Source organism: Sphingobacterium sp. UBA865 (assembly GCF_002295765.1).
GTDB lineage: Bacteria > Bacteroidota > Bacteroidia > Sphingobacteriales > Sphingobacteriaceae > Sphingobacterium > Sphingobacterium multivorum.
In genome coordinates this window covers 1-230,686 of sequence record NZ_DBGB01000010.1, presented here as the reverse complement: position 1 = coordinate 230,686, position 230,686 = coordinate 1, and the positions used below count along the sequence as shown (strand labels likewise).

The following is a 230,686-nucleotide window of genomic DNA, read 5'->3' as shown; positions in this document are numbered from 1 at the left end:
TACCCAGCATAGCTGAAGGAGAAATGATATTATCAATAACAATTAAGGCTTGGTTATTACCCGTTAAAGAGCGCATTCCCCGCAATACTACGCGGTAATTGGGATTTACACCACTACCAACTCCTTGTACTGTTAGACCCGCAACTTTTCCAGTAAGGCCGGTCACGATGTTTGTCGGTTTTGCCTTTTGTAGATCATCTGCTTTAATAGTTGTTTGGGTAACACCAATAGAACGACGACTGGCCTGAAGACCCGCACCAGTTACAACGACTTCATCAAGAACAGAAGCATTGTCATTCAGTTGTACGTTATATAAACTTGAACCTTGTGCAACGGTAATTGTTTTGTCTGAATAGCCTACAGAGCGAAAGACTAAAATTTTTCCAGTAGGAACATTAATAGAATAGTTACCGTTTGCGTCGGTTTGTGTGGCTTGGTTAGTGCCTTGAATAACAATAGTAACGCCTGGCAACCCCTCGCCATTTGTACCTGTCACTCTTCCACTAACCTTCTTTTCTTGGGCGAATGCTACCGAAGTTAGGATAGCACCACCCAATAAAAAACTGAGTAGTTTGTGTTTCATATGTTTATGTTTAATTAAGTATGTTTATTTAAATTCTTGGCAATAAAGCAGCTTGGCTAGCAATTTTTTTACTTCTCAATAATTATTATATGCTATGTTAGTTAGTCATACATCTATTAATTCAGCAATGTCAGCTGTTAAAAAATGTTAAATACAAATTTATAACTTTTTTTAACTTTTGCAATGCAAGCATAACTTTGTGATAACATTTATTTTATAATAAACTACAAGCAGCTGAAAAACAGTACATTATTTTCACCTTTAAACGTAACAAAAGTAATTTGGCTTGATTATTCGCTGTAAACTGTCCTAATAACCTAAAATAATCAGTCGACGATGGAAATCCTAAGTTTGCGTAAAATAGAGACAAACAAAGACGGTAACTTATCATAAAACCAAAATATTTACTTTAAGTAAATCTAATGCGTAATTAATTCGAAATTAAATCTCACAGGGACTGTAAAACGCACTCGCACTGGTATTCCTTTTAGGTAGGCAGGAGTCCATTTACTTAACCGTTGCATTGCCTCAATCATCATCCTTTTGACATTTAGATCATAATCTCCCTCAATTTCGTAATCTTCAGTAGCACCAGACTTATTAACGACGAAACTGACAAGTATCGTTTTCTTTTTATATTTCTCAAAAAATTCTGAGGGAAACTGAACTTTACGCATAACCAATCCAATGTCAGCCATTAGATCACCACGATATTTGGGTTCTTGCTTCATGGTCTTGGCAGTATATGTATTAATTTTTCCATCGGGCAAATAGCGCTTCCCATTTATTAATATATCTTCTTTATAAAATTCTTCATATTTTGAATGATCCCAACCAGTCCAAATCCCTTCTCGTTTATCATTAACTAATTCACCTTCGATATATTGACCATTTTTATAGTCAAATCTAAAAAAGCCATTTCCTTTCCGAAGTAGCATATTTCCTACCGAATCCAAATACAGCAAATAATGAGGGAAATTGGACTTAGCCTCTGTTTTATTGGGCTCATAATAAACCAAAGCTTTTAATTTTCCATTTGGGTGATAATAATATGCGGTATCAATCAAATAGGAAAGCTCATCATAAAGTTCCACAGATTCCACCTTTCCGGTAGGAAAATAAGACACTCTCTCGCCAAAGTACTTTAATGTTTTTCCATCATAATTTAAACTATGTCCATAAAACTTCGGAAGATTCGTATCGGTATAAAAGGCTTGTACACGATAGAGTCTTCTTGGCTCATTTTCAACAGGATAAATTTGTCTATAATAATAAGATTTGTCTTTTGTTGCCAAGAAATCACTTTCTGCATCAAAAAAACGAATAATTGTATCCTTAGAAGTGCCAATATGAATAATCTGACCTTCGGTTTTTATCTTTATATCTTGTGCAAAAACCCGGAAAGAACTCCATACTAACAGAAGAAAGATCAAATTTTTCATAAATTAAATTGGTTACTAAATGGTAGACGAATATACCATTAATATCCAACATTCCCATCCAATAAACCAACAAGGAAGCCAATTTTTCGACTTGCTTAAGCATCAATAACGTCCCCTATTCGGTATAGTATAATACTAAAATAATACTACATCAATAATTCCAATATAGTATAGCTATAGTGGCAGGCAGATCAAACTTGCTCTTAAAGCCCAACTGTGCTATCATAGAATTGGTACCTTTGTAATAACTACAATCTTAAAAAACTCATTTGAATATGCCCGTCTGAACTAAAAGTTAAGATAAACTCCCTTATTTCATCGCCGTACGACTTTCCTTATGATCTTCAGGGCAAAAACTTATCATCCCTTTTTTCTCGTACATTAACACCCCAGCGTCGCGTATCATAGCATAGACCTTTTCCCGATTGGTCCTGTAGCACACAGTCGTACTTATGAGCTTATTCGGTATGCAGTTCATATTTTTGACCGTAAATCCATGCCAGCGGCTCATCTGCCAGACAAACTCTGTCAGTGGGACATCTTTGTATTCACGTACAGCATTCGCCCATTGCGAAGCTTGTTCAAAATCCCCGTTCTTTAAATAAAATAGACTATCCCGTTGTACTTTTTCACCTTTAGGTAAATAGGATTTGATAACCACAGCTTCATCCAAACATTGAAGCTCCTTACTTTTGTATGATCTACGATCAGAGACAAGCACCTCTCCATGTGATACCGTTGCCCGCGTAAACTGGGCATAAGATGCTAATTCAAACCTTCCGTAATCACTCGAAATTTTTCCATTGCTAGTTTGTATTACCATCACCCCCCCAAACAGTTGGCTAGGTATGTCTATAAGCACCTCGCCCTCGATAAACAGATGTGTACTATCTCCTCCTTGCGTCAACGGATAACGAAGGGTTGATTGGGCATTTAGCCGGACCCGCATACCATAAGAGAATTCTATAACACATTGCTGACGAGCAGCTGTTCTGATCACGATAGCCGTATCTTTTGTATTTATTTCCCGCCCGCTGGATGATTTATCAAATTCCAATACCCCCTCGGCGGTCTTGGCGAGCGAAATACCGTTTAAATCAAGCAATACTCCGGTTGCATTCGTATCCAATCGAATGATAGATGAATCAGCAAGCATTATTGTACCTGCAGATTCAGACAACGGTATTTCCGTACCAGAGGACATACTAGCACATTCCAGACCGATTTCAGCCCTATAATTCCTGTGTTTTAACATGACAATTACAGCCGGTAGCAAAAGAAATAAAACTGCTGCTGCAGCACAACGCCACCATAATTGCCGTTTCTTTTTTTTAGCTAACTGATCTCCCGCAGCCTGGATCTGTTCAAAATCAGGCCGCCACTCGATGGATAATTCGTTTGACCGATTAGTAGACATTTCTTCGATCACCTCGGCAATCATTGCATCAAATTCCTCTTCACTAAAAATTTTCTCCGCTGCTTCTAATTGATCGGATTCTGTAAAACTGATACTCGCGTCCATACGCTTCCTAATCAGTTCCTTTACATATGTTCTGTTGTAAATCATTTCACCTTGTATTAAACAAATAAGCCCATAAGATCTTTCAACTTTTTTCGGATCACCTTCAGTGCCCTAGACAATTTATTTTTCACCGTCTGTTCTGCCATTCCATAGGTTGCCATTAATTCCTTGTTACTCCTACCCTCAAACTTCGATTTAATGACGAGCTCCCGATCCTGGGGAGGTAATTCCTCACAAGCCTCCAAGATCAGCATCTCAAGTTCGTTATAGGCAAATATATCGTCTGCGCATTGACCACTAGCCATGTCCAGGCCATTATCGAGAGAAATCTTATTATATTTTGCCTCATCTCTAATGTAATAAAGAGCTTTATTTTTCGCTACGCGCTGCATCCAATATACGGGTGCTTCTAGCTTCGCGACCAATTGCCTTTTTTCCCAGATTACGATTAATGTCTCATTTAATACATCTTTGACCAGATCGTCATTATCATAAATAAACCGACGGATATACTTTTCCAGACTCCCGCCATAATGCGCAAAAATCTGCTCAAGCGCTGCATTAGGCTGTGAGTCTAATAATTGAAAAAAGTAACGATCGTACGTATTTGTTTCTTTTGCCATTCGTCTACCCTCTCTAATATCATTTTGATAAAATTATAAACTTAAAAATCAGATACTTATAAAAATTACAGCGTATTAGCAGGTACGAACTAGCCTTTATTGCTAGTAGTATATAGAAGAATTAGAAGATTAGATTTTAAATCATTAATAAAACAAAGATAATAAAAGCCATATAACAAACCAAGAAAAATAATTTACAATATACTGATTTACAAATAGTTGAATTCAAAATTCAACCCGATACTCTTATGCTTCTTTTATAGATTAGAAAAGACAGTAACAACAAAAAAAATGAACGCAAGAACAGCACATATCGCAATGGAAAGTATCCGAATCGCATTTATGGTCTTTTGGATCTATGTAGCTATAGACAAGCTCATGGAACCCAGCGCATTCCAAGCTGCTCTTCTCCGGCAACCGTTACCAAGCAGCTGGGCAAAACCTCTTTCTTTGACACTTCCTGCTATTGAGCTCGCTACCGGAATCCTTTTAGCCGGTCGGTATAAAAAAATAGGATTACTGCTATCTATAGCTTTATTATCCTCTTTCAGTGTCTATATTGCATTGGGACTACTCAATCTATATCCGCAGAAACCGTGTGGCTGCGCATCCGTATTTGAAAGTTTGTCGTGGGAATGGCACTTGGTGGTAAATATGGTCCTTTTTACGTTATCCATATTGGGATGGTACTTGACTGGCCCAACCAGCCCCATGGAAAGGCACAAGAAAAGGAACCTATCAATTGGCTTTACCTTTATACCGCCCATTCATTTAGGTATTGTCACACTCTGTCTTTATCACACTTCTCAAATACGCTTTCCGCGAAAATTTGCACTATTCCCGGCTTGGCCGGTATAGAAATAAATTATGACACGTGATGGACAGCCCGTAAAAATCGATCCCGAGGTATAAAACAGACTGAAGCGCCTCGTTAAAGCAAAGATTCAGTCATTAATAAAAAAATTGAGTTTTTTGTGGAGGTAAACTTTTTTTGCTCTTATAAAAAAGGCCTCGGTATGAAAGCAATATCTTTCATCAAAAAGCATGCAACGGTGATGTTAGCCGGAGCTGCAATAATTGGATTCTCCAGCTTCAAGATTGCTGAGAACTATAATAAAGCTGGTTTAATGTGGTACCCTGTAGATTCGTCTGGAAATATCTCCAGTACGGGGAGTACTTCGCCCACGAGCGACTGTAGCGAGGAAGAACTTCCAATTGTCTGTGAAATACAATTGGAATCCAACTCAAATGGCACACCTCCAGCTACGCATATCAATGATACAGAACTGAAAGGAGGTTCTGTCCCATTTAATGATGCAAAATTCCGTAACGAAGATTAATCAATAACGGATAATCAGCTATCTCCCGCCTCGTAATATGTGGGAGATAGCTGATTAGAAATAATTAATTCTGTTCGTACTTACCCAGGTCAACTACAGCTTTTGGAATCGGCATTGCATATCGTTCACTATTCGGTTCCAAGATATAAGTACTGCCTTCAACACTCCTTGTAATTGTTCGCGCAGTTTCTTTATCCAAATTAAGCCGTTTCAGATCCGACCATGCAATACAGCGCAAAAGCAATTCCTTTCTTCTCTCCAAGAGTATCCGCTTCAATAGCTCGGCGTTTGGCAAATCCTTTATAGGTTGAAAGTCCGAGTAACGATTTATCAATAAATGATTGAGGTCCGCCAGACTCTTGTCTGCATCACCCGTTCGCAAATATGATTCGGACCGAATGAGATAAAGTTCATCTTTTGCAAGTCCTGCAAAGTAAACACCAGATCCTATATAAGAACCCTTAAAATTGTAAATACCGTTTTTCAGGTTAAAAAAACCTTTCTTGCGAAGGTCATTGTCTTCATAAGTTTTCAACAGTTCTGCGTTTACATCAATACGAGTATCCGAGATAATCTGCGCATAACTCATGGAAGCATAAAAAATCACTTCGGTATTATTTTCTTTAAATGGGTAGGCCAAGGAAAGATTCAATTTGTTGTAATCCAAAAGTGTTCCGTCAATCTTTATGGCCTCGTCACTATGAACTAAAGCTTCCTTATAGTCTTGCATAATTAGATTAACTCTTGCTAGCATCATAAGTGCCGACTTCTTATTGGGCTGATAAATGTTTTCAGAGTTTTTATCTAATAAGGATACCGCTTCTTCCAAATCCGTCTTAACCAGCATATAAGTTTGTTCTAGCGTTGAACGGTCTAATTTTACATCGAGATCAGTTCCCTCTCTCAATGGCAGACCCCGCTTACTTTTATTCTGTTCGCTGTAAGACATGCAATATACTTGTGCCAATTGAAAGTAAGCCCATGACCGGAAGAATAGTGCCCTGCCGCGAATATTATTAAATTTATTGGTATCGGTGGTTTTATCATTTTTTGACAGGATGTCCAGCGCCAAATTAGCGTAATAGATTTGCTGATAAAAGTTACCCCAGTTTTCCAGCCCAACGTTATCAATAAAAACTTCATCTCGCCAGAGGTAGGCGTTCGCCTGCCATGGAACCAGACTCGACCAATAACTAGGTGGAACCACAAAATCTCCTGCGGCAATATCGCCCAGCGGCGAGGCTCTGCTGGCATTCATGATAGACGTTCTATTAAGAATAGCTTCTGCATCTACAAGGGTGCTCGGTATGACCAATCCTTTGGATGACCGGATCTCCAGCCATTCTTTTTTACATCCCTGCATAAGGATGGAAAAGAAGACGAAGAGTAATGTTAGTGTATTTCTAGCTTTCATGATCTCTGTTCATTTAAGGTTAATAGCTCATTTTAATTCCAAGAGAAAAAATACGTGGTGAAAGGTAATAAGAGGCAGACGGATAATCGGGGTCCAAACCCAGCTTATTTTTGCGCCACAAGATTCCGACATTGTTTAAATACCCATAAATTGATAGATCCTTTATCTTGAAGCGATTATGTAGCAATTTAGACAGCGAATAATCTAGTCTGATATCGCGCAGGCGTATATGATCTCCTTTTTCTGCCAATATCTCAGACTGCGTATACACGATATCTCTGTTCGCAATATTTGCAAAAGGATTTGACGGTACATTTGTCACAGCTTCATCACCCGCTTGCTTCCAACGATTGAGATAATCTTCGTGCATGCCTTTGCCATTTGTCATCAGCAAGCTGTATTCCACTGAATTTCGTCTGAAATAGTATCCTAATTTAAAAGCGATATTGAAACTCAGGGTTAGGTCTTTCCATCTAAAATTATTTCTCCAAGCCCCAGTCCAGATGGGCACACTGCTGCCATGGTTAACAAGGTCATTCATTGATAAACTATTTATATATTTGGTATACTCGGTATTCCTTACGCCATCATTGATCACCAAGGGATTGCCGGTAGTATGATCAAGACCGAACCAAGGCAAGCTATACAGCGCATCCAGTGACTTATCTTTTATTGGACGCTTATCCATACCCGTTGTATAGCCCATTACAGTAATAGTGTTGTCACCATAATAATCGGTCACCCGGTTGCTAGTTTTCGATAACCAAAATTCATTGGACCATTTAATTCTGCTGCCTATTTCTCCATAGCCCAAAGTCAGATCCATTCCAGCAGTTTCCATTTTCGCATAATTACGTTTTAACTTAGCCTGAGAACCTCCATAATACACTGTGGGATCGATAAGATCAATACCGATAAGATCATCCGATTTCTTTCGATAGTAATCCACTGATCCTCTAAATTTTCCTTTGATCCTGAAATCCATTCCCACATTTAACGTCGCCACTTTTTCCCAGCGCAGATTTTGATTACCTGGCGATGTGACCAAGGCCTGCTGTAAATTGGTCGATGAGTTGACACTATATGACACTGTAGGATAGGCAGTCATACTTCGGTCAATATTACCGTTCTTGCCATAGGAAACACGCCATTTCAGTTGCTGAACAACATCGTTTTTAAAGAAATTTTCGTCGCCCATATTCCATGCTAAACCAACAGACCAGAGCGGAATACCCTTTTGGTTGGTATTGACGCCAAACAGATTGGAAGCATCCCAGCGCACACTCCCCGACAACAGGTATTTAGATTTCCAATCATAGCCCAAATTGGCATAATAAGACAGGTATCGATCAATATTTTCTTTAAGCGTACTCATCGGAAAAGGAATTCTTCCGGAAGACTGCGGGCGAAGTGGATAAACCTTAGTATAATCAAGTATCATCTGTGATGTTAACAATTCATCATTATAGCCATACAGTGTGTAATCATCCAGCTTAGTGACCACTTCACGCTGCTCCATGCCTGAAAGAAATACAACACGATGAGATCCAAACTGACGATCGACATCAAGCTGCAGTCTGCCAGACTTAGAGGTCAGTTGCTGCCGGCTCTGACTGAGTATATCTCCATAAGGAAACACCCGGCTCCCATCGGCCTGTGTATAGCGATTAACCAAATTCCGTACATAATAAGCATCCTTTTTCTCCAGATTGCGATAATTGGTCGATGCCATCAATGACTGCAGATTGAGAGACAAGCGTATTCCTTTGACAATTCCATAATTGATCGCTAAAGACCACCTATTCTCATTCATGCCGGAGCGCTTACTTTGAAGATTGAGCTCATCCAATGGTCTATAGTTCCAGTCTAGCAATCCTGAAGTTGGAGCTTCCGCTACATATTCTAAGTTATAATCCCTTAGAACAGGTGCATTTCCGTCCTCCTGCTTCAACGACATATAAGGATAGAGGTAATCAAAATTTCTAAAATCCACCGTGTTAGCCACATTGTTATTTGCAATAAAGCCGTATCCAAAATCAAACTTCAGCTGACTTATCGGATAATAACTGACTGAAGATGAAAAGGTGGTTCTTTTTTGACTATTGCCAATATCATGGAGACGCTGTCCATCCCATCCGCCAGAGAAAAAATAACTGAGATCCGAAGAACCGCCCCGCATATTTACATTGTATTGCTGCAAAAAGGAAGACCTATAAAGGTACCGCTTCGCCTCATCGCGCAGATCTATCTGTGCGGCACTACGTAATCGCTGGTCCAGATCGGTATCGCTAATCTTATTATTCCTATGCTGATATAGCCATGTAACCACCGGCGACAATGGAGATTTGCTCGCATCGCTATACCGTGCATCATATATTCCCTTTTCAAAAAAAACTTTCTCCAAATCAATATAGTCCTTGGCATTAATAAAATCCTTACCATACGTCAAATCCGGTCTAGGAGAAAAAGAATTAACTGCATTTAGGCTGACTGTCAATGGCTGATCTCTCTTTCCTTTTTTTGAAGTCAGCACAATAACACCATTTGAAGCCCTTGCACCCCATATAGACGTCGCAGCCGCATCTTTAAGCACCGTTATTGATTCAATATCGTTAGGGTTGAGCCCATTGATATCACCGTCATACGGAAAATTATCCAATATGATCAAAGGAGAACCATCGGCATAGATTGTATTGGTACCACGAAGGCGCATAGCAGTCCGGTTATTATCGCTGTTCATCTGACCTATTTTTCTTTTGTCGAACTGAAGTGAAGGAGCAATATCTTCCAATCGATCCAGTATCGCCGAAGAAGTATTCCGCTGCAATGTCTTTCTATCGATAAAATCAAAGCTACCTGTAGCACGCTCCTTTGGTAATGAATAATAACCGGTACTGATCTGCACCTCCTCTATCATTACCGATTCGGGCATCAGACTGACCAACACATTTTTCTGTTCACGCTTAATAGCAAGCTTTTTTGCTTTATACCCAACCGATGAAATCCAGACCGTATCGTATGTCTTTAAAGAAAAAACAAAAGCACCTTCGCTGTCCGTTTTTGCCAGTACCAACGAATGATCGGCCTTGATAGTGGCCCCTGCAATACCTTTCTGCGTCTTTTCGTCGACAACTCTCCCTTTAATAGATGATTGACCCTTGGCAGTAAAAAATGTAATTAGAACGAGGAAAGCAAGTATACAATAACGATTAATCATGATCGCCCCTCCTTTCTATCACCAGCATAGGCAAGGCTATTGTATCTCTCTTTATCCCCAGGCCGTAACGTTGCAAAGCAGCATCAACTGCGCAGAGGTTTTTTGTATCAGCGTAAAGATCCATGCTGACATTCCCCGCATAACCAGTAGCATCAGTAACAGGCAATTTATCTTTATAATTATTATCGGCTAGATAGGAAACCAAAGATTGCAGAGGTCTATTGACCAAACTAAAATAGCCCTTGTCAGCTTTTATTTTTCCTGTAGCACCACTCTTACTGTAGCATTTTTTGAAGACAGCTGCATCCCGAATATAGAGACACCAAGCTTCTACCCTGCTTGTCGCAACGTAGGATCGGGCATTAAATTTTAGTTCAAGCAATTTAGCTAGATCCAATTTTAATAGATCTGTCTTCTGTTGTTCGTCCAGCATCTCGTTACTTTTAAGATAATAGCAATATAAATTGGAACTTTTCCAAGCTCTTAATGCATTTTCCTTTTCATACTTCTTTGTATTGATAAGCTCTACCGGCAATTCCATCCAATACCGCGTTGAATCTGCTACGTTCCATATGACCCGATTACGCATCCCTACGAAAGGAATTTCTTTACGATTCGCATAAAGCAAAAGACCTAAAACAGAATGATTGTATAAAGTCAGCGAATATTTTGTATCGAATTTTGCAAAAACACTGTATGGCAAAGACTTAGCAAACACACTACTTAATATCACCTGTCCAATTCTATTTGAGTCTATATCCGGCTTAGATAGATTACGTAGTTCCTCGCGACTTATTTCCGCATTCTTTGGCAGCAATTGAACAGGTTTGTTGTGCACCAATTTATTTATATTGGCAACGGAAGTGAGGTTTCCATCTGTAATATAGGCTACCCGACCATCTTTGATCCAGATCTGATGAGGGACGCTTACATGGGGAAAATATTTTCTCAGGAGAGAATCTGCGTAGATGGAAGAAAAACCAATATTATTCTGTTGTAGTATCCGGCCTGCTGCATGTGCATCGTTTATGGTAACGGGTATGACTACCGCATTAGTATCTATCAGTGTTTGACTGGCCGATAACTCTTTCAGTTTACGAATGCATGGTGCACACCATACTGTCCAGAAATCCAGAATAAGAAGTTTCTTGCCGCGATACTTCTGCAATGTTATTGTTTTTTCAACTTTAGTGTGATCGATAGTCTTCAATGGCATATTCCATAATTGATTTTCAATAATGCTCCCTACTTCCAGCGATTTGATTGAAAGCCCATCGGCCCCGCTGTCCTTGCGGGGCGTCTGAGCTGATAAACTAAACATAGAAACAAAACATAAAAACATCCATGTTAAAACCATGCGATACGCACGCTTATAATATGCAACGAATAAAAAGCATTTTAAAGCCCGCTGAACAACTAAGCCTATTGATCCAAGCAAAGTATTGGCTCGAAACTCCAAAGCCTTACAGATCGACTTAAAGAACCTTAAAACAGATCGTTCAGATTCTACTCCATAAGTCAATCTAGACTCTCCCACCTGCTGAAAAGCTTGCTTTTGTTGGGTGGGACTTGTGCAATCGTTTAGTTGTCCTTGTGTATAACAAGGGCTTAGCAAGGGTGAACCTAGGGTCGCGCTATAGTCAAGCTTGTGTGTTTCTTGTGCGAACGTATAGTCAACCGTTAAATAACCAATAACTACCGAATTTCTACGTTTCATCGGATTTTCATCGGGTCGGCATCGGGTTTTGATCGGTGTGGCCCGATGAAATCCCGATGAAAACTCGATGCCAATAGCATGAAAGGCAGAAGCTGGGGCGAAGTTGGGCAGACAAAAGTCCGAAGAAGCCTCCATCTTTATTAGGTTTTGAAAGTCGCTCGTGTAGCGCTTTTTTAGCAGGATCGAAATACCTTTAAAGTACGTTTTTCCTTGTCTAATTTTCTTGCGCAACAGATGTGTAAATAGTACTATATCTGTGCTTAAGTACTGCTTGACAGGTACTTGAAAGATATAGGTTATATAGGCCTTTAAAAAGGTTATTAATTTTAGGGTATTCATCATTTTTTTGTTAGTGGTTACTTCGATAACCGACCGAAAAACTCAGCGACCTTTCTGCTCAACTCTAGCTCTTTTCCGATGCGCTCTTTTGCTTCTGCAGACAGCTGTACTGTACTCAGGTCTATATGGTGATGATTGGCGATACAATAAGCAATCAATACGCGATACAAGGCAGTTGCAAATTCTTGTATTTCCTCATCTTTCAGAAGCCTATTTTTCTTCACGTCACCATCAACATAAGCAATTAATAGTTCCGAAGTATTAGCAGATACAGTCTCCAGCGCATAGTGATTCCAGAATGTCTCAATCTCCTTTATAGGGTCATAATCGAGGCAATGGACATCATAAATCATACGATCAAAAGCAAATTGTAGCGCTAAAATCCTGTTCATTTTTCAGTAGATAAATCATAACCGAAAGTACATAGCATGCCCCTTCCGATCGAAATCAGCTTTTTATTGGGAGCCTGATGTTACTCAGTTCACATTAGTAATAATTAATTCATTCTGGGAGCCAGAGCGCGTTTGATTGAGGGATCACAAAGGTGTATAATATTGGCGTTACGCGTTCCATGGCGAGAGAAGCCAAATCTTATTTGGCCAAACCAGCCGAGCTACTCGGGGGCAGTGATGATGTTTTTTGATCTTTGTTTTTTGTTCATAACTCGTTTATTGGTAACGAGTCTTGTCGGTAGGTTTCCTAATGATAAATGTGGGGCTACAAACCGTACCTGAAATAAAGTTCTCACGCCTTACACAACACGGATTTACAGTAGCGCCCACATCTATCTTACATGCAAATATAGCATAAAAGTATAGACGTGGGTATTTAAACTACTGCCTTGCGTTGTGGCGTGAGAAATTACAGGCGCAAGACTCTTGATTTAAACACCTAAACTATAGATGACTGATCTAATATCTTTCTAAAACAAAGATAATAAAATAGAATTTAAAAATCAAATTATTTAAGACATAAAGCATAAGGATATCTTATTACTTCCTTTATTTATGGCTACAAATATTTGGTTTTTATTTCCTATAGAGCTTTATTTGATTATACAGGTAAGACGTATAAGATTAGATTTAAATATCGTTGCAGAAGAGCTTTCAAACTTTTTAAAGAAAGGAGAGAAATATATTGGACATATTGAAAGTCGTGCACATAACTCAAAATACAATGATGAGATTTTGAGTGAAATTGCTATATACTTTTCTCAAATTGCAAAAATGAGGCAACAAGAACTTAAGGATTCAGGAGATAGCTCTATCATCAAAACAGATTACAGGATATATGACTTCTATCCCGCAGAAATTTTATCTAATGATAAAGTTCTCAAAGAAGTTCCTCCTATCCCACCTGGTGCGGGTCCAGCGCCTACCCTAAATGCGTTAATGGAAGACCAAACTTTTTTCAGAAAAGCAAAGACCCTAAATGAAATTGTGATTAAAGCCAATGAAGTCCAAAATCAAAATTGGGAAGCAAAAGACTTTACCCGTCCATTAGAACGCGCTGTAAAGGGCAACGGTAAAAGACTCAAAATAGTGCTTAAAGGAGACCTTAATACATACATCCTTGTCAGTAAACACAAAAAGGATTAGTATCTTTGTGGTCAAAGAAATGGCCAATTTTATGCAAGTTGATCTTAGATTTGAAATAACTAACATTACTACAATGCCACGAATAGAGGTCGAAAAAATGCTCAATGTATTTCTTTTGAGGAAGAAAAGAGGTTATAGTCAATTCGAGCTATCTTTTCTCATGGGCCAACGCGACTTTTATGTTCGTGACGCTGAAGATCCCACCCATACTTTAATTTACTCCGTGCCATTTAATAATATATTCCGTGAGATTTTCGATTGTAGCATTGAGCAAATAGTTCCAGATATAACTCAAATAGATTATACAATTCAAATATCTGTAGCAAGGAATGAATCGGCTCCAGTTGTTTATAAAGCTGAAAAATTCTTCAAAGATGGTCGAACAGAACTTTTAGGCGACTTATCTGCTGAACGAAAAGATGTATTACTTCAATCCCCAAGTATAATATCGGAACAATCTGTTAAAGATTGGGTATTTCATCAAATTTCCACAGGATACTTTAACGAAAATAAAAATGCGCTACAAATTCTCAAAGACTATGAGAAGGAACTTGGTAGCACAATACGTCCATTGTTTCTTGCGAATGCATTAAAGGCATGCAAAGGTACAAAAGGAACACCTAAACTGACAAGTAAGAAAGATGAGAACGGGCGGTTTGTTTACCAGAAAAGTAGTTAATAAAAATATCTCCTCAAAATATCGAACATCTAAAGTTACCATAGAAAATAAATCCCTAAACCGAAGTTCTTTAGAAAACTAGGGTTTATTAAGATGCATTGCTCTTTATCATTTTCAAATTTAGCATACGAAAGAGATCTGATAGGTTTTAGGGAAAATACAAAAAAAACCTAGAGTCTTAGTCTAGGCTTTTATATTCTAGTTTTTAATAGGTCTTGCTGGTAATATTCTTAATATACGAGATTTTTCCATTACACCACACTCTCCATTCGATCTAATATAGATTTCGACATCGTCTCCTCTTCCTTTGTCCATCAAAGGATAATTTGTCGGAACTGAAATTTTAAAAGTATATTTATCTACCTGGGTGGTAATTAGATGAGGTGAATCTACCGACCAATTTACGTTTGTATAATCCATACCAGGTTCTGGTTTAAAATAGAAGTAATTATCATTCCATCCTTGCTTGATTCCAACTGGCCCATCTATTGTACCTTTCATTTCAGAACTTACTTCAATAGGATAATTGAATACTTTTCCCTCATAAGTTGATCTAAGGATGACCGTTCCTACAGCATTTCCAATCCTAATGACTTTCCACTGATTATTCCCTAATGATGTCAATGTAGCAATACCAGCTGCGTTTTCAAGAGTTACTTTATAAGGATTTGTAATTGTGTAAACACTTTCTCCACATGTGGAATTTGATCCGCTAAAACTGGAAGCAGGAATTTCATCTGGATTAAGAGCAAAAGGCCTTGTGCTAGCGTAATACCACTCGGTCCATCCATTTGTAGTCTCAGGGTCAGGATAGCCTTCTTTATAATATCTCCACCTAGCTTGCACATCCACAACTGGATTACTAACTGTCACAGTATTTGCTGGAACTGTAAAATCTTTCTGAATCATTTGTGAAAATGTTCCTCCAGACGGCCAATCAGCATTAGTGAAGGAGCCGTTACCAAAACAACCTCCTGATTATCTTTATAGTAGAATAACTTAGCTTCTCCTTTCACAGGTAAGCCAGACCAAGGGGCAATTGCTGGTTTGGACATCATGAAATAAAATCTCATAGCGGTAGGAGCATTATATTTTAAAAATATGACGTTTCCTTTAAAAGAAACGTTTGTAAGCCCAGCCGATTCTAACCTAATTCGTTGTCCAAATCCTAAATTACATAAGGAAATAAATAAAATTGCAATAAAAAATCTTCTTATTTCCATAATTTGCCAGCTTTAGCGGTTCTTAAATCAGTGGCAAACTTGTCCATATTCATGGAAAAATTGAGATAGTCTATGTTCAAGGTGTGAGTCTTTGAATTGTAGTGAATACTGTCTTTTGGTATATTCAGTATTTTCGAGGTAGTGGTGTAAACAAAGTCTTTTCCGAATTCTTCGCCATCAATTACAATAGTCTCTTCTTTAGGTTTTACGGCTTCTTCTTTCTTACACGCGCTAAAGCCTAGCCCTAGCAGTGCAATAAACATCAAATATCTTTTCATTTTTATATAAGTTTGCAAGCATACTAATTTTAAATACATTTTATATGCCTATTGGTTAATTCTACACAAAAGTGTGTACTGATAAACCGTACCGAATATTTTAATCGGAGCTTTTAGCTATTTAACTAGAATCATAAAAAATAAGAGCTACTTATTTTTTCAACCATTCGGTAGAGATGTTGTAATGTACATTATTTACTTTTTTTGGCCTTCCTAACAACAAAATGATAATTTTCAGAAAACTATCACTTTCGAGATCTATTATTCAAATATTCTCTTGAATAAAACAAACCTAGTCACCTTTATTAAACTAAACATGGATGAAACAGGATATTATAGAAAGCACAGTAAAATAATTGGGATTTCCTTGTGTTTTTTGATGAGCCAGAAAATATGTCGGGGCTCAACCCCAAATTTTTCCAATAAAATTAAGTATGGATATCCCTGCTATTTATAGCGAAAAAAAGCGGCAATTTCTTTCGAAATTGCCGCTCCCACAAGCATATAATCTAAGAGACTACTTAACGTCCCACCATACCGGTGTATAGATTACAACGTTACCTGGATAATTGCTATTTGTTGTTGCTTCACTAAGTGCGTAAGGCATGCGCAAAGGCATTCTGTCTTCACCTAAAGTTGAAGCTGCAGATTTAACAAAGAAGGTTGGATACCCCGTTCTTCGCCATTCAGTCCAAGCTTCGAAGCCTTGGAAACCACACATTGCATAATACTTTTGTGTGATAATAGCTTTTACTTTAGCCTCCACATCGCCAGTGAATTTAGCATCTGGCGCATCAGCAATATATTTGGCAGCATCTGCGGCGTTACCTGTTGCTTTAAAGCTCTCTGTAATACCAGCACTATATAAGCTCTGTGCATCTCCCGTTCCCCAACCTCTTACAACTGCCTCAGCCTGTAAGAACAAACTTTCGCTTGCAGAAAACAGTTTTACTGGTGCTACTGCAGATGTTTGACTCATGGCATTACCTCCAACCATTGGAGAAGGAGTAGATACTAATTTTTTTGAATTACTTGAATACGTCCCTTGAGCAATGTAAGCAATTGTATCCTGTATCTTTGGTTCGTTCGTTTCTGGATCTGTGTATTCAACTTTGTCATAGAAAGCAAATCTGCGAGGATCATTATTTTTGACAAAAGCTTGCACAACGGTTCCACTAGCTACAACATTTTGAGTTTTTCCTAAACCAACCATTTCATTGTAGAAAGGATTTTCATTACCCCCTGTTGTTGTATAAGTGATTGTCGCATCTTGATTCAAGAAAACAGCATTGCTCGCATAAAGTGCTTTAATACCTGCAGCAGCTTTGGTTGCGTTCACATTAGAAAGGCGTAAATAAGCTCTTAATTTTAAGGTATTAGCAAAAGCCTTCCATTTTTCAAGATCGCCATTGAAAATCATATCCTGACTTGCTACTGGAATGGCTTGTTTCACAGCTAGTAAAGATAGTCCTTTATCAATATAATTAAAAATTGAATCGTATACAACTTCCTGAGCTTCATATTTTGGACTCAAATTTCCATCAGCCTTTGATGCTTCAGAAAGCGGAATATCCCCGAAAGCATCGGTTGCAACCTGATATGCATAAGCTTTCAAAATGTGAGCGATACCTTTATAATTTTCGTTATCCGCCACTTTTGAATTGATAATCAATTCAGCGTTGTTTAAAGTTCCCCTGTAGATATTACCCCAAACTCTATCCATAGAAGTATTGGTGATTCTATACTGATCGATAACTCTATATTGAGAAGACGTTGGGTTTTGTGTCCAATACTGTCCCCAAATATTACCAAATACCTGAAAAGAATTTCCAACCACCTGACTGATTGAGGCTTCTACTGTCGGCAATAACAAACTAGGTGTTGCTGACTCCGGGTTATTTGGATTCTCATTGATATCCAAGAATTTATTACATCCAGTCAAGCCCATTGTCGCAACTAAAGCCACAACTAGGAATTTCTTGGTATTATTAAATTTTATAGTTTTCATACTTTATTCGCTTTTAAAATGAAACTTTAACATTAATGCCATAGTTACGCAGTGAAGGTTGTGCGGTAAAATCAAAACCTTGTGCATTACCAGCACCTGATGAATTCACCTCCGGATCAGCATATTTATTTTCGCTTGGCGTCCAGATAAACAGGTTATTTCCAAACAAACCAATAGAAGCAGCTCCAAAAGGCGTGTTTTTCAATTGATTTTTCGTGAATTTATAGCTCAGTGTCAAGTTACGAAGCTTGATGTAAGTTGCGTCCACTACATTCATTCCAGACTCCAGTGAACCATAGTAATTTTGCTTATCGTAGGTTACCGATGTATTTTCAATAGAGTTTCCGTTATCATCCAAGTAGACAGAATTTGGGAAAATCTGTGCAATTCGCTCACCACCGGTTTCAGCAGATGTTCCAACGAAAGCCATGATATCTTTTGTTCTTGAAAAGAATACACCGCCTTGTTTTGTATCAAATAAAGCACTCATTGACCAATTTTTGTAGGTCAGGTTAGTACCCAAGGATGCTTGGAAATCTGGATTATAGGTACCTAAATATTGTGGTTTTTCAGTAGCTAATGGCATACCGGATGCCTGATCTACAATCGTACGACCCTGAGCGTCCGTAGCATTTGTAACTCCATAAAACTCACCATATGGACGACCTACCGCTGCCACGATATTCATACCAGAGAAACCACCGACAGAAACCTGTTCTACACCGGGCATCAATTCGATAACTTTACTGTTATTTTTTGTGAATGTTCCAAACAATTCCCATGTCAAATTCTCTGTTTTCACCGGTGTTCCTCTCAATGTCAATTCAACACCATTATTTTGGACCTTACCAGCATTTACCAAGGCAAATCCGTAACCTGTTGAAACTGGAATTGGAATACTTAGGATTTGATTTTTCGAATTATTTTTGTAATAAGTGAAATCTGCGTAAAGACGATTATTTAAGAAACCTAATTCAGCACCTACTTCGAATGATGTTGTGATTTCAGGTTTCAAACCTGCATTTCCAATTGTATTACTTGACATCAACGCGGATACGTTTCCAAATGGAAAAGTTGTTGAACCAAAACCGCCAGCAATCGTACTTCTAGAGAACGTTGTAATTAATTGATATGGATCTGTATCTGAACCAACTTGCGCCCAGTTTGCACGTAATTTGGCATAATTGAACTTGCTCTTCAATTCAGGTTTAAACAATTCAGATAGAACAAATGATCCACTTACGCTTGGGTAAAAGAAAGAATTATTTTGTTTTGGCAAAGTGGATGACCAATCGTTACGTGCTGTAGCTTGTAAATAAGCTATATTTTTATACGAAACATTCAAATCTCCATAAACACCTACTAAACGACGATTGCTCCAAGTATCTTCGATTAGATCCAATGGACCATTCGAGTTAGCTAAATTATACCAACCTGGTACTACAAGTCCTCCACTTGAATTGGTAGCAGTGCTATTATTCGAAGTTTTGCGTTGACGAATATTATTACCAATCATAAATGATGCATCCCAGTCCTCATTAAATTTATGAGTAGCGGTTGCCATGAAATCATGTACAATTTCATTCACATTAAATTGATCGATTCTATAACTTCCTGGATCCGTTTGAACGTTTCCTTTCACATAATTACCTGTAGAGTTATCAGCAGGCAGGTAGCTATATTTTGGAGACTGCGCTCTTCTACGATCGGTATAATTGTCTAAACCTACACGTTCTTGAAATGTTAACCATTCGGTCGGCTTATAATTCACATTGAAGTTCCCCATAATGCGGTTCACATCATTGTAATTATTATAATTCGCTAATACCCAATAAGGGTTCATGGTATAAGCACCGTAATAACCGTATACATCATCATGCAAAACACCGTTTGCATCCGTATATCCATACGCATTATACGGATTTGAAAGATCTTTCAATCCTTTAACATCAATATCGCGCGGGGTCTGCAATAGGTTGTTATAAACAGAACCGCCACCTTGGCCACCACCGACATTGTTACTGTTAATACGGCTATAATTTACAGAAACACCGGCACTGAATTTATCAGAGAATTCCGTGGTTCCATTAAATCTGACACCATATTTATTGTAGTTATCTTTCTTCCCAGGATAAACACCATTTGAATTCAAGGCATTTAATCCCAGATAGAATGTAGACTTTTCTGAACCGCCTGAAAAACTAAGGTTATTGTCAGAAGCAATACCCAGATCAAAGAAATCGCGTACATTATCTTTTACTGCAGAATAAGCTTTCTTCTGGCGAACGCCATCTATCGCCTGTCCCCATTCTTGAACATTGCCTGTAAAAGGAGCTCCCCACGAACCATTTTCCCTCGGATCATTCACATAATCAATAAAAGCTCCTGTCTTTTCATCAAATGCAGCATAGCCTTGTCCGTATTCATTTTGAAATTCAGGTAACTTCAAAATAGAAGACAATGTATTGGTGGAGCTAAATGTAATGGCACTTTTCGCACCTTTTTTTCCACTTTTCGTTGTAATGATCAACGCACCATTCGAAGCTCTTGAACCATACAATGCCGCCGCCGCAGGGCCTTTTAATACGGTCACGGATTCGATATCATCCGGATTGATATCATTACCACGGTTACCAAAATCCACACTTGAAAGATCACTTGATCCACCAACTTTACTTGTATTATCAATCGGCGTACCATCAACAACAATCAGTGCTTGGTTATTTCCAGCAATAGAAGAACCACCACGTAATACAACACGAGATGAACTACCTGGAGAATTTGATGTAGAGGTAATGTTTACCCCTGCAACTTTACCAGCTAAAGAATTGATCGCACTCGAATTACGGCCTTCTGTCAATTCGTCGCTCTTAATTGTTGGCGCAGAATAACCTAACGAACGTTTCTCCCTCTTAATTGCATTTGCTGTAACAACAACTTCTTCCAAAGCATTGTCATGATTTACTAAAGAGACATTGAATACCGTACTGTTGTTATTAACAATAATAGTTTTATCATCAAAACCAACGGAACGGAATACGACAACCTTACCTGCCGGTACATTCAATGAATAATTACCATCAGTATCAGTCTGCGTTGCCTGATTAGTTCCTTGTACAACTACTGTCACCCCTGGTATTGCTTTACCGTCAGCAGATGTAACACGACCACTAATCTTCTTTTCTTGAGCGAATGCAACCGAAGTCAGAATCATACCGCCAACAAGAAAACTTAGTAATGTTTGTTTCATGTTTTAGTTAGTTAATTTTATTATTTTTTCTAATCCTATATATTGATATAAATTATATCCGTTATCATAACCGTCTAAACATAAATTGCCTAGACAATAAACAGCAAAAACATAACATGCTATTGCAGTTTATTCAGTAACAGTTGAAAATATTTTTGGAAAAGCGGGCCCCAGGTAGACGCAGGGTCAGTCCTTAGATAAATATCCAGCTGTAAAATTTGCTCTTTTCAGCATTTACAGTAAATAATAGTTAGTGCGATTTTTATTAGCGGTGTCAAATATAGAAAGCCAAAGTTGCTTTTACAAGTTTTTTAACATAATCTCCAGAAAACAGGAAATACCGCAATAATAAGTTCACAATTTTACAAATTGTTACAAAAGAATCATTTTAGAATAAAAATTCTTCAAACAATTTTCAAACAGAATTTTATACGGAATCAGCCATAATTAACAAAACATTAACAATGTTATAAGAAAACGTTAACATGTTATTCTATTATTTTTCTGTATTAAAACACAAGTAATTTATAATGATTCTAAACACTTTAAAATCGAATTATAACAAAAAAAAGACGCTCTACCTTCTCAGGCTGAGCGTCTTTCACTGTGATGTTAAATTAGTGCAAAAGCAACTTATTTATTGATATTTAATCGATATACTCAAATTTAGTGTACGGCACCAAAACTGCAGGAATCTTAATTCCTTTTTCCGTTTGATTATTCTCCAATAGCGCTGCGACAATACGTGGTAAAGCTAACGCCGAACCGTTCAAGGTATGTGCCAGCTGCATCTTGCCATCAGCATTTTTAAAACGGACTTTCAAACGATTCGCTTGATAAGTTTCAAAATTGGAAACGGAAGATACTTCTAACCAACGTTTCTGAGCAGAACTATACACTTCCATGTCATAGGTCAATGCAGAAGTAAAACTCATATCTCCACCGCAAAGGCGCAATACACGGTAAGGAAGCTCTAATTTCTGCAACAGACGCTGTACGTATAAACTCATTTCCTCGAGCACTTCATAAGACTTTTCAGGATGTACAAGCTGCACCGTCTCCACTTTGTCAAATTGGTGTAGTCGGTTCAATCCACGTACATGTGCCCCATATGAACCTGCTTCACGACGGAAACATGGTGTATAAGCACAATGTTTGATCGGAAACTGTCCTTCTTTCACAATCTCGTCTCTATAAATGTTGGTGACCGGAACTTCAGCTGTAGGGATCAAATACAGATTGTCGTTACCCACATAGTACATCTGTCCTTCTTTATCCGGTAATTGTCCCGTAGCAAATGCAGAATCTTCATTGACCAAAATGGGCACCTGTACTTCCTCATAACCTTCTTCTGCGGCCTGATCTAAAAAGAAATTGATCAATGCCCGTTGCAATTTAGCGCCTTTACCTTTATAGATAGGAAAACCTGCACCGGCAACTTTTACGCCAAGCTCTAAATCAACAATATCATATTTGTTCAACAATTCCCAATGCGGCAATGCATCCTCCGACAAAGCCGGGATTTCGCCATGGCTCAAAACAACTTCATTGTCCTCAGCACTTACACCTGTTGGAACGGATTGATGCGGTAAATTAGGTAATTGCACGATCTTCTCATTCAATGCTGCTTCAATTGTTCCCAATTGATCCAAAAGTTGCTTCACTTGCTCCTTATATCCCGAAGATTTGGATTTAACGGTTTCAGCTTCTTCTTTTTTACCTTGGCGCATCAGATCTCCAATCTGTTTTGCTGCCACATTAGCCTCTGCCGAAAGTGCGTCAGATTCCGATTGGATCTTACGACGCTCTTCATCTAAACTGATGATTTCGTCGACCAATCCAATTTCCTTGAAATGCTTGACAGCCAATCTTTCGATTACCGTATCCCTGTTCTCACGGATATAATTTAATTGCAACATAATATAAATGTGTTATTTAAAATAGTGAACAAACTTAGATAAATTTGCCTTTATTTACAAGCAATTTTATTCCTAAACCACCATCCAAAAGGCTTTTTGACTACTTTACGGCGCTCTATTTTCATTACACCGCATCGCCTAACATCCATCAGCCCATGGAAGACCAATCTTCCATGGAACCGATGTTTATAACCCATGATCCATAAAAAGAGCGTATCCATTAGACGCCTAATCGATACGCTCTATAATTCGATCTATATTCAAAGCCCTGTGCTGAGATTCAACCTGATGAACTCATGTGATGCGCATTTGCTAAGCAATGCTTACCTCATCGCATAAATAAACATCCTGAATGGCATGTAATAATGCGACACCTTCATTCATTGGCTTTTGGAAAGCCTTACGGCCAGATATCAACCCTGTGCCACCTGCACGCTTGTTGATAACCGCAGTTTTTACAGCTTCCTGGATATCATTCTGTCCCGAAGCTCCACCAGAATTGATCAAGCCAGCCCGACCGGCAAAGCAATTAAGCACCTGGTAGCGGCATAAATCAATAGGATGATCGGAAGAAAGCCGCGTATACATGCGTTCATCCAGCTTTCCATAACTACTTTTCCCCATATTTAATGCTTTAAAGCCTCCGTTTAATTCAGGTAGTTTTTGCTTAATAATATCCGCTTTGATCGTTACGCCCAAATGATTGGCCTGTCCGGTAAGATCCGCTGCTAAATGATAATCTTTATCACCTACTTTAAAGGCCGAGTTGCGCAGATAACACCATAATACCGTCGCCATCCCCAAAGAATGTGCTTCTTCAAATGCTTTTGCTACTTCGATAATCTGACGGTCTGATTCCTCAGATCCAAAATAGATGGTCGCCCCTACCGCAACTGCCCCCATATTCCAGGCTTCGCGAATTGTTCCGTACAAGATTTGGTCGGCTCGATTAGGATAGGTCAATAGTTCATTATGATTGATTTTAACCAGAAACGGAATCTTGTGTGCATACTTTCGGGCAACGGCTCCTAAAACACCAAAGGTAGATGCCACGGCATTGCAGTTTCCTTCCAAAGCTAGCTTGACAATATTTTCCGGATCAAAATACTGTGGATTTGGAGCAAAAGAAGCTCCTGCACTGTGTTCGATTCCCTGATCTACAGGCAATATCGAAAGATACCCGGTATTGGCTAACCGTCCCGTTCCAAAAAGTTGCCCCAAACTCCGCAAGACCTGTGGGCTACGGTCACTCGAACTATATACTTGGTCAATAAATGCTGCTTGTGGAAGATGAAGCATTGTTTTGGAAACTGCGGGTTGATCAAATTCTAATAAATAACTCGCTTCAGCACCCAGATGTGCCTGTATTTTTTCAATGTATTGCATAATTTATTTAAAATAAAGTGATGGAGTTTACCATTATCTTTAAAATAAAACTCCAAAAAGCACAGAATGTTTTAGCGCATATTATATAGTAAAAAAAACTTAACTTTGACCATGTTATATTTAGTTCCAACACCTATTGGCAATCTGGAGGACATGACGTTCCGTGCGATCAATGTCCTGAAAGAAGTGGACCTCATCTTAGCAGAGGATACAAGGACCAGCGCTCCCCTTTTGAAGCATTTTGGAATCGACAAAAAAGTATTTGCGCATCATCAGCACAATGAACATAAAGCGGTATCTGAAATCATTAAATTCTTGAAAGAAGGGCAAAACATTGCATTGATTTCAGACGCAGGGACGCCGGCGATCTCAGATCCGGGATTTTTGCTGGTGCGTGAAGCCATCAAAGAAGGGCTTGAAGTGCAGTGCTTACCAGGCGCAACAGCTTTCGTGCCAGCGCTTGTCAATTCGGGGCTTCCCAATGACCGTTTTTGCTTTGAAGGTTTTCTACCCGTAAAAAAAGGACGGCAAACACGCTTAAAAGCTTTGGCAGAAGAAAAAAGAACAATGATCTTCTACGAATCACCACATCGTATTCTCAAAACCATCGAAGAATTTATCACCGTTTTTGGGCCAGAAAGACAGGGGTCGATATCACGTGAGTTGAGCAAACTCTATGAAGAAAATGTTCGGGGAACATTAACTGATTTAAAATTACACTTTGAAAACAATCCGATTAAAGGAGAATTTGTATTTTGTGTAGCAGGATTGGAATAAATTTTGACAATCTTTAGGTATTAAAAAGTATTTGACATGAACATGGAACAATTTGCACAGGACGGGCAGGACATAAAAATCATTGAAAAATTGGTGACTAAAGTCCAAGATATGCTTACTCCAGGAGAAAAAATAGATTATATCGCAGTTCAAAAGAAACCTGCTGTAACCATTTTACCGGATAGTATCACGATTAGTAATAAACGCATTTTTATGTGCGAATTTACCAAACTGGGCTTGGCGACTGATTTTGAAATATTTGGTTGGCAAGACATCAAGGATATTGCTTTTAAGGAAGAAATATTTGGTTCAAAAGTGACTGTTATCCCTTTTACAGGAGAAAATCTGAGCATAGATTATATTCCAAAAGTTCAGGCGAGAAAGCTTTATCAATATATTAAAGCTGCACTTGAAAATTATAAAAAAGCCGAACTGGCCGCCGAAAAAGAAAAAATAGTCATTGCTCCAACAGTTGCAAAGGAAGTGATCATCGAGCGACAAGAAAGTAATGCAGCGGTTCAGCCAGCAGTTACAGCGCCTGCTCCAGCGGCGCCAATTCAGGCACAGCAACCGACCGGATCAACCCCTGCTGTTCCTCCGGTTTCGGCAGCCCCTATCGTCCCTCCCGCTCCCGCCAAAGAAGAGGAAGATGATGAAATTACCTTAAAGCTCAAAAAATTAAAAACACTCTTCGACAAACAATTGATTACCCAAGAGGAATACGAGAGTAAAAAGAGAGAAGTTTTATCCAGTTTATAATCATAAATGGGAGAAAATATATAGTGAAAAATAACTATCTACTGGCACTTTTAAGTGCCTTTTTATTGTGGTTGGGCTGGCCTCCAATCCCCTATTCCAGTCCATTGTTATTTATTGGGTTTGTGCCACTACTCATTGCAGTGGAAAATATTATCCGGAGTGAAACATTCAAAAAGAAAGGCCTCAACATATTTCTTACTGCAGGACTCACCGCAGTTATCTGGAATACGGCCTCTATTTATTGGGTATACAACTCCATTTCGGCAGTTATGCCGCCTTTTGCAGCTGTTATCATCAGTCTGATCCCTTTTTGCCTTGGCGCCGCTTTAATGGCGCTAGCTTTCAGGCTTTATGGGCAATTACGACGTAAAACGAACATTCTGTTATCCCTTTTCGGATTAATGGGATTCTGGATAAGCTATGAATTTCTACACGAATCCTGGGATTTAGCCTTCCCTTGGATGACTTTGGGCAACGGTTTCGCCAGTTTTCATCAATTGATCCAGTGGTACGACATTACAGGGGTTTATGGTGGAACAATATGGATCTGGTTAGTCAATATCTTAGTATTTACACTTTACCTCAATCGAAAAGGACTTTATCCGATCAAACGTAAGATTGTCCCGATAGCTTCTTTGGCTGCAGTATTGTTAGTTCCCAGCACCTACTCGCTGGTACGTTACTTCAACTACGAAGAACATCAGAATCCGGCACAGATTGTCGTTGTGCAGCCTAATATTGACCCTTATATTAAATTCAATTTAAGTCCTGAAGAACAATTAAACACCTTACTTTCCTTGTCGAGTTCGGTCGCCAAACCCAATACAGAGTTTTTTATCTGGCCTGAAACGGCACTTTCACAGAACGGCTATTTTGACGAGGAAAACTTTAGGGAAACGTATTCTTACCAGCGCATTTTAAAGTTTTTAGATCAATATAAAAATGGCAATGTACTTTCCGGTATTGAAAGTTATCAGCTGTACAACTATGCAAAAACACCTACTGCGCGTGAAATAGCTCCTAATGTATATCAAGATAATTTCAATGCCGCAACATTGATCGATTATTCCTCCAAACTTCAGTTTTACCATAAGTCCAAACTCGTTCCGGGCGTAGAGCAAATGCCTTTTGGGGCAGCGATGAACTTCCTGAAACCTTTATTTAAAGCATTCGGTGGTACGACGGGTGGCTACGGAAAACAGACTGAACCTTCCGTATTCTATGCCCAGAGCGGTATTGGTGCCGCACCCGTTATCTGTTATGAATCCATCTGGGGCAATTATGTTTCCAAATACGTCAAAAAAGGCGCTCAGTTTATTGCCATTATCACTAATGATGGCTGGTGGGGCAATACTTCGGGTAAAGACCAGCATTTACAGTATGCCAAACTGCGTGCGATTGAAAACAGGCGCTGGGTTGCCCGGTCGGCGAATACAGGGATTTCAGGCTTTATCAACCAACGTGGTGATATTGTACAGCAGACTAAATGGTGGCAGCCTGCGGCCCTAAATCAGGAAATCAATTTAAATGAAGAAATTACGTTCTACACGCAAGCAGGTGATATCGCTGCCTATTTGGGTTTGGTGCTCGCACTAGGAGGAATTGTGATACTCATCGTGGTCAGACCAAAAGAGAACTTGTCTAAATAGAAAAGTAGCGCCAAACTGAAGTAATAGATTGGCGCTATTTTTTTCATCAGAACGGAAAAATACTCATCTTATTCCTTTCCAGGCAAAAGAGCCTAATTCTGATGAGACCCGCTACGCCAGCACTGTCAGCTACAATTAGGAAAATAAAATGATAAAAATAAGTCATTTTATACCTCTAATTTACTTGAGAGATTTGTAATTTTGCAGCATGCAAGTATATTTTGATAATGCAGCGACTACAGCCTTAGATCCTGAAGTAATAAAAGTAATGGTCGATGTGATGAACAATAACTTTGGAAATCCATCTTCTATCCATAGTCACGGACGACAAGTAAAAACAATTGTAGAAAAAGCACGTAAAACGATCGCCAATCTACTTCATGTATCTCCAGCAGAGATCTTCTTCACATCGGGCGGAACCGAGGCGGACAATATGGCCATCGTTCGGTCAATCGCCGACTTTGGAATAACCCATGCCATCACCTCACCTATTGAGCACCATGCGGTATTGCATACGTTAGAGGAGTTGGAGAAAGCTGGTAAGGTACACCTTGATTTATTGGAAGTTGACCAGAAAGGTAATTTAAATCTCAACCAGCTGGAAGAACTTTTAACTACCAATCCGCGTACTTTTGTTTCCATTATGCATGCCAATAATGAGATCGGAAATCTCAACGATATTCAACGCATCGCCGAGTTATGCCAAAAGTATAATGCGATATTCCATTCGGATACTGTACAGACCATGGGTCATTACCCACATGATCTTGGCAGTCTGAAAATAGATTTTATAACCGGAGCTGCCCATAAATTCCATGGCCCGAAAGGAGTTGGTTTTCTTTATATTAATGCCAACAACAAAATTAAACCATTGATCTACGGTGGAGCACAAGAACGTAACATGCGTGGCGGAACAGAAAATGTCTATGGAATAGCGGGTCTTGCCAAAGCTTTGGAACTTGCCTATGAGCACATGGAAGAACACCGCGCTTATATTCAAGGACTCAAATCTTATATGATCGACGAGTTGCAAAAAGCAATCCCCGAAATTGATTTTAATGGTGTTATTGAACCAGAAAAATCACTGTATACCGTACTAAATGTTTCTTTCCCATGTAGTGACCTTGCTGACATGCTTTTATTCAACCTGGATATTGCAGGGATCTCTTGTTCTGGTGGCAGTGCCTGCAGCTCAGGAACAGACATCGGATCGCATGTATTGGGTGCAATCAAATCAAGCTCGGAGCGTCCTTCGGTTCGTTTTTCATTCTGCAAGCATAATACAAAGGAAGAAGTCGATTTTGTGGTAGCAACCTTGAAAGAACTTTGTACAAAGAACAAATAACATTTCCAGATATAGCTTCAAGGATGACCCGCAAGTGAAGAAAAAAATCTCAAGCTTGTAGCAATAAGAACTTATTCGATAGCCGAAAACAGCTATACATCCAAAAACATAAAAAAGCCGAAAGTATACTTTCGGCTTTTTTATGTGTTAATATAGCCCTTAGGCTATATATCAATTTTTTGTCAAGACATAATATTTGGAAATATCACCCGTAATATCATTTCCGGAAAGATCCAGCTGGCTGAGTATCCGATTTCCTAATTTGAACTTATAGTCGACGCCGTCCAATGTAATGATGTTGCCATCCAATTTCCATTTTCCTTCACGCATAAACACATCATCACTTTTATTAAGGTATTTAGATGAATATTGGTAGGTGTTGTCTGCATGCAATGAAATAAGCGTTTCTATACCATCACAATCCGCACAAGGCATGACACCTCTATATTCACCAGTCACTACTTCCGCCTTATCCCTACCTTTTAGGTCTTGTAAATTATCTTTATAGACCGCAACACTTTGTTTGGGATTATCACATCCCACCATTCCAATTGTCAATAACAAACCCACAATCCAAATATACCTTTTCATCTCATTCCAAATTCAAAAAAATCAGCATCTAACAGTTACACCAATAAATTCATAACAAATTAAATACCAAAAATTTAGAAAAGATTAAAAATCATCTTCATCATCGTCTGTCAAGAATGACAATGCACCTTGTAACTCGCCCAAAGCATGGAAATTACGCGTCTTGCGAGCGATCTCAATCCCGGATCTATAGGTATTAATCGCGTACTCCTGTCTATTCAATTTTTCGTACAATTTACCCAAATGATAATACGTTCCTATATAATCTGGATTCGTATGTACTAAATTCTCAAATCTTACCATGGCCTCTTGTTCATCTTCCTGCTTGAGATATTCAGCTGCAATCGCATATTTTAAAAATGGATCTTCAGGGCTCTCTTTCAAAAATTCATTCAGTTGATCCAATCGTGTCGACATATCTTTTTTATTTCAAACTTAGACAAATTGCATATTATATGCAATTTAATTGTATATCCACTAAAACAATTCCTTGTCTCTCCATATCACACGAAAGGTTTTTATAAACAGGGACCCCGAATGAGCTGCGATGTTATATAAAATTACTATGCTAGCATATAAAATGACAATTTACTGACGTAATAAATCTATTGTCAAGAACCGGCTATTTAAAATAAAAAATTACAAAAATGACAATAAAACACATCAATATTATATCACATCAAAAAAAATAAAAGAAAAAAACTAGTAAAATTACAAATTCATCAAAATCTCAAGACAACTTTTTAACAGCATTTAAAACGCCTTAGCACTTTTTAATTGAAAGAAAATATGGTAAGTTTGAGTAAAACCAATCGTATATGAAAATATTAGTTTGTATAAGTAATGTCCCTGACACTACATCCAAAATCACTTTTACAAATGACAACACTGCATTTAATACAGCTGGTGTACAATTCATTATAAACCCTTATGATGAAATTGCTTTATCCAAAGCAGTTGAGTTGGCCGAAGGTGGAAAAGGAACCGTAACTGTCATCAATGTGGGCGATGCATCTACTGATGCAACCATTCGAAAAGCATTGGCAATTGGTGCAGACAATGCTGTACGGATTAACGCCGTTCCGCGCGATGCTTGGTTTGTTGCGAATCAGATAGCACAATATGCCAAAGACAATGCATTTGATTTGATCTTAACCGGCCGCGAATCAATCGACTATAACGGTGCTCAAGTGGGAGCAATCGTAGGAGAACTGCTGCATATCCCTTCTGTTTCCATTGCCAAAAAAGTTGATATTGCGGGCGACGCAGTCACAGTTGAGCGCGAGATTGAAGGTGGAAAAGAAGTATTGACAGCAAAGCTGCCCATCGTCATTGGTACAGCAGAAGGTGTTGCCGAGCCAAAAATACCGAATATGCGTGGTATTATGAGTGCGCGGACCAAACCATTGGATGTGCTGGAACCTTCCACTATAGACGTTCTTGAACACATTGTCAGCTATGAGACACCTGCTCCGCGCGGTTCGGTCAAACTTGTTGACGCTGCCGAGGTAGAAAAATTAGTTTCTCTTCTTCACGACGAAGCTAAAGTTATTTAATCTTTAAACGCTAAAACACTATGTCTATACTCGTATATGTAGAAAATACCGATGGAAAATTCAAAAAATCAGCTTTTGAAGTTGTTTCTTATGCAAAATCCATCGCCGATAACATACAGACTGATCTTGTGGCTATTTCAATCGGAAATGTCGCTGAAGACGAACTTGCTGGTTTAGGCAAGTACGGTGCTTCCAAAGTATTAAATGTCAATAATGAACAACTTGCTTCTTTTGTAAACCAAGCGTATGCAAGCATCATTGCTGAAGCCGTAAAAAGTACCGGTTCAAAAATACTTGTGCTGTCCAACTCATTCTCAGGTAAGGGACTCGCTCCACGTATTGCAGCCAAATTGGAGGCTGGTCTGGCCGATGGCGCACTCGAATTGCCCACAATCAATGGCGACAAACTGACTGTCAAAAAAACAGCGTTCTCCAATAAAGCTTTCGCTACGCTCGAACTATCCTCGGATATAAAGGTCATCGCACTAAGCCCGAATGCATATGAAACAAAAGAGACCGGTGGTAGCGCAAATGTCGAAACTTTTGCTCCCAATATTGACCAAACAGATTTTACAACGATGGTCAAAGAGATTGTTCGAGCAACAGACAAAGTTTCCCTGCCCGAAGCTGAAATCGTCGTCTCCGCAGGCCGTGGTTTAAAAGGCCCCGAGAACTGGGGTATGGTGGAAGAACTTGCAGACGTCCTTGGTGCAGCTACAGCATGTTCAAAACCGGTATCTGATGCAGGCTGGCGCCCGCATTCGGAGCACGTAGGCCAAACAGGTATTGTTGTTAGCCCCAATCTCTACATTGCTATCGGTATCTCCGGAGCAATACAGCATTTGGCCGGAGTAAGCTCTTCTAAAACAATCGTTGTCATCAATAAAGATCCAGAAGCGCCCTTTTTCAAAGTGGCCGATTATGGAATTGTAGGCGATGCTTTCGACGTCGTTCCGAAATTAACGCAGGCATTGAAGGCTTACAAAGGTATTTAAAGCTTTCTTCCGATATATTCTCCCCATTTATCCAAAATGAATGGGGAGTTTTTATTTGTTATAATTGGATATAAAAGCAAATTTATCTAAGTTTGTAGACCGCTTTGGAATTAAAATGAAGAAAATCAGATTAGATATCGTTGGTTTATCCTATAGTCAAACGCAATCTGGGGCTTATGCTCTTGTATTGGGAGAAGTGGAGGGCAACAGAAGATTGCCCATCATTATCGGCAGCCATGAGGCTCAAGCTATTGCTATTCGGATAGAGAAAATGATTCCTAGTCGTCCGCTGACACACGACCTATTTCAATCTTTTGCAGATTCTTTTGGTATTAAACTCATTGAAGTACTGATCTATAATTTGATTGAAGGGATATTTTATGCTAAAATTATCTGTTCCGACGGCAACAAGATTGTCGAGATTGATGCCCGCACATCCGATGCCGTTGCACTGGCTGTACGGTTTGAAGCTCCGATCTATGCCTACGAATTTATTATGTCCTCTGCTGGAATTATCATTGAGGGACATGAGTTCGCATTTTTGGAAAACCTAGACAAGTCCAACAAAGTTCAGGATCCAAGTGTTGTTGAGATCGAAGAAAAAACACCTTCAAAATCCCCACAAAATCCTTTCTCCACGTTGACAGATGAGCAACTGGAGCAAGCACTTAATCAGGCATTGACCGAAGAAAACTACGAGCAGGCTGCCTTGATTAGGGATGAGATTTCCAAAAGAAAATAACCCCTTTCATTAAAGCGAAACAAAAATTTTAAATAACATCGATTTATGTCTATTAAATTAAGATTGACCATTATGAGCTTCTTTCAGTTCTTTGTCTGGGGAGCATGGTTGATTACAATAGCAAACTATTGGTTTGGCACAAAACAATGGGATGGTACACAATTTGGAGCTATTTTCGCAACCATGGGGATCGCTTCTTTATTTATGCCTACCCTGATGGGAATTATCGCCGATCGTTGGATAAATGCCGAAAGATTATATTTTATCCTTCACTTATGTTATGCGGGTGTTTTATTCTATTTACCGCAGGTAAATGATCCAAACACTTTTTTTTATGCAATGCTAGCGGCGATGTGTTTTTATATGCCCACTTTGGCCCTATCCAACTCCATTGCATATACGGCATTGAATGAAAATAACTACGATTTGGTCAAGGCATTCCCCCCTATCCGGGTATTCGGAACGATAGGCTTTATCGTCGCCATGTGGATCACCAATTTAACCGGCAACAAGGCTACAGCTTATCAATTTTATATCGCCGGAACCGCAGCGCTGGCTTTAAGTCTCTATGCTTTTACGCTACCTAAATGTCCACCAAAAAAGTTACAACAGGAAGATGCCTCCTGGACACAACTATTAGGCTTAGAGGCATTTAAACTTTTCGGAAATTATAAAATGGCTTTATTTTTTATTTTTTCCATGTTCTTGGGGGCCGCACTCCAACTGACCAATGCCTACGGTGATGTATTTTTGGATGAATTTAAATTCTATCCTAAATTTGCAGAATCTTTCGTTGTGAAATACTCGACCATCATTATGTCGATTTCCCAGATATCCGAGACACTATTTATTTTGGCTATTCCATTTTTTCTCAAAAGATTCGGTATAAAAAAGGTCATGCTGATTTCTATGTTAGCCTGGGTATTACGTTTTGGATTATTCTCCTTTGGTGACCCTGCAGGCGGACTTTGGATGATTGTATTATCCTGTATCGTCTATGGTATGGCATTTGACTTCTTTAATATCTCAGGTTCTTTATTTGTTGAAACCTCAACAACTTCGAGCATACGCAGCTCGGCACAAGGTTTGTTTATGATGATGACAAATGGTTTTGGTGCCGTTGTAGGCAGTTTTGCATCGGGTTGGATCATTGACCACTACTTTACCAAAAGTTTTCAAAACAGCAAAGATCTCGCACAATATTTAGATACAACAATCGACAACACCCATTTTCTACATTTTCTGCAGGAAAAGAGTATCTCAATCTTACCTGACGGCATGTTAAGTGGTAACCTCATGCTGAAAGACTGGCATGACATCTGGCTAGCTTTTGCCATCTACACCTTGATTATAGCAGTCCTTTTTGCGGTCTTCTTTAGACATAAACACGAGCGTGAACCGCTCAATTCAAAATAACAAAAAGCCGCTAATTGCGGCTTTTTGTATATTTGTAACATGCAAAGCACAGCAACGGAATTATTCAAAGATTCTCAATCCCACATCTATAATTGGACATTTCAATGGATTAAACAATTTGGTCTTGATAATCAGGGGAGTCATTTTGTTAACTCGATCCTTTTACTCTTACTGGTTGTCTTGTTTTTGATCATCATTGACTATTTCACCAAAAGAACATTACTCCTGTTAACAATCAAAGCCATCAGACGTAGTACAAACCGCTTTGATGATCTGTTGATCCGTAATAAAACACTGAAACTTGTTGCTCATTTTGTTCCGATATTAGTGGCACAATATATCATGCCCATTATCTTCATGGGTTTTCCAACCTGGAAAGAAAACAGCAATAAAATACTTGACATAGCGACGACTGTCGTCAGTTTATTGATTATTCATTCGCTCCTGAAAAGTTTGCGGGATATGCTGCGAATGAAGAAATCTTTTGCAGACAAACCTCTGGAGAGTTATTTACAGGTTTGTCAGATTATCTTATTGTTTATCGGCGGAACGATCTGCTTTTCAATATTGACAGGAAAATCTCCCTGGTCTTTCTTATTATCCTTGGGTGCCGCATCCGCAATTCTGATGTTGGTATTCAAAGACACTATACTAGGATTTGTTGCCAGTATACAAGTTTCGGCCAATGACTCCATCCGTGTCGGAGATTGGATAGAGATGCCCAAATATGGCGCCGATGGAACGGTCAAAGAGATTAACCTCAATAATGTAAAAGTACAGAACTTTGATAAGACCATTACGACGATACCGACACATACGCTATTGTCGGATTCGTTCAAAAATTACAGGGGCATGCAGCAGTCGGGCGGTAGGCGCTTAAAGCGGGCCATAAATATCAAAATTTCCACGATTCGATTTTTAGAAAATGAAGAAATTGAAAAACTCAAAAATATACAGATCCTGCGGCCGTATATCGAAGAGCGCGCCAGGACAATTGACCAATTCAACACCCAGCAGCAGATAGATCAGTCAAGCCCCATAAACGGTCGCAAAATGACCAATTTAGGGATGTTCAGAGCTTACACACTCACCTATTTACGTCAAAACCCCAATATCCACAAGACCATGCCCCTGATGGTGCGTCAGCTTGCTTCAACCGAACACGGTGTTCCAGTCGAACTTTATTTCTTTGTAAACGATATCCGCTGGGAATATTACGAAGGAATTGTTTCGGATGTATTCGACCACCTATTTGCCGCCACAAAATACTTCGACCTGGAGATCTTTGAAAATCCGGCATCGGATGATTTTCGGCGTGCTATCCGGCATAAAAGCCTTCATGACTTCGCAGACCAACAACAATAAAAGCGAACGGAATGTTCTTTCTGGCCAATAACATCAGACACTTTCAGAAGATATTATCGCTGTCGAACCAAGTGTTCAGCCGAACTATGTGTTCATATATTGCTAAGGTTCATATACCAAACGAATTACCAGGCAAAACCTTGTCTGCATAAATCAAATGAACTGTAAGAACAGGCCAGCCGAGAAGCAGTTAAATGCTGGTATCGTAAGATAGCCTAAAAGGTCTAAAACAGTGAAAGGTAATCTGGGGAGATTACCTTCACTTTAAAAACAAACTAAATTTTCAGACGTGTTTCACAACAGATCTACACATTAACCCTAACTCTTTATGAATCAAAAATTACTCTACACAAATATAGGATCGTTATGTTAAGTGCATCTTAAGCTATCTTTAAACTTAAAACAACTCTACAAATGCTTATTTATCTCACCTCAATAGTCTTTGTTGCCAGGTGTACTCTATTGAAAAGATCAACCGCCTGAACCTCAATCTGATATTTACCAGCTTTAAGTTTGGGCAAATTAGCTGTCCACAGATGACTGGATTTTTCGGGGTTCGAAGGTCTACGCGTATTCTTTAATTCGGTTGCTGTATCGTATTTAGCAAGAGAATTTAGGAATGCCGGATCGTTTTCATTGACAAAATCCATTTCCTTCCATTCGCCCTGATTGATTCTATACGTTACCTTGTCACCTTCCTTTCCAATGAAAAAATTAGCGTATATCGGGTATTTCTTTGTGTATTTTTCTGGAACGACTGATGCGCCATATAAATCAATCTGATACGTTGCCGGCTTACCGACAACCTTATAATCAAAACTGTACTGGTTGCCCTCGATTTTTAAGATGGCATACCCTTTTGGTGTACCGTCCCGCATTGTAGAAACAGGAATTCCCTTTTCATTCAACTCGCCCGAATACCAGTCGCCAGAGGTTGTACCCACATTATACTCGTGATGTGGCTTTTCTTGTTTCCATCCTTCGTTTTGTCCATAAAAATATTGCCGCTGAAAGTGTGTATGCGCGGATAAAGACAAGGTATGCTTAAATGGAGCCAAAATATCGAACAGACGTTGTCTATCTTCGTTACGAAAGACATCCGAGTTTTGATGGTATAAAGGAATATGAAATGCCAACACAATCAATTTATCTTTAGCAACGTTTTTTAAGTCATTTTCCACAAAATCAAGCTGATCTTTACGGAATCCGCCTAAATAACCTTTACCTGTCCGTGGATTCGGATAAATGATATTATCAAGAATGATAAAATGCGTATTTCCATAGTTGAACGCATAATTATTGGGGCCAAACGTCCGCTCGAACGATTCATCGGAGAGGCTATCCACTTTAGCATCATAGTTCATATCGTGGTTTCCCATGACATTATACCATGGCAAGCCCATCGTGGAAATCACCGATTTATATTTTGGCTGGAGTGAAAGATCGTCTCCCACCAAGTCGCCTAAGCTTATTCCGAATTTTGCAATTGTCTTATTGGAAATTTCATTGATCACACCATTTTTGAAATAGGCCAGTTCTTCCTCCGTGTAAGCCTGTGGATCACCAAAAACAAAAGCTGAAAAATTAGGATCCTCATCTTGTTGATACATTGCAAAATTTACAGCAGCAGGGATTTTTCCTGTAGCAGCAACAGCAGGGTATTTTGAAACTGGACTACCGTTTACTTTATGGATATAATAGAATTTTGGGTGGTTATTTTCATCCAAGGGCAAAGCATAGCCTGTTGGTTTAACCACAAAAATGATGTTGTCATTTCCAACGGGCAATTGGTAATTACCATCTTTATCAGTCGTTGTCACTTCACGCCCGTTACTAACAGAAACAGACGCAATGCCTTGTTCGTTTTTATCTAATTTTCCGTTCTTGTTTGCGTCCAGATAAACTTTTCCTTTTGCAAAATCTTGCGCCTGCACAGCGTTTACGCATGCCCAGGAAATTGCTAGTGCCAAAAATGCTTTCATATGAAATTTTGTTTTGGCGCTAAAGTATTCGATTCAGGTTAACGGAGTATAAAGAGAATATAAAGAATTTATCAAAAAAACAAAGGAAGCCATTTAACACTCTTGTATTAATTAATCCATATTTGGCAGTATCGTTATAGGGACTTTATCCGTGTTTTATACGTATTCATCCGAATGAGGTCCCTATCAGGTCCCTATTAAGTCCCTATAAAATCCCCATTAACATATATGTTGTTGGCCGGTTAAATCCTTCTTCCATCCTTTGTTTTCAGACGGATATTCGGCACAAAAAAAGAGAAACCAATGACTTGATTTCTCTCTTTACCCTTAGGGCCTATTTCTTAACTATCTGGCTTGCGCAGTTGCCAACATGCGGTTGACTTCATCGATCATTGATTTTGCTGCATCGTGCATCCGAGGGTTGCCTGCAAAATCTGCATCCAAAGTGATATGCTTGGACTTATCTTTATAGTTGAACTCTAAATAAAAACGTGGGACTTTAGAATTTGTTGAATCCTGCTGCCATTCAGGACCGGTCATATCAGTATCCAAGTTCCAAAAGCCGAGCTCCATTGCTTTGCGATGCAGGTATAATAAATCGTCTTTTGTAAATTTTACAGTATCGGTAATTAGAGAATCTTTTTTGTCTAAATATTTATAGATACGTGTTTTTGAATTGTATTCGTTGACCATGTGGTTCGGCTCGCCATATTTGAATTCAATGGATTCAAAATCGGCAAAACGAAAAGGGGCATTTTTGATCATATTACTGTAGTAATAAACACAATACATCAAAAACGGCACAATAATACAAAGGCCCAAAAAAATCTTCTTACTCTTGATTGTCATTTCTATAAAATTTTGACAAAAATAAGGATTTATACAGGGTATAAAAGTTTATATCAAGATATGACATAAAACCTACATGAAATTCACGCGTTTAGATATTGGGAGAGCCCGCGTCAACAAAGGTCTTCGCATACCAACTGTCGGAAAGATCAGAGATAATAACACCTTTCCGTGTCGAAACATGAACGAACTTATTATTATGCAGGTATACACCAACATGATCTATTCCATTTCGTCCGAAAGAAAAAAACACGAGATCTCCTTCTTCAAGTTTATCGACCTTTTTTCTCTTTACTATTCCTTCCATGTCACGCGAAGTCCGCGGCAAATTCCCTTTGTATACTTCAATATAGAGCAGATTAACAAATCCCGAGCAATCTACCCCCGATTTGGTCTGTCCACCCATACGATGCGGTATCCCCATCCAATCGTCAATAAAGGAATAAAGGTGCGGATTTAGTTTTTTGGTACTCACATTGAGCAAGTCTGCATAATTGTCAAGTTTGAATCCCGAAAAAGTTTTTCCACGCGCTGAGCTCGCATCTGTCAAAACCGAACCATTGGAAGAATGTGTTTTGGAGCTAAGTACCTTTTTCTTCGTTGAACAACTGCTCAAAAATAGAACTGCACCTAAAAAGAAGATAAAATAAGATCTGACACCCATGCTGTTCGATTTACGTTCTTGCTTAACAAACTTACTTGCATAACAAACTTAATTAAATTGCTGTTGATATCCAATAAATTTGCTTGCCCCCGGAGATTGCTTTTCTTGATAAGAACGTCAGATAAGAAAAAGAATTGTTCAGAAATCGTAACTTTGACGCCTAATTTATTTGAGAATGGAAAAATTAAAAGGTGCATTAGCTGTCTTTTTCGGTGCGAGTAGTTTTGGGATACTATCAACGTTTGTTAAAAAAGCCTATGGTAAAGGGTTGAATTTAGGAGAGGTAACGGGAATTCAGGTATTGTTTGGCATGCTTATCCTTTGGCTTATCTATATCATCATCAAACTCTTTTCGGCAAAGTCATTTCACTCTTCAAGCAAGAAATCTTCATGGATCAAGATATTAATCAGTGGTACTTCGACCGGTTTGGTGAGCATTCTCTATTACAAATGTGTACAGCTTGTTCCGGCTTCCTTGGCCATTGTACTGTTGATGCAGTATATTTGGATCGGTGTGCTGATTGAATTTATCTTTTTCAAGGCAAAACCTTCAAAAAACAACCTGATTGGCATCGGCATTGTACTCATTGCAACATTATTAGCGACTGGACTTCTTGAAAAAGGCTTACAACAGCTCAACTTAACAGGTGTCTTATTTGGTCTTTTAGCGGCGACCGCCTATTCGGTCTTCATGATCGTCAACGGTCGTGTCGGCAATGACTATCACCCCATTCAAAAAAGCGCTATTATGGTAACGGGGGCCTGTATCATGGTCTTTACCTTATTTCCACCTGCTTATTTATGGAATGGTCAATTTGATGGTAACTTCCTTTATTTCGGCTTGATCCTTTCTCTATTTGGCACAGTCATCCCGCCTTTATTGTTTGCCTACGGCTTACCTAAAACAGGCTTCTCCTTAGGCGGAATATTGAGTTCGGCGGAGCTACCTGTAGCCACCTGTATGTCATTTTTTATACTTCATGAAAGTGTATCCACGATACAATGGCTCGGGGTGCTTTTGATCTTGGGTACCGTCATCTGGTTGAACGCAGCAAAGAGCAGTACGCATTAGAGGTACCGATTTACTTCCGGTCAGATTTCAGCCGTCAATTTGATCAGAAATACAACAGCATACTGCAATCAATAGGGAAATTTTGGAATTCTCTTTAGCGAAAAAAGGCAATCTTATGCGGGAAGATTGCCTTTTTTATATGTTATAAATCTTAATATAGTATAACCCTTAAAAAGATTAATGTGTCAATGTCTCCGGAATTTCTTCTACTTCCACTTCACAGGAATCCGTTACTTCCATAAATTTAACCGGTACAACCTCATTCACCAATAATGGATCGTATAAGGTCCGTACTTTGACATAGTTTTTAGAAAAACCATGCATATAACCATCTTTTTCGTCTGCTTCAAACAAAACATCACCAGTCTCACCAAGCTGTGACTCATAAAACGCACGGCGCTTCTTCTCCGAAAGGATGTGCAACATTTTGCTACGGTCGCTGCGTTGAGCTCCCGGTACAGCACCGTCCATTTGAGCAGCAATCGTATTCTCCCTTTCTGAATAGGTAAAGACATGCAGGTAAGAAATATCCAAATCATTCAAGAAATTGTATGTATCGATAAAGTCTTCACGTGTTTCTCCCGGAAATCCGACAATAACGTCAACACCGATACAGCAATTAGGCATCAATGACTTGATAAATGCGACACGCTCTGTGTAAAGTTCTCTTTTGTACCTTCTGCGCATTAAACTCAGAATTTTATTGCTTCCAGACTGCAGTGGCATATGGAAATGTGGAACAAAACGTTTTGATTGCGCCACAAACTCAATAATATCATTGGAAAGAAGATTGGGTTCTATCGAGGAAATACGGATTCTATCAATCCCTTCGACTTCATCCAGTGCTTGTACCAAATCCAAGAACCGGTCTTCGCGCTTACCATCCCGAATACCAAAATCGCCAATGTTTACACCTGTTAAAACGATTTCTTTGACGCCTGAAGCTGCAATTTCTTCCGCTTGACGCACAATATCTTCGATCTTACCCGAGCGGCTTCCGCCACGTGCCAAAGGAATCGTACAAAATGTACATGAATAATCGCACCCGTCCTGTACTTTTAGGAAGGTACGCGTACGATCGCCAATCGAATAAGCCGAAACAAATTGATTGGTCTCATCGATTGGACCATTATAAACGATCGTTTTTTCCTGTTTCGTCAAATCATTGATATGCTCAATAATATTAAACTTTTCAGCTGCACCTAAGACCATATCCACTCCCGGAATCTCTGCAATCTCTTTTGGTTTTAGCTGCGCATAACAGCCAACAATCGTAATATAGGCGTTGGGAGAGTGCTTTAAAGCTTCCTTCACTACTTTTCTACACTTCTTGTCAGCATTATCCGTTACCGAACATGTATTGATTACATAAACGTCTGCACGGCTATTGAACGCTGTAGTATCATAGCCCGCATCTTTAAATAAACGACCAATGGATGATGTCTCTGAATAATTCAGTTTACATCCAAGTGTATAAAAAGCTACTTTTTTATTCTCCATAATATTTTGCAAAATTACATTTTTTTTCAGTAACCCCTCTTATCATTTTAAGTTTTGACTTTCTCGTTATAAGGATTTTCCTTAGTTTTGACTATCTTGAAAGGTTGAATGCACCGGCGGCTTATTACGGACAAACTAAATTAGAGCCGGACATGATGTATTCAAAAAATCCCCGATTGAGAATCAGACACATAAAATAGTGCTATTCGTTCTATCCAGTTCGATTATAGCATTGATATTTGGTATTTAATAATTACTTTTTACAGATGAAACAATATTTAGATTTACTCAGACATGTATATACGAATGGTGTTGTAAAGACAGATCGTACGGGCACAGGTACCAAAAGTGTCTTTGGATATCAGATGCGTTTCAACCTTCAGGAAGGTTTCCCTTTGGTAACGACGAAGAAATTACACCTGCGATCCATTATCCATGAATTGATCTGGTTTCTTAAAGGTGAAACCAATATTCAGTATCTCAAAGAAAATGGCGTAAGCATTTGGGACGAGTGGGCTGACGAACAAGGAAATTTGGGCCCTGTATACGGATCACAATGGCGCTCCTGGCCAACACCCGATGGCCGTCATATCGATCAGATCACACAGGTTATCAACCAGCTAAAAAATTCACCGGATTCACGCCGTATTATTGTATCGGCATGGAATGTTGCCGAAATAGAGCATATGGCATTACCTCCTTGTCATGCCTTTTTTCAGTTTTATGTCGCTCCGGCACAACCTGAAAAAGGTATCTTAAAGCCGCAATTGTCCTGTCAACTCTATCAACGTAGTGCCGATATATTCTTGGGCGTTCCTTTCAACATTGCCTCTTATGCTTTATTGACGATGATGGTCGCACAGGTTTGCGACATGGAAGCCGCAGAGTTTATCCACACCCTTGGCGATGCACATATCTACAGTAATCACTTCGAGCAAACGGAGCTCCAATTGAGCCGCGAGCCAAAAGCGCTACCCCAGATGAAAATAAACCCTGAAGTAAAAGATATCTTTGATTTTAAGTTTGAAGATTTTGAATTGTTAAACTACGAATCCCATCCACATATCAAAGCTCCGGTGGCCGTTTAACAAGAAAGGTACCTGATTTTGTAATATATTTTAGCGAACGAATAATCACCTTATATCAAAAATGAGCAACCCAACGATCACATTAATCGTAGCTGCGTCGGAAAACAATGCCATCGGAATCGACAATCAGATGCCTTGGCATTTACCCAACGACTTTAAATATTTTAAGAAAAATACCATTGCGCATTCTGTCCTAATGGGCAGAAAGACTTTTGAGGCCATAGGCAAAGCATTACCAGACAGAAGGAATATTGTCATTACACGTAACGCGAATTTCCAGGGAGAAGATATTGATGTTGCCAACAGCATCCAAGAGGCACTCTTGTATTGCCGGGATGAACGTGAGGTATTCATCATTGGTGGCGCAAACATTTATCAGCAAGTGCTACCCTTGGCAAATAAAGTGCTTCTGACGCGCGTACATACAACTATCAAAGGTGACGCTTTCTTTCCTGAATTACCGTCAGAAGAATGGGAATTAGTTGCCTCAGATTCGCATCAGGCCGATGACAAACATGCATTTGCTTATACCTTTGAAGTTTATACGCGAAAATAATTCCATGTTTACGAATAGCAAAACGCGATAGGATCATGGAGCTTTTTGCTTCATGATCCTATCACCATTAAAAGCTATAGAAGAGCTTACAGGCGCGACACTTTGATCTAAAGCACATGCAAAAATACCTCACCCTAATTTTTACTCTATTCATGTCAGATCTATACGCTCAGAAGATAGATACTGTTTACCTGGAAAAATTACTCCAAAGTCATCCCGATCTATTTCAAAACATATTAAGTCATCCGACGAAAAATGAAGTACAAATTCTGTATACACAGATTGATCGTGACAAATCCAATAAGCCACATTTCAGGTCCTATAGCTATCGACTGAATCCGAACTGGTATTTTTATCCCGCAAGTACAGTGAAGTTGCCGACAGCAATTCTGGCTTTGGAAAAAATCAATGACCTGCATATTGACGGTCTCAGCAAAGATACCCCACTACGCATCGATTCTGCTTTTGAAAAGCAGACTAAGGTTCTTGTGGATGAATCCGCCGCCAATGGCCTTCCATCTGTTGCTCAATATGTTAAAAAGATCTTATTAACCAGCGACAACGATGCCCAAAACAGGCTTTTCGAATTTATTGGCCGTGCAGAACTGAATGCGAAACTAAAAAAATACGGCACTAATTACAGCCGCATTGTCAACCGTCTTGCTATTGGCGACAAAGGCATATGGGCCAAACATACTAACCCCGTCACCTTTTATAAGGGGAAGCGTATTATTTATAAACAAGAAGCACAGTTCGATCCCAAGGATTATACCATCGAGCTGTCCAATACGCTTCAGGGGAAAGGTTACATGAACGATAAAGATGAACTTGTTCATGAACCCTGGAGTTTTGAAGGATTAAATGTATACGCTTTGCAAGATCAACAGCTGATATTGAAGAAGCTGTTATTTCCCGAAGCATTTCAGCCTCAAGAAAGATTCAATCTGAAAAAAGATGACTACGCGCTCCTCTATGATTATATGTCGCGCTATCCCTTTGAATCGGATTTTCCAAAATATGATCCAGCAGAATTCTGGCCAACGTATAGCAAGCTCCTTTTTTATGGCCGTGAAAAAAATGCGATCTTAAATCCCAACATCCGGATCTTCAACAAGTATGGAGATTCCTATGGCTATAATATTGATAATGCCTATGTCGTCGACTTTGAACATGGCGTGGAATTTATGCTCGCCGTTGTTGTACAGTCCAATGAAAATGGCATCTACAACGATGGACGCTATGAATATGAAACAGTAACCTATCCTTTTTTAAAAAATATCGGTCAGGTAATTTATCAGGAGGAGCTGAAAAGAGTTAAAAAGTTTAAACCTGATCTATCGAAATTTGATTTCAGAAAATAAAACACAAAAAAGGCTCTCAGAAAATTGAAAGCCTTTTTTGCGCATCGTCATCGTGGCGTATTTTTATCCTCCTTGGCTAGAAGGCTGCTTATGCGAATGATCAGCGGGCTGTGGCCGGGAAATGCAGTATGTCATCATCGGAATGTATGCTTATCCGCGCTCCAGCCATATAGTCCCTGCCTCAAGTCTTACTGAGATAGAACAAAACTATTTCGATTGTAGAGCCGTTTCGATCAACTCCCCGTAAAAATCCCCCTCCTTCATTCCAAAAGCCCGTACCTGCTGCGGAATAAAGCTTTGTGGAGTCTGCCCCGGAATGGTATTAATTTCGATAAAATAAAATTTATCGGTATCGTTTTCCAAAAAGAAGTCCACCCGAACCATACCCTTACAGTTCAATCTCACATAAATTTCCCTTAAAATACGTGCAGCGCGCTCCTGCTCTTCCCTAGTCAGATCTGCTGGTGTAATCTCTTCGGTCAATCCAGGTACATACTTGGCTTCATAATCAAAAAATTCACGTGTAGTACGAACTTCGGTAGCCGGCAAAACAACGAGTTCGCCTTTTGAATTCCTAAAAATTCCCTCGGAAAATTCGCGTCCAGTCACAAATTCTTCAACAATAACCTGTTTCCCGGTATTCTCTGCATCAAAAGCTTTATCAATCGCTTCCTGCAGTTGTGCCGATTCCTTTACTTTGGTCATTCCGATACTACTTCCACCGGCATTAGGTTTCACAAAATACGGCAGCGAAAGATTGCTTTCGACGATTTTGACCGCTTCCGGGCGTTGCGATTCAAACAATAAGACCGATTTTGCCAAATGCAACTCGGGAATATCCGATAAAATCGCTTTTGTATACCCTTTATTCATAGTCAATGCCGAAGTCAAGGCATCACATGAGGTATATGGAATATCTAATAAATCAAAATAGCTCTGAAGTCTTCCATCTTCTCCGGGCACACCATGCACCATAATAAATGCTAAGTCAAAGCTTAAGATATCTCCGTTCAATGGAAGTGTAAAATCTGCTTTTGAAATCGGATGCCGCTTACCGTCCAAATCTTCATAGTACCATGCTTCTTTGGTCACTGTAATCAAATATATATCGTATTTGTCGTGATCAAGTTGAGAATTGACAAAGGCAGAACTTTTAAAAGAAACTTCAGCTTCTCCTGTATAACCTCCAGTTATTAATGCTATTTTTGCTTTCATAAATTTTAGCGATTCGAATAGCAAATATAATTTGCTATACACGGAAAAACGAATAATTTTGTGAGGAATAATTTTATTTAATCATTCTGCAAACTTGGCTTTAATATTGCGGTTCTATGCAGAATTAATTTTTATCAAAACAGAGAAATGTCCAAAGTCGTACAATATCTTCAGACCCCCACTTTTAGGAAAAATCTTATTGCCGCTTTTATCGCGATAGTATGTCTATTCCTTTTCGTTTATGTTGGACTGAAAATATATACCAAACATGATGAATCTATAGCCGTTCCTAAAGTGAAAGGCCTTCATATCAGTGCTGCCATCCAGGCGCTGGAAGACGCGGGGCTGGAATATCAAATTGACTCCGTCTACCAGATGGACGCCAAACCAGGAATGGTCATCGAGCAGGATCCCGAACAAGGATTTCATGTAAAATCGGGGCGGACTATTTATTTGACCATTATCACACAAGTTGCACCTGAAGTTGCCTTTCCGAATATAAAGGATAAAACATTGATCGAAGCAACGGCTATTTTGAAAAACCATAACCTTAGAATCGGAGACACTTCTTATGTCGCCGATATCGCTAGGGACATCGTATTGGATGCTCAATTTGCTGGACAATCAATCCGTAACGGGCGCATGATTTCTAAGGGTTCACGTATAGATCTAGTTTTGGGAAATGGACTCGGTGCTAATGAAGTGGAAATACCCAACTTAATTGGTCTTCCATTAAACGAAGCGAAGTTTGCCCTATCTGGAGCTGGTCTAGGCCTAGGCACAGTGACTTATGATCCCAATGTAACGGATACAGCCACCGCAGTAATCAGTGTACAATCACCAGGAATAGAAAAAGGCTTAACCAGCTTAGGGGCTAAAATAGACATAACGCTCTCATTGACGGCACCAACAACAACTACAGGTGCTCCAGCTGGAGGTACGCCAACTCCTAAACCACAGGCAAACCAAACACAGGTTACTCCGCCAGCAGCAAAAGCTCCGGTTCAGTCTAAGCCCGTTGCTCCAGCGAAAAGTACCACAACAAATACGCCAGCAGCTAAATCGACAACAACAAATCCAACTGCAGGGCAGAAAAAAGAAAAAGAAAGTAAAGGGAATAGTCTTGGCTTTTAAGTGTATTGACTTAAAAATAAAGCTGCATGGCATAATCTCCATTATGATGGATTAGCGTTTGTTGCAGATTCAGGAATTGTATAAAATATAAAGATGAAACCGATCCATATCTGGGCGATTTCATCAACCATTGACCGCTAAAGGCTGTATGAATGCCCTTAATAGCGAACAACAAATGAATAAAAAATTTTAGCATGGAAAATAAAAAAGGAATACCAAGTTGGTTAAAAATCATTGCCCTGATCGTTATCGTTGTCGGAGGTTATTTTGCTTGGACATTTTATAAAGCATTTTATGCTTCCAATGTATCGGGAGAGAAAAAATACCTGTACATACACGAGGGCGAAAAATATGAAGATGTATTGAAATCAATCAAGGATTCAAATCTTGTGGATGACATCGCTTACTTTGAGCGTGCCGCACAATATAAAAAATATGAGCAAAGTGTAAAACCCGGACGTTATCTGTTAACCCCTGGTATGAACAATAGACGCTTAGTTGGCAATTTGATTGGTGGCTACCAAGAACCTGTAAAATTCAGATTTTCCAATGTGCGACTGAAAGAGAATATGGCCGCACTCCTTGGTAAAAGTTTTGAGGCAGATTCTGCAGAATTTATCGCGGTACTAAATGATGAGGCTACAGCACAGAAATATGGATTTACAAAAGAAAATCTGATTGCTATATTTATCCCCAATACCTACGAAATTTATTGGAACACCAATCCCGAAAAAGTAATTGCTCGTTTTGATGATGAATGGAAAAAGTTTTGGAATGCAGATCGCACGGCAAAAGCAAAAGCACTTAACCTGACACCGCAACAAGTCAGTACATTGGCTTCTATTGTCAAAGGTGAAGCCTTACACCAAGATGAAATGCCCATGATCGCCGGATTATATTTAAACCGCCTCAAAAAAGGCATGTTATTGCAAGCTGATCCTACCGTGATCTTTGCCAACAACGACTTTACCATTAGAAGGGTATTGAATAAGCACCTTAGAACAGACAATCCTTACAATACTTACATCTATAGGGGCTTGCCTCCAGGTCCTATTTCAATTCCAAGTATTGCTGCAATTGATGCGGTCTTAAACTTTAAGCAACATGATTATATTTACATGTGTGCTAAAGATGATTTTTCGGGCTATCATAATTTTGCAAAAACAGAGGCTGAGCATTTGATCAATGCACGTAAATTTCAACAGGCATTGGACGCCAGAAATATTAAAAAATAATGTTTGTATTTGACCATCAGATTCGTGTCCGCTATGCAGAAACAGACCAAATGGGTTATGTTTATTATGGAAATTATGCTGCATTTTACGAAATAGCGCGGACTGAAATGCTGCGGAGCACGGGGATATCGTATAAGGAGCTGGAAGAAATGGGGGTCATGCTCCCCGTTACGGAGATGAAAACAAAATACCTAAAACCGGGCAAATACGATGATTTGATCACGATACGGGTAACAATCCGCCAGAAACCTGCCGTCCGTATTATTTTTGAATATGAACTGTTCAATGAAAGCGGAGAACTACTCAACCAGGGCGAGACAACTTTGGTCTTTGTCAACATGGAAAAAAATAGACCTTGTATGCCGCCACAGGTTTTCTTGGATAAGATGAGTAACTATTTTAATTGATATGGGGAAAATCCACCAATGGCTATTAAATATTGAACCTTATTTTAGATTAATCGAATGGAGTAAACGTGTCGTACTACCTGGCTTTGGCTCGCTACCACTCTATACTGTGGCCGTATTTTTCTTTCAGGAGCTATCGAGAGATTCCATTGTCAGCAAGGCTTCTTCCCTTTCCTATAGCTTTTTATTGGCCATTTTTCCGGGTATCATTTTTTTATTTACATTGATCCCTTATATTCCGATCAATAATTTTCAGGAACAGTTGCTGGACTTTCTGGCCGTGGTTATTCCCAAAAATGCTTTTCTGGTTGTTGAAACGACTTTGGAGGATATTATTAAAAACCAAAATGGTGGATTACTTTCTTTCGGTTTTTTATTTGCGGCCTATTTTGCAACCAATGGTATGGCCTCTCTGATGAATGCCTTCAATAAGGCTTCCCTCATGACGGAAAGAAGGCCATGGGTCAGAAAACGTTTGCTTGCCTTAGCCTTGGCTTTCCTAATTATTTTTGCGTTAACAGTTGGGATGACAATATTTACCCTAGCTGGCATTACCATAGACTACCTCAAGGAAACAACAGGTATAAAGTCGAGCTTCTGGGCCATTCTACTTAAAGTAGCCCGATGGTTGATAATATTTGCTATTTACTTTTTCACGGTAAGCTGTATTTACAAATTTGGTCCTTCCAACTCCAATAAATGGAAACTCTTCAGTCCCGGAGCTTCTATGGCTACCATTTTAGCAATATTGACGTTTTCCATATTTACCTTTTATATCAATCATTTTGGTGCATATAACAAACTCTATGGATCCATTGGGACACTGATCGTCATTATGCTCTGGATTTACCTGAATACGCTTATTTTATTATTGGGCTATGAGCTTAATGCAGCAATAGCGCTGTCTAAACAAACCATTGTTATTGCCAAACCACGCATTTTCAACTCTTTTAAGAGAGACGAATAGGTGTATAAAATTATTTAAAGCTTCATTTACCCCGTCAGGTTGGCAACAAATGAACGGTAGAAGACGCTAAACGAGCGTTCGAACAGGCAGCTTTACACGTCTAAAGCAAAAGGCCTGTATAACTGAAAGTCTTTCAATAAAATAAGAAAAATAAAATTTTGCATTTAAAGTTTTTTTGTACCTTTGCAACTCCTACAAAGTAGGAAAAAGGAGAAAATTAATTAATGGCAAAAAAACAAGAAGCAGAAAAAGAATTAGCAGCGAAAAACGCAGAGCTACAAGGTGCTGACACTAAAGTAGTGAAAGACACTGAAAAAATTGAATCAGAAGCTGATTCAAACTTAATCGACGAAATCAAATCAAACACTTGGATCACACCAGAAGGTGAATTTGACTGGGATGCAAATGATAAAGGTTTCGGAAATTATAGCGAAGCTGAACGCGCTAAACTTGAAGCACAATACGCAGATACTTTCAACCAAGTTAACCAAGGTGAAATTATTGAAGGTACTGTAGTTTCTATCAACAACAAAGACGTAGTCTTAAATGTTGGTTTCAAATCTGACGGTTTAGTTTCTTTATCAGAATTCCGTGACTTACCAGAATTACAAGTTGGTGACAAAGTTGACGTATTCGTTGAATCTCAAGAAGATGCTAACGGTCAATTAGTACTTTCTCGCAAACGTGCTAAAACTCAAAAATCTTGGGAAGCTATCAATGAGGCATTGGAAAATGATGCAATCATTACTGGTTTCGTTAAGAGCCGTACTAAAGGTGGTCTTATCGTTGATATCAAAGGTGTTGAGGCATTCTTACCTGGATCTCAAATCGATATCAAACCTATCCGTGACTACGATGTATACGTAGGTAAAACAATGGAATTCAAAGTTGTGAAAATCAACCACGAATTCAAAAACGTTGTCGTATCACACAAAGTATTAATTGAAAACGATTTAGAAAACCAAAAATCTGAAATCGTTGCTAAATTAGAAAAAGGTCAAGTATTAGAAGGAACAGTTAAAAATATCACTGATTTCGGTGTGTTCATCGATTTAGGTGGTGTTGACGGTTTATTGCATATCACAGACATCTCTTGGGGTCGTATCGAGCATCCAAAAGAAGTTTTATCGTTAGATCAAACAATCAACGTTGTTGTATTAGACTTTGATGACGAGAAAAAACGTATCGCTTTAGGCTTGAAACAATTATCTGAGCATCCTTGGGAATCTTTAGATACTGCATTAGAAGTTGGTTCTAAAGTTAAAGGTAAAATCGTAACAGTTGCTGATTACGGTGCTTTCTTAGAAATCATCCCTGGTGTTGAAGGTTTGATCCACGTTTCTGAAATGTCTTGGTCACAAAACTTACGTTCTCCACAAGAGTTCTTGAAAGTTGGTGATGAGATCGAAGCGCAAATCTTAACGTTAGATCGCGATGAGCGTAAAATGAGCTTAGGTATCAAACAATTGACTCCAGATCCTTGGAAAAATATCACTGAGCGTTACCCTGTAGGTTCTAAACAAACAGCTGTTGTTAAAAACATGACTAACTTTGGTGTATTTGTTGAATTGGAAGAAGGTATCGATGGTTTGATCCACATCTCTGATTTATCTTGGTCTAAAAAAATCAACCACCCTAACGAATTCACTAAAGTTGGTGAAACATTAGACGTAGTTGTTTTAGAATTGGATGAAGAAAACCGTAAATTATCTTTAGGTCACAAACAATTGGAAGAAAACCCTTGGGATACTTTCGAAACGATCTTTACTGAAGGTTCTATCCACGAAGGTACTGTGATCAAAGTTGGTGACAAAGGTGATATCGTAGCTTTACAATATGGTGTTGAAGGTTTCTGTCCTTCTAAACACTCTGTTAAAGAAGACGGTTCTTCATTGAAAGTTGATGAAGTTACTTCATTCAAAATCATCGAGTTCAACAAAGAGAACAAACGTTTGGTAATTTCTCACTCTCGTATCTGGGAAGAAGAGAAAGAAGAAGCTCGCAAAGAAGAGTCTAACAGCCGTAAAAAAGACGCTAAAGCTGAGTCTTCAGCTGTGAAAAAAGTAAAAGATTCTGTTGAGAAATCTACTTTAGGCGACTTAGACGTATTAGCTCAATTGAAAGAGCAAATGGAAAATGATAAAAACGCTAAGTAATTAGCAATTTCAATCCATAAAAAGCGGCTGTTCCAAAAGAACAGCCGCTTTGCTTTTATAGGGATGCTTTTGTAATTTTGTAGCAATAAACTTTATTGTTATGTCATTCAAATCAGCCTTAATCAACCCCACCGAACTTCTGGAATCATTGGGACAGCATACAGACATTGTCCTCCTTGATTGCACCATCGACAAAGTTGGCCAATCCATCAAGGACGCCAAGTTCGAAGTACTACCGCATTCTCAATTTTTTGACATCGAAGGGAAACTTTCGGATTCTACTTCTAAATTACCACATACCCTTGTATCGGCAGAAGTATTCGAACGGGAAATGCAACGCCTAGGAATCAATCAGGATAGTACCGTCGTGTTATATGACAGATGGGGTGTTTATTCAAGCCCAAGGGCATGGTGGATGTTTAAGGTTATGGGTTTTGAGCAGGTATTTATTTTAAATGGTGGCGTCCCCGCTTGGAAAAAAAGTAAATTACCGTTCGTAGACCAGTATGCAGCTGCTGTAAAGCCTGGAAACTTTAAAGCCCAATTTCAAGCAAACCATTATGCTGACAAAGAATATATCTTAACACATTATCGGGATCCTCAAGTGAATATTTTTGACGCCAGAAGTAAAGGTCGATTTAGTAGTTTTGTTGCTGAACCTCGAAAAGGCCTTCATGGTGGGCATATCCCTCATTCCAAAAACCTCCCTTTCGAAGAATTACTTGATGGAATCGTTTATAAACCCCTTGGTGAACTGAAACAGCAATTTGATCATCATAATGCTACCGGAAATGAATATGTATTCTCCTGTGGATCGGGTATCACGGCCTCAATCTTAGCATTTGCTTCTCATCTTGTTGGTCACGAGCAAATCCGCGTATACGATGGCTCTTGGTCAGAATGGGGTCGCGAAGAGCTCAATCTACCCATCGAAAAATAGTTTAAAACAAGGTATTCCAAGAGTAGAGATTATCCTCCAAGCGGATTTTTTCCGCATCCAGGAGATCGCGGATAATCTCTATTCTTTTCTTTTCTGTACCTATTGTCAAACTAGCCACCAAATCGTGAATGTTTTTAGCGCCAGCGAGCAAACTACTTTTGATTTCTGCTTTTATATCTGCGCGCTGCTTTTTCTGATGATTACGGATCAGACACAAATCGCATACTTTACAGAACCCCGCATTTTTTTCTCCAAAATATAACAACAGCGACTGACTGCGGCAATTGCTACGTTCAATATAACCGATCATGCCATTGACTTCTTCTTCTTTCACCTGATGGCGATCGCGAATAAAAATATGATCGATATGCAGGTGTTTGTAATCGACGCGGTTCTGCAAAAAGGTCAATTGTGGCGCATCTGTAGAAGGCAGATAACTCGCTATTTCCAATGACTCTAACGACTTCAATAGCTCGACAACACGATCATAAGGCAGACCCAACTTACGTGCAAATTCGTATTCATTAATGAGGATATAGTTTTCAAATACACCACCATAGCTGCGTAAAATAGCCTTAATGAGCTTATCATATTTTACATACTGCACCTGAACTTTATACAATTCGGCGCTATCAATTTCAAATTTAAACCGTGAGGGGATTGTGACAGCTTCGGACAAAACCAACCAAGTGTCCCGCTCCAGAAACTTCAGCGCATTCATAACAGGAACCAATGGCAGCTGATATTTTTTGGCAAAAGCAACAACATCAAAATCTACAGTCACTCCTTCTCCAGCACCATAGGGAATCTGAAAATGATTACACAGGTAATGATAGGTCTGTTGAATAAATGGAATATCAGGGAAGCTAGCTTGCAAATTATCGACAAGCTTCTGCTCATCTGTCTTTTGATAAAGAATAACGGGATAGGCCTTCTTGCCATCTCTTCCTGCCCTACCGGCTTCTTGATAATAGGCCTCCAGTGAATCGGGCAAATCGAGGTGAATCACAAAACGCACGTCAGGTTTATCAATTCCCATCCCAAACGCATTGGTAGCTACAATAACGCGAACAACATTTGTCATCCACCCTTGCTGTTTCTGATCCCGTTCCTGTCCCGAAAGTCCGGCATGGTAATAATCTGCCGAAATGCCGTTATTGACCAAAATACGGGCTATCTCCTGCGTTTCTCGCCGGTTTCTGACATAGACAATACCGGATCCGCCCAACTTATGTATAATCCGGACCATACGTCCCATCTTATCCTCTTCTTCAATGGCCATATACGCCAAATTGTCCCGGAGAAAGCTTTTGACAAATACATTTTCTTTCGGAAAGCTCAGTTTCTGTTGTATATCGCTGATGACACGCTCCGTTGCGGTCGCTGTAAGGGCTAGAAAAGGCACCTTGGGATGCAGTTCCCGTAATTTAGCAAGTTCTAAATAGGGCGGTCTAAAATCATATCCCCATTGAGAAATACAATGTGCTTCGTCTATCGCAAATAGATTTACATTCATAAATCGTATGCGCTCCCTTACTACATCATTGTACAATCTTTCAGGAGAAAGATAGAGAAATTTTATTTGCCCATAGACGCAATTATCCAAGGTAATATCCACCTCCCTCTTCCGCATTCCAGCATATATTGCGACCGCCTGAATTCCATTTTTTTTCAAATGTTCAACCTGGTCTTTCATCAATGCGATAAGCGGTGTAACGACAATACAAATCCCTTCTCGCATCAAGGCAGGTACTTGAAAACAGATCGACTTCCCTCCGCCGGTTGGCAACAAAGCCAAAGTATCTTTACCTGAAATGACCGATTGAATAATTTCTTCTTGCAGGGGTCTAAATGAATCGAATCCCCAGTATTGCCTTAAGATTGATATACTATCTTGCGTCATAAATTCTCCTTATCCCAAACATACGCAAAATTATCTTTCATGAGATAATTCTGTATCCCCAAACTATCTAACGTACGTTGTATATGCTTGGATTTTTCCTGTGAATTGGATCCATCCAGTATAACAAGTTTTGGTCTGATTTGCCTCAATAATCGGGGTAAACCATTTAATAAATTTTTCCTAACGATAACGAGGTCAGCATGTGGCATAGTTTCTACGGCATGGCACAGAATAGCGATTTTACCCAAGGGGAGCGTAACAAGATAGTTTTTACGCTCCTGGCCATGCAAAGCCACAAACTGAACTTCTTCTTTCGTCAATAATTGAATTTCTCTTCCACATGCATATTGCAAGCCCCGGGCTTGCAAAGAATCAAATGTGCTGTAAATGATACCGCGCCCACCTTTGAAATAACCGATCGTCAACTCTTGTTTCGTATTATAGACCCGAAATCGTTCTGCATCTTTATTTTCTAAGCGTTTTTGCACAGTGATCAATAGCATTCCAATTGCACAGCATCCCCCTAACCAAACGTATTTTTTATCTTTCCACTGAAAAGCATATAAACAAGAAAACAGTGCAAAATAGGTCAAAAATAGGAGCTCAAGCCCCATAGGATCAACTTTTATTGTTGAAAAAGCCCAACGGTCAATACATTTCAAACCGTATAAGATGAAAGCAATGAGATGCTCCAAGAGCAAACCCATTAAATCGTTAATCCCCTCCATTGGATTAATTGTCATGATAAAACCGAGATACATCGCTAGGGTTGAAGGAAAATCGACTAATAAGTTGGCTACCAGAAAATAAGTTGGGAATTGCCCAAAATAATAAAGACTCAGTGGTGTTGTCAGTATTTGCGCAGCAACAGAAACAGCCAATGTATCTCTCAAAAGCCGCAATATCGGTCTTTTGACCGGAAGGAATGCTTCGACAAGCGGCGAGCATATCGTCATACCCAAAACAGCTAAAAAGGACAGCTGAAAACCCACATCAGCAACCGCCCTTGGAACGATCAACAGAATCAATACTGCGGCAATAATAAGCGAATTGAGCGTTGAAAAGCCTCGTTTAAAATGCTGTGCACAGAGTACAAAACTAATCATAATAGCCGCCCGCGTAATGGGCGGATCAAGCCCTGCAATAAAAGCATATATCCAGATCATACTCCATAACAAAATTAGCGGCAACCATCTGAGATAGGAAGGCCAGGCAATTCGTTTGAAAATAAGGGATAAAAACCCGAATAAAACAGCAACATGCATTCCGGATACACTTAACACATGTATCGTTCCCGTATTGGTGAAGGCCTGTATGCTTTCGGCACTGATATCGCTCCGCGAACCATATAATAAAGCTGACACAATAGCAAAGTTCTCATCCCCTTTAATATGGGGTCGAAGCTTGAGCAAAAAATATCTTCTCATTTGTAAAGCGAGCGCAATCAACGAAAAAGTCGTTGTTTCTTGCCGGCTGATCAGCTTGTACTGACCAGAGACTGCGAAAAGTTCATGGTAGACATACTGCCTTTTCAAATACGCCCTATAATCAAACTCCATTGGATTGAATGGCGGAGCTATTTCCCGGGGCTGACCTTTTAACCACAATAGGTCACCAAACTGCAGCGTATTCTTCTGGCTGGATTTTAGGGATAACATGAGTCTACCTGTCGTTTCTATAAATTCACCTTTTTGGTAAGCCCCTATTACCTCTGTAGAAAAACGAATGATACCACGCTTCACTTTGGGCTCTTCAATAATTTTGACCACATAACGATCTGTCATTATATGGGAGAAATGACCGATTGCAACCAAAGGGTCCTCGCGCCAAAATTGGAAGATCCCAAATAATACAATAGATACATAATACCCGCAGGTATACCCGTATTTGCGAATTGTACCTTTAAAAAAATAACTAATTATCGTTAACAGAGTCATCACAACCAATACCTGCTGTATAAATTGAAAAATAGGGCGCGAAATCGGTATTTTAGGGACGAAAAGAAGTGTCGCAATATATAAGATAGCTATCTTAAGAATAGGCAGCCGCTCTAATCTTTGTGTAAAACTCAGCTCTTTCATAACTGCCACCGCAACTGTACCTTAACCTCGGATTTTCTATTGCCCTCAATTTGGTCTAATCCAGTCCCGATATGCTCTCGTCCCGGATAATAATAGACCCCATATTTGGCCCATACCTGAAGATGGCGACTTAATCGATACTGTAGGTTGAAATACATTCTCCATCCCCTTGTATTGTACATTCCAAACCCAGAGGCATATAATACGTCTCGCTCATAAGCATAGATCCGATTGTCATAACTTGCCGCATCGAAATACGCAATCCGCATATTCGACTGCAATTTTCCAGTGGTAGACTTCCAAAGTATATCCTGATAATACATATATCCGAAACCATTTTCCTGATACTCTTTTTGGAATAAATTGGCTTCTACCCGGGAGCGAATAGTCCATATTGAACTTAGGCGGTATTGAAATTCTATCCTGAACTGCTGTTTGCCGGTATTCACAAGCCCATGCTCGGTTTGCCCCTCTCCCTGGTAGTTCACTTGTTTCAATCGGTTGCGATAGCGCAACGAAAGTTGGCCTTTTTTGTACCACATGTAACTCAGCTGGCTAAAGAAATCGGCGCCTGTAGATAGCGTATCAGCCTGATACTTTGCTCCTGGAAAACGAAATACATCGGCATAATTCGACCAGAGCAATTTTCTTCCCAGTTGATAGGTAAGTCCCAAATAAGCACCCTGTTCGTTGGAGCTGTTATCCGATTCACCAAATCCTTGTCCATAAAAAGTATGAAAATTCTTCTTGTAGTCCCGAAGCAATATAACCGATGATAAACGTGGATGTAAACTTATGATAGCTCCTGTCAATAATGCTGAACCGCCATCGATACTATTGGCATATTCACCAAATAAATACGTGTTTCGAATCGTATAGTTTACGTATAAACTTATATTTCGGAGCAAATCACCTTCAAAGTCCGCCTCTTGCCGTATAGCATTGCCTTTTGTTTTAAAGGCATTCAATTGAGTCTGATTGAAATGAATACCCATTTTGATCCGTTTATAGCGCCACAATAGATTCAGTCCATAGGCTAGTTGAGATGCAGCATGACGGTATTGCTGTTCGGTTGCTGTCCGATGCAGTCCGGTACTCGCGATTGTTGAAATCGTAGCAGGAGAAGCGATACGGTGAACTTTTCCATCAATGGATCGATAGGAGATATAGGGTGTAACCTCAAATTGACCGATCTGTAGTGTCCCGGCAATGCCCCGCATAAAATTTGCCTCATTTAAGGAAGTATATGACTTTACTCCAATCCCTTGTCTTGCTGTATGCTGTACCAATCCCCCTTTTCCAAAATTCAAACCGTTCCACATACTGAGCCCTTGTCCGAATTGTAAAGCATAGTCGCCGATTACGATATTCCTGAATCGGCCAAAATGCTTTATCGATACACTTAGGCTATAGAAATCAAATCCCATTTTTTGTTTATCCCTAAAAAAGGGCTCCCCGGCATCTTTCTCCATATTGACCGCTAATTGAACCACAGCGTTCAATTGGGCTCTATACCTAAAAGCATAGCGATTGGCATCGCCGAGATAATGGGATTTCGTCGTATCGACAATACGGTACCCTTTTGCTTTTTCGAGTGTCCGGGCATATCGTACCGTAAATTCCTGTTTAAAATTTCTCGATTTCAGGGTTTCAAGAGGAGATCCGGGGCCTACCCTCACAAAAGGTAACAGTAAACTGATTACACGCTCATTAAATCCTTCAATAGACTGTAGTTCAAGCACGTCAATAAAATTTCCTGAAATGGTCCTATGCTCCAGTAGGCGCTCGATCAATAAAGGGTCCAAAAACTGTAATTCTGTGAGTTCTCTTCCATCCGTTTTGTTGAGATCGATCGGGTGTTTGAGATAATGATACCACTTTTCAGTGAATTCACTCAAATCAGCATCTGCTGCGAGCTCATCCGATAAGCTTTCAAATAAATCTTGGAGATCGATTTTTTCATTTGTTTGCGCCAAACAGGTTATTCCAATAAAACAACCTATAAAGAGCAAAATTTTGCTACAATATTTCATAATAGGTTTTAATTAATATTGGCTAAATGCTAGGCGATGAACCCTTTATCCCGGCAGAAAAACGATTCACTCCTATGAAATTAGGAAATATAAAAGAATAAAAAAAGCCTGATGAAAAAATTTCATCAGGCTTTTTCTATTCTTTTATGATCAGATCAATTAAATATCAATTTTCGCATAACGTGCATTTTTCTCGATAAATTCACGACGCGGGGCAACTTCGTCACCCATCAACATCGAGAAGATACGGTCACATTCAGCTGCATTTTCAATTGTCACCTGTCTTAAGGTACGCGTTTCAGGATTCATGGTTGTATCCCATAACTGCTCAGCATTCATCTCTCCAAGACCTTTATAACGTTGTACGTGTACACTATCTTCTTTACCTGATCCTTTCAAACGTTGAATCGCATTGATACGTTGGTCTTCATTCCAAGCGTACTCATGCTCTTTCCCTTTTTTCACCAAGTATAGCGGCGGTGTAGCGATATATACATATCCTCTTTCGATCAATTCCTTCATGTATCTGAAATAGAATGTCAGGATCAAAGTTGTAATGTGGGACCCATCCACATCGGCATCGGTCATGATGATGATGCGGTGATAACGTAACTTTTCAAGATTCAGCGCCTTAGCATCTTCGGCTGTACCCACACTGACGCCTAAAGCTGTAAACATGTTTTTGATCTCCTCATTTTCGTAGATCTTATGTTCCATTGCTTTTTCGACGTTCAGGATCTTACCACGTAAAGGCATGATCGCCTGATGTTTTCTATCACGACCAGACTTGGCAGTACCACCCGCAGAATCCCCCTCGACAAAATAGATCTCACATTTTGTAGGATCATTGTCTTGGCAATCGGCCAATTTACCAGGAAGTCCGGAGCCTCCCATAACGGTTTTACGTTGTACCAAATCACGGGCTTTACGTGCAGCAGCACGTGCTTGAGCCGCAATGACAACCTTTTGAACGATAGATTTTGCCTCACGTGGATTTTCTTCCAGATAAACGCCTAAGATCTCACCTACGGCAACATCTACAGCCCCCATGACTTCAGAGTTACCTAATTTCGTTTTGGTTTGCCCTTCGAATTGAGGTTCTGCAACCTTCACTGAAATTACTGCTGTCAATCCCTCACGGAAGTCATCACCTGTAATTTCTACTTTTAAGTTCTTAAGCAAACCTGACTTGTCCGCATACGCTTTCAAGGTACGAGTCAAACCACGACGGAAACCTGCAACATGTGAGCCACCTTCAATCGTATTGATGTTATTCACATAAGAATGGACATTTTCAGAATAGGTATCGTTATACTGTAAAGCCAGTTCAACAGGGATACCTTGTTTTACGCCTTCAACATAAATTGGTTCTGGAATCAACGACTGACGGTTACCATCCAAAAACTTCACAAACTCTTTCAGACCGCCCTCTGAATAGAATGTCTCTTTCTTTTCAGAACCGTCTTCATTTGCTTCACGCTCATCATTCAACGTCAAACTCACACCTTTATTTAAAAAGGCAAGTTCACGAAGACGATTGGCCAATGTATCGTAATTATAAACCGTTGTCTGCGTGAAAATCGTCGCATCTGGATGGAATGTTACAATAGTACCCGTCTTATCCGAAACACCAACTTCCTTCACATCATATAAGGGTTTACCTATTTGGTATTCTTGCTGGAAAATCTTTCCATCGCGATGAACCTCGGCCTTCAAAAGAGTAGACAGCGCATTCACACAGGAAACACCGACACCGTGCAGACCACCAGAAACCTTGTATGTATCTTTATCAAATTTACCTCCGGCGTGCAATACAGTCATTACAAGCTCTAGAGCTGATTTATTCTCTTTTTTGTTGATCCCTGTAGGAATACCACGACCGTTATCCCGGACAGAAATCGAATTATCTTTATGGATAGTAACGAAGATATCTGTACAATATCCCGCTACAGCTTCATCGATTGAATTGTCAACTACCTCGTATACCAAATGGTGCAATCCTTTTACACCGGTGTCACCAATATACATGGATGGACGCTTACGAACCGCCTCTAAACCCTCTAATACCTGAATATTATCGGCCGAATAGGTGGATGCATTTTTATTTTCTTCGCTCATTGAAAACCTCTTAAATGTAATATTCAAAAATACGAAATTTTGGCCGATTTATCAAGTCCATAAGGAAGTATTGAGCCTATATTCCGAATTATAATACCAGGGATAATTTTACTTTTTTATTACTAAAAACTAGAATTTCGATTTTTTTATGTTAGGTTTGTTTTCAGTAATAATTTGCAAATAACAAAAAAATGAACACTATATTCTCAATTGTATCGAAAGTTTCCTTTGGCCTTTTATTGGTTGGAACTATTGCATCATGTAACCAAGGTGCAAAAACAGCAAACGAACCTGCAAAAAATGATTCCAATACGGTAAGCAAGGAGAGCCAGGGAAGTAACAAAGATAAAATCGTCTATTTAAATTCGGATTCACTTTCTGAAAAATATCAATATTTTAAAGACATTAAATCAAAGCTTGAAAACAAAGTAAAGAAAGCACAAACAGATCTGCAATCCAAAAGTACTGCGTTCCAACGGGAAGTTGCCGAATATCAAAAAAATGCCGCTACAATGTCTGCTCCTGATAGACAAGCTACGGAACAAAAACTGGCACGTAAACAAGATGAGCTTGCACGTTTAGACCAAACAGCTTCTTCTTCCATTGCAAAAGACGAGTCTGAAGAATTCAACAATGTCTATAATAAAATTACTGAATTCCTGAAAAAGCATGCTGCAGAAAATGGCTACAAGTTGGTGCTGACTTATTCGAAGACCAACCCAACTGTATTGTATGCCGACCCATCTTTGGAAATCACGAATGAGGTAATCAAACAGTTGAACGAAGAATATAAATCTTCAAACAAATAGAAGATCATCACAATTAAGGAAAGCCATCGACTAAGTTGATGGCTTTTTTTATTTTCTTTCTTATCTTGTCCTTACTAAAATTAGATTTATGGTCAGAACGATTGTTGAAAAAGAAATCGCAAACTACGAATGGATAGATATAGCTGAGCCAACTTCAGAAGACTTCGCCTTCATCAAAGAGCGCTTCAATTTGAATGAAGCTTCGATCAAGGATTCCAAAGAACCAGAACATCTACCTAAAATTGAAGAATTTGAGAATTATACTTTTGTGATTCTTCGTGTCATGTCGGACAATTTCAAAGAAAATTCAGACAGTATCGGAGAAATCACCGATCGCCTGACCATCTTCTATGGAAGTGATTTTGTGATTACGGTACACAAACGTCGCATCGAGTTTTTAGAAAAACTTAAAAATATTGAATTCACGTCCATCAAGACAAGAAATAGCCGTAAACTGGCTGTATTTATCACGACTGCAGCTGTATTTACCTTTAGCCAAACGTTAGAGCAACTTTCCACACGAATCGATGCTTACGAAGAATTGATATTCCTCAAACGCATGAAACAACAGCCGATACTGAAAAATCTTTATTTTATCAAAAGGCAGATTGATGTTGCGCGAAAGGTCATCTTTCTCTACAGGGAGGTCGTCGAGCATTTTCATTCTTCGTCAAAAAAAGATGTCTATACCCGGGATTTAAAAGATCTGCAGGTCCGGACATCAACCTTGTACGAAAACTTATCGGAAAATGTAGCTCAACTGCTTAATGTGTATTTCAACATCTCATCTAATCACACGAATGAGATTATGCGTATCCTGACAATTTTCTCCGTATTTTTTATGCCCATCACTTTTGTGGCAGGAATTTATGGAATGAATTTCAAAAATATGCCCGAACTTGAATGGTACTATGGATATCCAGTAGCCATGGGGATCATGGTGGCCATATCCCTTGCCATTTATCTGTGGTTCAAAAGAAAAGGTTGGCTATGATAAGCCAACCTTTTTCTTTGCCGTAGTAACCAAAAAATCTTTAAGATAGAATGGCTCGAAATAAGCAACATCCTCAAACTCTTTCCGCTGAAATTTATCAAAGGCCAACGTCGACAGAAAAGCCGCGGAATCATCAAATCCGCTCAATACATTCACTCGATCCGTTGCGTTGAACAAATCTTCAAATTTATCGGCACCCGAACCAAATAAATGGACACGATTGTAGTTCAGCAATAATTCATTGAAATAATCGAAATCGATAATTTCTGCTGATGTTGCTTTCACCAATGCAGCATTATGGTCATAAACAGCCGTATACACTTCCATACGACGGGCATCGATCATGGGAAGATAAGCATCACCTGCTGTTAAACCAAATTGCTCCTTATACCCTAGAAACAAAGCTTCTAACGTATTAATAGCGATTAAAGGTATATCTAACGCATAACAGAGACCTTTGGCCGTAGATACCCCTATACGTAAACCTGTATAAGAGCCAGGTCCCATGCTCACCGCCACAGCACTTAAATCCTGCATCGTTCGGTTAGTCTGTTTAAGGACTTCGGCGATCAAAATAGTCAATTTAGCCGCATGAGCATTAGGTTCATCGAGATCGAGAACCTGTAACGTTTGACCATTTTCACTCAAAGCAACCGAGCAAATCGTGGTTGAAGTATCAATTTGTAAAATTAAATTATTCATCGTCATTATAGAAATCAAGGTACAGGATCATGCCCGTGGCCGCCCCAGGGATTGCAACGTGCAATTCGTTTCAAAGCCATCCACCCACCTTTGAAGGGACCATATTTCAGAATCGCTTCCTTACCGTACTGAGAACAGGTAGGTGTATATCTACAATTAGCGCCTAAAAACGGTGAGATAAAAACTTGGTAGAAACGAATAATAGCCAAGAAAATAAAACTAAACAAGGGTCTAATCCCCTTTTTCCAAATAAACTTCAGCACATTCATCCTGCAATTTTTTCAGCATTTTATTCATTGCGGTGCTAAACACATCATACGCTAAGATCTGCTTGCCTACATATTGAATAGCTAGATACAAAGTTACATTATGTTTCAACAAAAACGGAATCAAATCATTCGATTTTTGTAAACGGTAACTCTCACGCATCATTCGTTTAATCGAATTGCGATCAACTGCTCTTTTGAACCTACGTTTGGATACGGAAATAATAGACTGACTGGAGGGAATATCGTCAGCCTCATTGTTTTTCTCGAAGATAAAAACAATTCTAAATGGATACAAGACAAAAGAAGAACCGCTTTTAAAAAGCGTATCAATACGCCTTTTCGCACATAACCGTTCTTCTTTTGTAAATGTATTTTTCATACGATGACTTAATCTTATTAGAAAAAGCTCTTATAAGCGGCCACCGATCCTTGTCAAAGATTAACCTTTGTGACGGTATTCGTCAGACACTGTAAGACGTTTTCTACCTTTAGCTCTACGTGAAGCTAATACTCTTCTACCGTTTGCAGAGCTCATGCGCTCTCTAAAACCGTGTTTGTTTCTTCTTTTTCTTTGCGATGGCTGAAATGTTCTTTTCATGACGCTATTATGCTAATTTGTTCTTACTTCAATTAATACAAAACTCCCCAAGAGGAATGCAAAAGTAAAGTTTATTTTAGACAAAAACAAACAATATTACGAACATTTAAAGTTAATGTAAAACGGATAAGCTAATTTATTCAGCTACAGCTTCAAAAAACAATTTTTCAACTACCGTAAAATAAAAATCAGCACAGTTTGACTGTGCTGATTTTTATAAATGAAGTATAAACCCTGCCCTATTTATTTTTCAGAATATCTCTGATCTCAGTCAAAAGCGTTTCTTCTTTTGTCGGTGCTGCAGGGGCCGCCGGAGCTGCTTCCTCTTTACGTTTCAACGAATTTAAAGCCTTAATAACACAAAAAATACAGAATGCTACAATTAAAAATTGAATAACCACATTAATAAAGTTTCCATAATTAATAGATACTTCAGCTTGTTTAGTCGCTTCATCAGCAGCTTTCAAAATCAATTTTTTGGATGAAAAATCAACACCCCCAGTTAAATAACCAATGGGTGGCATGATAATATCATCAACCAATGAGGTAACAATTTTACCAAAAGCTCCACCAATGACAACACCGACAGCTAGATCTACTACGCTGCCACGCATTGCAAACTCTTTAAACTCTTTTAAAAATCCCATATTTAAATTTTTTAGTCCATGAATTATGACAAAACTAATAATTGTCACATAAATCTAATTAAAATATGCTAATTTTTTATCGTTAAACTCATATTGTGCTATATTTTCTAACCCATGTCCTACTTTATAAAAAAGACATGTACCCCGCACCCCACTAATTTTTATTAACTTTAATTTCTTATATTTGCCCGTTAACTAGTAAAATATCAAGATATATTGTATATTGTTAGTACTTTATTTCATACAGTAATTAAAGCCCAGCATCAGATAGCATATCTATGAAAAAGATTCTTATAGCAGACGACCACGGCATTGTACGATTAGGAGCCTCCGTTATTATTAAAGAAACTCTTCAAAAAGCAGAAATATTCCAAGCTGAAACCTTTGACGAGGTTCTTGAAAAAATAAAGGTAGAGGATTTCGACCTATTATTATTGGACATTAATATGCCGGGAGGAAATAATATACGTGTCGTTGAGGAAATCCTTCAAATTCGGCCAAGCATTAAAATTTTGATTTTCTCATCTTATGACGAATCACTTTATGCTTTACGTTATATCGAAGCCGGAGCAGTAGGCTACCTAAACAAAACAACAGCTATGGCTGAACTTTCCAATGCTATTTTGGCTATTCAGGATAGAGGAAAGTATATGTCGAGCAACGTACAGGACCTATACATTCAGAAATTGACGCAGAGTAAGTCTGAGCTGACAAAACTAAATCCGTTGGCACGTTTGTCAAATAGAGAGGTGGACGTTGCTAAACAATTGATAAAGGGACTGGGGATTATTGAAGTATCTAGCTTGTTGGACTTAAGCCCTTCAACAGTGAGCACGTATAAAAGCAGAATCTTTGAAAAACTCAATGTTTCTAATATTCCTGAACTTATCGAACTGTTCAGAATACACTCCAACAACTAGTCATTTTGTTGGAGTGTATTTTTATCATACTAAATTAACTCATCCATCGTAACAACAGGAACATCTTTTACGTTCAGATCTTTTAAAGGTTGAGATTTCTTATAAGAATACCCCACCTCTGCTTCTAAATCCCATAGCATCGGTGCCAAAAAGTTAAGACAGGTTGTAAAACCTTGAACCGTTGCAGAAAAATCACCCGTGTCTTTCGAGTTTTTAGCTTCATTTTCGATCTCAAAGGGACCACTGAAACCACGCTCTTGCAATAAGTCAACAAACCCGCGCCAATCCATACTGTCAGATCCGCCAAAGCCTGGCAACATAGCTTCGTAATGATGTCTATCCCAGTCGTGGCCCGGTATACTTACATTCGCTTTTTTAGCCAATTCGGCGTCAACATGCTGCATGGGATACATCCCGCCCCAATCAATACGTGCAGCAGTCTGTAGATTACGCGTAGTCTTCACATGTATACGTTGTAAGCGCGTGATGTCCGTATTACGAATAACGTCTATTGGGTTTGTATTTTGCCAGACATCATGTGAAGGATCATAGATCTCACCATGAGCCTTACTTGGTATCATCGCATACATTAATTTACGAGCAGCAAGCACTGCTGGAAGATTGTTATAGGTAGAGCTATAACGTGATGAGCGCCATCCTTCCATTGGGCAGTTCTCATAAAGGATCGTTACACCTAAACTCTCTGCATAATTAACAATGGGCGCAAATACACGCTTGTATTCTTCAAGATTTTTCTGAAATCCATCAATTTGATTGCCCAATTCATGATTGTAGCCCACAAATGTCCCTACCTTAACGTTATTTGCATCACCTCCCAGCAAATGTGCAATACGGATCAATTTCAATAAATGATTTTGATTCTTCACTCGTTGCTCAGGATCTCCGCCAATCATATTTTCAAAAGCACCAAGCGAAAGTTTTAAATCAGCCTGATTGAACAGCTCAATGATTTCCCTCGCTTTTGCAGGAGTAAAATCATCATAATCCAAATGCGTTGCGGTATGATCTTCACGGGTACCATCTTTTCTAAACACACAAAGGTCTATCCCCCCTGCTCCGATTCTTTTGGTCGTCTGAATCAACTCTGGTAAGGATAATTTATCAAATGCAGAACTCATTACCCATACAGGGTTATTTAATTTTGTCGTCATAGCTTGTATAATTGTCTTATTTCGGTATTTAAAGATACTAAAAAAGCCATCCGATTGGATGGCTTTTTGTTATTTTATGGTGAATCAATTAGTCTACATTATCATGTAGGAAAGAATTGTTCGGTCTAATTTCAGTATTTCCGTCTTCAAAGGAAAGTGTAAAACGAGACACCTGAGATTGTGAAGAATGCGGTGTATCTTCCAATGACATTTGTTTCCGCTTATAAGCAGGCTCGTTTTCCAACTCATGTAGACCATTAGAAGATTTTAGTTTCATGCTCAATTCTTTAAGACGCAAGATGCGTTCTTTTGTACGAACCAGCTGATCTTCAAACGAAACTTGCTCTTCTTCTACCTGAGGGACTTCTACTTGCTCATTTGTTGTACTTGATGAAAATGTAGGTTTTTCCTCATATCCTGACGCAGAAGGAGCTGTGTAAGAATCAAACACTGTTGGCATCTGGAATTGAAACACTGACGGTGAGGTTTTCAACTGAAAATCACTATCTCCAAATGTAGTTTCCTCTTCATAACCACCATCAAAACCCAAATCATGACGTATTACCTGTGGTTCCTCAACAGCTACCTGTTGTTGTACCGCATTTCTGGGAGAAGTGAACAAGTCAGATTGCAAATTATTTGGAGTAGAAGTATTTGTAGAAGGTGCTGGTGTATCCACACGTTGAACCGGAGTTACGAAACTATTCGTAGCTGGAACTTCTCTTGGTGCTACCTGAGAAACAGGTTTGATAAAAGAATTAGCCGGTTCAGCAGTTAAGGGCATAGACACCTTTGTATTTTCACGTTCTTTATCACGTTCTTCAGATGTTTGAAAACCAGTGGCAATAATTGTTACTGACAATTCGTCTTCAAAATTCTCATCAATACAGTTACCCCAGATCAAATCTGCTGACAAACCAGCTTTTTCCTGAATGTAATCCGTAATGATCGCAACTTCATCCATAGTTACTTCTTTCGTTCCAGAAGTAATATTCAATAAAATATAGCGAGCACCTTCAATCTCATTGTCTTTCAACAATGGAGAAGCTAAGGCACCTTCCACTGCACGTAATGCACGATCTTCACCTTCGGCAACAGCATTTCCCATTATGGCAACACCACTATCGTTCATAACAGTGCGAACATCTTTAAAATCGACGTTTACATAACCAGGGATAGTTATTATTTCGGCGATACCTTTTGCCGCGGTAGTCAATATATCATCTGCTTTTGCAAAAGCCGCAGTCATGGTCAAATTACCAAAGATCTCACGAAGGCGGTCATTTGAGATCACAAGATAAGAGTCTACATATTTACGTAATTCCGAAAGTCCTTCCTCCGCTTGTGAACGACGGCGTTTACCTTCAAACGTAAAGGGCGTAGTTACAATCGCAACAGTTAAAATACCCAATTCTTTGGCAGCTTTCGCTAATACAGGACTAGCACCGGTACCAGTACCACCGCCCATACCAGCTGTAATAAACAACATCTTGGTATTGGTACCCAACATACGTTTGATATCTTCAATACTTTCGATCGCTGAATTTTCACCTACATCAGGATCTGCTCCTGCTCCCATTCCTTCGGTCAGACTTATCCCCAATTGAACTTTATTTGGGATCGGGCTCAATTCCAATGCTTGCGCATCAGTATTACACACGATAAAATCTACCCCACTAATTCCTTGTTTATACATGTGGTTTACGGCATTGCCGCCACCACCACCAACCCCAATAACCTTGATTATTGAAGATTGTTCTTTTAACATTTCAAACTGTATTGACATAACTTATCCCTATTTAACTTACAATGAAGATGATATCAAAACGAATCAAACCCACTATATGTAATGTAATAATAATATAATTTCAACAAAAGTTTTCCACATTTGTTAAATTGTGGAAAACTTCAACTATTGTGGAAAACTTACTTCTTATCTAAAAAACTTGCGTCATCGATTTCATTACCGTCTTTGATAAAACGTTTGAACCATGACAATAATCCTTGCTCCTTTTGTTGCTGTTCAGAAACTTCTTTTGTTGTCACCGTAGCGGCCTGCACTTTTTTAGATGGGGCGTGCATTTCTCTCCGGCTATCTTCCTCTTCCTCGTGCGACTGGATTCCCTTGATCAACAAGCCGATACTTGTTGCATACAACGGACTTTTCAATTCTTCAAACAACGGTTTTGGTAAAACCTCGTTCTTAGAAAGATATTCATTCGGAAATCCGATACGACAATCTATTCCAGTAATATATTCAACAAGTTGTACCAAATGTTTTAATTGAGCACCACCACCGGTAATCACAATACCACCGATCAGTTTATTTTCATATCCAGAAGATTTGATTTCATAATACACGTGCTCAATAATTTCCTCCATTCTAGCTTGGATGATATAAGCTAGGTTTTTAACAGAAATTTCTTTTGGTTCACGACCTTTTAATCCGGGCACGCAAATCACCTCATTTTCTTTGTTTTCATCAGCTAAAGCTGATCCAAAGCGAGTTTTCAACAATTCAGCTTGGGAACGCAAAACAGAACATCCCTGACGGATATCTTCTGTGACGATATTACCGCCTAAAGGAATCACGGCTGTGTGACGAATAATTCCTTCATGGAAGATGGCAACATCTGTGGTTCCACCACCGATATCTACTAATACAACACCAGCATTTTTTTCGTCTTCATCCAATACAGCTTCTGAAGACGCTAAAGGCTCGAGAATCAATTCAGCAACTTCCAGATTGGAATTATCAATACATTTTTTGATGTTTTTAATATCAGTTACACGTCCCGATATAATATGGAAATTTGCTTCAATACGACGCCCCGCCATACCGATAGGTTCGCGAATCCCCGGCTCGTTATCTACCGTAAATTCCTGTGGTAAAACATGTATAATTTCTTCTCCTGGAGGCAGTACCAGTTTATACATATCCGAAATCAGTCGTTCGATATCGCGTCGAATGATTTCGTCGTCACCATCGGTTTTGGTAAATATTCCACGGTGTTGAATACTTTTGATGTGTTGGCCAGCAATTCCCACATTCACCACTTTAATATCCACATTAGACTGCGCTTCGGCTATCTCAACAGCCTCTAAAATACTTCCCACAGTTTTCTGGATATTAGCAACTACTCCGCGGCTTACACCGGCAGAGTCCGCTTTCCCCACACCTAATAATTCAATTTTGTTTCCTGAGCTACGTCTCCCAACCGTAACACAAATTTTGGTAGTACCAATATCGAGTCCCACGATAATTGGGTTTTCTCTTTCAATTTCTGCTGCCTTTGAGTTCATAATTTCCTGTATTGTTGCTGTATTACTATAATGTATTATTTGCTACTTTTTTTGTTTGATCGCCTGAAAAACTCCAGTTTCCTCGTTTTTCACAGATGATCTGACCTCCATATTTCACATTGACAACACCGTAAGCATTTATACCTACCTTTGGCATGATCTGCGTATAAAAGGTCTTTAATAATTCAAATTTTTGTTCCAATGAATCTGCCGATCCAACAATTAATTGCTGTGTCCCTACACGAGGTACAAGTTCAATATCCTTATCCGAGTTCACATATATCTGCACAACCTGATTACTCCATAATTCGTCATTTTTGATAAATTCAACGACCTTAACCAAATCTTTAACCAATGGTGTTGCTATGGTATCCAGTGCTTCATTATATCCTTCTGCGATATTCCCTGTTGCAACCATGATGTGCGGTATATACTTCAACGTTGTCGGTATCTTCAATCCTTTGGGGTCAACATAAAACTCCTTTCCATTTTTGTTGATGATCCGCATGACAGCCTCGCGCTGATTAATATTAATTCTGATCGTACCATCCATATCGGCATGTATACTGGCATCGGACACATAAGGTAATTTACGTAAGGTTTTTTCAACTTTCTGAAAGGGAATTCCATTGACTTTCTTTCCCACGAAACTACCATAGTTATGTTCTATTAACTTAGAGATATCCGCCTGATCAATAAAGGCTTCTGTACCTTCAATGACAATCTTAATATCTTTACAAACTTGCTGCTCATCACGTTTCCCCACAATAGTCATAATCACGACGACAACAATTACACCTATAAAAAATAGTGTAAAGTAGAGGACACGATTCCATTGTATGTTACGTAATTTTTTAAGCATGCTCTAAAATTGCCTGTAACGGTTTAACCAATTTGTCAATATCACCTGCCCCAACTGTAACAATCAGTTCCGGCTTTTCATCGCGTGCAAATTCCAAGACTTCTTCTGCAGTTACAAGCTGTTTTTCCGCTGCCGTAATTTTATCCAATAACCAACTCGAATTGATCCCTTCAATAGGAAGCTCCCGTGCAGGATAGATTTCCATTAACAACAGCTTGTCAGCCATGGACAATACCTCGGCGAAACCATCCACAAAATCCCGCGTACGCGTAAATAAATGCGGCTGAAAGACCACATTTAACTTTTTCGTAGGATACAATTTCCGCATCGAAGTTAAAAATGCACGCAGTTCCTCTGGATGGTGCGCATAATCATCAATATACACCGCTCCAGGTTTACGGACAATATATTCAAACCTTCTTTTCACGCCTTTAAATGTCGTCAACGCTTTCTTAATAGCTTCGTCTGCAATTCCAAGTAAACGGGCTACCGCAATCGCAGCTACCGCGTTTTCAACATTGTGGATACCAGGGATACCCAAATGAATATCATCTATTCGTCCGTTGGTATCTTGGTAATCAAAAAAGAACTCTCCATCGCGTACATGCACACTGGAAGCATATGCATCAGCGATTTCATGGCCTGAATAACTTATTTGCCCCTCAAACTCGAGGCCTTTTTTTATAATACGTGTACCTCCTTCAACAACTTTATCCAAGAACATTTGGAACGATTCAAGCAAATGGCTCCGATCGCCATAAATGTCCAGATGATCCGCATCAGAAGAAGTTACTATTGCGATATTGGGGTGAAGCGTCAGGAATGAACGATCAAACTCATCAGCCTCAACCACAACTGTATTATTATTTCCATAAAGCACATTGGTACCGTAGTTAGAACTGATTCCACCCAAAAAGGCCGAACAGTCGTAGCCCGAATCTTTCAATACATGTGCCACCATTGTAGAAGTTGTCGTTTTACCATGTGTACCAGCAACCGCTACTGTAAATCTACTTTCACTAATGATCCCCAAAACTTGAGATCGTTTATAGAGCGTATGTCCTTGTGATTCAAAAAAAGCTTTAATCTTCGAATCTTTAGGAATAGCCGGTGTAAAAATGACTAATGTCTCCGTCGTAGGTACGTTAAAAATAGCATCAATCGTATTGATATCATCCTGATAGGAGATCGCGATCCCTTCCTTGACTAAGGTTTTAGTCAGCTCAGTTTCTGTACGGTCATATCCATCCACCTCACAGCCCAAATGCTTAAAATAGCGTGCAAGGCCACTCATGCCTATACCACCTATTCCGATCAAGTAAACTTGTTTTATTGCATCTAGATTCATACTTCGTCTATTTTTTTTTAACCAATTTATACACCTCCTCGGCAATCTGCACATCAGCATTCAACTTACCGAGTTTTTTAATATTCCCACTTAATTGTGAGACATGATCTGCGTCTTTTAATAAAGTTAAAGCAGCAGGTATTAAGTCTCTTTGTGCATCACTATCCTTCACCAGTAATGCAGCACCTTTATTGACCAATGCCATTGCATTTTTGGTCTGATGATCTTCGGCCACATTGGGTGAAGGCACAAGGATAACAGGTTTTCCAACCACACAGAGCTCAGAGATGGTACCGGCTCCAGCACGGCTAATAATCAAATCTGCCGCAGCATAAGCATAATCCATGCGCTGAAGAAAGGCCAGCATCTTGATATTACCTGGAAGTTTACCTGTCAACTCCGCGTGTAGGTTTTCAACATAGAAACTACCGCATTGCCAAATCAGCTGCACTTCTTCCTCCTTTAGCTCATTCAGGTAAGCAACAACACTTTCATTTAATGTTTTAGCCCCCAAACTACCGCCAAGTACCAAAATTGTTTTTTTGTGTGGATCTAACGCAAAGAACGCTAAGGCCTCCTCTCTTTTTCCCGCTATCGCAATAGACTCGCGTCTTATTGGATTGCCGGTGAGCAATACTTTGTCCGCAGGAAAGAATTGCTCCATCCCCTCATAAGCCACACATATTTTTGCAGCCTTAGCACCAACTTTTTTGTTGGTTACACCAGCATAGGAATTCTGTTCTTGCACGACTGTTGGCACCTCCAGCTTATTGGCCATCATTAGCAATGGACCTGAAGCAAAACCACCTACCCCTACAGCCACATCCGGTCTAAAATCCTTAATTATGCTTTTTGCTTTATTTAAACTTTTCATAAGCTTAAACGGCAAAAAGATATTCTTCCACAGCTGCTTTCTATTGATTCCCTGAATGTCGAGTCCAACAATCTTATATCCTGCTGCGGGCACTTTATCCATTTCCATCCGGCCATTGGCACCCACAAATAGAATTTCATTTGCAGGATCCATTGCCTTCAACGCATTTGCAATTGAAATCGCCGGAAAGATATGTCCTCCGGTTCCACCACCACTGATAATTACGCGAATTGCCATGCTTAATTTATTATTATGCAGGAATAGATCCTATAACCACTTTTTTCGGTTTAGGCTTTTCATCCAGCTCTTCTTTACCTTTTAATTCTTCAATATTTCTACTCACACTCAGGATGATTCCCAAGGCGACACTCGTAAATAAAATCGAGGTTCCTCCCATACTCACTAGTGGAAGCGGAACCCCCGTTACTGGTCCCAATCCGACGGCAACAGCCATATTGGCCAAAGCCTGAATTGTCAAACTAAATCCCAAACCCGCAGCCAGAAAAGTACCAAAAGCTTTGGGACTCATCGTGACAATACGTATACATCGATACATAAATGCCAAATACAGAAATAGCAGAATCACCCCCCCGACTGTTCCATATTCTTCAATGATAATCGCGTAAATAAAATCGGAATAAGGGTGCGGCAACACATTACGTTGCACACTATTTCCCGGTCCTTTTCCAAAAAGCCCACCAGTTGCTATAGCAATTTTCGCATTGTTTGCCTGATAATTTTTATCATCCTGGAAGGATACCGTTTTATCCACTTTTTCAGTATGAAAAAAAGATTTTACCCGGCTGATATAAGTCGTTCTACGGGGACCAAAGAAGATAACCATCATAAGGAGCACCCCTCCGCCACAACAAACAATGGCAATCTGCTTAAAACTAATCCGTCCGATCAAGAGCAATAAAACACTCACGCCAAACAGCATCAATGCGGTAGATAGATTGGCCAAGGCAATCAGAATAAACACACCACACACCGACCCCATAATGGGTAAGAACGATTTTTTCACATCTTTGATCTCTTCCTGCTTCCGGGATAACATCCTTGCAAGAAAGACGATAAGTGACAACTTTGCTAAATCCGATGTTTGAAAGGTCAAACCTATACCAGGGATAGTCAACCAACGACTAGCTTCATTAACTTTACTTCCGAACAACAGCGTAAACAACAATAAAGGGATTGTAATACCCATCATTATTTTGGATATACCCGCATAATACCGATAATCTAACTTGTGAGAAAGATACATCAGGACAAAGCCTATGGCAATGATAGAGAAATGCTTTAACAGATACATTTCAGTCCCTTTCCCTTCTTTATAAGCCAAGGTACCCACCGAACTGTATACAGCCAAAAGTGACCATCCCGATAAGATAATCACAATGATCCATATCCATCGATCACCCTTCAATTTAGACATTATATTCTGTAGCATATCCTTCCTCCTCTTATTGGGTTACACCATTTATAATTCCATTACAGCAGCCTTAAATTTATCGCCACGATCTTCATAATTCTTAAACCAATCAAAACTAGCGCAAGCAGGAGACAATAAGACGGTGTCACCTTTTTGAGCTAAGTGGGACGACAATACCACGGCATCTTGCATGGAGGTACTGTTGACAATAATCTCCACATCTTGTTCAAATGCTTTATGAATTGCAGCCGTATCTTTTCCTAAACAAACGATAGCGCGCACCTTGTCTTTGACCAAATCAGCAAGCATACTGTAATCGTTTCCTTTATCCACGCCACCCAACAACAACACGATTGGTGTAGAGAAACTTTCCAAAGCATACCATACCGAATTTACATTCGTCGCCTTTGAATCGTTAATGTAATTTACACCGCCGATACAGGCTACATGTTCAAGGCGATGTGGAATATTCACATACGATCCCATACTTTCTTTCATCACTTGATTTCTCAATTCCTGCACTTTCGCAATTAACCCAGAAGCCATGCTATTATAAATATTATGCTTCCCCTGCAATGACAATTCCTCAGCTCTCATAGTGAATGTATCGTTATTTGGTGTATTAATAATTATTGTTTTGTTGGCATTTAAATAAGCCCCCAATTCAACAAGTTGTTCTTGTGTAAAAGGCAAATAGGTCCCTTTACTATGATGTCTTTCCAATCCTTTAACTGTTTCCGGATCGTCCAGGCAGTATATAAAATAATCCTTCTCCGTTTGATTCTGAATCATTCTGAATTTTGAATCCACATAATTTTCCATTTTATGGTCATAGCGATCCAAATGATCAGGAGTAATATTCAGTATAACAGCAACATCTGCTCTAAAATGGTACATATCGTCCAGCATAAAGCTCGATATTTCCAATACATAGCAATCGAACTGTTCTTTAGCCACCTGCAATGCAAAGCTTTTCCCGATATTACCTGCCAATCCGACGTTTAAACCGCCATGCTTAAGCATTTCATAAGTCAACATCGTCGTCGTAGACTTTCCGTTTGACCCTGTAATACAGATTAACTTTGCATCCGTATATTGCGCCGCAAATTCAATTTCTGCAATCACAGGTATATTCTTTGCTCTCAATGCAACGACCAATGGTACGGTCGCTGGAATACCAGGGCTTTTTACAACCAGTGCAGCATTCAAGATACGGCCTTCGTCATGTTGACCTTCTTCGAAAGCTATTCCCTCCGCTTTTAGTTGTTCCTTATAGTGGTCTGCAATAAGCCCTTTATCTGACACAAATACATCAAATCCCTTTTCTTTCCCAAGAATCGCCGTTCCAACACCGCTTTCGCCTGCCCCTAAAATGACCAAACTTCCAGATTGAGGATAATATGTTGTTGCAATATTTGACATCATTATCTAATTTTCAATGTTACAATAGTAAGAATGGCCAATATGATTCCTACAATAACAAAACGTGTTACAATTTTCGCTTCATGATACCCCTTCTTCTGAAAGTGATGGTGCAATGGTGACATCAAAAAGATCCGTCTACCCTCACCATATTTCTTCTTCGTGTATTTGAAATACGACACCTGAAGAATAACCGAAAGGTTTTCCAACAGAAACACACCACACAAAATTGGGATCAATAATTCTTTCCGGATCAAAATAGCAAAGGCAGCAATAATACCGCCGATCGCTAAACTTCCCGTATCACCCATAAAAACTTGAGCAGGATACGTATTATACCATAAGAAACCTACGCAAGCGCCAACAAATGCCCCAGCGAAAATCACGAGTTCTCCGGAATTGGGGATATACATAATATTGAGGTAATCTGAAAAGATCACGTTACCCGACACGTACGCTAAAATGGCTAAAGTAACACCAATGATAGCGGATGTACTCGTGGCTAAACCATCGATACCGTCCGTAATATTTGCGCCGTTTGAAACTGCCGTAACGATAAAAATAACAACAACTAAAAAGACGATAAAAGTCAGATAATCGCTCTGTAGTCCAAATATTTTAAACACCTTGGCATAATCAAACTCATTATTTTTATAAAACGGAATATTCGTCTTCGATGATTTTACGTTTTCAGCGTAGGTCTTCTCACCTGTACCTTCATTGATAACCACTTCAACAGGCTTGGTAGAGGTTGGTTTATCGACCCCTTTTCGAACTACGATATCTGGATGAAAGTACATCGTACAAGCAATTATTGCTCCCAAGCCAACTTGTCCAACAACTTTAAACTTACCAGCTAAGCCTTCTTTATTATGTCGAAAGACCTTGATATAATCATCTAAAAATCCAATTGCGCCCATCCAAAGTGTTGTCACAACCATGATAATCACATAGATATTCGTCAATTTAGCAAATAACAAGGTAGGGATAAGAATACCTGCAATAATGATGATCCCACCCATTGTCGGCGTACCAGCTTTCTTTTTTTCTCCTTCAAGCCCCAAATCACGAATTGTCTCTCCAACTTGCTTATTATGCAAGAATTGAATCAATTTTCCCCCAAAAACCGTGGTAATAATCAATGAAGCGATTACAGCCATAGATGTCCTAAAAGAGATGTATTGAAACAAACCTCCTCCAGGTATATGAATATATTCGCTAAGCCACGTAAAAAGATGGTATAACATATTTCTATTGTTCGTTAAATGTATTCTCTAAAACTTCTTTATCATCAAAATGATGTCTTACACCATTTATATCTTGATATTTCTCATGCCCTTTTCCTGCAACCAGGATAATATCCCCAGGATTAGCCAGCTGATATGCTGTCCTTATCGCTTCCTTACGATCAGCTATAGAAAGCGTCTTCGCCTTTTGGTCTGCTGCCACACCGGCTTCAATATCTTTAATAATCTGATAAGGATCTTCTGTACGCGGATTGTCGGACGTAATCAAAAATCGATCACTATAACGCAGAGCCGCTTCAGCCATTTCAGGTCGTTTAGTTTTGTCCCGATCGCCTCCGCATCCCAATACAGTAATAATTTTTTGTTCTGGACGTCGCAATGAACTGATGGTCTTCAATACATTTTCAACTGCGTCAGGAGTATGCGCATAGTCCACAATTCCAAAAACACCAGAAGTCGATTTCATCGTTTCAAACCGCCCCTCTGCCCCCTTCAAGGTACTGAGTGCGGTCAATACTTTCACCGTTTCCTGCTCAAGCAAGATAGCGGCACCATAAACCGCCAAAAGGTTATATGCGTTGAAATCGCCGATCAATTTTACCCATACTTCCTGTCCATCAACACTCATCAACATACCATCGAAATGGCTTTCGATCACCTTTGCTTTAAAATCCGCTCCAGAACGTAAGCCATAGCTTTTCCGATGTGCCACTGTATTTTGAAGCATGACCTGACCATTTCTATCGTCAGCATTCGTCAAAGCAAAAGCATTCGCATCCAGATCGTCAAAAAACTTCTTTTTCGCTTTAATATAGTTATCAAAAGTTTTATGGAAATCCAGGTGATCATGCGTAATGTTCGTGAATATTGCACCCGCAAACACCAAGCCTGCAATACGTTCCTGAACGACAGCATGCGAACTAACCTCCATAAACGCATAATCACAGCCATCATCAACCATATCCCGTAACAATTTATTCAATTGAATAGGGTCTGGTGTTGTATGCGTTGCTGGTATAATCTTTGTTCCAATTTGGTTTTGTACTGTAGATAATAAGCCTACATGGTAGCCTAGCTCAGTAAACAGCTGAAACAACAATGTGGCTACTGTCGTTTTACCATTCGTACCGGTCACCCCAACAAGTTTCAACTGCTCAGCAGGATTTTCGTAGAAATTAGCCGCAGCAACCCCTAAAGCATAAGCAGAATCAGCCACCAAGATATAAGCGACAGAGTCTAACGTCTCTTCGGGCAACTCCTCTACAATAACGGCTCTTGCTCCCGAGGTAATTGCCTTGTCTACAAACAAGTGACCATCTGTTTGAACACCCCGCACTGCGATAAACAAACTTCCCAACTCCACTTTTCTGGAATCAAAGCACAAAGAGTGCACATCAACCTCTTCGAGGTTCCCTACAACCTGCTGTACAGGGATAGCATGCAATACTTTTTTTAAATCCATCATTTACTTAAGTTCTAAATTTATCGCCGTTCCAAAAGGCAGTTTTTGCCCCGCAGCTAACGACTGTATTCCAACTCTTCCTTTTCCCGTCACGTGCGCCTTAAATCCGGCATTCTCCACAACATATAAAGCATCCATCAAACCCATGCCAACCACATTCGGAACAATTCCTTCTTTATATTTTAAATCCATAAATGGCACGCCTCGTGTAGAGGTATCCACCTCTCCTCGGGCAATTGTATCCCAATTCACGGTATTAATTCCCAACCTATCGTACACTTTTTTACTAGCTTCCTTCGAACCCTGCAAAGTCAATGGCATTCTTCCGCCTACATTGACCGCTTTAAACGTCTTTTTCCCCTCCATTTCCATATCGTTTGCATATACCATGTCTGCAAGCTCTTTAAACACGGGCCCTGCAATCGATGCACCATAGTATCCATTTCTCGGGTTACGGATTACCACAATAATGGAATATTTTGGATCCTCCGCAGGAAAATACCCCGCGAATGAAGATTGATATCGTCTGGCACCGTACCCTCTCGAACCATCAGCCATCTGTGCTGTACCTGTTTTACCACCAGAGCTATATAACGGACTAGCAACACTTCTACCTGTTCCTTCAGTCATAACACCTTCCATCATTCCCCTCACCTCTGCTAAAGCATGATCCGAAGCGATCTTTTCGTTAATCACTTTCGCTTGAAACGTTTGAATTGTATTTCCTAAATGCCGAATTTCCTTAACAAATAGCGGCGCTATCAACTTTCCGTTATTTGCGACAGCATTATAAAATGTCAACGTTTGCAATGGTGTAATTTTCATTTCATAGCCGTAAGCCATCTGTACCAACGATAACCCGCTCCAGCTTTTGCTTTTCGACGTTTTCACCAAAGGCACACCTTCTCCGGGAATCTGTAGATCGAGCGTCTTACCAAAACCAAAAGAATGTAGCTTTGATGTAAACTGATCCGGGTTATCCTTATAAGCTTGATATACAAACTTCGTAACACCCACATTCGACGACTCCTCAAAAGCCCTTTTCGCTGAAATTATAGACTTCTTAGGCGCATGTGAATCACGAATCGTATGCTTATAAATTGGCCAGTTACCATTACCAATATTCACAGTTGTACTCGAGTCTATTTTCTTATCATCAATCAAAGCCAGATAAGAAGCTAACTTAAATGTTGAACCTGGATCTGCACTTTGTGCTATTGCAAGATTGAACTTTTCACGGTAGACTCCGTCTTTATCGCGCATAAAATTAGCCACCGCACGCACCTCGCCTGTTTTCACCTCCATCATCACAACACAGCCCTCATCCGCATTACTCGTAATCATCTGCTTCTCCAGAGCCCTTTGCGCCATATCCTGCATATTCACATCAATAGTAGAGATAATATCAGACCCATCAACCGGGGCAACCTCAATATCTTTGTTAACAGGAATCCATACCCCACCAGCAATACGCTGCATTAACCTCTTTCCGCTTCTTCCGTCGATATATTCGCCATATGCCCCTTCCAAACCAACATGAATATTTTCTTTCACATTTTTATAACCGATGGTTCTCGCAGCGAGATTGACAAAAGGTAAAATACGCTTATTCTGCCTATCTGTAATCAAACAACTTGGAAAACGTTCTTTATTGACACGTGCAGATTTAAGTAAAGGGAATTGTTTTACCCGCTTTAAATCTTGGTGTGACACATTACGTTTGAGCAACAAGTAGCGCTGCTTTTTATTCCGTGCCTGTTTTAATAATGTCAAATACTGCCGAGATGATTTATCTTTAAAAAAATCAGCAAGTTTAATAGCCAAGGAGTCAACTTTCAAATTGAAATACTCTTCATCTTCTTCGGGAATCGCCATTGCATCAAAACGAAGCTCATATTCAGGCACCGAAGTAGCCAATAAGCTTCCGTCATTTGAATAAATATTACCACGAGCAGCTTCCACCTCCCGTTCCTGAATAGAAAGGCTATCCGCTAAAGCTTTCCAATGCTCTCCATCGACATACTGCAACTTGGCCATTTTTCCAAATACCAAAAACGCAAGTAGTACGATAAGCCCAAAAGCAAAATAGACACGCACAAGAATCGTATTTCTGATACTCATAACTCTTCCTATTTATCTTCTTTATTCTCTATAACTTCAATCTTGATCGGTGGTTCCACACGCTCTTTCAACCCCAAAGAATCGACACGTTTGGCAATTTCTGTCTGTGTAGACATTTTCATCAGTTCGGCAGAGAGAGACTTATGATCCCAGCCCAATTCCTTTACCTCTTTACTCACTTTATCGATACTCCGAATAGTTCGCTCTGCAAAATGACGATTGGAAATATACAGTAACATCAGAAAGGCAACAAAAGCTCCGAAAGGCAAGTAATGCAATATTTTATTTAACGAAAGGTCTCCAACGGTAAAAAGCGTTTTAATAAACGCTTCTGTTTCTTCCGCCTTTTCCTCGACAGTTTCTTGCAGTTCCTCCTGAACTTCTTCACTCAATTCTTTCTGTCTTATCGTATTTCTGCTCATCCTCTCGCTCCATTTTTAAGACAAATTCAACTTTTCAGCAATACGCAGTTTCGCACTGCGCGATCTATTATTTATCGCCAACTCTTGTGCAGATGCCGTAATTGCTTTACGGCTCAACACATGAAATGGCTTAATTTCATTTCCAAAAAAATCCTTTTCAACTTCCCCTTTAAACTTACCTTTGGCCATAAAATTCTTAACCAAACGGTCCTCCAAAGAGTGATAGGACATCACAGCCAATCGGCCCTCAACACGGAGTACATCAACTGTCTGCAACAAAAATTCCTGCAACGCCTCCAACTCGCGATTCACTTCGATACGAAGAGCCTGAAATACCTGCGCATGGTACTTATGTTCTTTACCCTTTGGAACCATACGTTGAATCACCTCTTTCAATTCAGCAACAGTCTGGATCGGCTGTGACAAACGCGCAGTAACAATTGTTTTCGCAAGCGATTTAGCGTTCATGATTTCACCATACATACCAAAAATACGATGCAGATCCTCCTCCGAATAGGTTGCCAAAAGCGACTTTGCATCCAAATCGCCCACCTGATCCATACGCATATCCAAGTCTGCATCAAAGCGAATAGAAAAGCCACGATCTGCAGCATCGAATTGATGCGAAGAAACACCTAGATCTGCTAAAATACCATCTACAGAACGTACACCTTCCAAACGAAGGCTATTCTTTAGAAACCTAAAGTTTTGGTGTATCAACGTAAAGCGAGGATCGTCAATTGCATTTTCCAACGCATCCGGATCCTGATCAAAAGCAAACAACTTCCCCTTCGGCCCTAATCTCTTCAGAATCTCTCGAGAATGGCCACCACCACCAAAAGTCACATCCACATAAATACCATCCGGCTTAATAGCCAAAGCATCCATGCATTCTTGTAACATTACCGGAACATGATATACATTCTCCATACGCTTATAGTCCAAAATTAATATCTCCCATTACCTCCGCAGCCAAAGATGATATATCCTCTACACCGCCATCACCCATCAATTCCTCATACCCTTCTTTTGACCAAACCTCAATCTTATTAAATTGACAAGCCAAAACCAGCTCAGTGCTTATTCCTGCAAATTCCAGCAAACTTTTGGGCAACAAAACACGACCCGCAGCATCCAATGTCAATTCCGTAGCGCCACGCGTAAAAGCACGGACAAACGCCCGAACTTTAGGATCGAATTGATTCAATTTAGCCAGTTTAGCCGTCATCAAATCCCACTCTTCCCTTGGATAAAATACAAGATGTTTCTCAAAACCGCGATTCACCACAAGACCATCCCGCTCTACATGAGGCATTTGCCTCTTGAGCGCAGCTGGTAACACCATTCTTCCTTTGGCGTCTAACTTGCATTCGAATTCTCCGATCAACTGAGTCATGTCGTCAATTATCCTATTCTAATTTAAATGTAAAAGTATACACTTTCTCCCACTTTCCCCCACTTTATAACATAAAAAAGTTTTCCACATCAACAAATCGCTACAACAAACAGAAGTCGACTTCAAAAAAAACACATGTAAAACCTTATTTACAAGCAGTTAAAAGCCAATTTTCCTGAAAAATAAGCTATTACGCCAGAAGTGATTTTTTGCTCTTTTTTTATCAAAATCAGCAATGAATTGTAAAAATTTCCTCTTTAGAAATTTAATTTTAGCCAATTTTTGTCCCAAAAGGGGGCAAAGTGGGAGGAGTCAAAAACAGAAACAAAAGATGTGGCAGAAAGTGGGAGAAGGCTCCTCAAATAACCTGAACAGAATTCGTTATTGTCGAGTAAAACCAATAATTTTGCGTCAAATATAATTTTCATAACGATATGCACAGAACACACACTTGTGGAGAATTAACACTAGCTGACTTAGGGAAAACGGTTACCCTAAGTGGATGGGTTCAAAAATCGCGCGATTTGGGCGGTATGACTTTCATCGATGTTAGAGACCGATATGGTATCACACAATTAACGTTCAATGCAGATGATGATGCTTCCTTGCGCGCAAGTGCCCGTGAGCTCGGAAGAGAATATGTCATCAAGGTAACTGGAGAAGTTATCGAACGCTCTAATAAAAATGCTAAAATCTCCACTGGAGATATTGAAATCAAGGTTTCAAATCTTGAAATATTAAATGCCGCTAAATTACCTCCTTTTACAATAGAAGATGAAACAGATGGTGGTGATGACATCAGAATGAAGTTCAGATACCTGGATTTGCGTCGTAACCCCGTACGTGAAAACCTTATTTTACGTCATAAGACCTCACAAGAGGTACGCCGTTATCTTGACTCCCAAAACTTCCTGGAAGTAGAAACTCCATACCTGATTAAATCAACTCCGGAGGGAGCACGCGACTTTGTCGTACCTTCCCGTATGAATCCTGGAGAATTTTATGCGTTACCACAATCCCCACAGACCTTCAAACAATTATTGATGGTTTCAGGATTTGATCGCTATTTTCAAATTGTAAAATGTTTTCGTGATGAAGATTTGCGTGCAGACCGCCAACCAGAATTCACGCAAATAGACTGTGAAATGTCTTTTGTAGAACAGGAAGATGTATTAAATATCTTTGAAGGACTTGCAAAACATATCTTCAAAACAATCAAAGGTATCGACTTAGGCAATGTTCCGCGTATGACTTACGCAGATGCGATGCGCCTTTACGGATCAGACAAACCGGATATCCGTTTCGGAATGCAGTTTGTTGAACTAAACGAGGTTGCCAAAGGAAAAGGTTTCCCTGTATTTGATGCAGCAGAGTTAGTGGTTGGTATCAATGCGGAAAATTGTGCACATTATACCAGAAAACAACTGGATGCATTGACAGATTTTATCAAGCGTCCACAGATTGGCGCAACAGGCTTGGTATATGCGCGTGTGAATGAAGACGGTTCAGTGAAGTCGTCCGTTGATAAATTTTTCACACCAGAACAACTGTCGGCAATTGCAGAAGCGTTCCACGCGAAACCTGGCGACCTATTGTTAATTATGGCTGGTGGAACAGACAAAGTTCGCAAACAACTCAATGAATTACGCCTTGAAGTTGCGTCACAACTTGGTTTCCGCAACAAAGAAACCTTTGCTCCATTATGGGTTGTTGATTTTCCACTATTGGAATGGGACGAAGAAAGTGGCCGTTTCCATGCCATGCACCATCCGTTCACATCTCCAAAACCGGAAGACATCCCACTTTTAGATACCAACCCTGGAGAAGTGAGAGCAAATGCCTATGACTTTGTTTTAAACGGTGTAGAAGTAGGCGGTGGATCAATCCGTATCCACGACAGAGACCTTCAATCGCTCATGTTCAAACATTTGGGATTCAGCCCTGAAGAAGCAAAAAAACAATTTGGATTCCTGATGGAAGCCTTTACCTATGGGGCTCCCCCACACGGCGGATTGGCTTTTGGCTTTGACCGACTCGTATCCTTATTGGCAGGTTTAGATTCCATCCGCGACGTGATTGCCTTCCCAAAAAACAATTCGGGAAGAGATGTTATGATTGACGCACCGTCAACCATTCACCAAGAACAACTGGACGAGCTAAGCTTAAATATTGCGATAAAAGCATAAATTATTTAACTCGATTTTCGAGAAACAATTTATTAACAGTATATTTAAAAGTTGGTAATTTTTACCAACTTTTTTTGTGAAAAATTAGCAGATTAGATGGCAGAGAGTACCGCTAATACGTTTATTAAGGAAAGTGCGCAAAAAGCATTTGACACCAAACACCGCGATATTATCAATTACAATATCGACAAATACAGCATGGCTTTCGAAAAAGGCAAGAGCAAATTTGCGGACCTTGAAAATAGTAAGATAAAAGCGAACCTGATCAAATGGAAGGTCATGGAAAATCTCGATCGCTATTTGTTGCAATTTGAAGCAAACTTCACGGCTCGAGGCGGAAAAGTAATCTGGGCCAATGATGCTACGGAAGCCTTGGACGAAATCTATTCGATCATTGCACGTAAAAAAGCAAAATCTGTCGTAAAGTCAAAATCGATGGCGACAGAAGAGATTGAGCTTAATCATTTTCTGGCTTCCAAAAATATTGAAGCCATAGAAACTGATCTTGGCGAGTATATCATTCAGCTGCTGGATCAAAAGCCCTATCATTTTGTTACACCGGCCATGCATTTGAGCCTGGAAGATATTGCCAAGCTTTTTCACGAAAAATTTGACACACCACTAGATGCATCTGCGGAGCAACTTACAATGAAGGCCCGTGAATTACTTCGAGATCGTTACCTATCGGCAGAAATTGGGATTACTGGAGCCAATTTCTTAATTGCTGAAACTGGAAGTATAGCAATTACCGAAAATGAAGGAAACGCCCGATTGACATCGACCTTCCCCAAAACACATATCGCCGTCGTTGGAATAGAAAAAATCATTCCCAATGTACAAGATTTAGAAGTCTTTTGGCCACTCCTGTCCACACATGGCACGGGTCAAAATCTAACAGTATACAATACGCTACTCACTGGGCCAAAACAGCCTTATGAATCAGATGGCCCCGAAGAAATGTATGTTATACTGCTTGACAATGGCCGCAGCAAGCTCTTAGCGCAAAAAGAACAACGTCAGGGTTTGTACTGCATCCGTTGTGGCGCCTGTCTGAATGTATGTCCAATCTACCAGAACATCGGTGGACATACCTATGAAACGACTTATCAAGGACCTATTGGATCGTTGATATCGCCGCATTTAAATGGCATGCAGGAATTCAAACACCTGAGCTACGCCTCCACACTCTGCGGAAAATGCACCGAGGTCTGCCCCGTTGGTATTGACATACAGCGCATGCTTCTCGTCAACAGAAAAGATTCAGTTGATCAGGGGCTGGCAACAAAAACGGAACAAAAAGTCTGGCAGTGGTTCACCTACGGGATAATGCGAAGAAAACTGATTGATTTCTTTGGCGGAAAATTCAAGAATTTCTTCCTCAAAAAACTCTTTCAGAAAACCTGGGGAGATCAACGGGAACTACCAAAATTGGCAGACAAATCTTTCTCTAAACAATGGAAAGAACATCAAAAAAATAAAGAATAACAAAAAAGAAAGAGGGAACCAATGGTTCCCTCCTCTACTAACACTCACCACTATTTAATATGAAAACTATCCTTGTTTAATTGTTATGAAGCTTTTACTTCAGCATCATTTGTTTTATTCACTTCTCCTTTTCTAAAGTCCTTTCTTTTCAGCTGTCTGTCTCTTTTCCAATGTTCTTTGTGCATTTTACGATTTTCAGCATAGGAATCCTTTAACGTTTTTTGTTGCTCTGGAGTTAACATTCCCATCATTTTTTCATGTTCTGCCACACGTTGTTTTTTCACTTTTGCTCGATATTCTTTGCGTTCAGCAGCTAATTTCTGATGATCCTTTGCTTGCTTCAAATTAAAAGCATAGATATCTTTACGCTGTTTATCTGTAAATTTCAACTTTTGATCCATGCGATCAGTTTTCATTTTAGCAACTTCCTCTGGAGTTTTATTTTTAAAACTATCGTGCATTCTTCCTGTTTTATGTTTATGCATAGAAGCTTGCACTTCTTTCATTTCTGGTTTAACATCTTTTTTTTCTTGAGCGAAACCGGCTAACATCAATCCAGATAGCGCCAAACTTAACATCAACTTTTTCATTTCTTTATTTTTTATAAAACCAACAATCATTCTTTTTAATAAGTACTCATTTTCAACTTATTTATCAGTAAGAGTCGTCTCGGCTATCGAAAGTTTAATTGATGATCTGTTAAATAAAGTTAAGAACCATTTATTGGGAAACAGCACTTAAACGAATCGGTAAAGTATACGCTACACGTACTTTAAGCCCGTTTTGCACTCCTGGTTTCCATTTTTTCGCTTTCTTCAATAAGTTTATAGCAGCATCTCCCGTACCAAATTTCATATCACGTTTAACAGCAATATCTGTCAGTGATCCATCTTTCTCAACGACAAAAGAAACCTCTATAACACCCGAAACTCCTTGGTCTAAGGCCTGTTGTGGAAAGTTGTAATTCTCGGCGATCCACTTCATAAAGGCAGGCAGTCCCCCCACAGGTGTTGGCATAATTTCTACTGATGTAAATGTATTGTTAGCATTATCATCAGTTCCGCCTCCCGATAATGAACCATCTTTAGAACCAGTAATATCACCATCTCTTTTTGAAGAACCAAATTCACCGCGCGCAATATATGTCCCCGATGGATTTGCTTTCAATGTGATCCTTGAGGTCATTGTATTGGGGTTTTTCAACTCATCCTGACTCACAAGCTCTTCGGTAACTCTGCTCGCTGCGGTCACTTTTATATCGGGCATCCGAACCAAATCAAATTTGGATACATCTTGGGCAACTTGCTGCGGAGCTTTTTCCTGCATCATAACAGGTTCTTCAGGAACCTCCTCTTTTTCCTCCACCTTCTTTTGAATTTCTTCCAGCATGTCGGGTCCAATATCTCGTACTTCATAAATCACGGCCGGAACAGTTTGCTTAAAATATTTATTATATGTATAGGATCCTGCAATCAGCAAAACTGCAAAAGAAACAACAATTCCTAACCCCATATTTGTTGCTCTATCAGAGAGATTTCGCAACTCGTAAGCACCGTACATTTTGTTGCGACCAGCAAAAATAACGTCCAGCCATTCTTTGCGGTAGATATTCAATTTAGAGTTCATCATAACATTAAAGTTTAAATCTTTTCATTATGATGAGCGAAAGCCTTATATTTCACAAAAAAATTCAAAATACTTATGAAGTCACTTTTTTCAGCTATTTTTCTACTTACATTGTATGCTTGCGGGAATAATCAAAATCAATCCAAAACTGCAATCAAGCACGAAAACAAGGAAAAGACTATTTCGCCATATTTTGGTTTTTTAAACCAACAAAAAGATTCACTTATCGCTTTACCTATGGATCAAGCGATGGAAGGACCTGAAAAATACAACTATGTGATTGTGGAAAATCAGGTAAGCCCGCTTGAATTTGTTCAGAATAAAATGGACAACAAAGAGAGTAACGGAAGACAGACCGCCCAGAACTTTGCGAATAGTGAAGGTTCGTTATTTAAAATTAGTGACGCGATCAAGTCTGGCGAATTTGGTATGCTTGTCAACAAAGCTTTTATAGATCAGTATAAAATTGAGAAGTTTACAAAAGTTCAAAAAGAAACTTCTCCAGAGATCAAGGAGCAGCTTGAAAAGAAATACAATAGGAAGATTAATAAAAGTACGACAGTTGCGATCCTCAGTGATCAGTCCGAGTTTAATCTTACGGTGTTTGAAAATCAACAAGACTCTGCTTTAGCTGTATTTTCCTACGCAAAGGACGAACAGCTGATCAATTTGGATTTCCCGGCTTTATACGATGATATCAGCACTTGGCGTGTTGATGATGGCGGTCAGTTTGACAACGAGGCTTTTCAGATACTAACCATATTGCGTTCTGAGCAAGGAATTAGTTTTATCAGCATTTTTTGGGGTGCTGAGGGCTATGAACTGAACTTTTACCAGCCAAAGAAAAATTTATTTACCTCTGCGGCACAAGCCTATGGGTACAGTTCCCCCTTATAAATAAACAAGTTTAAGTTTCCCCGACACCGAAGGACAGTGTCCGGGGAAACTCATATACCCGTATTAACTACAGATGCATCCTAGCCATAGGAGCAACGTCCTGACCAACGAAATCTTTCTTTAAAAACTTGTGATAACCTGCAATAGCAATCATCGCTGCATTATCGGTACAATATTCAAATTTTGGGATAAACACCCTCCAATTGTATTTCTCGCCCATTTCAATTAAGCTTTGCCTCAGGCCAGAGTTCGCCGAAACGCCACCCGCGATAGCAATATCCTTAACACCAGTTTCCTTTGCTGCTTTCTTCAATTTATTTAGTAGGATTGATACAATACGCGATTGTACACTAGCACATAAGTCGGCCATATGGTGTGTCAGAAAATCTGGGTTCTGCTTCAATTGATCTTGAACCAAATACAATATCGCAGTTTTCAATCCTGAAAAACTAAAATTAAGACTTGGAATCTGTGGTTCGGGCAGCTTATAAGCGGCTGAATTACCTTCTCTTGCAAATTTATCGATAAGCGGTCCACCGGGATAAGGTAGATTCAGGATTTTAGCTGTTTTATCAAAAGCCTCCCCTGCCGCGTCATCCAATGTTTCTCCCAAAAGTTCCATTTCAAAATAATCTTTCACCAATACAATTTGCGTATGACCACCAGAAACAGTAAGACATAAAAACGGAAAATTCGGCTTCGGATCCTCAATAAAATGAGCCAGGATATGCGCCTGCATATGATTTATGTCAATTAAAGGGATATTCTGTGCAAGTGCAAATGATTTTGCAAATGATGTTCCAACCAAAAGTGCACCTAATAATCCAGGCCCCCGCGTAAAACTCACTGCATCTATTTGATTTTTGCTTACTTTTGCTTGGCGAATGGCTTCTTCCACTGTTGGAATAATATTTTGTTGATGAGCACGTGAAGCAAGCTCGGGAATCACTCCACCATATTTTGCGTGGATTGCCTGAGTTGCAATAACATTTGAATGAATTTCACCGTTAATACAGATAGAAGCGGAGGTTTCATCACAAGAGGATTCAATCCCTAAAATAATAGCCATAGCTTGAGGTAATAAATTTTAATACAAAAGTATCAAAAAAATAATTAAAATAGTGTCAATAGTCCTTGGTAGTATATTCATTATACTGCTTGCATTGGCGTTATCACTACAGTTGAAACCGGTACAAAATTATGTTGCCCAAAAAGCTGTCGACTATTTATCCAACGAACTAAACACTAAAATAAGCCTCAAAAGCATCTATTTCAAACCTTTTAAATCTATTGTAGTAGAAGATTTTCAACTCTATAGTCCACAAGGAAAAGAAATATTAAAATCAGGAAGGTTAGAAGCCAACGTCAACCTTTCTCAATTCATTGAATTGAACAAAATTGTGATCAACAAACTAACCATTGAAGATACCGAAGCCACTTTTGAGCAATTTCAGGACAGCTCCAATATCTCATTTTTAATCCGTTACTTTAACCCACCTAAAAAAGAAAAAAAGAAAAGTTCAAAAAAAATCATCTTCGATATAAAGGAACTGATTATTAAGAACAATACATTTAGCTATGTTAATCATAGACGTAAGCATTACAATAAAGTGGTCGATTTTGGAGATTTAGGTATTTCCAAACTTAACGCCCATTTTGATAAGATAAAAATAGATTCCAATCAAATTTCGGCGAACATAAAGACATTCAATCTGCGCGAAAAGAAAGGTCTAGTGATCAAAGGCCTTCTTGGACAAACGACAGTAAGCAAGACAAGCATTGAACTCAGCGAGCTTATGCTAGCCACCAACCGTTCTACATTCAAAAATTACATCAAGCTTAGCTACAACAGCTTTGACGATTTTTCGGACTTCATCAATAAAGTTCATGTAAAACTTCGTGTTCGGGACTCCCGTATTCACTCCGAGGATATTGCTTTCTTTTCCTCTCCTATGCACCAAGTCAAATTTGACGTGAATATCAAGCGCGCAAATTTAGAAGGAACGGTATCTTCCATCAACGCATCACAGGTCGATTTAACAATTGGAAAAAAAACCAGTTTGGCAGGTAAGCTTCAGATTATCGGTCTACCTGATATTGACAAAACTAAATTTATTGTTCCCAGTGTAGTAATTTCATCTGAGCACAAAGACTTAAATGACGTTATTAGCGATCTCGGCAATCTAAAAAATTTTAAACTCCCTGAAATTGTTCAGATATTCAACAAATTTTCATTCAAAGGTAGCCTAAATGGCCTATACAATAAATTTAAGACCAAGGGAGTATTCACGACTGCAATCGGTAATGTTGAAGCGGACGCCTTATTGGATATCCAGAAGGAAATAAAATATGCGGGAAATTTTCAATCTAAAAAGTTCGATGTAGGTAGGATAACAAAACTAAAAGATCTGGGAACTACAGGCTTCAACCTACAGGTTGACGGAACAGGTACCGACCCCAAGAAACTGAGCTTAAAGATAAAAGGAGATCTCAGTAATTTCAATTTCAAGAATTACAGCTATCAACATATACAAATTGAAGGAAATACAGCTAAACAGTTAGTTCTTGCTTCAGGGCAAATATATGATCCAAATTTAAAACTACAGTTTACCACAGATATCGATTGGTCTGTCAAACCCAACTATCACCTGGATGCTGATATCCAACAAGCGAATCTAAAAAAGCTCAACTTCTTTCAGGGGGATTCCATCAATATTATTAACACGAAATTCCACACCAGTTTAATTGGGGACAACATCAATAATGTTACCGGTGAATTTAAATCAGACAGTGTCAATTTCACTTCCTCTAAGGGTCAATTCGTCATCCGCGATATCAATTTCCTTGCCGAAGGAGATGAAAATGCACGCTCCCTTACCTTGCAGTCGGCTATCGGACACATTGATCTTAAAGGAAGAATAGACCTCAATACAATCGTTCCTTATTTTAAAGCTTTAGCTATGCGCTACGCTCCGGCAATCGGGTTTGAAAACAACATTTTTAATCGCCAGGACTTTGACCTGAATATTAATATAACTTCTTTTAAACCGATCGCAACATTCTTCCGAAAAGACATTGCTCTAGACAGTGGTGCGACGCTCAATGCAAAATTTGAAAGTGAAAAACAAACGGCCAGTTTTAATTTTTACGCACCTGAATTCAAATACAATGGTATTCGACTAACTCACCTGATTGTGGATCAAAATGCCAATTTGAAAAATATGGAATTGCAGACCTCCATCGATCGCATCAATTTTACCGACAGTACCTATATTAAAAACGTCAATATTTCAAACACCTTGGCAAACGACAGTTTACAATTCAACATCAAAATGTCGGAACTTGAAGCGAGCAATAGTCTGGATCTCAATGGCGTTATACGCTTTGCCCATGCCAAACCTGCCTATATCAATTTCTATCCATCGAATATCTTAATCAATAAAGAGCGGTGGCTTGTCAATAATGATGCGCAATTGAAAATATCGAAAGGAAAATGGTACTTTGAAAAACTGACGCTGAGTCATGACGAACAAAAAGTTCATATCGATGGCATCCTGTCAAACGAAGTCAGTGATCAGATCAATCTCAAATTTCAGGACTTTAATCTTACATCCTTAAATGGTATTACCAAGCCACATGGCATCAATCTCTCCGGCAACTTAAACGGAAATATTGAAGTTAATTCTGTATTCAAAGCTGCATTTGTTGTAGCCAATATAAAAACTTCACCTATCCTCTATAACAATATTCCCATCGGCTCACTAGCCCTGAGTGCCAACTACGACCCCGAGAATCAACTGGTAAAACTAGACAGCAAGATAGAGGAAGGAAATAAATTAATTCAGTTACAAGGTTCCTATAACCATTTAAGTGAAAACAATAAGCTTAATCTCAAAGCTAAACTCGTAAACACAGATGTGTTTGTTTTCCAGCCCTTTTTACGAAGCCTGGTATCCAATATTCAGGGCAAGGTCAATGCAGACCTCGATATCGAAGGCGATATCCTGAACCCCAAAATTACAGGTTCCGGAAAATTGGATAATGCTTCGATGGTTATCAATTACCTCAAAACACCCTACCGACTTTCTGACGAAATTGCGGTTACCAATAACCGAATTTTTCTCACAGGGCTAAAAGTATACGATCCCAAAAACAATATAGCAACCATTGATGGCGTTGTAGATCTCAACAAACTGAGTGATCCCGATATCGATGTAACTGCAGAGACGAAGAATTTCCTGGTATTAAATACCACAATAAAGGACAATAATGTATATTATGGCACTGCTTACGCTTCGGGCACTTTTCAGTTTAAAGGACTAACGTCTGCCATGAATATCAATATACGGGCTAAATCCGAAGAAAACACCGTTATTAATATTCCCTTTAATAGTGCCAGTACAATATCAGATACGGACTTTATCTACTTTATTGAGAAAGACTCGACCAAAACAAAGAAAAACGTTAAGAAACGAGATTTCAACGGTCTGACGATGAATATGGACCTCTTGATCAACCCGAATGCAGAAATAAATCTATTCTCCAGTATGGGCGAGTTATCAGGAAGGGGAAATAGCAATCTCAACATGCGGATATCTTCATTGGGAGATTTTGAAATGTTTGGGGATTTTATTATAAACAGCGGAAAATTCAATTTCACCGCTCAAGATTATATCAACAAGATTTTTGATCTCAAAGAAGGCGGAACAGTACGATGGGCGGGAAACCCAACTGAAGCGAACATTAATATCAATGCCATCTACCAACAAAGAACAAGCTTAGCACCGTTGTATAATGCTGCAGGCCGGGAAGAAAACCCTGAACGTGTATTGGCACAGGCCGATATGATCCTAAAAGGGCAGTTAAGTCAGCCGGAAATCACATTTGACATCAACTTTCCACAAAACCCCGGAGTTAAGGATGAACTGCAGGGATACTTTTCAGATGCCAACAATGTCAATCAACAGGCGCTTAGTCTAATCGTGAGACGAAGTTTTACACCTGGCACACAGACAGACTTTGGTAAAGAAGTCAATAACACTTTGCTATCTGCAGGAACTGAAATAGCATTCAACCAAATCAACAACATCATAGCCCAATCGCTAAACATCAATTTCTTTGATATTAATATCAAATCTTTAAATGACGCATCTGCCTCACTACGTCTATTCAACGACAGACTTGTTTTGACAGGCGGTATCTCCGACCGTAGAAGTCAGGCGCTAACAGATTTGAATGTGTTTTCGGATCGGGTCTCAACCGATGCCGAGGCTATGTTTTATTTAAGAAAGGATGGACGCTTGGTCCTACGTGCTTCCAATCGCCTAAATACACGCAACTTTCTTCTTAGCCCCAATGACGGCGAATATATTAGTGCTTTCGGACTACTCTATCGGCAAGAATTCAACACCTTCTCGGAGTTCTTGAAAAGGCTATTCCCTTTTGGTAAGAAGACGATTACAACAGCTCCTGTTGAAACAAAGAAAAGCAAGGTCAATTAAGCTTGCTGAATAATCCCTTTGCTATTTCAATAGGTCTCTTGCCATTCCAGTAGGCTTCTTTCAATTCTGGCAGTCCACCTTTAATCCCAACCGCATTGCGCCTATTCTGAGCTCCGCCTCGATTCCACCAGTCGACCTTTTCCAGCGTCATATAACTTCCTATACAGGCGATCTGTGGATGAGCTGAACAACTATAAACGAATAGTGTATAATCCGCTACCGGACTGCAATAAAAAAGTCCCTCCAAATAAATGGAAGGACTCTTTTTTTATTTAAAAAATTCGCTTATGCTAATTTCTCAAATTCTTTGTATTCAATGTCCGTAGCATTCAATTTCACTAAACCTTTCAAGTGATCAAATACTTTTAAAGCTTTAGCTTCTTCGAACAAACGATTACCTTGCTCTCTATCTTGCAACAATTGAATTGCAAATTGGTTCAACTGCTCATCAGAAGGTTCTTCGTTGATGTTATACATCTTGATTTGCGCGTAGATACGTTCTTTTGCTAAATTGATAACTTCATCATATTTAACTTCAAGACCATTTTCAGTAACAACGCGGTTTTCGATGATTGTCCATTTCAAGTTGTTCAAGAAGTCAGCAAAACCTTCGTTCAATTCTTCTTCAGAAATGCTTGGGTTAGTTGCTTTCAACCATCTTTTCAAGAATTCTTCAGGGAAAGATACATCAACTTTCTCCATACCAAAAGTATACATATCATTACGTAATCTTTGATCTGAATTTTGTTTGAATAAGTTCTCAACTTCTTCTTTCACTTTTTCTGTGAATTGAGCTTCTTCTGTTACTTCACCTTCTGCGAATAATTTATCGAAAAATTCTTGGTTTAGATCAGCTTCCTCTAAACGGTTGATATTCTTAACAGTCAATTCAAATTTAGTGACGTCTAAAGCAGTTGCTTCCTCTTCAGTGATACCTAAGATACGTGCTAAATCTTCAGTTTTGAATGCTTTTTTAACATCAATCTTAACAACATCGTCCTTTTTAAGACCAACTAATGATTTTTTGATCTTAGCATCTTCTACGATATCTGTGCGGATAGAAGTTGTTTTTTCTAGACCTTCCTCTTTATCTTGTTTCAATGTTGCATATAATACATCACCTTCTTCAGATACTTCTGGATTAGTCATTTTTCCATAGCTACGACGCAAGTTCTTGATACGATCTGCCAATGTCTCTTCATCAGCTTTGATTTCGTACGAAGTAAATTCAGTCTCAGCAGTAAAAGGCAATTCAAAAGCAGGAGCAAGACCAATTTCATATTTGAAGTTGAAATTGTCTTTATAATCCCAGCTGTATTGTGCATCATCTTCCAAAGGAAGTGGTTGACCTAAAACTTCTAATTTATTTTCAGCAATATAATTGGTGATTTTCTCATTCACTAATTTATTGATCTCGTCAAATAAAATAGATTTACCATAAGTACGTCTGATATGTCCCACAGGAACTTGACCTGGACGGAAACCTGGTAATTTTGCTTTTTTAGCTTGCGCTTTAATCTCTTTGTCGACTTGAGGATTATAATCTTCAGGTGCTAATGCGACGTTGACTACCGCATTGATTGCATCTACATTCTCGTGTGAAATATTCATACTCTTTTTAGCTATATCGCATTCATAAAAAAATCCTCCCGAGGTTTTAAGTTCGGGAGGACATCAAGTGCGGAAGAAGGGACTCGAACCCCCACGCCTTGCGGCGCCAGATCCTAAGTCTGGTGCGGCTACCAATTACGCCACTTCCGCATTAGGATTTCTTTTGATGCCACAAAGATAGAAACCAAACCTATATCCTGCAAGTATTTTCTACTCTTTTTTTTATTTTTTTTCAATATTCTCCCAACCCCTTGCATAATTCATTATTATTCATTTACTTTGAATATCAAAGTACATTTATGGAACAGAAAGATTTATTTAGAGAACTTGGACAGATCAGATCATTAATGGAAAAATCGTCCAAATTTGTTTCAATAAGCGGATTATCAGGTGTACTCATGGGCTGTTATGCTTTGCTGGGAACACTATTGGGATACTATATTCTACAGCAACCCGAAAGTACCGCGCTACTCTTGGGCGAAAATCTGAATAAGCCCCTACTGTTTTTAATGATTGCGCTCATCGTCCTCTTATCATCCCTGGTGACCGGCTGGCTAATGGCACGTAAAAAAGCGAGAAAAAATAAGCAGTCGATTTGGAACATTACAAGCAAATCTCTTTTATTTGCAGTTTCAATCCCCTTACTAACGGGTGGCATGATTTCCTTGTTGTTTTTTGTCCAAGGCTACTACCAGCTGATTGCTGCTATGCTCCTGATCTTTTATGGACTGGCACTGACTGCGGGTAGCATCTATACCTTTGCAGAAGCAAAAGGCCTGGGTATACTGGAAATCTGCCTGGGTTTGATTGGTATATGTTTCCCGGACAACGGCTTATTATTGTGGGGATTAGGATTTGGTGTGCTACACATCATCTATGGTTTTATCGTTTACAAAAAGTACGAATCGTGAAATTAGATCTTTCCTTATATGACAAAATATTTGAAAACAGGGTTCGCCTCCAAATTATGAGTGTTCTCGCTGCCAATGAAGAATATGATTTTAATTCATTGAAAGAATTGTTGGACGTAACCGACGGTAACCTTGCTTCCAACCTAAAAACATTGGAAAAAGAGGAATACATTAGTGTCGAAAAAAGCTTTGTAGACCGGAAGCCGAACACCCGATACAAAAGAACGACAAAAGGACTTAAAGCCTTTGAAAATCACCTTATTGCACTTGAAAATTTAATAAAGCAACAATACAAATAATTTTTTTATTCATTTACTTTGAAAATCAAAGTACTTTTAAAACATGATTAAATGAAAGGAATTCGATTAAAACTGATGCTGCACCTCTATAATTGGTCTTCCAAAGTATATGCAGACATCTTTAAATGGAACAAAAAAGCTTGGGGAATATCTAAGGCAAATTTTATGACCTACCCCGTTGGAAGCATCGGCCATAATCTGGGGCTCTTTTATGAAAGTAAAGGTTTCGATGTCATGCCCAAACTGGAAAATCACGATGTATTTCATATCCTGACTGAAACCGGAACAGAGATACAAGATGAAATTGCCATGCAATTCCTCTTACTTGGTAATGGAAAGATCAGCCTCTATCTTATGGCAATGATTTTTATTGGCGGAATCTTATTTCCCGAGCATTTCGGTTATTACAAAAGACATTTTCAGAAAGGTCGATCGCTCCAAAACTTCCATCATTTAGAATTTAAAGAAATCCTTCATTGGCAATTAACGGAGCTTCAAATTGCCTTATACAGTAAAAATATTCAAATAGATTTAAACAACTAAAATCATGGACTACAACAATTCATCATCGATAGAGCAATCGTCATTTTTTGAGAAAATCAGTAATTCCACTGTCCTAAAGTTATTTGTCATTTTCTTTCTTTCCCTGATATTGCTCATTCCACTTTCGTTAATAAGCGATTTAATAGAAGAACGGAAAAATAGGGAACAGGAAGTTTCTGGCGGTATTGCATTAAACTGGGGAAAGGAGCAGGTTATTTCCAGTCCTGTGTTGGCTATCCCCTATCGCGAGACTATACCACTTTCTGCCGAAAAAGCCGAAAAATCGAACCTTAGAGAAGAGCTGAAATGGATATTTGTCTTACCCAAAACATCCAATATCACAACCGATATAACGCCACAGCATCTCTCTCGAGGTATTTATAATGCCGTAGTTTACAACAGCAACATCACATTAGACGGTTCTTTTGACAAAATATCCCTAGAAAAACTCGAGATCCCAAATGAGCAAATTGACTGGAAAGGCAGTAAGCTTATTTTCGGCATCCAGGATTTTAAAGGCTTAGGCAAGCGCCCATCCTTGAATTGGGATGGCAATGAATTGACTTTCGACCCAGACTTTAATAATCTCAAATTATTTACGCAAAATTTAGTCTGTCCTGTACCTTTGGATCCGCAGAAAACAGACAATCGTTTTAAGATAAAACTAAATCTAAAAGGATCCAAATCATTGAATTTTCTTCCGCTGGGTGATCAGACAAACATCCAGGCTAAGGGTAACTGGGCTAATCCAAGTTTCACAGGTGCATTCTTACCGGGCAAACGTAATACCGAAACCTCCAATTTTTCGGCTTCCTGGGAAATCCCTTCTTTCAGTCGGAAGCTGCCGCAACAATGGACAGGCGATGCCCGTTCGATCTTTCAGTTCGATAACAACCTCGAAAATGGAAATGAGGGCAATGAGCAAAAGCCAGCACAAGCCGTCAGCACTACAATTGCCTCTGCAAATAACCTATTGGATAACGCAGACATGATTACAATTAACTTCCTACCAGATATCAATAACTATCAAAAAACAACACGGGTCGCCAAATATGGTATTTTAGTTATCATCCTGACCTTTACTTCGCTCCTATTCACCGAGGTGATCAAGAAAAAACGGATCCATATCATCCAATATATTCTGATTGGAGCAGCTATGGTTCTTTTCTATACATTGCTGCTCGCGCTATCCGAGCATATTGGATTTAATCTAGCTTACTTAACGGCTTCAGTCGCTACAGTTATGTTGATTGGCAGTTTCATTAAATCAATTACCAAAGACCAGAAATCGGCGCTATTGCTGAGTTCTATTCTGGCTTTATTTTATCTTTTTATCTATATCCTCATGCAACTTCGGGATTATTCCCTTATCGCTGGAACAATTGGCATCTTTATCATTTTGGCGATTTTGATGCGCGTTTCAACAAAAATAAACTGGTATCAATTTGATAATAGCCATGTGGATCAATAAACAACGTCTTCGACTTTATTGGGTATTAATTCAGATACTATTAAAAAAATAAGGATTTACAATTCTAATAAGCCATTTCTAAATGAAATAGATGGCTATTTTTTTACTCGACTTAGCATTTATGACCAAATTCTGTAACTTGCGAAGAAATTTTTCAGCGGCATAGATATGTTTAAACAGATGAAAAAACTTACAATACTTACATTAGCGATTATGGCGTGTAACCTAAGCAATGCGCAAGAAAGCAAAGACGGAAAAAATAACTCCAAATTAGTGTCGGAATCGCCACAACCGATCAACCCAACTACACTTTGGGACCTTGGTCGTGTTTCGGCCGAAGGACTTTCTGCAGACGGCAAAACATTGGTATACGGTGTTTCCAATTATAATCTGGAGAGCAATTCAAGTGAAAAAAATCTCTATACAGTTTCACTCACAAACGGGACTAGCAGTCAGTTCACCGACCAAAAAGGTGGTGAAACAGTCGTTCAGATCGAACCAAATGGCGACGTCATTTATTTGTTAAAGGGGCAGTTATGGAAGAAGAACCTATCTAAGGCTGAAGCAGTTCAATTGACGAATGGCGATATTGCTTTAGAAAATGTCAAGTTTTCTCCTGATGGAAAACAAATACTCTTCAGCCAGTCCGTGCTCGTAAAAAAATACCACAGCACAGATAAATATCCCGAACTACCAAAGTCGGACGTTTATATCTATGACAACTTAGACTACAGACATTGGGATACCTTCAATGATGGCAAATTCAGTCATCCTTTTGTGGCGAGTTATATTGATGGTAAAGTTGGCGAGCCGGTAGACCTATTAAAGGATCAAGCTTTCTACAGCCCTCAGGCACCATTTGGTGGCGCAGAAGATTTTGCCTGGTCTCCCGATAGCAAGGCAGTGCTCTATGTCTGTAAAAAGAAATTCGGAACAGATTATGCTGTCAGTACCAACACCGATATTTATCGCTATGATCTCGCTAGCGGAACGACGTCTAACCTGACAGAAGGAATGAATGGGTATGATACAGCCCCAACCTATTCTCCCGATGGGAAAAGCCTAACGTGGCTCAGCATGAAGACCGATGGTTATGAATCGGACAAAAATGACATCATGCTATTTGATAAGAATAGCTCGATTCGACTTAACCTAACAGCACATTGGGATGGTACCGTCAATAGTTTTATCTGGAGCAACGACAACCGGAAAATCTATTTTACAGCTGCAACGAAAGGCACAGTTCAATTATTTGAACTTGAAGTACCGACCAATATCAAAGCTAAAAGTTTACCAAAAATACATCAAATTTCAGAAGGTGACTTTGACATCACCGGTATTGTAGGCCAAGTAGCTGACAAATTAATCGTTAGCTCTACAAAGTTTACCCGTGCAACCGAAATCTTCATCTTTGATCTAAAAACCAAATCTTTAACTCCGGTCACTAAAGTCAACGATGCAAAATATGCAAGCATTAGCGAAAACAAAATTGAAAAACGTATCGCAAAGGCATCCGATGGAGCCGATCTGTTTTCATGGGTAATCTATCCGCCAAACTTTGACCCTGCAAAAAAATATCCAACCATACTTTACTGTGAAGGCGGCCCTCAATCTGCCCTGACGCAATTTTACTCCTTCCGTTGGAATTTACAATTGATCGCATCACAAGGCTATATTGTCATCGCTCCAAACCGCAGGGGTATGCCTGGCTGGGGTGTAAAATGGAATGAAGCCATTTCTCAGGACTGGGGCGGTCAGCCAATCCGGGATTACTTGACAGCGATAGACGATATCTCCAAAGAATCCTATGTAGATACAACTCGTCGTGCGGCGATTGGAGCTAGTTATGGTGGGTACTCGGTTTATCAGCTAGCTGGCGTGCATCAAAACCGTTTCAAAACTTTCATTGCGCACAATGGTTTATTCGACATGAGAAGCTGGTACGGTACCACAGAAGAACTCTTTTTTGCCAATCACGAACTGGGTGGGGCGTACTGGGATAGCAAAAATGAGAAATCCTATACCGCATTCAACCCCATTGAAAAAGCAAATAATTGGCACACACCAATTTTAATCTTTCAAGGCGGAAAAGATTATCGTGTTCCAATCGGACAAGGGTTAGCGGCATTCCAATTGGCTCAGCTCAAAAAAATTAAGAGCCGCCTGGTCTACCTACCTGATGAAAATCACTGGGTACTGTCAGGACAAAACGCACAAGTTTGGCAAAGAGAATTCTTTACCTGGCTTAAGGAAACTTTATAACGAGATGTGCAAAATCCGCTTGTAAAATCAGGTATTTTCGCAACTGACAAAGTCGGCCTTCACCTGTTTAAATTCCAAAAAGCGTTACTCAGGGAGTGGACATATAAAAACAAAAAGCCTGCAATATGCAGGCTTTTTTATGTATCCCATTTGATCTGATTGCTAAATCTATTTCTCGCCTTTTTTTCCAAAGATGGAAAGTTTGATATATTTCCCGGGTTTCTCTTTCACATCCTTCATCAAATTATCCATTTCCTTTGAAGCATTATTGAGATTATTATATAACGCTTCGTCATTTAACAATAAACCAATAGATCCTTTACCACTATTGATTTTTCCCGTGATCTCCTGAAAATCATTGACTGCGGCATTTACTTTGTTCATGGTATGTTCAAAATCCAATCGGGCGGCCTTATCGGTAATATTATTCAGATTAGACATGATCGCGTTGATTTTCTCGCCATTTTGTGAAAAATTGGATGTAATTGATTCGAGATTGGCCATGATTCGATTGAGTCTCCCCTTTTCATCCCCCACTAGACCTTCGACATCTTTGGTGATGCCTTCTACATTTTTCAAAGAAGTGGAAATGCTATGAATACTTCTTTTAAAGTCATCCTGAAATTGTTTGTCTAAGACATTATTGACAACCGATAATGTTGAATCCAGTTTAATGGTAATTGTTTCAATCCGTTTTTGAATGGGTTCAACCTTATCCATAATATTCGGTTGGACACCTGAAGCTAAAAAGTCTCCATCCTTTGCCAATTCCTTACTGTTGCCCATTTCGAAAACAATGGCCTTACTTCCCAACAAATCTGTGCTTGAAATCCGCGCAATTGTATTCTTTGGAACGTCATAATGGGAGTGTATTTTGAACTCTGTCTTAATTTTGCCATCAGGTAGGAGAATCATTTTTGATACACGACCGATTTGATAACCATTTACTAAAACAGGTTTTGATGGAGTTAGGCCATCGACAGCTTCATAAGTTGTGTAATATGTGTTGTCGCTGCTAAAAACATCATTTCCTTTTAGAAAGCTATAGCCAATAAATAATAAAACTATCGCAACTGTTGCTAATATGCCGACTTTTGTCTCGTTTGAAATTTTCACAAATAATCTATTTAGTAATGATCATTAATTTAAGTTTAAAACAGCATAAAAGCAAATCTGTTTAGCGTTCTACAGAATTTTTATAAATTTTCAGAGCCGAAACTAAATTATTGACAATTTCCTGCTGCCCTTCATCAGACAATAGGTAGCTCTCTTCTTCTCTATTACTAATAAAGCCAATTTCTGTAAGCACAGCGGGCATACCTGCTTCAGCCAATACAGCTAAGCCTTTCTCCCAGAATCCTCTACTATATCGCCCTGCCTTCACATACTCACCTTCAATCATCTGCGCCAGACGAATACTTTTTTCACGGAATCGGTTTTTCATCAAGGAGAAGATGATAGCACTTTCAGGGTCTTTTGGATCGAATCCTTGATAATTTTCTTTATAGTTTGATTCCAGTAACAAGGACGCATTTTCACGAACTGCAGCATCTTGCTGTCCCAAACGATGCGAGCCAGAGACCAATGTTTCGGTACCATGTGCGCTAGCACCACTGGAATTACAGTGTATTGAAATAAATAAATCTGCTTTATTGGCATTCGCCAAGCGAATACGTTTGTAAAGCTCAACAAATTCATCCGTCGTTCTCGTGTAGATGATCTTGATACCCGGAATATCTTTCTGAATCTGCTTTCCCAATTTTAACGCAACTTCAAGGGCTACATTTTTCTCCAACGATCGCCGCCCTTGTGCTCCGGTATCTTTACCGCCATGGCCCGCATCAATTACAATCGTTTTTATTTGGTAGTCTGGAGGCACTGCTTGCCCATTGTTTAATGTGAAAGAATTCAATAAAAAAAATCCCAAAGTAGCGAACACAACACTACACCATTTTCTAATTCTTAAATCTGATTTCATTGAATAATTATTTGCTCTACTATAAACGAATCAAAATGCGTCAATATTATTTCTTTAATAGATAACGATATTTAACATATTTTCTATTGCTTTTTTGACTAATTTTGTCTCTCGAAGTTTAACATTATTTCACAAAAATAACATTTGTCTTTAATTTTGAAGTCGTTAATCAACATTTTAACACTATTTATCATTCTTGCAATGAGCAATGCTAGCTTTGCTCAAAGTAATATTCCATTAAAACAGAACGGACTTCAAGGTAAAGATCCTATTTGGGCGACCAATAAATCGCAAGATACGAGTAAATCGAAAACTGCAGATACGACCAAATCTGTAAACGATACAACCAAGAAAAAAGGAAGTGGTTTGCAGGCCGAAGTGAGCATTATTGCGGTTGACTCGCAGAAATCTGAAGTTGCCAAGAATATCAGTCACCTTTATCGCGGAGCAAAAGTAAAGTACCAAGATTTTGAACTTTCTGCCGATTATATCCGTCTTGATCGAAACAAGAAAAAGATTTTTGCTTCTGGGATCTACGACAAAAGTGGTAAATATGTAGGGCGTCCTATTGTCATCATGGGTAATGGTGAATCACCGAAAACAGTAGACTCACTTTATTATGATTACGAAAAACAAGAGGGAAATACCTACGGTATTATGACCGAAGTTGATGGTGGATTTATCCAGGCCAATATTGTGCGAAAGAATATCTACGACGAAATGTCTATTTACAAGGGATTATATAGTACCTGTAATCTACCTTATCCACATACCCATTTTGGAATTCATATCACCAAAGGAATTGTCACTAAAAATCAGATTATTTCTGGTCCGGCCTACCTTGTCGTGATGGGTGTACCGATGCCCGTGGCATTTCCATTTGCATTTTTCCCAAAACCAGATAAAAGAGCATCCGGGTTTCTCTTCCCTTCTTTTGGAGAAGATTATACCAGAGGATTCTCCATGCGGGATATCGGTTGGTATTTGGCCTTCAACGATTACTGGGACAGTGAGATTAGAGGTTCCTTGTATTCTAAAGGTTCGTGGGAAGCTTCCATCAATACGCGCTATACCGTCAACTACAAATTTAACGGTGGTTTTAATATCCGTTACGCCAATACCAAAACAGGTATTGAAGGAACATCCAATTACGGCTCTAATAAGGATTTTAACGTCACATGGAACCATACCCAACGGCAGGAAGCCAATCCAGGAACATCTTTCTCTGCAAGTGTTAACTTTGGTACAAGTTCTTTCTTTCAAAATACCGGAACCGGAAGTACACAAAATACCTATGAAAATCTTGCCCGTAACCGTATGGGATCGTCCATCAGTTATGGAAAAGTATTTGCCGATGGTAAGGTAAACCTCACGGCCAGCTTAACGCATAACCAGGACATGGCTACACGCAGTATACAGATGAGTTTACCCAACATCAGCTTAAACGTATCCTCTTTTAATCCATTTGACAGCAAAGACCGTGTCGGTGAACAAAAATGGTATCAACGCATCAATGTCGGTTATAGTTTCCAGGCGCAAAACTCGGTCAGTACCATTGATACATTGTTGTTTAAACCAGGAGGTTTCAAAAAATTCCAAAATGGTTTCCAACACAATATTCCAATCAGTCTATCACTCAATGCTTTTAAATATTTCCAGTTCAATACCAGTGTAAACTATACCGAACGTTGGTATTTACAAAGTACGCGACAAAGCATCGACAATACCGCTGCAGGTTATAAACAACGTATCGATACCGTTCAGGGATTCAATCGTGCATACGATTACTCGGTATCGACCGGACTTTCGACCAAGGTTTATGGTAATTATTTCCCTAAAATAGGTAACCTTAAGCAGATCAGACACGTTGTTACACCGTCAATCAACCTGAACTATAGACCCGACTTTTCGGATCCAAAATATGGTTTCTATCAGCATTATAACGATCAATATGGAAACAGAAATGTATACTCAATCTTTAGCCAGGGTGTCTACGGTTCCCCTTCCGCAGGAAAATCTGCGGGGATAGGTTTCTCCATTGACAATAATATCGAAGCAAAGGTCAAAAGTAAATCTGACACCACGGATGGCGGTATGAAGAAAATCCCTATTCTTCAAGGTCTGACGTTCAGTGGAAATTACAACTTTGTGGCCGACTCGCTAAAGTTGTCCCCAATTACTTTCTCTGGCCGTACAGCTTTTTTCGACCAAAAGATGAATGTAAACTTCAACGGTACATTTGATCCTTATTCGGTCAACGAAAATGGTGTCCGTGTCAATCGCTACGCCATTAAAGACGGTAGCCTTGCGCGCCTGACAAACTTTGGTCTTTCCTTTGACTATAGTCTGAATCCTAAGGCTGCGAAATCACGTAATAACAATATTGATTCTTTAAGAAAAGAAATGACAGGAGCGGGTATGACTCCCGAACAGGCACAAGCCTTAGCTCGAATCAGCTCAGATCCAAACGCATTTGTGGACTTTAACATCCCATGGAACCTTGCGGCATCGTTCAGTTTCAATATGGCAAAATCGTTCAACTCCAGTACACGAAGAATGCAGAGCCAGATCACAAGCACATTGAATTTACATGGCGACTTCAGTGTTACGCCAAAATGGAAAGTCACCTTTCAATCGGGGTACGATTTCAAACAGAAGGAAGTGGTCATGACCTCTTTCAATATCTATCGCGATCTGCATTGTTGGGATATGTCATTTGGCTGGATGCCTTTTGGGCGGTTCCGAAGCTACAACGTCACCATTCGTGCCAAGGCATCGATCTTACAAGATCTTAAGCTCACAAAAAGAGCCAGTTCAGGAGGCAGTTATTTTTAAAATAACTGCTTTTTTTTTGAAATGTTATATTCATATTGGCCAAAAAGAATTTTCAGTTTCTTTTCAAAAAACTTCTTCCATCAAATACATCTTAAACATTTCGTTGAGCCGCAATTTTATGTAAGTTTATATACTGAATCTTCTGGGATTGAATTTTCATTTTTTAGGCGCTAGCGCATGGACATTTTAACACCAGAAGATTGAGAAAATCAAACACGATACATACCCACATATGTATTTTTCACCGTAGGGATGTGTCGCATAATTATTTTAAAGATGAAAGCAGAGATTATTACCATAGGCGATGAGATTCTCATCGGTCAGATTATTGATACCAATTCAGGCTGGATTGCCAAACAACTGCTCCAATTCGAAGTCGATATCGTTCAAATGACATCGATCCCTGATACAGAAGAGGCTATTTCAACGACATTGAAAGAGGCTTCAACGCGGGCAGATCTTATTTTAATCACTGGAGGCCTGGGGCCGACGAAAGATGATGTGACAAAAAAAACGGCCGCAGCATATTTTGGAACCACCTTGATCCGCGATGAGCATGTACTTCGGCATGTGACCAACATATTTGAATCGCGCAATCTAACAATGCTCGACATCAATCTACAGCAGGCCGATGTTTTAGCAAATTGTGAGGTCCTATTTAACGACTATGGCACCGCGCCCGGCATGCTGGTCCATCAGGACCAAAAGAGGTTTATTTTTATGCCTGGCGTGCCCTTTGAGATGAAATTTCTGATGGAAAAACATGTGCTGCCCCTATTAGCCAAACAGGATCCTGACTTATTTATCTGTCACGAGACCATTTTGGTTGGCGGAATCGGAGAATCATATTTGGCAGAAGAAATAAAGGATATCGAAGCAGAACTTCCTTCCAGCATAAAATTGGCCTATCTACCAACCTTGGCCTTTATCCGATTGAGACTCTCTGGAAAAAGCAGGAATAAATCTGACATTATGCTCCAGGTTGCCCTTTTTAAAACAAAGCTACTCCATCGTTTACAACACCATGTCATCGCGGACTATAACACAAGCATCGAGCCCTATCTGATTAAAGAGCTTGGCCGCCGAGGTGCTACATTGACTACTGCAGAAAGTTGTACCGGGGGTAGCCTCGCCGCTTCAATAACCGCTGTAGCGGGAAGCAGCACGATATTCCTTGGTGGTACCATCCCATACTCCAACGCGTTAAAACAACAATTGTTGAACGTCGAGGAAGAAACACTGATCCAATATGGAGCAGTAAGTGAGCAGACTGCTATCGAAATGGCTTCCGGTTCAAAAAAGGCATTTTCTTCCGACTATGCTATTGCGACAACTGGAATAGCGGGACCAGGTGGTGGAACAGCTGAGAAACCAGTTGGCACTATTTGGGTGGCTGTTGCCGGGAAAAAGGAAATTTTAACCAAGAAGTTTCAATTTGATAACGACAGACTGATGAACATCGAACGTACCCGTATGAATGCTTTATTACTTCTATGGAAGTTGCTTGTAAAAGAAAAAGAACAGGATACACAATAAAGTAAAATAATATTTCAAAAAACACGTTATTTAAGGAATAATATTTTAAATTGTTGAAAGTAAACCACAATTTATTTAACTTCGTTTTTCTATAACGAGATTGCTAAAAAATATGGCTTTATATAAACTCTTGCTCCCAAAAATGGGAGAAAGTGTATCCGAGGCAACAATCACAAAATGGTTAAAACAACCTGGTGACCTGATTGAGGAAGATGACACTTTATTGGAAATTGCAACTGACAAAGTTGATTCAGAGGTACCTTCCCCTGTAAAAGGTGTTTTAAAAGAGCATTGCTATACTGTAGACCAGACTGTCCAAGTTGGTGAAGTCGTTGCAATTATAGAAATTGAAGGCGAAAATGAAGAACCTGCGATTCAAGCACAAGAAAATATCGCTCCTTCAGCGGCAACTCCCGAAGAGATCATAGCATTGAACATCCCAGGTGTAGACCAGCTGCCCAATTTAACAGCTGAAATTCCATCTTCTTCATACGAAAATACCCTTCGCTTTTATTCACCTTTAGTGAAAAATATAGCACGCCACGAAGGATTGTCCCAGGATGAACTTGACCGTATCCAGGGTACCGGAGCAGAGGGAAGAGTGACTAAGGAAGATATTTTAACGTATGTATCGCATCGGGATTCCTCCTCAAAATCGACAAAAGCCATTCCGGCAGAGCACACGAATACTAGCACGGGCATGGGTACGGATTCTCCAAAAATAACCTCCGCCGCTCCGTCGCATGTTCACACCGTTGCCAATGGCAGTGATGAAATCATTGAAATGGACCGTATGCGGAGATTAATAGCAGACCATATGGTCAAAAGCGTACAGACCTCTCCCCATGTATGTTCTTTTGTTGAGGCAGATGTCACCAATTTAGTTTTGTGGCGCAATAAAGTTAAAGATGCCTATAAAAAACGCGAAGGAGAAAACATCACGTTTACCCCTTTGTTTATCGAGGCTATTAGCAAGGCTCTCAAAGATTTTCCATTGGTCAATATATCGATCGACGGTTACAATATCATCAAGAAGAAAAACATCAATATTGGTATGGCTGCAGCATTGCCTAATGGCAATCTCATCGTTCCGGTCATCAAAAATGCTGATCAATTAAGCTTAGTAGGGTTGAGTAAAAGTGTCAACGACCTCGCACAACGGTCACGGGCGAATAAATTGAAGCCTGACGATACCCAAGATGGTACATTTACATTCACCAATATCGGCGCTTTCGGTAATATTATGGGAACGCCTATCATTAACCAACCGCAAGCTGCAATCTTGGCTGTCGGTACCATTACGAAAAAACCAGCGGTCATAGAAACAGAGTATGGCGATATGATTGGTATTAGACATATGATGTATCTGTCACTCTCTTACGATCACCGTGCAATCGATGGTGCCCTCGGAGGTACTTTCTTAAAACGTGTGGCCGACTACCTGGAAAACTGGGATAGCAATAGAGTAATCTAGCAATCAGAATAAAAAAACGGCTCTTAACAGAGCCGTTTTTTGTTATTTAGTATATACTTTTTGTTACTTAAACATACTTTGTTCGAACTGTATTTTTTTCTTCTTAATCACCAATTGAAACCGCAGGTACAGTAAAAGCGAAGAGCTTAGCAGGCCCAGCGTTAACCCGTACCAAATCCCCTTGATACCCCAGTTAAACACGACGCCCATGAGGTAGCCGCTTGGTAGCCCAATAATCCAATAAGCGATAAATGTGATTAGGGTTGGTATATTCACATCCCCCATCCCACGTAACACTCCCAGACCGACAACTTGCGTACCATCAAACAATTGGAAAAGGCCCGCAATAATCAACAGCTGAGAAGCAATAATCACCACAGCATGATCTGAGGTAAAGATATAAGGCAAATAATCATTCAATAGCGCGAACAAAGACGCTGTAATCACCATAAAAATCAACACCAATTGATACGACGTGATGGCAAATCGTTCGAGACGAAAAAGATTTCGATTACCATAACTATTCCCCACCTTGATTGTTGCAGCAGCAGCAATACCACTCGCCATCATATACGTCATCGCGGCCAGCTGTATGGCTACTTGATGAGAAGCTTGCGCTGTCGCACTTATGGTACCCGCTAATAAGGATGCCCCTGCAAAAGCCCCAATTTCAAAGACATATTGCATAGCCACGGGTGCCCCGATCCGTACGATCTTCAACAATCGCTCCCGATCGACCAATGTCACTTTAAAGTATTGAATATATCCTTTAAATTTCTGCGATCGCAAGACATAGGTCATCATCACAGACATCATTAACACACGGTCGATCAATGTACTGTATCCGACTCCCTTGACCCCCATTGGGCTGATGCCAAACATCCCTTTGACAAAGATGATCGCCAAAATAATGTTCAGTACATTCCCCCAAATAGTTACATTCATCGCTTGCTTAGTAAACCCCAGGCCTTCAGCAAATTGCTTAAAGGTGCTAAATACCATTAATGGAAGCATCGATAAACTCAGAATAAGCAAATAAGGCTTTGCCTCCTTCACCACAGCCGGATCTTGGTTGAGGTGATCGATCGCCAACATTGAACCAAAATAGACCAATGCGAATAACAAGAGTCCCGCAATAATATTTAACCAAAAGCTATTAGACAACAAAATAGCACATTCTTTTTTATTATCACGGCCATTCTCTTGCGCAATCAATGGCGTGATGCCATACGCTATCCCCAAACCAATGACCATAACAACCATAAAAACAGCATGTACCAACGAAACTGCCGCCAATGGAATGGTTCCTGCAAAATGTCCAACAATCACACTATCTGCGGTATGCACCAGCGTATGTCCCAATTGTGAGATCACCACTGGCCCCGCCAATACCATCGTACTTTTGTAATACGGTTTAAATGTTTTAAATTTTCCCAACATAATCGATTTCCCCAAAAAATAGCCACAAAAATACGAAGATATTTCCGCCCTATCGTCATATTAAAAAATATTTAGCAAAAATATAACAATTTACACCCATCAAATAACCGCACTTTGTTAAGTAATTTTTATGTTTCAAATACCTTAAAATTATCTTAAATTTACTTTTGGGTCTAAGAACTATAGAAATATAAATGTACCTTAGCATCTAGTTAGTAATCAAAAGAAGAGGAAAAAGAGTATGTACAATCCAGTAATAGCATTTCTAAACATCGGAACACAAGAGATGATCTTAATTGTGTTTGCAATCTTGTTACTTTTTGGAGGCAAAAAACTTCCTGAATTGGCGAGAGGTTTAGGAAGAGGAATACGTGAGTTCAAAGATGCATCAGAAGGTATCAAACGTGAAATTTCAGATCAGATCAATAATTTCGAGAAAGACATAGACGTTAAAACAGAAGTAAAAGAAGAAGTTGTTCCTAATGATGTTCGTTTGGCTGAAGAGCAGGCTCAAGCAGCACACGAAGAAGGGGCTAAGCCCCAGGAAGCCGTCGAAGGTTCAGAAACAGATCAACCAAAGAAAAAATATGAATTCACAACACCTGCCGGTGTCGTCGAACATAACCCACATAAACAACCCGATTACGGCGAAGAGCCATCTCACATCACGTACGGGTATAACGATCATTTTGCTGAAACGAAAAACAACGAGGTAGAAGATAAAAAAGTTCCTGAGCAGGACAATACCAGTAAACCTGCTTAATTTTACTACTTTAGTTTATAATTAGATATACTTAGAGCTGTTGAATCACCATTCAACAGCTCTACTTTTTAAGATTAAACCGACAATGAGCTTATCAACACACGAAATTACCATTGCTAATGAGCTTTCTATTAGCGAAAAACAAGTTCGCACGACTATAGCACTATTAGACGAAGGTGCTACTGTTCCGTTTATCTCACGCTACCGTAAGGAAATGACGGGTAGTTTGGACGAAGTTCAAATCACCACGATCAGAGATCGTTTCCAGCAGCTGCGTGATTTAGATAAACGTAAAGAAGCTGTTCTTAAATCGATCAACGATCAGGGAAAATTGACACCGGAGCTTGAGCAGCAGCTTTTGGGTGCCGAAACCATGGCCAGTCTCGAAGATATCTATTTGCCTTACAAACCCAAGCGTAAAACTCGCGCCGGTGTGGCACGTGAAAAAGGTCTGCAACCTTTAGCGGATCTCATTTTAGCACAAGAAATAGGAGATTTCCTCCCCCTTGCCGACAGTTTAATAAATGAAGAAAAAGGCGTTAAGAATACAGAGGAGGCACTAGCAGGTGCCCGCGATATCATCGCAGAGATCATTGCGGAAGATGCGACAGTGAGAGCCAAAGCGAGAGCGATATTCCTCGAAAAAAGCACATTTGTTTCACGGGTAGTTCCTGGAAAGGAAGAAGCTGCACTAAAGTATAAAGATTATTACGAATGGTCTGAACCGTTGAAAAATGCACCTTCACATCGTGTGCTAGCCATGCGCCGCGGAGAAAAAGAGGAATTACTCTATTTAGATATTGATATCAATGAAGAAGAAATTCTACCAGGTATCGAATCCATCTATATTAAGGGTTCCAACGATGCCGCAGCTCAGGTAAAACTCGCCTTGGTCGATAGCTACAAGCGGCTGTTAAAACCTTCTATGGAGACGGAAATTCGTGTATTGACACGTCAAAAAGCCGATGAGGAAGCCATCAAAGTTTTTGCCGACAATGTGCGTCAACTACTTCTAGCCGCTCCACTAGGGCAGAAAAGGCTGCTCGCGATCGACCCAGGATTTCGTACAGGCTGTAAAACGGTTGTTCTGGACGAACAGGGACAGCTTAAAGAAAATACGGCCATCTTTCCGCATACAGGAGTCAATGGACTTGCAGAAGCAAAAAAAACAATTCAGTATCTAGTATCAAAATATGATATCCAAGCCATCGCAATCGGCAATGGGACCGCAGGTCGTGAAACGGAAGAATTTGTACGGAGACTCGGATTAAATAACGTTACCATCGTAATGGTCAATGAAAGTGGAGCCTCTATTTATTCGGCTTCCGAAACTGCCCGTGAAGAATTTCCAGATCAAGATGTTACGGTACGCGGCGCAGTATCTATTGGTAGACGGTTGATGGACCCATTGGCTGAACTGGTTAAGATTGATCCAAAATCGATCGGTGTCGGACAATATCAGCATGATGTAGATCAAAATAAACTCCAGACTTCATTGGATGATACGGTCATCAGTTGCGTAAATGCTGTCGGTGTCGAATTGAATACGGCCTCCAAACAAATTTTATCCTACGTTTCCGGTCTTGGTCCATCCCTGGCACAACAGATCATCAAATACCGGAATGAGAACGGTCCTTTTGCCTCCAGGCGCGAACTGAAAAAAGTTCCTCGCCTTGGCGATAAAGTCTTTGAACAAGCTGCAGGCTTTCTACGCATCCGCCATGCCGCAAACCCACTGGATTCGTCGGCGGTACACCCCGAGCGTTATGCATTGGTCGAACAAATGGCCAAAGACCTTGGCAAAAAAGTAGAAGATCTATTGACTGACGCTGACTTGCGAAAATCGATCCCTTTGAAAAACTATATCTCAGAGGAAGTTGGATTACCGACATTGAATGATATTCTCAATGAATTAGCGAAACCCGGATTAGATCCAAGGGAAAAGTTCGAAGCATTCTCATTCACAGATGGCGTCAATACCATTGGGGATTTAAAAGTGGGCATGAAGCTGCCAGGAATCGTGACGAATATTACAAATTTCGGAGCCTTTGTTGATATTGGCGTACATCAAGATGGCTTGGTACATCTAAGCCAATTATCGAATCGCTATATATCGGACCCCCATGAAGTCGTCAAAGTACAGCAACACGTCATGGTAACAGTAACAGAAGTAGACGAAAAGCGTAGTCGTATCGCATTGTCAATGAAAACAGATGAAAAGCCTGCGCTACCCAAAAACAAAAAAAATGAACCTAAAAAGCAGGCCGAGCCACAAACGGATATGGCCAGCAAGCTCGCTGCATTGGCGAGTAAGTTCAAATAGATAGTTGTAACATCCTATCGAAAAGCTGACCGTTCGCCGGACTGCCCCTCATAAAAGTGCTTAACATTTTTTGGCGGCGCTGCGGCGACTGGTCAGCTTTTTTTGATTCGATTAAATCCAATGTCCGTCATTCGTATCGCTGTTTTATTTTGTATCTTTAGAGGAAACAAGTTTAGACCCGTTATGAAAAATTGTACCTTACTATTCTTCCTATTTTTTGGAATTTATTTTTCTAAAATCCAGGCACAGCAACTTCACGACGGAGCCTATCTATACCAGGATGGCATCAATAAACACTTAATGCTCGTTAAAGATCATTATATCTCGTTTATAAGTTACGATGATGTCAGAAAACGTTTTCAACATACCTGGGGTGGGCCACTTGATAAACAGCCTAATCTGATCAATATCGCCATCGAGTATAATTCACAGGATTCATCTGCCATCGGCAAAACAACTCAATTGCCATATCGGAGTGAAGCAGACTCCCTTCGCCTAAAAATAGCCAATAGCTATCATCTCTATATTAAACAGAAAAAAGTCCCGCAGGACCTGGACGCACTTTGGCGCATCACTGGTCGCCAACAAGGAGAAAAAATGCAGGATATTCCGAAAGCAGACCGCAAAACAATCAAAATATTGGTTGATGGCTATTTTCAATGGATAGCGATTAATCCTGCACAAAAAGGTTTCTATGGTACTGGCGGGGGCAACTATCAATACGATAACAATCGGTATACTGAAAAAATACAATTCTTTTCGAGAGACAATAATCGAGTTGGGCAAGAACTGGCCTTTGACGGTGAAATTGTAGATGGCAGATGGCAGCATAGAGGAAAAAGCTCGAAAGGAGACGATATTTATGAAATTTGGAGCAAAGAAATAACTGAATAAAAAAATATGACAATAGAAGAATTTCAATCACTTGAAAGTCCACTTCAGCATTGGACAGCGGTACAAAAGTCACTTTGGTATGATCTGAAAGGAAATTGGAAAACCGCGCACGGCCTCATCGATCAATTGGGGGGAACCGACGCAGCACATGTTCATGCTTATTTACACCGCAAAGAAGGTGATCAATGGAATGCAGAATATTGGTATCGCCGCGCCAAACAAAATGTATACAGAGGCAATCTTGATGATGAGTGGAAAGAACTCTTCAAGTGTTACGTTGTGTAATAACAATTACCCTATTTTCGGACAGGGGCTGTTCTCTTTTATATACACATGCGGAAAGTTTGCCCAATAAAATAGGCGAAATTTTACCAAAAATTAACTCAATCCTTTTTCAAACTACTTAATATCTTTAAAAACATAAAAATATTACCAAATAAGATATAACATCAACCAAATCAAGTGATATTACGTAACAAAAATAACACAAAGAAAAATAGTATAAAACTAACAAGTAGAATGGCACAGATATTGAATATAGTCTACTATACTTGAGAAAGTATACTTTTCATAAATTTAGGTTAATAATTGGTTAGGTTAAACACTTGAAGTTCCCCACTTCAAGTGTTTTTTTTTAGCAAAAACTCAATCGAAGTAACATCAAATCCACTTCCCCATTCTTTTTTTAATTAGGACACTTTCCTTCATTAAAAGGTATATTAAAAATTTAAAACAATACATTGTATTACTATGTATTTTGTTATATATTTACTTCCATGAACAAAGAATTTATTGACAAATGGATTTCACAGCTAAAAAAAGGAAGTCTTTCTTTTGTTGTATTAGGTATTCTTGCCTATGATCAGGAATACTATGGCTACGATCTTATCCAGGAGGTCAAGAAGAAAACGGCCATTGATATTGCTGAAGGAACATTATACCCCTTATTGATCCGTTTAAAAAACGAAGGCCTGGTCGAATCGAACTGGGTGCCTCAGGAAACTGGGATTCCAAGAAAATATTATAAAATAACAAAGGAAGGCCAAAGTACTTTCTTAGAGATGAGAACGTACTGGACAAGCTTAAACCAACATTTAACCACTTTGACGCATGCATTATAACCAGATACCCTTTACAAATAGATCCTCAGCTCAGCTATATCAAGACTACATGTCAACAGCGACTGCTCTTGTAAAAAAATTAGCCTTGGAGCAAAGACAGGATATCTTATGTGAAATCAATAGCCACATATTTGAGGCATTGCAACAGCAGCTTCCCCCACAATTAATCCATGACGCCATGCCTAGTCAGCTCCAAGAAATCTTAGATAAACTCGGGTTACCAGAGACTTTTATCAAGGAAATGATTTTGTCAACGTCCATTGCCCCGTCAATAGAATCTCCTCGTAAATCCCTATCCTTATTACGAGTACCTATCATGCTCACACAAGGGATCATAAACATGATTTATTATATCATCTATACCCTGATGCTCATCGCCGTATTTCTCATCGTGGCCAAGTTTATTGATCCTCAGGGAGTCGGATTCTTCTATGCGCCCAACAAGTTTTTCATATTCGGCAAACTTATTTTACAGCACGAAGAAGCCCTACGTTACGAACAATTGGGCAATTATTTCATTCCGGCCTTTCTATTTATCATCAGTGGACTTTACTATTCCTCCACGTTAATTTTGAAACTCAAAAAATCTATTCCCCATAAATTATGAAAAGAACCACCGTATTATTGTTCCTCGTAGGAACCCTATCAAACCCCGTCCTCAAAGCCCAGGAATTCACTCCTGTTCGTATGGATAGTCTCATGTCCGTCATGGACAAAAATAACGTCTGGATGGGCAGTATTGCGATCAGCAAAGGTGATCAATTGCTTTATCAAAAGACAATTGGATATGCCGATCTGGCGCAGAAAAAGAAAGCGACCATAGATACCCGTTATGGCATAGGCTCGATCTCCAAAACATTCACCGCAACACTTGTTCTAAAAACAGCTGAACTTGGAAAACTCCAATTAAACCAAACATTGTCCGTATACGTTAAGGGTATTCCCAACGCCGAAAAGATTACTGTTCGTCAATTGTTAAATCACAGCAGCGGAGTTCACAGCATCACGGACGACAAAGATTATTTGACATGGAACACTAAACCGCAAACAGAACAGGAACTTGTCGCACGCATCATCAAAGGCAGAGTTGAATTTGACCCCGGCAGCAAGCATGTATATAGTAATTCAAACTACATTCTACTTACTTATATTCTGGAAAAAGTATGGAAAAAAGACTATGCTTCTTTATTGAAAGAGTATATCTGCCAGCCACTAAAGTTGGAACAAACCACATTTGGCCGTCCACAAAATAACGGCAGTGATCTGAGCGAATCTTATCGGTATACACAAGAATGGACCCTTGAACCACACACGGACAACTCAGTTCCGCTTGGTGCTGGCGCAGTGTGGTCAACTCCGGCAGACCTGGCCAGATTTTTCAATGCATTATTTAGCCATAAAATCATCAATGCTGCAAGCCTGGAAGAGATGAAAAAAATAGATCAGGGCTATGGGATCGGCTTATTCCAATTGCCCTTCTATGAACATGTAGGCTTTGGCCACACAGGCGGTATAGACGGTTACTCTTCTGTCGCTGGCCATTTTGATGATGGCAATTATAATGTCGCTATCATTAGTAATGCCAACAATTATACTAATAATGAAATTTTAAAGTTCAGTCTGGGCGAACTTTATAAAAGGCCCTTTCCACTTCCTGATCTTGCGGAATTACAATTGACGGAGGAAGAAATTTCAAGTCTCATTGGCGAATATAAAAGCGAGCAACCTCCTATTCAGATAAATATTACGAGAGAGGGCAACAAGGTATTTGGACAGGTCGTTGGTCAATCTTCATTTCAGCTAAAAGCGAAGGATAGAAACACGCTGGTCCAACCGCAATTTGGTGTAAAGATCGTCTTTGAACGTAACGAAAACAAAATGACACTCTATCAAAATGGACATACACTCGTTTTAAGGAAATAAGGAGATACTGCCGTTAACTACCGCAACGATTCATGGCCCTTATTCGGCACTATCTGAAATTTTTCATTAGGTAGTTATGAAGTTATATCGACATCCTCCATGCGGACCGATGCCCTCGTCATCACGCAATATCGCTAAAAGAGCTGTGGCTGAACTAAAACCACTGCTCTTTCAACTAACGTGTCTTACAGTTTTTCTAAATAGAAATCATCACCATACACAGTACCGCTCAAGGGTTTATAGAAATAGACCGTAGCCGTAGTATTATTGGCGCCAGTTGTAAAAGTAACCGAAGCATTGGAATAGCTGGTCGTACCAATAGTCGCATTGACTGCAGTTCCACCAAAGTTTTTGACGCCGATACTAACAGACTGGCCAGCTGTAGACACTTTGGCGTAGCCACCGAACCGATAGGTCGTATTTGGCGTTAAACCGGTCAGGTATTGTTCAATGGATGTCTCCCCGCCCGTTTCGCGGATGCATCTGCTTCCTGTCCGGGCGTCGGTGGAAACGACCGATGATCCGCCACCCCATGTTGTCCATGGATAGATGGTACCACTTTCGAAATCGCCATTGCTAAATAAAGGTAGCTTATACACACGTACATAATCAACCTGCATACTAAAGGGCAGGTCAGCATTTGTGATCGCTCCTGGCCATCCAGCTCCACCGGCCTGATTTAAAATCAGATAAAAAGGTACGTCAAATGGCCATTGTTGCGTTCCGCCACCAGAAACCCTTGCGTAGGTATATTGCAATACATTGTTGACGTAAAATCGAATGTCGTTTGGACTCCAGATCATCGTATATAAGTTGTAATCTGTCGTATTATAAGTGGCCGCTTTTGAAGCGGTGCTTCCACCATTTGCATTAGTAACCGAGCTATTATGGATCGTATGATACATCACACTTTCGTTGTTGACATGCTCCATAATATCAATTTCACCACAGGCTGGCCAGCCTCCATACGCCGTAGCCGGTTCGGGCATCATCCAAATCGCAGGCCATGAGCCTCTTCCTTATGTAAACTTAGCCCTCACTTCAACTTTACCATAAGTCATACTAAATTTTCCCATCGACTTAACTCCACCCGCATGATAGGCAACAGGATCTCCGGCTACAACCGCATTATCCATACGCAATACAAGATTGCTCCCGTCTTGGGATGCATAAGCCGGCAGGGAGGTCATATACTTATTCCATGCGACAGTGCCCCTGTCTGCATAAGACCATTTTGTGGAATCAAATCCCCCGTTACTATTAAACTCATCCGACCAGATCAGTTCGTAATCTGTTGTCGCTACGGCAGTAGCATTGAATAGCTTAGTCGAGGCCTTCGCCTTACTGACTTCCGGAATCGAAGTTTTTGTTGTTGTCGAGTCTTTTTTGCAGGCAAAAATAGACAGGCTAGTTGCGATTAGGCTCAACACCAGCCAAAATTTGGTTTTTCTCATTTAGTTTTGGATTATTGGTTTTAATTAAGTTATAGCGTTATTTGACAGCCTGTGGAGCAAGCTGCATTAGAAACGAAGATTCATTTTTTTCTTTCATTTCTTCCTTCCTGTTTTAACCAAAAGGAAGAAATGAAAGAAAATGTGTATTATTTCGATAACACGATGTGCCTGGTTATTTAAAATTTACTGGCAGAAAGACAATTGTGCTGTAATTCTCTTTTTCAAATAGAACACCGAGTTTATTTTTATTTAAAAGTACTAAATCGGAATAAGCAGCATAATCCCCTTTCACACCTTCGGGAGCTTTGGCAACGACCTGATTGAAATACCATGTTTTGCCCTGATCTTTACTTAAACGAACGGTTAGATTGTCCCTTCTATGGGTTGATGCAGCATTACAAACAGCCAATACATATTTTCCTTTCTTTTGCCAGGAAAGTACCGAGCCCTGGTTGACTGGATCGGCCAGATTTTTATCATAATAGGTTGTATCCCAACTGACACCACCATCACTGGAATAGGACACAATCCTCGATTTTACGTTACCTTGTTGATTACGGGAATTCATATACAGTCCTGTATGCGATATTTGCGCGGCCATGGTTTCATTTGATCCTTCAAATTTCACGCTCGCCCCTATCTTGAAGGTCTTTCCATGATCGTCCGAGTAATACGAATGCGCAAAATAGTCCTTGCCATTTTCTTTTGGATTTCCTTCAGAATGGTTAGCAGGAATATAAATGCGTCCTTTATACTTACCAGAATCAAATTGTAAAGCATGCCCGGGTGTATTCGCATAGGTTCGCCAATCGTCCTTAAAGGTATATTGCGCATTTACTGACGGTTGATTGGGGCGATGTGTCTCGAGCGTAATATTCTGTGGCTTGGACCATGTTTTACCGCCATCGGATGAACTAATTGACCAACATTCCCGCAGGCCACTCCCTTTGCGCACTTCTCCCTCATGATTATTCCCCGTATTGTAAAAAAGTAAGAGACGTCCTTGAGGATATGCTGGATCCAATAGATCAACTACAGGTGCTGGATTTCCCACCTGTAAATTATCGTTGTCCACAGCGACTTGCAATGGCCCCCAGGTCTTTCCATTATCCTTACTGGTTTTATAAACAATATCCACATTACCAAAATCGCCAGCATGATCCACCCGACCTTCGGCAAAAGCAATTAACTGTCCATTTTTATCCTTTACAATGGCAGGTATACGATAGCTTTTATAGCCCTCTTCGCCTGAAACAAACACATTCACTTCCTGTGCGTGGCAGATACTGGCTAACATTGCAAATACCACCATTGTCCCTAATTTCTTCATATCGATATAAGTTTATTGTTACTTTTCTTTAAAAATTTCATCTGCATTCATGCATTTAGATATACGATTTACTGCTCCCTTTCAATCGGGAGACAGGTAAACATCCATTTCAGTGGATTTTGCCAGTCTTTCCCTTGTAATTTCCCCACGGGCAGTTTGACTACAATGGTATTCCAGCCCTTGCGCAATTGAATCATCGTAGGACTTCGGTAACTGTATCCCTCATCAATTAAGGGGATTTCAAGGTCTCCCCTTTTACCCGCCTGTTGCCAATCTGGCGGAAGCACTTTATGTCCATTGACCCAAAGTGTGCTCATTCGATCGTCCCAGGTCCCCAAATGTGGTGAATCACTGGCATACGAACGCGAGAGATCATTAAAACCGATCCAAAAACCTTGGTTGCCCCCTTTTTCACTCCACACTTTGCTCAGGGCATACACGGTACTATTTTCAAGTGGACGGTCAATCGCCCCTTTAACAACATCAGCCCACCAATGGCGCAATACAATGGTACCTCCGTAAAACTCGCCGATCTTTTTCAAAGCGTTAAAATCTCCTGTAGCTTCATTTTTTAAGGCCATACCCAGATCGCCTTTATTTTCCACAGGCCCGTATAATATCCATTTTTGCCTACTTTGTTGGTGGTAGGGAAAGATAAGACCATTAAAATACAGTTGTTTATGTGTAAGTAAACGCTTTTCAAATTCGACAAAATCAGCCAATCCTTTCACATCCGTTTTGATATTACTACGCCATGCAAAATCCCCTCCCCCTCGCCAGCTGCGCTCCGCAAATGTCAATAAAGCGGGGTAAACTCCATTTTGACGAAATAGATCGTTTTCATTCTTCACCGCGCGATCGGGCCATGAACATAGCGTAGCACCCATTAACTTTTCATTTTCTGCAGACTGTCCGCCCAACTGCCTATAGAACAAGGTCGTCACCGTTTCTAAAGGATCCATGTGATTGATGTACAAGTGCTTTGAATCAATGACTTCAAAAGGCGAATCATTGGTAATAGCTTTTGGGCCACCCATCCAAAGCTGCCGGATTGTGTTTGGCTGCAAATTGCCGCCGGGTTCCCAACCAATAGTTTTTAGACCCAAATCCTCCGTCCATGTTGTCATCATCGGTAAAAATTCTTGATTATGAATTTTCACCTCATCCCCCCCAATATGCAGATAAGGTAGTCCTGGATAAGTGTTTGCAAATTCCTTAACCAGTTCCTTGAGGATAGCTATGCCGCTATCACTCTGCATATCAGTTTTAAAATAACGGCGAAATACTGCTGAATGTCCCGGCATATCAATTTCGGGTACAAGTTGGATATGCCGATCACAACAATACCGAATTAGTTCTTGCATTTCCTCAACGGTATAATACTTTCCCTTCCAACGCTCCATATTCGTCGAGTCGGTCAAACCGGGATATTTTTTGCTGATCAGTCGCCAAGCAATATCCTCAGTGAAATGAAAGTGAAAAATATTCAGTTTATAGCGCGCCATGATATCGATCTGCTCTTTTAGCACATCCATTGACTGAAAATTTCGTCCGACGTCTACCAAGTAACCGCGCCAGCGAAAGGAAGGATAATCGGTAATGGAGCAATAGGGCAACTTGCCATCACTGCCTCTGAGTTGACCCAGAGTTTGTAAGGCATAAAAAACACCGGCACTCGTTCTGGCTTCGATCTGTATTCCCTGTTCATCTACGTCGATCCGATAAGCCTCCAATGATGCCGAAGGTAAAACCAATTGGTGATCACAAACAATGGTGATATTTTTATTCTTGAAGTTGTCGAAAATATCCTGAGTTACATTCCAATCTTTCAACAAGAGGCTTAACATCTGCCTATCAGCATTTTCAACCTCCCCTTTGATATGCACATGGACAAGATCCGGTAAACAATAACGCCCTGTTTTCCAGCTCACAGCATGGGGCATAGGAAGCAAAGGAGGTTTGATTGAATCCGGTAGACAGCATAAAGGACTGATTAAAATAAGAATAACCAGCAGACCGGATAGCAATGTACATGTAATGGACTTTTGGTGCTCCATAATCTTCTACTTAAGAGAATTAAATTCCTTTAAAGTTTGCATACAATACCATTCTTGGCGAGGGAGATGGAAAGGACCTTTAAACAAATTCCCTTTTGCGGTTTGGGCAATCTTCCCATCACGATGGAGGTAACCATACCACTCACCATTGATTTTATCGTGAAAATGATCATAGGCATACTGATTGATCTGCTGATGCCAATTTTTATATTTCTCATTCCCAGTCATCAGGTAAGCGAGTAATGTTGCGATAATCGTTTCATTCTGCGGCCACCAAAATTTCATATCTTGCCAATATTCTTGTACTGGCTTTCCATAGACATCTTGAAAATAGAGTATACCACCATATTCTTTATCCCAGCCCCGTTCCCACATATAATCCAACATACGACAGCCTAGATCAATCAAATGCGGATCGTTTCCCCGGGATCTAGCTTCATGTAGGATAAACCAAGCTCCTTCGATAGCATGTCCGGGATTGAGTGTACGACCGTCAATATGATCGACAATTTCACCTTCAGGTCCTACTTGTTCCATCACGCAGCGAATATCGTCCTTAACAAAATCACGTTCAATCTGTGCGATACAATCACTGATGACACGATCACAACGCGGATCCCCAATGGTCTCACGAATCTGCTGTGCCGTATTGATCATAATCATCGGCACACCTATTCCCTTCATTGGCCTTGTGGCTTCATACTTTGGTTCGATCAATTTTTCTCCATTTGCATACGCGAGGCAAATTCCCAACAGATGTCGTGCTTCATCTGCTATCTCCTCGTCTCCAGTCGCTTTTGCATAGGCTGCAAAGGCGATTGCCGCGAAAGTCTCCGAAAAGAAATAGCGACGCATACGAATAGGATCGCCTAGGCGGTCAACATGAAAATACATTTTTCCATTAGCGTCAAAACAATGCTCTTTCAAAAATTCATAGCCGATTCGGGCTCCTTCCAGCCATTCCTCTTTCTGTTCAACCGTATTGTAAAGTGTGGCCAGCAACCAGCATGCCCTTCCCTGTATCCATACGGCTTTATCGGTATCTATCAAAGTCCCATCCTGATCGCGCATGAACAAATATCCGCCATATTCATGGTCAATGGACCGTGGAAACCAAAATGGTACAGTGTCTTTTAAAAGCTGATCACGATAGAATACTTCCAAATCCTTCAAGTAATCCCTGTCTATTATTTTTGCGGTATCTTTTATACTTATCTGTTTCATGTGTTTTACTACTTACATCAATTCATTTCTATTTATTGAATCTTCAAAGCGAAAGTGGATACCGGTGTTCCAATTTCATTTTGAAGATTTGCTCTACTGAATGGTTCGAATCCATACAGGATTTTGGTGATTTGGAAATTCGGTTTAACGACCTCGATGGTATTATCCGATACGATATTTGTGCTTACATTGAAAATCCTTCCTTTATTGTCCATCAGCTGAAATCCTCTTACCGCTGTATTTTCCTGAGTTTTTAATTTTTTACAATGATCAAATATCAATACCAGCTTATCCTCATGAAGTGTACAACTGACCGGATCAGGATGATCGGCATTCAGTTCAACGTTATACAAGTGTTCCTGCACTAAATTTGCCAAGCGCTGGCCTACTGTAATCTTTTCACGGGGATGTACATCCAAAGAATCTCCTACATCGAGCGTTACGGCCATGTATGTACCTTTAATGCCCTTCTCCAATAAGCGTTGTGCGTTTCTAAAATCTCCCCATGAAGGCCTGTCTATACTGGAAAGCTGCGCGAAGAAAAAGGGCAGTTCTTGGTGAAAATTCTTCCGCCAGGAAGAAACCAATGTTTTAAAAAGACGTTCGTAAAGTTCTATATTATGCGCATTGCTTTCACCTTGATACCACAGTATTCCTTTCAACCCGGTGTTTAACCATTTGCTGACGCCAGCTTCAAAATTGTAAGCTGGTTGATACGGATGACGTTGATTTTTCACGTTCGAACCAGCGAGATTCTGACCCGCACGTTCCCGACAGAACTCCTGCACAAAATCAGATTTTTGCCAGTTATGAATATAAGAAGCCAGCAAATCATCGTTTTCCAATGATTTACGGTCAATCCACGATTCGGTATTGGATCCACCGACAGACAGATCAATAATGCCAATCGGAATATGTTGTTCTCTGGCTATTTGTTCAGCAAAAGCATAAGCAACTGCAGAGAACTGTGCTGCTTCATCTTCATTCGCTTGCCTCCAGCTGCCGTTGAAATAGGCCAAATCGTTTACTTTTTTTAAGCTCGCGGTATCCCATGCAACGGCATTGGTCTCCACAAGATTTTGACATTTAAAAAGCCGCAGATGCTGTATTCTGCCGGCATTTCTGATCAACGAATCACTGTTTGTGGCACGGCGAAGTTGAAAAGCCATATTCGATTGTCCCGAAGCGAGATATACATCGCCAAAAAGAATATTTTTCAACACTACTTTCTGTCTGCCAGAACTCACTGCGATTTCATAAGGTCCCCCAGCTTCCATTTTGGGCAACTTGATTTCCCAGGAACCATCAGGATTGCCCCTAGTCTTATAGCTTTTCTTATTGAAAACGATGTTGATCTCAGCGGCAGCAGTGCCCTTACCAAAGATGCTATTCTCCCAATTACGCTGGAGCACCATATCCGAACCGATGGTTTCGGCCACTTGTAGTTTTTGGCTAAGAGGTACCAGTGCATTAGCCACCTGTCTCGCAATCATTGTTGCTCCTTGCTTATTTGGATGCAAGTAGTCGTCGAAAAGATCTATTCGATACCGAAGCGGGGTGTTGAGATCAATCAGTCCGACTTGATTATTTTGAGCAATCTGAGGAATCAATTCCTGAATCTGGTTGTACCAATCGCGGGTTCCTGAGAGAAAACGCGGATGACCGCTAAAGATAGGCGTCAATCGACAGATGTAAATTTGCATTTTGGGATTAACGGATCGTATGGAATCAATCAAATCCGCGTAATCTGATGCAAAGGAGTATTTATAATTTGGCCAGTTTCTCGGATCGGTATCATTGATTCCCAAATGTATAATGGCAACATCGGGTTTAAAATCCAAGGCCTTCTTGTATTCCTCTGTTTTAAAATAAGGTCTATGCCCCTTACGTAAAAGAGTGGCTCCTGAATGGCCAAAATTCCGTACTTCAAACCGCTGGCCCAACAATGACTGAAGCTGCCCTGGATAAGAATCCAGCCTAGGATTGCCGAGGTCATAACCAAAGGTTACGGAGTTACCAATACAAGCTACCTTTGTCCGGGGCTGTCCCAAGGAAATTAAGATGGAAAGGATCAAACAAAAAAGTAGGCCTCCTTTTTTTGAAATACTGATAGGCATTATGTGGATGAAGGGTTTCATATTCATGATCTATTCATTCAGGATATAGCTGCGGTTACTTTTCCAGTGTTTTCGGTTTAAGAAATAGGATTTGCAAGAGAAGTGCTAACAGTACCGCAGCCCCCAATAATGCAAAACCTAACCCAAAATGGCCTTCATCCTTAAATCTTCCCAGCCATTGTGTGATGACAGCTCCAGCAAATACACCTACCATATTCATAAAGCCATAAGCGGTTGCCCGCAAATTTTTGGGAACAACCTGACAAAGAATAGGCATATTGTTGGCATCGAAAATACCAAAACCAATTCCAAAACAGACTGCCGCCCCCACAACTGCAGGTAGAGTCTGACCTAACCCTAAAAACAATAAAGCCGGTATAGTCAGTCCAAGGCCAATGGCACTGGTATAGATGCGACCGCGGATATGTTTTTGCACCCATCTGTCACTGAGTATTCCGCCGACGATAACCCCGATAAAGGATGAGATCGCAATTGTGATTGTCGACAATGGACCTGCGCTGGCCATTGGAATATTTAGGCTATCTGCAAACAATGTTGGCAGCCAATTTTTGATGGCCCAACCCGGTAAGCTTGGAGCGGCGAAATAAAACAATAGAATCCAGAATGCTACATTGGAAAATAGCAGCAGTAAGCTTTTAAAGAGGGGTAATTGATCTTCTGAAGTACGCTCATCAGTTGACGGTTCGTGCTTCTTCTCCAGGAGCAAGACTGCAAGTAGGAGGGCATAACATATTCCGATAATTCCAAACCAATGAAAAGCAGTATGCCATCCTTTTGAAGCGGCTAATGTTGCACCAAAACCGCCTAAAGCCTGCCCCGTATAGAGTCCTGTCATATGTAGCCCAATGGCCAGCGATCGATTTTTTCCAGTATGGTAATCGGCGATCAAGGAAAGGGCTGTCGGGATATACAGCGCTTCACTAAACCCCATAATAGCCCGTAGTACCAATAGTGTTGTGTAATCGTGCGCCAGCCCCATACCATAAGTTACCGCTGACCAAACAAAAAGACTACCTACGATCAGCCATTTTCTATTGCTACGATCGGCAACGATACCCGCTATCGGACTCATAAGACCATAGATGTAAAGAAATACGGCCATCAATACACCAAAAGTCTCAGCACGCTGCAACTGTGGAATATCGACCTGCATGGCTTCACGCATAGTTGATAGCATCTGCCGGTCCATATAATTCAACAGGGCTACCCCCCAAAGGAGTGCTACAACGAGCCACGGGTAAAAAGATTTATGTCGTAAAGAAGAGATCATCTTAAGCTTTATCAGGGTTATATGAATTTTTTATATCTTATTTTTTCAATCCTATTTATTAGAAAATGTTGCTACTAAAATCTCAGGAGTACGAACGCCTGCCTTAATTTCGCCGCTAGGCAAAATGATCATGTCGTCCCAGACCACCGCTGTCGTGGTCACCGGCCCATCCGATGGCAGATCCGCCATCCGGCTCCATTTTTTAAGATTCAAATCATAGCGCCATATTGCTCTACCGAAACCAGGATGATTGATTTGCAATTTGTTTTTAGCATCAATAAGTTGCTGTCTCTTCGATGGATTCGCTTCCTTTTTAGCGTCAAAGATCAACGATTCCACCCGATGGAAGGTATCACCCCGATCTGCGCTCAGCAACCATATTCCTTGGTCGGGTAATAAACATGCGGTTCCTGCCGCAGCAGGAAAAGGAATGTCTGCCTGTTTAGACCAGGTACGACCATCATCGGTAGAGCACCATAGTTCATGGTATAACGTTGAAGGGCTCTCAGGATGAGCCTTTCTTCCACCCAGTAGATAAAGATTATTTTGGCTATCAGACAACAATTGTAAATGGGAGACGGCATAGGGTAATTTTCCCACACAGCCCCATCCTTTTTCAAGATGCGCCAGATCCAATTGCAAAACTTGGTCCGATACCGTATCCTGCTTTTCACCACCGACGATGACGAGTTTATTCCCATGAACTACCGCTCCCATATTGGCAAGCGGAAATGGGAGATCCGGAAAGTCTGACACCGAAATTTTCTTGTTAGAGCCATCGTATTTAATTAGTCGACAAGCGGCTGTTTTTCCTTCAAGAGTCTCTCCACCGATAACCAGCAATCCATCGGGTAGACTCAGGCTGGCAGCGTATGCAACCGCCATAGAAAGACTATCCTGCGCTGCTAAACGTAGTCTTACCCCTTCTTTTCTGTAAATAAATACTTCTTTTTGGATCTCTTTCGCACCGCCTTCCCAGGGTGGTAAATGCGGAAAATTCGCTCCACCGGCAATCAGAAGACAATCGCCTGTGACACCAGCTATTGGTCCTGCCAAACCAATATGCGCCTTTCCATCTTGCATAGCCGGCAACGTAATGCCTTTATGCCATTCCAATTGACCGACTTGTGCATCAACAGCTCCTGTAAACAGTATTCCCACGATAACTCCCATCCAATGTTGTTTTGTCATATCTATTTATTGTTGAACATACTCGCCAAGCTATTCTTAGTTATCTCCTGAGGGAAACACGTTAGCCCACAAGAACAAGTGAGCTAACTTAATGTGCGCAAAAACCCTGAAAGCCAACTTTCACCGCATCTTCCGTAAACAGTTCAAACTGCTCAACAGACATATTTTTCACGGGCAATCTAAATGCTCCGCAGTCAAGCCCAATTAATTTCATATACGCTTTCCCTACTGAAATACCACCATACTTCCCTAACAACGTGATCATATCGATAGATTGCTGCTGCAAAGCATTAGCTTTTTCAAGCTCTCCCTTATCATAAGCCTCCATAAGTGCAAGGTATAAAGGTGCTGCGTAGTTATAGGTACTTCCGACCGCTCCTTTGTTACCTAATACCAAAGCGGACAGCATATTCTCATCTCTTCCCCATAACATATCATACTTGCGATCTGCATAATTCATACAGCTTAGAAAATCCATAAAATCTTCGTGTGTATATTTGATTCCCTTAAAATTGGGTATCACCCCATCAATCTGCTTCAACAGGTCGATCATCTGGAAATTTCCGCCGGTCAATACAGGAATATGATAATAATAGAAAGCCGTATTCGGTGCCGCACGTGCAATTTCCACACAACATTTTGCCAATTGATCCACATTAGCAGGTTTGAAATAAGATGGTGCAGTAAATGACACGACATCGACCCCTGCTTGTTCGGCCAGCCTAGCCAATTGTTGGCATTCTTTGATATTTGTTCCGCCCAGAAGCATCATGAGTGTAAATGCATCATCCTCTTTTGTCAATCTGGCCCAAGCTGTCATCACTGCAACTTTTTCCTCAAAAGTCAACGACACCCCTTCTCCGGTAGAGCCACAAATAAAGGCTCCCGTGACGCGGTTGCGCTTTAACATCGCATAGTATTGCGGAATCAGCTCAAGATTCAATTCTCCGTTTTCATCGAAAGGAGTAAATGGCGCTGCAATTAATCCTGAGATTTTTTGATTTAGCATATGGTATTTTATATAAAAAGTTAACAATATCCTGTCTCAATCCCACGCGAAGGTCTGAGACAGGATATTCGTTTTTAGGTTCCCTTATAACCTGGATTTTGCTGATCATTTAATTTGGGATCTACAGTAAGTGTCCCCAAGTCTATTGGCCATAAGATTTTATGTTTCTGACCATCAATATTGTTCAATACGCCGACTAAGTTCAAATCTTTACGAAACACCAATGGTTTTCCAGCAGAATCCTGCATGCGTCGCAAATCGAACCATCGCTTGCCCTCGGACACAAATTCCTTTGTACGTTCATAGAAGATCGCTAATTCGTTTGCCTCAAAACTGCTATTTATAAACAAAGGTGCTTTTCCAGCGTATGCCCGATTACGTACAGCCATGATTTCAGCAGTTGGATCCTCTCCCAATTTATTCTTAATTTCCGCCAACAATAAATAGGCCTCCGATAGACGATAAACAGGATAATCATCAGAATAGTTACGAACGCCGTCTATCAAAGTTCCCAAGAATTTTCTAAATACTATAGCAGATGTATTTCCTTTATTAAAATTAAGGAATGTTGCATTTGCCCTCGTATCAGCCTTTTCATATAATCTGTAGAGGTCCATTTTATACTCGTAACGGATCAAACCCGTGGATCCAGCCTGAAGAGGATCTTTTGGAATTGCCTGCCCATTATCATCTACATAGCCTGTGATATCATCACTTGCCGCATAAATGAAATTACTGAAAAATGAAGTCGCTTCTCCATTTAGGTAACGAAGTACAAAGATCATTTCAGCATTACCTTTCATCGCTGGTACACTGGCAGATTTAAAGGCCTCTGCAAAATTGCTGACAAGCGTATATTTAGGAATTACTTCTTCTATAGCGGCTTTTGCAAGTTTTAATTCCGCAAGACTATTCTCTGGGGCCTTTCCATCCACATCAACTTTGGCCGACCATAAATATACCTCCGTTTTTAACATTTTTGTTGCCGCCAAAGACCATTGTGCTTTTTGATTTTTAGTCTCGTAGTTTCCTGAAAACGATTTTTCCGATTTATCAACTTCCGATTTGATAAAGTCTAAGGTTTCTTTTTCCGTTTCTGTTCGCGCCTTATATGCTTCTTCTGCCGAGGTCGGGGTATTAATTGCTGCTTGTGGTTCTGTCACCAAAGGCACCCGGCCATAAGTTCTAAACAAATAGAAATAATAAAAAGCACGCAGTCCGTAGGCTTGCCCCAAATAGTAGCCCTTTTGCAGATCTGTCAAATAATCGGCTTTCTCAACCTGATAAATAAAATTGTTTACCTGAAAAATTGGCGCGTACAATCCAGCCCAGCCCGATATGCCAGGAGAACTTTCACGAATATCCTGTGTAATTATCCCTGCTGAGTTCAATGATGCTGTTCCTGTAAAACTGGTACCATCTCTTAAGGTTCCCCCACGCAGTTCACCCAAATTCCATAAGTTTTGCTGTTGTCCACGTAACTGGGTGTGGAGTCCCAACATAGCACCAGCAACCTGCTCGTTGCTTTTCCAGAAACTGCCGCTGGCAAAGTAATCCTCGGGACTAAGGTCTAAGTCAATTTCTTTGCAAGAAGAAAACAGAAAAACTGCAAGACCTATATATATAAATATCTTTTTCATAATTTGGAATTAAAATGTTAATTGAAGCCCAAGTATAAATGTTTTAGGAAGAGGGTATCCGCCTCCATTTTGTCCCACACTTCCACTTTCAGGGGAGAACAATGTATTTTTTGACCAATAGTGTAAATTTTGGCCTGTGGCGGAGATGCTTAAATCTTCCATTTTTAATCGGTTAGCAATGGATTTAGGCAAGCGATAAGAGACATTAATCTCTCTAAATGCCAGATAATTTCCTTTATTATAAAACATACTACTTTCCCGACTCGTATTATTTTTAAATAATTGATCTGCCCAATAATAAGTCGGATATTTTGCATTTGGATTTTCAGGTGTCCATGTATCAAATACACTTGTTGTCGTATTGAATGTTCCCTGCATCATTCCAAGAAACCAGGCTCTCGGTCCGTCATAAGCAACATAGCCCAATGCGTAATCAAAACGGGTACTCAAGTTAATATTCTTCCAGCGCAAAGCTGCACCAAATCCGCCCGTCCATCTCGGCACTGTATTTCCCATATACACCCTATCATAAGAATTGATTATACCATCTCCGTTTACATCCTTCCACATAACATCGCCTAAAGCTAATGGATAGTATAAATTCTTCTCACTACTGGACAACGCATTATAGACATCCGGATGTACCAATGTACGTGCACCGATCAGATCCTTCAATTGCAAGGCATAGCTATCCAACTGTTCTTTTGTCCGAATGATCCCGATGGCTTCATAAGCATAAGCAACATTCGGGTCTTGCCCCTCCTGATTGCCTCCTACCCAAATGAGTTCTTTGGATTTTGGATCATAAACCTGTAAACCGCCTTGTCTGTTATTTTCAACGCCATTAAAAGGCAATTTTAAGATCTTGTTCTTATTATACGCCGTATTCCAATTAAAGCTTAGATCCCAATCTTTCCTTCTCAGCATTTGATAATTCACCCCAATTTCGACTCCCTGATTCTGCATATCACCATTGTTGGTCGTAATTGTAGTAAAACCGGCTGAAGCTGGTAATGATAAACTTGCAATCTTATCTTTAGTCGTCCGATGATAATAGGCAAGACTCAAATCAATCTTATTTAAGATTCTGGATTCAAGTCCGACTTCTTTTGTAATCAAACTCTCCCATTTGAGGTTTGGAATTGAAAGCGTGGACATGGTGTACCCCACTTGCCCATCATACTTGTTTGTGCCATATGAACCTTGAAGTGTATAAGATCCGATTCCACTGACATTACCGTTCCCTCCATAACTAGCGCGTAATTTTAACGTATTTACGACTTTATCAGTGCCTAAATAATCCTTCAGGAAATCTTCACGGTGTAGAGCCCAACCGACTGAAACTCCAGGAAAGGTTCCCCATCGATTATTTAGTAATGTCGAATAACCATCTCTACGTGCAGTCAATGTCAAAAGGTATTTTTCTTTATAGTCATAGTTTACTCGTCCAAAATAGGACATGATACGTTGTCGATCATGGTATGAATCGATACTTCTTTTATTGGCCTCTGGACTCGTTAATCCAAGATCCATAAAGTCGTCTGTTGGAGCTCCACTTCCCGCAGCTGTAAATCCATTGTTATACGTATCAAAAAATTCCGACCCCAACATCGCGTCAATATGATGCGAACTCGCGATTTCAGTTCTGTAATTTAAGACTGCGTTATAGGTTTGATTATATATTTTATCATAGGAAGCCGAGGAATTTCTTGTGCGAACATAATTTCCTGGGCTGGCTATATAATCCTTATTAAAGGACTCCGAAGTAGACTGGTTAAAAAACCAGTTTCCACTGACGCGTAAGCTAAGATTCTCCAAAAAATTAATTGTAAAAGCTTGGGTAAGCGTAAGCTTCTGATTTAGATTTTTACGAATGAACTTATCATCATTTACCAGAGGGTTCCCATCTTGATAATCACGACCAACGAGCAGATCTCCATTGGCATTTGTACCACGCATTGTTGGAGGGGCCCCCAGTGCCCGCGTCATATAGTTTCCTTCTCCGTTAATAGCGTCACGCCATTTCGTATACGCGAAATTCACCCCTGACAATGAATGTAGCCAAGGTTTAACTTTATATTCGCCATTTAACACAAAAGTTGTACGATCATAAAAAGTATTGATTGGCATCCCTTTCTCGTTATACTTCCCCACACTTCCATAATATTTACCTTTATCGTTCCCACCTTGTAATGCGATATTATAATCTTGCGTCAAACTAGCATCACGAAGTGCATATTTAGCATAATCAAAATCTTTAAAAATTAGTTCTTTTCCAGTCACAGGATCAATCATGGTCTGCCATCCCTGTTGCAACAATTCACGATTGGTATCATCGAGCAACATGGTACTCCACACGGCATTGCTGGTAAGATTACCATCTAGGATATTTCCTTTATCATCCTTATATTTATTCCCCGTACCAAAGGGGCCCACACTCGTTAATTGATTCAATTGGGACGGTTGATATTGCCCAGATACCTGAACACCTTTTCTACTCCAGTTTAAGTAATCTTTGGCACTTAGGAAATCAAAAGGGTTGTTCAATTTATTAACACCAACTTTAGACGACAATGTAATATTGGAAACACCTTCTTTTCCCCTTTTTGTGGTTATCAATATCACACCGTTTGCAGCCCTAGCACCATAAATTGCTGTAGCAGAAGCATCTTTTAAGACATCTATCGATTCAATGTCATTTTGATTAATGTCATTAAATCCATTTCTAATCAAGCCGTCAACAATAACCAATGGCGTGCCACCGCCGCCATACGTAGTCCCACCTCGAAGCACAACCGTGGGTACAGCTCCCGGTCTTCCTGAAGTTTGCTGCACTCGAATACCCGGTATCGTACCCGCTAAAGCAGAAGCTGGGTTCGAGCGAACTCCAGTTTCAAGCACTTTTTTATCCAAGCTGCTTACAGACCCCGTTAAATTCGACTTCTTCATTTTTCCATACCCGACCACCACGACTTCATCCATTTGCTCAACCTTGGACTCGAGTTTGATATCCAATTGATTTAATTGCCCAACTTTCACTTCATATGGTCTATACCCCGTAGACGTGATAATTAATACGGTATTGGGATTCGTGCTGATCGAGAATGTTCCATCAGCGTTTGTCTGCAAAGATTGGCTGGACCCTTTGACTTTTACAGTAACATTGCCAAGCAATTCCCCTGTCTTTGCATCGGTAATTTTACCCCGCACGGCATGGTCTTGTGCTTGCGCTAAGAGCATGTTGCCCATCAAAATAGACAGGCTGAGGAGGGTTCGTAATTTTAGGTTTGAATACATATTGGTTTGTATTAAGTATTACATATATGCAAATATATAAATTACAAAATGTAAAAAACAAATTTTAATTAAATTATGTATAACATATTAATCACATTTATTAATTATCTTTGCCTTAACGCGCCTAATGCGCTATTATGTAATATATATGGAACCGAATTCTTCGTTCATAGAACATCTGAATACAATTGATACTTCTTCTCTTGTAGATCGTGCCGAAAAAGAAATCATCAATCTTTTTGTCAATCAAGGCTTAAAGGTTGGAGATGCTTTACCTAAGGAAATTGAGCTGGCAGAAACCCTTGGCGTAAGTCGTACGGTGGTTCGCGAAGCCATGTTGCGGTTGCGTATGGTCGGATTGATCGAGTCCAAAAAACATCGCGGAGCTGTTTTAACGAGTCCAGATCTTATAAAACCCCTACGCAAATCACTTTATCCGACCATTATGGAAAACAAGACCTTACAGGATCTTTTTGAAATGCGTATGGTTCTGGAGATAGGTATGGCGGATATTCTCTTTGAACATATACAAGAAAAGGACATTGAGGAATTGGAAGCGATCGTTGCAAAAGAACCTATAGATGCAGATAATACTATTTTCGACATTGAAACTGAAATTGCCTTCCATGGTAAGCTTTACGAAATAACTGGAAATACGATTCTCAAAGACTTTCAGAACATGCTTTTACCTGTTTTTCAGTATGTGCACAGCAGTGGCTTACTGACCAGTCCCAGCTCATCGAAAAGCTTTATCTCACACCGAGGCCTAGTAGATATATTGAAGGTGGGCAATGCTGAGGTGTTTCGAAATGCCATGCGCAAGCATCTTGATAATCATTATCAGCGCCTCTTTTTATATAAGAAATCTATTGGATAATCTGTTTAACAGGATTGATTCACTTTACGATAGAAAGGCCCGATTATATGATTGGGCTTTAAGCATCTACTAAAGCGAAGAGTATACACTTAATATTGCCTTAAATCCCATAATTGTCCTATAAAAAAGATCTGATCTATCCTTTATTCTCATTGTAATTCGAATCAAAAATACAGCGGCAATGATATGAAAAAGTAAATTCACTCACTTAATTATTTTATGTAATACATAATAATCATTATCTTAGTCAGCATGATAATGCTTCGCTAACGCTATACTATTTCAAATCGCATAGCTTAAAAAAGCTTGATTCATTCAATTTAAACCGAAAACACAATGAAACTCAGGATCTTTTTATTTGCTGTACTCGCAACATTTCTGCATAAAAATACATTTGCACAAAAAAAGCCTAATATCATTATCATTATTTCCGATGATCATGCCTATCAGGCAATAGGCGCCTATGGTTCGAAATACGGAAAAACACCACAGATAGATCGCATCGCTGCTCAGGGTGCTCTATTTAAAAATGCGTTTGTAAACAATTCCATCTGCGGACCATCCCGGGCTACATTATTGACGGGCAAGTACAGCCATAAAAATGGATTCAAAGACAATGAAACTTCTGAATTCGACTTTAGCCAAGATCTTTTTGTGAAACAGCTCCAAAACGTAGGTTACAATACCGCTTGGGTGGGTAAAATTCACTTAGGAGACAAACTGCAAGGTTTCAACTATTATGACATTCTTGTTGGGCAGGGAACCTATTTTAATCCAGATTTTATCAGCAAAGAGGGCCGCAAACGCACTGAAGGGTATGTATCCGATATCGTAACCGAAAAAGCAATTGATTGGTTAGATACCGTAGATGCTGAGAAGCCCTTTTGTCTAGTCATCGGTCACAAAGCTACACACCGTACCTGGATGCCGGATCCAAAGGACTTTGGGAGCTATGATGCTGTAAATTTCACCTTACCCGCTACTTTCTACGACAATTACCAAAGTAGGCCGGCAGCTGCATTGCAGGAAATGTCCATTGACAAGGACATGAAAATGGGCTACGATCTCAAAATGTTCAATTCGTTGGAAGACATGATGGCCGACGGTAACTTCAAGCGGATGAACCAAACTCAAAAGGACAGCTATATCGCCTATTACCGTCCTATTTATGAACAATTGAAACAGGGTAATTTGACAGGAAAACAGCTCGCTGAATGGAAATTTAGACGATATATGATTGATTATCTCAATACTGCCCAATCCATGGACCGCAACATCGGGAAAGTATTGGATTATTTAGATCGAAAATCCCTCGCTGAAAATACAATTGTAATCTATCTTTCAGACCAAGGTTTTTATATGGGTGAACATGGCTGGTTCGATAAACGTTGGATGTATGAGGAGTCTTTTCGTACACCAATGGTAATGCGGTACCCAGCCCTGTTACACCCAAACTCAACTATAAATGCTAAAATTGTCAACGCTGATATCGCTCCCACGCTATTGGAATTAGCTGCTATCCAAAAACCGAAAGACATGCAAGGTGAATCTTTTGTTCATGTTCTGAAAAATAACAGCGAGGAACATCGGAAAGATCTGTTCTATCATTATTTTGAAAATGGCGAACATGCCGTGAGCCCCCACTTTGGTGTTCGTGATGATCGGTATAAATTGATCCGCTATTATAAACGGATCGAAAATTGGGAACTCTTTGACCTTCAGAAGGATCCCAATGAACTCCATAATATCTACAAGGATCCTACCTATCGAAGCGTCGTCAAACGGATGAAAAAGAAACTTCTCACGCAAATGCGCCAATTTGATGACAAAGAAGCAGAAGCAATTTACAAAATCAACATCGACCAATAATGCCATGAGGGTATCCGATCTACTGGATACCCTCATTTTAATACTATACCCTTCTTCAAATTGCTTATCGAAATGCTAGCTATATCGTGAAGCACAATATAATCATCGCAAAAAGATTGCCCTTCAAACAAATAATTCAAAAGATATTGTAACAAATAAAATCCGCAATCGATTGTTTTTTAAATAAATTTTCATTTATAATATAAAATTCATTTCTTTAATATTGTATTAAAATGATTTACATTTAATCATTTTGACCCTCAATATAGCCAAGATATACGTACTTAAATTTTATGAAAATTTACTTATTTTTAATTTTATTACTAACCACAACTATAGTTATAGGCCAATCGAAGGGAAAAGTTCTCGGGACGGTATTTTCTCAAAACGCGGAACCATTAGAAAAAGCAACTGTAACGATTCTCAATTCAAAAGACTCTTCCGTGGTTTCCTATCTCCTTACTGATACAAAAGGTAAGTTTGAATTTGTTAAAATTCCAACAGGCACCGCACTAACACTTTTTATTTCACATGTCAATGCAAATCCCTTTCGTCAAGAATTCAATATTCCTAACGGAGAAAATTATGATTTCACTCTATTAAAGCTCGATTCCAAAAGTCTCGATGAAGTAGTCGTCAATATCGTTCCCCCCGTGCGGATGAATAAAGATACGTTAGAATATAACACCAACTTCTTCAAAACTCGCCCCAACGTCAACGTAGAGGAATTGCTCAAAGAACTACCTGGTCTGCAGGTCAATATGGATGGTTCGATTTACTATCAAGGAAAAGAGGTTTCAAAAGTAAAAGTAAATGAAAAGGATTTCTTTTCGAGTGATCTCCGTATTGCTACACGAAACCTGGACGCTTCGCTTATTAAAACTGTACAGGTGTACCGTGATAAGGGTGAAACAAAAAAGGATAATGAAGACGAAGATAAACTGCCGATCACGATTAATTTAAAATTTAAGAAAGATTTCCTCAGAGCGAGCTTCGGTAAGCTCTATGGCAGTGCCGGTACCCGGAGTAGATATGAGGCTGGCGGTTTATTCAATACATTTAAGGATACACTCCAGCTGAGTTTAATCGGTTTCGGAAATAACATTAACCGCCAAAGTTTTGACTACAATGAATTGAACCAAGAAGCTGGGCTTGGTCGTTCCGAAAATTATGGTTTTGATAATTTTGGAGGTAGAAACTATTCAGGTAAAGCCAACGATATAGGCTTAGGATTTAACCTCAACAATGACTGGGGAAAGAAAACCAAGTTGAATATCATGTATATGCTGAAATATAATAAAGCCGAAAATCAGAATACAGGCAATCAAATTTCTTTATTCGACCAGGAAAAACAATATTCAGAATCCAATTACCAACAACAGGAGAGATCTGTAGGGCATAATATCAAAACCCTGCTCCGTCATCGCATGGACACCACAGCCTACTTTGAATTTACACCGAGTTTGGGTATCAATACAAAAAACAGCTCAACCTTAGGAAGGAACCGCTCCTATACGGATCTCAAAAAACTAAATGACGCAACAGGTACAGGAGGAAATAATGAAAATACACTAAACTATTCACATGGTTTCTATATCGAAAAACAACTCCATAAAAATCATATTGTATCGTTTAGAAATACGGTTTCCATCAATACCAATGAAAAGACCGACAGCTCTTTCCAGCTTACCAATATTTACGATACAGCGAATCCTCAAACTAGTCTATGGCATAAAAACCTAACACAAAATAATTCCAACAATCTCTATTTTAGTGCTGCCTATTACAATAAAACTATTAAAAAACTCAACTTTGATTATTATTTTACCTATGTCACCAACCGGCAGGGACCACAGGAGAGTGTGTACATCAACCGCGACAGTACTGGAGAAGTACATGCCGCTCCCTATGAAAATAGTTACCGTTACAAATACCAGGATTATATTACGGGGATTATATTTTACTGGAGACCAACCAAAGATTTCAACGTAAAATTTGGAACAGCCTATCAAGTAAAGGCAAATCATTTTGATTTACTTAAAATCAATTCGGTCGAGAAATCATCTTTAGGCTACTGGCTTCCCAATATTAACATCCGTTATAAAGATCTAAACCTCGGCTGGTACAAAGATCTCGAGTCTCCCGAACTCTACGGAATTCAACAGCTCGTCATGGATCTAAATCCATTGTATACGCGAAAGACATCTTTTATATTCAACAATATCGAAAAACAGAATGTTAGTATATCCTACTATAAGTATACCTCGAAATTGCAGTTTAATGTCAATGGGAATATCAATTATGTCAATAACAGCATCGGGAGCCGTAGCTGGCGAAACAACAATACAGGACAAATGACCACCCAGATGTTTCTTGCTGGATCAAAATATAACTATAGTGCCTATACTTACCTGAGATACAACCTAAATGCTAATAAAAATTGGTCATTCTATCTATCGCAAAACAACAATATCTACACCTATGAAAATTATAGTTCCATCAATGATGTTGATAATAAAGGGACCAATATAGGGATTAATGCCAGCCAACAATTTTCCGCGACTTGGAAAAACATGGTGACGATATCACCACAGTACACTTATTCTTGGAACAAAAACATAAATTCGGTAAAAGATAAACCCGACTTTATTGAATCAACCTATTCTACACATAAAATAGGCGCAGGAATGAATATTAATCCGATCCACGGGTTTTCATTGGAATCTACCTACTCGCTAGATAACCGGGCCAGCGGATTGAGTGGAAGAAAAAACTACCATATCTTAAATGCTTCAGTCTATTACACATTGAAAAACAATTCACAGCTAAAATTGACTGGCTTTGACATATTGAATCAGAATACCCAAAATTATTGGGGCAGTCAGGGCAACAGGACGTATTTTGGAAATTCACTAACATTAAAACAATATTTTATGGTAGGTTATATTCACAAGTTTAATATTGTCAAAACAAAGAAATAGATCAGGTAAAGAGCTGAAGCTTGTTCATAACAACGATAAAAATAATCATTACAATCTTTCAATATTCGATATCTTACTTTTCATTTCTTCAAGTTCAGCTCGTGATAAACGTTGCTTTTCAGAATAGCTATCTGCATGTTGCTCGCGCAATTTGCGTAGGCCCTTTCGGCTATCCGCTTCATAATCGTTTAGGTCAAAGGTAACAGAGTCTTTCGTTAAATTGGCGATGCGAAAAAGCGTACGCATGGTTTTTCCATCTTTTGTATAAGAAACCTCATACACATCGCCAACCTTTGGATCTTTCAGGTATTTTTCCTTCTTTTTTGCACCGGAAATTCCTGCTATAACAATAGCGGATACAAAAAGTCCAATCAGAACTAAGCCCGCAAAATATCCAATAGGTGTTTTACGGATAGTTCCCGATGATATGGACTGAAGTGTTTGTGGGTCGATTTCACGTTGATAACTTAGCTTTTTGCAATGGGTACACATGGTAATAATCTCCGAGGCATATGGAAATAGGGGTATCCAAAAAATATGAATGTACTTCACTTGTCTGTATGCAAAAAGAGACTGAGCAGTACCACAATATGCACAGTTGCCAATCGCCGATTGCGATCTGTTAGCTAATACCTTTGTTCTTGTGCCAAAAATAATCATTGCGTTATACGTTTTATTACATGGAATGGCTGAACAAGAATGTTGCCCTTTCCTATTTAAGAATACAAAGATTTACAATTCGTGCGTCGCCGTTTATGATTCGTATCCGCCAATCAATATTCTGATAGGCAACATATTGCATAGAACATATGAAGGTATTCCGGAAAGAAAACGAACTTGATTAATTAGCCTCCCCGCTCCTTTAACGACTACATCTCATCATTCTGACTCAAAAATTACAAAAAACAAAAAAACAAAGTATAGTTATCAGGTAGATTTTATATATTTGCATTAACATTTTTTAACACATGAAACAGCATACAGATAATATCCTTGAAAAACGAATGTCCTAAGGGGATGTTTTTACAGGTAAATTTCAAATATCTCCTATAACCCAACTCAAACAATAAACTCACAATTATAATTAATATGGCAAAAAATAACATAAATTTTGTCGTAATGGCCGCGCTTTGTCTTAGTACTGGCGCGCTATACGCACAAACCACTATAAAAGGAAAGGTAGTCGACAACAACAACAATCCTATCCAAGGGGCTACAGTTACCGAAACAAGCAGTAAAAAGCAGGTTCAAACAGATGCAAATGGATTATTTGAGTTCCCTTCGACCGGAAGCTCACTCAACATCAGCATTCAATACATTGGCTTTGAAACTAGGACTGTTCAAACCAATCCTACAGGTTTCACGACTGTTCAACTTCTGCCAACGACTTCACAACTCGACGAAGTCGTTGTGACGGCATTAAATATCTCGAAGGAAAAAAAGACATTGGGATATTCTATTCAGGAGCTGAAAGGAAAGGATCTTTCGGAAGCTAAAGAAAGTAATTTAGTCAATTCACTTGCGGGAAAGGTTGCTGGCGTTCAGGTAACAAATAGCCAAGGTAATATGGGGTCCTCCAGGATTATTATCCGCGGAGAAACATCAATTGCGGGAAATAATCAGCCATTATTTGTGATCGACGGAACCCCCGTTGATAATTCCCAGTTGGGTACGAGCGGTAATCGGGATTATGCTAATGCAATCTCAGACATCAACAGTGAAGATATTGAATCGATCAGTGTACTAAAAGGACCTAATGCCGCTGCATTATATGGTTCAAGGGCCGCCGCAGGTGTAATTTTGATTACAACAAAATCCGGAAAAAAACGCAAAGGACTAGGAATAAACATCAATTCAAATAATACAATCGAACGACTTGCCGTTTTACCCGATTATCAAAATGTTTTCGGACAAGGTGCCGATGGAAAATTTAGCTATGTAGATGGCAAGGGTGGTGGGATAAATGATGGTGTGGACGAAAGCTGGGGGCCAAAGATGGACGGCAGACTGATTCCTCAGTTTTATTCCAATGGTGAAGCCGTGCCATTTGTAGCACATCCAGATAACGTCAGGAGTTTCTTTGGAACGGGAAGAACCTTAAACAATGGTATTTCAATTGCCGATGCAACTGACAAAATTGATTACCGTTTCTCGTATAATAATAGCAATCAAACGGGGATTGTTCCAAATTCTTCCATTGAAAAAAACAATTTCAATATTAATACACGTTATAAAATCACAGAAGATCTAACCCTTACGGCCAACGCAAACTATGTACGCACGAATTCTGGTAATTTACCAGGTGTTGGCGGTTTCCGTTCAAATGGTTACATGTTACAATTTACGTGGTTTGGAAGGCAAGTGGATGTTTCGCGTCTAAAAAATTATCGGGATGCTAACGGCAATCTAGTCAATTGGAACAATAGTTATTATAGCAACCCTTATTTCATTGCGGAAGAGAATACGGTTCAGCAGCAGCGCGACCGCATTTTTGGCAATATTGGTTTGAACTATAAAATCAATAAGCATTTGACGGCAAACTTCCGTACAGGTAACGATTATTATACGGATCGGCGTAAAATTAGAATCGCATATGGCACGAATGGTACGCCCTATGGCTCTTACGAAGAGGATGCTTACACCGTAAATGAAAATAATACGGAGTTTACTTTAAATTATAACCGTCCCCTTTCCAATGACTTCACATTGGACATCCTAGGGGGTGGAAATATACGAAGCCAGTCCCGACAACGGAATAACCAAAAGGCACCGCGTTTGGCAGTACCTGACGTATACACGCTGGCAAACTCGAGAGATGCGTTGATCTCAACAGGTGAGTATAGTCCCTTGAAAGCTTACAGCATTTTTTCTTCCGCACAATTAGGCTATAAGAATTATGCTTTTTTGAATCTGACGGCACGAAATGATTGGTCTTCAACTTTACCCGTTGATAACCTATCTTATTTCTACCCATCAGCAAACGCAAGTATCGTATTGACAGATGCTCTTGCTATTCAAAGCAATATACTCTCTTTTTGGAAATTACGTGGCGGATGGTCTAAAGTAGGTAAAGACACCGATCCATTTAATTTAATAGATTCTTATCTTTTTAGTGCGCCTTACGGAAATAGCCCGCAATTATCAGTCAATGACATCAAGAAAAATCCAGATCTAAAACCTGAAACAACAACCTCGACGGAATTAGGTACCGAGTTGGCCTTCTTCAAAAGTCGGGTACGTTTGGATCTAAGTTTATATGATATCAATAGTATCAATCAAATCCTAAGCGTTGATGTTAGCCCTTCAACAGGTTACAAAAAACAACTTGTCAACGCCGGAAAAATCAATAATAAAGGGTTGGAAATTCAACTCGGTGTTACCCCGTTAAAAAAACAGGATTTTCAATGGGACATCAATGTAAACTTTGCGACGAATAAAAGTAAAGTCGTAGAATTAGATGATGCCGGATTATTAAAAAGCTATACGATCGGTTCTTCGGGAACAGTACAGGTCCTGGCTGCAGTCGGGAAACCCTACGGAACTCTCTACGGAACCGGCTTTTTACGAAATGACGCCGGACGTATTATTGTAAATGCAGATGGGACACCTGCTACCGACCCTGTCAACCATTATTTTGGAAAATTTACACCCAACTGGTTAGGTGGCATTACCAATCAATTCCGTTACAAAGACTTTGATCTAAGCTTTTTGATCGACATCAAACATGGTGGAAAGCTGTATTCTGGCACGAATGCTACCGGTACAGGAACAGGAGTATTAGCCTCCACGCTTCCAGGAAGAGATGCTGAACATGGCGGCTTGAGTTATACTGTCAACGGTATTACCTATGATGACGGTATTATTGCAGATGGCGTTAATGCAGATGGTTCGGAAAACACGAAAGTTGTTTCGGCACAACAATATTATAAAACGTTATTTAGAACCAATGAAGCAAATGTATTCGATGCTTCCTATGTCAAGTTGCGCGAGGTAAAACTAGGTTACCAATTACCCAATCGCTGGATTTCCAAAATTGGTTTTCAGGGAGCATCTTTCTCTTTAGTAGGTCGTAATTTGTGGATTATTCATAAAAATGCGCCCAACATTGATCCGGAAACAGCTTTTAATACAGGAAATGCCCAAGGTTTGGAAAGTTTGCAATTGCCGACAACCAGAAGCTTTGGTTTCAATTTGAACCTGAAGTTTTAAGAAAATGAAACAATCGGATTAAAAATAGAACAAAACTTACGGATTTATACAAGTAACTGGCAATTAACAAAGCAAATAAGGTACTAGTACCGTTGATAACAGCTAATTGATAAACAAATAACGATAGAAAATGAAAATAAATAACAAACATATAGCAGGACTTTTTCTCTTACTGGGCCTAACGGCGTCCTGTAAAGACGAGTTGACAAAAGTAAACCAAAATCAGAATGAAGCAGAAACTCCTCAGCCGGCCTACCTGCTGACCAGTACGATTAAAACGACAACAGATAGCTACTGGGGTATAAGTAACAACCTCGCGTCTAGCTTGTTATTTGTTCAACATTGGGCGAGAATACAGTATACTGATCCCGATCGTTACATCTTTACAAATAATGATTTTAACGAGGGTTGGTCTACCTGGTACTCGAAAAGCATTAGCCAATTGAAAATCATTCAAAAACTGGCGGCAAGCACAGGAAATGACAACTATAAGGGGGTGGCAATCGTCCTACAATCTTGGGTATTCTCGCTACTTACGGACGCTTATGGTGAAATACCTTACACAGAAGCGGGAAATATTGACGTTTATCTTACACCACATTACGATACGCAAGAAAAAGTATACACAGGCTTATTAAACGATCTGAAAAGTGCTCAGGCTTTATTAAATCCGAGTGGAAAAAATATTGAAGGAGACATTATTTATAACGGTAAGATCGCACAATGGAAGCGTTTTACAAATGCCCTCCGTCTACGTATTGCTTTACGTATCGCAGACCGATTACCAAGCCTCTCCAAAACAACATTACAGGAGATCGCTGCAGAAGGAAGTGGCTATTTGACTTCAAATGCAGACAATGCACAGCTCATCTATCGCGACGCTCCCTATCGTAATCCGGTCAGTGCATCGTTTGAAGCACGGGAAGACTATAGAGTCAGTAAGACAATTGTCGACAAATTGCGTTCACTTAACGATCCGCGCTTAGGTATTTATGCCGATACAACCACTACCTCAACGCCAGAAAAATATATCGGCGTACCAAATGGTTTAACGGCAAGCGACGCCAGTAACTTAGGATTCGCCCGTACTTCAAGACCTGGTATCTATTTTAGAGACCCACATGCTCCAGCAGTAATCTTAAGCTTTTCGGAAACACTTTTTGGTTTGTCAGAAGCAGTCAGCAGAGGATTTATTACAGGTGACGCAGCAGACTACTATCAGAAGGCAATCCGTGCTTCTTTGGAGCAATACAACGTTGGCAATGATCAAATCGTTAGCTATCTCAGCCAGGCAGCCATTAAGTTCGATTCCAATAGCTACAAAAAATCCATTGGCGAACAAAAATGGATTGCCTTGTATGGACAGGGCTTAGAAGCCTTTGCAGAATGGCGTAGGTTAGATTATCCGCAATTAACACCAGCGAAAGCTGGTGCTTTAAATGGCAAAATTCCTTTGCGTTTTCTCTACCCGGGAACCGAACAATCACTCAACGGAACGAGCTATCAGGAAGCTATCGCACGTCAGGGCAGCAATACATTACTCACTAAATTGTGGTTTGATGTAGAATAAATGTAGATTAAAACAATTTCAAAAACGCGGAAGAAGTTAATTTTTCCGCTTTTTTTCTGTAGATTTCTTATCTTCGTATAGCACTCTAAAGAATAAAATGCTATGGACGATCAAACATTAGACAGAATAGACCAACTTAGCGAGGAAGGAAACATCCAATGTGATGAAGGCAACTATCAGGAAGCTATTCGGGTGTGGACCGAAGCGCTTGATCTAGTCCCTAGTCCGCAAAATGTTCATGCGGAAAGCCTCTGGCTCGAAGCTTCCATTGGAGATGCCTTTTTCTTAATGGACGATTTTCGCAATGCACTCTCCCATTTTGAAAAGGCAAAACAGAACATTATCGAAAATGCCTATGAAAACCCTTTTATCATGCTGCGCTTAGGACAGTGCTATTTGGAAGACAATAATAGCGAGTCTGCCCAGGAATATCTTCTCCGCGCCTATATGATGGAAGGAAGAGACATTTTCGACGATGAATCACCTAAGTATCTTAAATTTTTAGATGACAATATCGATTTGGATTGATAATAATTCGTCAAAACGAATCGATTACTTCGCCAACTTCCATAGGAAGATCAGACTCAAGAATGGAGGCTCCTTCCGCAAATATGGCCTTATACTTCTCGGCACGTTCTGCCTTTGTCTTCAATTTATCGTAGGTAGGTGCTGCTGAAATCATGCACATCACACCCTTTCTGTTGAAAAATTGATACATCGCCTGATTGGAATCCTTTAGTTCTGGCCCGATATAGACAATCATACGGTCGTAGGGTAATCCAGCGGATTTAAACTTCTCCAATGCAGCTTGATCTTTGATATGCATGGACATATACTGTTCTGGATTCTGCGCCAAATAAAACGCTGCCTGTTCAGTATTATGTACCGTAACCCACACCCAACTGTAGGCATTGTATTTTTTTAGTATTGCTGCTGTAGCCGCCAATGGTAAGTCTTTTTTATCTAAGTTGAGGATAGTTTTACCCTTTGCCCATTTAATAACTTCATCAAGTGTGTTAATACCATAGTTGGTCACATTTCCAGCCTGATCCTTTAGCTTCAGTTTACGCAATTCATCCCAGGTATAGTCTGCTATTTTTCCTTTTCCATTTGTGGTTCGATCCAATGTCGCATCATGCATCAAAATAGCAACACTATCCTTGGTATAACGCGGATCGATTTCAAAAATAGCCGTTGTTTTTTGCAGCACGGCCTCAAATGCCGCAATCGAATTTTCTGGAAGCCCAGCCTCAATCGTTCCCCGATGACCACTGACAATTTTTTTGTCGCTAGCATAGGTAAAATAATCTCGCATCGCCTGTGGAGAAGCAAACGCGAGTGAGTGGATTTTTTGTCCGACGACGATTGAGTACGACGAAACAAAAAGAAAAAAAGCAAAAAATGTTCTTCTCATGAATTTATAATTACGTTAAAATCTCTAAGCCTGCGACACACAAAAAACAGTATGCTAAATTAATCATCCAAGATCAATAAATCTTTAATAAAGCATTCAATTCGTGTAAACCCCTGCCCGTAAACATTTGCTTACCAATTCATATGCATCAAGTGCGACAAAATGAACTTGAAAATCACGACCTAACATCTATAAAAATCAAAAAAATAACGTATAGCTGTCGGCACAATGATAAAATAAACTATATTTGCACATTAATTTATATTTAATCTAAATAAATTACCATGAAAAATAGAACATGCTATACAATGTTCAGCAGTGGAATACTTTTGCTTTTAAGCGCTCAACTCAATGCACAAGAATTATCCCTAATTGTCAAGGACAGTGACAATAAACCATTAAGTCAAGCGAATATCAAAGTTGACGGAAAAAACGTCGGCTATTCTAATCAACTTGGACAATTCATTTTTGCCAAAAGACCGTTGAATAATCCCATTCAATTGCGTGTGTCTTATACAGGCTTTTCAACGGTTGAAAAAATGGTTAATTTAGATACCGTTCAACAGCCCCTGTTATTTCAGCTCAATTCTACTCAACTTTTAGATGAAATTATCGTAACAGCTGGACGTAAAGCGGAAAACATTTCAACTGTTCCTTCTTCAGTTTCTATTTTAACCACAAAAGAAATCGAAGCTCAAAGTCAGATAAGCACCAATCTTTCCACAATTTTGGGTAATACCATCCCGGGCTTGGGAACCTCAACCAACAAAGCGACCAATTCTGGACAAACACTGCGTGGGCGATCTGTACTGGTGTTGATCGATGGAATTCCGCAATCTACACCTTTGATGAATGGACAACGTGATCTCCGGACCATTGACCCGAGTGTCATCGAGCGCGTGGAGGTTATCAAAGGTGCCACATCCATCTATGGAAATGGATCGGCAGGCGGGATTATCAATTACATTACACGCAATCCCTCCAAAGACGCTGCAGCTATCCAATGAATTACCAGTCTACGAACAACATTCAATCCCGTACACAGCGCCGGCACCATGGGATATCGCATAGGACAAACCTTGTACGGACAAAAAAACAGATGGAATTATACCGTTAGCGGTTCGGCCGATTACGTTGGCTTGCAGCGCGATGGCGACGGAGTTCCCCTTGGTCAGACAGACGGTCTTTCGAACACCTATCAATACAATGCATTTTTAAAGGCCGGATACCGTATCGATAGTAGTTCCAATATTACAGCAGTGTACAACTTCTACAGAAGTAACCAACACAACAGATACATCAGCCAAACAGGTGTATATGGTCAAACGCCAACGATAGGCGTAAAAGGCGATGATCCAGGTAAACCTGCCGGAACTCCGTATAACCACAATGCCATGTTGACCTATACTAAAAGTAATCTATTCGCTTCGACATCCTTAACTGCTTCTGCATACTACAATACATTTCGATCCATGAACCGTTATGTTGAGAAAGCCTCTGCATGGTACGGTCCGGGACAAACACAGATCAACTCGGAGAAAAAAGGCCTACGCGTTAACCTAAACACACCTTTCCAGGTATTGGGTTCCAATGCGGATATCACCTATGGTGTGGATTTATTAAATGATGTTACGGATCAAAATCTGACCGATGGCAGGGTCTATATTCCCTATATGAATATGTTAAACGTTGCTCCATACGCCCAGGTAAAAATTGATTTCCTAGAAAACTTAATCTTTAAAGGCGGTGTACGTTATGAAAATGCAACAGTCAAAATAAAGGATTTCAATACCATCGCTACAGGTCCCAACAACGAAGGAAGTATTGCTGTAAAAGGAGGCAATATCCCCTACAAAGGAGCGACCTTCAATGCAGGTTTGCGTTACAACAAATTCGCGATCTTTAATCCCTTCGTGAGTTTCTCTCAAGGTTTCGCGATCAATGAACTTGGCCGTATTGTACGTCGGGCAACAGATAATGATTTAGATAGCCTAAAAACTGATCCTATTATCACCAATAATTACGAAATCGGATTCTCAAGCAATTACAGCATTTTCCAGCTATCAGCATCTTATTACTACAGTACTTCAAAAATGGGTGTTGAACTGGTGGACATTGGCGGTTACCTGATGCCACAACGTCTTCCAGAAGATGTGTATGGTTACGAAATTGCATTAAGCGCTCATATTTCGCCTCAATTGACCATCGGTGGAACCTATGCCTATGTGGAAGGAAAGTCAAAAAAGGACGATGGATCAAAATCCTACCTCAATGGTTCACGGATCTCGCCAGACAAAGCAACGGGATACATCTATTACACGCCAATCAAACCCTTAACCTTTCAGCTTTTTTGGGTACATACCGGGTCCCGGGATCGCTTTCTTCCAAACGATAAAGGCGTCTACAAAAACAGTGAAGGCCCCGTTAAAACTGTTGACCTATTTAACTTAAATGGAAATTACCAAGTAAACAAACAATGGTCTATCGGTATGGGTGTAGAAAACTTATTCAATAAAAACTATTACCCTGTTGTCAGTCAATATCGTGCCTTAAATGAAGAATACGTCAAAGGACAAGGTATGTTGGCCTCATTTAACATCAATTATAAATTTTAATATGTTTAAGACCGTCATTCTTTGGTTGCATAAATGGCTCGGAATCATCACCGGAGTTGTGGTATTCATCCTAAGCCTGACGGGCAGCATATACACCTTTCAGGATGAGCTCAAGCTCTGGGCTTATCCTGAAAAATATTTTATCTCCGATACAACCATCCACTCAAAAACTCCACTACCATTAAGCACACTTCTTGACAGCTCACAGAAAAGCCTCAAAAAAAATCAAAAAATCACGCGGGTTGATCTCTATCCTTCGAAGAATCGTACCTGGGTATTTCGTGCCATAAAAACGGACGAAAAAGCATTTGGCCATTGGAATTATTACCGCTATTACAAACGAGTTTTCATCAATCCATATACTGGCCAGGTACAGCAAGTAGAGAATTCAAAAACAGAGTTCTTTCAGTTATTGCTTCAGCTTCACCTAAACCTCCTCTTGGGCAAGCAATATGGCCACCCTATCGTCGCCTGGTCAACGGTCATTTTTGTCCTTATCTTACTTAGTGGTATTGTTCTTTGGTGGCCAAAAAAATGGAAGGGCAAGAATCTCAAGCGCAGTTTTTGGTTAGATACCAAAGTCAAATGGAAGCGACTGAACCACGACCTCCACAATGTCATCGGATTTTACAGTTTATTTATCGGATTGATTTTTGCCATTACGGGACTCGCTTTTGCTTTTCCGGATTTTAAAAAGACCTATAGCGCAACATTCAATTTATTGCAGTCGCCAACAGCTTCTTCCACACGTAGCTCCCCTATACCCTTGCCCGCTGTGGAAAAGAAATTTCAGGACAATGCGCTGCGGTATGCCTTGACAAATTATCCGGATGCTGAAATGATGTCGATCCGACTAAAAAAGAGACCGAAACAGCAATGGATATACAGGTGAGACATCATGAAAAACGAAGTGGTGTATTTGACTGGCTTTATTATAATAAAGAAGAAAACAGTCTTACAGCAGTCAAATCCAGCAACGAATTGCAGTATGGGGATAAGCTCGGTGCACTTAACTATGATATTCATACCGGTGCCATCGGTGGACTCACAACAAAAATTATCGCTTGCCTTGCCAGTCTCTTTTGTGCTTCCTTGCCCATCACCGGATACATCATCTGGATGAACAAAAGCAAAAAGAAGAAAAAGAAAGGTTATCAACATAATGTTAATAAGTACTGTTAATAACTGTATTTTTCTTTTAAACAGGTTTTCAACAGCGTTATTAACATAATGTGGAAAACTAACCCTCGCCCTATTTACCGACGCAATCTCTTGTCCAAATTTACAGGAACACGATAAGCCAGCTGAAAAAACAACATACAAGAGAAAAAAGATGACAACCTTTAAATCGAGAAGAGCCCAACGCGCAGCAGGGCCAACAGGGCGACACTAAAAAAAGGAAGCATTCTTCAACATAAGGAACCACAATATACAGCCTAAGAAGAAGGGCGAGCGGGAAAAAAGAAAATCCGATGCACAGGGTACACCGGATTTCTTCAATAATAAACCAACAACTAACTTTACAGATTCGGGTTCCGCACAGTCTCTTCGTATGGGATAGCAAACAAATAATAAGGGCTATTTTCCACAAAATTAGATCCATTAGGAAACTTAATAACCCGGTGCCCCTGCCCGTTCACTAGCTTCGGTTTGCCATCTGCACCCACAATTTGGACTTGAATAGGCTTGCCGTCTGCATCAACATAAGATTTTCGTGCAACCTTTCCTTGTGTCCGAAGAATATCCGACAGGGCAAATCCTTCCCCCCAAAGCTCTTTTCGTCTTTCAATCAGGATCGCTGCAATTAATTGATCCGTATCATTTCCTGAAAACAGCTTTGCATTCCTCGCTGCACGCAGCTTATTCAAGGCTGCTACTGCTTTATCTTTTTCACCAGCCCGTGCGTACCCCTCGGCAGCGATCAAAACCATTTCCGAAGCACGCATATACACAATGTCACCGATCAAATTCGATTTAAACTTAAACTTCTTATACCGTAGAAAGCCCTCCCGACCGGGTAAATTATCCCATTCAAATAAAGCGTAACGCACATCACTGGTATCGAATAAATCTTTAAAATAAGGATCGGCCATAAAACTATAGTAATAAGATCCAGCTGACGAAACATCCAAATAATGAAATGTATAACTTGCCACATTTTGCTCGTTAGTCTGCTGATGCCCCCAAATCCACTCGCTATTTCCAAGATCATTAAAACCCGCCTGATAATCTGACGGAGTCATTAAATTATACTTCTGAGCTGCTTTTTCAGCATACGCTGCGGCCAGTTTCCATTCGCCAACCTGCAGATAAGTCCGAGCGAGCAAACCATAAACAACCTCTGCATTGATTTCGTATTTATCCGCTCGACCAGCAGAAGCCAACAAGCTTTCACTGTCTTTGAGATCTTTCAAGATAAGTTCATACACTTCTGCCTGTGTTGACCTTGATTTTCCTTCAGTCGATAGTGTACTGGGTTCGGTATAAATCGGAACAGATTTCGCATTTTTGTCCTTGAGGTAACTAAACTGATAAAATGTGGCCAGATTTAAGTAGGAAAATGCACGTAATGCTTTAGCTCTTCCCTTTAACACATTTTTAGTTTCAGTAGAGCCTTCGGCCCCATCTACCTTTGCAATGACATTGTTCATGTTATCGATCACCTTATACAACATAATCCAAAAAGAATTGACACGATTTGATCGATTATTTGTCAATTCGGTAAAGGCATAAGCATCACGATAGCCATATTTGGTGGTCACCGCCACATCACTTCCCATCGCATCACTAGTACGCATCACCGCTGTATATCCCGGATTAGCATAGGTAAAATAGGTATCATTTAAATACTTCCAGGTACCGTTGATCACCGTAGCAACATTGTCGGTGTTTTTAAAAACTTCACCTTCAGGCACTGCGGTCGTCGGATCCAGCTCAAGCGCATCCTTACATGATGCATTTACTAGGGAGAGCGCCAATATGATATATACAATTTTTAGTTTCATGATTTTCATTTAAATTCTCAGATTAACAATAAGGCATTAAAAAACAAGCTGAATACCACCAGAGATTGTTCGCATTGCCGGATAGCGAAAATAGGTCGCCCCATTCACCGTCTGTTCTGGATCCATTCCTTGATGACCATAAAATGTCAATAGATTTTCGGCTGTTGCAAAGACGCGAAGTTTTTCTACACCTATCCGCTTCAATAAATCCGAAGGTAATCGATAACCTAAACTTACATTTTTAAGGCGTGCATAAGTGCCACTGTAAAGAAAGCGTGTGGACGAAGAAGTCCAATTCAAGTTATCAGTTGTCAATTTAGGCACATCGGTCTGCGTATGCTCAGGCGTCCAGCGCTCGAGGATCTCCTTTGACCAAGCGCGTCCTGGATTATTACCGCTATGCATAAGCTGAATATAATCGTTATCTAATATCTGTCCACCCAAACTAAAACTCAATAAAGCAGACAAATCAAAATTTTTGTAGGTGAAACTGTTTTGAATCCCGCCGACAAGATCTGGCAATGAAGTTCCGGCAATAAAATTACCGGCCTTACTGTATTCCGAAGTTTTTTCACCTGTTTTATTACCGTCCTTATCAGCAGTATACCATTGCGGCAGACCGTTATCTGGATTTACTCCAGCCCATTCCGGCAGATAAAAATCATAGATACTTCCACCTACACGCAGGAGTTTATTACCCGTGATGATCGGTTTATTGTCTTTTGGCAAAGCTGTAATCTTGTTTTTGTAATGCGAAAGATTGACGTCTAAATTCCATTTAAAATTTTCATTTCGAACCGGGACAGTACGAATATCCACGTCAACACCTGTATTTTTCAGCGCTCCTATATTTGCATCATAGCCTGTATATCCTGTTGAATAAGCCATCGGCATTGTAAATAGCAAATCTTTACTTCGACGGTTAAAGTACTCCACGCTTAACGACACCCGGTTCTCAAAAGCGGATACGTCAACCCCCACATTCAAATTAAGGTTCGACTCCCATTTTAGATCCGGCGTAGCCAGCCTGCCGGTATACGTCCCGCCTTTACCCAAACTATTTGCAATGGTATAAAGTCCTTTATAAGCATAATAGGTTCCCAGATTATCGTTTCCTTGTCCACCATAACTCGCTCTGACGGTTAACTGATTAACCGTTGTATTATCCTTCAGAAAATCCTCCTGCTTCAGTTTCCATGAGCCGCCCACAGACCAGAATGTACCCCAACGTTTATCCGGCGAAAACCGAGATGATCCATCTGTCCGTAAGGAAGTTGAAAAATAGTATTTGTTATCATAGTTATACTCCGCTCTTCCCAAAAAGCTCAGTAACCTATAATCAACACTGGATCCTGTAAAATTATTAAGTTGAGATGCAGCAGCAGGTTCGTCAAAATAAGGAAGTACAAACTGTTGTCTGCTACCATTTATATTACTGCTGTTAAAATCATAGTATTCCTGTCCGGCCAATACATTGAGGGAATGCAAACCAAACTGCTTTTCATAGGTCAGCAAATTATTCCAGGTCTGTGCGACCGTACGTACGTTTGAACGATACACATACCCCCCGGTGTTCACACCATCGCCCAACAATGGATTAGTGTAGTCGTGCGTATTTCCATTGAGATAATCAAGACTATAAGTCGACTTAAACTTTAAGTTTTTAGAAAACAACACTTCCAGATAGGTTCGTGCAGATAGATTTTCGCGGCGGATATCATTTCGATCCAAAGGAAGAGATGCTGCCAGATTATTACGTGGAGTCGCACCACTTGGACGATATTCTCCAAAATCGTAAATCTTGTTTCCGGCTCCATCAAGGACATATGAGCCATCCGCATTCCGCTCATAGTACGGATAAAAAGACGGGACCAGTCTCGTAAAATTTATAATATTAGCCGTATTACTGTCTTAAGACTGCGGATACTTTTGTTGTGTACTGCTACCACCTATATTCAGGCCTACATTTAACCAAGACTTGACCTTACTGTCAATATTTGCACGCAGATTATAGCGTTTAAAGCCCGATTCAATTGCAATTCCTTGATCATTGAGATAACCTCCTGAAATGTAGTAGGTACTCTTTGCACTACCACCGCTAAATCCGAGGTCTGCCTGTGTACGCACCCCAGTACGTTGCAATACGTCGGTCCATGGATCATTCCAAAGCGTTTTTGCTCCAGCAACCAATTTACCATCTACGCCGACCGGCTGTGGGTATTGACTGCCGTAAGGATTAATATTTAAATCTGTCAATACGGTCTTACTTGCATTGGACGCCGCTTGCTCTGCCGTAAGGCCATTTGATAGGTTTTTATTTCTTAAAGCTTCCCAATAGAGTTGAAAATATTCATCGGTCGACACCTGATCATAGTCACGAACTGCACGTGTTGAATAGCCTTGTGTAAAATTGAGATTAATCTTGGTGTTGTCGGAAGTCACTCCCGACTTTGTGGTAATGATAATCACCCCATTTGCCCCTCTGGAACCATAAAGTGCACTTGATGCTGCATCTTTTAAAACAGAGATGGACTGAATGTCATTCGGATTGATGGAGTTAATATCTCCTGCATAGGGACTACCATCCAACACGATCAAAGGTGCACTGGAGGCATTAATGGAGCCGATACCCATTGAATTACTAGATTTTAAGAACTAAAAACAAAAAACACTAATATTCAGCTATTTAATTTATAAATATGTCTAGAAAAATATTTTTTCGTTAGCTAATTCACCATTATTGATCAAGCCATTTTTGAAACTTCGGGGACCGTTCCTCACTAACAATGACGACAATTCCTTCTGGGGTTGAAGGCATTAGCTCTAACTTGATTCGATTTCGACTAATCTTTAACATGGACTGGATGGCATCTATCCGAACAAGGAATTTCCGATTGATCTGAAAGAAAACTGTTGGATCCACCTGTGAAACGAGATGTGTGATGGTATCTTCAATAATATATGCAATTCCCGATCCTTTTTCTACGGCATACAGCTCTTTGTCTTCTGCCATAAAATAGGCAATATCAGCAATGGCCAGCGACTTTAAAAAATTACCATATTTCACTAGGAAGCGCTGTTTGAGCCGAGGTTCTACGTTGGGTAGTAGCGGTTCGATACGTTTCATGATCTCCGCCAACTCGTCGCTATCGAAAGGCTTTAACAGATAGGCATAACCCTTATTTTGGAAGGCCTCCAATGCATATTGTTCGTAAGCAGTCGTAAAAATCAGTGGCACATCGATCGATACCTGTTTAAAAATTTCAAAGCTCAGCCCATCCATCAGGTGGATATCCATAAAAATCAGATCGAATTGATTTCTATTGATCGTCATCACCGCTTCCTGAACCTCTTTTGCATTGGTAAAGATCAGTTCGCTTTCTCCATAGAGCGCAGTCAACATTTCCTTTAAGCCTACAAAAGCCCAGTCTTCGTCTTCGACAATCAGTATTTTCCATCTCATGGGTTGAATGTAATAAAAAATCCATTTCCTAAAAAAAGAAAATGGATTAATATATATAGGATAAAAAAAATCGATTATTTTAACAGATCGGGATTATTATTGATTGCCTCCTGTGGATAGCGAATCACATAACGTGGATCGTTCTGCTGCAGGGTTACCGTCCTACCGAAACTACTGTGTGTGATCGCCGGTCTTGTCGTCCGTTTTAGATCATACCAGCGTAATCCCTCTAGCGCCAGTTCACGCTTGCGTTCCAGCAGAACCGCATCTAGCAATTGCTCCTTTGACAAACCTGCGTCGGCCTTCGTTTCTTTGGCATAGGCATCTGCGGTAAATCTGTTTTTCTTTAAAGCAGACAGATATTTTAATGCTTCTGCTGTATTTCCCAGGCGAACATAACATTCGGCCATCGTCAAATAAAGATCAGCATTTCTAAAACTCACGTTAAAACGGTTGTCTCCACCTTTGAGGGATACATAATCGCCCCCACTTTTTTGGAAGTAACGACCTTTTCTCAAATCGCCTGCTAAATAACTGTCTAATAAGGCCGGTGAAATAAAGGAACTTGTACGTACACCAGGAACAGATACTTTTTCCAAAGCCATAATCATCTCTGCGGATTCAAAATCATTCGGAAGTAGGCTTCCAGCAACATTGAGATCAACCAATTTGTCATTTATAGCCAAAGCTTTTTTAGCGGCATCAATTGCTTCCTGCCACTCACCGCGGTATAAATGAACGCGTGAGGCCATTGCAAAAGCAGCGCGTTTGCTAAAGCGATAATTAACACCTTTTGCCTGATCATCGACAGTCAGTAACGCTGTCCCTTTTTCCATGTCAGTTAGGATCTGCATATAAGACTCTCCAATGGTCGCGGGAACAAAACGTTGTTCCAGGTCAATCTTTGTCGATAAAGGAACACCCCGAAGCCCTGCATTACTCGCCGAATAGACCTCACTGTAAAGATTTAACAACTCAAAATGAGCGTAAGACCGCATGAGATAAGCTTCACCCTTGATCTGGTCTACTGTACCATTACTAGCCAACTTGTCATCGATCGTACTGATGATCTGATTCGTATAAAAAATACTTTTATAGAATGCCAAATAAGGATAAGCAATTGTTGCAGGATCGGGGTTTTGATCGTTCCAAAGATAGATATCTTTGGTTCTAGCCGCATCTGTCGAACTTTCATCCAACAATAGTTCATCTGTACGCAAGGACAAATAAGACTTATGCGCAGGAAAACCAGTATAACTACTTGTCATTAACCCTCTAAAATCACTTTCCGAGGCAGGAATGACCGTTCCTACCGGTTGTATATCTAAATATTTATTGCAGGATGCCAATGCACTCGCTGCCATGATCATTCCAAAATAAACTATTTTTTTCATGTTATAAATCAGTTAAAAGAATTAAAAACTTGCTGACAGACCAAAAGCAAAAGATTTGCTGATCGGCTGCGCATAATAGTTTCCATAAGTCTCCGGATCAAAATACCCTTCATAATTTGCTCCGAAAACAAATAGATTACGTCCTTCTACATTCACGCGTAAATTGCTTGCACCAATTTTTTTGCTTAGTGCAGGAGGTAGTGTATATCCCAAACGTACACTATTGATACGGACATAACTCATTTTCTTAGCCCAAATATCATATTGTTTAAACGAATTAATTGGGTCGTTGCTTTCCATCCAGGCATAGGCCATCCAGCGGTCATTTAATTCAGAACTTATACTTCCCAAAGCAGGCATATTACCACCCTTTTGTAGGACATTCAAAAGATCTGTTGTATAATTCTGTCCGCGGTCGACCTTCGCTGGATTATAAGTCGGTGTACGGCTTACCCAACGCTCCAGATTGAAGACAGCTGAAATCGCCAAGTCAAAGTTAGCATAACGGAAACGGTTGGTCATACCACCGATAAGCTTCGGATCTTTACTACCCTTGTATTTAAATTTAGAACGGTATTCTGCAGCTGTCATGTCGGTTTGCGACATATAACCCGGCAAGAAATCAGCCCAAGGATCGTATAAACCATAAAACTCTTCAAAGCTTGAAACCGATCCATCTTGATTTCTAAATTGCATCACACCATCTTTATCCAGTCCAGCCGTTTCCAGCACATATAGACCACTGATTGGGCGCCCTTCCTGTGCCTCTGGTGCATAAGCCTTCGGATCATTCATAACCTTCAATAACTTATTGTCATTATGTGCGATATTAAAGTCCGTTGACCAGGAGAATTTATCTGTTTGAATCTGACGGCTTGATATGGTCAGTTCTACACCTTGGTTTCGTGCTGAGGCCCAATTGACCTGCACATTCTGGAAACCGTTTTCTAAAGGCAATGCACTATAAGCTATTAGGTCGGTACTTTTTCTGTTGTAATAGTCAACCGTAATATTCAATCTATTCTTCCATAGACCTAGATCAACTCCAGCATTATAAGATTGCGTACGCTCCCAACGTAATTTATCATTTGCAGGTATCTCAACCGTAACTGTTCCTTCATTATAACCCGGAATTAAAGTCGAATTTCCATACCTTCCAACGATAAATGGATAGGTATTCCGATCGACATTGCCCTGGATACCGTAGGAAGCACGTAAACGGAGATCCGATAACGCCGTTTTTCCTTTGATGAAGTCCTCCTCAAGTACGTTCCAGGATCCGGACAAAGACCAGATTGGTAAGAAACGATATTGCGGATCTACACCGAACATATTTGAGCCGTCATAACGAATACTACCATTGACGTTGTATTTACGATCAAACGTATAGGTCGCATTTCCATAAAAAGAGGCATATGAGTTCTCGATATATCCCTTACTATACTGAAGGAATTTGGCGTTTGTTTGATCATTACTATTTGGAAAAACAATACTTTGTGTAGTTAAAGTCGCTGGATTGTAGCCAAAACCTTTCGTTGATACGGCTTTATTCGTACTACGGCGCAGCTCTGTTCCTCCCATCAATTCCAGCTCATGTCTGTCGTTCCAAGTTTTGTTATATTTTAGGTAAGTTTTCCAATTATATTGGAAGATACTATTATTGATATTTTCGATCTTACCTCCTGTAGGCAAGAAATATTTATACGTTTTAGTTGCAGAATCGTAATACCGCGTCGAAGCCCGCAACTTGCGCGTATTATAACTTTCCTGATCGGCAAATTTTTCTGTGCTGTTTTCATCAAACTGCAAACCAAATTCGGAGCGTAATGACAATTGTGGAATAATAGTATATTCCAGGTAACCAATCGCTTTCAGTGCCTTATTCGTTAACGTATATTTGGTATTCTCCCTTTCTTCTATAGCATTGAAAGGAATATAGGTATCTTTTTCATAGCCTTCAATATCCGGATCATAATTGTATTTACCAGATTGATCACGTACAGTCAAGTATGGATTAACCAAACGCATATAATTACTAGGATTAGTAAAGGCATCGTCATCCTGGATTGGGTTCTGCCTATTTGAAACGGATCCTAATAGATTGATTCCAGCTTTGAATCTGTCGTTAATATTGAAGTCATTATTTAATGTCAAAGAATAACGACGAAGATCTGCTCCTTTTGTTGCTCCCTTCTCATCGTAAAAACTGCTGGACAAATAATAACGATGCCCGTCATTACCACCAGAAATTGAAGCTGAATACTGCTGATTCAAAGCTTGACGATAAAGTTCTTTTCCCCAATCCGTCTGTTGTGTGCGCAATTGATTGATTGACTGCTGTACTTCAGGTGATAAGGCTGCCAAACCACCCGAACGGTAAGCATCCAATGCATTTGCTTTGTTTAATATCCGCATAACGGCCCCCTTATCCGCACGATAATTTAAATCGGTGCGGTCGGCCATCAAGAGTTCAAAGTCCACTTTTTCATTGGCATCCATCAGGTTGAGTTTACCGAAATCCGGACGTTGCGTCACAAAAGTATTTGCTGATACCTGCAGTTTTGCAGGTCCAGATTTCCCCCTTTTTGTGGTAATCACAATGACTCCATTTGCCGCCCTCGCGCCATAGATGGAAGTCGCCGCTGCATCCTTTAATACCGTAATATCGGCGATATCGTCAGGATTGATACCCGCAATCGGAAGATTACTCAAGCTATTCAAATTGTCTTTGTCAATTCGTTTGGGCAATTCAGCTCCTTCAATCGGTAAGCCATCGATGACCCATAAGGGGTCTTGTGTGCCATTGAGTGATACCGTACCCCGGATACGGATCTGTGGCGCGCTGTTAGGTCCACCATTAAAATTACTCAGCTGCAAGCCTGCGACCTGACCAGCCAACATTTCGTCGATCGATGAAACTCCGGTTTGTTTGATATCAGCGACATTGATTTTATTGTAAGCCGTCGTATTCTTACGTTTTTTGATATCCGTATAACCTGTTACGATCACTTCATCTAAAGATTCACCACTTGGCTGAAGCAAGATTGTCTTATGATCCTGAAATACCGGCACCTGAATACGCTGGTACCCGACATAGCTAATCGTTACATATTTTAAATTACTAGGCACTTTTAAGCGAAATTCACCAGCCGCATCGGTCAATGAACCCAATGCCGACTGCTGCACCTGATTAGGTACACCGATATCTTCTGCTACTGCCAAACTTTCAACGACAACTGTCGCCCCCACGACAGGTTTTAAAGTGACCGCATCCAGAACCTTTCCTTTCAATTCTCTGGATTCCTGCGCATGCGCAACGTGCACACACATGAAGGTCAACGGTATTAAAAACTTATTCATTTTGGTAGATGTTAATATATTAGTTTAATTCTAAGGTATTTGCAATACGCAATAAAAGATCCATGTAATGCGATTTTGTCGTCGCATCACCAGTCCGCTGCTTTTGTTTCAACAACTGGTAAATCTCATATAATTCAGCGCGTTTATAAGTCAGCATATCCGAAGTACGGATCATACCAGTGACATGTACATTCCGCAGTCCAGCTTTTGAAGAGGATGCATGTTGTGGATGTAAACATAGGTCAGGTTGCGTCGCTTCAACCAGCTGCTCGATACCTGCTAGTTTCTTCGCATTTAGTTTCTCCATCGATTTGTTGGTAGAGACCATCAGCACATCCACATAGTTTTGTTGCAGCATCCGTGTTTTAAGATCCAACGATTGTCCGCTGATGGTTTTAGCAAAAACCGTCTGACGTACAGAAGTTAAAAACTCTGGTGCGCTCCATGCTTTCTTACTTCCGAAAAGATTTTCCATCTCAACCATACGCAGCAAACGTTCATCATTGACCAGTTTATACAACATAGCGTATTGAAATTCACGTTGTAAGTTATAAGGAGCGTACTCAAATGGTCCTATCGGAGAATCTTTCAATGGAAAAGTTTTTGCCATCAGCTCCGGAACGAACAACCATTCGGGCATGTAAAAGACATTCTTCTTGAGGTACTCCAAAGCACGTAGTTGTTTGTCTTTTGGTACTGGGCTATAGGCATCTTTTTGATCACCCAAAACAGCATTTTCGAGGTAAATACCACCAATATTATTTAAAACATGATCAGCATATGCATACCATTGTCCAACCACGCCCATATACAACTTACCGGCACGGTAGTAATCATCGCCGACATTGGTTGTCCAATTGATAATATTAGGCATCATGCGACGCAGATTCAGCATACCATATTCGCCAGCCTTCATGGCGTCATCACCAAGATCTTCCGATTGAGCCCGCGGATCAACGATATTTTTAGAGTCTTGCTGTTCACCGTAATGATAAATAGGATCATGTACATGGCTATCAATTTCCTTTCTCAGCAAAGGGATTTCATCCCAAGGCTGTGTTTTGCCATACCAGCGGTAGGCCCAGCCAATGGCGTACTTGTCGTAAGCACCGATCACGGGAGTAATCTGTTCCACACCATCTTCAGGTTGCGCCACATAATTGAAACGTGCGTAATCCATAATGGAAGGAGCGGTCCCTCCCATTTTAGCGGTGAAGCTTTTGCTACGCAACGAATCAACAGGGAAACTTGCCGAAGAGCCCATATTGTGCATCAATCCAAGCGTGTGTCCAATTTCATGGGACGACACAAAACGAATAGCATGTGCCATTTTCTCATCGGAGAAAACATTAGCACGTACTGATGTATCTACGATACCGGTCTGTATGCGCATCCAACTGTTCAAAATAGTCATGACGTTGTGCCACCAAATCACGTCAGCTTCTAATATCTCCCCTGAGCGTGGATCAACAACAGATGGCCCCATGGCATTAGCTTGAGCAGATGCTGCGTATACAATAGAAGAAACATTAGCGTCGTCTGGATCAAATTTGACACTATCGGGCTGTTGTTTGGCCAGAATTGCATTTTTGAAGCCAGCAGCTTCAAAGGCGACCTGCCAATCATGTACGCCATCAATAATGGCCTGACGCCATTGTTTTGGGGTCGCTGGGTCCAAATAAAAGACAATCGGTTTTTTGGGTTCGACCAACTCCCCTTTCAGATAGCGCGCTTTGTCTTCGTCACGCGGTTCCAAACGCCAGCGATTGACCAGATTTTTCTTATCCAGTTCTTGTTGTTTATCGTTAAAATACCAACGCGGCGAAGTAAAGAAACCAACCCTTGGATCTGCAAACCGGGCAACCATAGGCGTTTCAGGCAGTTCGTAAAGGTTACTTGTAATTTCCAAAGAAACCGGTACAGATTCATTACCTTCCGTCACCTTGGTAGAAAATACAGACTTCACAACGATATTATTCGCATAGGATTTGATATCTTCAACTGTAGATATACTGGTTTTAGGTGAAGTTCCCAAACCCAAGGAAGTAAACACATCCGTAAAACTCTTTTCTGAACCATCAAATACCTTATTGACTTTGATTACAACAGCACTTGAATCTTTTGAATAACTTTCAATCTTAAAAGATTCAATATAAGAAGGGCGGTAATTATCGTATACCGAAGCGGCTATTGCGTCACCTTTAGGGACTTCCACCTGAGGTTTGATCTCCGAAACCCACACTTCTTTCTTCTCCTTGCGGAGTGTAAACCGGATGACCTTATTTTCATAATTCATTCCTTTGTTTACCCCAGCCTCATTTAAAGCCAATGGAACGGAAGACAGCTTCTGTATCAACAGAATATCCTGTCCCATTTTCTTCAATGGAATTTCAAAATAGTAATTATTTTCCTTACGAATTACCGTAAACATACCAGTATCAACCCGGGCATCTTTAAACAATTTGTCGTACGCAGCTGTCGTATCTTTCTTGGCAATAGAATCTTTAGCAGAAGTAACCGTTTCTTTTTTTCGCAGGCCTACTGTTTGCAATAATGAACAAGATTGCATTAGACCAGCGGAAAATAAAAGACCTATGGCTAACTTAGTGTAAGTGTTTTTCATCAAATAAATATTTTGAGCCCTTGTTTTCAAAGGTGATATCTGAGCTCGTTGCACTCCATGTGTTTTTCAAAAGTGATGACGGATCATCAAGCTATTATCTCGTGTTATCCATAAGCTAATTTTAGCTTACTACAGAACGATTAGAAAGTAATTTTGTCTATTCCAAGCAGGTCAATTCCAAGTCATTTATACTTAAAACTTATGCTATTTGATCGGATAGGATTAGGCTAACCACGAACTAATATTTCTAGATTAGGAGCCAAATTTGTTAAAAATATTATACAGAAAAGTATGCAAAGCGATGAACACGCAGTTTAAAGGTATGAACACGCGCTACTAAAACATGAACACGTAAACCGACCATCTTTTATTCTTCATTTTCAACTGGATGAGAGTGGTAAGTATACCGAAAAAAAGTCCGATTCTATCCCGTACCGGAATCCCGACATCGCATAATAACGATAGATGGATGCTAAATAATTAAGTCCGTACCCCTCACCTTCCAGCTCTGCCCCCTGTCTGGGCTGCCAGTTATTGCGGATTTCCAGCACGTTTTCTTCAACAAGATAGATGATCTGAATCTTCAGCGGATGTTCGATCGAAATACGGGTATGCTTGATCGCATTTTCTACCAGCATCTGCAGGCCCAAACGTGGAATTTTCCGATCCAAACATGTTGCTGGCAGCAGAATTTCCATATCACTTAAGGCCGCTCCGAACCGCACCTGCTGTAAAAAGAAATAGGCTTTGGCCAATTCCAGCTCCTCCCCCAATGATGACCATTCGGCTTCATCTGTGCGGAGCATCTTCCGGTAGACTTTTGTCATCTTGCCAATAAAAGACTTCGCAAGATCATTGTCCTTTCCAATCAGGTATTGAAGCGACCCAAATGTATTGAATAAAAAATGCGGATTGATCTGCTGCCGCAGTTGAACCAACTGCATGCGCGTATATTCATTCTCTTGCTTCAGGGATTGCAGTTTCAGCTGCTGAATCTTGCGACGCTCCACGATATTAAAGTAGATTAACACCATAGCTACCAACATCAAGCCCACACCAAGCAAGATGCTATACGTTAGCAATTCTTGGATTTCCTCTTCAATACTCAGCAACAGGACATACACCTTGATTTCACCACCCACTAAAAGAATGTTACAGGGATACGAATTGACCATAACGTCCAGCTGAAGAAAATCAGATTTCACAATCTGTCCTTGTTTTGCAACTGCTGTACTGGCCCGCTTACCCCACTTTCGATTATCTGGAGAATACACACATAATCCACGGTCGTCGTAAATCTCGAAATAAGCTCGTCTTCCGAAATTGAGTTCCGCGAAATAGGCATTCAATTTTACTACATCCAGATAAATGTGATATAGTCGGTGATTTATTGTCCGTGTGCGTAACAAGGTAAGCATTCGCTGATTGACAGAGTCCGCTTGTCCAACCGGCAAAACGACCAACAGCGAGTCAGCACTTTCTTTTAGATCAAAGGCGGGCTGATTTAAGATCTTTTTTTCCGAAAGGAATAGATCTTGCTGCAACAACTCCAATTGCTTTTTGATAAGCAACATATTCTCATCTGCAAAATCGATCAGTATCCTCTTCTTAAGGAGGTCTACTTTATGATGGATAATACCGAGCAAGCCCCCCCCAATCAACAACAACAAAAACAAACAGGCAGTCAGGATGATACTATTCTTCTGTTCGGCATTTTTAAATCGAAATTTCACGCTGCAAAAATACATGAAATTTTTAAAAGCCTATGCAAAGCACTTCGCAAGAAAGGCTTTAACGCGGCCTCTTGTCAATGAAAAACGACATAATCCAAGCCCTTTTCAAAATAAATGCATCACATAACTGAGATTAATAATAATTTTCTGATTTTTGTAACCACAAAAAATTCCAAAGTGTCAAAAGCAACATTTATAAAAGTTGTGAAACGTATCGCTATCGTTTTTACAAACATCGCCGTACTACTCGTTATCAGCATATTATCTATTCCTTATATATTCGAAAATGAAGTAAACAGCAAGGTCAAATCGCTCGTAAACGAGCACATTACAGGTGAATTAAATTATTCCAAAGTAAGATTAACCTTCTTTGATCAATTCCCTTTGCTTACTGCATCGATGGATGATGTCTTACTAAAAGGGGCCGAACCTTTCAAAAACGACACGCTGCTCGCTGCAAAAAAAGTCAGTTTTGGCGTGGACCTTATGAGTCTTCTCAAATCTAAAATTGTAATCGACAAGTTTATCGTTAACAGCGGGAAGATCAATATCCTGGTTGATTCTTTGGGAAATGCCAATTACAATATTTATAAATCTAGCTCCGCTGATGCTACAAAAACACAAGACAATTCCGAAAGCAGTGCTTTAGCCTTCCAACTGATTAAACTTGAAAAAACAAATCTCCATTATGAAGATCGCTCCATTCCGCTACAGATAGAGGCAAAAGATCTGGAATATGAGGGTAAGGGAGATCTGATGTCAAATATCTTTGACTTGAACACACGTGCAAAAATTGCATCCTTTTCATTTTCCTTTGACAATGAATTGTATGTGGACAAAAAGTCGATCGATGCCAATTTGCTAACACGGATCAATACCAATACCTTATCTTTCGGCTTCGAACGAAATGATATTAAAATAAATCAATTACCGGTTCGTTTCCGTGGGTTGTTGTCTTTTATCTCCCATGGTTATCACCTGGATTTCAAATTAAAATCACAGGAAAGCACCTTGGCCGAATTACTTTCATTAGTCCCAAATAGCTACGCTTCTTGGATCAAGGACCTCTCCGTGAAAGGTACATCGGAGGTTTTTGTCAATTTAGAAGGAGACTATATTGTCGACAACAACAAAATGCCTAATCTTTCCCTTGGACTCATGGTCAACAATGGCTTTCTCGCGTATAAACAATCCACCAATCCGCTAACAGACTGGAATGCAAAATTACGGATAGACCTGCCGGCACTGAATCCAGACTCACTACAAATTGATCTGAAACAATTTGACTTTAAAGTTGCTTCAGGCTATTTCAATGCACAGGGCAACATTGCGGGTTTACACCCTGTAACCGTGCATGCCAACATAAAAAGTGATCTTGATCTCTGTAAACTCAATGAATCCCTACAATTCCCAGACTTTTCATTTGGTGGAAAATGGAATCTTTACGCAAAAATCGACGGAACATACGCCAAAGCTATTCGTAAGGTAGGACTTCAAAAACGCGAACAGGAATACATTGCATCCATTCCTACTTTTGATATCAAAAATACACTCGTCGATGGTAAATTCAAATTGGCGAACCTCCCACAGGGGTTGGACAAAATTGCTTATCGTCTGGAAGCAAAGGATCCCGATGGCCAATTAAAAAGTGCATCAATAGCAATCCATGATATTTCTGTTCAGGCGCTTAACAACTATATAAAGGGTTTTATTTCAATAACAGATTTTAATAAAATTGCGGTCAACTCGGATTTAAAAGCTTCATTTAATTTAGCAGATATCAAAAATTTCTATCCCATTAAACAAGTTGAATTGGCAGGGTTGGTGGATGTCAACCTTATGGCAAAAGGTTATGTGGATCTCAAACGAAACATTTTTCCCGAAACCAATACATCCATCGTGATGAAGAATGGCTTGATCAAGTCAAATGATTATCCTATCCCGATGGAAAATATTCAGGTCGAAGCTTTTGTCAATAGCGAAAAAGGCTCACTTCGAGATCTGAATGTCAAAATCCTACCGGTATCATTTACATTTGCTGGCGAACCATTTTTCTTGAATGCAGACCTCAAGAACTTCAATAATATCAAGTACAGCATACAATCCAAGGGTAAGCTTAATCTCGGCCCTATTTATAAACTCTTTGCATTAGATGGTACCAATGTCGATGGTTTTATCTATACGGATTTCAGTTTAAAAGGTTTACAGAGCGATGCCACCAATGGTCATTATAACCGACTCCAAAATAGTGGTCAGTTAAGTATTGGAAACATCCAGGTTCAGTCCGACATGCTTCCACAGCCTATTGCAATTAGAAGTGGGAACTTCAGTTTTTATCAGGAGAAAATGAATTTCGATAAATTCTTGGTAGCCTATGCGAAGAATGATATTTCCATCAAAGGATATCTCAACAACATTATTAATTATGCAACAAGTAGTCAAGCACCGTTAAAGGGGCAATTTACACTCAGCAGCAAGAAAATCAATGTGGATGATTTTATGGTTTTTGCTTCTCCGGCCACATCGACGACTGCAAGCTCTTCGGAAAGTGGTGTAGTTCTTCTGCCTAAAAATTTGGACGTTCAGGTCTTGGGGCTCGTCAATGCCATAGCATATAATAAAATGAATATCAAAGACTTCAAAGGTGACCTACAGGTAAAAGACGGTAAGATGATTCTTCATAAGACAAACTTTGAACTAGCGGGACTGAAAGTAGATATGAACGGAAGCTATCGTCCTCTAAATCCACGTAGAGCAAGTTTTGATTATGCTGTGAAAGCTGACAGCTTTGATATTCAACGCGCTTACAAAGAGATACCGCTATTCAGAGAAATGGTTAGCTCTGCCAAAAATGCTTATGGCCTGGTTTCATTGGATTATAAATTGGGTGGTTTATTGAATGGCAATATGCAACCAGTAATGCCCTCCATCGTCGGCGATGGATCCCTAACACTGAATCAAATTAAATTCAGAGGCTTCAAGTTACTTAATGGAATTAGTCAATCTACTTCCAAGGAAAAATTGAAAGATGGCGAAGTGAAAAAAGTTGTTATTAAATCCCATATCAAAAATAATGTGATGACCATCGAACGCACAAAAATGAAAATGATGGGATTCAGGCCTCGTTTTGAAGGTCAAGTGACCTTAGATGGGCGGATGAACCTGGGTTTTCGACTGGGCTTACCTCCTTTTGGAATCTTTGGGATACCTATGCGAATTACGGGCACTCCAGATAACTTTCACTTAAAAATGGGAAAATACAAAGAAGAAGATCTCGACATGGAAATGGATGACGAGGACAACAAAGTATATAAAGAATCTCAAAAGACGCAAGAATCACAGGCTAAATAAACTCGCAATAAGTTCTAGTAAAGTCTGTCAACACAATAGTGCTGCAGTAAAAACGTTGTTTAATATAACAGAAAGATTTGTTAACTTAAACAACGTTTTTAATTTTTGAAAACCATGAGATATATACTAATTATACCCATTGCAATGCTATCCATTTGCAGTTGGTCCAGTTTCAAGACCGTTAACGACCAGAAAAATCCCTTATATGGGAAAGTATTCCGTGAGATCAATGAAATTGCTGAATTAAAATCTTATACATATACAACTGGTGCACTTATTGAAACCGACAAGAATACCCAAGGAGACTTTCGCTTTGCTGCCGGCTATTTTACAAATGCCAAAAATGGTGTTTGTATTTTAGAGGAATTGTTACCCGATGATAGCAAAGGTAAAGTCAAATATAAGATTTTGGATACCATCAATATTCAAAAACTGAAGTCCAACGAGCAACTCAGCTTATGCAACTGCAAGCAAGGTGACAAACCAGACAGCGAAATTATAGCCATTAGCCGGGTCGATGAAAGCAAAGAATATTTCGACAAAATCGTCAAGGCATGGCGAATGGATACCAAAAGCCAAAAAATTATTCCTTTAAAAGACACAAAGGGTATCAGCTGCCTCAATGAAGGCTATGGCATCTAGCGGCGACAGGATTTTTTAAATCAATCCGTCAGCCTTCAACTTGTCAAACACATGCAAAACGCCAATGACCTGGATAGGTTCTTTCTGGTACTCTTGGTGTGAAAAATAACGAACGGCGCCAATCTCATTACTGGGTTCGATCTGCTCTGTTAATGGGTACAGAAAACAATCCTGTTCCATGATAACCTCTGGCACAAGCCCGTACGCCGGAGCTGTTACATGGCAATAATACGAGATTTTATCCGGATCCAGATTGATATTCAACTCCTCCAAAATCTCGCGACGTAGGGACTGCAGGGCTTCCTCCCCTGCATCAATCTTCCCACCTGGCAGATACCATGCCTTTCTATTGTTGCTATACGCCAATAATAATTTATCTTCCTTAATACTCACTAAACCCGCTGTAGGCAAATATTTTTTTGTTGTCTTGAAATCCATTATACGCTATTACTGATTAAATACGCTAGATGTGAAATTACTTCTTTTACAACATTTATCAAAGCGCAACAGCTCATCTGGAGAATCCTTCGTTAAAACTTCGCAAAAAATCAATACAGCGGGTCCAATCAATATACCGAAACATCATCGGCTAGTTTCTCTTTATGCACAAGCTTCCGTAGACTCTTCAAAAATGTCTCCGCGTGATTCATGGTGAAACAGAGCGGCGGTAATAGGCGGAGGGTATAGCGTCCTGCATATCCTGTAAAAATCTTTTCAGAAAACAAAAGTTCTTCCCGTAGGTGTTGAATATCGTTTTCAAACTCTACGCCAATCATCAATCCTTGCCCCCTCACTTCACTTACGCCATGAATTTTTCTTAATTCTCTCAACAGAAATTCACCTACAGCTGCGGCATTATCAATCAATTGCTCTATTTGGATGACATCAAGTACAGCCAGTGCCGCCGCGCAAACCACATGACTACCGCCAAAAGTAGTGCCCAATTGCCCCGTGACCGGCTTTATTTTAGGCGAAATAATTGTCGCCCCCATCGGGAGGCCATTTGCAATCCCTTTGGCCACCGTAATTAAATCGGCTTCTATCCCAGCATGCTGATGTGCAAAGAAACGTCCCGTGCGCCCATACCCGCATTGAATTTCATCCAAAATAAGCATAGTCCCAGTTTTCGTGCAGATTGCTCTTACTTCCTGTAAGAAACTAGGACTTGCCCGATGAATCCCCCCGACACCTTGAATAGGTTCAATGATTACAGCGCAGTATTCTTCGGTTTCCAATTGTTTTTTCAAACTGGAGATCTCGTTAAAGGGTGTAAAGACAAATTGTTCACTGTCATTTAATGGTGCACGAATCGACCGGATATCCGTTGCCGAAACCGCGGCTGAGGTTCTCCCATGAAACGCATTTGACATCGCCAATACTTTCCTCCTTCCCGTATGGAACGAAGCTAACTTCAGTGCATTTTCATTTGCTTCGGCCCCCGAATTACTGTAAAAAACAGCATATGTAGGATAACCACAGGCACTGCCCAAGCGCTCGGCCAAACGATCCTGAAGATCGTTTGTAACTGCATTTGAATAAAATCCGATCTTATTCATCTGTTGTATAGTTTCTTCAACAACATGCGGATGGCTATGCCCAACAGAAATAACGGCATGACCACCATATAGATCTAAATAGGCCTGCTGCTGTTTATCATAAACAAAGCAACCAAGGGCTCGTTCGATCGCAATATCAACTTTCTCAAAAACGGGAAATGGTTTCATGAATGACTTCGATTAGTAAAACTCAAAAATCAACTTAAATCTCCTTTCATTCCTAGTCCAAGATGGTTATTTATTCCTAGTCCAGCCGTCACGTACAATAAACAAAATAACTCATCTTAAATAGAATAGCGCAGCACTGATCATGCATCATCTATCCGATGTATTTTAATCCTGCAGAACAATTGTATATTTGAACAATTACCCGATACAATAGCCTCATGCTTAGACCTTGGAATTTAACGATAGATATTGACAGATCCTCTTCAAAAGCGATTTACATCCAAATAGCGGATAACATTGCTGCTGATATACAATCTGGTCGATTGGCGAAAGGAACGGCCTTACCCAGTAGCAGATCTCTTGCAGCCCAACTAAAATTAAACCGAAACACGGTAATTGATGCCATACAGTTGCTGTTGAGCGAAGGCTGGCTGGTTAGTCAGGCACGTAGAGGTATATTTGTAGCGGCTCAATTACCTTATGGCTCTAACCTATATGTTGCACAAAAGATCGAATTATCTGATCATCAAGCCCCCACACGTATTATATTCGATGATGGTAATCCAGACAGCAAGATTGCCCCGATAGAACAGCTCGGACGGGCCTATCGTCAAATTTTTAAACGCAGCGCACGTTGGAAAATGATGGGCTATGCCGATCCCCGAGGACATCTTGATTTTCGGGAAGAAATCGCCAATATGCTCAACATCGAGCGCAACATGCACATTGATAAAAATAACCTATGCATCAGTCGTGGAAGTCAAATGGCCATGTACCTGGTCGCCCAATGCCTATTACGGCACGATGATTATATCTTTGTGGAGTCCCCTGGATACCATTCAGCCTGGAAAATCTTTGAAAAAGCTGGTGCGCGATTGATTCCTATCCCTGTCGATACCGATGGTCTTATCGTTGATGAACTTCTCCCACATTTATTGAAAAAAAGCAATATTAGGGCACTGTATCTTACTCCACATCGACAATATCCAACCACTGTGACCTTAAGCAAAGAACGGCGATCACAATTAATAGCATTATCCAACCAACATAACTTCACGATCATTGAGGATGATTACGATTACGAATTTCATTTTGAACAAGCGCCCTATTACCCACTCGCTTCACAGCAGGAACTGATCAATACTGTTTACATTGGTACACTCAGCAAAGTTGTTGCACCAGCACTCCGTATCGGTTATCTGGCGACAAGAAACGAGCAGCTACTCCAGCAGGTTACCGAACTTCGCTACATCATCGATATACAAGGTGACAATATTATGGAGCAAGCTGTCCTGGAACTCATTCAGGATGGAACAATTCGTAGACATATCCGAAAAGCAACGCTGCTTTACAAAAAGAAACGTGATTTCATGATCGCCCAAGTAGACAAATATCTGCAGGATCATGTGAGCTATACTTCTCCACAAGGAGGATTGGCGGTTTGGCTATCATTTAAACATCAGATCGACTGGGCATTTTTATCCCAAAAATTAAGGGAAAGATCAGTCCATATACCGCATCCCGAAAACTACAGCAGAGAAAATATTTTTGGTGGAATACGACTTGGTTATGGATCCTTATCTGAGGAATTGATCGAGGAAGGAATCATCATTTTAGCTGAACTTTTGGAACAGGCGAAACGCTCCTTCCGATGATTTGAAACACAAAAAGCAACTAGACTATTTTGCGAATTGGACGAACATAGTTAGATTAATATTTCGTAAAAACAGGCGCATTCAATATTTAATTCCGCATCATAAAGACCGATTAAAAGATTAGTATAGACAATATGTAAAAAACAGTTAAAAGTGTTGGCAAAACGTAATTTTTTGCCATAAATCATTTTTTTCGCTTATTAATCGCATAAATTAACCGTAGTTTTACGGCGCAAAAAACACACGAGTCATTCCTAATAGGATAGCTATAATAAGAGAGAGAATAGAGTACATTAATTTATGACTGAGAGAATACCCAGCAGACCGTATGCAGCAATTACTGGTATTGGCGGATATATTCCACCGAATAAGAGATCAAATACAGATTTGGAGCAGTTTTGCGATACATCCGATGAATGGATTATCAAACGTACAGGTATTAAGGAGCGGAGAATTTTAGAAGAAAATCTTGCCACATCAGACATGGCTGTAAAAGCTATACAAGATTTGGCAACACAATATCATAAAAATCTGAACGATGTAGATGCGTTAATTGTAGCGACTTCTACACCCGATATGCCAATGCCGGCAACAGCAAATATCATTTTAGAAAAATTAGGTCTTACCAATGTTTGGGCTTTTGATGTCAACGCTGCTTGCTCTGGGTTTTTATATGCCTTAGACATGGCTTCAGCTCTCGTTGAGACAGGCCGTTATAAAAATGTACTCGTAGTAGGTGCTGACAACATCAGTACTTATGTCGATTTAAAAGATCGTTCGACCAATATTCTTTTTGGTGATGGCGCTGGTGTGATATGGCTTGAGCCATCTTTGGAAGGTGGAATTATGGATGCCTATCTATGTAGCAATGGCGCGGGAAAAGAATTCTTAAAAATCGAAGCCGGCGGTTCTTTGTATCCAATCGACAGTAATCTTCCTGTCAACGACAACAGATTCCTGAAACAAGATGGCAAAACTGTATTTAGACATGCTGTTCAGTCTATGAGCGACGCCTGTAATACGGTTTTACAACGCAACAACCTACAGATTGAAGATATCAACTGGTTAATTCCACATCAGGCTAATCAGCGCATCATTGATGCCGTTGGGCGTAGTCTGAATATACCAGAAGACAGAGCATTAAGTAATATCGAATACCTAGGAAATACCATTGCTGCCACGATCCCGTTGTGTATCTGGCAGAATATTAAAAAATTAAATACCGGTGATTTAGTCATGTTAACCGCCTTTGGTGCAGGTTTCTCTTGGGGAGCCAGCATATTTAAATGGATGATTTAAGCGATCAAAAACTTTAGTCGTCATAAAATTCACACTAGTATAAAACGCCAGGAATAAACCTTTTCTGGCGTTTTTCTTTCTTTCCATCTACCAAAACCAGATTCGCCATCCCCCAATAAGAATTGATCTATCTTCCTTTTATAGGCAGAGTAGCGGAGAAAGGAATACGCTAGCGGGGAAAGCACTAAGCTAGCGATAACCCGAAGGGCAAAACATGAAAATACATTGTAGACAAGGCTTACATAACAAGTTATTTTTATATTCAATAATAGGGAGTTTATAGGGACCTTATTCGGACCTTATAGGGACCTCATTCGGATGAACGCGGCTAAAGTCCGATTTATCTCCCAATAATCTACCAATAAAATCAGGATTATTTCATAAACAGTACGCCACTTATCCACTCTTTTTATAGCACAAAAAAAAGGGGCTTTGCGATGCAAAGCCCCCTTTAAAAATCCAATATAAAATCTACGTTTTTAATAATTTAATGACAAGCCCACACCAAAGCCCATATCGCTATCATAATGTGTTCTAAAAGCCATATTTTTGGTGATGACATAATTTAGTCCAGCCATATATTCAAGGTCTGAGTTGATCATAAAATCGCCACGGATCCTTCTAGCGATCGGGATATCCTCACGCATAAGCTGCAATCGCACAATTCCATCGTGATACACCTCTGCCTGAAAATTGACCAACATGGGTAAAGTATACATAAAACCCATACTTAAAGCTTTGCGACTATCTTTTTTATTGGCCTGTCCAAAAATATTTTTCTCATGTTCATCCTCACCCATTCGACGATAACGATAATCAAAACCTACAAATGGCATAAACCATTGCATCTTCCCAAAGTATCTACCCAAGTGGGTTTCCACTTCATAACCGTGCATATCATTATACCCCAAACGCCATTCTGAACCAAGCTGCCAGCGTGCATTCTGAAACATTGCCTGACCGTCATTTCCATTGGTAGCGAAATCATTTTGCGCCATGAAATGAGTCATATTACTTTCCATCTGCAGCTCCTTATAGGCTTTAGCTTTATCTGGAAGATAGGGATTTTTATAATCGTCCACAGCAAAAACCCGGTTCATCCCCGCCATCATATGATACAGGATATGGCAATGAAAAAACCAGTCTCCTTCTTCATTCGCTAAGAATTCGATCGTATCCGTCTCCATGGGCATGATATCCACCACATTTTTCAACGGCGCTTTTGATCCTTTTCCATTTAACAATCTAAAGTCAAAGCCATGCAGATGTATTGGATGACGCATCATTGAGTTATTATAGATGGTAATGCGCAATACCTCGCCCTTTTTTACAGGTATCTTATCCGTTTCAGAAAGAATTTTATTGTCCATGCTCCATACATAACGGCTCATATTTCCCGTAAGGGTAAATTTGAGATCTCGTATCGGCGCTTCTTTAGGTAGTTCAGTAGCTTGAGGAGACTCCAGCATCGCATAGTTGAGCGTGACAATATCGCCTAATGCATTGGCATTATAACGATTGGGATCTTCGTCCATGTTCATTTGTCCATGATTCATACCGCTATGTTTACTGTGATCTTCTTTTTTCTTTCCATCACCTGTGATTTCGGGATACATCACCACATTCATATCCATCTGGTTCAGGCTCATCTTCATGCCCATATCATTGAGATCACCATTCATCTTCATCATATCGTTCATCATCTTCATGCCCTCAAAATATTTAAGGCGGGGAAGCGGGGAAATCAATTGTTTAATACCATTTCCGACAAAATAACTGGCAGATTGTGTTCGATCTTCTGTTGTTGCCATGAATTCGTAAGCTGTACCTTCATTTGGTATGGTTACAACGACATCATAAGTCTCCGATACCGCAATCATTAATCGATCGACCTCCACCGGAACCACATCATTCCCATCATTGGCAACAACGGTAATTTTGCCACCTGCATAGCGCAGCCAAAAATAAGACGAAGCACCGCCATTGGAAATTCGTAAACGCACTTTATCTCCTGCTTTCAAAGCTTTACCATTCACCGACTTTAAATCCGTGGAATGAGCCCCGTTCATCAACACCTTATCATAATAGACATCACTGACATCCATCGCCAGCTGACGTTTCCATTCATTCGTGACTTTCGTCTTAAACTTCCCTTCTTTAATTGCTTCGACGTACGATTGTGTAGACCCTTTTTTTATCGCGGCCCAATCGTTGGCCGTGTGTAGCATTCGCTGAATGTTATCGGGGTTATAATTTGTCCATTCACTTAATATGACCGGAATCGTGGGTAAATCATCAATTCCTTTTCGGAAAGTCTTATCATCTGCACGCTTGTTGAGAATAAGGCTACCATACATACCGATCTGTTCCTGGAGGCCCGAATGCGAGTGATACCAATGTGTACCGTGTTGAATTATCGGAAAACGATAGGTATAAGTCGAATTCGGCTTTATAGGTTCCTGCGTCAGGTGTGGCACACCGTCTTCTTTGTTCGGCAGAAAAATACCGTGCCAGTGCAGCGAAGTACTTTCCTTTAACTCATTGTGAACAACAATTTCCGCCGTATCTCCTTCAGTAAAAGTCAGGGTCGGCATTGGAATCTGTCCGTTTACAGCTATTGCCCGTTTTGATTTGCCGGCATAATTGACAATGGTATCCCGTACATAAAGGTCATGACGAACCACCTTCTGGGCCAGCACTGTCAGTTGTGTCATCAATAGTAAGACAACCGTTAATATATTACTCTTTTTATACATGTTCATTCATTTAATTCATTAGTATTCCATTTCCCATCGGTCCTACGCCATATTGGTAGACCAGTCTAGCACCGTGATGCCCTGTGATAAATAGTGTCACCGATAAACTGATCAACAAAATCAATATCAAATAGTTTATCCAAGCACCTGTATCTTTTCGCAATCCAACAAAATGCAGGACTGTAGTGCTACTTGCAATCCAAAAGCTGATCCAGGCAAAACGTTGATGGATCTCAAAAAGCGCGAAGGCCTTTTCATCTGCATCGCCTGAAATATGGGTTGCGGTCTGAATTGCAGCAAGAGCTCCAAGTGTTCCCAGTAATAACAATCCGAAAGTCAGCACAGTGAAAGTACGTCGATGTTTTTTTAACAATAAGGCACCTATATGACTAATCAAGGCCATCAGCAAGAGCACAATCGGAAAATGTACCAATAGCGGGTGTAAGCTGGGCAGTCCTTCGAATAAGCTTTTCATTGTATTATTGTATTGTTTCTACGATAGATCCACAGGTGGTCATTGATTGACCTAAATAAGGATTTTCAATTTTCTTTTGTGTACTCAACCAATTGGCTCCTTTTCCATCACGATACATCGGACAATGCTGATAATAGACTGGAGCTTCAGGTTTGACAGATTTCATCAACACATACATATTTTTGGAAAGGGTCACAAAGTGCTCTCGCTGATGTTCATTTTCCGTGATCCCAGCAATATGCTCTGTATCGAAAGCCAATTTCCGTTGGTATTCCTTCCAAAGTTTTCCTTGAACAGCATCTAATTGCTCGTTATTAAGTTTTGCAATGGCAGCCTGTATTCCTTTCGCTGCTGTCTGTGCAGCCGCGCCATTATCCTTAACCAATGCATCTTTCAGCGCGAAATAGGCGCTGTATAAGCCTGCAAAAGGATTGCTAGCTGCTGTTACATCAACTTTCCCCGCCGATGGTTCTATTTTTGCAGCTGTATTATTTACTCTGGCAGCCTCTTTAGTCAAAGCGCTATCGCCTTTGCTTTTGTCGACATTCGTCGTTGCGGTATCCGCAGCAACAGGGACCGTATGATCTGCATGTGTATTTTTCGATGTTGAATTGTTGCATGCAACGAATATCAATGCGATCGCCACAATTAGCATAAACTTTTTCATAATTACGTGAATTTATAGGTTTAGATTTTTAATATAATTTCGATAGTTTGTTTCGTTTTCAAAATAGGAAACTTCCCCTTGATCGCCGGTAATTGCAATGGAAGCCGTCGCCTTATCCACTTCTTTTTTTGAAAAAGGATCGATGGCTACACGTACCGCAGCTTCTTGCGGTATGCGCTTTTTACACATTTCACAGCAACCATAATAATCCTTACCCTCGTATCTGACCAGCAATTGTTTTTTCCCCATAAAAGCATCATTCACCATGCAAACTTGTGCTGTAGGGACGAGATCACCCACTTTATATTGAACTGACTGTACAGGCAAACTAATCGCCGGATCAGTCGAAGCTATTTGATCTTCAGCTTTGGTATTTGTTTGTGAACCGCTACAGGCCGTTAAAGACAATACAACAACCGATAGGATCGCTAGGAAATAATTCATAACACCGGCGATTAGTTTAACGTTTCTACTGTACTTCCACAACTAATCATTTGCGCACCAAAGAACGGGTTTTTCACGGCATTCTCCTTACTTAGCCAATGCGCTCCCTTGCCTTCACTAAACATAGGGCAATGCTGATAATAAATAGGTCCGTCCAATTTACTCACCTTCAGCAGCTCATACAACGCATTTGAAAGAGATGCAAAAGCCACACGTTGCTTAGCAACATCTTTATTTTTAGTTATACCTGTCGCATCGCTTGCCAGCTTATTCATCACCTTCATCCATACGGTATGTTCATCGTGGCTAAGTTTATTCATATCGACAGCTTTGACTGCTGCTTGAAATGCCTCGGCATGAGCCGCTGCCGCCACCGCATCTGTCTTCACCAATGCATCCTTTAGCGCAAAGTAAGAACTTGCCAACAGTGCAAATGCGGTCTTTTCATCAGCTGCTTTTGAGTTCACCGAAGGCTGAATTGTTGTTTGTACGCCCTGACGATGATTCGTATGATCGACCTGCTGTTCAGTATCATTTTTTAATGCTGGTTTTAGGACTCGTTCATATTGTTCAGCTTTTGCCAATTGAACATAAGCATCATCTGGAGCCAGAAATTTTTCATTGTCGAACCCTGCCAATGCAATGCGCTTAAGAACCTCATCCGCGCTTGTTTTTGACGAGTCGTAGGTAACAACCGCCAGTTTGGTTGCCTGATTCCAGTCAACTTTCGCAAATTGTCCGTCCCGACCTTCTTTTTCAATGATCGTTTTAACAGCCGGTGTATTTCCAAAAATCTTTACTGTCGCTGTCTTTGCATTTTTAATTTGTGCATGTGTATGTTGGGTGGATAGTAATACAGGGATTACCAAACCAAGTAATGACATTAATCTCATGATTATCATATGTAGTATATAAAAGAATACCGACGAAAAACCCTTCTACAGCGATTTACTGTATTTGCGTATTGAATCCGATAGATCCAAAGGGATTTTCATAAGCTAAAATAAAACGGGGCTTTGGATAGAGAAACCGATCCAAAAAGACATAGCATGGGCTATCAGTCTAACACTAAGCGATCTGAGGAGGTTGCCAAATGGAAAAATAGGCATCAGCGCAATAAGGCTGTTTATAGCGCGCATAAGCGCTTGATACATCAGCATATAAGGGTAAAATAAGCTGAGCTTCGATCACTGAAACAATAGGATTACATTGCAGAGAGGTACGGCATGATTTTTCGCCACAATGTTTACCACAGTCATCCGCATGATGATCTGACTTTGGTGATTCAGCTCTTTCATCTTTACAACAATCTGCTGTTTCGACGTCCTTTACCTGTTGTTTTTCATCAAGGCAACATGATTTTTCTTCCTGTTTTGGCTTTTCGGACGGTTCGTGGCAGGCAAATAACCTATACGGTGCTAAAAAAAGCCCCAGCATACAGATTATAAATACGATATTACGTTTTGCCCACATAACGGATTAATTTGAAAAAGTAGAGATGTGCTACTTTGGAGGTAAATTTCGGTAGAATTTTCAAATGTACAATTGTAATATTTTTTATTTTATTTATAATATTTTGATTTGCTGTATTTCCGATTCTCGGCCTGGCCGCATAAAAACTACTTTTCGAGTCCTTTGATCCAGTTCAGTATCAACAGGCAACCAGGCGCATACACTCCCCCATGATCAAACCCCTGTAGCTGATACAACGAGGTTCTGGTATGCCCTACCTGTTTTAAGACCGCTGCCAAATGGGCGTTTTCTTCAAACCGTGCCGCCATTTCCAATTGTTGGTCCCCAGTGATCAGGAGAATTGGCGGTGCATCTTTCCGTGCGAACGAAAGCGGTGCAAAATGATCAATCTGGGGGATCACCATGGATTGCCCACGTTCCTTTTTAATCGTGTAATGCGTATTTGTTTGCCCACTAATCGGTGCCAGCCCTTTTATATTATTTGCATCAACACCAAATTTTTGCAGGTAATGCTTATCCAAACCAACCATTAAAGCCAAATATCCGCCTGCTGAATGTCCTGACACATAAATTTTTGAAGGATCTCCGCCATAGTTTGCAATATGTGAAAATGTCCATGCAACAGCCTCAGCAGCATCTTCGATATAGCTCGGCGCTTTCGCTCTGGGGCTTAGCCTATAATTGACTGCTATAACCGCTACACCTTTCTCTTTAAGTTCAAGTGGAATAAATTTATTTCCCTCCTCTAGTCCGCCGCCATGAAACCATACGATGGTAGCAAAATTTTTACGATCAGTCGGGATATAGATATCCAATTTACAACGTTCTTTCTTATAAGAATCTGGTTCATCTGGTCTACAATAGGCAACGTCGGTTGTCGTTTTATAGTGCTGCGCAAACATCAAACTCGGTGAAAGCAGAAAAAAGAAGATAACAAGCAATTTGGAAGACATATAAATCGGATTTAAGTATTAAATAGCTTAAAGTTAACAAAACTCCATCAAAACCATTTGGTTGCGTTAAAATAAGTTTCAACTTTACACTTTTTATTATATATTGATAATTATCTGGCAATAGATATAACAAAACACAAATTTTCCTGTTATTAACTTAGAAAACATCATAACATTATATGGAACGGATAAAGATTGAAACCCATATCAACGTACGCGTAGAAACGATCTGGAATGCCTATAACTCGGCCGAGGATATCATGCAATGGAATCATGCTTCAGATGACTGGCACTGTACAAGTTCGATCAATGACTTACGTATTGGCGGAAAGTTCAAAAACCGAATGGAGGCAAAAGATGGATCTATGGGCTTTGATTTTGAAGGCAGCTATACCGCGCTTGAACCCTTTAAAAAAATAGCCTATGTTATGCCTGATGGTCGTCATGTTGAAATCAACTTCAATGCAAAAAAGTCTGCTACGGATATCACGATAATTTTTGATGCAGAAACGGAAAATCCTATTGATTTGCAACGTGATGGATGGAAGGCCATTCTCGAAAATTTCAGATCCTACGTTGAAAACACCTATGCAACGACACAGCTCGGGCAATCGCATGAATGACGATTGAGCTTAGCTTGTCTTTTCATGCGATCATCTTTTAAATAAAGGATATGCTTAGGATTCTTAAAAGTATAGTTATATTTAGCCACTAATTCGTCTCCCCCTTCTTCATAGAAAGCGGAGAACGATACCAACAAAACGCGATAAAAAGATTACATATGACAATAATTAACAATTATGAAGAGTACAAAGCCTTTGAAGGAAAATCATTAGGCGAATCCCAATGGCATGTTATTGATCAAAAACAAATTAATCAATTTGCGGATGCAACCCTTGACCACCAATGGATTCATTTAGATAGTGAAAAGGCCAAAACTGATAGTCCTTTCAAATCGACTATTGCTCATGGCTATCTGACCTTGTCCCTCATTCCTTATTTATGGAAACAAATTGCTGAAGTAAGAAATGTCAAAATGGAAATCAATTATGGGATTGAAAACCTACGTTTTGCACAACCCGTTTTGGTTGACAATGCTGTACAGCTCCATACACAAGTAAAATCGGTTGTCAATTTGAGAGGGGTTGTCAAAGTTACCATCGAAGCTACATTGAAAATCAAAGATAGTGCAAAACCGGCGTACGTGGGTGATGTGATCTTCTTATATCATTTCAATTAATTCCCATCTTAGACTATAGGCCATTAGCGAATTCTTATACATGCGCAATAGCTTTCAAATAAAACTTGTTACAAATCATAAGGAATATCCTTATGATTTGTTGCTTTTAGCAGACGAAACCATTCATGCAATTGACAAATACCTCTATGAATCGCTAGTTTATGTTGTCTATGAAACGGTAAAACCGATCGCTGTTTTCTGTTTATATCCCGTCAATACAGAGACATTAGAGATTAAAAACATTGCCGTATCACCAGCGTATCAAGGCATGGGGCTCGGAAGTCAACTACTTGATTTTATCAAGAAAAACTACCGGCAATACCCGAACCTGATTGTAGGTACTGCAGATTGTGGCCTGGCCCAAATTCGCTTTTATGAACGAAATGGCTTTGTTAAATACGCCATCCGTAAAGATTTTTTCATTGAAAATTATGAGCTGCCTATTTATGAAAATGGCCAGTTGTTGAAAGATATGATAATGCTGCGGTATACGTTAAATCCCAAGAGACAAAAATAGATATAGATGAGTACTGGTATTGATAATCCCAACCACAGCACTACCCCCTGTAGTATTGCTTTAAAACCTACTGCCAACAAGACCTCCCTCGACAAACTTGCTCCAATTAAAAACAACGTTAAGGTAAGCCCCATCTTTGAAATAGAAACCACATAGCCTCCTATATACTGAAAAAAAGGGATATAACTTGTTAAGATAACCGCCAATACAAAGAGACCAATAAAATACGGTATTTTAATTCTTGTCCCTTTGGTTTTGAATGCTACAGCACTCAAACAGGCAATTGGAATAATCCATAACGCTCTGGTCAATTTTACGGTTGTCGCAACCTGTAGTGCTTCATTACCGTACTTACTTGCCGCACCAACGACAGAACTGGTATCCTGTATGGCAACCGCACACCATAAACCAAATTGCGTCTGGCTGAGATCAAGCAAATGACCGACGACAGGAAATACAAATAAAGCAATGGCATTAAGTACAAATATGGTCACTAAAGCCACACTTACTTGCTTTTCATTGGCTTTTATCGTCGGTGAAACCGCAGCAATGGCACTTCCTCCACAAATGGCAGTGCCGACAGAAATCAAATAAGCGGTCACCTTTTCCAATTTGAGTAACCTACCCAATAGATAGCCCAATGATAATGTTCCGAGAATAGAAATAACGGTTAACACAAACCCCTGCTTACCCGTTTGAATAGCTGTATCGATATTCATTCCAAATCCAAGTCCAACCACAGAAATCTGTAACAAAATCTGTGTTGCCCTGTGATTGACTGCCAGAAAGGGATGGCCAATCCATTGCGCTACAATAATACCCAAAAGTAAGGCAAGAGGGGCCGACACAAATGGGGTAAGACATAATACAAATAAGAGTATAAAAATGATTTCCCGAACGGAGACCTTTCGATTGAGCAGCTGCTTATAACGAATTGTCGTATTTATTTTTTTGTCCATGACAATGATGCTTTGATTTGGCACAAAATTGAATAACTCTCAATTATTTTAAAAGACACAATTACAAATAAGTCATAACAATTGGTTATAACAGACAACTGCATTTTAACCAAAATAATTAAAGGATACGCTATTAAAATGAAAGAATCCTTCCCATTAGAACATTAAAATATTACGATAAATGATTATATTTCAACGAGGTTATTCATAGGAATTAAACTTGACTTAATAATTATATACCGATGACACTGACAGCCATTCATCCCAAACTGCCCATGCGCAACAAAACCATCACAAAAGATTTTTATCTACATAAACTTGGATTTTCATTATGTGGAGCAGTCGATTACGAAGGTTACCTGATGCTAAAAAAAGACCATATTGAAATTCATTTTTTTGAATTCCAAGAACTTCCACCAGAAGAAAATTATGGTATGGTTTATATACGCACAGACGACATTGATTGTCTGTATCAGTCTTTTCAAGAAAATCACGTTGAGATTCACCCCAATGGCAAACTTGAGATTAAGCCCTGGGGTCAGCGGGAGTTTTCGATTTTAGATCCCGACAGCAATCTACTCACCTTTGGCGCCGATGCTTAAATAGCGAAAAGCCCACTAAAGATTGCTAAAAATCAGCAAAGATCCATAGTGGGCTTGGTATTGTTCGTATGGGTTCTTAGCCAAAAAGGTCTGAACTCAAATAGCGGTCACCTCGGTCACAGGCAATAAATACAATAAGGCCTTCGTCGATTTCATTTGCAATTTTAAGTGCTCCTGCAAAAGCTCCACCGGTGCTCATTCCTGCAAAAACCCCTTCACGCTTAACAAGTTCCCGGGCAAGCGCTGTTGCCTCCTGTTGGGATATATCGATAACGCGATCTACCCTGCTTGGATCAAAAATCTTAGGCAGATAGGCTTCGGGCCAACGCCGTATGCCTGGTATGGAAGATTCAGGAGTGGGCTGACAGCCTATGATCTGAATGGCTGCATTTTTTTCCTTCAAATAGATGGAATTTCCCATAATTGTCCCCGTAGTCCCCATGGCGCTTACAAAATGTGTAATCTTCCCCGCAGTATCACGCCAGATTTCAGGTCCCGTTGTTTTGATATGTGCTTCGTAGTTATCTGGATTTGCAAATTGATTCAATATAAAAAAGCCTTCTTTTTCGGCCTTTTCTTCTGCATAATCGCGACATATTTCCATGGATTCCAATAAAGTAACTTTCGCCCCGTAAGCCTCCATCGTAAGCGTTCGCTCCCGCGTTGAAGAAGCTGGCATCACAAGCTCGAGGTTTAGTCCATATATACCGGCGATCATAGCAAGTGCGATCCCCGTATTACCGCTCGTTGCCTCGATCAATTTACTATCTTTTGTAATATCGCCCCGCTCCATCGCCGAACGGATCATATTGAGTGCTGCACGATCTTTCACCGAGCCCGCAGGATTATTGCCCTCCATTTTTGCAAAGATCCGCACCTTGGGATTTGTATGAAATTGTGTAATCTCGACTAAGGGTGTATTTCCTATGGTATCTATGATATTTCCCATGGTATCTATATTATTGGTTTTGAATCTATAAATTTTGATGTAGCCTGATGGTATACGGTGGTGTAAGGCTCGACAGAACTTGTCAACCAGACATTCCCGCCAATGACCGAATGATGGCCAATGTGTGTTTCGCCGCCCAGGATTGTGGCTCCAGAGTAGATAATAACATGATCGCCAATTGTCGGGTGGCGTTTTACATTGGAAAACACCTTATCCACACTCAGGGCCCCCAGGGTTACACCCTGATAAAGTTTCACATAATTACCGATGGTGCAGGTTTCACCGATAACCAATCCGGTGCCATGGTCAATATGCAGATGATGGCCTATTGTTGCTCCAGGATGGATATCAATTCCCGTTTTGGAATGCGCATGTTCTGTCAATATGCGCGGTATCAAAGGAACACCCAGGCGATGTAGTTCGTTCGCCATCCGGAAAATACAGATCGCAAAGAAACCGGGATAAGTACGTACAACTTCTCTTTTATTCTGTGCTGCAGGATCGCCATCCATCAATGCATCTGCATCCCAGCACATCAATTCATAAAGTTGTGGAATCCGTTCAAAAAACTGGTGCGCTACTTCCGAGTGATTGCAGCTTTGACAAGCTTTGGATTTGCTCAGGAGCTGCTCAAGCTCCAATTCAAATTGTTCAAAAGCGAGCTTCACATCATCGACCGATTTCATCTCGCTAGAATTTCGTTCGGGGAAGAGCACATCCACAATTCGGATAGCCCAGCCGCAGATCTTCTTGTTAGAAGGCATTTCTAGAACAGCCAATTGCTGTTCATAGATATGTTGATAAAAATCATGCATCTTCACTAGTTTATTAAAACAAATATACTATACAATATTGATAGATTAAGCCTTATTATCAAAACTTAGCCCCATTGCCGATCATTGAGTTCATTTGATGAGCAGAGCATATCTTTTAGCTTAGCGAACCAAGCGTTCAAACAGCTCGTTCAATGTTGTTTCGGGATCCTCACATAATCCGGGGTGTGATGCCGAGCATTGAATCAGGGTACTCCGCTTCGCTGTGAGCCAACGAAACCGTTCAGTGATATCTAACTCGGCAAGTTTACCGGCATCTTTTTCGCCGTGGCAGATTCGCTGGAAGGAAGACAGATGATTTTCGATCAACTCCAACTCGATATTCGGGCAAAGAGCACGCACCTTTTGTTCATTGACCAGATAAACCATCTTCGCAAAACGATACTTACGACAATAAAGAGCTACGCCTACATTGATAAATTCCTCTCGCTCCACTCGTGGTATCAAACGTACCACAGCATACTCATATACGGTCTTTTCTGGCATCTTCTATTTGTTTTACAAAAATGGATGAATTGGCTACACGCTGTTTCAGGAAAGAAACATACACTTCGCGCGCATCGGCCGCAGAGAGCTCACGTTCGGCATCTTCCAGCCATTCATCGGGTACCACCGCCAATATTCCACGAAATACCGCTTCCGTAAAAACGGAACGATATTCCTGATCTATTTTCTCCACCATACTCGCATTTTTGAGCAGTACGTGATCTTTAATCTGAACAAATGGTTTTAGGGATTGTTCTTCCCAGTTATCCCAACTGTGATGAAAATATAAGGAAGCGCCGTGATCTATCAACCAAAGTTCTTTATGCCATATCAGCATATTTGTATTCCGAACGGTACGGTCAACATTCATCAAGAGAGAATCCAACCAGACAATTTTCGAAGCTTCCTCCGCGCCGATGGCATCAACATTCGCATCAAATGTGATGGCTCCACTCAGAAAATGAAGTCCCAGGTTTTTGCCTACACTAAATTTGAGCAGATCCTGAATTTCTTCATCGGGTTCTGTACGGCCAAAGGATTCGTCCAGCTCCGCAAATACAATTTCGGGAACCCTCAATTTTAGCAATCTTGCTAGCTCTCCACCGATCAGTTCTGCGATCAATGCTTTTCGTCCCTGACCTGCCCCTCTAAATTTTATAACATAACTAAAGCCGTCATCGGCATCGACTAATGCGGGCAAAGACCCTCCTTCCCGAAATGGCTGAACATATCGGATGATCTCTACATCTCTAATAACAGGTTGTTTAAAATCCATGAATTATATTTTTACGATCTTCAAAGTTGGCAATACCATGCAAACTGATCAAACTTATCTAAAGTTACCTATATTTAAACGTTTGCAGCTATAGGAAACGAGAAATTCACGTCATGTACTTGCACAATGCCGCTACTCTTTGTCCCTGCGAACTATTAAGTGTGGTAATATCCAAAATTATTGCTTATATTTTAGCAATAAAGCACAAATTGTACATTCATTTGACCGTTGGAAGTATTATTTTCTAATTATATTTGTAGTGTAATCACAACTTGTCTCATCAAGTTTCTTCAATCAACGATATGGATACCATTCAGGAATATAACAATGTTATCAAACATTGTCAGGATTTATTTATTAAAAAAACAAAAGATTATGGAACGGCCTGGCGGATTATGCGCCTATCTTCCATTACAGACCAGATTTACATTAAAGCACAACGTATACGCACGCTAGAAATCAAAAAGGTTTCCAAAGTTGGCGAAGGCATTGTCGACGAATATATCGGTATTATCAATTACTGTGTCATGGCCATGATTCAGATTGATTTGGGTGAAGATGGTGAAGAAAATCTGGATCCAACTTTTGTGAATCAGAAATATACCGAAAAGGTTACCGAGACCAGAGATCTCATGCTTGCCAAAAACCACGATTATGGTGAAGCATGGCGCGATATGCGTGTTTCTTCCATGACAGATCTGATCTTGATGAAAATTCACCGCGTTAAACAAATTGAAGATAATGATGGGCAAACCCTTGTTTCTGAAGGCATCCATGCCAACTATCAAGATATGCTCAACTACGCAGTTTTTGCATTAATTAAATTAGGAATTGCACAACAATAATCGGATTATGACAGCCACACAGCAGCGTACCAAAACAAATTATCTTTTAGGATTTTGCCGGATTTTTACGGGACTTTTGTTCATATTCTCCGGTTTTATTAAAGCAAATGACCCGACAGGGTTTGGCTATAAGCTTCAGGAATACTTTGAGGTCTTTCATCTCACAGCTTTTAATGAATACGCCACTGCCATGGCCGTGGTGATATGTGGTTTTGAAATTTTGTTAGGCGCACTTTTATTACTTGGGGTTTATGCAAATACCGTTGCCTGGGGCCTGCTGCTGCTGATCCTGTTTTTCACCTTTCTAACCTTCTATTCGGCATTTTTTGAGGTCGTGACCTCATGTGGTTGTTTTGGCGATGCCATCCCCCTCACACCTTGGCAATCATTTTCTAAAGATCTGGTGCTCTTGGCCTTGATCCTTATTATATTTTTTAACCGAAAACAATTACGATCAATTATCAAAGGATCAGGCAATCAATTCGTTGCTACTTTGATTACAGCGATCATCTCCTTAGGTATTGGTGTTTACACCGTAAACTACCTCCCCTTTATTGATTTCTTACCCTACAAAGTTGGCAACAACTTACCTTCATTAATGGTATTACCTGAAGGCAAACAAGGCGATGTCTTTGAGCAAATCTATACCATGAAAAACAAAAAGACAGGCGAAACCAAAAAGGTCAATGACAAAGTCTATATGGCTGACAAGCTATGGGAAGATGAATCATGGGAAATTATAGGTGAGCCTGAGAGTAGATTAGTAAAAAAAGGATATGACATCCCTATTCCTGATCTCTTAATTACAGACGCTGATGGTGCAGATCATACACAGGAAATCATTGCCAACCCGTATTATAACATTGTGATCGTTGCAAAAGATCTTTCTTCGACCAATATTGATGCTATCCAAAAGATCAATCAGACAGCCATTCAGTTAACAAAAGATTATAATGGACTGCGCGTTGTTCTATTGACTGCTTCTGCATCCAAAGACGCGCAATATCTGAGTGATAAAATGCAATTAATTGCGGAGATATTCTATGCCGATCTCATTCCTCTGAAAAGCATGGTGAGAGCAAATCCTGGTGTACTGCTCCTAAAAGGAGGCAACGTCGTCGGAAAATGGCACTATAATAATTTTCCGGATGCCAAAACCATTGAAGATAAATTTCTAAGTAAAGACAAATAGTACCTATGCCTAAACCTATATTTTTGATTGGTTATATGGGAAGTGGAAAAACTACCCTGGGTAAGAAACTTGCCACCAAACTCGAGCTCCCTTTCATCGACACTGATGAGGAAATCGTCAAACAAATTGGCATGAGCATTACCGAATATTTTAGTCAGCATGGTGAAGACGCCTTCCGGACATTAGAACGCGAGCAATTGCGTAAATTTGCGGAGAATGCTGCCGTAATATCTACGGGTGGTGGCGCCCCCTGTTTCTTTGATAACATGGAATGGATCAAGGCGAATGGTTATGCCGTCTACTTACAGATGTCGCCCAAAGCACTTTTTGACCGTCTTTCTCAATCTAAATTACACAAACGGCCCATTCTGATCGGAAAATCACCGGAGGAACTACGGCTATTTATTGAAGAAAAGTTGATCGAAAGAGAACCTTATTATACACAGGCACATTTGACGATTGACCAATTAAACACGAGTGTCGAGACACTGGCCGATCTGATTAATCAGTACAATAGATAGATAATGAATATACGTACCCCCCACTACTTCCTTTTATTGATCTGCTTTATCGTAAGCAGTTGCTTTCGTAATGGAGCCAATACGGATGGCTTGCCGGTGGGTAAACGTATACAGCTCCAAAATGTGGAGGAATTATATCAGTTTTTGACCTATGATGATAATCGTTATCCATTGGTCAGTTTGCATCGTGGGGGCCCCGCATCCGGATACCCGGAGAATGCAATCGAAACTTTTTCCTATAACGCGAGCTTACAGCCAGTCCTTGTTGAATGTGATGTTCGTATCAGTAAAGACTCAGCATTAATATTAATGCATGATAATACGCTAAACCGAACAACCACAGGTAGAGGGACTGTGAACGCCAGCACATTGGCTGAGCTCAAAAGTCTTCGTCTATTGGACAATAACAAAAAGATAACGCCCTATAGGATCCCTACGCTGGAAGAAGCACTTGCTTGGGGAAAAGGAAAGGTAATCTTCACCTTAGACATTAAAAATGATGTCCCTTATGAAGCCGTTATCAACGCTATTCGCAAACAAAGAGCAGAATCCAGCGTAGTCATCATTACGTATAGTGCCAACCAAGCGGCCAAAGTACACAGTCTGGCGAGCGACATCATGATTTCGGCTTCGGTCAATAACATTGAGGACCTTGCTCGTCTAAATGAAAAAGATATACCCGACAATCGCTTGTTAGCTTTCGTCGGAACACGTGAAGCAGATCCAGCATTAACCAAAATACTACATGACCATGGCATCATGTGCATATTGGGTACACTGGGGAACTTGGACAAACAGGCCGACAAAAAAGGCTTTCAAGTTTATGCTGGGTTTATTGATCGCGGCGCAGACATATTAAGTACAGATCGACCTACGGAAGCAGGGCGAGCGCTGAATTTCTACATCAAGAAAAGAGGAATTACTTCGAAATTTATTCAGTAAGACTGATAACATCATTTTTCCACCTCAAATCACTACAGAAATCATTTCGCCATCAAATATCGCACTTGAAACTGCATCGCATCATGAGCTTAGGCTGCCTCTCAGCTAATCGTTGTTAGTGTAAATTTCAAATCCTAATCTTATATTAAGATTTATCAGATTTTCTTTGAACTGAAATTCTCCGGATCAATTTATAAACCTCAAACCATAAAACGGATACTGCAGCCACGGACAGCGCTATTCCCAATTCATATCCACTTAGGGCTGTTACAGCAAAAAATTGGGCAACCGGAGCAACATATAATATCACCGCTAAAAATAGAAGCACAGCGATCGAAATCCCAACGAGCAGCAAGTTTCGGTTTTTAAAACTCTCCAGGATACTATAATGGAAAGATCGATTGGCATAACTCAGTAAAATATTGGCAAAGATTAAAGTAGCAAAAACCATAGCCCTTGTTTTTTCCTCGGTTCCCCCCTGCTGAACAGCAAATTGATAAACAAAAAGAATTCCTATGGTGATTATCAGGCCTTGAACAATGCTGATTCCAAGCTCATTTATACTCAAAAAAGTGTCGCTCATAGCTCTAGGAGGCCGCTTCATGGTATCCTTTTCAATAGGTTCATTTTCATATACAATCGAGCAAGTAGGCCCCATGACCAATTCGAGGAAAATCACATGCACAGGGCTAAAAATCTGCGGAAATACCCAGCCTAAAAACAAAGGGAGTGATACGGTCAAAATAATGGGGATATGAATAGAAATAATGTATTGAACCGCCTTCTTGATGTTTGCGTAAATCCTTCTTCCGGCGGCTATACCGATTATTAACTTTTGTAAATCGTCGTTTGTGATAATCAATACCGCGGCTGATTTTGCAATTTCAGTACCTTTATTGCCCATTGCCACGCCGATATGGGCTGCTTTTAATGCTGGGCCATCGTTCACCCCATCGCCAAGCATCGCCACGACCTCGCCTTTCTTTTTCAGGGCATTTACAATGGCCAGTTTAGCATCCGGAAACATTCTGGTAAATAGCGTTGTTTGCTCTGCTATCGCCATAATTTCAGCTTCGGACTTGTTTACGATTTCACTGCCATTGACCGGCGCAGACAAAATACGAATTCCGGCCTGAGCTGCTATTGCTTGAGTCGTATCGGCATTGTCGCCGGTAATCACATTGACTTTAATCCCCGCATCATAAATATCTTGAAACACGTCCTGAATACCCTTTTTGGGCGGATCATAAAATACCGTCAACCCTAAAAATTGGAACTCAAATTCCTGTTGATTCGCAGGGAAATTATTGCCTTCGAATGTCGCTTTCCCCACACCTAATAAGCGAAAACCCTGCGCTCCATAGGATTTAACAATAGCCCTAATTTTATTTTTCTCCTTATCGGACAGCTTGGATACGCTAAGTATAGCCTCCGGCGCCCCTTTGGCAGCAATAATCCGATCTTTTCCTGTATTTTCGAAAAGATGGGTCATCATCGGCGGTCTACCCTCTAAAGGATATTCATGAAATAGTGCATATTCCTTTCTGAGGTCCCGCTTTTGCGTTTTTTCATATATTTTATGTAACGTAATTTCCATGGGGTCGAAGGGCACAGGCTCACTGCTCCACATCGCATAATCGATAAGCTCTCTTAAATCGGATTCATCAAACCTTTCCTGATCATAAGATGAATCCGTAGCATAATTATAGAGGTATTTCAATTGCATGGAATTCTCTGTAATAGTCCCGGTCTTATCGGTACAAATCACCGTCGTACTGCCCAAAGTCTCAACAATACTGCTTCTTTTGATGATAATCCCCTCACGCATGAGCTTCCATGCGCCAAGCGCCATAAAAGTCGTAAATGCAACAGGAATCTCTTCTGGCAACACAGACATCGCCAACGTAAGTCCATTGAGCAAGCTCGCCACCAAATTACCACTATCAATAAAACTGTATATACATACGAATAAAAAAATGAGTATACCGACAATGGCCATTGCTTTTACAAACTTTTGGATTTGCACCTGCAATGGCGAAATTTCTTCTTTGATATTCTTTATCGATTCACCGATTTTCCCAACACGTGTCTCTTTACCGATTTCAGTAACTTCAAACACGGCCAGGCCCGAGACCGTAACTGTCCCACTGTAGACCAGATTATCCTCGGACTTACTGTCCTTAAAGACCGAAAAACTTTCCCCTGTCAGCGAAGATTCATTGACAGAAAAATCGTTACTATGTAAAATACGACCATCAGCGTTTATAATTCGACCTTCCTCTGTAATACAGAGATCGCCCACAACAATCTCATGTGTTGGAATTTCACTAACCTTCCCATTTCGAATCACAGTGCTTAATGGTTCATTCAGCTTTTCAAGTTCCTCCAGGGCTTTTTTGCTACGATTGTCCTGATAAAAGGAAATTGCCGTAACGGCAACAATAGCGACAAACATAAATACGGCCTCTCCGTAATTCCCCACAAAAACATAAATCATCGAGATGATAATCAATAGAATCAGCATAGGCTCCTTCAAAATATCCACAAGCAGTTCAAACCATGTATTCTTGTGGCTATCGCTCAATTGATTCCAACCATATTTAGCTCGGGAGGCATGCACCTCAGTTGCGGAAAGACCTTTCAGATTCTCGGGAATATTATATGACATATCGAATGAACTAGGTTGATTAAATATAATGAATAATTCTGGTATACAGGGATTAAAACATCTGTCAGCTATCGTCTCCCTTATCCGTAACATCATGTTACAATCTTTAATTTTCAGTCTTTACTTTTTGTAAAAAAGGAAGGATACAAAACTCATCAACAACAGATTAGCATAAAATTTACCTTCTACTGCTTTTCTTTTATTGAATATTTCTATTACAATCCTATATTTGCGCAGAAATTCACTTGGGGACATTGAATTTCATATTAGCCGAAAGCAATTTTGCGATCATTTTCCAATAATAAGCTTCTTGCTATTGAAGTCCTTCTTTGCTACCTATGTTTTCAGACCATGTAAAACACAAACAGAAGCTGAAAACTAAACATATATTGTAAAATATTCTGTACCTATCGTCAGGATATGGAATAGGATCTAAACTTGTTGTGGCCTCCATAGTAGTATATTAATAATAAAAATAAGATGGTCATCTTAATTGCAGAAGATAATGAGTTGATATTACGGACAGTTCAATACAAACTGATCAAGGCAGGTCATGAGGTTATCACTACCACCAATGGAAAAGATGCAATTGAAAAGCTCAATACAATGGATCTCGATTTGATCATTACCGACATTATGATGCCGTTTGCTTCAGGAATAGAAGTACTTTCTTCCATAAAAAAGCTCGAGAAAAAAATCCCCGTCATTGTACTTTCCAACATGGGACAAGAAGAAGTCGTCATTGAAGCTTTTGATCTTGGCGCTTCAGATTTCATGGTGAAGCCGTTTAGCCCGGAAGAACTCCTATTACGGGTCAATCGAGTGACAAGCTACAATCGCAACTAAATCCTTCCCGGATAGCTGGCTCTAAAGGGCAGGGTAGCTGTCTTTATTGAAACACCGTTTCAATTGACTAAATCCATTTCTTCAATAATTTAAAAACCTTGTTCTTTTTAGCATAGGGTGGATAAATCAACGTAGAAACTGAAAATTTAGACTGAAACATGACAGCTCTTTCATGTGAAAATGCCTTAAAGCCAAACTGCCCATGACAGCTGCCCAAGCCACTGCCATTGACACCACCAAAAGGCAAATGAGGGTTGGAAACATGAATCAAAACGTCATTCACACAAGCACCTCCAGAGGACACCTGTTGGAGGATATATTGAATATTGGACTTGTTATTGCTAAATATATACAAAGCCAAAGGCTTTTCAGCACGATTAATCAGTGCTAGAGCCTCTTCTTGGTCTTCATAGGTTATTATGGGAAGTATGGGACCAAATATTTCTTCCTGCATAATGCTGTTGTCGGCCCTCACATCGATCAACAATGCAGGGCTTAATGTCAGATCATCGGCTAATTGTCCGCCTTCGCGTAGTTTTGCCCCACATGCTATTGCATTGGTGATTAATGAAACAAGACGACTAGCGTGCCTTTGATTAATGATCTTCGCGTAAACTGTTCGATCCAGCTGCCCATCCCCGGTGAAAAACATACTTTTAACCGCCTTTAGATAATAGTTTACAAACTCATCCTGCTTATCTTTAGGCAAAAGAACATAATCTGGCGCAATGCAGGTCTGCCCCGCATTGATCAATTTTCCCCAAGCAACTTTGTGGGCAGTCATTTCCAAATCTGCAGTCTCATCTAGTATAACGGGAGATTTTCCGCCAAGTTCTAGGGTCACGGAACTGAGATTGCGGGAGGCAGCCTGCATAACCAGTTTGCCTACCGCCGGACTCCCGGTGAAGAAAATATGATCAAAAGGAAGCGCTAATAGTGCTTCGGAAACATGCTGTTCACCTTCAATACAGGCCAATTCCCGTTGGTCAAATCCTTTGGTCAAGATCTCCCCAATAACTGCCGATGTGAATGGGCTATGTTCTGAGGGCTTTAAAATCACACAATTACCCGCTGCAATAGCTGAAATCAAGGGGCTCATGGTGAGCTGAAATGGGTAGTTCCAAGGCGATATAATAAGCGCCGTACCCTTAGGCTGGTAGGTAATTGTGCTTTTAGCAAGAAAATTGGTCATTGAGCGACCAACCTTTCTAGGCTTCATCGATTTTCGTAAATGTCGTATTGCAAATGCTATTTCACCGTAAATAAACAATACTTCGCTTATGGCGGCTTCATTTCGTGACTTCCGTAAATCTTTTTCGAGCGCCGCATAGATTAAATCCTCATGACTTTCAATAAGCGCCCTTAGCTTGTAGAGTTTCTTTATCCGTTCCTCTGCACTGCTAGACCGTAATTCATATTTAAAAAGCTGCTGCTGTTCAAATATTAAACCGATCTGATCGGTTGATGTCTCTTTGTTCATACCAATTGAAGATCAATATTATTATTTTTTTGACGGCATATTATAGATCCATTGACGAATCAGATCCACACCTTCTTGATGTATTATACTTCTGGCCAACTCCGGCATAGCTGTACCCGGTTCCACACTATTCATCCGATAAAGCAGGATAGAATGCTTGGCATCTCCTGGAACCACATCAAAATCCAAGCCACCTGCTCCACCTCCAGCTGAAACAGGAGCTTTATCAATACCAAGGTGTGAAGGAATTTTCACATCATAATCCAGAAAAAGCCCTGTATTATAAGCGTCTCCCCCTTTGGTGTGGCAATGCGCACAGTTCACATCTAAATAGGCTCTTGCCCGTTGTTCCAAACTGAATTTGTTTTCATCAGTCCATACGGGCAATTGCGGTACACTCTTTAGATTGGGCATATTGACCATCCGACCAAGAGAAACCCATTTGGCGAGTTGATTGATCGAATCGCCTAATCGCACAAAATTGAGGTTTCGGACTTTTGGACCTATGGGCATCAGCTTGGAGCTATTGTTATGGCAGCGTTTGCAATCGTTGGTATTGGGTACCATGTAGTTTGTAGTATGCTTGTTGCCAGCATTATCGATCAATGTAATCGGTAGTTTAGCACCACGAATGTGTTTCATCGCATCAGTCTGCGCATCATTCCACAGATAATTCATCACTTTCCAGGCATGATCAGCTGGATCCTTCACCAGTAAGCGCGTCTCTATCAATACTTTTTGCTTTTGTTCATTGATGTAGGAGAAATTCTTTATAATAATTGTTGAGTCGGGAAAATCTAACGGACCATGTTCTGTATAGCCCATTTCCCCCCCTTTTGGCAATACAATAAAGCGGTCTTTAGCGGCATAATCAGAAAATAGAGGTGTACTCAGATCGTAGCCCGAGATATCGGCTCTTGCGATTAATTGATTTAGTTTTCCAGTAAAAAAGCCGTATTCGGACAGTCGTTCTTTAAATTCAAAAGAAACAACCCCATGGTCTGATGATTTCTTTTGTCCCTGCCGACAGCTCTGTTGCAGCACTAGCAGGATCACGCTCAATATTCCGGTACAGACGAGGGCAAATTTTGTTGGTTTCACGGTTAATTGCATTGAAAAGGTTGTACATTACTTGAGGGTTTCCACTTCGCTGGTTGACCTGCGTGACTAAAATCTGCGGCTACAAACATATTCTCACCCGGCTGATTGATACAGATGGAATCTGGGTTTTGAGTGCGACCATTCGTGATCACATTACTGGTGATACCATCATACAATATGGCTGGAATTCGCTTATTTTTTCGATCCGGCTCAACGCTATTTAACTGGGCTTCGGTAGCAATAATCAATTGACCGATACGATGCTCATATGCTGCTTGCGGGAATTTATCCCCCATCTTAATGGTGTTTCTATAAATTTTAACATGTGTGGGTATTGGAGAGTAATTTGCATTGATTCGTTCTCCAGCTTTTTCATCGACTGCAAAGCCTGAAGCGATCGTAATCGCAGAGGTATTGTTTTGTTCGATAACGTTATCGTAAATTTCGATATTTGATGTCGAGAGAATAATAATACCACTTCCCGGTGATGCATTCCCTACCCCCCCAGAAAGTTCCGAAGCTCCCACCTTTGGCAAAATTTTTAAAATTATTAGTATAGATTTTATTGTGATACGCCTTTACTCTTCCACCCCGCTGTGAAAGTTCAGGCAGATCAAAAATCAGAAATCCGGCTGTATTTCCATAGAATTCATTATCATAAACTTCAGCATCTGTTGTATTTTCAATTTCACATCCAGCCACATTTTTCGTTGCCTTGCATTTACGCACAATAACACCTTTTGTCTGTCCCACATAAATACCGGCATCTGAAGCCCCTTCGGCATAACAATTCTCGACAAGCACATTCTTACAGAGCACAGGATAAATCCCATATCCACCACTCGTAGAATCGGCCGAGCCCCATATACTATGAAGGTTTGAAATGACAACGTCTTGACTATTGTTTATCTTCAACAGATCTCCTTTTGAATCACGAATGGTCATATTTCCAATCGTTAAACCTTTCACATCGGTAACCCGTATTCCCTCTCCCCCCTGTGTCTGACCGGAAAAATCAATAATTGTCTTATCATAGCCCTCACCTTCAATTTTAATATGATTTACTTGTGCGATACTCAAATTATCGAAGGAGTATTTCCCGGCTTTTAGCACGATGTTGGTGCTATCTTTAATGGAGAGGAAAGCTTCCTCAATAGCCTCTTCCTGTCCAGGAGTAAACGTTAAGACTTTGTAACTGTCTTTCGATTGGTCGGCACAACTGTACATCAAGAGAGCTGTGACCGCAATACCGATCAATTGTTTTAGATATCTTTTCATGGTCTGATTTATTTAATTTTGATTAGAAAATATTATAAGCATAAGTGACATAATATACTGCACCTATACGTGGATTAGCAATACCTGTAGAATAGTATTTGTTTGTGATATTGGTTCCGCCAATGCGAATTCCGGAACGAGCCTTAACAAACTTATAGCTCACTTGTGCATCGATCACCGCCGAGCTTGGCACTTGGCCTGCGGCAAGCCCCCCAGACACGACATAATAGTAGCCCGGTTTATAACGTAAGGAAGTACTAAACGACCAAACTTGTTTTTTTCCAAAGCCACTATTCGCGAATTCAAAATTAAAGTGATAGTGTGGTGTATTGAAGTTGTTAATTTGACTATTGTTTTTATTTTTTAGGTAGTCAGAATAATAATTGGCCTTGGTTACAAAATTCCGACCTAGATCCAAACTAAGACTCGCGGCGTATCCATAGGTATTTACGGTCTCTCCGCCATTAAAGGCGATATTATACTGCACATAGGTTGCATGATCTTTAAACGCATTGTAATCATTGCTTCCAGGAGTATTAGCAACATTGGCATAGCCAATAAAATTCTTCCAAGTTGAAAAATAGCCTAACACATCGATCATCACCCGCTTACCCAACATAGCTGCATAACCCAGTTCGAAAGCATTAACCGACTGCGGTTTAATATCATCAAATTTAAATTTCTGAAGTACGGTTGGATCGTTCGATTGCTGAAACTTCTGCACGCTTTCCAAGGTATAAGGAGGATAGCGGTCAAACTGATAATTATCGATCAACAGCAGCGATGAACCACCGGAGGAATAGCTATTATAACCATTTAAGGTATTTTGTAAAGCTTGTATATTGGAGGGGAAACTATACGCATTCTGATAAGAAAGGCGTAAATAATTCTGATGAAACAGATCAAACACCAGTGATGCCCGTGAAGTTAATTTTGGTTGAGCAAACAACGTATTTTTATCGTAACGGAATGAGGTAGCAATATTCAAGCGATCGTCCAATACTTTTTTGGCGAGTTGCAGGTATGCACTGTACTCTTTTACATGAATTGGCTTATCCTTATCTGGGAATAATGTATTTTTTGAATTTAGATTGTACAAACGCCAATTGACACCTGCAATCACCTGCATAAATTTCACGAGATCTGAAAAATTATATTGTGCTTCGGCATTGTATAATTTACTGCGGTCCAAGAACAGCGTTCCGCCCTGCGATATTGGTGTATTGCTGATACTGTCTTTCAGTCTATTGAACAGTGGTGTTCCGAGTTCTGCACGTCCTTGGTCGGCTAGCGTGCGCGCTGCTAAATGAGCGTCTGTGAGTGAAGTACCCGAAGCAAGTGCATTTAAGAGACCAGCAGTATATTCAGGATACCAGCCACCTGTTCCTCCATCGTAACTTGTTTTCCAAGATTCATTGATATATTGTGCTGTCGGCCCTGCAACCAGTGTTCTCCCTGAATTTTCCTGGGTTGTGTACGTTCTGAAAAACCATTTATCCCCACGAAGTTCCAGCCGATATTGCCCAACTTTAAATCCTTTCAGCTAATAACGCGTATCGTTGGTATACACAATATTACCTGTACCAAAAGTGGCTGAAGCTACGGCTTCAATATTTGTGGAAACCTTGTAACGGAATTCACCATTGATTTTAAAGAGCTTGGCTCTATTATCGAGATAGCCATATTCAGGATATCCAGTCCGGGCAACATAATTCGGATTTTTCAGTAAGGGTTCGATTAAGGGGGCCAATTCCGGATTTCCCTGCAGTGCACCTTCCAAAAAGGGATTGATATCGGTCGAAGTCGCTCCACCATACAGGTTAACTCCATTATAGTTTAGATCTGTCAGCGCTGTCCCCGGACCATTTTTGTTGGTTTCATCGTTGGCTACCCAATCTTTTGCCTGTGTATACTGGCCATTGAGCTTGAAAGCAATTTTATTCCCCATTTGTTTTGCGTAGCGGATAGCCCAATCATAGTAAGGTGACGTAGGCACCGGATCATTGTTTTTTTTAGGATTAATATGGTTTACACCTTGAGTTACCAGTACACTTAATCCTTGATATTTAAACGGATTTTTGCCTGTGGCCACCATCGTACCATTCAATCCTCTTGAACCATACAGGGCCGAAGATGCTCCAGACAGCACCTCTATATTATCGACATCAAGCTGGGTTAGCCCGATGACTGACCCGAGCGGAAAATTCAGACCGGGCGCCTGATTATCCATCCCGTCTACGATCTGCGTAAAGTTGGTATTCCCACTGGTATTAAATCCCCGCGTTGTAACACTGGTAAAACCAATACTGGATACGGTAACATCGACTCCCCTCAAACCTTGAAGCATATCCATGTAATTTAATTGTGCAACATTACGAATGTCTTTGCTGCTCATTTGCTCAATTGTTACTGGAGCGGATAGTTTACTCTGTACGGTTCTACTTGCAGAAACAACAACCTCCTGCCCCAAAATGGGGGACAAATTCAACGAAATACGCAAAGGCGATGACAGGTTATTCACCAAAACTTCTTTCGATTCATATCCAATAGCGGAAATATAGAGCGTAATGGGTAGTGGTTTGTTTGTTTTCAGCTGAAAACGCCCTCGATCATCTGTAAAAGTACCTTCCTTTCCGTCTTTTACGTGGATCGAAACGGCATAGGCCGGCTCGGATGTCGAGCTATTACTGACCTGCCCATTGATGATCTGTTGTGCAGACAAGCTAAATGGCACACAGATACAGAGAATCTGGATTAATAAGGCAATTTTTTTCATGTTTATATTGGTTAGCGTATTATTATCGCTTCAATGCTTCACCTTACCCACCATGATTCTCCTAAATGGACAATCGAGAATTAGATTCTAAGTCCCCTAAAAATTAGGCCGACTAGAAATTTGGTATCCCGAAGACTTTGTGCATAGTCAATTTCGACCTGCCGCTTCAGTATTGCCTGTTGTTCTGTGCTATGTTTTAATGCATTAGCAAAATTTATAAGTACAGAAGCTATATTTTCAGGATCTGTTAGATCCAATTTTTCATGTGCAATGGCTTGCGTAAGAAGCTTCGTAAGAAAAGCTTTCTCTTGCACCATCATGGCATCATAAAGTTCAAAAAAACGAGGTAAAATCTTATCAAGTGATTCGACAGACACCCTGTTCATATTGAGCACATTGGTATAATAGTTCAATCTCGATTCTAAATAAAAAGAAATCTGATTCTCCACGCCCTTCTTTTGCAATGTACTTTTTTGTAATGTATCGATAAAAGATTGTCCCTCTCGTATGGCTACTTCAATAAAAATATCCTCTTTGTTCTTGTAATAATAATAAAGAGACGTTTTGTTCAATCCCACAGTTTTAGCAATGTCTTCCAAGGTTGTTTTTTCCAATCCATAACGCTCGAAACATTCCATGGCCGCCTGTCCAATTCTTTCTTTGACCTGTTCCTTTTTGTTCATCTAAAATATATTATGATGCAAAACCAACACTGTTAAAAGTCAGCCACATACAGACTTAACATGTTACTCCAAACATAGATAAATTGATTTTTAAATAAAAGAAGTATGCGATCTTATTCAGATAATTCGCTATAAAACTGTCTTTACTGTCAATTTTTAAAGGTTCAGTTTTCTTTTCATCAACATATCTCTCGTTTTTAGGTTTCGAGAGCATAAGATGGTAATTAAATTAACCCAACTGTTAATTTAGCTAATGTACGCTGTAAGAGTCCGATTAGACTGAGAAATTATCCTACTATATCCAACTAACCGACTCTTTCCATTGTATATTGGAAGACTTCTGCTATAAATACAAAATATTACCACACATCACGATTTGATGCCTTAAGGCTTTCCCGAGCGTAATTCGCTACTTCATCATTTTCGTCTCCGGTTTTTAAACGTGCCTGCAGATTTTCTAGCCAGTCGGCTAATGCATCTAAAGCCGTTTCACCGTTTCCGAAAATGCCTTGATGCGGATCGGGCCCCAGTAAACACCAATACGATGTTTCTTCTTTAAAAACAACAGGACGTAGCTCACGAATTTCAAAAGGTAATTCTTCTGAATCAAAATCCAGTGGTACAATTTTATCTTCAGGTATTTTCATCTGTTCCATAACCCATTTCTATTTTTTTTAAATCTTCCTCCGGCCAGGTAAGCAGCTCCTTCAACAAATATATTTTTGGTCCTCCATCTGCTGTATCATCAGCAAACTGTTGTAGAAATTCCTGTAGATCACCTTCAACTTTAATTAATTTTCCATCCTGAAGAACATCATATCCCGCTGCAATCCATTCTTCAATCTTTTCGGTATTGATTTGTAGTTTCTCCATTTTCCGTATTTTGTAGCATCTTACATGCTGTCTTATAACATCTAATAATAGTTCATCGATAAAAAATAGTCCAGCGCACTAATTATACCTTGAAAAAAACAGACTTTCTGTGATTAGAACAACACGCTAGCAAAAACGGTTGGTTTTATTTCAGATTATGCACAAAAAAAGACATTAAAAAAGAAGCAGTTACAGATCATTTATTGTTTATCAAAATATTAAAAAAATCTTTGGCAAACTATTTGTTTGAACAGCGAAAGTTTTCTAATCGAAAACGCACAACTAATATTTTTTTAAATTATCATGAAAAAAGTAATTCTACCTTTTCTAACACTTTTTACGCTACTATTTGCTGCTCATCAGCAAGCAAACGCACAAACTCCCTATCGGACAGCCATTGGTCTTGGAATAGACGTCGGCGATGGTCAAACGCTATTCGGTCCACAGATAAAACACAATTTTGGTGGAAATGACGCCGGAAATGCACAAGTATTATTTGGAGACAATATTACTGTTATCGGTGTGGATTATTCATACAATAAACGTATTCCTGGATCTCGAGGTCTTTCATGGTACATTGGTGTTGGTCCACAAGTTTCATTTATTGATTATGGTAAATGGCACGACGACTGGTATGACGACTACCATTGGAAAGATGGAAAAACACATACTGACTTTGCGATCCGTCCAGCCTTGGGTCTAGAGTTCAAAATACCTTCGGCACCATTAGCCATGCATTTCGACTGGAAACCTTGGTGGAATCTTTCTCATGGTTCTAATTTCGAACCATCGCGTTTTTCTTTAGGATTTAAATTCGTTTTGAAATAGTATAACGCGGATACAAATAACAAAAATCCTGCTCATCGTTCGTATGGCAGGATTTTTTGTTTCACAACTGCAATTTCACCATTTCATGAATGATTAGATTAGCCTAGAAATCAGTATAACATTATCCCTCAACCTGATATTCGATCGGTTGTCCGGTAGCGATCTCCCGTTCCAATATTTGTTCCGGAGAAAGATGTTCCAAAAACATAATCAGTGCCCTAAGGCTATTGCCATGCGCAACAACAAGTACATTTTTGCCTTCTTTCAGTTTAGGTGCTATAAAATGTTCATAATATGGAATAACACGTTCGTATGTATCTTTAAGACTTTCCCCTCCTGGTGGCGGAACATCAAAAGACCTACGCCAGATATGCACTTGTTCGGCACCATATTTTTTGGCCGTTTCAGCCTTATTCAAGCCCTCAAGTTGTCCGTAACCACGTTCATTCAAAGCAGCATTTATAACAATGGGGACGGAAGGATTGCCCATTTCATGTAAAATAATCTTTAATGTATGCTGTGCTCTCATAAGCGCTGAAGTATAAGCTATATCAATTCGTTCATTTGCCAAAGCCTTTCCCGCCTGCCGAGCTTCCTGTTGTCCCAATTCGGTAATATCAATATCTTGCCAACCCGTAAAGCGATTTTCCAAATTCCATTGCGATTGTCCATGCCGTACTAAAAAAAGTTTTGCCATTATTTATCCTAAGTTTTTTTAAAACTGTCGCCCACCACAGGGCCAACGCCATATATAATAACGATACATTCCATTTTGTTTTATTTATACTTTGAATGCTTTTCTAACCCTCTAAACTAAGTATCGAACTACAGCTATAGGCTACCACAGATTCCTTAGCTGAAAAAATACAAGCACATATTCGCCCTCATATTTGTATATACTTACCGTTTGTATATGCGAATTGACAACTAATTGTACGGCAAAATCATCCTCACCCTTAAAACAAATAATTTAAACAGCTAAAAATCAACAAAATAAATTAATATAAATTATTTAACACTTTTTAATTCTACACAATGTAGAATATCTATATTTGTAGTATGAATAAATTATCAGCTACGGAAGAACAATTGATGGGCTACATTTGGGACATGAAAAAAGCTTTTATGAAAGATCTTATGGAAGCGTATTCTGAACCTAAACCGGCGCCAACAACTGTTGCTACATTATTGAAGAGAATGACTGAAAAGGGGGCGATATCTTATGTGCTTTATGGAAATTCGAGGGAGTATTATCCACTAATCGATAAAGACAACTATTACTTAGCACATGTAAATGATATTGTAGAAACCTACTTCGACAATTCAGCATTAAAATTTGCTTCTTTTTTCACTAAACAATCTCAGCTGAGCAAAGAGCAATTGGAGGAACTGAAAAATATAATTGATTCCGAAATTAAAAATAAAGAGACATGATGCTATATATTGGAAAACTGATAGCCTGTTCGGGTTTACTGTATCTCATTTATTGGTCAGTACTACGCAACCAGAAGTCGTTGCTATTCAACCGCTGTTATTTACTTGGGATTATCCCTTTATCTGTCATCATTCCAATGATCCAAATCGCTGTCCCATATGATGTTTTCAGCTTATTGAATGACAGAGACAGCGATGCAATCCCGGTCGGACCGATTATTACACAGCCCGCAACGGATTCAGCACTCTTCAATAATGATTATGTCGATTGGTACAACCTCGCTCTGCTAGTTTATGTAATTGTCGCCATTGCATTACTCTTGAAACAGATTTGGTTGTACCGCAAATTCCTGTATTATATCCGAAGTGCCACCCCGACTCATGAACAATCTATTTACTGCATACGCAATTTAAAAACACCTTTTACTTTTTTTCAAAAAATTTATGTTCCCAAAGAGGCCTATCAACAGGGCGATATTGATCAGTCAATTCTAACGCACGAACGGGCCCATGCCAATCAACGCCATTCAATGGATGTTCTTTTTATACAGCTCTTGGGTATATTTTTTTGGTTCAATCCCTTTATTTATCTCATTCAAAAATCGATCCGACAAACACATGAATACCTTGCAGATGATGCAGTAGTGAAGATTCATGAAAAGTTAAGATACCAACATTTAATTATCGAGTGGAGCATGTCCACCCCTGATATAAACACATTACCGGCCAGTAATTTTAATTTCTTAACAACAAAAAAACGATTAATTATGTTACAAAAAAGAACAACCCGAAGTAAACTCTTGTTAATGCCTGCGCTTACTTTATTACTGACAGTAGCGATATCCACGTTGTTTTCAACACATGTGGAGGCACAGAAAACAACGCCGACTACGCCAAAAAAAGCCGCGACAGCCAACACCGCAATAACGCCGCCTGCATCACGGCAATCGGAGGCTCCTAAAACTAGTGGAAGAATTCCTAAATCACCAACAAAGGAGATGGCTCCGCCAATAATATCCCAGCAGAGGTCTTCTTCTCAACAAGAGGATAATGTACGTTTCCCGGCACCTCGAAAAAAACCTGCTCCACCTCAAAATTCCCCAAAAATAATCGATGAGGTACATGTGGAGCGAATCAGATTTGCGGAGCCTCGAAAAGAGTCTACTCCATCAAAAAGAGTTTCACCGATAGTCGAAGAAATGCAAGTAGCCCCTAAAATTGAGGAAGTATGGGTCGAAGATATTCAACCGCGTCAACCAAAGCGGATCAATCTTTCTGCCAATGCCAATGTCAGTTCAAATCAAGATCAAAAACATTCAAGTTAAGGAGGAAAAGCCTATACGGATTTCCCTAAAAGTGAAACCCGAAGTGGAAGTAAATACAGTGAATAAAAAATAGCGAGCGGAATTCTTCGAAATGCAATAAGAGGAATACAATTCCTCTTATTGCGATATATCCACTTCTCTCGACTACACACCTATAAACCAACATGTTGTTTAGATTATTCAGAATCTAATCCAGCAACTCTTCTTCTGGATAGTGATATCCATCTAAAATTAAGTTAAAAACAAAAATCACCATTTTCCAAAATGTATATGGATTGGATCGTAGTAAAAAAAACGACAAATTCCACCATGATTTATTTTTAAAGCAATCGTTTGCGTAAAAAAATTGTATAAAAACCAAATAACAAATCGGTAACATTGTAGAAGAGTACCAACAGTATACTTGTAGTATTCATCTGCTATCATTAAGATAAGACTACTGCTATACGGTACGATATTCAATTATTAAATTCCGATCAGGAGGAATTTGGTTATAAATACAAGTTTAAATTATGGAGGCATGTAAAAATGATGAGTTGGCGTTACTGCACGCTCTTAAGTCAAGCAATCATAAGGCATTTGAGGTGCTCTACTACCGCTATAGCCCTAGACTTTACCGTCATATACTGAACTTAGTCAAAGTACCTACCTGTGCAGAAGAAATTCTTCAGGATGTATTTCAGAAATTATGGGAGAGGCGCGGTGGCATAGACCCTGAAAAGTCCTTTCAGTCTTATCTATTCACTATTGCTAAACACCTCGTGTATGATTTCTTTCACAAGGAGATCAAAAATCGAAATCTAAAAGAATTGATTATTTCCATTTCAACATCAGACTATTCCCACATTGAAGAGGAATATGCATACAAAGAATCTAAAAAAATTGTCAATCAAGCTATTGAAAACTTATCTACAAAACGCAAACTCATTTATACCTTATGCAAAATTGAAGGGAAAAGCTATGAGGAGGTCAGTAGCTCCTTAGGTATCTCCACTTCTACGATCAGTGATCATATCGTGAAGGCCACAAAACAGATTCAGAGTTTCTGTTTGAGCAAGGAAATTACACCGTCCCTGTTAATTGCTCTTATCAGTGCCGTGTTAAATCAAAAATAAAACACTCCCTGTTTTTATAGACAAACAGATCACCTCCATCAGTATTCAAACAGCCCATTTTAAAGCCTTTTAATTTCTTACTTTTTTTTTAAAATTAGAGCAGAGGACAGGCTCCTATTTTCCGTATTATCTATAAATAGCCAATCAGTGAAAGATTCAAAACATATAAAATTATTATTTGAAAGATATCTCAATAACCGCGCTTCAAGAGAAGAGACGGCGGAGCTATTTCAATATTTTCAGGATACGAATAACAAGCAGGCGCTTGAACAGATGATCGAGAACCAACTTGAATCTCAAGATAAAGAAGAACTTATAGACAAGATGATTTTAGACCGTGTTTTTAGTAAAATTGATCTTGACGTCGAACCACAAAAAATCAAAAGCCCTACATGGTATAAGATTACAGGTGCTGCAGCTGCTATAATTCTGGTTATCTCTATCTCTTATTTATTTCTTAACCGCAGCACATACAATGATCATACAGCTACTATCATCGAACCTGGTCGCGATAAAGCAACACTTGTGCTTTCTTCCGGTAAAACGATCGTACTGGAGGATGTTGCTAATGGAAAATTAACTGAAGAGCTCGGCACAACAATTGAAAAAACAGAAAATGGCGGAATTAATTATACGGTTGAGGGAAATACCGATGTACGCGTCGCCACGAATCTTTTGAATGTACCAAAGGGCGGACAATTTCAGATAACCCTTTCTGATGGCACAAAAGTTTGGTTAAACTCAAATTCCAGCCTCAAATATCCAAGCGCATTTTCAGCCTCTGAACGCCGGGTAGAACTGACGGGTGAAGCCTACTTTGAAGTCTCAAAAAATAAACAAAAACCATTTATTGTCGAAACTTCACTTCAAAAGGTCGAAGTTTTAGGGACTAAATTCAATATCAATGCCTACGATGACGAATCTTCCACACAGACATCCCTTGCAGAAGGATCCGTAAGAGTGAGTTGCAAAAACAATACAACCTTACTAAAACCAGGCCAACAATCTACTTTAACAGATCAAAATATCGCAGTAAGATCAGTAAACCTGGATCAAGTATTAGATTGGAAAAATGGTGATTTCAATTTTTCGAATAATAATTTAAAGGAAATCATGCGTAAAATTTCGCGCTGGTATAACATTGAAGTAATTTTTGAAGGTCCTATTTCACAGGAAACCTACTTCGCTCAAATTTCTAGAAAAAAACGATTAAACGATGTACTAAGAGCACTTCAGCTTTCCGGTTCCATCAAGTATAGTATACGAAACAATAAGCTGTACATATCGCAATAACTATAACACACATTAATAACCACAGATTATGAAAGAAGCCAGCCCAGCCTAAACATTTCTTCCAAAAAAAATAGCCGAAAATGCCTGCCAGCACTCTCGACTAATTTTTTACTTGGAAAACAAGAATTCATTTCAACATCAAACCAGTTAACCAATTTATAAATATATGCATTATTATTTATGTAGTAAGTATTGTATTGTCTTTTTTATTAAAGCTATGCGATACATCGGATCATTATGCAACACATCTACAAAAGTTGTGATCCTCTTAACAGCATTTATCTTTTTCACACATGTGTCCTCTGCTCAAAATGTTACCCTTAAACACAAGCAGATTACATTGTCCGAAGCATTTCAAGAGATCAGAAAACAGACAAACGTCGATTTTATCATTAAGACCAGCCAACTCGACAAAGTAAGGCCTATTCAAAATATAGATATCCAGAATAAGCCACTGAAACAGGCCCTTGAAAAGTTATTGGAACATCAGCCTTTGGTCTTTACAATCGACAATGGCATTATTGTGATTTCGGACCGAGAAAAAAAAACGCCCCTCGCCCCCGTCGTTCAAAAAAACGGTAAGGTTGAGATCGTGGGCACGGTGAAAAATGACGGAAACAATCTTTATGGTGTTAGTGTCAAAGTTAAAGATAGCCCGTCAATCGGGACAACAACAGATGGCAACGGAAGATACATTCTTGTGGTTCCCACAAATTCAACACTAATATTCTCCTATGTCGGTTATGCCAATCAGGAAATTGCCATTGCCGACAAACGTCGTATTGATGTGCAGCTAACTCCCGATCAGAGCTTAAGTGAAGTTGTTGTTGTCGGTTACGGAACACAGAAAAAAACCAGTGTTGTGGGCGCATTGGAATCTGTAAAACCGGAAACCTTACGCATCCCCACTGCCAACCTTTCCAATGCATTGGGCGGAAGACTTTCGGGTGTAATCGCGGTACAACGTTCGGGCGAACCTGGTGCAGATGGGGCTAGCTTTTTCATTCGCGGTGTATCGACATTTAGCGGAGCTACCAATCCCCTGATCTTATTGGATGGTGTAGCAATCTCTAAAGGTGACTTGGACGCATTGGCACCAGAAGTTATCGAAAGCTTCTCCGTCCTTAAAGATGCTACTGCCACCGCTGTGTTTGGTACTAGGGGAGCAAACGGCGTGCTAATTATCACCACCAAAACAGGTAAAGACCTCAATAAACCTCGTATTTCAGCGCGTGCACAATCACAAATCTCAAGACCTACTTCCATCCCAAAATTTGTTGATGGTGTAAGTTATATGGAGATGTTCAATGAGGCAGTTACAGGTCGCGGTACAGGTGAAATTTTATATTCCCAAGATAAAATAAACGGCACAAGATTAGGCTTGGATCCCTATGTATATCCTAACGTTGACTGGTATAATGAAATGTTTAAGTCCCATACCATCAACAACGAGCTCAATCTAAATGTGCAAGGTGGTGGCAGCAAAATAGGTTATTTTCTCAGTGCAACCGGCAACATTAGCAACGGTTTATTGCGCAAATTTGACCTCAACTCTTTTGACAATAATGTCTCTGTCAAACGTTATAGCTTTCAGAACAATATCAATGTCAACCTTACTTCAACTACCAAAATAGCGTTAAAGCTCAATGCACAACTTCGTGATTACTATGGGGCTGGTGTGGATGCTCCAAGCGTGTTTGGCGACATTATGAATGCTAATCCCGTGGACTTCCCTATTATGTTTCCATTTACCGGTATTGACAGAAGAGACGTTCAATACGGAGGAAAAGCTGGTGGTACAGTCAACAATGGATTTGTCAATCCCTTTGCCCGCATGGTCAATGGCTATCAAAATGGTTTCCAGAGTACCCTATTGACTACCATTGACGGTGCTCAAAAACTTGATTTCATTACAAAAGGGCTAGAATTTAAAGCCTTGGTTTCCTTTAAAAACTGGAGCAACACGACAACAAAAAGAACCAGTGGTTACAATCAATACATGATTAACAGTTATGCTCCCGATCCTGCAGGTGGATATAACTATGATCTAGTCATGGTGGGGCAGCCACAAAATCTTTCCCTGGGAACCGAAACGGGTACTAGCGGTGATCGCGAAATCTATTTTCAGCCTTCCATCGAATACAACAGAACATTCGGCAATCACACCGTATCGGGATTATTTCTTTACAATACTACCGATTTTAATGTCAATAATCCAGCTGATCTAATCAGCTCGCTACCACGTAGACGCCAGGGTATTACTGGACGTGCAACTTATGGCTTCGCCAATAAATATCTTGCGGAAGTCAACTTTGGCTACAATGGTTCCGAAAACTTTGCCACTGGGAGTCGCTTTGGTTTCTTCCCTTCCGTTGGTTTGGGCTATGTACTCAGTAATGAAAAGTTTTTTACCGATTTATTTCCTGCTGTCAGTAATTTAAAAATTAGAGGTAGCTGGGGTAAAGTTGGTAATGATCAGATTGGCGGCGGACGTTTCCCTTATCTTTCAGACCTCAAATTGGATGGAGCATCGTTTACAACCGGTATCGATCAGAATACAACTTATACAGGCCCTACATACCTACAATTTGCAAACCCATTGATTTCATGGGAAGTTGCAGAGAAGAAAAATATTGGTGTGGACCTGGGTATTCTTAACAATAAGTTTAATATTGTGTTCGACCTATACCAGGAAGATAGAACCAATATCTTCGTTGACCGTTCGGCAACAATCCCTAACGTATTTGGTACTGCAGGAACGAAAGTGTATGGCAATGTTGGTGAGGTAAGAAATAGGGGATTTGATTTCTCCCTAGAATGGAATAAAAGCGAAAAAGATTGGGGAATATCGATGCGTGGAACCTTTACTTATGCACATAATACCGTTCTGAAAAATAATGAACCGGCCTTTACCAAATACCGCAACCTATCTCAAATCGGGTATTCCATTGGCACAAACCTAGGCTATCTTGCCGAACGGTTATTTATTGATCAGTCCGAAATAGACAACAGTCCATTACAACAGCTAGGCGGTTTTGTAGCTCCTGGAGACATCAAATATAAAGATCTAACCAATGATATCGATGGTCTAAATCTGATCAATAGCGATGATAGAGTTCGCATGGGTTATCCAACAACACCTGAAATCGTCTATGGTTTGAGCACTTCTATCAATTACAAAAAGTTTGATTTTTCCTTTTTATTACAGGGAGTTGATAGAACTTCTTTTATGATCAGTGGTTTTCATCCATTTGGAAATCAAGGTGTGCGCAATGTATTGCAGTTTATTGCCGAGGACCGCTGGAGTCCTGAAAACCCTAACATATTTGCTGCTTACCCACGGCTGAGCAAATTGGACAATCTCAACAATACCGAAGCTTCTTCTTATTGGCTGAGAAATGGGGCATTCCTAAAACTCAGAAGTGCTGAGATTGGATATTCACACAAATTTGCACGCATTTTTCTAAGTGGTTATAATCTATTGACCTTCTCCAAGTTCAAACTTTGGGATCCTGAACAAGGTGGAGGCAATGGTTTGGGATATCCGACACAGCAAGTATTCAATCTCGGAGTCCAACTTCGTTTCAATTAGAACAACTTCGAGATTAAAACTATCAGTAGAATTTTAAAATGATTTATCAGATGAAAAGAAAATATATAGGCTACCTTGCATTATTTGCATGCGCGACTTTTTTGACCACCACTTCCTGCAGCAAATTCTTGGATATCGTCCCAGATGAGCGTCCTTCCGAAGCAGATGCCTTTCGTGATCCAAATTCAGCCAAAGGTTATTTGTACTCCTGCTATGCGTGGATTCCGAATTCACGGGTAGGGACCTCTTCCATTGATTTGATGACTTCTGACGAGGTAACGACTGCTTTTGAACATGAAACCTTCGCCCGATTTCCCCGTGGGCAATATACGGCCTCAAGTCCTGTCATTTCCTACTGGGATAACCTTTACAAAGGAATAAGACAATGCTATATCTTAATTCGCAATGTAGATAAAGTCCCTGGGATAGATCCACAGGAGGCGGCACAATATAAAGCTGAAGCCAATTTCCTGATCGGCTTTTATCATTTCTTACTGGTCCGGATGTACGGTCCAGTCGTTATTGCAGACCAAGAGTTTGACGTCAATGCCCCTTCTTCAGCGTATCCCAAACGTTCGACTTATGATGCCTGCGTTGATTTTATTATCAAAAAGCTGGATGAGACAGCTGGACAGTTACCTGCTCTTCGTGCTGCGGATGAGTGGGGTCGTGCTTCCTCGGTTATTGCCAAAGCGCTAAAGGCTAGGGTATTGCTTTATGCAGCATCACCGCTCTTTAATGGCGGTGGAGGTAATAAACAGAGCTTCTATGCCAATTTCAAAAATTTGGATGGCACAGCATTGATCAGTACTACCTTCGACAAAGAAAAATGGCGCCGTGCAGCCCTAGCGGCTAAAGAAGCCATTGATGCAGCTGAACAAAGTGGGGCTTCACTGTATAAAAACAGCACCTACAATACCGTACTACCAGCTAATCCTATTGAAAAGGACTTACGCCTTACTTTTATTGACAAAGCCAATACCAAAGAAGTGATTTGGGCGGAAACACGTCGGGAAGGTCTCTACGATTTTCAAAATAAATCTACTCCCTTTCTTAGCGGCGCACAAGGTGAGTCGTATAACGGTGTATCCCCGACCCTCACTCTGATCGAATCGTTTTATAGTAAAAATGGTTTACCGATTGACAAAGACCCCAATTATGACTATAATGGACGATACGCTGTAACAAGTACACCCAATGGCAATACATTATCGTTAAATCTAAACAGAGAACCGCGCTTCAATGCTTGGATTGCATATCACAACAGCTACTATGAAGTGGTTAGAGGGAGTGCCAATCAAATCCTAGTTCAGTTTCGGAAAAATGACAATTGCGGCATCCAAGGACGGTCTAATAACTACTCACCAACAGGATATCTCAACAAAAAAGGTATTGCGCCCGAATTGAACCAAAGTAGACTGCAGGTCTCCGTCAATTATCCATGGCCTGTGATACGTCTAGCAGAATTGTACCTGAACTACGCGGAGGCGCTGATCGAATACGGTCAGGATCTGAATACGGCCAAACAATATATTGACCGCGTTAGGGTCCGTGCGGGCATCCCAACAATTGATGTCGCATGGGCTCCAATTGGCGGCGCAACGAATCAGGCAACACTACGTTCCATCGTCAGACAAGAACGTACTATTGAACTTTACTTGGAAGGCCATCGCTTCTGGGATTTAAGACGTTGGATGATCGCCGATCAATACCTCAACCAACAGGCGAAAGGAATGAATATACAAGGAGCTACCGATACAGAATTTTTCAAAATAACAACGGTCGTTTTTCCACGTAGTTTTAGTCAGCGTAATTATTTAATGCCTATACCACAGGAAGAGATCAATAAAAACGAGGAATTGGTACAAAATCCCGGTTATTAATTAATTTAATGAATTGCACAAGATGAAATACAATATCGGAATATTCGCTCTACTCTTTTTAGCAATAGCGTGTAAAAAAGTCGAAATAAAAATGACCAAGCCACCACAACTGGTTTCGATTGAAGCTGAACCACGTATTGGCGGGACTCTCCTGAAATGGAAACTTCCTTCAGATAACAATTATCTTTATGGACAGATCACATATAAAAAAGTGGGATCAAAAGATCCCGATAAAATCTATAAAATCAATATAAGTTCTTTTGCCGACACCATGCGGATCGACGGATTGATCAACAAATATGAATATGTCTTCAACGTCCAATTGTTCAATCAAGACAAGAAAACAAGCATTGGGGGAGATATCATAAGCAGCAATAGTGTTCGGCCAATCGTTAGGCCTTCGGAAGTGACCTATTTCCCGAACGAGTTAACTAAAATACAGGTGACCGATAATATGGTAGAAACCTACACGCAGGAAAACAGCGAGGGACCCAAAAAGAATTTATTTGACGGCGATAAGAATACATATTGGCATACAGCATGGTCTGCAAATACAGCCCCTCTTCCGCACTGGATCCAACTAAATTTTCCCCAAGAAGAAGAGATTGGCGCCATAAAGTACTTCTTCAGACAAAACAATAGCGACGAAGCCGGACGTCCGAAACAATGGGGAATAGAAATAAGTTCAGACGGCCAGCAGTGGACAAGAGTGTTTACATCAAAGGATAATCTTTCCACATCAAATGTAGCTGAAGAGCAAAGTTTGGCTTTTGATAAAAACTATAAGGCCAAATTTTTCCGGCTAATGATCCTTAAAAACGGCGGGAAAAGTTATACCCATCTGGGTGAAATGAATGTCTACCGGATGCGCTCTTCTATCATCGACAAAGAAAAGGAAGCTGAAGATAATTATTGACCATCATCACAAAGATTTTTTTTCTAATCATCAATGGTGCTCAAAAGAGCACAACGACGGAGGTAGAAATACCTCCGTTTTACTTTTCGCTCTAGTATATCATCAACATTCAAACAAGCTCCAAAATGCTCTGAGGTCAAATTTCCGCTATAGCATCAGCCTATGTGAAGAAGCGATCCCCAGCAAAAAAATAAAAAACTTTTTTATTACCTTAGATAAATAAATCGAACAAGAAAACAACTTGTTTTTTCATTAACTATAGTTTACATATATGAAATTATATGCCTTTGTATTGGGAGTAGGTTTACTTCCAGCCGTAGGATTATGTCAAAAGACCGTCACCCCTGGGAGCAGCGATATCAATACCAACTATATAAAACCAGAAAAATCACTGTATACGGTCTATTATGTTAAAGACAACAATTGGGACAAACAAGGATCACTGACCTACGATATTGTAGCGGCCAACAATCAGCTGACGTTAACCAATACCTATGTTCCGAAAGACAATGCCTGGACTTCGATACGCACGACGACTGCCGACGCAAAAACACTTCGGTCTATCAGCTATTCTAGCGATGGCAAGGAAACAAAAGTAAACCTCAACTTTGGAGAAACAATTACAGGTAATTATTATTCGAAGAAAACGAAAAAGGAAAAAAAGATCAACTTACAGCCAACTAGACCTTTTGTGGATTTTAACTGGACAGATCACCTGATTTCAACTCTCCCTTTAGACCTAGGGTATAAAGCGCGCATCCCGCAATTTTATTATAATAGTGATTCGGACATTTTCGTCGAAGACTATGCCATCAAGGAAGTAAAAAGCTACAGTTATGGCTCCCCAAAAACAGGTAAACACGACAGTTGGCTGGTTACACTTTTAGAAGAAAGTACCGGAGCCATCTATAATTATGTCATCGATAAGAAAGATCGCCGATTATGGCAAAGGGAAATGTCCATGGGAAACGGCAAATGGGAAATTACCGTAAACGAAGAACTGGACTATCAACCTATTAAAAATAGATTTAACAAAGAACAGGCTGCCCAACAGATTTCCCAGGGTAACAGTGTTATTATCGGGACGGCTTACGCTCGATCTAGCTCCGGAAAAAAACTTGGCGGACTCGTGAATACCGCCAAAAAGCAATATGCCCCAAAAGGTACAGAAATTACGCTCTTCGCCAACTCCGCCTATTACGAAGAATGGCTGGAAGTCAATAAAAAGATCCGAAAACAGAAAAAGGTGCAGGAAGTTCCATTGGATCCCGATTTTGGCTATGCTATTAAAAAAGCAAAGGTGTATGATGATGAGGGGCATTTCGAATTTGCAGATCTCATGCCAGGTGCATACGTGATTATGGCGAGCTTCGATTTTACCAATTCTTACAACTATTCCTATGTATCAGGCTACACCAATTATTATAACTATTGGGGTTATACAGGTTCCACGACAAATTATGGTACGGCAAGATCATCCTATGTCGACAAAGCCAATGTTGAAAAGCACGTCACCATTGACAAAGACGGTGAAAAGAAAGAGGTAAATTTAAAGGAAATGTAATCAAAAAAATGCCGTTAAGCTCCTTTGTTTGACGGCATTTTTTATGCTTTTTAAAACGTATTTCTAAGACGATCAAATCTTCGACCCTTCAGTTACCCATCCATTTACTTTTTTCGAAGTTCAATATACCGGTCTATGCTAATGGGAAAGTTATCGGCAGTCCGCAGTAGAAAACAGGCAGCCGCTCCTACCCAGACCGAATAATCGAACGTCGATTTAATTCCTAACGAGAGGGTCATCACCACCCCAAAGCAGATCAGTAGAATCCCGGCAACGAATGCAGTAAAACGCAGTTTATAGCCGATCAGCAATAGGATTGCTAAGACAACCTCTAATAATGTTGCGCCGATAGCAAGTATATTACCTAAAGTTTCAGGCACAAAAAAATTAAGGGTATTTGAATAGGCTACAAAATTGGCCCAATTTCCCCAGGAAACATGTGATGCCCCCGGTACCCCCCACAGCCCCAAACGATCTGCGACAGCAGACAGAAACGCTGTAGATACAGCTAAACGTACAAAAAGTTGACTATACATGGTATGAATTATATAAATAGGGTATAAACGATATAAACCAAATTTAAAAGAACAAAAACAGTCCAAACTTAAACCAGTTTAAGAAATTTGTTTCAACCATCCCATACTCACAAAGACTCCCCTCGCTGTAATACCCGTGTTGTACCTTCACTTCCTCGCTCATCGTTCGGCGATTACCTTTGGTCAAACCCATTGCACAGTTAAATCAATAAGGCTGCCAGCACTCATGTGCTGTACAGCCTTATACATCAATTAATACGAATAAGAATTTAATATCATGTGTCTACCCCAGTAAATGATAACACACTGTTATAATGACGACCAAGATGCTCAATAGTCCCAATGGAAATAAAAATTATAAACAAAAAAATAATATCGTCATAAGATGATCGATCTATCACAACTGCCTTGGTTTACTGTTAAAATCCCCACATTAGTGATATCGCGTGTCAGCAAGCCAAAGTACAATACTATATTTCAATCTGCCTATAGAAAAATTTGCTACAGCTGCAGGGTTAATTCCTGCTGCTGTTGGTTTCTAAAAATTAACACCTTCGGCTGGTCTGCGTGTACATGTTTTTTAATCGCTTGTTGCAAGTCTATTAATTGATCTATTTTCTCGCCCTGGTAATTCAGCACAACATCACCGACACGCAAACCGCTTTTATAAAGATTGCCTTTTTCATCCAACTGGAGTAGCAGCACGCCGTTTATCGCGGGTAGCCCCGCAGCCGACTGCTCTCCCAAAGTCTCCACTGATTTAAATACCCCCGACTTCCAGGCCCATCTGCTCCCCTGTTCCTTTGCTTCGGATTGGATCAACTGAGGTATTTCAGGACTAGCGGCAAGAGTTTTAAGTCTTTTACTCATAACCCCGAAATGCAACATGTCAAAATTTTTAAAATCCTGATCTTTCCAGTTCTTCAATCGGAAATCGCCATGTGCAGGATTCGTAAAGTTCAATTGAATAACACGACCATGTTTTTCTATACCTTTCGCCCGATCTTTGTCTAGGTCATCCTGCCTTCCGTAGATATTACGGTCTACCTCTTCCCCCCAATACTTGACCTGTATATCCTGATGGGACTCCATCACGATATTATTGCGGAAAACATCGTGACTATGCTGAAACCAGACATGTGGATGAAAACCATTGTTGATCATCACATTGTTATACACGTTGCGATAAAATCCTTCTCTTAGTTTTAGTCCCCCACTTAAACAAAGATTGTTGTAAATTTCATAGTTGGAAGATCCGTCGTCCAAATCAATATCCCAACCGTGATCACAGCGAAATCTATTATCATGAATTTTAGTTGTTTTGACTGCATCCAACAATATTAAATTGGGATGTTTCCCCGTCAGTTCATCCATCTCCTTTCGATTGGGATGCCAAAATCGGTCGCGCCCCCATGAGTTGAAGGCTCCATGATCGCTGGTTTCCAGGACTGTATTAAAAACATCATTGTAAGCTATCTCATGACCGCCCCAGGTACCATCACCTACATTAATACCTGCTCGAGGCACATTGTAAATGGTATTGTGCAAAATTCGTAAAGATTCAGCCATAGAGACCTGTACACCTGCTACTTGTTTTTCGATCAATCCAATGTCATGAATCAGATTGTCACTCGCCTCACAGTCCATGGGATAATTATCTGTTTTTGGCCCTTTGATGGTATCCATTTGGTCAAACGGAACAAATTTTTCATATCGAAATTCCGGTGAGCGTACCGCCGCTGGATCTCCTACAAAATTGATCGCTCCGGCACCGATCTGTTCAATCCGGTTGTCTTCAATTTTGACCCCGCGATTGTAATTATTAACAAATATTGCATTGCCGCCCAAAGCGATAAAATCATTCGCGCGGAAGATACAGTTTTCCGCACCTTCAATCTTTACTGCTCCCTGTCTATAGATCGTCCAATCACTACGTAAGAGTGGTTCGCTTGTTTTCATAAAGGTAGGAGCAGTATACATGAAGCGAAAGCCACTAACCTCAATATCATGCACTGGTCTGGAAGATGAACCTGAAAGATAGATTAGATTTTCCAATTGTGGTGCTACAAACTTCAGCTGGTTGGGATCAACTCCTTTAGCAGGCATATAATATAATAGTGCCTTCTCCTCATCCAAATACCACTCCTGAAAGGTATCGAGTTCTTCAAAGATATTTTCTACAAAGCGATAGGTCTCGTGCATTTTGCTGGGACGATTATTTTGCTGTCCACCTTCAAGTGTAACTGTTGATAAGCCATCTTTTCCGGTAATCTTATAATGGAATCCTCCCCAGCGACCAGCATGCAAAGCATGTACAATTCCCCCCTTAGGGTTTTTCCAGGTTGCGACACGTTCGGGACTTAATGCATCTGCAGCATAGCCTTGAAATGGCAAGACTATGGGATCGTAGTTTGGATAACGTGCCCGGACAAGATGCTTATCATTAGCATATAGACTTTGGAAGTTTACTCCTCTTGGGACCTTAGCCTCCCAAATACCATGATCGCCCTGTTTCCATTTGAGGTTAAGCGATTTGGCCCCACTCAGCGTAACTTGTGCTCCATCCTCGGCCTTAATCCGCAAGGGTTGCCTTCTTGTACCCGATATCCCAGCAGACAATTCAATCGGTTTATCCAGCTGATAGGTGCCTGCCATAAAGATGATTTCGATGCCCGGTGTATTTTTCCCTTGTTTCTGTTTTTCTACCGATTGCAATGCGGCTTCAGCTGTGGCATAGGGACTGGCCATAGTTCCTTGGTTTCTATCACTTCCTTTTGTACTGACATAAATACGTTTGACCGAGCCAGCCTGTTGCCCACGCACGCTAAGCGAAGTGACACCGGTAAGGCCAATAAATAATAATTTAGGAAATAACATACAAGATATCTTCATAATTTTAATCGTTCATATAATTTTAGCTGGATTATATCAACTATAAACCAGCTATATAGTAAGGTCTATAAGTCAATAAACAGCAAATTCGCTCAGATTAGTTCTTTTTTCGCTCTGCTGTTGCTTTCAACAAAATTTCTTTACTGGCAGCCGGCACATTTCCGTTAGCATCAGGTCCAATATTGAGCAGCAAATTCCCGCCTTTTTCATTTATCTCGCGCAGCTTAGTATTTACTTCTGTAGGAGATTTCCAATTATTATCTGATTTTTTATATCCCCAAGAATTATTCAAGGTATAACAGGCTTCCCAATCGTAATCCAGTAACGTTCCAGGATGTTCTTGTTCAGGCGTTCCAAAATCACGCTTAAATTGATCCCGCTTTGCTACGCGGTTATTAATGATTAGAGTGGGTTTTAATTTGCGTAGATATTGATAAAGATCTTCTCCCGCGGCTATATCCCACCAATTCACCCAGTCCCCATCAAACCACAGGATGTCAGTATCATACTTAACAACCAATTCTTTCAATTGATTTTTCATGTATTGAATATAAGCGGCTTTCTGTTCCGGCTTAATGAGAATCTGGCCCCAGTCGCCTTTACCATTGGGATCAACATATTGCGAATCGTGATGCCAGTCGATAATACTGTAGTAGGTACCAAATCTAATCCCAGCTTTCTTACAAGCTATGGACAACTCCCGCACGAGATCTCTTCCTTTCATTGGCGTCGAAGCGATATCATAATCTGTATAGGGGGAATCCCACAGACAAAACCCCTCATGATGTTTGGTCGTCAGGACGATATATTTCATTCGAGCATCCTTAGCCAATTGAACAATACGATCCGCATTGAAGTCCTTAGGATTCCAGGTGTTGATCAGTTCCGAATATGCTGCCTTCGAAATATTCATTTCCGATTGTATCCATTCGGCATATCCCTTGGTTGAATCCCCATTATACATCCCTCCAAGTTGACTATAAAGCCCAAAATGAATAAACATTCCGTACTTTGCTTCCCTAAACCAATGCATCCGTTCATCAAAATCCTTTTTGGATTCCTGCAAATAATTAACTTGGGCGTTTCCCATGTTCATAAACAACATGGCTAGTAGAGAAAGAATACAATGCGTTGATTTTATCATATTTATTTTAATTGGTTAATCCAACAAGCTCAAGCAGCTGTCAAATCTTCTGTTGGTGCCACACACACATTCTGCAAAATGCTAAACCATTCTGCTATTGCAAAATAAATATAAAAAATATGAAGAATACTTTTTATTTATTTCAAATAAGTTACGCTTAATGGACAGGCCTGTACCAGTCACAATTTTATAAGAAATAAATACTTTCAAAGCGGCTTATCAAACAAGCTATCTACTATAAAATTTAATGTAAATTCATTCCAAAAAGGATTTATATTTAGTAAATATTTCATTTAACACCATACTATAGATTAAAATTATGAGTTTAAAAACCTTAATCACAAAAAGTGCTGAATATAACAACTGGGTCGTCAATAAATACATCAATTGGTTGGCTGATAAATCAGATGACCAACTTAACCAAGAGGTACCTTCAAGTTTCCCGACCATTTTGAAGACCTTAAATCACATCTTGCAGACACAGGAATATTGGTGGAGCCACATTGCGGAAAGCAATGATTTTGATTTTGAGAAAAAGCGAGCCACAAAAGAAGAAATATTTGAAGCACTACAAAGAAGTTCAGCTCAACGCGTGGATTACATACACAGGCTAACCGAGTTGGATCTTGAAAAAAATATCAAAGTGGAATCACCATGGTTTCAATGCGACTTCACGAAGTATGAATACATACAACAGCTGATCCTCCACGGAACATATCACAGGGGACAGATCGTTACAATGGGCCGAGCTATTGGAATAACGGATGCTCCAATGACAGACTTTAATTATTGGAATATTTATAAAGATCAACAATAGGGATTTGAGCACTGCCATGGACAAAATTACCAGTAAAGTACAGATCCGAGAAATTGTCGCAGCGGCGAAACAGCAAGGACAGCAATCTGGTATAGAATCTTTTATGTTAAGCTTACAAGCGTGTTTACTGAAAAAGAAAGTTCGTTTTCCCCTTCTGGAGTTTGCGGCCAGGGAAATTATGCTATTCCTACCTGAAACCGAGCAGTTACACTTAACAGATCGTCTCATTGCCACAACAGAAATGGGAAGTTATGTTTTAACGGGAATAATTCTCCAGCAACGTCTCCCCGAACACTTCGAACAATCCATCCATAAAGCCTGTACCTATATAACCATAGGTAATCAATGGTACGTCTGTGATATCATCGGCGAACGCGTAATTGGTCATGCGCTGTTGACTTCGCCTAAAAAAGCAATACCTCTATTAGAAGAATTAGCTCATCATTCTGACAAATGGATTGTCCGAACAATTGGTGTAGCTACACATTATGCCGTAAAAAAAGGCCTATCAGCCACATACGTAAACATTTTATTGAACCTACTGATTTCATTGTCAAACACAACAGATTTTCATGTAAAAAAGGGAATTGGCTGGGGAGCCAAAACAATAGCAAAATTCCATCCCGATCTTGTTGCTTGCTACAGTAAAGCAATTGAATCGCCAGAAACCAAACAATGGTTTCGGACAAAAATTACGATTGGTCTCAATCGCCACAACTTGAGGACTAAACAGAATCGGCAGGAGGATACGACGATTCATCTTAACCAATGAAATGAATGCGTGATTTTCTTTGCGATAATTATACATCAAGAAAGAACTATACAGCAGGAAAGGCGAAGTCTACAATTAAACCTCGCCTTTCTATAAACCTTTAGTCCATATGTAACCACGACCTCGGTTATTGGTCTTTTTTCATTGTTCCTTTTTCACGAAGGTTGATATGCCAGCTAAAAGCCTCTTCTAACAAATGTGGTGTATGCCCCCCTCTCTCACAAGCGCGGTTATAATAATCTAATAGCTGCTCTTTGTAATCGGGATGTACACAGTTCGCTATAATTACTTTCGCTCGCTCGCGAGGCGCTAAACCACGTAAATCTGCCAAGCCATAATCTGTTACCAAAATATCGACATCATGTTCGGTATGATCCACATGGGAAACCATAGGAACAATATGAGAAATTGCATCTCCTTTAGAGGCCGCCTGTGTGACAAAGATGCTCAAATAAGCATTGCGTGCAAAGTCACCCGACCCGCCGATACCGTTCATGATATTTGTTCCTGAAGTATGGGTAGAATTTACGTTTCCATAAATATCAAACTCTATGGCTGTATTAATTGCTATAATCCCCAAACGTTTGATCAGTCCAGGTGTATTGGAAATATTCTGTGGGCGCAATACAATTTTATCACGGTATCGATCCAAATGATCGAACACTCTTGAATAACACTCTTCGGAAACAGTAATTGAAGAAGCAGAAGCAAAATCCAGTTTTCCGGCATCGATAAGGTCAAAGGTGCTATCTTGCAACACTTCAGAAAACATCGTTAGATTACGGAACTTACTATGTATAAATCCCGTCAGAACAGCGTTAGCTACTTTTCCAATACCCGCTTGAAGTGGCATCAAGCTTTCTGACAAATGGCCTAGCGCTACCTCATTTTCGAAAAACTGCAAAATATGCTTCGCTATCGCTGTTGTTTTGGTATCCGGTTCAGCAATATCGGCAGGGCTATCAAGCTCATTCGTAAACACAATTCCCACCACCTTGCTCGCGTCCAAAGGAATAGTTTTACGTCCAATTTTATTTTCTGGAGCTACGATTGGAATAACATTACGCCGAGGGTAATCTTCGGCTTGATAAATATCATGTATTCCTTTAATAGTCACCGGTATCGCAGTATTGACTTCCAAAATAACCTGCTTAGCCAATGCAGCAAAAGTTGCCGAATTTCCCACAGAAGTCGTTGGAACAATACTTCCATCCGATTCTATTGCTGCTACTTCCAAAACAGCAATATCCACCTGAGGCAAATTCTTATTGTGCAGCAATTCGGCCGTTTCGCTTAGATGCTGATCAATAAACAACACATCTCCAGCATTAATTTTATGACGTAAAATACGATCCACCTGAAAGGGCATCCGCTTGGATAATGCTCCCGCTTCCGCCAATTTACCGTCCGTTCCGTGTCCCAACGAAGCCCCAGTAATCAAGGTTATTTTCAATGGATCCACTTTTGCACGTTCAGCCAAGGCAGGTAACACCACCTTACTGTCTCCAGCCTTGGTAAAACCACTCGACCCAACGACCATTCCGTTTTGAAATAGTTTAGCAGCTTCTTCTGCTGTAATCACTTTATCATGTAAGCTTTGAACTTTTATTCTTTCGTAAGCCATATTTTTATAGTTTGATTTTATTCCATTATTGTAAACTTAAGAAATTGAAATCTATATATTTCCCTTCGTTGAAAAGTTCTTTGCTATAATTTGCAACCTCTTAACCAAACAATTTTAGCACTTTTTTCAACTGCATATTTATTATCATTTGACACAAAATTATCCAAAGGTGACTAAAAATACGCAACGCACTACAAATCAAAAATATACAACAAATCATAATAAAAAAATAGTTTATATCACACGCATGTATAATATATATCACACTGAAAACAAACAACTTACAACAATAAAAATAAAACCAAAGTAAGTAAAGACTAACTCGCTAGTCGATTAATTGCCATTTTAACGTAAGCATACACTCACTTTCAAGAAGTAAAGGTGGGGTCTAGTAAAAAAGTCTTACCTTTGTGACATGGTATTATAGGTTAAAATGAATACACAAGATATAAGTACAGATGCCAAATATGTCAACCGTTATTATATGACGGAAGTAGACTCATTTGAAGATAGCATTTACTGTCACCACGCTATTATAGCAGAGAACCATATTTCCGAACATTGCCATGATAAGGATCAATTTCTATATACAGAAGGCGGTGTCGTATTTGTTAAAACAGAGGAAAAATCGTATTTTCTACCTGCCCGTCATTATTTGTGGATTCCTGCTGGCATAAAACATAGTATTCATCCAAGTACCCCTGAGGTCGTTATGCGTAATTTATATTTTCCCAAAGCCGCTAATGACGCCCCCTTCTACAGTAAAATGGGGATTTATCCAGTAAATGATCTTTTGATAGAGCTGATTATGTTTACCAACCGCTGGAATGGCAATATCTTTCCGGTCGAAGAACCTAAATATAGTATCGCTACAGCATTCAAGCTTATCCTGCCGGAACTATCGCTGCATGAGCTTCCATTAGCCTTGCCTTATCCTAGTCATCAGAAATTAAAGGATATTGTCACTTACCTCGAAGAAAATATAGAGGAAAATGTCAGCTTTAAAAAACTTGCCGGATTATTTAACATTAGTGAACGCACATTGGCTAGACTATTTCAAAAGGAATTAAATATGTCTTTTATCCAATACTACACGATCCTCAGAATGCTGACCGCACTTAAGCTCCTTTTGGACGAAAAACTAAGCGTAAATGAAGTTGCGCTCAAAGTTGGATACAATAGCCTTCCCACATTTAGTAACACATTCAATAAGGTCGTCGGCATCCGTCCAAGCGAATATGTCAAACAAAAAGAATTGCTTATTTAAAAATGTTTGCCTAATTTAGGTCAATAAACCTAATTCAGGATGAAATTCAAACATATCATTTACAGTGCTGGAATCCTATTGCTTAGCACTTCTTTATTTGCCAAATCTCAAGATAAGAAACCCAAACCCATTCAGTTATTTAATGGGAAAGATTTGAAGAACTGGACTCCAAAAATCAGAAACCACAAAGTTGGCGATAATTATAAAAATACATTTCGTGTAGAAGACGGTTTACTCAAGGTAAGATATGATGGTTATGATAATTTCAATTTTCAGTATGGCCATCTGTTCTACAATAAAGAGTTCTCAGCGTATTTGTTGCGCGTCACTTACAGATTTGTCGGTGAACAGGTAAATGGTGGAGAAGGTTGGGCTTGGCGTAATAGCGGAGCCATGCTACATGGACAGGATCCTAATACCATGGGTGTGGATCAAGACTTTCCAATATCTATCGAAGGGCAACTGCTGGGTGGAAATGGCAAGGACGAACGGACCACAAGTAATCTTTGTACACCAGGCACAAACGTTGTGATCGACAATAAGCTATTCACACCACATTGCATCAGCTCAACATCAAAAACCTATGCTGGAGATCAATGGGTAACTGCTGATTTCTTGGTGTTGGGAGACTCTCTTGTGCAACATATCCTTGAAAACAAGGTCGTATTACAGTATACTAAACCCCAAATTGGTGGCGGCAATGTAAGTGGTTTCGATCCCAAAGTGAAGAAAGATGGACAGCTTTTACACAAAGGTACTATTTCACTTCAGAGTGAGAGCCATCCCATTGATTTCAAAAAAGTGGAACTTTACGATTTAGAACCTTACATGAAAGATCCCAACAAATTGAAAAAGATCATCGCAGAGCTACTTCCAAATTTACAGCAATAAATACACTGCAAATTTCAGTTTTAAAATAAAAAAGCATCGGTACTCGATGCTTTTTTATTTACTATTCGCTTGGAAAGAGAAATCCAAAGTATATAACATAAAGAAAAGGGATACAGCGAGCTGTACCCCTCTAAATCTATACGAAAAGCTTACGCTAAACCGTTAACAAATTTTGTTAACTTCGATTTGTTGTTAGAAGCTTTTTTCTTGTGGATCACATTTTTCTTTGCCAAACGATCAAGCATAGAAATTACGCGTGGTAACAATGTTTTTGCTTCTTCTGCAGAAGTAGTATGACGTAATTTTTTGATTGCGTTACGTGTAGTTTTTGCTTGGTAACGGTTTCTTAAACGTTTAGTAGCGTTTGCTCTAATTCTTTTGATCGCTGATTTATGATTTGCCATTTTTTTTAGCTAATTTTTATTCAATTTTTTCTTGTAATTCGGACTGCAAAAATAACACCTTATTTTCAATATTCAAAATCTATTTTATTTTTTAGGTTTAGTATATTTGCGACATGCAAAAATTATCGATGGATGAACTTCAACGTACAGACGTTGAATCGTTTAAAAAGCAAGAAAAAACTCCTATCACAATCATTATGGACAATGTACGGAGCATGCATAATGTGGGCTCGGCCTTCCGTACTGCAGACGGATTTGCTATTGAAAAAATATACCTGTGTGGCATTACCGGCACACCTCCTCATCGCGAAATCGAAAAAACGGCCCTCGGGGCTACCCAATCTGTCGCTTGGGAATACCACAAAGATACCTCAGCTGTTGTAGATCAGCTTCGGACAGAAGGCTATGTCATTATTGCCATCGAGCAAGCAGATGATAGTGTTATGTTACATCAGTTTGAACCAGAAAATGACAAAAAGTATGCGCTGATTTTTGGAAATGAGGTCAATGGAGTAGATGAGGATGTCATGGAAAAAATTGATACCTGCATCGAAATCCCCCAATACGGGACTAAACATTCCTTAAATGTATCTGTCGCAATTGGCATTATTCTTTGGGATTTTATCCAAAAACGCAATTTCAATTAAAAATTTATCAATAAAGGTCACATTCCTATTCACATTGCTTCCATTTTAGAAAGCAAAATAGTAGATTTGTGTGCAAAATTTAAAGAAGAAATGAGTGTATTAGTTAATAAAGATTCAAAAGTAATCGTTCAAGGTTTCACTGGAAACGAAGGTACTTACCATGCTACTCAAATGATTGAGTACGGAACAAATGTAGTTGGTGGTGTTACTCCTGGTAAAGGTGGTCAACAACACTTAGACCGTCCTGTATTCAATACTGTGCAAGATGCAGTAGACGCTACAGGAGCTAATGTTTCTATTATTTTTGTACCTCCAGCATTTGCTGCAGATGCGATCATGGAAGCTGCCGCTGCTGGTATCGAAGTGATTGTTTGTATTACAGAAGGTATCCCAACAAAAGATATGATCCAAGTAAAATCTTACTTGAGCGACAAAAACTCTCGTTTGATCGGTCCTAACTGCCCAGGTATTATCACTGCAGGAGAAGCTAAAATCGGTATCATGCCAGGATTTATCTTCAAAAAAGGTAATGTGGGTGTTGTTTCTAAATCAGGAACTTTAACTTACGAAGCCGTAGATCAAACTGTAAAAGCAGGATTAGGTATCACAACAGCAATCGGAATTGGTGGTGACCCTATCATTGGTACGACAACGAAAGAAGCTGTTGAATTATTAATGAACGACCCTGAAACTGAAGCGATCATCATGATTGGTGAAATCGGCGGTGGAATGGAAGCTGAAGCTGCTCGTTGGATCAAAGAACACGGTACTAAGCCTGTTGTTGGATTTATCGCAGGTCAAACAGCGCCTCCAGGACGTCGTATGGGACACGCTGGTGCAATTGTAGGTGGTGCAGATGACACTGCTGCAGCAAAAATGAAAATTATGCGTGAGTGTGGTATTCGTGTTGTTGAGTCTCCGGCTGAAATTGGAAAAGCAATCGCAGAAGAATTGGCTAAATAATTAGACCATCGAACATATAAAAAAAGGGAATCAAATTTGATTCCCTTTTTTTATACCTATATAATTACATTACAACATCAACTAGGCATTGCTTCGTCTGCCGATGGTCCATATAAGCCCGGTACAGCAATATCCAATAATCGCAAATAAACCGTCAACTGGCCACGATGATGAACAATATGATTATTGACAATAAAACGTATTGCTCCGGCTCGTGGTAAACGTGCAATGAGATAATCACCCGATTGTAACACCCAATCTTTAAACCAGTCTTCTTCCTTTATGTCTTCAATTGCGGCCTTATTATTTTCCAGGCCTATTGTTAATATCTCTTTTAATTCTTCTACAGAAGATACTTTAATGGGCTGATAATCCACTTTAAAATCAAATACATCTTTTGGTATTGCTTGGTGTACCCAATTATGTAGTCCAACAATGTGAGCAGCTAGTTCTCCCAGACTCATCGATTTTTCGTGTCGACGCCAATCCAATTTATCGTCTGGTATGCGTTCTAGAATACGTTTGGTATTTTCTGTTTCGTGATCCAATTCGATCAAATAGCTCCTTTTGATACTCATATAAATATTAATTCATGAATTGAAAATCTTTTAATACGGTAACAGCATAGGGTGATTCCACAGCCTTATGTGCTGCTGCTCGCGCAATTTCGCCCTCTATATAGGTTACCTTGAGCGGTAAAAATGTATTGTTGAGTACATTTTCATGAAATAACGCCTCGTACCAGGTACAGGCAGCAACGAAACGTCCGTAGTTCAGATTTAAGTGATAGCCATCACGTGTAAAATGATCACCTATAAAACTCGAACGCGCATTTTGAACAGCTGTACCCGAAGGAATCAAAAGATCGAAATTACCCCAGTTAAACACCTCCTGCGAAGTGTTGGCAATAGCCCTATACATGCTATCTTGGCTACGGTTATAGCGAACAAAACCTTCATGTGATGAACCGTTCTGATACGCCCAGGTTTGATGTAATATATACTTGGTTTCAGGAAATAAAATATGTTTTGTTACATAATCATATAAGAGCGGCAGATCCTTCGCATACGAATCATAATCTCCTGATAGCGGACTTGCTTGCTGAAAGCTAATATAATCCCAAGCCTCATCTACAAGCGCTTCAGATAAGCGCTCATTTGCTTTCTCCGACATCTGCCCGTCAACATCGATTTTACGGTAGCGATAAGCCGGCTTATCCTCTTTTGCGTTGCTAACATGTAAACTTAAAGGAGCCCCCCCAATATAGAGATTGCCGATTACTATCTTTTTTTTCCCAGCTTTCGCCAATTCATATAAATTCTGTTCAATAGCATCTTCCGAGAAACTATTACCGATGGCCAATATTCGTAGCACACCATCATCTAAAGATTTATTTTGTGCATTTAATCGATTATTCTTCAAAAAAAACACGATTAAAAAACCGAACACCAATACCTGTTTTACTTTTATCATAATATAATGCAATAACAACTAAATTAGATAATATCTCGTAGAAATGCGAATTGATATCCCCAGAAAGAGAGATTTTATCCCATTTGCAAGCTATCAGGATAACAGTTCGGACAAGGTAGGCTAATGGTCATTACAAGTAGCTTTTGTGCGACCGTTGTCCACTTGGCTTACAATACCCCGTGACTATGACGCTACAGCATACCAAATGTGGCCAATAATACTTCTAGCAATATAAAAAAAACTCAGATACGAAAGTTTTGGAACAGACGCTACACAGTACCGCTAGACCACAGTGACGACTGCATACCCCTGCTGGCTACGTCGATTTACCATACGATAGACCACGGTGACGGTTGCATGCCCCTGACTCCGAGGATGCTCCATACCATTACAGCACAGTTGTAAACTGAACTACAGTCATCGATGGTCATGCTACTGCACCATCCGCTGTTTTAACAGTAAAGGCTAGAGGGCAGGGCTGGTCGGGGAAGTACAGGCAGGTAGC

General features: G+C 39.9%; 189 protein-coding genes, 1 tRNA gene and 1 pseudogene (1 of these 191 cut by a window edge). 83 read left to right on the top strand and 108 right to left on the bottom strand.

The window, feature by feature from the left end:
- From B2O97_RS04920 to B2O97_RS04905, 4 genes are all read right to left on the bottom strand, one after another.
- Nucleotides 1–583, bottom strand: partial view of a SusC/RagA family TonB-linked outer membrane protein gene (locus tag B2O97_RS04920; protein WP_159332775.1) — the 5' portion only. 2,555 nt of this gene lie to the left of the window's left edge; 583 of the gene's 3,138 nt are visible here — the first part of the coding sequence; the start codon lies at nucleotides 581–583; its stop codon lies beyond the left edge, outside the window.
- A 419-nt stretch (nucleotides 584–1,002) separates the two neighbouring features.
- A complete protein-coding gene (locus tag B2O97_RS04915; RefSeq protein ID WP_286767049.1) occupies nucleotides 1,003–2,025 on the bottom strand; it encodes an energy transducer TonB in 1,023 nt (340 codons plus the stop codon).
- A 310-nt stretch (nucleotides 2,026–2,335) separates the two neighbouring features.
- Nucleotides 2,336–3,592 carry a FecR family protein gene (locus B2O97_RS04910; RefSeq protein ID WP_286767048.1) on the bottom strand — a complete coding sequence of 419 codons (1,257 nt, stop codon included), beginning with the start codon at nucleotides 3,590–3,592 and terminating at the stop codon, nucleotides 2,336–2,338.
- An 11-nt stretch (nucleotides 3,593–3,603) separates the two neighbouring features.
- Nucleotides 3,604–4,170: an RNA polymerase sigma factor gene (locus B2O97_RS04905; RefSeq protein WP_286767047.1), complete on the bottom strand. Its 567-nt coding sequence runs from the start codon at nucleotides 4,168–4,170 to the stop codon at nucleotides 3,604–3,606.
- 291 nt (nucleotides 4,171–4,461) lie between these two features.
- On the opposite strand from B2O97_RS04905, the gene B2O97_RS04900 reads away from it, so the two are divergent.
- Both B2O97_RS04900 and B2O97_RS04895 read left to right on the top strand, forming a co-directional pair.
- Nucleotides 4,462–5,028: a MauE/DoxX family redox-associated membrane protein gene (locus B2O97_RS04900; protein WP_286767046.1), complete on the top strand. Its 567-nt coding sequence runs from the start codon at nucleotides 4,462–4,464 to the stop codon at nucleotides 5,026–5,028.
- A 158-nt stretch (nucleotides 5,029–5,186) separates the two neighbouring features.
- Nucleotides 5,187–5,510 (top strand): hypothetical protein, encoded by a 324-nt coding sequence (locus B2O97_RS04895; protein ID WP_145330263.1) that lies wholly within the window; start codon nucleotides 5,187–5,189, stop codon nucleotides 5,508–5,510.
- Between the two features lie 64 nt (nucleotides 5,511–5,574).
- On the opposite strand, the gene B2O97_RS04890 is transcribed toward B2O97_RS04895, so the two are convergent.
- Genes B2O97_RS04890 through B2O97_RS04875 form a run of 4 tightly spaced genes read right to left on the bottom strand, consistent with a single transcriptional unit; the run spans nucleotide 5,575 to nucleotide 12,589 of the window.
- The gene (locus B2O97_RS04890; RefSeq protein ID WP_145330265.1) at nucleotides 5,575–6,924 is read right to left on the bottom strand and encodes a RagB/SusD family nutrient uptake outer membrane protein; all 1,350 of its coding nucleotides are present in this window, start codon (nucleotides 6,922–6,924) and stop codon (nucleotides 5,575–5,577) included.
- A 19-nt stretch (nucleotides 6,925–6,943) separates the two neighbouring features.
- On the bottom strand, nucleotides 6,944–10,141 hold the full coding sequence (locus B2O97_RS04885; protein WP_145330267.1) for a SusC/RagA family TonB-linked outer membrane protein: 3,198 nt from the start codon (nucleotides 10,139–10,141) through the stop codon (nucleotides 6,944–6,946).
- Nucleotides 10,134–12,200, bottom strand: coding sequence for a TlpA family protein disulfide reductase (locus tag B2O97_RS04880; RefSeq protein ID WP_145330269.1), 2,067 nt, complete (start codon nucleotides 12,198–12,200; stop codon nucleotides 10,134–10,136). The genes B2O97_RS04885 and B2O97_RS04880 overlap by 8 nt, the downstream gene beginning before the upstream one ends.
- Before the next feature lie 14 nt (nucleotides 12,201–12,214).
- Nucleotides 12,215–12,589: a hypothetical protein gene (locus B2O97_RS04875; protein ID WP_145330271.1), complete on the bottom strand. Its 375-nt coding sequence runs from the start codon at nucleotides 12,587–12,589 to the stop codon at nucleotides 12,215–12,217.
- A gap of 615 nt (nucleotides 12,590–13,204) precedes the next feature.
- Between B2O97_RS04875 and B2O97_RS04870 the strand changes: the two genes are divergently transcribed.
- Both B2O97_RS04870 and B2O97_RS04865 read left to right on the top strand, forming a co-directional pair.
- Entirely contained in the window at nucleotides 13,205–13,795 is a 591-nt protein-coding gene (locus B2O97_RS04870; RefSeq protein WP_145330273.1) for a hypothetical protein, read from the top strand.
- Between the two features lie 7 nt (nucleotides 13,796–13,802).
- Nucleotides 13,803–14,474 carry a hypothetical protein gene (locus B2O97_RS04865; protein WP_145330275.1) on the top strand — a complete coding sequence of 224 codons (672 nt, stop codon included), beginning with the start codon at nucleotides 13,803–13,805 and terminating at the stop codon, nucleotides 14,472–14,474.
- Nucleotides 14,475–14,672: 198 nt separating this feature from the next.
- Here B2O97_RS04865 and B2O97_RS04860 read toward each other — a convergent pair whose 3' ends face one another.
- From B2O97_RS04860 to B2O97_RS04830, 7 genes are all read right to left on the bottom strand, one after another.
- Nucleotides 14,673–15,383, bottom strand: a complete 711-nt coding sequence (locus B2O97_RS04860; protein WP_286767045.1) for a hypothetical protein — start codon at nucleotides 15,381–15,383, stop codon at nucleotides 14,673–14,675.
- Nucleotides 15,380–15,697, bottom strand: coding sequence for a hypothetical protein (locus tag B2O97_RS04855; RefSeq protein WP_286767044.1), 318 nt, complete (start codon nucleotides 15,695–15,697; stop codon nucleotides 15,380–15,382). Before B2O97_RS04855 ends, B2O97_RS04860 begins: the two co-directional genes overlap by 4 nt.
- The gene (locus B2O97_RS04850; protein WP_145330279.1) at nucleotides 15,688–15,975 is read right to left on the bottom strand and encodes a hypothetical protein; all 288 of its coding nucleotides are present in this window, start codon (nucleotides 15,973–15,975) and stop codon (nucleotides 15,688–15,690) included. Before B2O97_RS04850 ends, B2O97_RS04855 begins: the two co-directional genes overlap by 10 nt.
- 517 nt (nucleotides 15,976–16,492) lie before the next feature.
- Nucleotides 16,493–17,983, bottom strand: coding sequence for a SusD/RagB family nutrient-binding outer membrane lipoprotein (locus tag B2O97_RS04845; protein WP_075991327.1), 1,491 nt, complete (start codon nucleotides 17,981–17,983; stop codon nucleotides 16,493–16,495).
- Nucleotides 17,984–17,996: 13 nt separating this feature from the next.
- Nucleotides 17,997–21,233, bottom strand: coding sequence for a SusC/RagA family TonB-linked outer membrane protein (locus tag B2O97_RS04840; protein WP_145330281.1), 3,237 nt, complete (start codon nucleotides 21,231–21,233; stop codon nucleotides 17,997–17,999).
- A 647-nt stretch (nucleotides 21,234–21,880) separates the two neighbouring features.
- Nucleotides 21,881–23,152, bottom strand: a complete 1,272-nt coding sequence (serS, locus tag B2O97_RS04835; protein WP_070565070.1) for a serine--tRNA ligase — start codon at nucleotides 23,150–23,152, stop codon at nucleotides 21,881–21,883.
- Nucleotides 23,153–23,464: 312 nt separating this feature from the next.
- On the bottom strand, nucleotides 23,465–24,538 hold the full coding sequence (locus B2O97_RS04830; RefSeq protein ID WP_070565068.1) for a class I fructose-bisphosphate aldolase: 1,074 nt from the start codon (nucleotides 24,536–24,538) through the stop codon (nucleotides 23,465–23,467).
- A gap of 111 nt (nucleotides 24,539–24,649) precedes the next feature.
- On the opposite strand from B2O97_RS04830, the gene rsmI reads away from it, so the two are divergent.
- From rsmI to B2O97_RS04810, 4 genes are all read left to right on the top strand, one after another.
- The gene (gene rsmI / locus B2O97_RS04825) at nucleotides 24,650–25,315 is read left to right on the top strand and encodes a 16S rRNA (cytidine(1402)-2'-O)-methyltransferase (RefSeq protein WP_175441977.1); all 666 of its coding nucleotides are present in this window, start codon (nucleotides 24,650–24,652) and stop codon (nucleotides 25,313–25,315) included.
- Nucleotides 25,316–25,351: 36 nt separating this feature from the next.
- Nucleotides 25,352–26,074 carry a PH domain-containing protein gene (locus tag B2O97_RS04820; RefSeq protein ID WP_070565062.1) on the top strand — a complete coding sequence of 241 codons (723 nt, stop codon included), beginning with the start codon at nucleotides 25,352–25,354 and terminating at the stop codon, nucleotides 26,072–26,074.
- A 23-nt stretch (nucleotides 26,075–26,097) separates the two neighbouring features.
- Complete coding sequence (lnt, locus tag B2O97_RS04815; protein ID WP_286767043.1) at nucleotides 26,098–27,723, top strand: apolipoprotein N-acyltransferase; 1,626 nt, start codon at nucleotides 26,098–26,100, stop codon at nucleotides 27,721–27,723.
- Between the two features lie 208 nt (nucleotides 27,724–27,931).
- A complete protein-coding gene (locus tag B2O97_RS04810; RefSeq protein ID WP_286767042.1) occupies nucleotides 27,932–29,068 on the top strand; it encodes a cysteine desulfurase family protein in 1,137 nt (378 codons plus the stop codon).
- Nucleotides 29,069–29,239: 171 nt separating this feature from the next.
- Here B2O97_RS04810 and B2O97_RS04805 read toward each other — a convergent pair whose 3' ends face one another.
- Nucleotides 29,240–29,659: a copper resistance protein NlpE gene (locus B2O97_RS04805; protein ID WP_286767041.1), complete on the bottom strand. Its 420-nt coding sequence runs from the start codon at nucleotides 29,657–29,659 to the stop codon at nucleotides 29,240–29,242.
- 84 nt (nucleotides 29,660–29,743) lie between these two features.
- A complete protein-coding gene (locus B2O97_RS04800) occupies nucleotides 29,744–30,076 on the bottom strand; it encodes a tetratricopeptide repeat protein (RefSeq protein ID WP_286767040.1) in 333 nt (110 codons plus the stop codon).
- A 401-nt stretch (nucleotides 30,077–30,477) separates the two neighbouring features.
- Between B2O97_RS04800 and B2O97_RS04795 the strand changes: the two genes are divergently transcribed.
- From B2O97_RS04795 to B2O97_RS04775, 5 genes are all read left to right on the top strand, one after another.
- Nucleotides 30,478–31,215, top strand: a complete 738-nt coding sequence (locus tag B2O97_RS04795; protein ID WP_286767039.1) for an electron transfer flavoprotein subunit beta/FixA family protein — start codon at nucleotides 30,478–30,480, stop codon at nucleotides 31,213–31,215.
- A gap of 20 nt (nucleotides 31,216–31,235) precedes the next feature.
- Nucleotides 31,236–32,210, top strand: coding sequence for an electron transfer flavoprotein subunit alpha/FixB family protein (locus B2O97_RS04790; RefSeq protein ID WP_286767038.1), 975 nt, complete (start codon nucleotides 31,236–31,238; stop codon nucleotides 32,208–32,210).
- A 115-nt stretch (nucleotides 32,211–32,325) separates the two neighbouring features.
- Nucleotides 32,326–32,952 carry a bifunctional nuclease domain-containing protein gene (locus B2O97_RS04785; RefSeq protein WP_088160444.1) on the top strand — a complete coding sequence of 209 codons (627 nt, stop codon included), beginning with the start codon at nucleotides 32,326–32,328 and terminating at the stop codon, nucleotides 32,950–32,952.
- Between the two features lie 45 nt (nucleotides 32,953–32,997).
- Nucleotides 32,998–34,368, top strand: coding sequence for a nucleoside permease (locus B2O97_RS04780; RefSeq protein WP_070565037.1), 1,371 nt, complete (start codon nucleotides 32,998–33,000; stop codon nucleotides 34,366–34,368).
- A gap of 39 nt (nucleotides 34,369–34,407) precedes the next feature.
- Entirely contained in the window at nucleotides 34,408–35,733 is a 1,326-nt protein-coding gene (locus B2O97_RS04775) for a mechanosensitive ion channel family protein (protein WP_286735900.1), read from the top strand.
- Nucleotides 35,734–36,155: 422 nt separating this feature from the next.
- Here the strand turns inward: B2O97_RS04775 and B2O97_RS04770 are convergent, their stop codons facing one another.
- From B2O97_RS04770 to B2O97_RS04760, 3 genes are all read right to left on the bottom strand, one after another.
- Nucleotides 36,156–37,715, bottom strand: coding sequence for a calcineurin-like phosphoesterase family protein (locus tag B2O97_RS04770; RefSeq protein WP_286767037.1), 1,560 nt, complete (start codon nucleotides 37,713–37,715; stop codon nucleotides 36,156–36,158).
- A 345-nt stretch (nucleotides 37,716–38,060) separates the two neighbouring features.
- On the bottom strand, nucleotides 38,061–38,564 hold the full coding sequence (locus B2O97_RS04765) for a hypothetical protein (protein ID WP_236560122.1): 504 nt from the start codon (nucleotides 38,562–38,564) through the stop codon (nucleotides 38,061–38,063).
- Between the two features lie 91 nt (nucleotides 38,565–38,655).
- On the bottom strand, nucleotides 38,656–39,228 hold the full coding sequence (locus B2O97_RS04760; protein WP_070565028.1) for a C40 family peptidase: 573 nt from the start codon (nucleotides 39,226–39,228) through the stop codon (nucleotides 38,656–38,658).
- Between the two features lie 175 nt (nucleotides 39,229–39,403).
- Here B2O97_RS04760 and B2O97_RS04755 point away from each other — a divergent pair, with 175 nt between their 5' ends.
- Complete coding sequence (locus tag B2O97_RS04755; RefSeq protein WP_286767036.1) at nucleotides 39,404–40,300, top strand: EamA family transporter; 897 nt, start codon at nucleotides 39,404–39,406, stop codon at nucleotides 40,298–40,300.
- Between the two features lie 177 nt (nucleotides 40,301–40,477).
- On the opposite strand, the gene mtaB is transcribed toward B2O97_RS04755, so the two are convergent.
- Nucleotides 40,478–41,800 (bottom strand): tRNA (N(6)-L-threonylcarbamoyladenosine(37)-C(2))-methylthiotransferase MtaB, encoded by a 1,323-nt coding sequence (gene mtaB, locus B2O97_RS04750; protein WP_046673996.1) that lies wholly within the window; start codon nucleotides 41,798–41,800, stop codon nucleotides 40,478–40,480.
- A 266-nt stretch (nucleotides 41,801–42,066) separates the two neighbouring features.
- Between mtaB and B2O97_RS04745 the strand changes: the two genes are divergently transcribed.
- From B2O97_RS04745 to B2O97_RS04735, 3 genes are all read left to right on the top strand, one after another.
- On the top strand, nucleotides 42,067–42,888 hold the full coding sequence (locus B2O97_RS04745; protein WP_070565019.1) for a thymidylate synthase: 822 nt from the start codon (nucleotides 42,067–42,069) through the stop codon (nucleotides 42,886–42,888).
- A gap of 61 nt (nucleotides 42,889–42,949) precedes the next feature.
- Nucleotides 42,950–43,444, top strand: a complete 495-nt coding sequence (locus B2O97_RS04740) for a dihydrofolate reductase (protein WP_286767035.1) — start codon at nucleotides 42,950–42,952, stop codon at nucleotides 43,442–43,444.
- Between the two features lie 152 nt (nucleotides 43,445–43,596).
- Entirely contained in the window at nucleotides 43,597–44,805 is a 1,209-nt protein-coding gene (locus tag B2O97_RS04735; RefSeq protein WP_254667688.1) for a serine hydrolase, read from the top strand.
- A gap of 207 nt (nucleotides 44,806–45,012) precedes the next feature.
- On the opposite strand, the gene B2O97_RS04730 is transcribed toward B2O97_RS04735, so the two are convergent.
- A complete protein-coding gene (locus tag B2O97_RS04730; protein ID WP_286767034.1) occupies nucleotides 45,013–46,020 on the bottom strand; it encodes a D-alanine--D-alanine ligase family protein in 1,008 nt (335 codons plus the stop codon).
- Nucleotides 46,021–46,167: 147 nt separating this feature from the next.
- Here B2O97_RS04730 and B2O97_RS04725 point away from each other — a divergent pair, with 147 nt between their 5' ends.
- The 6 genes from B2O97_RS04725 (at nucleotide 46,168) to B2O97_RS04700 (ending at nucleotide 52,859) form a co-directional block, all read left to right on the top strand.
- On the top strand, nucleotides 46,168–47,154 hold the full coding sequence (locus tag B2O97_RS04725; protein WP_286767033.1) for a PASTA domain-containing protein: 987 nt from the start codon (nucleotides 46,168–46,170) through the stop codon (nucleotides 47,152–47,154).
- Nucleotides 47,155–47,348: 194 nt separating this feature from the next.
- Nucleotides 47,349–48,389, top strand: coding sequence for an endolytic transglycosylase MltG (gene mltG, locus B2O97_RS04720; RefSeq protein ID WP_286767032.1), 1,041 nt, complete (start codon nucleotides 47,349–47,351; stop codon nucleotides 48,387–48,389).
- Nucleotides 48,389–48,796 carry an acyl-CoA thioesterase gene (locus B2O97_RS04715; protein ID WP_070564999.1) on the top strand — a complete coding sequence of 136 codons (408 nt, stop codon included), beginning with the start codon at nucleotides 48,389–48,391 and terminating at the stop codon, nucleotides 48,794–48,796. Before mltG ends, B2O97_RS04715 begins: the two co-directional genes overlap by 1 nt.
- A 1-nt stretch (nucleotide 48,797) precedes the next feature.
- Nucleotides 48,798–49,763 (top strand): YihY/virulence factor BrkB family protein, encoded by a 966-nt coding sequence (locus tag B2O97_RS04710; RefSeq protein ID WP_070564997.1) that lies wholly within the window; start codon nucleotides 48,798–48,800, stop codon nucleotides 49,761–49,763.
- Between the two features lie 224 nt (nucleotides 49,764–49,987).
- Nucleotides 49,988–51,919: a 30S ribosomal protein S1 gene (gene rpsA / locus B2O97_RS04705; RefSeq protein WP_070564994.1), complete on the top strand. Its 1,932-nt coding sequence runs from the start codon at nucleotides 49,988–49,990 to the stop codon at nucleotides 51,917–51,919.
- A gap of 100 nt (nucleotides 51,920–52,019) precedes the next feature.
- Nucleotides 52,020–52,859, top strand: coding sequence for a sulfurtransferase (locus B2O97_RS04700; protein WP_286767031.1), 840 nt, complete (start codon nucleotides 52,020–52,022; stop codon nucleotides 52,857–52,859).
- Between the two features lies 1 nt (nucleotide 52,860).
- Here the strand turns inward: B2O97_RS04700 and B2O97_RS04695 are convergent, their stop codons facing one another.
- From B2O97_RS04695 to gyrB, 4 genes are all read right to left on the bottom strand, one after another.
- Nucleotides 52,861–54,762 (bottom strand): RecQ family ATP-dependent DNA helicase, encoded by a 1,902-nt coding sequence (locus B2O97_RS04695; protein WP_286767030.1) that lies wholly within the window; start codon nucleotides 54,760–54,762, stop codon nucleotides 52,861–52,863.
- Nucleotides 54,759–56,843, bottom strand: a complete 2,085-nt coding sequence (locus B2O97_RS04690; RefSeq protein ID WP_070564986.1) for a ComEC/Rec2 family competence protein — start codon at nucleotides 56,841–56,843, stop codon at nucleotides 54,759–54,761. The genes B2O97_RS04695 and B2O97_RS04690 overlap by 4 nt, the downstream gene beginning before the upstream one ends.
- A complete protein-coding gene (locus B2O97_RS04685; protein WP_070564983.1) occupies nucleotides 56,840–58,876 on the bottom strand; it encodes a ComEA family DNA-binding protein in 2,037 nt (678 codons plus the stop codon). The genes B2O97_RS04690 and B2O97_RS04685 overlap by 4 nt, the downstream gene beginning before the upstream one ends.
- A gap of 159 nt (nucleotides 58,877–59,035) precedes the next feature.
- A complete protein-coding gene (gene gyrB / locus B2O97_RS04680) occupies nucleotides 59,036–60,994 on the bottom strand; it encodes a DNA topoisomerase (ATP-hydrolyzing) subunit B (protein WP_070564980.1) in 1,959 nt (652 codons plus the stop codon).
- Between the two features lie 191 nt (nucleotides 60,995–61,185).
- On the opposite strand from gyrB, the gene B2O97_RS04675 reads away from it, so the two are divergent.
- Both B2O97_RS04675 and B2O97_RS04670 read left to right on the top strand, forming a co-directional pair.
- Entirely contained in the window at nucleotides 61,186–61,803 is a 618-nt protein-coding gene (locus B2O97_RS04675) for an OmpH family outer membrane protein (RefSeq protein WP_046673981.1), read from the top strand.
- Between the two features lie 88 nt (nucleotides 61,804–61,891).
- On the top strand, nucleotides 61,892–62,797 hold the full coding sequence (locus B2O97_RS04670; RefSeq protein WP_070564974.1) for a CorA family divalent cation transporter: 906 nt from the start codon (nucleotides 61,892–61,894) through the stop codon (nucleotides 62,795–62,797).
- Here the strand turns inward: B2O97_RS04670 and tsaB are convergent.
- The 5 genes from tsaB to mscL all read right to left on the bottom strand — a co-directional run bounded on the left by tsaB (nucleotide 62,792) and on the right by mscL (nucleotide 65,013).
- Complete coding sequence (tsaB, locus tag B2O97_RS04665; RefSeq protein WP_070565305.1) at nucleotides 62,792–63,499, bottom strand: tRNA (adenosine(37)-N6)-threonylcarbamoyltransferase complex dimerization subunit type 1 TsaB; 708 nt, start codon at nucleotides 63,497–63,499, stop codon at nucleotides 62,792–62,794. The genes B2O97_RS04670 and tsaB overlap by 6 nt on opposite strands.
- A 14-nt stretch (nucleotides 63,500–63,513) precedes the next feature.
- The gene (gene yidD / locus B2O97_RS04660; protein WP_083295891.1) at nucleotides 63,514–63,768 is read right to left on the bottom strand and encodes a membrane protein insertion efficiency factor YidD; all 255 of its coding nucleotides are present in this window, start codon (nucleotides 63,766–63,768) and stop codon (nucleotides 63,514–63,516) included.
- Nucleotides 63,731–64,147: a ribonuclease P protein component gene (locus tag B2O97_RS04655; RefSeq protein WP_070564971.1), complete on the bottom strand. Its 417-nt coding sequence runs from the start codon at nucleotides 64,145–64,147 to the stop codon at nucleotides 63,731–63,733. The genes yidD and B2O97_RS04655 overlap by 38 nt, the downstream gene beginning before the upstream one ends.
- A gap of 60 nt (nucleotides 64,148–64,207) precedes the next feature.
- Nucleotides 64,208–64,366, bottom strand: coding sequence for a 50S ribosomal protein L34 (gene rpmH / locus B2O97_RS04650; RefSeq protein WP_075991291.1), 159 nt, complete (start codon nucleotides 64,364–64,366; stop codon nucleotides 64,208–64,210).
- Between the two features lie 239 nt (nucleotides 64,367–64,605).
- Complete coding sequence (mscL, locus tag B2O97_RS04645) at nucleotides 64,606–65,013, bottom strand: large-conductance mechanosensitive channel protein MscL (RefSeq protein WP_046673978.1); 408 nt, start codon at nucleotides 65,011–65,013, stop codon at nucleotides 64,606–64,608.
- 278 nt (nucleotides 65,014–65,291) lie between these two features.
- Between mscL and B2O97_RS04640 the strand changes: the two genes are divergently transcribed.
- Nucleotides 65,292–65,933: a response regulator transcription factor gene (locus tag B2O97_RS04640; protein ID WP_070564968.1), complete on the top strand. Its 642-nt coding sequence runs from the start codon at nucleotides 65,292–65,294 to the stop codon at nucleotides 65,931–65,933.
- A 29-nt stretch (nucleotides 65,934–65,962) separates the two neighbouring features.
- Here the strand turns inward: B2O97_RS04640 and B2O97_RS04635 are convergent, their stop codons facing one another.
- The 14 genes from B2O97_RS04635 to mraZ form a co-directional block, all read right to left on the bottom strand.
- Complete coding sequence (locus B2O97_RS04635; protein ID WP_070564965.1) at nucleotides 65,963–67,105, bottom strand: sugar phosphate isomerase/epimerase family protein; 1,143 nt, start codon at nucleotides 67,103–67,105, stop codon at nucleotides 65,963–65,965.
- A gap of 88 nt (nucleotides 67,106–67,193) precedes the next feature.
- The gene (gene ftsZ, locus B2O97_RS04630; RefSeq protein WP_286727280.1) at nucleotides 67,194–68,891 is read right to left on the bottom strand and encodes a cell division protein FtsZ; all 1,698 of its coding nucleotides are present in this window, start codon (nucleotides 68,889–68,891) and stop codon (nucleotides 67,194–67,196) included.
- 140 nt (nucleotides 68,892–69,031) lie between these two features.
- Complete coding sequence (gene ftsA / locus B2O97_RS04625; protein WP_070564959.1) at nucleotides 69,032–70,408, bottom strand: cell division protein FtsA; 1,377 nt, start codon at nucleotides 70,406–70,408, stop codon at nucleotides 69,032–69,034.
- 25 nt (nucleotides 70,409–70,433) lie between these two features.
- The gene (locus tag B2O97_RS04620) at nucleotides 70,434–71,270 is read right to left on the bottom strand and encodes a cell division protein FtsQ/DivIB (protein ID WP_070564956.1); all 837 of its coding nucleotides are present in this window, start codon (nucleotides 71,268–71,270) and stop codon (nucleotides 70,434–70,436) included.
- Complete coding sequence (murC, locus tag B2O97_RS04615; protein WP_070564953.1) at nucleotides 71,263–72,618, bottom strand: UDP-N-acetylmuramate--L-alanine ligase; 1,356 nt, start codon at nucleotides 72,616–72,618, stop codon at nucleotides 71,263–71,265. Before murC ends, B2O97_RS04620 begins: the two co-directional genes overlap by 8 nt.
- A 7-nt stretch (nucleotides 72,619–72,625) precedes the next feature.
- The gene (murG, locus tag B2O97_RS04610; protein WP_070564950.1) at nucleotides 72,626–73,729 is read right to left on the bottom strand and encodes an undecaprenyldiphospho-muramoylpentapeptide beta-N-acetylglucosaminyltransferase; all 1,104 of its coding nucleotides are present in this window, start codon (nucleotides 73,727–73,729) and stop codon (nucleotides 72,626–72,628) included.
- A 13-nt stretch (nucleotides 73,730–73,742) separates the two neighbouring features.
- Entirely contained in the window at nucleotides 73,743–74,942 is a 1,200-nt protein-coding gene (locus B2O97_RS04605; protein ID WP_046673971.1) for an FtsW/RodA/SpoVE family cell cycle protein, read from the bottom strand.
- Nucleotides 74,943–74,972: 30 nt separating this feature from the next.
- Complete coding sequence (gene murD, locus B2O97_RS04600; RefSeq protein WP_070564947.1) at nucleotides 74,973–76,346, bottom strand: UDP-N-acetylmuramoyl-L-alanine--D-glutamate ligase; 1,374 nt, start codon at nucleotides 76,344–76,346, stop codon at nucleotides 74,973–74,975.
- Between the two features lie 2 nt (nucleotides 76,347–76,348).
- Nucleotides 76,349–77,593: a phospho-N-acetylmuramoyl-pentapeptide-transferase gene (mraY, locus tag B2O97_RS04595; protein WP_070564943.1), complete on the bottom strand. Its 1,245-nt coding sequence runs from the start codon at nucleotides 77,591–77,593 to the stop codon at nucleotides 76,349–76,351.
- Nucleotides 77,594–77,597: 4 nt separating this feature from the next.
- A complete protein-coding gene (locus B2O97_RS04590) occupies nucleotides 77,598–79,058 on the bottom strand; it encodes a UDP-N-acetylmuramoyl-L-alanyl-D-glutamate--2,6-diaminopimelate ligase (protein WP_070564941.1) in 1,461 nt (486 codons plus the stop codon).
- A complete protein-coding gene (locus B2O97_RS04585; RefSeq protein ID WP_112373654.1) occupies nucleotides 79,059–81,176 on the bottom strand; it encodes a penicillin-binding protein in 2,118 nt (705 codons plus the stop codon). It abuts the gene before it with no gap.
- Nucleotides 81,177–81,184: 8 nt separating this feature from the next.
- On the bottom strand, nucleotides 81,185–81,598 hold the full coding sequence (locus B2O97_RS04580) for an FtsL-like putative cell division protein (RefSeq protein ID WP_070564936.1): 414 nt from the start codon (nucleotides 81,596–81,598) through the stop codon (nucleotides 81,185–81,187).
- A 15-nt stretch (nucleotides 81,599–81,613) separates the two neighbouring features.
- Nucleotides 81,614–82,528, bottom strand: a complete 915-nt coding sequence (rsmH, locus tag B2O97_RS04575) for a 16S rRNA (cytosine(1402)-N(4))-methyltransferase RsmH (RefSeq protein ID WP_070564933.1) — start codon at nucleotides 82,526–82,528, stop codon at nucleotides 81,614–81,616.
- A gap of 4 nt (nucleotides 82,529–82,532) precedes the next feature.
- Nucleotides 82,533–82,994 carry a division/cell wall cluster transcriptional repressor MraZ gene (mraZ, locus tag B2O97_RS04570; protein ID WP_070564930.1) on the bottom strand — a complete coding sequence of 154 codons (462 nt, stop codon included), beginning with the start codon at nucleotides 82,992–82,994 and terminating at the stop codon, nucleotides 82,533–82,535.
- Nucleotides 82,995–83,428: 434 nt separating this feature from the next.
- On the opposite strand from mraZ, the gene aspS reads away from it, so the two are divergent.
- Nucleotides 83,429–85,180: an aspartate--tRNA ligase gene (gene aspS, locus B2O97_RS04565; protein WP_070564927.1), complete on the top strand. Its 1,752-nt coding sequence runs from the start codon at nucleotides 83,429–83,431 to the stop codon at nucleotides 85,178–85,180.
- 96 nt (nucleotides 85,181–85,276) lie between these two features.
- Complete coding sequence (locus B2O97_RS04560; protein WP_286767029.1) at nucleotides 85,277–86,665, top strand: LutB/LldF family L-lactate oxidation iron-sulfur protein; 1,389 nt, start codon at nucleotides 85,277–85,279, stop codon at nucleotides 86,663–86,665.
- Between the two features lie 83 nt (nucleotides 86,666–86,748).
- Here the strand turns inward: B2O97_RS04560 and B2O97_RS04555 are convergent, their stop codons facing one another.
- Both B2O97_RS04555 and B2O97_RS04550 read right to left on the bottom strand, forming a co-directional pair.
- A complete protein-coding gene (locus tag B2O97_RS04555; protein WP_286767028.1) occupies nucleotides 86,749–87,285 on the bottom strand; it encodes a hypothetical protein in 537 nt (178 codons plus the stop codon).
- Between the two features lie 100 nt (nucleotides 87,286–87,385).
- The gene (locus B2O97_RS04550) at nucleotides 87,386–88,294 is read right to left on the bottom strand and encodes an energy transducer TonB (protein ID WP_070564917.1); all 909 of its coding nucleotides are present in this window, start codon (nucleotides 88,292–88,294) and stop codon (nucleotides 87,386–87,388) included.
- 72 nt (nucleotides 88,295–88,366) lie between these two features.
- Between B2O97_RS04550 and B2O97_RS04545 the strand changes: the two genes are divergently transcribed.
- Nucleotides 88,367–89,188 (top strand): hypothetical protein, encoded by an 822-nt coding sequence (locus tag B2O97_RS04545; RefSeq protein WP_070564915.1) that lies wholly within the window; start codon nucleotides 88,367–88,369, stop codon nucleotides 89,186–89,188.
- A 67-nt stretch (nucleotides 89,189–89,255) separates the two neighbouring features.
- Here the strand turns inward: B2O97_RS04545 and tsaD are convergent, their stop codons facing one another.
- A complete protein-coding gene (gene tsaD, locus B2O97_RS04540) occupies nucleotides 89,256–90,257 on the bottom strand; it encodes a tRNA (adenosine(37)-N6)-threonylcarbamoyltransferase complex transferase subunit TsaD (RefSeq protein WP_286767027.1) in 1,002 nt (333 codons plus the stop codon).
- Nucleotides 90,258–90,309: 52 nt separating this feature from the next.
- Between tsaD and B2O97_RS04535 the strand changes: the two genes are divergently transcribed.
- Nucleotides 90,310–94,689 carry a translocation/assembly module TamB domain-containing protein gene (locus B2O97_RS04535; RefSeq protein WP_286767026.1) on the top strand — a complete coding sequence of 1,460 codons (4,380 nt, stop codon included), beginning with the start codon at nucleotides 90,310–90,312 and terminating at the stop codon, nucleotides 94,687–94,689.
- On the opposite strand, the gene B2O97_RS04530 is transcribed toward B2O97_RS04535, so the two are convergent.
- The 3 genes from B2O97_RS04530 to B2O97_RS04520 all read right to left on the bottom strand — a co-directional run bounded on the left by B2O97_RS04530 (nucleotide 94,682) and on the right by B2O97_RS04520 (nucleotide 96,450).
- Entirely contained in the window at nucleotides 94,682–94,936 is a 255-nt protein-coding gene (locus B2O97_RS04530) for a hypothetical protein (RefSeq protein WP_070564909.1), read from the bottom strand. The two genes, B2O97_RS04535 and B2O97_RS04530, sit on opposite strands and share 8 nt — an antisense overlap.
- A gap of 38 nt (nucleotides 94,937–94,974) precedes the next feature.
- Entirely contained in the window at nucleotides 94,975–96,300 is a 1,326-nt protein-coding gene (locus B2O97_RS04525; protein WP_046673958.1) for a trigger factor, read from the bottom strand.
- Between the two features lie 68 nt (nucleotides 96,301–96,368).
- A tRNA-Leu gene (locus tag B2O97_RS04520) sits at nucleotides 96,369–96,450 on the bottom strand.
- 149 nt (nucleotides 96,451–96,599) lie between these two features.
- Here B2O97_RS04520 and B2O97_RS04515 point away from each other — a divergent pair.
- The 5 genes from B2O97_RS04515 (at nucleotide 96,600) to B2O97_RS04495 (ending at nucleotide 101,786) form a co-directional block, all read left to right on the top strand.
- A complete protein-coding gene (locus tag B2O97_RS04515; protein ID WP_070564906.1) occupies nucleotides 96,600–97,211 on the top strand; it encodes a hypothetical protein in 612 nt (203 codons plus the stop codon).
- Complete coding sequence (locus B2O97_RS04510) at nucleotides 97,208–97,510, top strand: winged helix-turn-helix domain-containing protein (protein ID WP_046673956.1); 303 nt, start codon at nucleotides 97,208–97,210, stop codon at nucleotides 97,508–97,510. The genes B2O97_RS04515 and B2O97_RS04510 overlap by 4 nt, the downstream gene beginning before the upstream one ends.
- Nucleotides 97,511–97,561: 51 nt before the next feature.
- The gene (locus tag B2O97_RS04505) at nucleotides 97,562–98,053 is read left to right on the top strand and encodes a hypothetical protein (RefSeq protein ID WP_070564903.1); all 492 of its coding nucleotides are present in this window, start codon (nucleotides 97,562–97,564) and stop codon (nucleotides 98,051–98,053) included.
- Between the two features lie 4 nt (nucleotides 98,054–98,057).
- Entirely contained in the window at nucleotides 98,058–99,524 is a 1,467-nt protein-coding gene (creD, locus tag B2O97_RS04500) for a cell envelope integrity protein CreD (RefSeq protein WP_115049684.1), read from the top strand.
- A 180-nt stretch (nucleotides 99,525–99,704) separates the two neighbouring features.
- Nucleotides 99,705–101,786: a S9 family peptidase gene (locus B2O97_RS04495; RefSeq protein ID WP_286767025.1), complete on the top strand. Its 2,082-nt coding sequence runs from the start codon at nucleotides 99,705–99,707 to the stop codon at nucleotides 101,784–101,786.
- 168 nt (nucleotides 101,787–101,954) lie between these two features.
- Here B2O97_RS04495 and B2O97_RS04490 read toward each other — a convergent pair whose 3' ends face one another.
- Both B2O97_RS04490 and B2O97_RS04485 read right to left on the bottom strand, forming a co-directional pair.
- Nucleotides 101,955–102,902, bottom strand: a complete 948-nt coding sequence (locus B2O97_RS04490) for an MlaD family protein (protein ID WP_046673953.1) — start codon at nucleotides 102,900–102,902, stop codon at nucleotides 101,955–101,957.
- Nucleotides 102,903–102,963: 61 nt separating this feature from the next.
- Nucleotides 102,964–103,764: an N-acetylmuramoyl-L-alanine amidase family protein gene (locus B2O97_RS04485; RefSeq protein WP_046673952.1), complete on the bottom strand. Its 801-nt coding sequence runs from the start codon at nucleotides 103,762–103,764 to the stop codon at nucleotides 102,964–102,966.
- Between the two features lie 201 nt (nucleotides 103,765–103,965).
- Between B2O97_RS04485 and B2O97_RS04480 the strand changes: the two genes are divergently transcribed.
- The 3 genes from B2O97_RS04480 (at nucleotide 103,966) to B2O97_RS04470 (ending at nucleotide 109,609) form a co-directional block, all read left to right on the top strand.
- Nucleotides 103,966–106,599, top strand: a complete 2,634-nt coding sequence (locus B2O97_RS04480; RefSeq protein WP_236560120.1) for a putative LPS assembly protein LptD — start codon at nucleotides 103,966–103,968, stop codon at nucleotides 106,597–106,599.
- A 276-nt stretch (nucleotides 106,600–106,875) separates the two neighbouring features.
- Nucleotides 106,876–108,135, top strand: a complete 1,260-nt coding sequence (locus B2O97_RS04475) for a competence/damage-inducible protein A (protein ID WP_286767024.1) — start codon at nucleotides 106,876–106,878, stop codon at nucleotides 108,133–108,135.
- A gap of 112 nt (nucleotides 108,136–108,247) precedes the next feature.
- Nucleotides 108,248–109,609 carry a dihydrolipoamide acetyltransferase family protein gene (locus B2O97_RS04470; protein WP_070564890.1) on the top strand — a complete coding sequence of 454 codons (1,362 nt, stop codon included), beginning with the start codon at nucleotides 108,248–108,250 and terminating at the stop codon, nucleotides 109,607–109,609.
- A gap of 63 nt (nucleotides 109,610–109,672) precedes the next feature.
- Here the strand turns inward: B2O97_RS04470 and B2O97_RS04465 are convergent, their stop codons facing one another.
- On the bottom strand, nucleotides 109,673–111,049 hold the full coding sequence (locus B2O97_RS04465; RefSeq protein ID WP_070564888.1) for an MATE family efflux transporter: 1,377 nt from the start codon (nucleotides 111,047–111,049) through the stop codon (nucleotides 109,673–109,675).
- A 241-nt stretch (nucleotides 111,050–111,290) separates the two neighbouring features.
- Between B2O97_RS04465 and B2O97_RS04460 the strand changes: the two genes are divergently transcribed.
- The 7 genes from B2O97_RS04460 (at nucleotide 111,291) to B2O97_RS04430 (ending at nucleotide 118,073) form a co-directional block, all read left to right on the top strand.
- Entirely contained in the window at nucleotides 111,291–111,812 is a 522-nt protein-coding gene (locus tag B2O97_RS04460; protein WP_070564886.1) for a Sec-independent protein translocase subunit TatA/TatB, read from the top strand.
- A gap of 85 nt (nucleotides 111,813–111,897) precedes the next feature.
- A complete protein-coding gene (locus tag B2O97_RS04455) occupies nucleotides 111,898–114,135 on the top strand; it encodes a Tex family protein (protein ID WP_070564883.1) in 2,238 nt (745 codons plus the stop codon).
- Nucleotides 114,136–114,318: 183 nt separating this feature from the next.
- Nucleotides 114,319–115,029 carry a hypothetical protein gene (locus tag B2O97_RS04450; RefSeq protein ID WP_070564880.1) on the top strand — a complete coding sequence of 237 codons (711 nt, stop codon included), beginning with the start codon at nucleotides 114,319–114,321 and terminating at the stop codon, nucleotides 115,027–115,029.
- 6 nt (nucleotides 115,030–115,035) lie between these two features.
- Nucleotides 115,036–115,314: a hypothetical protein gene (locus B2O97_RS04445; RefSeq protein WP_115049681.1), complete on the top strand. Its 279-nt coding sequence runs from the start codon at nucleotides 115,036–115,038 to the stop codon at nucleotides 115,312–115,314.
- Between the two features lie 491 nt (nucleotides 115,315–115,805).
- Nucleotides 115,806–116,150: a PadR family transcriptional regulator gene (locus B2O97_RS04440; RefSeq protein WP_070564875.1), complete on the top strand. Its 345-nt coding sequence runs from the start codon at nucleotides 115,806–115,808 to the stop codon at nucleotides 116,148–116,150.
- Nucleotides 116,151–116,199: 49 nt separating this feature from the next.
- Nucleotides 116,200–116,757 carry a hypothetical protein gene (locus B2O97_RS04435; RefSeq protein ID WP_147282057.1) on the top strand — a complete coding sequence of 186 codons (558 nt, stop codon included), beginning with the start codon at nucleotides 116,200–116,202 and terminating at the stop codon, nucleotides 116,755–116,757.
- Nucleotides 116,754–118,073, top strand: coding sequence for a serine hydrolase domain-containing protein (locus B2O97_RS04430; protein ID WP_070564868.1), 1,320 nt, complete (start codon nucleotides 116,754–116,756; stop codon nucleotides 118,071–118,073). The genes B2O97_RS04435 and B2O97_RS04430 overlap by 4 nt, the downstream gene beginning before the upstream one ends.
- Nucleotides 118,074–118,258: 185 nt before the next feature.
- Here B2O97_RS04430 and B2O97_RS04425 read toward each other — a convergent pair whose 3' ends face one another.
- From B2O97_RS04425 to B2O97_RS04370, 12 genes and pseudogenes are all read right to left on the bottom strand, one after another.
- On the bottom strand, nucleotides 118,259–118,693 hold the full coding sequence (locus B2O97_RS04425; protein WP_286767055.1) for a carbohydrate binding domain-containing protein: 435 nt from the start codon (nucleotides 118,691–118,693) through the stop codon (nucleotides 118,259–118,261).
- A gap of 51 nt (nucleotides 118,694–118,744) precedes the next feature.
- Nucleotides 118,745–119,077: pseudogene (locus B2O97_RS04420) on the bottom strand (glycoside hydrolase family 16 protein); the annotation flags it as partial.
- Between the two features lie 15 nt (nucleotides 119,078–119,092).
- Nucleotides 119,093–119,527 (bottom strand): hypothetical protein, encoded by a 435-nt coding sequence (locus B2O97_RS04415; RefSeq protein WP_286767023.1) that lies wholly within the window; start codon nucleotides 119,525–119,527, stop codon nucleotides 119,093–119,095.
- 172 nt (nucleotides 119,528–119,699) lie between these two features.
- A complete protein-coding gene (locus tag B2O97_RS04410; protein WP_286767022.1) occupies nucleotides 119,700–120,857 on the bottom strand; it encodes a sialidase family protein in 1,158 nt (385 codons plus the stop codon).
- 68 nt (nucleotides 120,858–120,925) lie between these two features.
- A complete protein-coding gene (locus B2O97_RS04405; protein ID WP_286767021.1) occupies nucleotides 120,926–122,914 on the bottom strand; it encodes a family 20 glycosylhydrolase in 1,989 nt (662 codons plus the stop codon).
- A 6-nt stretch (nucleotides 122,915–122,920) separates the two neighbouring features.
- Nucleotides 122,921–124,138, bottom strand: a complete 1,218-nt coding sequence (locus tag B2O97_RS04400; RefSeq protein ID WP_083295890.1) for an AGE family epimerase/isomerase — start codon at nucleotides 124,136–124,138, stop codon at nucleotides 122,921–122,923.
- A gap of 32 nt (nucleotides 124,139–124,170) precedes the next feature.
- Nucleotides 124,171–126,282: a GDSL-type esterase/lipase family protein gene (locus tag B2O97_RS04395; protein ID WP_286767020.1), complete on the bottom strand. Its 2,112-nt coding sequence runs from the start codon at nucleotides 126,280–126,282 to the stop codon at nucleotides 124,171–124,173.
- A 28-nt stretch (nucleotides 126,283–126,310) separates the two neighbouring features.
- Nucleotides 126,311–127,546, bottom strand: coding sequence for an MFS transporter (locus B2O97_RS04390; RefSeq protein WP_070564857.1), 1,236 nt, complete (start codon nucleotides 127,544–127,546; stop codon nucleotides 126,311–126,313).
- A 51-nt stretch (nucleotides 127,547–127,597) separates the two neighbouring features.
- Nucleotides 127,598–128,737 carry a hypothetical protein gene (locus B2O97_RS04385; RefSeq protein ID WP_070564854.1) on the bottom strand — a complete coding sequence of 380 codons (1,140 nt, stop codon included), beginning with the start codon at nucleotides 128,735–128,737 and terminating at the stop codon, nucleotides 127,598–127,600.
- A gap of 88 nt (nucleotides 128,738–128,825) precedes the next feature.
- Entirely contained in the window at nucleotides 128,826–129,746 is a 921-nt protein-coding gene (locus B2O97_RS04380) for a dihydrodipicolinate synthase family protein (protein WP_115049664.1), read from the bottom strand.
- Between the two features lie 74 nt (nucleotides 129,747–129,820).
- Nucleotides 129,821–131,386: a RagB/SusD family nutrient uptake outer membrane protein gene (locus B2O97_RS04375; RefSeq protein ID WP_115049662.1), complete on the bottom strand. Its 1,566-nt coding sequence runs from the start codon at nucleotides 131,384–131,386 to the stop codon at nucleotides 129,821–129,823.
- A 9-nt stretch (nucleotides 131,387–131,395) separates the two neighbouring features.
- Nucleotides 131,396–134,683 carry a SusC/RagA family TonB-linked outer membrane protein gene (locus B2O97_RS04370; RefSeq protein WP_070564845.1) on the bottom strand — a complete coding sequence of 1,096 codons (3,288 nt, stop codon included), beginning with the start codon at nucleotides 134,681–134,683 and terminating at the stop codon, nucleotides 131,396–131,398.
- A gap of 148 nt (nucleotides 134,684–134,831) precedes the next feature.
- On the opposite strand from B2O97_RS04370, the gene B2O97_RS04365 reads away from it, so the two are divergent.
- From B2O97_RS04365 to B2O97_RS04355, 3 genes are all read left to right on the top strand, one after another.
- A complete protein-coding gene (locus B2O97_RS04365; RefSeq protein ID WP_286767019.1) occupies nucleotides 134,832–135,560 on the top strand; it encodes a FadR/GntR family transcriptional regulator in 729 nt (242 codons plus the stop codon).
- Nucleotides 135,561–135,896: 336 nt separating this feature from the next.
- On the top strand, nucleotides 135,897–137,429 hold the full coding sequence (locus B2O97_RS04360) for a sulfatase family protein (RefSeq protein WP_115049660.1): 1,533 nt from the start codon (nucleotides 135,897–135,899) through the stop codon (nucleotides 137,427–137,429).
- Between the two features lie 293 nt (nucleotides 137,430–137,722).
- The gene (locus tag B2O97_RS04355; protein ID WP_286767018.1) at nucleotides 137,723–140,410 is read left to right on the top strand and encodes a carboxypeptidase-like regulatory domain-containing protein; all 2,688 of its coding nucleotides are present in this window, start codon (nucleotides 137,723–137,725) and stop codon (nucleotides 140,408–140,410) included.
- Nucleotides 140,411–140,458: 48 nt separating this feature from the next.
- On the opposite strand, the gene B2O97_RS04350 is transcribed toward B2O97_RS04355, so the two are convergent.
- Entirely contained in the window at nucleotides 140,459–141,070 is a 612-nt protein-coding gene (locus tag B2O97_RS04350; RefSeq protein WP_286767017.1) for a hypothetical protein, read from the bottom strand.
- 429 nt (nucleotides 141,071–141,499) lie between these two features.
- Between B2O97_RS04350 and B2O97_RS04345 the strand changes: the two genes are divergently transcribed.
- From B2O97_RS04345 to B2O97_RS04335, 3 genes are all read left to right on the top strand, one after another.
- Nucleotides 141,500–144,619, top strand: a complete 3,120-nt coding sequence (locus tag B2O97_RS04345; protein ID WP_286767016.1) for a SusC/RagA family TonB-linked outer membrane protein — start codon at nucleotides 141,500–141,502, stop codon at nucleotides 144,617–144,619.
- Nucleotides 144,620–144,749: 130 nt separating this feature from the next.
- Nucleotides 144,750–146,189, top strand: coding sequence for a SusD/RagB family nutrient-binding outer membrane lipoprotein (locus tag B2O97_RS04340; protein ID WP_286767015.1), 1,440 nt, complete (start codon nucleotides 144,750–144,752; stop codon nucleotides 146,187–146,189).
- 102 nt (nucleotides 146,190–146,291) lie between these two features.
- Entirely contained in the window at nucleotides 146,292–146,717 is a 426-nt protein-coding gene (locus B2O97_RS04335; RefSeq protein WP_046673933.1) for a tetratricopeptide repeat protein, read from the top strand.
- A 10-nt stretch (nucleotides 146,718–146,727) separates the two neighbouring features.
- Here B2O97_RS04335 and B2O97_RS04330 read toward each other — a convergent pair whose 3' ends face one another.
- Nucleotides 146,728–147,603, bottom strand: a complete 876-nt coding sequence (locus tag B2O97_RS04330) for a glycerophosphodiester phosphodiesterase family protein (protein ID WP_286767014.1) — start codon at nucleotides 147,601–147,603, stop codon at nucleotides 146,728–146,730.
- A 284-nt stretch (nucleotides 147,604–147,887) separates the two neighbouring features.
- Between B2O97_RS04330 and B2O97_RS04325 the strand changes: the two genes are divergently transcribed.
- Genes B2O97_RS04325 through B2O97_RS25115 form a run of 4 tightly spaced genes read left to right on the top strand, consistent with a single transcriptional unit; the run spans nucleotide 147,888 to nucleotide 151,400 of the window.
- Nucleotides 147,888–148,610 (top strand): TonB-dependent receptor plug domain-containing protein, encoded by a 723-nt coding sequence (locus B2O97_RS04325; RefSeq protein ID WP_286767013.1) that lies wholly within the window; start codon nucleotides 147,888–147,890, stop codon nucleotides 148,608–148,610.
- 48 nt (nucleotides 148,611–148,658) lie between these two features.
- Entirely contained in the window at nucleotides 148,659–150,218 is a 1,560-nt protein-coding gene (locus tag B2O97_RS04320; RefSeq protein WP_286767012.1) for a TonB-dependent receptor, read from the top strand.
- A gap of 1 nt (nucleotide 150,219) precedes the next feature.
- Nucleotides 150,220–151,110, top strand: a complete 891-nt coding sequence (locus tag B2O97_RS04315) for a PepSY-associated TM helix domain-containing protein (RefSeq protein ID WP_312440620.1) — start codon at nucleotides 150,220–150,222, stop codon at nucleotides 151,108–151,110.
- Nucleotides 151,095–151,400 carry a PepSY-associated TM helix domain-containing protein gene (locus tag B2O97_RS25115; protein WP_312440618.1) on the top strand — a complete coding sequence of 102 codons (306 nt, stop codon included), beginning with the start codon at nucleotides 151,095–151,097 and terminating at the stop codon, nucleotides 151,398–151,400. The genes B2O97_RS04315 and B2O97_RS25115 overlap by 16 nt, the downstream gene beginning before the upstream one ends.
- Before the next feature lie 338 nt (nucleotides 151,401–151,738).
- Here B2O97_RS25115 and B2O97_RS04310 read toward each other — a convergent pair whose 3' ends face one another.
- The 8 genes from B2O97_RS04310 to B2O97_RS04275 form a co-directional block, all read right to left on the bottom strand.
- Nucleotides 151,739–153,223: a RagB/SusD family nutrient uptake outer membrane protein gene (locus B2O97_RS04310; protein ID WP_139144956.1), complete on the bottom strand. Its 1,485-nt coding sequence runs from the start codon at nucleotides 153,221–153,223 to the stop codon at nucleotides 151,739–151,741.
- Between the two features lie 36 nt (nucleotides 153,224–153,259).
- Entirely contained in the window at nucleotides 153,260–155,098 is a 1,839-nt protein-coding gene (locus B2O97_RS04305) for a SusC/RagA family TonB-linked outer membrane protein (protein ID WP_262511820.1), read from the bottom strand.
- A gap of 36 nt (nucleotides 155,099–155,134) precedes the next feature.
- Nucleotides 155,135–155,857, bottom strand: a complete 723-nt coding sequence (locus B2O97_RS04300) for a TonB-dependent receptor plug domain-containing protein (protein WP_070564807.1) — start codon at nucleotides 155,855–155,857, stop codon at nucleotides 155,135–155,137.
- A gap of 103 nt (nucleotides 155,858–155,960) precedes the next feature.
- Nucleotides 155,961–156,686 carry a LytR/AlgR family response regulator transcription factor gene (locus tag B2O97_RS04295; protein WP_070564803.1) on the bottom strand — a complete coding sequence of 242 codons (726 nt, stop codon included), beginning with the start codon at nucleotides 156,684–156,686 and terminating at the stop codon, nucleotides 155,961–155,963.
- 74 nt (nucleotides 156,687–156,760) lie between these two features.
- Nucleotides 156,761–158,080, bottom strand: coding sequence for a RagB/SusD family nutrient uptake outer membrane protein (locus B2O97_RS04290; RefSeq protein WP_070564800.1), 1,320 nt, complete (start codon nucleotides 158,078–158,080; stop codon nucleotides 156,761–156,763).
- 21 nt (nucleotides 158,081–158,101) lie between these two features.
- Nucleotides 158,102–161,440: a SusC/RagA family TonB-linked outer membrane protein gene (locus B2O97_RS04285; protein ID WP_286767011.1), complete on the bottom strand. Its 3,339-nt coding sequence runs from the start codon at nucleotides 161,438–161,440 to the stop codon at nucleotides 158,102–158,104.
- Nucleotides 161,441–161,459: 19 nt separating this feature from the next.
- Nucleotides 161,460–164,063 (bottom strand): zinc-dependent metalloprotease, encoded by a 2,604-nt coding sequence (locus tag B2O97_RS04280; RefSeq protein WP_286752411.1) that lies wholly within the window; start codon nucleotides 164,061–164,063, stop codon nucleotides 161,460–161,462.
- Nucleotides 164,064–164,443: 380 nt separating this feature from the next.
- Entirely contained in the window at nucleotides 164,444–165,811 is a 1,368-nt protein-coding gene (locus B2O97_RS04275) for a sensor histidine kinase (protein ID WP_286767010.1), read from the bottom strand.
- 162 nt (nucleotides 165,812–165,973) lie between these two features.
- Between B2O97_RS04275 and B2O97_RS04270 the strand changes: the two genes are divergently transcribed.
- Both B2O97_RS04270 and B2O97_RS04265 read left to right on the top strand, forming a co-directional pair.
- Nucleotides 165,974–169,147: an AsmA-like C-terminal region-containing protein gene (locus tag B2O97_RS04270; protein WP_286767009.1), complete on the top strand. Its 3,174-nt coding sequence runs from the start codon at nucleotides 165,974–165,976 to the stop codon at nucleotides 169,145–169,147.
- Nucleotides 169,148–169,261: 114 nt separating this feature from the next.
- Entirely contained in the window at nucleotides 169,262–169,789 is a 528-nt protein-coding gene (locus B2O97_RS04265; RefSeq protein ID WP_286767008.1) for a hypothetical protein, read from the top strand.
- A 15-nt stretch (nucleotides 169,790–169,804) separates the two neighbouring features.
- Here the strand turns inward: B2O97_RS04265 and B2O97_RS04260 are convergent, their stop codons facing one another.
- Together B2O97_RS04260 and B2O97_RS04255 are read right to left on the bottom strand one after the other, a co-directional pair.
- A complete protein-coding gene (locus tag B2O97_RS04260; RefSeq protein WP_070564777.1) occupies nucleotides 169,805–170,227 on the bottom strand; it encodes an NUDIX hydrolase in 423 nt (140 codons plus the stop codon).
- Nucleotides 170,228–170,355: 128 nt separating this feature from the next.
- Nucleotides 170,356–171,513, bottom strand: coding sequence for an aspartate aminotransferase family protein (locus tag B2O97_RS04255; RefSeq protein ID WP_286767007.1), 1,158 nt, complete (start codon nucleotides 171,511–171,513; stop codon nucleotides 170,356–170,358).
- A 218-nt stretch (nucleotides 171,514–171,731) separates the two neighbouring features.
- Between B2O97_RS04255 and B2O97_RS04250 the strand changes: the two genes are divergently transcribed.
- Both B2O97_RS04250 and B2O97_RS04245 read left to right on the top strand, forming a co-directional pair.
- Nucleotides 171,732–173,168 carry a PLP-dependent aminotransferase family protein gene (locus B2O97_RS04250; RefSeq protein ID WP_201639683.1) on the top strand — a complete coding sequence of 479 codons (1,437 nt, stop codon included), beginning with the start codon at nucleotides 171,732–171,734 and terminating at the stop codon, nucleotides 173,166–173,168.
- Nucleotides 173,169–173,468: 300 nt separating this feature from the next.
- Complete coding sequence (locus B2O97_RS04245) at nucleotides 173,469–174,467, top strand: beta-ketoacyl-ACP synthase III (RefSeq protein ID WP_046673918.1); 999 nt, start codon at nucleotides 173,469–173,471, stop codon at nucleotides 174,465–174,467.
- A 479-nt stretch (nucleotides 174,468–174,946) separates the two neighbouring features.
- Here B2O97_RS04245 and B2O97_RS04240 read toward each other — a convergent pair whose 3' ends face one another.
- From B2O97_RS04240 to B2O97_RS04210, 7 genes are all read right to left on the bottom strand, one after another.
- Nucleotides 174,947–177,181: a multicopper oxidase family protein gene (locus B2O97_RS04240; protein WP_414711301.1), complete on the bottom strand. Its 2,235-nt coding sequence runs from the start codon at nucleotides 177,179–177,181 to the stop codon at nucleotides 174,947–174,949.
- A 52-nt stretch (nucleotides 177,182–177,233) separates the two neighbouring features.
- Nucleotides 177,234–177,698: a DUF2231 domain-containing protein gene (locus B2O97_RS04235; protein ID WP_286767005.1), complete on the bottom strand. Its 465-nt coding sequence runs from the start codon at nucleotides 177,696–177,698 to the stop codon at nucleotides 177,234–177,236.
- Nucleotides 177,699–177,702: 4 nt separating this feature from the next.
- Nucleotides 177,703–178,365: a DUF3347 domain-containing protein gene (locus B2O97_RS04230; protein ID WP_286767004.1), complete on the bottom strand. Its 663-nt coding sequence runs from the start codon at nucleotides 178,363–178,365 to the stop codon at nucleotides 177,703–177,705.
- 12 nt (nucleotides 178,366–178,377) lie between these two features.
- Nucleotides 178,378–178,809 (bottom strand): hypothetical protein, encoded by a 432-nt coding sequence (locus B2O97_RS04225; RefSeq protein ID WP_286752403.1) that lies wholly within the window; start codon nucleotides 178,807–178,809, stop codon nucleotides 178,378–178,380.
- Between the two features lie 11 nt (nucleotides 178,810–178,820).
- Nucleotides 178,821–179,702 (bottom strand): DUF3347 domain-containing protein, encoded by an 882-nt coding sequence (locus B2O97_RS04220; protein WP_286767003.1) that lies wholly within the window; start codon nucleotides 179,700–179,702, stop codon nucleotides 178,821–178,823.
- 175 nt (nucleotides 179,703–179,877) lie between these two features.
- Nucleotides 179,878–180,282 (bottom strand): hypothetical protein, encoded by a 405-nt coding sequence (locus tag B2O97_RS04215; RefSeq protein WP_286767002.1) that lies wholly within the window; start codon nucleotides 180,280–180,282, stop codon nucleotides 179,878–179,880.
- A 146-nt stretch (nucleotides 180,283–180,428) separates the two neighbouring features.
- Nucleotides 180,429–181,235, bottom strand: coding sequence for an alpha/beta hydrolase (locus B2O97_RS04210; RefSeq protein WP_046673912.1), 807 nt, complete (start codon nucleotides 181,233–181,235; stop codon nucleotides 180,429–180,431).
- Nucleotides 181,236–181,414: 179 nt separating this feature from the next.
- Here B2O97_RS04210 and B2O97_RS04205 point away from each other — a divergent pair, with 179 nt between their 5' ends.
- From B2O97_RS04205 to B2O97_RS04195, 3 genes are all read left to right on the top strand, one after another.
- Nucleotides 181,415–181,858, top strand: a complete 444-nt coding sequence (locus B2O97_RS04205) for an SRPBCC domain-containing protein (RefSeq protein ID WP_286767001.1) — start codon at nucleotides 181,415–181,417, stop codon at nucleotides 181,856–181,858.
- Between the two features lie 158 nt (nucleotides 181,859–182,016).
- A complete protein-coding gene (locus B2O97_RS04200; RefSeq protein ID WP_046673910.1) occupies nucleotides 182,017–182,475 on the top strand; it encodes a MaoC family dehydratase in 459 nt (152 codons plus the stop codon).
- 40 nt (nucleotides 182,476–182,515) lie between these two features.
- Nucleotides 182,516–182,992, top strand: a complete 477-nt coding sequence (locus B2O97_RS04195; RefSeq protein ID WP_286767000.1) for a GNAT family N-acetyltransferase — start codon at nucleotides 182,516–182,518, stop codon at nucleotides 182,990–182,992.
- Here B2O97_RS04195 and B2O97_RS04190 read toward each other — a convergent pair.
- On the bottom strand, nucleotides 182,920–183,951 hold the full coding sequence (locus B2O97_RS04190; RefSeq protein ID WP_286766999.1) for a YeiH family protein: 1,032 nt from the start codon (nucleotides 183,949–183,951) through the stop codon (nucleotides 182,920–182,922). The genes B2O97_RS04195 and B2O97_RS04190 overlap by 73 nt on opposite strands.
- A gap of 242 nt (nucleotides 183,952–184,193) precedes the next feature.
- On the opposite strand from B2O97_RS04190, the gene B2O97_RS04185 reads away from it, so the two are divergent.
- Complete coding sequence (locus tag B2O97_RS04185; RefSeq protein ID WP_046673907.1) at nucleotides 184,194–184,553, top strand: bleomycin resistance protein; 360 nt, start codon at nucleotides 184,194–184,196, stop codon at nucleotides 184,551–184,553.
- Between the two features lie 76 nt (nucleotides 184,554–184,629).
- Here the strand turns inward: B2O97_RS04185 and cysM are convergent, their stop codons facing one another.
- The 4 genes from cysM to B2O97_RS04165 all read right to left on the bottom strand — a co-directional run bounded on the left by cysM (nucleotide 184,630) and on the right by B2O97_RS04165 (nucleotide 187,596).
- A complete protein-coding gene (gene cysM / locus B2O97_RS04180) occupies nucleotides 184,630–185,502 on the bottom strand; it encodes a cysteine synthase CysM (protein ID WP_286766998.1) in 873 nt (290 codons plus the stop codon).
- Between the two features lie 5 nt (nucleotides 185,503–185,507).
- The gene (locus tag B2O97_RS04175; RefSeq protein WP_046673905.1) at nucleotides 185,508–186,317 is read right to left on the bottom strand and encodes a serine O-acetyltransferase; all 810 of its coding nucleotides are present in this window, start codon (nucleotides 186,315–186,317) and stop codon (nucleotides 185,508–185,510) included.
- Nucleotides 186,318–186,437: 120 nt separating this feature from the next.
- On the bottom strand, nucleotides 186,438–186,821 hold the full coding sequence (locus tag B2O97_RS04170) for a DUF3037 domain-containing protein (RefSeq protein WP_070564732.1): 384 nt from the start codon (nucleotides 186,819–186,821) through the stop codon (nucleotides 186,438–186,440).
- Nucleotides 186,799–187,596, bottom strand: a complete 798-nt coding sequence (locus B2O97_RS04165; RefSeq protein WP_046673903.1) for a HipA family kinase — start codon at nucleotides 187,594–187,596, stop codon at nucleotides 186,799–186,801. Before B2O97_RS04165 ends, B2O97_RS04170 begins: the two co-directional genes overlap by 23 nt.
- A 302-nt stretch (nucleotides 187,597–187,898) precedes the next feature.
- Here B2O97_RS04165 and B2O97_RS04160 point away from each other — a divergent pair, with 302 nt between their 5' ends.
- Genes B2O97_RS04160 through B2O97_RS04145 form a run of 4 tightly spaced genes read left to right on the top strand, consistent with a single transcriptional unit; the run spans nucleotide 187,899 to nucleotide 191,096 of the window.
- On the top strand, nucleotides 187,899–188,441 hold the full coding sequence (locus tag B2O97_RS04160; protein WP_046673902.1) for a DUF1599 domain-containing protein: 543 nt from the start codon (nucleotides 187,899–187,901) through the stop codon (nucleotides 188,439–188,441).
- A gap of 7 nt (nucleotides 188,442–188,448) precedes the next feature.
- Nucleotides 188,449–189,633 carry a BT_3928 family protein gene (locus B2O97_RS04155; protein WP_286766997.1) on the top strand — a complete coding sequence of 395 codons (1,185 nt, stop codon included), beginning with the start codon at nucleotides 188,449–188,451 and terminating at the stop codon, nucleotides 189,631–189,633.
- 5 nt (nucleotides 189,634–189,638) lie between these two features.
- Nucleotides 189,639–190,154: a shikimate kinase gene (locus B2O97_RS04150; RefSeq protein ID WP_046673900.1), complete on the top strand. Its 516-nt coding sequence runs from the start codon at nucleotides 189,639–189,641 to the stop codon at nucleotides 190,152–190,154.
- A gap of 3 nt (nucleotides 190,155–190,157) precedes the next feature.
- A complete protein-coding gene (locus tag B2O97_RS04145; protein WP_115049646.1) occupies nucleotides 190,158–191,096 on the top strand; it encodes a glycerophosphodiester phosphodiesterase family protein in 939 nt (312 codons plus the stop codon).
- 145 nt (nucleotides 191,097–191,241) lie between these two features.
- Here the strand turns inward: B2O97_RS04145 and B2O97_RS04140 are convergent, their stop codons facing one another.
- Entirely contained in the window at nucleotides 191,242–193,764 is a 2,523-nt protein-coding gene (locus tag B2O97_RS04140; RefSeq protein WP_286766996.1) for a cation-translocating P-type ATPase, read from the bottom strand.
- 480 nt (nucleotides 193,765–194,244) lie between these two features.
- Between B2O97_RS04140 and B2O97_RS04135 the strand changes: the two genes are divergently transcribed.
- Nucleotides 194,245–194,610: a response regulator transcription factor gene (locus tag B2O97_RS04135; RefSeq protein ID WP_286752397.1), complete on the top strand. Its 366-nt coding sequence runs from the start codon at nucleotides 194,245–194,247 to the stop codon at nucleotides 194,608–194,610.
- A gap of 67 nt (nucleotides 194,611–194,677) precedes the next feature.
- On the opposite strand, the gene B2O97_RS04130 is transcribed toward B2O97_RS04135, so the two are convergent.
- The 9 genes from B2O97_RS04130 to B2O97_RS04090 form a co-directional block, all read right to left on the bottom strand.
- Entirely contained in the window at nucleotides 194,678–196,090 is a 1,413-nt protein-coding gene (locus B2O97_RS04130) for an aldehyde dehydrogenase family protein (protein WP_286766995.1), read from the bottom strand.
- Between the two features lie 21 nt (nucleotides 196,091–196,111).
- Entirely contained in the window at nucleotides 196,112–197,203 is a 1,092-nt protein-coding gene (locus tag B2O97_RS04125; RefSeq protein ID WP_286766994.1) for an SO2930 family diheme c-type cytochrome, read from the bottom strand.
- On the bottom strand, nucleotides 197,194–197,718 hold the full coding sequence (locus tag B2O97_RS04120) for a hypothetical protein (RefSeq protein ID WP_286766993.1): 525 nt from the start codon (nucleotides 197,716–197,718) through the stop codon (nucleotides 197,194–197,196). The genes B2O97_RS04125 and B2O97_RS04120 overlap by 10 nt, the downstream gene beginning before the upstream one ends.
- Nucleotides 197,624–198,469, bottom strand: a complete 846-nt coding sequence (locus tag B2O97_RS04115; protein ID WP_286766992.1) for a parallel beta-helix domain-containing protein — start codon at nucleotides 198,467–198,469, stop codon at nucleotides 197,624–197,626. The genes B2O97_RS04120 and B2O97_RS04115 overlap by 95 nt, the downstream gene beginning before the upstream one ends.
- 22 nt (nucleotides 198,470–198,491) lie before the next feature.
- The gene (locus tag B2O97_RS04110; RefSeq protein ID WP_349675890.1) at nucleotides 198,492–199,889 is read right to left on the bottom strand and encodes a TonB-dependent receptor domain-containing protein; all 1,398 of its coding nucleotides are present in this window, start codon (nucleotides 199,887–199,889) and stop codon (nucleotides 198,492–198,494) included.
- A 123-nt stretch (nucleotides 199,890–200,012) separates the two neighbouring features.
- Nucleotides 200,013–201,245 carry a carboxypeptidase-like regulatory domain-containing protein gene (locus B2O97_RS04105; RefSeq protein ID WP_286766991.1) on the bottom strand — a complete coding sequence of 411 codons (1,233 nt, stop codon included), beginning with the start codon at nucleotides 201,243–201,245 and terminating at the stop codon, nucleotides 200,013–200,015.
- A gap of 80 nt (nucleotides 201,246–201,325) precedes the next feature.
- Entirely contained in the window at nucleotides 201,326–201,928 is a 603-nt protein-coding gene (locus B2O97_RS04100) for a TetR/AcrR family transcriptional regulator (RefSeq protein ID WP_286766990.1), read from the bottom strand.
- Nucleotides 201,929–202,287: 359 nt separating this feature from the next.
- On the bottom strand, nucleotides 202,288–202,575 hold the full coding sequence (locus B2O97_RS04095; protein WP_286766989.1) for a hypothetical protein: 288 nt from the start codon (nucleotides 202,573–202,575) through the stop codon (nucleotides 202,288–202,290).
- Entirely contained in the window at nucleotides 202,562–202,801 is a 240-nt protein-coding gene (locus B2O97_RS04090; RefSeq protein ID WP_286766988.1) for a hypothetical protein, read from the bottom strand. Before B2O97_RS04090 ends, B2O97_RS04095 begins: the two co-directional genes overlap by 14 nt.
- A 303-nt stretch (nucleotides 202,802–203,104) precedes the next feature.
- On the opposite strand from B2O97_RS04090, the gene B2O97_RS04085 reads away from it, so the two are divergent.
- A complete protein-coding gene (locus B2O97_RS04085; protein WP_046671657.1) occupies nucleotides 203,105–203,629 on the top strand; it encodes a hypothetical protein in 525 nt (174 codons plus the stop codon).
- Between the two features lie 121 nt (nucleotides 203,630–203,750).
- Here B2O97_RS04085 and B2O97_RS04080 read toward each other — a convergent pair whose 3' ends face one another.
- On the bottom strand, nucleotides 203,751–204,326 hold the full coding sequence (locus B2O97_RS04080) for a 2,3-bisphosphoglycerate-dependent phosphoglycerate mutase (protein WP_112373709.1): 576 nt from the start codon (nucleotides 204,324–204,326) through the stop codon (nucleotides 203,751–203,753).
- 362 nt (nucleotides 204,327–204,688) lie between these two features.
- On the opposite strand from B2O97_RS04080, the gene B2O97_RS04075 reads away from it, so the two are divergent.
- The 8 genes from B2O97_RS04075 to B2O97_RS04040 all read left to right on the top strand — a co-directional run bounded on the left by B2O97_RS04075 (nucleotide 204,689) and on the right by B2O97_RS04040 (nucleotide 216,751).
- A complete protein-coding gene (locus tag B2O97_RS04075) occupies nucleotides 204,689–205,063 on the top strand; it encodes a BlaI/MecI/CopY family transcriptional regulator (RefSeq protein ID WP_112373710.1) in 375 nt (124 codons plus the stop codon).
- Nucleotides 205,060–206,388, top strand: a complete 1,329-nt coding sequence (locus B2O97_RS04070) for a M56 family metallopeptidase (protein WP_286766987.1) — start codon at nucleotides 205,060–205,062, stop codon at nucleotides 206,386–206,388. The genes B2O97_RS04075 and B2O97_RS04070 overlap by 4 nt, the downstream gene beginning before the upstream one ends.
- A gap of 512 nt (nucleotides 206,389–206,900) precedes the next feature.
- Nucleotides 206,901–207,503 carry an RNA polymerase sigma factor gene (locus tag B2O97_RS04065; protein WP_286766986.1) on the top strand — a complete coding sequence of 201 codons (603 nt, stop codon included), beginning with the start codon at nucleotides 206,901–206,903 and terminating at the stop codon, nucleotides 207,501–207,503.
- A 147-nt stretch (nucleotides 207,504–207,650) separates the two neighbouring features.
- Entirely contained in the window at nucleotides 207,651–208,796 is a 1,146-nt protein-coding gene (locus B2O97_RS04060) for a FecR family protein (protein ID WP_286766985.1), read from the top strand.
- Between the two features lie 217 nt (nucleotides 208,797–209,013).
- Nucleotides 209,014–212,388 (top strand): TonB-dependent receptor, encoded by a 3,375-nt coding sequence (locus tag B2O97_RS04055; protein WP_286766984.1) that lies wholly within the window; start codon nucleotides 209,014–209,016, stop codon nucleotides 212,386–212,388.
- A 50-nt stretch (nucleotides 212,389–212,438) separates the two neighbouring features.
- Nucleotides 212,439–214,271: a RagB/SusD family nutrient uptake outer membrane protein gene (locus tag B2O97_RS04050; RefSeq protein WP_070565294.1), complete on the top strand. Its 1,833-nt coding sequence runs from the start codon at nucleotides 212,439–212,441 to the stop codon at nucleotides 214,269–214,271.
- A gap of 22 nt (nucleotides 214,272–214,293) precedes the next feature.
- On the top strand, nucleotides 214,294–215,187 hold the full coding sequence (locus tag B2O97_RS04045; protein ID WP_083295886.1) for a discoidin domain-containing protein: 894 nt from the start codon (nucleotides 214,294–214,296) through the stop codon (nucleotides 215,185–215,187).
- A gap of 271 nt (nucleotides 215,188–215,458) precedes the next feature.
- Nucleotides 215,459–216,751 carry a hypothetical protein gene (locus B2O97_RS04040; protein ID WP_070564682.1) on the top strand — a complete coding sequence of 431 codons (1,293 nt, stop codon included), beginning with the start codon at nucleotides 215,459–215,461 and terminating at the stop codon, nucleotides 216,749–216,751.
- 104 nt (nucleotides 216,752–216,855) lie between these two features.
- Here the strand turns inward: B2O97_RS04040 and B2O97_RS04035 are convergent, their stop codons facing one another.
- From B2O97_RS04035 to B2O97_RS04025, 3 genes are all read right to left on the bottom strand, one after another.
- Entirely contained in the window at nucleotides 216,856–217,287 is a 432-nt protein-coding gene (locus tag B2O97_RS04035) for a DoxX family protein (RefSeq protein ID WP_115049632.1), read from the bottom strand.
- A gap of 501 nt (nucleotides 217,288–217,788) precedes the next feature.
- Nucleotides 217,789–220,179 carry a PDZ domain-containing protein gene (locus tag B2O97_RS04030; RefSeq protein ID WP_286766983.1) on the bottom strand — a complete coding sequence of 797 codons (2,391 nt, stop codon included), beginning with the start codon at nucleotides 220,177–220,179 and terminating at the stop codon, nucleotides 217,789–217,791.
- A 97-nt stretch (nucleotides 220,180–220,276) separates the two neighbouring features.
- Nucleotides 220,277–221,323, bottom strand: a complete 1,047-nt coding sequence (locus B2O97_RS04025; RefSeq protein ID WP_286766982.1) for an alpha-L-fucosidase — start codon at nucleotides 221,321–221,323, stop codon at nucleotides 220,277–220,279.
- 319 nt (nucleotides 221,324–221,642) lie between these two features.
- On the opposite strand from B2O97_RS04025, the gene B2O97_RS04020 reads away from it, so the two are divergent.
- Together B2O97_RS04020 and B2O97_RS04015 are read left to right on the top strand one after the other, a co-directional pair.
- Nucleotides 221,643–222,140, top strand: a complete 498-nt coding sequence (locus B2O97_RS04020) for a DinB family protein (protein ID WP_286766981.1) — start codon at nucleotides 221,643–221,645, stop codon at nucleotides 222,138–222,140.
- A 16-nt stretch (nucleotides 222,141–222,156) separates the two neighbouring features.
- The gene (locus B2O97_RS04015) at nucleotides 222,157–222,912 is read left to right on the top strand and encodes a DNA alkylation repair protein (RefSeq protein WP_286766980.1); all 756 of its coding nucleotides are present in this window, start codon (nucleotides 222,157–222,159) and stop codon (nucleotides 222,910–222,912) included.
- 127 nt (nucleotides 222,913–223,039) lie between these two features.
- Here the strand turns inward: B2O97_RS04015 and B2O97_RS04010 are convergent, their stop codons facing one another.
- Nucleotides 223,040–224,536 (bottom strand): succinate CoA transferase, encoded by a 1,497-nt coding sequence (locus B2O97_RS04010; RefSeq protein ID WP_286766979.1) that lies wholly within the window; start codon nucleotides 224,534–224,536, stop codon nucleotides 223,040–223,042.
- 433 nt (nucleotides 224,537–224,969) lie between these two features.
- On the opposite strand from B2O97_RS04010, the gene B2O97_RS04005 reads away from it, so the two are divergent.
- A complete protein-coding gene (locus B2O97_RS04005; protein ID WP_112373721.1) occupies nucleotides 224,970–225,803 on the top strand; it encodes an AraC family transcriptional regulator in 834 nt (277 codons plus the stop codon).
- A gap of 39 nt (nucleotides 225,804–225,842) precedes the next feature.
- The gene (locus B2O97_RS04000; protein WP_112373722.1) at nucleotides 225,843–226,694 is read left to right on the top strand and encodes a 3-keto-disaccharide hydrolase; all 852 of its coding nucleotides are present in this window, start codon (nucleotides 225,843–225,845) and stop codon (nucleotides 226,692–226,694) included.
- 149 nt (nucleotides 226,695–226,843) lie between these two features.
- Here the strand turns inward: B2O97_RS04000 and rpsT are convergent, their stop codons facing one another.
- The gene (gene rpsT, locus B2O97_RS03995) at nucleotides 226,844–227,098 is read right to left on the bottom strand and encodes a 30S ribosomal protein S20 (protein ID WP_046671646.1); all 255 of its coding nucleotides are present in this window, start codon (nucleotides 227,096–227,098) and stop codon (nucleotides 226,844–226,846) included.
- Nucleotides 227,099–227,211: 113 nt separating this feature from the next.
- On the opposite strand from rpsT, the gene B2O97_RS03990 reads away from it, so the two are divergent.
- Both B2O97_RS03990 and sucD read left to right on the top strand, forming a co-directional pair.
- Nucleotides 227,212–227,745 carry an RNA methyltransferase gene (locus B2O97_RS03990; RefSeq protein ID WP_286766978.1) on the top strand — a complete coding sequence of 178 codons (534 nt, stop codon included), beginning with the start codon at nucleotides 227,212–227,214 and terminating at the stop codon, nucleotides 227,743–227,745.
- 90 nt (nucleotides 227,746–227,835) lie between these two features.
- The gene (sucD, locus tag B2O97_RS03985) at nucleotides 227,836–228,708 is read left to right on the top strand and encodes a succinate--CoA ligase subunit alpha (RefSeq protein ID WP_046671644.1); all 873 of its coding nucleotides are present in this window, start codon (nucleotides 227,836–227,838) and stop codon (nucleotides 228,706–228,708) included.
- Nucleotides 228,709–228,785: 77 nt separating this feature from the next.
- On the opposite strand, the gene B2O97_RS03980 is transcribed toward sucD, so the two are convergent.
- Entirely contained in the window at nucleotides 228,786–229,286 is a 501-nt protein-coding gene (locus B2O97_RS03980) for a DinB family protein (RefSeq protein ID WP_286766977.1), read from the bottom strand.
- A gap of 7 nt (nucleotides 229,287–229,293) precedes the next feature.
- Nucleotides 229,294–230,181 carry a DUF4886 domain-containing protein gene (locus B2O97_RS03975; RefSeq protein ID WP_286766976.1) on the bottom strand — a complete coding sequence of 296 codons (888 nt, stop codon included), beginning with the start codon at nucleotides 230,179–230,181 and terminating at the stop codon, nucleotides 229,294–229,296.
- Between the last annotated feature and the right edge of the window lie 505 nt (nucleotides 230,182–230,686).

Coding starts and splice junctions, on each gene's coding strand:
- B2O97_RS04915 (WP_286767049.1), bottom strand. CDS start 2,025: ATGAAAAATTTGATCTTTCTTCTGTTAGTATGGAGTTCTTTCCGGGTT.
- B2O97_RS04910 (WP_286767048.1), bottom strand. CDS start 3,592: ATGATTTACAACAGAACATATGTAAAGGAACTGATTAGGAAGCGTATG.
- B2O97_RS04905 (WP_286767047.1), bottom strand. CDS start 4,170: ATGGCAAAAGAAACAAATACGTACGATCGTTACTTTTTTCAATTATTA.
- B2O97_RS04900 (WP_286767046.1), top strand. CDS start 4,462: ATGAACGCAAGAACAGCACATATCGCAATGGAAAGTATCCGAATCGCA.
- B2O97_RS04895 (WP_145330263.1), top strand. CDS start 5,187: ATGAAAGCAATATCTTTCATCAAAAAGCATGCAACGGTGATGTTAGCC.
- B2O97_RS04890 (WP_145330265.1), bottom strand. CDS start 6,924: ATGAAAGCTAGAAATACACTAACATTACTCTTCGTCTTCTTTTCCATC.
- B2O97_RS04885 (WP_145330267.1), bottom strand. CDS start 10,141: ATGATTAATCGTTATTGTATACTTGCTTTCCTCGTTCTAATTACATTT.
- B2O97_RS04880 (WP_145330269.1), bottom strand. CDS start 12,200: ATGATGAATACCCTAAAATTAATAACCTTTTTAAAGGCCTATATAACC.
- B2O97_RS04875 (WP_145330271.1), bottom strand. CDS start 12,589: ATGAACAGGATTTTAGCGCTACAATTTGCTTTTGATCGTATGATTTAT.
- B2O97_RS04870 (WP_145330273.1), top strand. CDS start 13,205: ATGGCTACAAATATTTGGTTTTTATTTCCTATAGAGCTTTATTTGATT.
- B2O97_RS04860 (WP_286767045.1), bottom strand. CDS start 15,383: ATGATTCAGAAAGATTTTACAGTTCCAGCAAATACTGTGACAGTTAGT.
- B2O97_RS04855 (WP_286767044.1), bottom strand. CDS start 15,697: ATGGAAATAAGAAGATTTTTTATTGCAATTTTATTTATTTCCTTATGT.
- B2O97_RS04850 (WP_145330279.1), bottom strand. CDS start 15,975: ATGAAAAGATATTTGATGTTTATTGCACTGCTAGGGCTAGGCTTTAGC.
- B2O97_RS04845 (WP_075991327.1), bottom strand. CDS start 17,983: ATGAAAACTATAAAATTTAATAATACCAAGAAATTCCTAGTTGTGGCT.
- B2O97_RS04840 (WP_145330281.1), bottom strand. CDS start 21,233: ATGAAACAAACATTACTAAGTTTTCTTGTTGGCGGTATGATTCTGACT.
- serS (WP_070565070.1), bottom strand. CDS start 23,152: ATGTTGCAATTAAATTATATCCGTGAGAACAGGGATACGGTAATCGAA.
- B2O97_RS04830 (WP_070565068.1), bottom strand. CDS start 24,538: ATGCAATACATTGAAAAAATACAGGCACATCTGGGTGCTGAAGCGAGT.
- rsmI (WP_175441977.1), top strand. CDS start 24,650: ATGTTATATTTAGTTCCAACACCTATTGGCAATCTGGAGGACATGACG.
- B2O97_RS04820 (WP_070565062.1), top strand. CDS start 25,352: ATGAACATGGAACAATTTGCACAGGACGGGCAGGACATAAAAATCATT.
- B2O97_RS04810 (WP_286767042.1), top strand. CDS start 27,932: ATGCAAGTATATTTTGATAATGCAGCGACTACAGCCTTAGATCCTGAA.
- B2O97_RS04805 (WP_286767041.1), bottom strand. CDS start 29,659: ATGAAAAGGTATATTTGGATTGTGGGTTTGTTATTGACAATTGGAATG.
- B2O97_RS04800 (WP_286767040.1), bottom strand. CDS start 30,076: ATGTCGACACGATTGGATCAACTGAATGAATTTTTGAAAGAGAGCCCT.
- B2O97_RS04795 (WP_286767039.1), top strand. CDS start 30,478: ATGAAAATATTAGTTTGTATAAGTAATGTCCCTGACACTACATCCAAA.
- B2O97_RS04790 (WP_286767038.1), top strand. CDS start 31,236: ATGTCTATACTCGTATATGTAGAAAATACCGATGGAAAATTCAAAAAA.
- B2O97_RS04785 (WP_088160444.1), top strand. CDS start 32,326: ATGAAGAAAATCAGATTAGATATCGTTGGTTTATCCTATAGTCAAACG.
- B2O97_RS04780 (WP_070565037.1), top strand. CDS start 32,998: ATGTCTATTAAATTAAGATTGACCATTATGAGCTTCTTTCAGTTCTTT.
- B2O97_RS04775 (WP_286735900.1), top strand. CDS start 34,408: ATGCAAAGCACAGCAACGGAATTATTCAAAGATTCTCAATCCCACATC.
- B2O97_RS04770 (WP_286767037.1), bottom strand. CDS start 37,715: ATGAAAGCATTTTTGGCACTAGCAATTTCCTGGGCATGCGTAAACGCT.
- B2O97_RS04765 (WP_236560122.1), bottom strand. CDS start 38,564: ATGACAATCAAGAGTAAGAAGATTTTTTTGGGCCTTTGTATTATTGTG.
- B2O97_RS04760 (WP_070565028.1), bottom strand. CDS start 39,228: ATGGGTGTCAGATCTTATTTTATCTTCTTTTTAGGTGCAGTTCTATTT.
- B2O97_RS04755 (WP_286767036.1), top strand. CDS start 39,404: ATGGAAAAATTAAAAGGTGCATTAGCTGTCTTTTTCGGTGCGAGTAGT.
- mtaB (WP_046673996.1), bottom strand. CDS start 41,800: ATGGAGAATAAAAAAGTAGCTTTTTATACACTTGGATGTAAACTGAAT.
- B2O97_RS04745 (WP_070565019.1), top strand. CDS start 42,067: ATGAAACAATATTTAGATTTACTCAGACATGTATATACGAATGGTGTT.
- B2O97_RS04740 (WP_286767035.1), top strand. CDS start 42,950: ATGAGCAACCCAACGATCACATTAATCGTAGCTGCGTCGGAAAACAAT.
- B2O97_RS04735 (WP_254667688.1), top strand. CDS start 43,597: ATGTCAGATCTATACGCTCAGAAGATAGATACTGTTTACCTGGAAAAA.
- B2O97_RS04730 (WP_286767034.1), bottom strand. CDS start 46,020: ATGAAAGCAAAAATAGCATTAATAACTGGAGGTTATACAGGAGAAGCT.
- B2O97_RS04725 (WP_286767033.1), top strand. CDS start 46,168: ATGTCCAAAGTCGTACAATATCTTCAGACCCCCACTTTTAGGAAAAAT.
- mltG (WP_286767032.1), top strand. CDS start 47,349: ATGGAAAATAAAAAAGGAATACCAAGTTGGTTAAAAATCATTGCCCTG.
- B2O97_RS04715 (WP_070564999.1), top strand. CDS start 48,389: ATGTTTGTATTTGACCATCAGATTCGTGTCCGCTATGCAGAAACAGAC.
- B2O97_RS04710 (WP_070564997.1), top strand. CDS start 48,798: ATGGGGAAAATCCACCAATGGCTATTAAATATTGAACCTTATTTTAGA.
- rpsA (WP_070564994.1), top strand. CDS start 49,988: ATGGCAAAAAAACAAGAAGCAGAAAAAGAATTAGCAGCGAAAAACGCA.
- B2O97_RS04700 (WP_286767031.1), top strand. CDS start 52,020: ATGTCATTCAAATCAGCCTTAATCAACCCCACCGAACTTCTGGAATCA.
- B2O97_RS04695 (WP_286767030.1), bottom strand. CDS start 54,762: ATGACGCAAGATAGTATATCAATCTTAAGGCAATACTGGGGATTCGAT.
- B2O97_RS04690 (WP_070564986.1), bottom strand. CDS start 56,843: ATGAAAGAGCTGAGTTTTACACAAAGATTAGAGCGGCTGCCTATTCTT.
- B2O97_RS04685 (WP_070564983.1), bottom strand. CDS start 58,876: ATGAAATATTGTAGCAAAATTTTGCTCTTTATAGGTTGTTTTATTGGA.
- gyrB (WP_070564980.1), bottom strand. CDS start 60,994: ATGAGCGAAGAAAATAAAAATGCATCCACCTATTCGGCCGATAATATT.
- B2O97_RS04675 (WP_046673981.1), top strand. CDS start 61,186: ATGAACACTATATTCTCAATTGTATCGAAAGTTTCCTTTGGCCTTTTA.
- B2O97_RS04670 (WP_070564974.1), top strand. CDS start 61,892: ATGGTCAGAACGATTGTTGAAAAAGAAATCGCAAACTACGAATGGATA.
- tsaB (WP_070565305.1), bottom strand. CDS start 63,499: ATGAATAATTTAATTTTACAAATTGATACTTCAACCACGATTTGCTCG.
- yidD (WP_083295891.1), bottom strand. CDS start 63,768: ATGAATGTGCTGAAGTTTATTTGGAAAAAGGGGATTAGACCCTTGTTT.
- B2O97_RS04655 (WP_070564971.1), bottom strand. CDS start 64,147: ATGAAAAATACATTTACAAAAGAAGAACGGTTATGTGCGAAAAGGCGT.
- rpmH (WP_075991291.1), bottom strand. CDS start 64,366: ATGAAAAGAACATTTCAGCCATCGCAAAGAAAAAGAAGAAACAAACAC.
- mscL (WP_046673978.1), bottom strand. CDS start 65,013: ATGGGATTTTTAAAAGAGTTTAAAGAGTTTGCAATGCGTGGCAGCGTA.
- B2O97_RS04640 (WP_070564968.1), top strand. CDS start 65,292: ATGAAAAAGATTCTTATAGCAGACGACCACGGCATTGTACGATTAGGA.
- B2O97_RS04635 (WP_070564965.1), bottom strand. CDS start 67,105: ATGACGACAAAATTAAATAACCCTGTATGGGTAATGAGTTCTGCATTT.
- ftsZ (WP_286727280.1), bottom strand. CDS start 68,891: ATGTCAATACAGTTTGAAATGTTAAAAGAACAATCTTCAATAATCAAG.
- ftsA (WP_070564959.1), bottom strand. CDS start 70,408: ATGAACTCAAAGGCAGCAGAAATTGAAAGAGAAAACCCAATTATCGTG.
- B2O97_RS04620 (WP_070564956.1), bottom strand. CDS start 71,270: ATGCTTAAAAAATTACGTAACATACAATGGAATCGTGTCCTCTACTTT.
- murC (WP_070564953.1), bottom strand. CDS start 72,618: ATGAATCTAGATGCAATAAAACAAGTTTACTTGATCGGAATAGGTGGT.
- murG (WP_070564950.1), bottom strand. CDS start 73,729: ATGGCAATTCGCGTAATTATCAGTGGTGGTGGAACCGGAGGACATATC.
- B2O97_RS04605 (WP_046673971.1), bottom strand. CDS start 74,942: ATGCTACAGAATATAATGTCTAAATTGAAGGGTGATCGATGGATATGG.
- murD (WP_070564947.1), bottom strand. CDS start 76,346: ATGTCAAATATTGCAACAACATATTATCCTCAATCTGGAAGTTTGGTC.
- mraY (WP_070564943.1), bottom strand. CDS start 77,593: ATGTTATACCATCTTTTTACGTGGCTTAGCGAATATATTCATATACCT.
- B2O97_RS04590 (WP_070564941.1), bottom strand. CDS start 79,058: ATGATGGATTTAAAAAAAGTATTGCATGCTATCCCTGTACAGCAGGTT.
- B2O97_RS04585 (WP_112373654.1), bottom strand. CDS start 81,176: ATGAGTATCAGAAATACGATTCTTGTGCGTGTCTATTTTGCTTTTGGG.
- B2O97_RS04580 (WP_070564936.1), bottom strand. CDS start 81,598: ATGAGCAGAAATACGATAAGACAGAAAGAATTGAGTGAAGAAGTTCAG.
- rsmH (WP_070564933.1), bottom strand. CDS start 82,528: ATGGAGAATGTATATCATGTTCCGGTAATGTTACAAGAATGCATGGAT.
- mraZ (WP_070564930.1), bottom strand. CDS start 82,994: ATGACTCAGTTGATCGGAGAATTCGAATGCAAGTTAGACGCCAAAGGA.
- aspS (WP_070564927.1), top strand. CDS start 83,429: ATGCACAGAACACACACTTGTGGAGAATTAACACTAGCTGACTTAGGG.
- B2O97_RS04560 (WP_286767029.1), top strand. CDS start 85,277: ATGGCAGAGAGTACCGCTAATACGTTTATTAAGGAAAGTGCGCAAAAA.
- B2O97_RS04555 (WP_286767028.1), bottom strand. CDS start 87,285: ATGATTGTTGGTTTTATAAAAAATAAAGAAATGAAAAAGTTGATGTTA.
- B2O97_RS04550 (WP_070564917.1), bottom strand. CDS start 88,294: ATGATGAACTCTAAATTGAATATCTACCGCAAAGAATGGCTGGACGTT.
- B2O97_RS04545 (WP_070564915.1), top strand. CDS start 88,367: ATGAAGTCACTTTTTTCAGCTATTTTTCTACTTACATTGTATGCTTGC.
- tsaD (WP_286767027.1), bottom strand. CDS start 90,257: ATGGCTATTATTTTAGGGATTGAATCCTCTTGTGATGAAACCTCCGCT.
- B2O97_RS04525 (WP_046673958.1), bottom strand. CDS start 96,300: ATGAATATTTCACACGAGAATGTAGATGCAATCAATGCGGTAGTCAAC.
- B2O97_RS04515 (WP_070564906.1), top strand. CDS start 96,600: ATGGAACAGAAAGATTTATTTAGAGAACTTGGACAGATCAGATCATTA.
- B2O97_RS04505 (WP_070564903.1), top strand. CDS start 97,562: ATGAAAGGAATTCGATTAAAACTGATGCTGCACCTCTATAATTGGTCT.
- creD (WP_115049684.1), top strand. CDS start 98,058: ATGGACTACAACAATTCATCATCGATAGAGCAATCGTCATTTTTTGAG.
- B2O97_RS04495 (WP_286767025.1), top strand. CDS start 99,705: ATGAAAAAACTTACAATACTTACATTAGCGATTATGGCGTGTAACCTA.
- B2O97_RS04485 (WP_046673952.1), bottom strand. CDS start 103,764: ATGAAATCAGATTTAAGAATTAGAAAATGGTGTAGTGTTGTGTTCGCT.
- B2O97_RS04480 (WP_236560120.1), top strand. CDS start 103,966: ATGAGCAATGCTAGCTTTGCTCAAAGTAATATTCCATTAAAACAGAAC.
- B2O97_RS04475 (WP_286767024.1), top strand. CDS start 106,876: ATGAAAGCAGAGATTATTACCATAGGCGATGAGATTCTCATCGGTCAG.
- B2O97_RS04470 (WP_070564890.1), top strand. CDS start 108,248: ATGGCTTTATATAAACTCTTGCTCCCAAAAATGGGAGAAAGTGTATCC.
- B2O97_RS04465 (WP_070564888.1), bottom strand. CDS start 111,049: ATGTTGGGAAAATTTAAAACATTTAAACCGTATTACAAAAGTACGATG.
- B2O97_RS04460 (WP_070564886.1), top strand. CDS start 111,291: ATGTACAATCCAGTAATAGCATTTCTAAACATCGGAACACAAGAGATG.
- B2O97_RS04455 (WP_070564883.1), top strand. CDS start 111,898: ATGAGCTTATCAACACACGAAATTACCATTGCTAATGAGCTTTCTATT.
- B2O97_RS04450 (WP_070564880.1), top strand. CDS start 114,319: ATGAAAAATTGTACCTTACTATTCTTCCTATTTTTTGGAATTTATTTT.
- B2O97_RS04445 (WP_115049681.1), top strand. CDS start 115,036: ATGACAATAGAAGAATTTCAATCACTTGAAAGTCCACTTCAGCATTGG.
- B2O97_RS04440 (WP_070564875.1), top strand. CDS start 115,806: ATGAACAAAGAATTTATTGACAAATGGATTTCACAGCTAAAAAAAGGA.
- B2O97_RS04435 (WP_147282057.1), top strand. CDS start 116,200: ATGTCAACAGCGACTGCTCTTGTAAAAAAATTAGCCTTGGAGCAAAGA.
- B2O97_RS04430 (WP_070564868.1), top strand. CDS start 116,754: ATGAAAAGAACCACCGTATTATTGTTCCTCGTAGGAACCCTATCAAAC.
- B2O97_RS04425 (WP_286767055.1), bottom strand. CDS start 118,693: ATGCAGGTTGATTATGTACGTGTGTATAAGCTACCTTTATTTAGCAAT.
- B2O97_RS04415 (WP_286767023.1), bottom strand. CDS start 119,527: ATGAGAAAAACCAAATTTTGGCTGGTGTTGAGCCTAATCGCAACTAGC.
- B2O97_RS04410 (WP_286767022.1), bottom strand. CDS start 120,857: ATGAAGAAATTAGGGACAATGGTGGTATTTGCAATGTTAGCCAGTATC.
- B2O97_RS04405 (WP_286767021.1), bottom strand. CDS start 122,914: ATGGAGCACCAAAAGTCCATTACATGTACATTGCTATCCGGTCTGCTG.
- B2O97_RS04400 (WP_083295890.1), bottom strand. CDS start 124,138: ATGAAACAGATAAGTATAAAAGATACCGCAAAAATAATAGACAGGGAT.
- B2O97_RS04395 (WP_286767020.1), bottom strand. CDS start 126,282: ATGAATATGAAACCCTTCATCCACATAATGCCTATCAGTATTTCAAAA.
- B2O97_RS04390 (WP_070564857.1), bottom strand. CDS start 127,546: ATGATCTCTTCTTTACGACATAAATCTTTTTACCCGTGGCTCGTTGTA.
- B2O97_RS04385 (WP_070564854.1), bottom strand. CDS start 128,737: ATGACAAAACAACATTGGATGGGAGTTATCGTGGGAATACTGTTTACA.
- B2O97_RS04380 (WP_115049664.1), bottom strand. CDS start 129,746: ATGCTAAATCAAAAAATCTCAGGATTAATTGCAGCGCCATTTACTCCT.
- B2O97_RS04375 (WP_115049662.1), bottom strand. CDS start 131,386: ATGAAAAAGATATTTATATATATAGGTCTTGCAGTTTTTCTGTTTTCT.
- B2O97_RS04370 (WP_070564845.1), bottom strand. CDS start 134,683: ATGTATTCAAACCTAAAATTACGAACCCTCCTCAGCCTGTCTATTTTG.
- B2O97_RS04365 (WP_286767019.1), top strand. CDS start 134,832: ATGGAACCGAATTCTTCGTTCATAGAACATCTGAATACAATTGATACT.
- B2O97_RS04360 (WP_115049660.1), top strand. CDS start 135,897: ATGAAACTCAGGATCTTTTTATTTGCTGTACTCGCAACATTTCTGCAT.
- B2O97_RS04355 (WP_286767018.1), top strand. CDS start 137,723: ATGAAAATTTACTTATTTTTAATTTTATTACTAACCACAACTATAGTT.
- B2O97_RS04350 (WP_286767017.1), bottom strand. CDS start 141,070: ATGATTATTTTTGGCACAAGAACAAAGGTATTAGCTAACAGATCGCAA.
- B2O97_RS04345 (WP_286767016.1), top strand. CDS start 141,500: ATGGCAAAAAATAACATAAATTTTGTCGTAATGGCCGCGCTTTGTCTT.
- B2O97_RS04340 (WP_286767015.1), top strand. CDS start 144,750: ATGAAAATAAATAACAAACATATAGCAGGACTTTTTCTCTTACTGGGC.
- B2O97_RS04335 (WP_046673933.1), top strand. CDS start 146,292: ATGGACGATCAAACATTAGACAGAATAGACCAACTTAGCGAGGAAGGA.
- B2O97_RS04330 (WP_286767014.1), bottom strand. CDS start 147,603: ATGAGAAGAACATTTTTTGCTTTTTTTCTTTTTGTTTCGTCGTACTCA.
- B2O97_RS04325 (WP_286767013.1), top strand. CDS start 147,888: ATGAAAAATAGAACATGCTATACAATGTTCAGCAGTGGAATACTTTTG.
- B2O97_RS04320 (WP_286767012.1), top strand. CDS start 148,659: ATGGGATATCGCATAGGACAAACCTTGTACGGACAAAAAAACAGATGG.
- B2O97_RS04315 (WP_312440620.1), top strand. CDS start 150,220: ATGTTTAAGACCGTCATTCTTTGGTTGCATAAATGGCTCGGAATCATC.
- B2O97_RS25115 (WP_312440618.1), top strand. CDS start 151,095: ATGGATATACAGGTGAGACATCATGAAAAACGAAGTGGTGTATTTGAC.
- B2O97_RS04310 (WP_139144956.1), bottom strand. CDS start 153,223: ATGAAACTAAAAATTGTATATATCATATTGGCGCTCTCCCTAGTAAAT.
- B2O97_RS04300 (WP_070564807.1), bottom strand. CDS start 155,857: ATGGGTATCGGCTCCATTAATGCCTCCAGTGCACCTTTGATCGTGTTG.
- B2O97_RS04295 (WP_070564803.1), bottom strand. CDS start 156,686: ATGAGATGGAAAATACTGATTGTCGAAGACGAAGACTGGGCTTTTGTA.
- B2O97_RS04290 (WP_070564800.1), bottom strand. CDS start 158,080: ATGAAAAAAATAGTTTATTTTGGAATGATCATGGCAGCGAGTGCATTG.
- B2O97_RS04285 (WP_286767011.1), bottom strand. CDS start 161,440: ATGAATAAGTTTTTAATACCGTTGACCTTCATGTGTGTGCACGTTGCG.
- B2O97_RS04280 (WP_286752411.1), bottom strand. CDS start 164,063: ATGAAAAACACTTACACTAAGTTAGCCATAGGTCTTTTATTTTCCGCT.
- B2O97_RS04275 (WP_286767010.1), bottom strand. CDS start 165,811: ATGTATTTTTGCAGCGTGAAATTTCGATTTAAAAATGCCGAACAGAAG.
- B2O97_RS04265 (WP_286767008.1), top strand. CDS start 169,262: ATGAGATATATACTAATTATACCCATTGCAATGCTATCCATTTGCAGT.
- B2O97_RS04260 (WP_070564777.1), bottom strand. CDS start 170,227: ATGGATTTCAAGACAACAAAAAAATATTTGCCTACAGCGGGTTTAGTG.
- B2O97_RS04255 (WP_286767007.1), bottom strand. CDS start 171,513: ATGAAACCATTTCCCGTTTTTGAGAAAGTTGATATTGCGATCGAACGA.
- B2O97_RS04250 (WP_201639683.1), top strand. CDS start 171,732: ATGCTTAGACCTTGGAATTTAACGATAGATATTGACAGATCCTCTTCA.
- B2O97_RS04245 (WP_046673918.1), top strand. CDS start 173,469: ATGACTGAGAGAATACCCAGCAGACCGTATGCAGCAATTACTGGTATT.
- B2O97_RS04240 (WP_414711301.1), bottom strand. CDS start 177,181: ATGACACAACTGACAGTGCTGGCCCAGAAGGTGGTTCGTCATGACCTT.
- B2O97_RS04235 (WP_286767005.1), bottom strand. CDS start 177,698: ATGAAAAGCTTATTCGAAGGACTGCCCAGCTTACACCCGCTATTGGTA.
- B2O97_RS04230 (WP_286767004.1), bottom strand. CDS start 178,365: ATGAAAAAGTTTATGCTAATTGTGGCGATCGCATTGATATTCGTTGCA.
- B2O97_RS04225 (WP_286752403.1), bottom strand. CDS start 178,809: ATGAATTATTTCCTAGCGATCCTATCGGTTGTTGTATTGTCTTTAACG.
- B2O97_RS04220 (WP_286767003.1), bottom strand. CDS start 179,702: ATGAGATTAATGTCATTACTTGGTTTGGTAATCCCTGTATTACTATCC.
- B2O97_RS04215 (WP_286767002.1), bottom strand. CDS start 180,282: ATGTGGGCAAAACGTAATATCGTATTTATAATCTGTATGCTGGGGCTT.
- B2O97_RS04210 (WP_046673912.1), bottom strand. CDS start 181,235: ATGTCTTCCAAATTGCTTGTTATCTTCTTTTTTCTGCTTTCACCGAGT.
- B2O97_RS04205 (WP_286767001.1), top strand. CDS start 181,415: ATGGAACGGATAAAGATTGAAACCCATATCAACGTACGCGTAGAAACG.
- B2O97_RS04200 (WP_046673910.1), top strand. CDS start 182,017: ATGACAATAATTAACAATTATGAAGAGTACAAAGCCTTTGAAGGAAAA.
- B2O97_RS04195 (WP_286767000.1), top strand. CDS start 182,516: ATGCGCAATAGCTTTCAAATAAAACTTGTTACAAATCATAAGGAATAT.
- B2O97_RS04190 (WP_286766999.1), bottom strand. CDS start 183,951: ATGGACAAAAAAATAAATACGACAATTCGTTATAAGCAGCTGCTCAAT.
- B2O97_RS04185 (WP_046673907.1), top strand. CDS start 184,194: ATGACACTGACAGCCATTCATCCCAAACTGCCCATGCGCAACAAAACC.
- cysM (WP_286766998.1), bottom strand. CDS start 185,502: ATGGGAAATATCATAGATACCATAGGAAATACACCCTTAGTCGAGATT.
- B2O97_RS04175 (WP_046673905.1), bottom strand. CDS start 186,317: ATGCATGATTTTTATCAACATATCTATGAACAGCAATTGGCTGTTCTA.
- B2O97_RS04170 (WP_070564732.1), bottom strand. CDS start 186,821: ATGCCAGAAAAGACCGTATATGAGTATGCTGTGGTACGTTTGATACCA.
- B2O97_RS04165 (WP_046673903.1), bottom strand. CDS start 187,596: ATGGATTTTAAACAACCTGTTATTAGAGATGTAGAGATCATCCGATAT.
- B2O97_RS04160 (WP_046673902.1), top strand. CDS start 187,899: ATGGATACCATTCAGGAATATAACAATGTTATCAAACATTGTCAGGAT.
- B2O97_RS04155 (WP_286766997.1), top strand. CDS start 188,449: ATGACAGCCACACAGCAGCGTACCAAAACAAATTATCTTTTAGGATTT.
- B2O97_RS04150 (WP_046673900.1), top strand. CDS start 189,639: ATGCCTAAACCTATATTTTTGATTGGTTATATGGGAAGTGGAAAAACT.
- B2O97_RS04145 (WP_115049646.1), top strand. CDS start 190,158: ATGAATATACGTACCCCCCACTACTTCCTTTTATTGATCTGCTTTATC.
- B2O97_RS04140 (WP_286766996.1), bottom strand. CDS start 193,764: ATGTCATATAATATTCCCGAGAATCTGAAAGGTCTTTCCGCAACTGAG.
- B2O97_RS04135 (WP_286752397.1), top strand. CDS start 194,245: ATGGTCATCTTAATTGCAGAAGATAATGAGTTGATATTACGGACAGTT.
- B2O97_RS04130 (WP_286766995.1), bottom strand. CDS start 196,090: ATGAACAAAGAGACATCAACCGATCAGATCGGTTTAATATTTGAACAG.
- B2O97_RS04125 (WP_286766994.1), bottom strand. CDS start 197,203: ATGCAATTAACCGTGAAACCAACAAAATTTGCCCTCGTCTGTACCGGA.
- B2O97_RS04115 (WP_286766992.1), bottom strand. CDS start 198,469: ATGAAAAGATATCTAAAACAATTGATCGGTATTGCGGTCACAGCTCTC.
- B2O97_RS04105 (WP_286766991.1), bottom strand. CDS start 201,245: ATGAAAAAAATTGCCTTATTAATCCAGATTCTCTGTATCTGTGTGCCA.
- B2O97_RS04100 (WP_286766990.1), bottom strand. CDS start 201,928: ATGAACAAAAAGGAACAGGTCAAAGAAAGAATTGGACAGGCGGCCATG.
- B2O97_RS04095 (WP_286766989.1), bottom strand. CDS start 202,575: ATGAAAATACCTGAAGATAAAATTGTACCACTGGATTTTGATTCAGAA.
- B2O97_RS04090 (WP_286766988.1), bottom strand. CDS start 202,801: ATGGAGAAACTACAAATCAATACCGAAAAGATTGAAGAATGGATTGCA.
- B2O97_RS04085 (WP_046671657.1), top strand. CDS start 203,105: ATGAAAAAAGTAATTCTACCTTTTCTAACACTTTTTACGCTACTATTT.
- B2O97_RS04080 (WP_112373709.1), bottom strand. CDS start 204,326: ATGGCAAAACTTTTTTTAGTACGGCATGGACAATCGCAATGGAATTTG.
- B2O97_RS04075 (WP_112373710.1), top strand. CDS start 204,689: ATGAATAAATTATCAGCTACGGAAGAACAATTGATGGGCTACATTTGG.
- B2O97_RS04070 (WP_286766987.1), top strand. CDS start 205,060: ATGATGCTATATATTGGAAAACTGATAGCCTGTTCGGGTTTACTGTAT.
- B2O97_RS04065 (WP_286766986.1), top strand. CDS start 206,901: ATGGAGGCATGTAAAAATGATGAGTTGGCGTTACTGCACGCTCTTAAG.
- B2O97_RS04055 (WP_286766984.1), top strand. CDS start 209,014: ATGCGATACATCGGATCATTATGCAACACATCTACAAAAGTTGTGATC.
- B2O97_RS04050 (WP_070565294.1), top strand. CDS start 212,439: ATGAAAAGAAAATATATAGGCTACCTTGCATTATTTGCATGCGCGACT.
- B2O97_RS04045 (WP_083295886.1), top strand. CDS start 214,294: ATGAAATACAATATCGGAATATTCGCTCTACTCTTTTTAGCAATAGCG.
- B2O97_RS04040 (WP_070564682.1), top strand. CDS start 215,459: ATGAAATTATATGCCTTTGTATTGGGAGTAGGTTTACTTCCAGCCGTA.
- B2O97_RS04035 (WP_115049632.1), bottom strand. CDS start 217,287: ATGTATAGTCAACTTTTTGTACGTTTAGCTGTATCTACAGCGTTTCTG.
- B2O97_RS04030 (WP_286766983.1), bottom strand. CDS start 220,179: ATGAAGATATCTTGTATGTTATTTCCTAAATTATTATTTATTGGCCTT.
- B2O97_RS04025 (WP_286766982.1), bottom strand. CDS start 221,323: ATGATAAAATCAACGCATTGTATTCTTTCTCTACTAGCCATGTTGTTT.
- B2O97_RS04020 (WP_286766981.1), top strand. CDS start 221,643: ATGAGTTTAAAAACCTTAATCACAAAAAGTGCTGAATATAACAACTGG.
- B2O97_RS04015 (WP_286766980.1), top strand. CDS start 222,157: ATGGACAAAATTACCAGTAAAGTACAGATCCGAGAAATTGTCGCAGCG.
- B2O97_RS04010 (WP_286766979.1), bottom strand. CDS start 224,536: ATGGCTTACGAAAGAATAAAAGTTCAAAGCTTACATGATAAAGTGATT.
- B2O97_RS04005 (WP_112373721.1), top strand. CDS start 224,970: ATGAATACACAAGATATAAGTACAGATGCCAAATATGTCAACCGTTAT.
- B2O97_RS04000 (WP_112373722.1), top strand. CDS start 225,843: ATGAAATTCAAACATATCATTTACAGTGCTGGAATCCTATTGCTTAGC.
- rpsT (WP_046671646.1), bottom strand. CDS start 227,098: ATGGCAAATCATAAATCAGCGATCAAAAGAATTAGAGCAAACGCTACT.
- B2O97_RS03990 (WP_286766978.1), top strand. CDS start 227,212: ATGCAAAAATTATCGATGGATGAACTTCAACGTACAGACGTTGAATCG.
- sucD (WP_046671644.1), top strand. CDS start 227,836: ATGAGTGTATTAGTTAATAAAGATTCAAAAGTAATCGTTCAAGGTTTC.
- B2O97_RS03980 (WP_286766977.1), bottom strand. CDS start 229,286: ATGAGTATCAAAAGGAGCTATTTGATCGAATTGGATCACGAAACAGAA.
- B2O97_RS03975 (WP_286766976.1), bottom strand. CDS start 230,181: ATGATAAAAGTAAAACAGGTATTGGTGTTCGGTTTTTTAATCGTGTTT.